Raw genomic sequence first — 222,494 nt, forward strand, 5'->3', positions numbered from 1 at the left:
GCCTGCGCGCGCTGGAGAAATACGCCGTGCGCGCCGGCGGCGGCGCCAACCACCGCTTCGGTCTCGACGACGCCGTGCTGGTGAAGGACAACCATGTGGCCATCGCCGGCTCGGTGGCCGAGGCGGTGCGGCGCGTGCGCGCCCGGGCCGGGCACATGGTGAAGATCGAGGTGGAGGTGGACACCCTCGCCCAGCTGGAGGAACTGCTCACGCTCGGCGCCGACGCCGTGCTGCTCGACAACATGACGCCGGAGACGCTCGCCGAAGCCGTGCGCATGGTGGGCGGGCGCATGCTCACCGAGGCCTCGGGGCGGGTGAACCGCGACACCGCCCCCGCCATCGCCGCCGCGGGCGTGGACCTCATCTCGGTGGGGTGGCTGACCCACAGCGCCCCCATCCTCGACATCGGCCTCGACTGGGCCGGGTGACGGCGGACTAGAGGCGTACGCCGCGCAGGCTCTGGGACGGCGCCGCGCCGAACGTGCGGCGGAAATCGTGGGTGAAGTGGGCCTGGTCGGCAAAGCCCGCCCCATGAGCGGCGGCTGTGAAGCTGCTGCCGGCGGCGATCTCGCTTATGGCGCGCCGCATCCGGCCCCACGCGCGGTAACGACGGAACGGCACGCCCACCTCGGCTGTGAAGAGGTGCTGCAGCCGCGAGGGGGACAGCCCGACCGTCCGGGCGAGCACGGCAAGCTCGGGCACGCCGTCCCCGTCATTCATCGCCGCCGCCACCCGCGCGATGCGCGGATCGAGCCCGACGCGCGCCCGGCGGCGGGAGACATCCACCACATCGCTCAGCGCCTCGCCCGCCCAGGTGGCGCTGTCCGGGGCCTCCCACATGTCGCGCAGCAGCGGCAGCACGCTGCCGCGTCCGAAGAGCGCGCCCTGCTCCTCCCGCGCATTGGCCACCAGAGGCGCAAGCGCATGGGCGCCGTCCACGCTCGGCTCGAGATAGAAGACGGCGATGGGCTCGCCGCCCACGTCCAGCTCATGCACCACGCCGGCCGGCACCAGAGCGGTGCGGCACGACTGCCAGCAGCCGCCCGCGATGCGCAGGCCGAACGGCCCGTAGAGCCCGGCGAGGAACACCGGCGCGCCATGCTGGTGCGGGGCATTGTAGGTGAGCGGACCGGCGAAGAAGGTGCGGCCCTCGTCCAGGAACCAGAGCGGCCCGAGGGCCTGCCCCGGCGCAGCACGTTCGTACAAGCGGGGCGGCACGGGCATGCCTAGGCTCCTCCGGTCGGTACTTCACCACACTGCGACGGGCCGCACAAACAGGCCCCGGAGCACGCCATGGCCCCGTCTCCGCCCGCCCGCGCCGGCGCGCCCAGCCGCCGCGCCCTTCTCGCCGCAGCCCTCGCCGCTCCGGCCCTGCTGCACCCGGGCCGGGCGCGCGCACTGGCGCCCCAGCGCGGCGCGCTCCCCGTCACGCCGTTCCGCTTCCGGCTGGGGGCGTTCGAGGTGACCACCCTGCTCGATGCCGCCGCCATGATCGACGGGCCGTGGCCCATCGTCGGCGAGGACCGGACCCCCGAGGAGGTGGCGGCGCTGATGCGCGCCAGCCTGTTGCCGGAAAAACGCTTCCGTCCGGGCTTCACCCCGACGCTCGTGAACACCGGACAGGAGCTTGTGCTGTTCGACGCCGGCAACGGCGCCGACGGCTTCATCCCCCGGCCCAACGGGGGATGGCTCGCCGCGCAGATCGCCGCCGCAGGCTATGCGCCGAGCCAGGTGGACGTGGTGGTGCTGTCCCACGCCCATGTGGACCACATCGGCGGGCTGGTGGAGGCGGGCCAGGAGGTGTTTCCCAACGCCCGCTACGTCATCGGCGCGGCGGAATATTCCTTCTGGGCCGCGCCGGACCGGCGCGCGGCAGCCCCCGACAGCCTGGAACGCGCCACCGCGCAGGTGTTCGCCCGCAACCTCGCCCCCTTCGCCGATCGCGTCACACAGGTCCGTCCCGGCGGGGAGATCGTGCCCGGCATCCACGCGGTGGCGGCCTTCGGGCACACGCCCGGCCATCTCGCCTTCCATGTGGAGAACGCCGGGAAGCGCCTGCTCGTCTGGGGCGATTGCGCCCACCATGAGGTGGCATCGCTGGCCCATCCCGAGTGGCACGCCTTGTTCGACATGGACAAGGCGCAGGGCGCCGCGACCCGCAAACGCATCTACGACATGGCCGCCACCGACCGCATCGCGGTGGTGGGCTATCACACGTCGTTCCCCTCGGTGGGTTATGTGGAGCGGCAGGGCGGCGCCTATCGCTGGCTGCCCCTCACCTACCAGATGGCGGAGTGAGGGCCGGATACGAAAACGGCCGGGCGAGGCCCGGCCGTCCTTGTTCAGAGAAGAAAGGCGCTCAGGCCTTCGGCCACTGGCGCACGTCGACGAAGCGGCCGGCGATGGCCGCCGCGGCCGCCATGGCGGGCGAGACGAGATGGGTGCGGCCCTTGAAGCCCTGGCGGCCCTCGAAATTGCGGTTCGAGGTGGAGGCGCAGCGCTCCTCGGGACCGAGGCGGTCGGCGTTCATGGCGAGGCACATGGAGCAGCCCGGCTCGCGCCATTCGAAGCCCGCCTCGATGAAGATCTTGTCGAGGCCCTCGGCCTCGGCCTGCGCCTTCACGAGGCCGGAGCCCGGCACGACCATGGCGGAGACGTTCGGGCTCACCTTGTGGCCGCGGGCGATGGCCGCCGCCTGCCGCAGGTCCTCGATGCGCCCGTTGGTGCAGGAGCCGATGAAGGCCCGGTCGATGGTGATGTCGGTGATCCTGGTGCCGGCGGAGAGGCCCATATAGCCCAGCGCCCGGATCTTGGCGGCGCGCTTGCCCTCGTCCTCGATGAGCGCGGGATCGGGCACGAGGCCTTCCACCGAGATCACGTCCTCGGGGCTGGTGCCCCAGGAGACGATGGGCGGCAGGTTCGCGCCGTCGATGTGGATCTCGGCGTCGAAATGCGCGCCCTCGTCGGAGCGCAGGGTCTGCCAGAAGCGCACCGCCGCGTCCCAGTCGGCGCCCGCGGGCGCCTTCGGCCGGCCCTTGAGATACTCGAACGCCTTCTCGTCGGGCGCCACCAGACCGGCGCGGGCACCGCCCTCGATGGACATGTTGCACACCGTCATCCGCCCTTCCATGGAGAGGGAGGTGATGGCATCGCCCGCGTATTCGATGACGTAGCCGGTGCCGCCCGCCGTGCCGATGGTGCCGATGATGGCGAGCACCACGTCCTTGGCGCCGACGCCTTCGGGCAGCGGCCCGGAGACGGTGACGCGCATGTTCTTCGCCTTCTTCTGGATCAGCGTCTGGGTGGCGAGCACGTGCTCCACCTCGGACGTGCCGATGCCGTGGGCGAGGGCGCCGAATGCGCCATGGGTGGAGGTGTGGCTGTCGCCGCAGACGATAGTGGTGCCGGGCAAGGTGAAGCCCTGCTCGGGGCCGACCACATGCACCACGCCCTGGCGCTGGTCGAAGCCGTCATAATATTCGACGCCGAACTCCCGGGTGTTCTCGGCCAGCGCGGCGATCTGGGCGACGCTCTCCGGGTCCGGGTTCGGCAGGGTGCGGTCGGTGGTGGGGACGTTGTGGTCCACCACGGCGAGGGTCTTCTGCGGCGCGCGCACCTTGCGGCCGGTCATGCGCAGGCCCTCGAAGGCCTGCGGGCTCGTCACCTCATGCACCAGATGGCGGTCGATGTAGAGCAGGCAGGTGCCGTCGTCCTGCCGGGAAACGACATGGTCGTCGAAGATCTTGTCGTACAGGGTCTTGGGGCCGTTCGCGGGTGCGTTCATGGTGTCCTGTCCTGAGGAGAGGCCGGCGCGCGTCAGGGCGGCCGGACGGGTCTCGAAATGGCTGCGGTCGGAGCGGGCTTCGGCGGAAGCGGGCGTCAGCCGCGAAGCTGGGCCGAGGCGGCGGTCGTGAAGCGACCGAAGAAGCGGCCGGGCAGGCGCACGTGGTCGGGCACCGCCGCGAACTCCATCGTGGTGCGCGCGAACGGCCCGGCGGCGCAAAAGGCCACCCGGCTCGGCATCAGGAACGGCACGCACGCGTAAGACATGGCGGGTTTTTAGCAGTTCCACGCTGCCGCGACAATCAGGCGCGCGAAGCTGTGAAAACGTTCGCATCCGGGCTTTCCCCTTGCCCTGGCGGCGCGGTCCGGCGAGGGAAACGCGGCCGGCGCACCGCCGGAGCGACGGCAGGGGGACGGCGTGCGCTTCATCGCGACTTTCGATGCGGCTTCCTTTCTCGACACGGTGGTGAGCCTTGCCGCCGCCTTCATCCTCGGCACGTTCATCGGCGCCGAGCGGCAGTATCGCCAGCGCACGGCGGGGCTGCGCACCAACGTGCTGGGGGCGGTGGGCGCCGCCGCCTTCGCCGACCTCGCCTCGCGCATCGGCGGCCCCACCGACGCCATGCGCGTGGTGGCCAACGTCATCACCGGCGTCGGCTTCCTCGGCGCCGGCGTCATCATGAAGGAAGGCCTCAACGTGCGCGGCCTCAACACGGCGGCGACCCTGTGGTGCTCCGCCGCCGTGGGCAGCTGCGCCGGAACCGACATGCTGGCCGAGGCGATGCTCATCACCTTCATCATCATCGCCGGCAACACGGTGCTGCGCCCGGTCGCCCGCGCCATCGACCGCCTGCCGCTGGACGAGCGCACCTCCGAAGTGAGCTACGAGGTGCGCCTGACCGTGGACACCCCCGCCCTGAGCGCCCTGCGCGACCGCCTCATCGAGGCGCTGGAGGAATCCCGCTATCCGGTGGGCGACGTGGAGGAGCAGCCCGGCCCGGACTATACGGCGGTGCTGGTGGCCAAGCTGGTGAGCACGGCGGTGGACCCCGCCGAGCTCGACGGCGTCGTCGAGCGGCTGGAGCAGCTCCCGGGCGTGCGCCACGCCACCTGGGAGAGCACCACCGAGGAATAGGCTCACACACCCGCAAGGTGGTGCAGCACGATGCCCGAGGTGGTGGCGACGTTGAGGCTGTCGAAGCCCGCCGCCATGGGGATGGCGACGGTGCGGACCTGCTCCATCAGCGCCGGCGGCAGGCCGGGCCCCTCGGTGCCGAACAGGGCGGCAACCCGCGGCGGCCGCACGAGGCGCGAAAGCGGCTCGCGGCCCGAGGGCGAGAGCGCCACGGCGGCGAAGCCATTGGCGGCGAGCAGCTCCAGCAGTTCCCCCGCATCGGCCACCCGGGCGAACGGCACCACGAGGCTCGCTCCCACGGACACGCGGATGGCCTTGCGGTAGAGCGGATCGCACGAGGCGCCGTCGAGGATCACCGCGTCGGCGCCGAAGGCCGCCGCGTTGCGGAAGATGCCGCCCATATTGTCGTGGTTGGTGAGGCCGAGGGCCGCCACCACCAGCGCCCGCGGGCCGAGCCCGGCGAGCAGGGCGGACGCCTCGGGCCGCGGCCGCGCCTCCCCCACCGCGAGGATGCCGCGGTGGATATGGAAGCCCACCACCTGATCCATCACCTCCTGCCCGGCGACGAGGACGGGAAGATCGTCCGGCAGGCGGGCGATCAGGTCGCCGAGCCGGGCCGCCTGCACCTGCGACAGCAGCACCGAGCGCAGGCGGTGCCCGCCGCGCGTCCCCAGCTGACCTGCGAGCAGGCGCAGCACCACCTCGCCCTCGGCCATGAACAGGCCGCGGCGGCCCACGAGGTCGCGCTCGCGCACGTCGCGATAATCGGACAGGCGCGGGTCGTCCGCCGCCTCGACGGCAAGGATCATGAAGGCCGGCGCTTGACCGGCACGGGGGCACAGGTGGAAGCGCGCAGCACCAGCTTCGGCGCCATCTCCACCCGCTCCACCGGCCGGCCGGGATCGGCGATGCGCTTCAGGGCGAGGCCGGCGGCGGCGCGGCCGTATTCGGGGATGAAGGTGTGCACCGTGGTGAGCGGCGGGTGCCAGACCTTCGCCTCCTCGATGTCGTCATAGCCGACGAGGGAGAAGTCGCGGCCGGCGGTGAGGCCGGCGGCCTGCAATTCCATGAGCGCGCCAAAGGCCGACAGATCGTTGAAGCACACGGCGGCGGTGGGCGGCTCGTCCAGCGCCAGAAGGCGCGCCATGGCCTTGCGGCCCTCGTCCCGCAAGCCCGGCCCTTCCATCACCAGCGCCGGGTCGAAGGCGATGCCGGCCGCGGCGAGGCCCGCCTTGTATCCGGCGAATCGCTTGCGGCCGGTGGAAATGGCGCCGTAGCCGCCGATCATGCCGATTCGGCGGTGACCAAGCTCCACCAGATGGGCGACGCCCAGAGCGACGCCGGCCACGTCATCCGAGCCGGCGAAATCGAAGCCCGAGCCCTCGATCTCCCGCGTCACCTGCACCACGGCGATGCCGGTGGAGGCGAGCGCTTTCAGGTCCTCCACCCGCGTGTGGGCGGCCGGCGACACGAGGAAGGCGTCGGGGCGATATTCGGCCAGGGTCCCGAGGGTGCGGGTCTGGCGTTCCACGTCCTCCTGGCTGACGCCGAGCAGCACCGTCTTGCCGGCATCTGAGAGGGCATCCTCCACCGCCGCGAGCAGCTCGGTGAAGGACGGGTTGACGATGTCGTGCAGGCCCAGCGCCACGATGTTGGTGCGTGCGGTGCGCAGCGCGGCGGCGCCGCGATTGGCCACGTAGCCGCGGGCCCGCGCCGCCTCCTGCACCTTCAGCCGCGTCGCCTCGGCGACCATGGGGCTGTCCCGCAGCGCGAGGGAGATGGTGGCGGTGGATAGCCCAAGTTCGCGGGCGAGGCCCTGGAGCGTCACCTTGCCAATGGGCGCACCGGCCTGAGCGGGAAGCGTCTCGTCCATGGGCCCTCCCTATAACCGGATCTGTCGCGTCTCGCGCCGTCCTTTAGGCCATGCTAAACGATTTAACGTCCACAGCAATGAAAACGGGGAGGAAGCGATGGGTGACGTGCGCGTGGGGTTCATCGGTGTCGGTCTCATGGGCCACGGCATGGCGAAGAACATTCTGGCCAAGGGATTCCCGCTTTCCGTCATGGGCCATCGCAACCGCGCGCCGGTCGAGGACCTGGTGGCGAAGGGCGCCCGCGAAGTGAAAAGCCCGGCCGAGATGGCGGCGGACTGCGACGTGATCGTCCTGTGCGTGACAGGCGCGCCGCAGGTGGAGGCGGTGCTGCGCGGCGAGAGCGGCATCCTCGCGACGGCCAAGGCCGGCCTTCACATCATCGACACCTCCACCTCCGAGCCGACGCTGACCATCGCCCTCGCCGCAGAGCTGGCCGGGCGCGGCATCGCCTTCTGCGACGCGCCGCTGGGCGGCACGCCGGTGCAGGCGGAGTCGGGCGCGCTGTCGGCCATGGTGGGCGCGGACGATGCCGCCTTCGCGGTGATCGAGCCGGTGATCGGCGCCTTCGCCAGCCGCATCGTGCGGGTGGGCGCGCCGGGCGCGGGCCACACCATGAAGCTGCTCAACAACTTCCTCTCGCTCGGCTACGCCGCCATCTATTCGGAGGCGCTGGCCATCGGCGCCAAGGTGGGGGTGACGGCGCAGGTGTTCGATTCGGTCATCCGCGGCGGGCGCATGGACTGCGGCTTCTACCAGACCTTCATGGGCTATGCCCTGGACGGCGACGTGAACGCCCACCGCTTCACCATCGCCAACGCCCACAAGGACATGCGCTACGTCACCAACCTCGCCACCAACACCGGCGCGGCGGCCTTCCTCAGCGCCACGGTGAAGAACCTCTACGCCACCGCCGAGGGGCTGGGCAGCGGCTCCAAGAACGTGCCGCAGATCGCCGACGTGGTGGCGCAGATGAACGGCGTGCCCACGGTGGAGGAGCGGAAAAAGGCGGCGGAATAGCCCGGCGCCCGAAGGCCGGGAGTGGCGGGCCTTTCCCGCTTCGGCTAGCGTGCGCCGGGCCCGTTTCCGGGCTGTCCCTGGGGGGAAATGATGATTTGTGCCACCAGCATCCGGGCCGTTCGGCCGGCCCGGCGGATGCCCTATGGTCTTGCCACCGCGCTCGTGCTCGGGGCCGGCCTGCTTTTCGCCGGCGCCGCTCCGGGGTGGAGCGCGCCGGCCTTCGATCCGCCCACGGCGGTGAAGGAGCTGCCGCCGAAGTCCGACGCCGAGCCGGACGAGGTGCGCTGCACCAGCTTCGGCGACCTCACCGTTCGCGAGCTGCTGGACGGCCCGACCTCGAAGCCGCCGCAGATCCTGCCCGCCGGCGCCGCCTGCACCACGGCTGCCGTGCCCGGCGCCATCCCGGTCGCGCTGGACAACATGTTCTTCGAGGGCCGCAAGGGGCCCTTCCTGTTCTTCGGCGCCATGGACGCCCAGGGCGCCGCCGACTTCGTCGTCATCAACGCCAAGACCGGCGCGGCCGTGTTCAAGGATGCGGTCTACGGCGACGGCGCGGCCCGCAAGGTGATGCTGGAGAACGGCGCGCTGAAGCTGTCCTACCTGCGCGGCGTCAACGCCCCCTGCTCCCTCTTCCAGAGCGCGGCGCGCTGCTGGGCGAGCCTCGTCATGAACGAGCAGGTGCCGAAGGACATGGCCCAGCAGATCCCCGACGCCAAGATCTGCGCCGCCGCCTACAAGAAGACCAAAGCGCCCAAGGACAACCCCAGCATTCTCACCTATGCGAGCGAAGTTCTGGTTTCGCCCGACGGCACGCTGAAGGAACTCTCCCGCGGCAAGGTCGGCTGCGAAAGCATGCCGTGAGGCCGGGCTGAGGGGCCTTCGGCCCGCGACCCAAGACGGACATGCCCCGGCGCGGCGGGGACATGTCGGCCCTGTTGCAGATCAAGATTTGGTAAAGAACAGCTTTCCGGCTGTCTGTTTGAATTTTCTCTGCCGCAGATGAAGTAGACTTGTGCCGTCGCCGAACCCCTTCACCCGCCCTTAACCCCTCACCGCCATTCTGCAGCTCGTGCGTAAGCGTTGCGTAGGGTTGCGTCATGCGTAGTGTGGCCAAGGGGGCGGCCGGGCGGACGGTGCGCCGGTCGGGCGTTCGTCTCGAGTATCCCGATCCCGCCCCCTTGGCGGCCACCCGTAGTCCGGCGCCCCGCGCGCCGGATGCGGGGCCGGCATCGGAAGCGTTTCCCCTCAATCAGGTGTTGTGCGGCGATTCCATCCGCGCCATGGCCGGCCTTCCGGCCGGCAGCGTCGATCTCGTCTTCGCCGATCCGCCGTACAATCTCCAGCTCGGCGGCGAGCTGAAGCGGCCGGACGAAAGCCGCGTCGACGCGGTGGACGACGCCTGGGACCAGTTCGAGAGCTTCGCCGCCTATGATGCCTTCACCCGCGCCTGGCTGCTCGCCGCGCGGCGGGCGCTGAAGCCCGACGGCACGCTGTTCGTCATCGGCTCCTATCACAACATCTTCCGCGTCGGCGCGATGATGCAGGATCTCGGCTTCTGGATCCTCAACGACATCATCTGGCGCAAGGCGAACCCCATGCCCAACTTCCGGGGCCGGCGCTTCACCAATGCGCACGAGACCCTGATCTGGGCCGCCCGCAGCGCCGATGCCCGCTACACCTTCAATTATGAGGCGCTGAAGGCCGGCAACGACGACGTTCAGATGCGCTCGGACTGGCTGTTCCCCCTCTGCACCGGCCAGGAGCGGCTGAAGGACGCCGCCGGGCGCAAGCTGCACCCGACCCAGAAGCCCGAAGCGCTCATCGCCCGCATCCTCATGGCCGCCACCAAGCCCGGCGACGTGGTGCTCGACCCCTTCCTCGGCTCCGGCACCACCGGGGCGGTGGCGAAGCGCCTGCGCCGCGGCTTCATCGGCATCGAGCGGGAGGAGGCCTATGCCGCGGCCGCCCGCGCCCGCATCGACGCCATCGAGCCCTTGCCCGAGGCGGCGCTGGTCGCGCCGCCGAGCGCGCGGGAAGCACCGCGCGTCGCCTTCTCGGCGCTGGTGGAGCGCGGCTTCGTCAGCCCCGGCGCCGAGCTCACCGACGCCAAGGGCCGCTTCCGCGCCGTGGTCCGCGCCGACGGCACCATCGCTCTGTCGGACGGGCAGAATGTCGGCTCCATCCACCGCGTCGGCGCCAAGGCGCAGGGGGCGGAGGCCTGCAACGGCTGGACCTTCTGGCATGTGGAGGAGGAAGGCCGCCGCCATCCTATCGACATGCTGCGCGCCCGTCTGCGGGCGGAGATGGGCATCGCCGCCGAATAGCCTATGCGGCCCGCCCATGGGCCAGCACCTTGCGCATCACCGAAGGCAGGGCCTCGGCATCGAAGCCGCCGGGCTGCACCCAACGGTGGCCCTCCGGGGCGAGGGTGCCGGCCGGCACCTCCGCGCGCAGCACCCGCAGCGTCAGCGCGAAATGGGTGAAGACGTGCTCCACCGCTCCCGGCACAGCCCGCCAGCGCGCGGCGAGCGGGGCGTGCACATCCGGCGTCTCCGGCTCCGGGCCCCAGGGGGTCGAGGGCACCTCGGTCATCTTCGCCAGAAGCCCCTTGTCCGGCCGGGTGCGCAGCAGCACCGCTCCATCCGCCCGCACGGCGAGGAAGGCGACGCCGGCCCGCCGCGGCTTCTCCCCCTTCGGCGCCTTCACCGGAAAGCGCGCGGGATCGCCCGCCGCCCGCGCTGCGCAGGGCGCCATCCACGGGCAGAGCGAGCAGGCGGGGGATTTCGGCGTGCAGATGGTGGCGCCGAGGTCCATCATCGCCTGGGCGAAATCGCCGGGCCGCGCGGGCGGCGTCAGCGCCGCGGCGAGGGCCTTGATGCGGGGCTTGGCTGCCGGCAGCGGCGTCTCGACCCGATAGAGCCGCGCCACCACCCGCTCGATATTGCCGTCCACCGGGCTCGCCTTCAGGTCGAAGGCGATGGCGGCGATGGCCGCCGCGGTATAGGGGCCGATGCCGGGCAGATCGAGCAGCGCTGCCTCATCGGCGGGAAAGCGGCCGCCGTGGCGCTCCACCACCGCCTGGGCGCAGGCGTGCAGGTTGCGCGCCCGGGCATAATAGCCAAGCCCCGCCCACGCCGAGAGCACCTGTTCCAGCGGCGCGGCGGCGAGGTCCGCCACCGTCGGCCAGCGGGCGAGGAACTGGCCGAAATAGGGTCCCACCGCCTTCACCGTGGTCTGCTGGAGCATGATCTCCGAGAGGAAGACGTGGTAGGGATCGGCGCGGCGCCCGCCTTCCGCCCGCCACGGCAGGCGACGGCGGTGGCGGTCGTACCAGGCGAGGAGCGCCTCGGGCTCGGGCGAAACGGTGCCGGACGCAGCCGCCCTTGCGGCGGGACGCGCGGGGGAAGAGGATGTCATGCGGCCAAGGTGGCCGCGCCGGGGCGTCGCCACAAGGGCGGCGCGCCTCCCAATCGGTCGCATCTGTGAACAAGCCCGCCTCCCGACGCCGCAATGGCCCGCGTCCCGGTCCCCGCCCCCTTGCCGACTTCGTCGCGCCGGGCATCAGCGACCTGTGCGGCAAGGCCGGCTTCTCGGTGGTGGAGGTGGTGACCCATTGGGACGAGATCGTCGGGCCGGACCTCGCCCCGCGCTGCGTCCCGCTCAAGCTGCAATGGCCGAAGGAGGACGGCGCCGCCGCGACCCTCGTGGTGCGGGTGGAAGGCGCCTACGCCATCGAGCTGCAATACGCCGCCGCCGTTGTGGTGGAGCGCATCAACGCCTATTTCGGCTGGCGCTGCGTCGGGCGCATGGCCTTGAGGCAGGGGCCGGTGCCCCAGCGCCATGCGCCGCCGCCCCTGCCCCCCAAGCCGGATGGGGCCACCCTCGCCGCCGTGCGGCAGGAAATCGGCGCGTTCGAGGACGAGGCCCTCGCCGCCTCCCTCGCCCGCCTCGGTGCGCTGGTGCGCCGCGAGCGCGGCGGCTGACGCGAGCGCTCGCCGGCGAGGGGCGCCGCGCCGTCTTGACCGAGCTGTGATCGCGCGGGACTTTGCCGCCACATGGGCGACATGATAGAGCGCCATGGATTTTACCAAGGGGCGGCGGCGACAGGGGCGGCGCAAGATGAGGCGGCGCCTGCCGCTTCGGCCTCCGCGGTGCTGCAAGTTCAACGAATCCAGCGTTGCGATCGGCGCCCGGCCGGTCGGCCGGCGCCGGATCATCCGGAGATGTCCATGATTCTCGATCGCCGCCGTTTCCTGGTCGGAGCCGGCCTCGCCGCCCTCGCCGCCGGGCTCGGATTGCCCCTCTCGTTCGATCCGGCCGCGGCGCAGACGGTGGATCAGGCCAAGCTGATGGCGGCTGCGGCGAGCCCGCTTCCCGAGAAGGCGCTGGGCAGCGCCACGGCGCCGGTCACCGTGGTGGAATACGCCTCGATGACGTGCAGCCACTGCGCCGCCTTCCACACCACCACCTTCCCGGAATTGAAGAAGAAATACATCGACACCGGCAAGGTGCGCTTCATCTTCCGCGAATTCCCCTTCGAGCCGGTGGCGACCGCAGGCTTCATGCTGGCCCGCTGCATGCCGGAGGACAAATATTTCCCCATGGTGTCGACCCTGTTCGAGACCCAGAAGAGCTGGGCCTACAGCACCGACCCGGCCGCCGGCCTCCTCGCCGTCGCCAAGCAGGCCGGCATGAGCCAGGCCGATTTCGAAAAGTGCCTGACCGACCAGCAGCTCGGCGAGAAGGTGCAGGAGAGCGCCCTCTACGCCAACAAGGAGCTGGGCGTGAACGCAACCCCCACCTTCTTCATCAATGGCAAGAAGCTGTCGGGTGCCCTCGGCATGGCCGAGTGGGACAAGGAGCTCGGCCCGCTTCTCGCCGGCAAATGATCTGATCGCGCCGCACGGCGTCGCTTTGGGAAAGGCCGGCGCCCACAGCGCCGGCCTTTCGCGTTTCAGGCAGCCTTCAGCTTCTTCTCCACATAGCGGCTCTCCTGGGTGCGCCCGCCGTAGCCGTAGGCATCGGCCTTCACTTCGCGCACCAGGATGTAGCTCTCGGGATCGAGGTTCGGTAGCAGGCCGGCCATGGCGGCATAGACCGCATCGAGATAGGCGGCCTTTTCGTCCTTGGTGTTGGTGCCGTCCACCACCAGTATGTCGAGGAAGAAGGACGAGCGCTTCTTGGCCGACAGCGCCGGACCGCCGACGAACCAGTGCTCCGCCGGCACGAAGGAGACCGCCACCGCGGTGAGGGCTGGGTCCTTGCGCAAGATGCGGGCGGTGAGGGCGGACAGGGTGGCGGCGACCTCGGCGGCGAGCGCGTCGTCGGGCGGGCCGGACAATTTCACGTTCAGGATCGGCATGGCGATCTCCTCAAGGAGCGGAATGGGCGCAACCCTACGTGGTCCGATTGCATGAGAAAAATTGAATTCTAAAATTTCTCGGATTTGCTAATCTCATATGATGCTCCGTAATCTCGACCTCGATCTCATCCGCAGTTTCGCCGCCGTGGCCGACCTCGGCTCCATCTCCGCCGCGGCGCGCAAGGTGGGACGCAGCCAGTCGGCGGTCAGCCTGCAGATGGACCGGCTGGCCGAGGCCGTGGGCTTCGCCCTGCTGGAGCGGCGCGGCCGCAGCGTGTCGCCGACGCCGCGTGGCAGCACGTTCCTGGAGGATGCGCGCCGGCTCCTCGATCTCAACGACCGCATCCTCACCCAGCACGTCCACGGCGCCTTCGCCCAGCCGCTGCGGCTCGGCTTCCTGCAGGACGTGGGCGAGCAGGTGATGCAGCGCATCCTCTTCCGCCTGTCGGCGAGCTTTCCACAGGCCCCCATCACGGTGCGGGTCTGCGGCACCGTCACCATGCTGGACATGCTGCGGGCCGAGGAATTGGACCTCGCCGTGGGCTTTCGCAACGAATGCGATCTGCCGGCCACCTTGCTGCTGCGCGAGCCCATGGTGTGGATCGCCGCCCGCCATCTGCGGCTCGATCGGGAAGCCCCCGTGCCGCTGGTGATGTTCGAGCATCCGTGCGTGTGCCGCAGCGCCGCCATCGCCGCCTTGAATGCCGCCGGCCGGCCCTTCCGCATCGCCTTCACCAGCCCCAGCCTGCCCGGGCTCATGGCGGCGGTGGGCGCCGGCATCGGCGTCACGGTGCGCTCGCCGCGGGCGCTTCGGCCCGACCTCGCGGTGGTGGCCGACCTCGACCGGGCGGCGCTGCCCGACGTGGAATTCATGGTCTACGGCCGCCCCGGCGCCCGTCCGCCGGCCCTCCAGAAGGTGGAGGAGATCCTCCAGGAGGAATTGCGCCGGGAGCATCCGCTCTACGCCGTGGCCTAGTCCCCGGCGCGCCAAGCGCAGCTGCGCTTTACGGCTTCTGCGATTGCGCGGCTGATGGCGCCGCCGGTCACGCCGCCCCGCACGCTGGGTGGCAGCGACGGCATGGGGATCTTCTCTCGCATCGACGACATCGACTGGCGCCGGCCCCTCGGCGTTCGGTCGCGCCCGCCTGCCGCCGGCCCATGCCGCGCCGCACACTGACCAATCAGTTTAGTCTTGTCGCAAATTGGGAAAACGATGGTAAAGCCGCGCCTAGCTCAAGCGCTCAGCACTGTTGCGACTGGACTGTACAGCACTTCAGATTGCAGGACGGGGTGATGCTATGCTCCGGAACGTGATATTACATGTGTGTCGGAGCAATAAGCACAGGGAGGCAAGGTAAAATGACACAGTGCCCGCCCCTTCCCTTGACCACGATCCGCACGGTAGCCGAATGCAACTCGGCGCCCACCGCCTGCAGTTTCCGATTCCCGGACGTCGCGCCGGTCGGCGCGGTTCTGGCAGCCCGCGCGGTCTTGTCCGCCGATGTACGGTTCCACAGGCCCACGGGGCTCCCAGAATTTCTGCAGATGGCCAACGCGTAAAGTGCAGCAGAGGCGCGGCAAGAGGCGCCTCGCCGCTTCAGATCAGCCGGGGGAAACGCCATGCGGAAGGGATCTTTGCAGAAGGCCGCCGTCTTCGGGCTTGCCGCGCTCGGCGGGTTTTGCGGTGCCGCGCAGGGCGCGGAGAATGGTGTGGGCTTCTACATGCTCGGCGGCCGCGGCCCCATGGCCGGCTATGTGCCGCCGCCCGGCTTCTATTTGCAGAGCGACACCTTCTATTACAACGGCAGCCTTGGAGCGAGCAAAGAGCTGCCCTCGGGCGGGAATATCCTCGGCCAGGTGAGCGCCGACATCGTCGCGGAGCTTGTCACTGCCACCTGGGTCCTGCCCGAGCAGGTGCTCGGCGGAAGCCTCGCCGTCGGCCTGATCCTGCCCGTCGGCCAGCCGCAGGTGACCGCGGGCGTCCTCCTCAATCCCGCGGGCGTCGACCCCGTGGGCCGCCGGGTCAGCGACAGCGCCTTCATTATGGGCGATCCGGTGGCCTCCATGGCGCTCGGCTGGCACTCCGGCAACTGGCACTGGAACGTTGCGGCGCTGCTCAACATCCCCGTCGGCGATTATCGGGAGGGGGAGATCGCCAACCTCGCCTTCCACCGCCTGGCGACCGATCTTTCCACCGCCGTCACCTGGCTCGACCCGACCAGCGGCTGGGAGATTTCCGCCGCCGCGGGCATCACCTTCAACGGCACCAACGACGTCACCGAATACACGACGGGCACCGAATTCCATCTGGAGTGGGCGGTGACGAAATCCCTCACCAAGCAGTTCACGGTGGGGCTCGTCGGCTATTTCTACGACCAGATCACGGGCGACAGCGGCCCGGGGGCGCGGCTCGGCGCCTTCGAGGGGCGCGTGACCGCGCTCGGCGGCATGGTCGCGTACAATTTCGAGCTCGCGGGCACACCCATCTCCACCCGCGTGCGCGTCTATCGCGAGTTCGACGTGGTCAATCGCCTGGAGGGCGTGGCGGGCTTCGGCACGGTCGCCTTCCCCATCGCGCTGACCAAGTAAGCCACCGGCGGGGTGCCGGCCGGCGGCATGCCGGGCAAATCGGGAGCGATGCCATGGGGGCCCTCGACATCTTCGCCGTCATCGTCTTCGTCGTGGCCATCGCCTCGGTGGTGGCCGTCTTCGTCATCGCCGGCATGGCGCCGGGATATGTCGCGCGCCGGCGGGGCCATCCCTGGGCGCAGGCGGTCTCGGTGGCGGGATGGGTGACGCTCATCTTCGGCTTCGTCCTGTGGCCGGTCGCCTTCATCTGGGCCTATGTGGACGTGCCGGCGCGGCCGGCGAACAAGCAGGAGATCGCGAAATGATCGTCCTTCTGCTCAATGCCTATATCGCCGTCCTGGTGGCGCTGATCTGGCTGAAGATCATTCCGGGCAACCTGTTCTGGAAGCTCTCGCCGATTCTCTTCCTCATCCTTCTGCTGGTCGCCTTCTTCATCCCCATGGGCTGGGGCGCGCCGTCCGGCACCGTCGTCGCCGGCCGGCAGTCGGTGGCGATCGTGCCGAGCGTATCCGGCGAGGTGATCGACGTTCCGGCCGTGCCCAACACGCCGCTGAAGGCCGGCGACGTGCTCTTCCGCATCGACCCGGCCCCCTTTCAGGCCCAGCTGGACGCCCTCAACGCCCAGCTGAAGCTCGCCGAGCTGCGGCTCGGCCAGATGCAGGAGCTGGCGAGCAAGCAAGCCGCGCCCGAGTTCAACGTGGAGCAGCGCCAGAGCGAGGTGGACGCCCTGCGGGCGCAGGTGGACGGCGCGACGTGGAACCTGGACAAGACCACGGTCCGCGCGCCGGCCGACGGCTATGTCACCAACGTCGCCCTGCGCAAGGGCGCGCGCGTGTCGAACCTTGCGGTTGCGCCGGTGATGGCCTTCATCGACACGTCGGCCACCATCCTGCTGCTGGAGGTGCCGCAGATCTCCGCGCGCTACATCGCGCCCGGGCAGACGTGCGAGGTGACGTTCAAGTTCCTGCCGGGCGAGGTGTTCGACTGCAAGGTCGAGACCGTGCTGCAGGCGGTCGCCACCGGCCAGAACGCCCCGTCCGGCAGCGCCATCGGCCCCCTCGACACCACGACGCTGCCTTTCGTCGTGCGGGTCGCGCTGGCCGACCCCGCGCTGGCCGCGCGGCTGCCGGCGGGCAGCACCGGCGAGGCCGCCATCTACACCGAGCATGTGAAGGTCACCCACGTGATCCGCAAGGTGATGCTGCGCCAGAAGGCGCTGCTGAACTACGTGGTGCCGTTCTAGACGCCGCCGCCGCTCACGGGAGTTCGGGGACGATGACGCCGCCCTTGAAGCCCTGGAGCGTCCAGTCGTAGACCGCGCTCCCCGTGCGGATGGAGCCGAGGCGTGCCGACGCGAGATCGAGGATCTCGACGATCACCCATGTCCACATGAGGGTGAGGATGAGGACCAGCACGGGAAACGAGCGGTGCTTGAGGCCGAACTGGTAGCCGAGGCACCCCATGCTCAGCAGCGTCAGGCCCATGAGGAGCCAGAACAGCTGGGGCGGCAGGGTGATGTGATAGGCGAAGCGCTCCTTGGTGCCGGCGTCGAACGTGTCGTTCAGCGCCGTCATCAGCGCGCTGGTCACCGGATTGGGCTGCTCGCGCACGATGGCGGTGACATGCCCCCACATCTGCCCTTGCAGGACGCCCGAGCGCTGGTTGAGGGCGTCGATCAGCGTCTGGTCGCGGTCCGCCTTGACGAAATCGGCGCGCAGCTGGCCGTACTCGCCCAGCAGCTGCGCGATCGCCTCCCCGCGCGGCCCGCCCACGGCCTTGGCCCGCAGCCAGGCGGTGCCGATGGCGTTGGCCTCCTCCAGGCCGCCCTGCCGGTGCTCGGTGAAGCGGCTGTTGGCGAAGGACAGGGTCAGCGCCAGCACGAAGGCGAGCAGGCCGAGCATGCCGCCGACCACCACGCCGACCGCTTCCGGATTGGGCTGGCACGCCGCGTGGCGCGCGCCGATCCACAGGCCGATGCGGTGCGCCGCGAGCTGGGCAATGAACAGAAGAAAGCCGAATGCGGCCATGCTGAATTCGGCAATCGTCAGCGCCACGCCCATGGCCGTCCCCTCGAGCCGGATATCCGTGCGGCTTTGCAGGTAGCCCGCTTTCTGCCGTGGCGCCAGTCCTTCGCCGGCGCAGCTCACGTCGACCGGCGGACGCCGGCGCGATCCAGGGTTTTTACTGTATCACGGTAGGTTATTTTGCAGTGCCGCACGATCTTCTGCGTTGACGTGAAGTCGAGTCCGGTCGAACGTCTGCGGCAGGATCACAGGAGACGAGTGAGCCATGACGCTTCTCGCGCGCGCCGCCCTCTGCGCGGCACTGCTCATGTCCTGGAGCGGGGCAGCCTTGGCGCAGGCGCTGCCGTCGTGGAACGACGGCCCCGCCAAGACCGCCATCGAGACCTTCGTGAAGAAGGTGAGCGATCCCGCAAGCCCGGATTTCGTCCGCCCGGAAGAGCGCATCGCCGTCTTCGACAATGACGGCACCCTCTGGGTCGAGCAGCCCATGTACACCCAGCTCGCCTTCGCCTTGGAGCGGGTGAAGGCGCTGGCGCCGCAGCACCCGGAATGGCGGCAGAATCCGGTGCTGAAGGCGGCCATCGACGGCGACATGAAGACCCTCGCCGCCGCCGGGGAAAAGGGCATCATCGAGCTGGTGATGGTCACCCACGCGGGCTCGACGCCGGCGGACTTCCACAAGATCGTCGCCAGCTGGCTCGACGAGGCCCGGCACCCGCGCTTCAAGCGGAAATACACCGAGCTCGTCTACCAGCCCATGCTGGAGCTGCTCGCCTATCTGCGCGACAACGGCTTTACGACCTACATCGTCTCCGGCGGCGGCATCGAGTTCATGCGCCCCTGGGCGGACAAGGTCTACGGCGTGCCGCCGGCCCAGGTGGTGGGCTCGAGCATCAAGACCAGGTTCGACATGGTCGACGGCAAGCCCACGCTTGTGCGCGAGCCCTCGATGAACTTCATCGACGACGGCCCGGGCAAGCCCGTGGGCATCAACCAGCACATCGGCCAGCGCCCCATCGCCGCCTTCGGCAATTCGGACGGCGACCTGCAGATGCTGCAATGGACCACCGCCGGCGAGGGACCGCGCTTCGGCCTGATCGTTCACCACACCGATGCGGAGCGCGAATACGCCTACGACCGCCAGTCCTCCGTCGGCCGCCTCGACAAGGCGCTCGATCTGGCGGCCGGCCAAGGATGGACGGTGGTCGACATGAAGAAGGACTGGAAGACCATCTTCGCGCCGGCAAAGTAGGCCGCAGGGCGCCGCACCCTGCCGCCTCCGCTTCCAGCGCGCGGGAGCGTGGGGCTCGCGACGAACCCCACGTAGCATTTCAAAGGTAGGCCGCATGTCGTTCCGCGGGGTGTTTGGGGCCTGCTCGTCAGCGCTCGCGGCCGGCATCCTTGCCGCCGCGGTCATCGCCCTGGCGAGCGGCCTCTCCGCCCAGCGCATGCCCACCGCGCTCGGTCCCGGCGGCATCGGTGCGCTGACCGAGGTGGCGCCCCAAGGCTTCGTCGGCTCCGCCGCCTGCGCCGACTGCCACGCGCAGGAGACGCGCGCCTGGCTGTCCTCCCAGCACGCCCACGCCATGGCCCGCGCCGAGCCGCAGACGGTGCTCGGCAATTTCGATGACGCGCGCGTCACCCACCAGGGCAGCGCGGCGCGCTTCTTCCGCGACGGTGCGCGATACATGGTGGAGATCGAGGGCGCGGACGGGAAAACGGCGGCGTTCGAGATCACCGACACCTTCGGCGTCCATCCGCTGCAGCAATATCTCGTGACCTTCCCGGACGGGCGCCGCCAGGCCCTGCCCTTCGCCTACGACACGCGACCGGCGGCGGAGGGCGGCCAGCGCTGGTTCCATCTCTATCCGGACCAGGCGATCGCGCCCTCGGACGTCCTGCATTGGACCGGGATGCAGCAGAACTGGAACTTCATGTGCGCGGAATGCCACTCGACGGCGCTGCGCAAGAATTACGATGCCGCCGCGAACCGCTTCGACACGCAGTTTTCCGAGATCAGCATCGGCTGCGAGGCCTGCCATGGCCCGGCCCGCGGCCATGTGGACTGGGCCGCCGGCAAGCGCGACGGGCAGACGCCGCACAAGGGCTTCGCCTCGGTCGCTGCCGTTCGCCCGGCGGCGGACTGGGCCATCGACCCGGCCACCGGCAGCCCGGCCCACGGCGTGGCGCGCCCGGCCGGGGACATGGTGGAGACCTGCGCCCGCTGCCATGCCCGCCGTGGCATCTTCTCCGAAGACTGGCGGCCCGGCGCGCCGCTGACGCAGACCCACCTGCCCACCTTCCTCTCCGCCGGCCTGTTCGAGGCCGACGGCACCATGCAGGACGAGGTCTTCAACGACCACTCCTTCAAGCAGAGCCTGATGTATGCCCGCGGCGTCACCTGCGGCGACTGCCACGAGCCCCATTCCGCCACGCTGCGCGCGCCCGGCAGCACGGTGTGCGCCCAATGCCATCTGCCGGAAAAATTCGCATCCGAGGCCCACACCGGCCATGCGCCGGGGCCGAAGGCGCCGGACTGCATCTCCTGCCATATGCCGGCGCGCACCTACATGGTGGTGGACAAGCGGCACGACCATTCCTTCCGCATCCCGCGGCCCGACCTCTCCGCCCGCCTCGGCACGCCGAATGCGTGCACAGACTGCCACGCCGACAAATCGGCGGGCTGGGCGGCGGAGGCCATTGCCCGCTGGCACGGCCCCGAGCGCAAGGGCTTCCAGACCTGGGCGCAGGCGTTCCACGAGGCGCGCCGGGGCGACCCCGCCGCCCGCGAGGGGCTGATCCGCCTCGCCACGACGGTGGAAACCCCGGCCATCGTCCGCGCCACGGCGGTGAACGAGCTGCGCGCCCTTCCCGCCATGGCGACGGAGGAGGCGGTGCAGAAGGCGCTGGCCGATCCCGATCCGCTGGTGCGCATCGCGGCGGTGCAGGCCATGGCCGGCCAGCCCCCCGACATGCGCTGGCGCCGCCTTTCGCCGCTCCTCGCCGATCCGGTGGCCGGGGTGCGCATCGAAGTGGCGAACCAGCTCGCCGACCAGGCCCTGGCCGGCCTCTCCGCCGCCGACCGCGACCTGCTCGCCGCCGGGTTCCGCGCCTATGAGGCGGCGCAGCGCCTCAATGCCGACCGGCCGGAGGGGCGCTCCAACCTGGGCGGCTTCCTGCTGCGGCGTGGGGATGTGGCGGGCGCCGAGGCCGAGTTCCGCGCCGGCTTGAAGCTCCAGCCGGACCTGCCGGCGCTGGCCGTCAACCTCGCCGATCTCTACCGCGTCACGGGGCGCGAACGCGAGGCGCAGGACGTTCTGGAACGCTCCATCAAGGCCAATCCCGGCGCGGCTGCCCCAAGGCACGCTCTCGCCCTCGGGCTCATCCGCCAGAAGCGCTATGCCGAGGCGCTGGACCAGCTGCGGCGGGCCTATGAGCTGGAGCCGCAAACGCCGCGTTATGCCTATGTCTACGCAGTGGCGCTCCAGTCCCTCGGTCGACCGAAGGAGGCCGCGACCGTGACCAGCGCGGCGCTGCGCCGCTCGCCCTACGATGCCGATCTCCTCATGCTCGCGCTCAACAGCGCGCTCGGCGCCGGCGACGTGGCCCGCGCCCGCGATGCCGCCGCCAAGCTCGCGCTGCTGCGGCCGGACGATGCCGAGATCGCGCGCCTCGCCGCGCGCCTGCGCTGAGCGGAAGGCCGGCGGGCGCCGTCAGGCCGAAGCGCGGCGGCGCACGATGACCGCTGCCGGGCCGCCACCGTCGGGGCCCTGATGCTCGGCCCCGCCGGACACGTAGATGTCCGTGCATCCCACCAGCCCCGCCAGCGCCCCGGCGACGAAGGCGCGGGCGTGGCGGGTGGAGGAGATGTCGCTGTCGTCCAGCATGGTGTGGCGGCGGCCGCGGATAAGGCCGCTGCGGCTCGCCTCGGCCTTGGCGAGCAGGGCCACGAGCCCCTCGCCTTGCCCGTCTGCGGGCCCCTCGCCGTCGCCCGCGGCAAGGGCGTCGGCGTCGAGCCCGGCGCGCAGGAGCGCGGCCCGCACCGGCGCCACGTCGATGGCGTCCCGCATGACGGCGTGTTCAATGGCGAGCGGGCCGGACCAGGCCTCGGCCATGCCCAGCACCACCACCTCGTGGCCCATCAGTTCGATGCCGCTGGAGCAGCTCGCCCGGCCGGACCACAAGGAGAGGTCGGCGCAGACGGCGGCGTCCGAGAGCTGCGCGCTGTCGATCTCGCCCAGCGCCACGGCGATGCCGAGCGCGCTCGCGCCGCGCGACAGGCCCATGGATTTCAGCGTGTCGGCGGTGGCGGTGTCGGCGCCCCGCGCCTTGGCCTCGGCGATGCGCGCGAGGGTCAGGAGCGGGCATTTCACCTGGACGAAATGCACGTCCTGCGGCCGCGTGATGGACGCCTGCGCCATGGCCGCGCGCACCGCCTGCGCCACCTGCTCTACCTGCCCGAGGCGGCCCAGCTGCTCGGCCGGCAGATCGGCCGTGTGGACGCGGCCGATGGCGAGCGCGGGGCCTGCGCCCTCCCCGGCCTCCATGCGCTCCAGCACCAGAAAGTGCGGGGACATGCCGCCCTCCGTGCCCCCCGACATGACGAGGCAGACCTCGGACGCCGCCGCTCCGATGTGCCGGCGCAGCATCAGCTCCAGCGACTTCGCCGCGAAGCCGCGGGAGAAGTCGTTGACGCAGCCGTTGCCCTCGGTCTTGCCGAACACGGCGAGGATGCCGCCCGGGTCGATGTGTCCGGCGGCGATGGCGGCCTCGATGCCGGACGTGTCATCCGGCGCGGCCGCGGCGATGCGGTGGACCCTGGCCACGGGCATGGAACGATCCTGAAACACGAGGGGGAAAGAGGCTCAGCCGAGGGCGATGTCGTCCTTGCGCTTCGCCCAGCCGATGGCGCGGCTCTCGATGAGCGAGAACATGGCGTAGAGCGACACGCCCATCACCGCGAGGATGAGCAGGCCGGCGAACACCAGCGGCACGTCGAAGGACGAGGAGGCGATCATCATCAGATTGCCGATGCCCCGGTTGGACGCCACCGTCTCGGCGATCACCACGCCGACGAAGGCGAGGGTGACGGACACTTTCAGCGAGGCGAAGAAGTAGGGCATGGTGCGCGGCAGGCCCACGTTCATCAGGATGTCGAGCTTGCTGGCGCGCCAGGCGCGCATCACGTCCTCCAGCTCCGGCTCGGTGGTGGCAAGGCCCGCCGCCACGTTCACCACGATGGGGAACATGCTCATGATCATGGCGGTGAGGATGGCCGGCACCGTGCCGGCGCCGAACCACAGCACGAAGATGGGCACCAGCGCCACCTTGGGGATGGACGAGAAGCCGATGAGCAGCGGATAGCCGGCGTCATAGGCCAGCCGCGAGGAGCCGATCAGCGCGCCGAGGAACGTCCCCGCCAGGATGCCGAGGCCGAAGCCCGCCAGCGTGGTGGAAAGGGTCTGCACCGCATGGGGCCAGATGGCGGGCGCATAGGTGATGAGGGCCGCGATGATCTGGGTCGGCCGCGGCAGCACGATCTCCTTCACGTGAAAGGCAAGGCACACCACCTCCCACACCACGAAGAAACCCACGATCACCGCCGTCGAAGCGAGGCGGCGGCGCGTCGCGAGGCTGAAGCGGGGGGCGCTCTCGATGTTGGCGTTCACGATGCCGCCTCCGCTGGTGCCAGCCGGACCGGCGTGGCGGTGCCCCGGTTCGAGACGATGAGCTCGCGCAGCCGCTGGGAGAGCGAGACGAAGGCCGGGGCATAGGTCATCTCGATGGTGCGCGGGCGGGGGAAGTCCACCGTGCAGTCCTCGATGATCTCACCGGGGCGCGCGCGCATGACGCAGACCCGGTTGGCGAGGTAGCCCGCCTCCTTGAGGTCGTGGGTGACGAGCAGCACGGTGGGCCGGCGCGTCAGCCACAGGTCCTGGAGGATCGCCCACAATTCCTCGCGGGTGAACTGGTCGAGCGCGCCGAAGGGCTCGTCGAGCATGAGCAGCTGGGGATCATGCACCAGCGCCCGGCACAGGGAGGCACGCTGGAGCATGCCGCCGGAGAGCTGCCAGGGAAAGCGCTCGGCGAAGCCCTTGAGCCCCACCTGCTCCAGCAGCGCATCGGCGCGGTCGCGGAACTCGGTCTTGCGCTTGGCCCGGTACTCGGCCCGGAAGGGCGGCACGATCTTCAGCGGCAGCATGACGTTGTCGCGGATGGTGAGCCAGGGCAGAAGGGTCGGGTTCTGGAACGCCATGCCCACCCGCACCGCCTCCGCGCCCACCTCACGGCCCGCCACGTAGACATAGCCGGTGGAGGCGCGGATCAGGCCGGTCACCAGCTTGAGGATGGTGGACTTGCCGCAGCCCGAGGGCCCGACCAGGGCGACGAAGTCGCCGGGCCCGACGCGCAGGGAGGTTTCCCCGAGCGCGTCGATCCGCGCTTCGCCGCGCCCGTAGCTCAGGGTGACGTTCTGGAGCTCGATGAAGCTCTCCGCGCGCGCGATCATGCCGCCGCCCCCGGGGCGACGACGGCGGTCGCGGCGGCGATGGTCTGGTCGGCGTGGCGCGGCGCCGCGGCGGGCATCTGCTGGAAGGTGTGCACCGGGCGCCCGTGGCCCTTGGTGTCGGCCTGCAGAGCCCTGTCCTTCACCACAAAGCGGCCGCGCACCATGGTGTGCACCGGCATCCCGGTCACGTCGCGCCCGTCCCAGGGGGAGACCTTGGAGCGCGACTTCAGGTCGGCGTCGCGGATCGTCCAGGTCCGGCCCATGTCCACGAAGGCGAGGTCGGCGTCGGCGCCGGGCTGGATGACGCCCTTGCGCGGGTAGAGGCCCCAGATCCTGGCCGGGTTCACCGCGCTCCAGCGCACGTAGTCGCTGAGGCTGTAGCGCCCCTTCGCCACCTCGGTGAGCATCAGCGGCATCTGGGTCTCGACGCCGGGGAAGCCGCAATCCACGCTCCAGATCTCGGCGCGGGTCTTCTCCTCCGGCGTGTGGGGGGCGTGGTCGGTGGCGATCATGTCGATGGTGCCGTCCGCCAGCGCGTCCCACAGGGGCTGCTGGTTCGCCGCCTCGCGCACCGGCGGGTTGACGCGGATGATGCCGCCCCAGCGGGCGTAGTCCTCGGCGCCCAGCATCAGATAGTGCGGGCAGGTCTCGCCGGTGATGTCCACGCCCCGCGCCTTGGCGTCGCGCAGCGGGCCGAGCTCGGCGGCGGAGGAGATGTGCAGCACGTGGATCCGCGCTCCGGTCCATTCCGCGAGGATGGCGGCGCGGGCCACCGCCTCCACGGCCACAACGGCGGGGCGGGAGGCGAGGTGGGCGAGGGCATCGGTGCGCCCCGCCTCCACCAGCTGCCGCTGCCGGCGCTCCATCACGGAATTGGTCTCGGCGTGGAGCGACACCCGCTTGCCGGTGGGCGCCACCACCTCGAAGGCCTCCAGCATGGCGCCGGTGGAGGGCGTCGGGATGCGGCCGAAGGTGTTGCCCATGTAGAGCTTGAAGCCGATGATTCCGGCCTCCACCAGCTCCGGCACCTTGTCGATGGTGTCCTCGCCGAGCACCGCATAGAGGCCGTAGTCCACATGCGCCTTGGACGCCGCGATGGCGTGCTTGGCGGTGAGGGCAGCGGCATCGGCCACGGTGGGGATGGTGTTGGGCATGTCGAACACGGTGGTCACCCCGCCGAAGGCCGCGGCGGCGGTGCCGCTCTCGAAATCCTCCTTGTGGGTGTAGCCGGGATCGCGGAAATGCACGTGCACGTCGATGGCGCCGGGCAGGATATGGAGGCCCGCGGCGTCGAAGGTCTCGCGCGCCGCCGGCATGGCCGCGGCGTCGCCCACCGCGAAGATCCGCCCGTCGCGGATGGCGATGGAGGCGGCAAACTGGGTCTCGCCGGTGACGATGATGCCGCCGTGGATGACGAGATCGGCAGGCAGGGTGTCGGGCGCGCGCTCGGTCATGGCATCACCTCACAGCATCGCCCAGCCGCCGTCCACCGGCAGGTCCACGCCGGTGAGCTGGCGCGAGACGTCGCTGGCAAGGAAGAGGCAGGCGTTGGCGACGTCCTCGTCGGTGGTCACGCGCCTCAGGGCATAGTCCGCGGCGTGGCGCTCCATGGCTTCCTCCAGCGTGATGTTGAGCTTCTTCGCCATGTCGGCGCAGACCTTGTCGCGGAAGCGCGGCCCGTCGACCATGCCGGGGGCGACGCAGTTCACGTTGATATTGTGCTGGCCCACCTCCAGCGCGAAGCTCTTGGTGATGCCGCGAAGGCCCCATTTGGAGGCCGAATAGGCCATGCGCCCGGCGCGCCCGCGCATGCCGAAGGTGCCGCCCACGTTCACGACCTTGCCGTAGCGCTGCGCCATCATCACCGGCAGGCACGCCTTCATGGTGTGGAAGCAGCCGTTCATGTTCAAGGTGACGATGTCGTCGAATTCCGCCGCCGTCGTCTCCACCCCGGTCTTGCCGATGGGGCCGGAGCCGCCGGCGATATTGACGAGGATGTCGATGGTGCCGAGCGCCGCCACCGCGCTGTCCGCCGCCTTCTGGCAGGCGTCCGCGTCGGTGAGGTCGCAGCCGATGACGATGAGATCCACCCCGCTCGCGCGCAGCTCGTCGGCCAGCGGCGCGATGGCGGCGGTGTCGCGGCCCACGAGGGCAAGACGGCAGCCCTCGGCGGCGAAGGCCCGCGTGACGGCGGCGCCCATGCCCTTGGCGGGGCCGGTGATGAAGGCGACCCGGTTCTTCAGGTTGAGGTCCATGGCGGATCCCGGTCCTTGTGTCTTGTTGGTGCTGTCTTGTTGGTGCTGTCGGGTCGGCCGGGGTCGCGCCCCGACCGCCCTCGCGGCATGCGACGCGATCAGAACAGCTTGGTGACGCGCTCTTCCAGCGGCGGCAGGAAGGCGGGCGTGAAGATCTGCTCCACCTTCGGCGTGGTGGGCAGCTTGTTGGCGTCCACCAGGATGTCGATGGCCTGCTTCATGCGCTCGGGGTCGATGGCACCGAGGCCGATCTTGGCGATCTCGGGATGGTTCATCTCGGCCCGCAGGGTCGCCTCCAGGCGCTCCAGCTCCACCTGCGGCTTGATGAGCAGTTCGCGCTTCTGCACCGCCGCGACGCCGGCCTTCGGGTCCTTCAGCATGTCCTTCAGGCCCTTGTTGATGGCCCGCACCAGCCCCGCCACCGCCTTGGGATTGTCCTTGGCGAGCTTGGCCGAGACGATGATGGCGTTGGAGTAGAGGTCCATGCCGTAGTCGCCGTAGTTGATGTAGCGGATCTTGTTGTCCTCCACACCAATGAGCCGCGCCGAGAAGCGGATGGTGTTGACGTAGCCGAACACGCCGTCCACCTGGCCCTGCATCAGCATCTGCTCGCGCAGGTTGGGCTGCATGTTGGTGATCTTGATGCCGGTGCAGTCGATCTTGGCGAGCTTGCAGAAGGCGGGAAACAGCTTCAGCGCGCCGTCGTTGGCGGCGCCACCCAGCGTCTTGCCCACCAGGTCCTGCGGGGTCTTGAGCGGGCTGTCGGCCTTGACCGCGACGGTGAAGGGCGGCTGGTTGAACATCACATAGACGCCGATGGGGGCGTCCTCCGGCTTCTTGGCCACCAGCTCGATGAGGGCGTTGATGTCGCCGAAGCCCGCGTCATAGGTGCCGTTGGCCACCAGCGGCACGGCGGCGCCGGAGCCGTTGCCCTGGTCGAGGGTCACGTCGAGGCCCTCGGCCTTGAAGTACCCGTTGTCCTCGGCAAGGAAGAACATGGCCTGGGGGCCCTGGTACTTCCAGTTGAGCACCATCTTGATCTTGGTCTGGGCCAGCGCCGGGGCGGTGGCGAGCGCGCCGAAGGCGAGGCCGGCGGCAAGGCCGGCCGCGGCGCGGCGGAGGCGAAGGGTCCAGCGGGTCATCTGAAAGGTTCCTTCTCTGTCAGGCCGGTTTCCGGTCTTTGAGTGCGGCGGCGAGGTCGGCGGTGGAGCAGGTGGCGCCATAAAGCAGGCGCACGAGATAGAGCACGCTTTCGCGCACATAGTCCGGCGAGGGAGTCGCGCAGGCGTCCTGCGCCAGCACCACGCCATAGCCGTGGAAGGTGGCGTCGCACAGGGTCGCGAAGACGCAGCGGTCGATGTTGATGCCGGCGAACAGCAGGGTGTCGATGCCCCGCCCGCGCAGGACGCTGTCCAGCTCATTGTCGAAGAAGCCGGAGAGCCGGTGCTTGTAGACGAGGAGGTCGCGGGGCTGGGCCGCAAGCTCGTCGACCACCTGCGAGCCCCATTCGCCTTCCACCACGATGCCGCCCCGCCCGGTGACGGAAGGATCGGCATAGACCGGGCGCGTGCCGCCGCAGGCCGCCTTCAGCAGAATGGGCTCCGGCAGCTCCGCCCGGTCGGCGCGCACGCCCCAGTTCACCCACACCACCGGAACGCCCGAGGCGCGCGCCGCCTCCGTCAGGGTGCGCACGGCGGGAATCACCGCCCGCAGGGGCCACGCGTCGACCCCCGCCTGAGGAAACCAGCCGTCGGGATGCAGGAAGTCGTTCTGCATGTCCACGACCACCAGGGCGGTCGCGGCGAGGTCGATCTCCACCGGCTGGGGCTCGGCCGCAACCTGCACAGGCCGGGGCGCCGGCCTTGCGCGGGCAAGGCGCAGCACGGCGCCTTCGGCGGCGAACGGCTTGGGAGAAGCATCGGGCATGAAGGCGCTCTCGGCGGGGCGGGGCATGGACGCATCGCGACCCGTTCGAGAGAGGAGGCTATGTCGGGCGAGTGAGAAGTTCTATTGCTGATTTTTGCGCAGATTGTAGCCGAAACGGCACCAAGAGGATCGCAGCCCATGCGCCATCTCCGCTTCCTTCGCTATCTCGACGAGGTGGCGCGCTGCCGATCCATCCGCGGCGCGGCGCAGCGGCTCAACGTGACGCCCTCCGCGCTGAACCGGCGCATCATGGACATCGAGGCGGAACTGGACGCCAAGCTGCTGGAGCGCCGGGCGCGCGGCGTGCAGCTCACGGCGGCGGGCGAGGTGTTCGTGCGCTACATCCGCGAGCAATTGTCCGATGCCGAGCGCATGCGCGAGCAGCTGGAGGACCTGAGGGGCCTCAAGCGCGGCACGGTGAAGATCGCCTGCAGCCAGGCGGTGGCGCACGATTTCCTGCCGCGCCAGATCGGCCTCTTCCGCGCCCGCTATCCGCTGGTGGGCTTCGAGGTGGCGGTGGCGGACCACGAGCGCGCGATCGCGCTCCTGGCGAGCTATGAGGTGGATCTGGTGCTGGTGTTCCGCGCGCCCTTCATCGGCCGGCTGCGCCCGCTGATGACCGTGCCGCAGCGCCTCGTCGCTCTGCTGCCGGCCGGCCATCCGCTGCTGGAGCGGCCCAAGCTGCGGCTGGCCGACTGCACCGGCTTCCCCCTCGCCCTGCCCGAGCGCACCACCGGCGGGCGCCAGATGATCGAGGAATTCATCGCCCGCTCGGGCCTGCGCCTGTCGGTGGCGGCGGAGAGCAATTCCTTCGAGCTGCTGCGCGGGCTGGTCGCCCAGTGCGGCATGATCTCCTTCCAGATCCAGATCGGCGCGCTGCCCCCGGCCATGCCCGCCGGCATCGTGGTGCGGGCCCTGGACGAGCGCGATCTCAATGCCGCCGACCTGGTGCTCGGCCAGCTGCGGGACCGCAACCTGCCGCTGGCCGGTGCGCAGTTCGCCGAGCATCTCGCCACCGGGCTGAAGACGCTCGGCGGCTGACCGGGCCGGACGAACCGGCCGGGCGGAGCGCTGCGCTCAGGCCTGCGTCAGATCGAGCGCGGCGAGATCCACCAGCAGCCCCGGCCCCGTGGGCTGCCATCCGAGCGCCTTTCGCGTCTCGTCGCTCGATGCCGGCGCGTCCGCCTTCATGAAGGACGCGAGCCAGCCGAACTGCGCGTCGGCCTCCGCCGGGGCGATGGAGGCGACCGGCAGCGCGAGGCGGCGGCCGACGGTCCCGACGATGTCGCGCAGGCTGACCCCCTCCTCGCCCACGGCGTGATAGATCGCGCCCGGCTTGGCCTTCTCGATGGCGAGGCGATAGAGCCGCGCCACGTCGCTCACGTGCCCCGCGGACCACACATTGGCACCCTCGCCCACGTAGGAGCAGACGCCCTTCTGGCGAAACAGCCCGATGGCGTAGCTCACGAGCCCTTGCCTCGCCGTGTCGTGGACCTGGGGCAGGCGCACCACCGAGACGTTGCCGCCGCGCGCGACGAGCGCTGCGGCCGCCTCGTCCGTCGCCGCGCGGGGATGGACGGCGGAGGGGAGCGGCGGGTCGCTCTCGCGGGCCGGCACGCCGGGCGCCGCGTGGGCGATCATGGCGCCCGTCGTCACGATCAGCGGTCGCCCCGTATCCGCGAGCGCTGCGCCGAGGGTGGCGATGATGCGCCGGTCGTCCTCGCAATTGGCGACGTAGCGCGAGAAGTCGTGGTTGAAGGCGAGGTGGATGACGCCGTCGCAGCGCGCCGCGCCATTGGCAAGACTCTCGGGCTCCTCCAGCGACCCGTGATGGACCTCGGCCCCCGCCGCCGCGATGGCCGCCGCCTTATCCGGCGACCGCGCCAGGCCGAGCACCTCATGGCCGGCCGCGACGAGTTCGCCCACCACGGCCGAGCCGATGAAACCGGTCGCGCCGGTTACAAACACACGCATGAGCACGTCTCCGCATTTCTCGCAGACAAGTCTCGGCGTCCGATCTATTCTGGTAAAGTAGTGATCTTATAGGGGTATAATAACAACCAGCATGAGCGACCACCCCCCCGACCCCCGCCCGCTCGGCGGCTTCCTCAAGGACCGGCGCGGAAGGCTCGACCCCGCCGCCTTCGGCTTTCCGCCAGGGCGCCGGCGCACGCCGGGCCTGCGCCGCGAGGAGGTGGCGCAGCGCGCCAACATCAGCGCCACCTGGTACACGTGGCTGGAGCAGGGTCGCGGCGGCGCGCCCTCCGCCGACGTGCTGGAGCGCATCGCCCGCGCCCTGATGCTGACGGAGGTGGAGCGGGAGCATCTGTTCCTGCTCGGCCTCGGCCGCGCTCCCGAGGCGCGCTACCGCAGGAGCGATGCGGTCACGCCCCGCCTCCAGCGGGTGCTAGACGCCCTCGACCCGAGCCCCGCCCTCATCCGCACCGCCACATGGGACGTCGTGGCCTGGAACCGGGCGGCGGCGGCGATGCTGACCGACTACGGCAAGCTTCCCCCCGACCGGCGCAACGTCCTGCGCTTCATCTTCCTCGACCCCCGCGTGCGCGCCGCCCAATCGGACTGGGAAGGCGTGGCGCGCTTCGTGGTCGGCGCGTTCCGCATCGACGCCGCGCGGGCCGGCGCGGCGGCGGAGGTCCAGCCCCTGGTGGAGGAGCTCTGCCGCCTCAGTCCCGAGTTCGCCGCCATGTGGCGCGACAACGAGGTCTACGGTCAGGGCGAGGTGGTGAAGCAGATCCGCCATCCCATCCTTGGGCCGGTGACGCTCGAGTATTCCGCCTTCGCCGTGGACGGTCGCCCCGACCTCAGCATGGTGGTCTACACGCCTCCCTTGCCGGAAGACGCCGAACGTATCCGGAAGCTGATCGAAAACCCAGGGTGAACCGGCGCGTATGAAGGTGTTCGTGCCGGGTGCCGGTGCCTCAGCTGCCGCCCCACACCTGGCGCATGTAGTCGGTGAAGATCGCCACCGCCGGCGCCCGCACCGGCGTCGCCCAGGCGGCACAGGTGACGAGCTTGTCGGCCACGTCATCAAGGTCGCGGATCACAATCCCGCGCCGCTGCACGTTTCTCACGCAGCTGGCATAGACTGAAACACCCGCACCCGCCGCCACCAGCCCGAAGATTCCCTCCGACGACGAGGCCTCCTGCACGATGCGCGGCGTGAACCCGGCCCGGTGGCACACGGCAAAAAACGCCGTGCGGAACGCCCCCCAATTGGTCCCCGAACCCAGCACAAACGGTTGATCCGCAAGGTCCGCCAGGCGCAGCGTCCGCACGTTGGAGAGCGGGTGGGTGACGGGGAGGAGGGCGACGTAGCGGTTGTCGTCGAACGTGTAGCTCGCCATCCCCTCCTCCTCGAAAGGGCCGATCATGAAGCCGATGTCGATGCGCTCCGCGAGCAGCGCCTCCTGCTGCTGGAGGGTGGGGGTGAACGACAGCTCCAGCCGGATCTCCGGCCGGTAGCGGCTGAAGGCGTTGAGAAATTCCGGGAGCCGGCCGTTGATGGCGAAGTCCATGTAGCCGATGCGCAGCACCCCCACCTCGCCGCCGGCGGTGCGCCGGGCCCTGGTGACGGCCCGCTCCAGCCGCTCCAGCGCGGCGCGGCTCTCGGCGAGGAACACCTTGCCGGCCTCGGTGAGCGCCACCGTGCGGGTGGTGCGCTGGAACAGCGGCACGCCGACATCCGCCTCCAGGTCGCGGATCAGGCGGCTCATGCCCGGCTGGGTCATGTGGGCGCGCTGGGCGGCCCGGCCGAAATGCAGCTCCTCGGCAAGGAGCACAAAGCAGCGGAGGTGGCGAAGGTCGAAGCGCATGGCTCAACTTATACCATAGAGGGCATCAATCAGCGCGAAATTAGAATTTCCCATCGTGCCGGCAATTGCCCAATCTTCTCCCTGCGAGCCCGGTGGCAACGGGCATAAAACCATCAGGGATCAAGGACATGGCGTTCGAGGAAGACCTCGATGCGGCGCTGACGCGCGCTTTCGAGCAGGCCACGCAGCTTTACCAGCGCAACGGCTTCCAGCGGCGGGTCGGCTTCGGCCGGCGGCCGGCGCTCATCAATGTGGACCTCGCCAATGCCTGGACGCGCCCGGGCAATCCCTTCACCTGCGAGAAGATCGACGAGCAGATCATCCCCGGCGTGCAGGCGCTGCTCGCCGCCTGCCGGCGCAACGGCCACCCCGTGGTCCATGTCACCACCTGCTACCAGGTGACGGACGAGACCAAGGCGGCCACCGACATGGGCCTGTGGCACCACAAGATTCCCATCGAGGTGGTGGACCAGTCAAAGCCCGAGCTGTGGGCCATCGACAGCCGCATCGAGCCGGTGGCGGGCGAGCAGGTGCTCATCAAGAAGCGGGCGTCGGCCTTCCACGGCACCTATCTCGCAGGCTTCCTGCGCGCCAACAACGTGGACACCATCCTCGTCACCGGCGTCACCGCCTCCGCCTGCGTGCGCACCACTTTGTGCGACGGCCTCGCCGAGGGCTTCCGCACCATCGCGGTGAAGGAGTGCATCGGCGACCGGGTGCCCGGCGCGGTGGCGTGGAACCTGTTCGACATCGACGCCAAGTTCGCCGACGTGGAGCCGCTGGAGCGCTGCATTGCCTATCTCGACGAGGTGGGCGGCAAGTCCAAGGCGGCGGCGTGAGGCCGGTACACTTCTGAAGACACCTGCCGGTGGCGCCTCCCGCGCCGCCGGTTTTACGCGTTCGACTTCAAATCATAATCCAGAGGCGGACATGACCAAGCTCATCGACCAGCTCACCGGCGCCCCCTCGCGCCGCGCCGTCCTCGCCGGCCTCGGCGCCGGCGCCGCGGTCCTCTCGCTGCCGGGTCTTGCCCGCGCGCAGGAAAAGACCCTCGTGGTCTCCAACTGGGGCGGCGACTGGAACGAGCGGACCATCAAGTTCGTGGAAGCCCCGCTCGTCGAGAGCAAGGGAATCAAGATCGTGCGCGACCTCGGCATGGAGCCGGAGCGCAAGGCCAAGCTCATCGCCGAGAAGCGGCTGCGGCGCGGCACCATCGACGTCATCCACATCAACGAAGGCGACAGCGTCGAGCTGAACGGCCAGGAGGTGATCGAGGACATCGACTTCTCCAAGGTGCCGAACTATGCGGACGTGGTGCCCGCGCTGAAGTCGAAGCCCTTCTTCGTGCCGTGGCTCTACAGCGGCGTGACAATCATCTACAACAAGGACAAGGTGCCGAACCCGCCCAAGTCCTACGCCGAGCTGTGGGACAAGAAGTGGGCCGGCAAGATCGGCCTTACCAACCAGCTCTATTTCAACTACATCATGATGGCCGGCCTGATTAAGGGCGGAAACGTCACCAATACCGAGGAGGGCAAGGCGCGCCTTATCGAGCTGAAGGAACTGACCCAGCCGCGCATCTATGCCGCCCACCAGCAGCTCGGCGCCGGCCTCGTCAATGGCGAGGTGGACATCGCGGTGAACTACAAGGCGCGCGGCCTGCAATGGGCCAATGACGGCGCCCCCCTCGCCATCGGCTACCCCTCCGAAGGCGCCATCGCGGTGATGTTTGGCGCGGCGTTGCCGAAGAAGGCGCCGAGCCCGGACCTCTCATACATCTATTTCAACGCCATGCTGGACCCCAAGGCCATGGCGGGCCTCGCCGGCGCCAGCTTCTATGCCCCGGCCAACGGCAAGGCGGAGCTTTCGCCCGAGCTCAAGGCCAAGGTAGACTTCACCGCCGCGGAGGCCGCCGCGCTGAAATTCCCCGATTACGCCCACGTGGCCAAGAACACGGCGGAATGGCTCGACTGGTGGAACAAGAACATCGCGCGCTGAGCGAGGATCCCGTGTCGAGCCCCGCCGGGTCGTCCACCGGCGCCGCTGCCCTTCCCCTTCCCGCGCCGGCCGCGCGGGAAGGCCGGCGCCTTTCCCCCACCTTCGGCCTTGCGGTGCCGGCGACGCTGTTCGTCGTCGTGGCGCTGATGGCGCCGCTTGCGCTGATGTTCCGCTATTCGCTGAACCGGTTCGTGCCGGGGCAGATGATGGTGGACGCGCTGACGCTGGAGAATTACGCCCGCTTCTTCGCCGACAGCTTCTACCAGGAGGTGCTGGGCACCACCTTGTGGATCTCGGCCCTCTCAACCGCCCTCTGCCTCCTCGCCGGCTTCCCCGTCGCCTATTTCCTCGCGCGGCAGGCGAGCGAGAAATGGAAGGGGCGGCTGCTGCTCCTCGTGGTGCTGCCGCTGCTCATGGGCAATGCAGTGCGCACCGCGGCCTGGATGGTCATCCTCGGTGACAAGGGCCTGTTCAATGCGGTGGTCGAGACCGTCGGCCTCTCTCCGGTGAAGCTCATGTACACCCCCACCGCCGTGGTCATCGGCCTCGTCTCGGTGCTGCTGCCCTTCATGATCGTGACGCTGCAGAGCGTCATCGAGGGCATCGACGCCAATCTTGAGGCCGCCGCCCAGTCGCTCGGCGCCTCCCATCTCACCGTGCTGTGGCGCGTGGTGCTGCCGCTGGCCCTGCCCGGCATCCTCGCCGGGACGATGCTGTGCTTCATCCTCTCCATGAACGCCTATGCGACGCCCGTGCTCATCGGCGGACCGACCTTCCACATGATGGCGCCCACCGTCTACCAGCAGGTGGCCAAGGCCATGAACTGGCCGTTCGGTGCGGCGCTCGCCTTCGTCCTCATGGCGGTGACGCTGGTGCTCACCACCACCGCCAACATCCTGGTGCAGCGCCGCTACCGGCGCTGGAGCGAGTGAGGCAGCCATGGAACCTCTCGCCATCAACCGCGTCTATGCCGCCATCAGCGCCATCGTGCTCGCCTTCGTGGTGCTGCCGCTGGGCGCGGTGGTCTGGGTGAGCTTCTTCGCCAACCGCATCCTGTCCTTCCCCGCCACCGGCTACACCTTCGACTGGTATGTCCGGGCCTGGCAGATGGACTCCTTCCGCAACGGCTTCGTCACCAGCGTCGAGACGGCGCTGATCGCGGTGGCCATCTCGCTGGCGCTGGGCGTGCCGGCGAGCCTCGCCCTGGTGCGCGGGCGCTTCCCCGGCCGCGACGCCATCCAGACCCTGCTGCTCTCGCCCATGGTAGTGCCGGGGATCGTCGGCGGCGCCGCGCTGTTCATGGCCTTCATCGAGCTGGAGGTGCTGCTGGACGTGGACATCTCCGGCACCCTGCCTGGCCTCCTCGTCGCCCACGGCCTCATCGCCCTGCCGTGGACGGTGCGCCTCGTCACCGCCTCGCTGGTGGGCATGAGCCCCGCCTATGAGGAGGCGGCGCAGTCGCTCGGGGCGGGACGGCTCACCACCTTCTTCCGGGTGACGCTGCCCATCATCAAGCCGGGCATCGTGGCGGCGGCGCTGTTCTCCTTCGTCATCTCCTTCATCGACCTGGAGAAGTCGATCTTCCTCGTGGGGCCGGGGCGGACCACGCTGCAGATCGCCCTCGTCTCCTATCTCGAATGGAACCTGGATTCGACGGTGGCGGCGGTGGCCACCGTGCAGATCCTCATCATCGGCGTGCTGCTGCTGGTCTCCGACCGCTACGCTCGCCTTTCGCGCGCTTTCTGAGGAGGGAGCCCATGTCGGATGTCGTCCTCCAGTCCATCGTCAAGCGCTACGACGGCGCGCTCGCCGTGGACCATGTGTCCCTCGCCATCAAGGAGGGAGAATTGGTGGCGCTGCTCGGCCCCTCCGGCTGCGGCAAGACCACGACGCTGCGCATGATCGGCGGGTTCATTCCGGTCACCGAGGGGCGCATCCTGGTGGGCGGGCGCGATCTCACCGGCCTGCCGCCCAACAAGCGCAACATGGGCTTCGGCTTCCAGAACTACGCGCTCTTCCCCCACATGAGCGTCGGCGAGAACGTCGCCTTCGGGCTCCAGATGCGCAAGCTGCCGAAGGCGGAGATCGCGCGGAAGGTGCAGATCGCCCTCGACCGGGTGAAGCTTGCCCACCTCGCCGACCGCCTGCCCAAGCAGCTCTCCGGCGGCCAGCAGCAGCGCGTCGCCCTGGCCCGCGCCCTGGTCATCGAGCCGGACGTGCTGCTGCTCGACGAGCCTTTGTCCAACCTGGACGCCCAGCTGCGCAACGAGATGAAGCTTGAGATCCGCGCCATCCAGCAGCAGCTGGGCATCACCACCGTCTTCGTCACCCACGACCAGGACGAGGCCCTCTCGGTGGCCGATCGCGTGGTGCTGATGCGCGCAGGGCGCATCGAGCAGCAGGGCGCGCCCGACGACCTCTTCGGCCGGCCGGCCTCGCGCTTCGCCGCGGAATTCATGGGCGTCACCAACCTGCTGCCCGGCGAGGTGTGCGGCGCCGGTCGCTTCCGCCTCGACGGCGGCGAGGAGGTGGCGGTGCCCATGGGCGCGGCCGGCAGCGACCTCTCGCTCGCCCTGCGGCCGGAGCGCGTGGCCCTCGGCGAGCCTGGCGAAGCCGGAGCCAACAGCCTGCCGGCCGTGGTGGAGTTCGTGACCTACCGCGGCCTCGTCATCGACTACCGGGTCCGGACCACGTCCGGCCTCACCCTCATCGCCCGGCGCCCCTCCCCTGCGTTGGGCGGACCTGCGCCGCTCGCCGCCGGCCAGCCGGTGCGTGCCTCCTGGCTGCCGGAGGCCGGCGTGCTGGTGCCGGCCTGATCCATCGCAAGAACACCTGATCGAGCAAGAACACCCCATCGAGGAAGACACCGTGTCCGACCTGCACGACAAGCTCATCGTCATCGACGGGCTCATCATTTCCGACTTCTCCCGGCCCGTGTTCGAGGACATGCGCAAGGGCGGCCTCACCGCCGCCAACTGCACCTGCTCGGTGTGGGAGAACTTCACCGAGACCATGCGCAACATCGCCAAATGGAAGAAGGACCTTGCGGCCAACGCGGACCTCATCTTCCAGGTCTACACGACGGCCGACATCCTCAAGGCGAAAGAGGAGGGCAAGACCGGCATCATCCTCGGCTGGCAGAACACCTCCGCCATCGAGGACCGCATCGAATATCTGGAGCTCTTCCACGAACTCGGCGTGCGCATCATCCAGATGACCTACAACACCCAGAACTGGGTGGGCTCCGGCTGCTACGAGAGCCGCGACAGCGGCCTCTCCGACTTCGGCCGCGACGTGGTGGCGGAGATGAACCGCCTCGGCATCCTGTGCGATCTCTCCCACGTGGGTCCGAAGACCTCGGAAGACGTGATCCTCGCTTCGAAGCAGCGCGTCGCCTATTCCCACTGCCTGCCGGCGGGGCTGAAGGCCCATCCGCGCAACAAGAGCGACGCGCAGCTGCGCTTCATCGCCGACAAGGGCGGCTTCATCGGCGTCACCATGTTCCCGCCCTTCCTGAAGAAGGGGCCGGAGGCGACCGTCGCCGACTATGTGGAGGCGATGGACTACGTGATCGACATCGCCGGCGAGGACGTGGTGGGTGTCGGCACGGACTTCACCCAGGGCTACGGCAAGCCCTTCTTCGACTGGATCACCCACGACAAGGGCTTCGGCCGCAAGCTCACCGACTTCGGCGCGGTCATCAATCCGGAAGGCTTCCGCGAGATCGGCGATTTCCCCAACCTCACGGCGGCCATGGAGAAACGCGGCTGGTCCTCTTCCCGCATCGAGAAGGTGATGGGGCAGAACTGGCTCCAGCTGCTCAAGGACGTCTGGGGCGCCTAAGCCCCTCCCCCATCGCGCGAGGTTCCCATGGCGAAGCCCGAGGTCGAGATCGACGTGGACGAGGCGACCGGCCGCTGGTTCGTGGACAAGATGCCCATGATCCTGGTGCCGCAGCACTTCTACAACAACAACCACTTCGCCATCGAGGCGGCGATGGGGGCCGAGGCGTTCGACGCCACCCTCGCCCCCGCCGGGCGGCTTTCCGCCTTCGTGTGGTGCGAGCGGCAGGCTGAGGTCTACGGCCTCACCGGCACGGACGTGTTCGCCCATTACATGAAGCGGCTCGGCCAGCGCGGCTGGGGGCGCTTCTCAATCCTTGCCATCGACCCGGCGGCGGGCACCGCCACCATCCGCCTCGATCATTCCTCCTTCGTCACCGAGGCGACGAAAGGCGCCGGACGCAGGCTCTGCTACATGTTCGCGCCCTGGCTCGCGGGAGCGCTGGAGTTCGTCTGCAAGCAGGCGGGCGCGCCGCGGCGGCTGGAAGCACGCGAGGTGCAATGCGCCGCCGAGGGGTTCGACCATTGCCTGTTCGAGGTGACGCAGGCGTGAGGCGTTAAATCGGCGGCAACCGCCGCCGGTCAGTGTGGGGGCACTCGCCGGAGCGCGCCATGTCCCCGTCCCTCGACCCCGTCCGCTACACCCTCGCAGCCGCGACCGCGGACGACCGGCCCGCCATGGGCCGCCTGTGGGTGGAGACCTGGGCGCGGACCATGCCGGACATCGACTTCGCCGAACGGCTGCCCTGGCTGGAAGGCCATCTCGACAGGCTTGCCGCCGACGGCGCCTTGATCCGCGTGGCCGCGGCGGAGGGTGGGCCGGTGGCGGGCTTCGTCGTCATCCATCCGGACACCGGTTACCTCGACCAGCTGGCGGTCGATCCGCGATTCTGGGGCAAGGGCACGGCCGAGGCGCTCATGGCCGAGGCCCGGCGCCTCTCGCCCCGCCTCGTCGCCCTGGATGTGAACCAGGACAATCCGCGGGCCGTGCGCTTCTACGAGAAGATGGGTCTCGCCATCGTGTCGGAGGGCCAAAATCCCATGTCCGGCCGCCGCACGTTCCGGATGGAATGGCGCGGGGCCAGCCTGCCCTGAGGCGAGGTGTTTCCGCGCGGCGGCCGTGCGCCATCCCGGCTCCGCGGCAGAAAAATCGCTCCTCTTACGCGACGTCATCGTCGGTCGCGCACGCCTATTACGGTTTGGCTTCAGTTCCCTGCACCCGTATGCGACGGTTGACAGTCTTGACCGAAGACTTAATGAGGTCGCTCCGTTTGGCTCATCTTGAGCGAGGTCCAGGCACCCGATGTCGGCCGACGTATCAGCAGCGCTCTCTCGCGCAGCCGAACTGCACAAGGCGGGGCAATTTCAGGATGCGCTCGCCATCTATCGCCAGCTCGCACGACTTCAGCCCGCTGCCTTCGGTATCCAGCGGCTGTTGATTCTTGAGCTGCTTCAAGTGGGCCGCGTCAAAGAGGCAACGGTTACGGCAAGGCGCCTGCGGGAAAGCCATCCGCGCCTGCCCCATTCCGCGATGCTGCTTGGCATGTGTCACCAGGCCATGGGCCACGCGCAGCAGGCGCTTGCCGCTTTCGAGAGCGCGCTAGCCCTCGACGGCACGCTGTTGGAGGCCCGATTCCTGGCCGGCAACGCGCTTTGCGCGCTCGGCCGCCATGCCGAGGGCGTCGCCGCCTACGACGCGGTCCTAGCTACCGACCCCCGCTCGGTCGAAGCGCTCGCCAACCGAGCCAACGCTTTGGCGCGCATGGGTAAACTAGAGCCATCCCTGCGCGACAGCGAGGCGCTCGTGGCGATGGAGCCCTGGCAGCCGATCCATTTGATCAACATGGCCGGCACGCTGCTCGAGCTCGGCCGACCGGAAGACGTGCTTGCCGTCACGCAAAAGGCCCTTGGCCTGTCACAGCGCCTGCCCGATGCCGAGTTCCTGCGCGCGCAGGCTCAGCTGGGCACTGGCGACTGGAAGGGCGCCCGCATCAGCCTGGAGCGGGCGGTAGCGCTCGCGCCCGAAAATGTCGTCTTTCTCGGCCGTTTGATTTCTGTGCTGCATCTCCTCGAGGACTTTCCCGCCGCGCGCGACGCATGCGAGCGCGCCCTGCGCATCGATCCGAAATCGGCCATGCTGCTGCAGCTGCGGGCGGAAATCCGGCGCGCGCTGGACGATGCCGCGGGGGCCATGAAGGACATTGACGCAGCCCTTGCCCTCAACCCGCGGCTTGCGGCCGCCCATGTCTCGCGGGCCCGCCTTCTCGCCGATCAGGGCCGCCGCGAAGAGGTGCGCCCTGCCCTCGACCGTGCCGTTAAGGCTGACCCGCACCAGCCCTACGCCTTGTACTCGCAGGCCGGAGACGATCTCGCCCGCGGTCATTGGGAGACGGGCTGGGCGCTCTACGAGCACCGCGAACGCATCCTGCCGCCGCCCTTCAAGCCCCTCCCCTTCACCCGGTGGGATGGGCATGAGGACCCATCCCTTCTGGTGGTACTGGGCGAACAGGGCATCGGCGACGACATTCTTTTCGCCCGCCTCGTGCCGCTGCTGGCAGACCGGGGCATGCGTGCGGTGCTGCTCACGCGCCCGGGGCTCGTGCCTTTGCTGCGCAGCCTGGACGAACGGGTGCCGGTCATCGGCGATCTGTCCGGCATCGATCTGGCGATGCCGGGGCTGCGGTGGGCGCCGCTCGGCAGCCTGCCCCATCTCGTCTGTGCCGATCCCGACCGGTGGCCCGCCGCTCCCTATCTTGCTCCGTTGCCCGAACGGATGGACCGCTGGCAGTCTTTACGGGATGACGGCGTCTTCACCATCGGCATCAACTGGCAGGGCAATCCCTCTCGCACTGTCGACGTGGGGCGCTCCGCGCCGCTGGCGCAGTTTGCGCCTCTGGCGGAGATCGAGGGCGTACGCCTCGTCAGCCTCCAGCATGGCGCCGGCATCGAGCAGCTGGAGGAGGTGCCGTTCGCGGACGCCATCGTGCGGCCGTCGCCTGATCGGGACGCGGACGGCATTTTCGTGGACACCCTCGCCCTGATGCACCAGCTGGACCTGGTGGTCACCACAGATACGGCGATCGCCAATCTCGCCGGCGCATCCGGCTGCCCCGCCTTCGTTGCCCTGAGAGCGGTGCCCGACTGGCGCTGGGGCTACACCGGAGAGCGCACCCCGTTCTTTCCGAGCCTTCGGCTCTTCCGGCAGAGACGAGCGGGAGACTGGTCGAGCGTGTTTCAGGAGATCGCCTCGGCCGCAAGAGAGCGTAAGGGCCTTCGCCAAGGGGGTGGTCATGGACTGGCACGGACAGACGCGTAAAGCGCTCGGATAGCCCCCGAAGTCGCGCTCGTTTTCTCATGCAGCTGGCGGTCTGTTCGTCAGCGCGGCCGGCGCTCCCCCACCCCGAAATCCTCCCCACTTCCCAGACACCAGCGCTGCCCCATCCTTCGTTTGAGGGACGCAGCTTCGTGCGGTGCGTGGTCTTCTGGCCTCCTCAAAACCTCGACACCGCGACGGTCGGACCGCACCCGAAGCCGTCGCCGGCGCGCGGCTCTTCACGCCTGCGCCGTTCCGGCTGGGAGAAAAGCTATGTCGATGCTGGGACAGGATGTCATCGACGTCGGTTCGAAACACCTCGGCGATAAATATGTCCTCGGAGCCAGGGTGCCACTGGACAACCCGACCTGGCGCGGGCCTTGGGACTGCGCCGAGTTCACGTCGTGGTGTGCCTATCAGTCCTATGGGCTGATCTTCGGCGCCGGCAAGGTGAGCAAGGTTTCGCAAGCAGACCCCTATTCCGGATACTGGTATTCCGAGGCGAAGCAGAAGGCCACCGTTATCTCCTGGAAGGATGCCCTTTCGATCCCGGGGGCGGTGCTGATCCGGGCGCCGGCCCAGGGGCCCATCGGCCATGTGGCGTTCGCCATCGGCGACGGTGAAAGCACGCTGGAGGCCCGCGGGGCCGCCTTTGGTGTCGGCATCTTCAAGAAGGCGGACACCCGGCCGTGGAGCATCGGCTGCCTCCTGCCCGGCGTCGAATACGGGAAGGTATCGGCGCGCCCGGCGAAGCCGACGCCGGCGCCATGGGCGGGAGGGCTGCTCTGGCTGCGCCGGCCGCCTTTCAAGGGCCCGGAGATCGTCGCGTTGCAGCGCGCCCTGGCGCGCCATCGCATCGACCCCGGACCGATCGACGGCGAATTCGGGCCGATGACCCACGCCGCCATCGTGACCTTCCAGGCTGCGAACGGGCTGGAAGTGGACGGTGTCGTGGGTCGGCAGACGCTGAATGCCCTCGGCCTTGACTATCCCATCGTGGCGACCGAGGACGATGTCCGCATCTATGCCGAGGCGCGCACGCCGAAAGGCCCCGCCAAGGTCGCGCTGCCGCCGCCCGTCGATTTCGACGGCATCGTGGGCATATCGCAGAGCGGCCGCACCTTCACCGCGAAGACCAAGGCAGGCGAGACCTTCATCGTGGGGTCCGTCACCTCCTACTCCGACGACATGCATCGCCTCGGACTGTTTCAGGGCACCATGGCGATCCGCGACAGCCTGAGGTTCGGAACCTACAAGGCGAGCGACTTCCCGGCGCTCGGGCCATGGGGCCATTTCATCGAGCCCACCCTCTGCGCGGAGGGAGGTGGCCGCTTCGCCACCCTGAACACCTACGACCGCGCCGCCTTCACCTTCGGCGCCCCGCAGCTCGCAGCGCATACGCCGGGCGAGAACTTTATCGAATACTTCCGCAAGCTCATCGAGCTGCCGGACGCGACGCAGCATTTTCCCGAGCTCAGCCTGCTCAAGAATGCCGCCGGCAAGAAGACCCTGCACCTCAAGAAGGGGTCCACGTTCGAGGATCTCGAGGAAGTGGTGCTGGTCACGCGCCCGAACGGGAAGAAGGAGAACCAGCTCGCGCGGCTCATGGCCTACCTCAACCCGTCCGCCACCAAGGTGGACGACCGCGAGCTCTCGGTGGCGGCCCGGCTGATGAACTGGCTGCGGCTGGATCCGAAGGCCAAGGAGCTGCAGATCGAGGTCTTCGTGAACCGCATGCAGGCCAAGCTGAAGACCGCGAAGACCAAGGTGAACGGCTTCGATGGCAAGGACTGGCGCACCGCGCTCTGGGTCATGGACATCCTCCACCAGGGTCGCGGCACCTATGCCGAAATGGCGCGCGCGATATCCTCGCCCAGCCCCGAGGCCAGCCTGAAGAAGATCGGATGGCCGACCTACAAGGAACGCATCGGCACGGTCGAGTCCGGTGTCCGCAAGCTCGCTACGAGCGGCGTCCTCGACGGCTTCAAGGTCTAGCCATGGATGGGGAATTGCCCACGGCTGGCATGATGGGCAGGAGCCGCCTGTTTCGCATCCTGTCTTGGGGCCTGCTTGGCCTTCTTCTCGCCCCTCCGCTCATCATCCTTCCGTTGCTTACAGGACGCGCGCTGGCGCAGGACGCCGGCGTCGGTCCCGCTGTGCTTGTGAGCGGGCTTGCCAACGAGCTGGTCGGCCTGTTCGTTGTCGCGACCATCCTGGAATCAGCGCTGGCTACGCTGTTCAACTGGCGGCTCTACCGCGAATTCTTCAACGGAAAAGCAGTGAAGACCATCATTATGGTGGCCTTCGGCTATGCGATCGTCACCTTGTTCAACTACGACGTCGTCTATCGCATCATCGCCTCTGCCGGCGGTGAGGGGAGCCAGGGGCCGCTCTCCCGCTTCCTCTCCGCCATGGTGCTCGCTGGCGGCAGCGCGGCAGTATACCAGCTCTTCAAGGCGCTGGGTCTGCGGCCGCCGGTTGAGCCGTCTGAGGCGCGGCCCCAGCCGCCTCAGGACAAGGCCTGGGTTTCGGTCCGCATCATCCGCAAAGCGGCGGTGGGCGATGTGTCCATCCACGTGGACACGGTGGCGGACCCCGCGGAAGAGCTGCGCGCGAAGCCGGCCATCGTCGGTGTCATCGGCGCCGGCAGCGCGATCGGCACCCGCCTCAAGGCCCTGTTCTTCGCCGACGTCACCCGCTTCCCGACCTATGGCGGGCATGCCGTAGAGGCGGGCGAGCAAGTCTACCGCATCGTCGCCCTCGGCCATCGCCGGAGCGACAACGCCGGCGATCCGCCCGTGCCCTTCTCGCGCGAAATCTATGCGGGCCGCTTCGCACGCCGCGCCATCGTGGATTTCGTGCAGAGCATCTGAGACGGAGTATTTTCCACGCGCGGTCGCGAACCGACCGCAGCGGCGGCACCGCGTCCGATCCACAGCAAGTTGATCGGGCGGCTTGGAAGCGACGGGCCAAGCATTTATACTAGATCAATTCGCTAAAGCTGGCGCAAAAACAGCGGGCGATGGGAGGTAACACAGAATGGCATCAAGGAGACGGTCAAGCTTCGCTTGATGGGTATCCATGCACCAAGCGCCTCCCGGCTCCGAATTTTCGACCGGCCCCATCGGCGCTCTTCTCCACCGTCGCCATTCCAGGGGAGATTCCGATGTCAACACGCGTTGTCGCTCTGGCCTTTGCAGCTACCCTGATTGCCGGCCCGGTGGCCGCCCAGGTGACGACCGATGCGGGAACCATCGATCCGGCCAAGGTCGAGCGCTTCTTCGCGCAGCCGGGGTATTCCCCGTATGCCGGGCGCAAGTTCCCCAGCCGCCCGCTGTGGGGCGAGCAGCACCTGCACACCTCCTGGTCGCCCGATTCGTTCGCCGGCGGCACGCGGGTCGGTCCTGCCGAGGCCCTGCGCTACGCCAAGGGTGAAGAGATCGTCTCCAACACCGGCCAGCCGGTGAAGCTCTCGCGGCCCTATGACTGGATGGTGGTGGCCGACCATTCCGATGCGCTTGGGGTGGTCGCCAATGTCTACGACGGCAACCCCGATCTTCTGACCGACCCCGTCCTCAAGAACTGGCACGACGGCATGAAGAAAGGCGGCGCTGCAGCGACCGCCGTGGTCATGCAAATGATCACCATGCAGGCCAATGGCACCCTGCCCAAGGCCATGACCGACAAGGAAACCCAGTTCGATATGTGGCGAAAGATGACGCAGATCGTCGAGGGCTACAACGATCCGGGGAACTTCTCGGCCATCATCGGCTACGAGTGGACCTCCAATTTCGGCGGCGGCAACAATCTCCATCGCAACGTCATCTACCGGGATGGAAAATCCCTCGCCGACCAGGTCCGCCCCCTCACCACCTTCGACACGGAGCTCCCGCGGGAGCTGTGGCAGTGGATGGCCAATTACGAGGACAAGACCGGGGGACGCGTGCTGGCGGTGCCGCACAACGGCAATCTCTCCAACGGCCTGATGTTTGCCACCGAGACGCCGGACGGCAAGCCGATCGACGCCGACTGGGCCCGCATGCGTGCCCGCTACGAGCCGCTGTACGAAGTGACGCAGAGCAAGGGCACCTCGGAGCAGCACCCGTCACTGGCGCCGACCGACGAGTTCGCCAATTTCGAGATCTGGGACAAGGGCAACCTCAATGTGGTGCCCAAGAAGCCCGGCATGATCCAGTACGAATATGCGCGCGAGGCGCTGAAACGGGGGCTGAAGGTGGAAGCCCAACTGGGCACGAACCCGTTCAAGTTCGGGCTGCTCGGCTCGACCGACGACCACACCGGCATCTCCTCGGCCGAAGAGAACAATTTCTTCGGCAAGTTCCCCTCGAGCGAGCCGGGGCCGGACCGCTCGACCGGCAACGCCTTCGACTTCGAAGGCCGCACGGTGAAGGACTGGCAGCTCGGCGCATCGGGCCTCACGGCGGTCTGGGCCACCGAGAACACCCGCGCGGCCATCTGGGACGCCATGAAGCGCAAGGAGGTGTACGGAACCACAGGGCCGCGCATCTTCGTGCGCTTCTTCGGCGGCTGGAATTTCATCCCAGAGGATGCGCTGGGGCGCAATCCCGGCACCGTCGGCTACGCCAAGGGCGTTCCCATGGGCGCTGATCTTCCCCCGGCATCCGACGGCGCCAAGGCGCCGAGCTTCCTCGTCGCCGCGTTGAAGGACCCCCTGTCAGGCAATCTCGACCGCATCCAGATCATCAAGGGCTGGCTGGACGCATCGGGCGCGACGCAGGAGAAGATCTACGACGTCGCCTGGTCCGGGGACCGCAAGCCGGACGCCCAGGGAAAGGTGCCGCTGGTGGGCAGCACGGTCGACGTGAAGAACGCGACCTGGACCAACACGATCGGCGCGCCCGAACTCATCACCATCTGGCGTGATCCGGACTTCGACCCCGCGCTCAAGGCGTTCTATTACGCGCGGGTCATCGAGATTCCGACGCCGCGCTGGACCGCCTACGATGCGGCCTATTTCAAGGAGGCCCGCTTTAGTCCGGACGTCACGATGACGGTGACGGAGCGCGCCTACTCCTCGCCGATCTGGTACGCGCCGGCAAAGTGAGCCCTCCGTGCGCCAGCACCGACCGCAACCGTCCGCCGCCCGCGTGGCGCGGCGGACTCGTCGGGGCGTGACGCATGCGCATCCGCACGATCCTGTCGTCGCCGCTGCTCCATTTTTTCGTGCTGGGCGGGCTCATCTTCGCGATCTACGCGATTATGAACCCGCGCGATGCGGACGGGCCCGACAGCGACACGCTCATCCTGTCGGAGACTGGCGCGAGGGGGCTGGTCGCGGACTTCACAGCGACTTGGAAACGGCCGCCGACGCCCGCCGAACTTGAGACCTTGATGCGCGACTGGGCGGTGGAAGAGGCTCTCGTGCGCGAGGCGCTGGTCCTGGGGCTCGACCGCGGCGATGCCATCGTGCGCAATCGGCTGCGGCAGAAGGCACTATTTCTGGCCGAGGCGCCGGCCGCGGCCATGACCCCCGACGATGCCACGCTTGAGGCGTTCTATCGGGAGAATGCCGCGCGCTTCGCGCGCCCGGGCATCCTGTCGTTCGAGCAGGTCCTGCTGCCGGACGAAGCGCCGCAAGGCGCCATCGAAGCCCTCCGCGCTCAACTGGAGAATGGCGCAGATCCCGCCGAGCTGGGACGGGCCACCCTGCTACCGTTCCGAACCGATCTCCTGCCCGAGCCGGCCGTGGAACGGCTCTTCGGCGGCGGCTTCGGCGCGGCCGTCGCAATGCTCCCGCCGGGACGCTGGAGTGGCCCGATCCAGAGCGGCTACGGCCGGCATCTGGTGCGCCTCGACGCCTCACGCGCGCCCGAACTGCCCGCGTTCGCCGCCATGCGGGACAAGGTGCTGACCGAGTGGCGCATCGAGCAGGCGCGTCAGTTGCGGGATGCCTATTCCAGGGCGCTCTTGGCGCGCTTCAGGACGACACTGCCCGCCACGCCGCAGGTGCTCGGTCCATGAGGATCGCCCGCCGGTTCGCCTTCCTCCTGCTATGCCTCGCGCTCTACCCGCCGGCCGCGCGGGGCCATGCGCTCGATCCGGGCTATCTGGAACTGAGCGCGCTGGGCCAGAATCGCTGGCGCATCATCTGGCGCGTTCCGGACGCCTCCGGCCGTCCCATGGCGATCGCCGCTCGGCTGCCCGACGGCTGCGCGGCCGAGGCGCCGTCGCCAGTCTTCGACGGCCGGGCCTGGATCACCGCCTTTGTCGCGGCCTGCGCCAATGGCCTGGCGGGCGGGACGATCCGGATCCAGGGGCTGGAGCACACCCGCACGGACACGCTGGTGCGCTACGAGCTCGCGCCGGGCCGGGCGCAGACGCATCGGCTCACCGCCTCGGATCCCGCCTTCACCATTCCCGTCGATCCGGGCCGCGGCGAAATTCTCGCGACCTATGTCGCGCTCGGCGTGTCGCACATCCTCGAAGGGGTGGACCACCTCCTGTTCGTGCTCGGACTTCTGCTGCTGATCCGCGAGCCGCGGCGTCTGCTGTGGGCGGTCACGGCGTTCACGCTCGCCCACAGCATCACACTGGCCGTTGCCGCGCTGGGCTGGGTCGATATCCCCTCGGCACCGGTGGAGGTGGTCATCGCCTTGTCCATCGTTTTCCTGGCCCATGAGTTGGCCAAGCCGCCCGAGCGCCGCGACCCGCTCTCCATGCGGTTTCCCGCGCTCCTCGCCTTCAGCTTCGGCCTGATCCACGGGCTCGGCTTCGCCGGAGCCCTGCGCGAGATCGGCCTGCCGCGCGGCGACATTCCTCTCGCGCTCTTCGCCTTCAATCTCGGCGTCGAGCTAGGACAACTCCTGTTCATTGCTGGCGTCTTCGCCCTCGTGATGGCCATAAGGCGATTGATCCCGCGCCTCGCGAGCCGCCAGGCGCCATTGACCCGGCTCGCGAGCTACGCCATCGGCAGCATCGCCGCATTCTGGGTGATCGAGCGGGTGAGCCAGTTCTAGGCCGAGGCCGCGCCTGTCGTCCCCGACACGTCCGCCGGGCGGGACCATGCCGATGCGTCGGCACCGTCCTCGCCCTGCGCCCCGATGCCGGGTCAGATCTGGAAGCCACCCGCAATGTCGATGACGCCGCCGGCAATGTAGCTGGCGTCCGGCCCCGCAAGGAAGCAAACGGTCGCCGCCACCTCCTGCAGGGTCGCGATGCGACGGATGGCGTGGATGTCCATGATCGCATCGGGCAGCTTGTCCGCCACCGCCGACGCCATGTCGGTGGGCATGATCCCCGGCTGCACCACCGAGACGGTGATGTTGCGCCCGCCGAGATCCCGCTGGACGCCCTTCGCATATCCGGCGATGGCGGCCTTGGTGCCGGCATAATCCGCCACGCCCGGGAACGGCACGCGGCTGCCGAGGCCGGAGCCGATGAAGATGATGCGGCCGCCATCCGTCAGCACCGGCGCGGCCGCGCGCGTGGTCGCCACCGTGCCCATGACGTTGATCTGCCACTGGCGATCGAGATTGACCGTGTCGAGCTCGGGATCGTCGACCGTCTTGCCTTGCACGGCGATCGCCGCGTTGTTGACCAGGATATCGAGCTTGCCGAAATGGGCGACCACCTTCTCGACCAGCGGCTTCGCCGCCGCCATGTCAGCCTGATCGCTCTGGATCGCGAGTGCCCGGACGCCTTTCGCCTTGAGTTTCTCGACCACGGCTTCGGCCTTCTCGGCCGACGCGACGTAGCTGATGGCCACATCCGCCCCGAGGTCGGCGAGGGCCTCTGCGGTGGCGGCCCCGAGCCCGCGCGAGCCGCCGGTGACGAGGGCGACCTTGCCCTTCAATACTGTCGACATTGGATCCCTTTCTGCGTGGCGCCGAACCGACGCCCGGACCCCGGCGTGCAGCAGCGCTATTGTCGTAACGATCGTTACGTAACGATTGGTATGAAATATGGACGCGGGCTGTCAACTGGTTTATTGATGGTCGTTATGAAACGGACTGAGCTGGCGTAATGGGGCGTCCGCGCGCATTCGACGTGGACGAGGCGCTCGACGCGGTGCTGTGCGTCTTCTGGCGCAAGGGCTACGAAGGCGCGTCCTATGCCGACCTGACCGAGGCGGCCGGCGTGGAGAGGCCGGCGCTCTATTCAGCCTTCGGCAACAAGGAAGCGCTCTTCCGCCGCGCCCTCGCCCGCTACTACGAGCGGTACCTCGACTTCATCCCGCAGGCCCTGCAGCTTGCGACCGCGCGAGAGGTTGCCGCGCATATCCTGCACGGCGCGGTGGACCTCAACACGCGCTATGCGGAGCATACGGGGTGCCTCGGCATCAACGGGGTCCTCGCCGGCACGGACGAGGCGGAACCCGTGCGGCAGGCCTTGATCGATGCCCGGTCGGCGGGCGAGGCGCAGCTTCGCGACCGACTCGAGCGCGCGAAGGCCGAGGGCGACCTTCCCGCGAGCGCCAGACCCGAAGTCCTTGCCGCATTCCTGATGACCGTGTCTCACGGCATAGCGGTGCAGGCCAAGGCCGGCTTCAGCCGGGAAAAACTGAGTGCCATCGCCGAACAGGCTCTCGCCACATGGCCCGTCGGCCAGGATCCGGCACGGTAGCGCCGAGGAACGCCGGCGCGCACCCAAGGAAACTTCGAGATCAACAGCCTAGAACGGCTGGCCGGCGGCGCGCATGACCTGCTCGGAATCGGTCAGCCAGACCTGGTCTAGCCCCTTGAGGACCTCGAGCACCCGCCGCATGGCCGCCGCGCCCGCCGGCGTGCCGATCACGAACGGGTGGAGGCCGATGGCGACGATGGTTGCCGGCCGGCCGGGATCGGCCTTGGCCTCGCGCGCCATCTCGCTCACATAGTCGATCCACAGCCGCTCGAGGTCGCTCGCCTCCTTGAAGCGCGACAGGTACTGGCCCATGTCGACGACGCTCGGCGGATAGGGGATCAGCACCAGCGGAGCCGGCTTGGTGTCGAGCCGCGAGAGCAGGTCCGAATCCATGCCGTCGAGGGTGTAGCGGATGCCCTCCGCCGCGGTCGCCGCGAAAGTCTGCGCGTCGGGATAGACGCTCGGGCTCGACCAGCCGACGCTGCGCACCCCTGTGGACGCCTCGATCATGTCGAGGGTCTTTCGGATATAGGCGCGCTGGGCGGCAGGCCCCTCCGCGAGGGGGAGCAGATCGGTGGAGTTGTTGAGCCCGTGGGCGATGATCGGCGCCTGCGGCACCAGCGCGCGCAGCGTCTTCCAGACCTGCGGCTGGGCGGTGGGGAACTGGGCGTTCAGCGCCAGGCTGAGCGGCACCCCCATCTCCTTGAACAGCGCTCCGGCGCGCGGCAGGCCAAACGCGATGGCGTACTGGCGGAAGCCCTCGTCCACGAGGTCCGGCTTGCGGGAGGTCATGTCGGGCCGGAAATTCGGTCCCTGGCCCTGTCCCCACACCTCCACATAGAGCACGAACACCACGGCGACCTTCCTGCCGCCCGGCCATGTCGCGACGGGGATGTCCTGACGCGGCAGGCCGGTGATCCAGTCGGTGCCCGACTGCGCGTGAGCCGGCGCGTGCGCGAGCACGGCGGCGAGCAGAAGAGCGATGGCGCGCAGGCGCATGGCTTCCCCCTCGGTGGCAGGGGGTCCGGGAGCCCGATGCCCCGGACCCTGACGGATCAGTGCAGGTCGTCGAGCGAGGCGGCGCCCGAGCCGCCGGAGATCAGGGCCGGCCACTGGTTGGAACCGAACGGCACCGCCGGCGGCAGGAACGCCGTCTGGCCCCGCGCCTTCATCTCCGAAACGATGGCCTTGCGGGCGTCGCCCCCCATGAGCTCGTAGTCCATCAGGCGGTCGTTGTTGAAGAACAGGCCGCCCACCGAGCGGTCGGAGATGATGCGCACCAGCGAGGTGAGCATGTCTTCCGGCGTGGTGGTGAAGGAGATGGTCTCGATCAGAAGCAGCCGGTCGTTGATCGCCTCGGGGCCGAAATACTGGGCGAGGACGCTGAACAGCACGTTATTCTGCCGCGCCACATAGATGGTGTTGCTGGCCGCGTAGACCTTGTCGAAGCTGCCGCCCAGCTCCTGCTTCCATCCGTCGAGCACGCCCATCCAGTGCTTCACCTGGGTCTGCGCCGCCCATGAGATGGCGTTGCGCAGCACCGGCCCCTGCGTCTTGGCGAAGCCCTGCACCGCATCGAGCGTGATGACGCCCTTGGCCAGGGTCGCCTCCATGAAGGCGATGTTGTTTTCCAGGATCGACCGCGAGTTGGCCCGCCACTCGTCCGGCATCTCGGCGACGCCGATGCCTTCCAGAGCGCTCTTCATCTCCGTCAGATAGGCGCGCATGGGCGCCATCCAGCTTTTGTCCTGCGCGTTGTCGATGAAGGGCAGCACCACCTCGGAGATCGCCATGGTGCTGTGGCCGAGCGACTTCATCACCTGGTAGACCTTCGGCACCGAAGGTGCCTCCAGCGGCGGCTTGCCGGGGCGGTAAAGGATCATGCGTCCGCCGGCCCCGGAGAACAACGCAAGGATCATCGGGTGCTGGTTCAGGATGTTGGCACGGAACAGCCGGCCGGCGTTCTCGTAGAGCGAGAACATGGTGGTGTTGAGCTGGAGCACGTTGCGGGTGGCGACCTCCTGCGCCGAGGGCGGCGGCAGCTGGCCGGAGATCGGCTTCAGATAGTCCGGCAGCTCGGCCGCCTTGGCCGGCGCCGCCACGGCGAGCGCGGCTGTCAAGGCTATTCCCATTGACGCTAATCTCATCGCTTCCTCCTCATCTCTATTCATTTCGGGCAGACGGCGCCGCTCTCCACCCATGCCCTGACCAGAGCCTTGGCCTCGGCCTGCGTTCCGGGGGCCGGCGTGCGGCCGCCGCCCGGCGCCCAGGCCCAGCCCACCAGCGTGTCGTCGCCGATATGCGCGATCAGGTCTTCGACGGAGCGCCCGCCATTGCGCGCGGGTTCCTTGATCTGGATGCAGATCTCGCGCGGGGTCTTGCCCTCCCACGCCATCTCGGCGGGCGCGAGCTGCCAGTGGGGATGACCGGGCATGCCGGCGGGATCGAAATTGGCCTCGCGGTGGCACATGGCGCAGCGCAGGCTCGTGAGGCCCTTGCCGTCGGGGCCGCGAAACACCGGCGGCTGGTGCGGCCGCGCAGCGTCGCCCTGGCGCGGGCGGTCGCCCGCCGGATGGCAGTTGGTGCAGCGCGGGCTCGTGAGCACCTTGCTCAGCTCGGCGAAATAGGCAGCGGACAGCTCCGCCGGATCGGCGATGGCGGAAAAGCTCGCCGGCGGGGCAAGGGGGGCCGCGGGCGGCGAGCCTTCGCCACGCGCCAGGGCCGCGGAAAGCAGGCCCACCGCAGCCGCCGCGAGGAGGGTGAAGAGCCGCCGGTGAGGGATCATGGCTGGGGTCCGCTCAAGTGAGGTAACGCTTGGGATCGGCCAGGATCACGTCGCGCACGGCCTCGTGGTACTTCACGTAGCCCGAGCATCGGCACAGATGGCCGTCCAGCGCTTCGGTGATGGTGCGTTCCACCTCGGCGCGCGCGATGGGTGCCTTCTCCAGGCGCTCCAGCAACACCTGACCCTCAGCGAGGAAGCCGGGCGTGCAGTAGCCGCACTGGAAGGCGAAATGGGTGATGAAGCTCGTCTGCAGCGGCGTCAAAACACCGTCGCGGGCGTGGCCCTCGATGGTGCGGATCTTCTTGCGGTCGAAATCGGCAGCGGCGACAACGCAGGTGGGCATGGTGGCGCTGGTGCCGTCGGCGGCGTCGACGATCACCGCGCAGCTCAGGCACTGGGCGGCGCCGCAGCCGAACTTGGTGCCGGTGAGACCGAGCACCTCACGCAAAAAGTCGTTCATGGAGAGGTCTTCGCGCACCTCGATCGGCCCGTGCGGACGGCCGTTGATGGTGAGTGAGATCGCGGGCACGGGGGGCTCCTTCACAAGGCGCGCCGGACATCGTCCGGCGTGACCGGCAGCGCGGAGAAGCGCCGGCCGGTGGCGTCGTGGATGGCGTTGAGGATCGCCGGCACCACGGGAATCATCACCACCTCGGCCATGCCCTTGGGCGGCTCATTGGGGGCGATGGGGGGAAGCACCTCGACCTCGAGCCCGTGGATCGGCAAATCGGAGGCACGCGCCACTACGTAGTCGCCGAGGTTCCAGCGCCCGTTGCCGGGGCCATCCTCGAACGGCGGCAGCTTCTCCAGCAGCGCGTAGCCGACGCCCATGGCGAAGCCGCCCTGCGCCTGGCCCACCACCACCTCGCGGGTCAGTGTCTGGCCGCATTCCAGCACGCTGTAGGCGCGCGCCACCCGCACCGCGCCGCTTGCCGTGTCGACGGCCACCTGCACCAGCGTGCCGCAGCTCGAGGTGAAGGACGTGCCGATGCGGTTGTAGCTCGCCGGCGGGAAGGCGACGAAGCCGCGGTCGAGCACCTTGAACGGCCCGGAGCCGCGGCGCACTGCCAGCGCGTCGATGTCAGCCGCCCAGTCGAGGCCGTCCAGCGGGAAGGCCGCCTGTGCCCATGCCCAGCGCGAGAAGGCGTGAGCCATGGCGCCGGTGAGCGCGCCCATGGCGTGGGCCTTGGCGGCCACGTCCTTCTGCGCCAGCGGCGGCAGGCCGGACAGGATGAGCATCCCGTCCTGCCAGTAGGCCTCCTCCCACAGGAAGCGGCGCGGATCCTTCTGCGCGATGCCCCACAGCGCCAGCGCCGCCGGCCACAGGCCGAAGCGCAGCACGACGCGCGCCGCCTGCGCCGCTGCCTGGGTGCCCACATGGGCCCCGATGGAGGCACTGGTGGCCGAGGAGATGGCCGGCACCCAGCGCGGGTTGCGGGCCGCCTTGTCCTGCGCCGCCTGGGTGATGGTGTAGGGATCGTCCGAGGTGACGAGGCCGAGCGCGCCGAAGGCGTCGATGCGGGCCACCGAAACCTCGTCGGCGACCCGGCCAAGATACTGCGCCACCCGGTTCGCAACCGAGGTGCCGATGCCATTGCCCATCTCCGTCGCGTCGCAACAGATGCGGATGCGCCCGTCCGGGTCCACCTCCACCCGCCCCAGCGAGCAGTCGGCGCCGGTGCCGTAGTCCTTGGTGGAGATGGCGAGGCCGGTGCCGATCCGGGTGCCGGCGGGCGCCGCTGCCTTGGCCGCGGCGCGCCCGCGCCACAGATCGTGGCGCTCCAGGCGGTCGAGGATCTCCGGCGTGCGGACCGACACCGTCCAGGGATTGCCGGTGAGCGAGCGGCCGCCGGCCTTGAGCAGGTTGGCCCGGCGCAGCGCCACCGGATCCATCCCTAGCGCTTCGGCCGCCTCGTCCATGAGCGTCTCCAGCGCCACCGAGGTCTGGAGCACGCCATAGCCGCGCATGGAGCCCGCAGTGACGCCGCGCGTGTGATGGGCGACCGTCGTCACGTCCACCTTGGGCACGTCGTAGCTGCCGATCGCTGAGGTGGCGGAGACCACCGCCACACTCGCCGAATAGTTTGCGAGCCCGCCGCCGTCGAGCACATGGTCGGCGGCGAAGGCGCGGATGCGGCCCGAGGCGCGGTCGAACGCCACCTGGGAGCGCATTTCGAAGGCGTGGCGCTTGATCCCGCCCTGGAACTGCTGGAAGCGGTCGTGCGCGAGGCGGATCGGCCGGCCCGGCAGGAACATGGCGGCGAGCGCCACATAGAGCGGAAACGGGGTGTGGTCGCGACCGCCGAAGCCGCCGCCCATATGGGCGAAATGGGTTTCGATGCGCTCCGGCTTGAACTCTGCCTTGGCCTTGCCCAGCAGATCGCCGAGCGCGTCCGCGGCCTCGAAGGGCGACTGCACCCCGAGGGCGAGCCGCAGCGCCCTGGCCTTGGGATCGTACCAGGCGAGGCCGCATTCGGGCTCGAGAAACATAGGGTCCACGGACTGTGTGCGGAAGGCGCGGTCGAGCACCACCATCGCGGGGTCCTTGGCGGCGATGAGGGCGCGGATCTCCTCGCCGTAGGTCGCGCCCTTCTTGTACTGGCCGCCCTCGGAGGCGGGCAGAGGCTTCCAGATCGGCCGCCCGCCGGCCGCGAAGAAGCCAGGGCTGATCCACCCCTCCATCAGCGGCGAGTAGGCGTCGGGTGCGCCCGGCTCGGCACCGGCGACGCGGGTGAACCGCAGCGCGGCATAATTGGGCTGCTCCACCGGTCCGGTCTGCGCGCCAAAGGTCAGCGGGCTCTTCTCGCGCAGGGTGATGCGCGCGCGGTCGTAGGCGTCGAAGCTGTCGAACAGCAGCAGCGCCACCGGCTGGCCGAGATAGACGGGCGTCGTGCCCAGCGGGCAGAGCAGATCACCGGCATAGAAGGGCGGCGCGCGCAGTCCGGCGCGTTCCAGGTCCTTCGCCGTCACCACCACGCTCGGCTTCGCGTCGGCGCCGAGTAGGCCGAGCTCCAGTCCCGTGAGCACGTGCGTGGCATCCGCGGCCCGCACCAGCAGCGCATGGGCCGTGGTCGCGGGCCAGCCCTCCATGTCGGCGGCACGGAAGTCGGAGGCGTAGAGCTTGGCGCCCGTCACCTTGGCCACGGCGTCGATGCGCCCGGCGCCGGCGCGACCGGCCGCAGCCCGCCCGGGCATCGTCTGCGTGGACTCGAATGTGGCCGCCTCAGCGAAAGGCAGACGCGCCACGCTCAGCACGATGCCGCCCGCGGCGGTCCATTTCAGCACGTCCCGTCGCGAGGGATGCATGTCGGCGTTGTCCCTTGGCGGGCCATCGTCTTCGGAAGGCGCCGCTATCGTTTTACGGTATCCTGATGATGCAGAACGCTGGATGATTCTTTATCGGCCGAACAATAAGACTATTGCACTTCGGTGTGCTGGAAAATTTTTCTGATACTGATACTTGACGAAAAATTCTGCCGGCCCCGATGGAAGGGAAAATGCCAAAAAGTTTTCTCTTCCGACGTCTACAATCACTGGCGGACCGACACCAATCAGTGACATTCGGGTAGCAGATGACGCGTATTTCTGGCTATTCCCTCATTTGAGGGATTGGATCTTGCTGCAGTGCGAGATGCGGCCGACCGCGCGCCGGAGCGCGCCTCGCCTTCAGGACTGCGTGGCGCGAGTCAGCTAGCGGTCGCCGCCGTCCCCCATCTGGAAGCGCCGCAGTAGTGTGGCATGGGACTTGACGCCGAAGTGCTTGTAGAGGGTCTTCTGGTACTGGGCGATGGTGTGCTCGGACAGCGCGAGGCTGGTCGCCATCTCCTTGCGTGTGCGCCCGTCCAGCAGCAGGTTCAGCACCAGCCGCAGGCGTGGCGAAAGGCGCGGCACCGAGGCGCCGCGGTCGGTCGGCCACCCCTGCTGGTGCAGCCACGGCAGTTCGCTGAGCAGGATGTGGGCGATCCGCGCCTCGCGCTCGGAAAAGGGCGGGGCGTTGCCGCTGCGGAAGATGGAGATGATGCTCACCGCGCGCTCGTCGATCGGGCGCAGCGAGAAGATGAACGGCCCGATGTCCGCATCGCAGAGATAGGCGTTCACGCCGGAGCCGACGAACGTCGTCTCGTCTACGATCTGCTGGCGCAGGCGCGTCACGTGGCCGGCCTTCTGGCGCATCTCGCCGAGCAGCTTCTCGGAGGTCCACGCCATGTCGGGGTGGCTGGCGGCGAGGAGCAGCTGGGCATAGCGCGCGTCGTCGAAGCCGCCGTGCGCGAAGCCGAGATAGACCGGCTGCGCGCCGGGCTCGGCGTAACAGCCGAGGCTCCAGGTCCAGGCGTCGGCGTCGACCAGCTTGCAGATACCCTCGACGAGCTGCCGCTTCACGCTGGAGAAGTCCTGGCGCGCGACGATCACGTCCCCGAGCAGCGCGACTATGTCGCGGACGTCCGCCTCGTCGAGCAGAGGTACGGCGTCGTCGGGCATCGCGCCGATGTCGCGGGTCATAAGGCAGCCGATCGAGACACATGCGGTGGGCCGCCGCCAGCGTGAGCCTGACCGCGGACCACCCATTGTGCTGCTGATCGGCCGCTTGGCAATCCGGGCCGACTTACCTCCGCCTTGCCCGCAGGACGAGCGCCCCGCTAGCTAGGCCTTCGCGCCGGCGGCGATCTCGAGTCGGCCGGCGGCCGGCACCACGGGCAGTTGCGGGGCCTCGTCGACCCGCAGGCTGAACAGGTCCGGCCGGGCATAGTGGCCGATCGGATCGAAGTCGAGCTTGGCGCCGAGGATGTGGTCGAGGTCGATCTCCGCAGTGAGGATGCCCTCTTCGTCCACCAGCGGCCCGGCCAGGATCTCGCCCAGCGGGCCGACGATCACCGAGCGGCCGTGCATCATCCACTCGTCGGGCGCCGCCTCGATGCGGCTCGCATAGTCCTCCGGGAAGTCTGAGCGGCGCATCACCTGGCAGGCGGCGACCACGAAGCAGCGGCCCTCCATCGCCACGTGGCGCATGGTGGGGATCCAGCTCTCACGGTCGTCGGCGGTGGGCGCGGCCCAGATCTGCACGCCCTTGGCGTAGTAGGCGGCCCGCATGAGGGGCATGTAGTGCTCCCAGCAGATCGCGCCGCCGAGCTTGCCGAGCGGCGTGTCGACCACGGTCAGGGTCGAGCCGTCGCCGAAGCCCCACACCAGCCGTTCCGCGCCCGTCGGCATCACCTTGCGGTGCTTGCCGAGCAGGACGCCGGGTCCGAAATACAGCGCCGTGCAGTAGAGCGTCCCGCCGTCACGCTCCATCACCCCCACCACCGCATGGATGTCGTGCTGGGCGCACGCTGCTGCGATCTGGTCGACCTCCGGGCCCGGCACGGCGATGGCGCCGCGCACGTAGCGGGCGAAGTCGGCCCGGCCCTCGGCGGTACGCCTGCCGACGCAGCAGCCGAAATCGAGCCCCTTGGGATAGCCGCCGATGAACGCCTCCGGGAACACGGCGAGCTTGGCGCCCGTCGCCGCTGCCTCGGCGATGAGCGAGACGGTGCGCGCGGTCGCGGCGGCGCCGTCGAAGGGAACCGTCGCGGCCTGCACTGCGGCGACCTTGATCTTGGACATCTGGCTCATTCCTCGTGATGCGTGTTGCCACCGTCCCGCCATTGGGGACGCTGGAGGTCGAACAGGTCGCGGGTGTGGGTGTAAGCGGAGGCGCCGTGCATGCGCCCGACGAGATCGAGGGCGGCGGGATCGACCCGTGGCCGCTCGGGGTCGCCGGAGAGGACCTGGGCCGCATAATGGGCGTGCAGCACCTCCCCCACCGCCAGGAGTTGGCCGGGGCCGGTCTCAAGCAGGTGCGCCAGACGGCATTCGAAGGCCACCGGGGAGGCGGCGATGCGCGGCGGGCGGACAGCAAGGCTCGGCACGGTCGCGAGCCCGACGAGCACGGTCTCGTCCACCTCCGGCGGCGCCTCGACGCACGTGGTGTTCATCGCCTCCACCAGCCCATGGGGAACGAGGTTGACCACAAACTCGCCGGTGGTGCGGATGTTGGCACCAGTGTCCTTCGGCTGCCCCGGCCGCGCCAGGATGCCGAGCGCCACCACCGGGCGGTCGGCGCCGAACATGTTGAAGAAGGAATAGGGCGCGGCGTTCACGATGCCCTCGGCGCTCACGCTCACCACCCAGGCGATGGGGCGCGGCATGATGGTGGACGCCATCAGCCGATAGCGCTCGTCGGCGGAGAGGCGCGCGAAGTCGAAATGGCGTGTCGCCGGCCCTGCGCCCTTATGGCCGTCGCCCGCCGGCCGACGCGGAGGGAAGGCCCGGTCCTCGGCGCGTCCCGCCGGCGGCAGCGTACCTGCCGAATGTGCCGTCTGGTCGGTCATCTCAATCCTGCTTCGCCCCGCGATGAAGGCGCGGGACGGCAAAGCCGGCGGCGCTCGGGCCCGTGTCGGGCGCGCCGCCGGCTGGATCAGGGAGGAAGGCGCACGCTCAGGCGCGCAGGATCTTCACGCTCTTGACGTCGAACCCGCCGGCCGCGATCTCCTTGTCGACCGCGCCGGCAATGGAGGTGTTGATGAACTTCGACACGTCCGGCAGGCGCGGCAGAAGCTTGGCGTCGACGCCCCACTTGCCGAGGGCCTCCATCTGCGCGATCTGCGCCGGGGAGAGCTCCACCTTGATGTCGGTGAAGACCTTCGCACTCCACGCCGGGTCGTAGCTGGATGCCTTCTGCAGCACCGGCTCCGGGATGTTCTTCGCCGGCTCGAGCGAGCGGAACCAGCCATTGACCATGTCATTGTTCTGGGCCGCGAAGAACAGCGCCTCGGCATTGGCCATGAGGAGGCGCTTCAGCACGTCGGGCTTCTGCTGGACGAAGCGGTTGTTCGCCGTGAGCACGATCACCGGGCTGAGATTCTGCGAGATCACCGTGGCATGGCCGGTGCTCTCGAAATAGCTGACGAACGGATCGTAGCTGAAGAAGGCGTCGATGCGCTGGGCGCCCACTGCGTCCGCGAGCTCCGCCGGACCGACGTTCACAAACGTCATGTCCTTGCCCGGCACGAGGCCGGCCTTGAGCACCGCATCCTGTGCATTCTGGAACGCGGTGATGCCGAACGTGCCGAACACCTGCTTGCCCTTGAGGTCCTCCATCTTGGTGATGCCGGACTTCTTGGTGGCGAGCACGGCGGAGCGGAAGCGCGCCTGCGAAGACACGGTCGTCACCGGCGCACCGATGGCCATGGTGGTCACGGCGGCGAAGTCCGAGAGCGTGCCAACGTCGCCTGCATTCGAGACGAGAGCCTCGGTGATAGCGGGCGAGGCGGCGAGCTGGATCATCTCCATCTTCAACCCGTTCCGGGCCGGGATGTCGGTGCGCATGAGCACATGTGCGATCTGGGCCGAGACGGTGGTCGTGTTGAACCAGCAGAACCGCACCACGTCGCCCTCCTGGGCGCGCAGGATCGACGGCGCCGCGAGCGGGAGCGAGGCGGCGAGGCCAGCGGCGAGCTGGCCGAAGCGACGGCGCGAGATTCCTGAGGTCACGATTATTCCCCTTTCTGCCATTCCGGCTTGAGTGTTTCCCACAGGTCGTTGACCGTGGAGACGAACCATGGATCGGACCGCATCTCGGCCGTGCGCGGGCGCGGCAGCGGCACGAGGACTTCCTCGCGCACCCGGCCCGGGCGCGGGCTCATCACCACCACGCGGTCGGCGAGGAACACCGCCTCGTCGATGCCGTGGGTCACGAAGATCACCGTCTTGCCGGCCTCCGAGGAGATGCGGGCGATCTCCTCCTGCAGCAGCACGCGGGTCTGGGCGTCGAGCGCACCGAACGGCTCGTCCATCAGCAGGATGTCGGGATCGGGGGCCAGGGCGCGGGCGATGGCGGCGCGCTGCTTCATGCCGCCCGACATCTCGTGCGGATACTTGTCCTCGAACCCGGAGAGGTGGACGGTGGCGATCAGCGCACGGGCGATCTCGGCGCGGTGCGCCTTGGGCATGCCCTTCGCCTTGAGCCCGAACTCGATGTTCTGCTGAACCGTCATCCAGCCGAACAGAGCGTAGTCCTGGAACACCACGGTGCGCGAGGGATCGGGCTTGGTGATGGGGCGACCGTCCTGAAGAATCTGCCCGCTGGTGGCGGACTGAAACCCGGCGACGATGCCAAGCAGCGTCGACTTCCCGCAGCCCGAGGGTCCGAGCAGCGAGATGAACTCGCCGCGGCGGATCTTCAGCGTCACGCCGTCCAGCGCCACGACGGCGGTGTCCGCGGCCTTGCCGCCATACACCTTGCCCACGTTGCGGATGTCGATCTGGATGTCGGCCGGCGCCGGGGCGAGGACTTCGCTGCGGGAGGCCGAGGTGGTGAGGACGGCGGTCGCGGCCATGGCTCTCTCCTCAATTGCGCTCGGAAGGGGCCCAGGCATTCACCCGCCGCTCGATCCGCTCCAGGATCGCCGACATGGCGAAGCCCACCAGGCCGATGGTGACCATGCCAGCCACCACGTTGTTGATCTGGAACAGCATGCGGGATTGCTGGATCAGATAGCCGAGGCCGGTCTGGGCGGCGATGAGCTCGGCGGTGACGACGCACATCCACCCCACCCCCAGCGCGATGCGCAGTCCCGGCAGGATGATCGGTAGCGAGGCCGGAATCAGCACGTCCCAAAACAGCTGCCAGGGCTTGGCGCCGAGGCAGAGCGCGGCGTTCATCTGGTTGCGGTCGAGGCCGCGCACTGCGGTGTAGGTGGCGACGAAGGCGGGGAACACGGCGCCGAGGAACACCAGGAAGTAGGAGGCCGCGTCGCCGAGGCCGAACCACAGGATGGTGATCGGGATCCAGGCCAGCGGCGGGATCGGGCGCAGCGCCTCCACCACCGGGCGCACGAAGTCGGACACGGTGCGCCACCAGCCGCAGACGAGGCCGAGCACCAGCCCGACGACGCAGGCGAACAGGAAGCCCACGGCGACGCGCTGGAGGCTGGCGGCGAGATGCACCCACAAGGAGCCGTCGATCGCCAGCTCCCACAGCGCCTGCGCCACCGCCACCGGCGAGGGCAGGAGAAAGCCATCGACGATGCCGAGGCCGGTCACCGCCTGCCAGACGGCGAAGAAGGCGGCAAGGCCGAGGCCTGCGCGCACCGAGCGGTCGGCCAGGACACGCGCCAGCGTCAGGCGCCACGCCGGCGCCTTGGCGGCGGAGCGGTGGTCGCCGCCTATGGCGGCCAGGGCGCCCGCATCGGCTTTCGCTTCCATCAGGACATCCTCCTTCGCGCTGGGTGCTGGGGGCTCGTTCATGCATCCGGGCATGTGGACAAACCTATTTATGTCGGACTTTTCCGTCAATTCGCTCCGGGCGGTACGATGGGGATAGATCAGGCATATTCGCTGATTTTCAGGGCCAAATTGCCGGCATTCCGCTTATTTTTTGTGCGTTGCACAACGGATTATATCGGCTAAATCCGACGATAGACCGCGCCGGCGAGTTCAGCCATGCTTCGCCCATCGGGGGATACCGCGTGACGACGGACATTGAAGAAAAGCTCGCCCGGATCGGCATCACCGGGACGCTCTACAAACTCTATCTGACGACGGTCAGCCTCGGCGGCGCCTCCGTCACGGAGGTGGCGGCCAAGGCGGGAATGGCGCGCACCACCGCACACGACGCGCTGGCCAAGCTGGAGGCGGAAGGGCTCATCCGCTTCGTCGACCACGGCAAAAGGCGGTTCGTTGTGGCCCAGGATCCCGGCGTGCTGCTGGAGCGCATCGAGGCGCGCCGGCAGATGCTGGAGGACGTGATGCCGGTGCTGCGCTCCATGTACCACCACGAGACCGGCAAGCCGAACGTGCGCTTCCATCCCGGCCCCGAGGGAATCCGCACCACCTTGTGGGACACGCTCTCCGGCGGCGACACGGTACTGCGCGCCACGCTCTCCATGAAGGAGTTGATGGCCGAGCCCGGGCTCGGAGAGATGGAGCGCTATCTGTCCGAGCGCGCGCGCCGGGGCATCTGGCTACGCGTGATCCGCTCGGCCGAGCGCGACATCGTGCCCATCTGGCCTTCCAGCCAGGAGCAGAAGCGCGAGCTGCGCTACGCGCCGAGCACGCACACCCTCGCCATGACGTGCTTCATCTACGGCAACAAGGTCGCCCTGATCTCCTCGGCGCGGGAGAGCTACGGCATGATCATCGACAGCGCCGAGTTCGCCGCCTTCCAGGCCTCCATGTTCGACGCCATGTGGAGCCTCAGCACGCCCACCGAGGCGCAGCCTTAGCGCTGAAGGCCGCGAAGGCGCGCTCGACGCATCGCCTGCTTGCCGCTGGCGTCGGTCCATTCCGGCGGCAGGCCGAACCGACCGCCGATGACTCCGGAAGGGCCCAGAAAGAGGCCCGGCCGGAGCCTGCCGAGCGCCGCTTCTGGGTCCGCGGGGAGGCGCGACCAGGTCGATGGAGGCGGCTTGGTCGGCCGACAGTCTGGCGCCAGTCAGGCGGTGGGCGACGACAGGGCCGGAGCCCCGCTCGCAACAAAGCGTTCCAGGAAGATGGCGGCGGGATCGGCCCCGTGGGCAGCAAGGAAGGTGCGGGCCGCGTCGGTCATGGGCGGCGGGCCGCACAGATAGATGTCTCTCCCCGGCACATCCTCGGGTGCCAGGAGGTCCGTGGCATATCCCGCCTGCCAGTCGCTGCCGGCCCCTCCGCGCGCAACCGCGACGCGGACGGCAAGGCCCGGCAGCCGTGTCGTGAGATCCGAAAGATCGTCAATGCAGAACAGGTCTTCGGGCGTGTTCACGCCGAAACACAGCGTCACGTCGCGCGGGGCGGGCGTGTTCGCCATCTGGCGCAGCATGGCCAGCATGGGGGCGAGGCCCGTGCCGCCCGCCACCATCAGCAGGGGGCGGGCGCCCTCGCGCAGGTAGAAAGTGCCGCGGGGTCCCTCGCACTCGATCTGGTCACCGGGGGCTGCGCGCTCCCGCAGATAGGTGGACATGGCACCATCGTCGAGCAGCCGGATCAGCAGTTCGAGGCTGCGTTCCGCCGAGGGCGGGTTGGCCATGGAATAGGAGCGGGTGACCCCTGCCCCCGGCACCTTCAGGTTGATGTACTGGCCGGACAGGAAGGCGAGCGGCTTGAGGCCGAGCGTCTGCCCCCGGAGGCGGACCACGCTGGCACCGAGGCGCTCCAGGGATTCGATGCGCAGGGAGAAGGGCTTCGCCGGCAGGAGGCGGGTGCGCTCATAGGGCATGCGGAGCGCCACATCCCCATCAGCAGCCGCGACGCAGGTCAACACCTCGCCGCTTTCCATTTCCTGCGTGGTGAGGGAGGTGGTGGCGAACTCGTCATATTCGACCGCGCCTTGGAGGATGGTGCATCGGCAGGTCTGGCAGTCACCGACCTCGCAATCGGAACTGAGCGCCAGACCGTTGCGACGCGCCGCCTGAAGGATCATCTCGCCGGGGCGGGCGTTGAACGCGGTTCGCTCGCCGTCCGCGAAGACGATGGTCACGTTGGGCATAGTTCGTCTCCTTCCGGCAGCCAGCCGGGCGCGCGGCTTGCCGCGCCCGGCCCCGTGGCCGAATGGGCCCTTCTGAACGGATGGGTTGGTGGCGGCGGGAAAGTCCGCCGCCGGTCACGGAACGAGGGCGAACTTCCCGTCCTTGACGGTGAGCATCACCACGCTGTCCGCCTTGGCGCCGAAATGATCGGCCGGGCCATAGGTATAGACCGCGGTGACGCCCACGTGATCCTTGAGGCCTTCGATGGCGGCGCGGATGGCGGCACGGTCGGTGGCGCCGGCTTTCTTCACCGCTTCCGCCAGCATCATCACGGCGTCGTAGGCGTTGCCGGCGAAGGTGGCCGGCGGCTTGCCGTACTTCGCCTCATAGTCCTTCACGAAGCTCTCGATCACAGGCCTTTGCGGGTCCCCCGCAGCCAGGGAGCCGGTGACATAGATCTTGGAGGACGGAATGAAGATGCCTTCGGCCGCGGTGCCGGCGAGGCGGAGGAAGTTGAAGTCATTCGCGGCGTGGGAGAGATAGAGCGGCAGATCGATGCCGAGCTGCCGGAAGTTCTTCACGGCGATGGCCTGGCCCGGACCCGTCGCCCATACCACCACCGCCTGGGCATCCGTGCCACGGACCTTGGTGAGCTGGGGCGTCATGTCCTGGTCGCCATTGCCGAAGGCCTGCTGGGACACGATGGTGATGCCGTAGCCGGCGGCGTTCTTCTCCATCTGCTCGCGGCCGCTGGTGCCGAAGGGGCTGTCCGCGTTCAGCACGGCGATCCGGCTGATGCCGCGCTTCTTCATGTCCTCCATCATCACGCTTTGCACGAGCACGTCGGTCAGCGGAGAGAGAAAGATCCATTTCTTTTCGTCCGCAGGCAGGACGATGTTGCGCGAGCCGCCGTTGGAGATCATGGGCATGGATGCCCGCTGGATGGTGTCGATGATGGCGAAGGACGAGCCGGAGTTCATGGGCCCGACGATCGCCGCGATGTCGCCTTGCCCGATGAGACGCTTCACGGCCGTTACGGCGCGGGTGTTGTCGCTCTCGGTGTTCACATTCACGAACTCGACGGGCTGGCCATTGATCCCGCCGCACTTGTTGATCTGCTCCACCGCGAGCATGGCACCCTCGAGCCCCGGCTGGCCGAGGGATGCGATGGAGCCGGACGTCTCCAGCAATCCGCCGATCTTGATGGGGTCGGCGGCGTGGGCGGTCGTGAGGCCAAGGGCGAGAAGCAGTGTGGCCAGGGAGGATCTCAGGGGCAGCATGGGAACACCTATGGTCGGGGCAGGTGGGGCAGGACGGTGACAGGTCAGGCGATGGCGCGGAGGGCCTCCGCGAAGAGGGCGGCGGGCGGGGTGTAGATGCCGCCGCCGATACGTCCCCGTCGCCCGCTGCGATCGAGGATGCCGAGGGCGATGCGGGGGGCGGTCGCTTTCGCCGCCAGGGCCGTGGTGGGAAGGCCCACCCGGGCCTGGCTGAGGGCGAAGGCGGGGTGTTCAAGGGGCAGGAGGTGCGCGCGCGGCACGCCGGTCGGCTCGCCCAGCATGGCGCCGAAGCCCAGCGCGTCCACGAGGGCGCTGTCACCGATGGCGCCGAGCCGGTCGTCGGGGGTCGCGCCATCGACCAGCGCCCCCTCCGGCGGGATGGCCGGCGCGGTGAACCAGCAGCCGGGCCTGCCTCCGAGCTGGATGCCCGCGTCCACGCCGTTGGCGCCCATGGCGGTGATGAGGCTGCTGCCGGGGATTTCAGCGGCGGATGCGATCAGCTTTGCCGCCGCCATCCAGAGGTTCAGGAAGAAGCCCGGCGCGCCGTCGAGGAAATGGCGCTCCGGCGTGTCGCTGCCGAGGCGTGGCGCGATGGCCTCGATGACACGCCGCGTGCCCTCCCCGGTGCGGCCGTGGCAGTCGTCACCCGCCAACAGTGCGGCATCGGCGATGGGGATGAGGGGGATGTCGCGGTCGACGATGATGGACAGGGTGGCCGCCAGATTGCCGTTGATCCACTTCAGGTGGGCGAGGATTTCCGGCCCGGCGAGGCCGAGCCGCTGGGCTTTCACCATCCCGCCGTTCATGGGCGCGAGGACGCGTCGGACCGGATTGGCAAGATCGACAACGACCTGCGCCGCCATGTTGGGAGAGAACACGGCGGCGAGGGGAACCATCGCGCCGTGATCCTGAGCCGGAGCCAGGCGGATGGTGCCGGAGAGGATCATCGCTTCCGCCTCGGCGGCGTCCTCGGCCCAATTCTCCAGCAGCGCGGCCATCACCGCGCTGTTCAGGATGGGACGGGCGATGCGCGCCAGGTCCACGGGCGGCCCGGCGTGAAGAATGGTGCGCTCGGGAAAAGCCATGGCATCGCGCGCCAGGACGACGCTGCGCCAGGCCGGCTCCACCGCGTGCATCAGGGCGAGCGCCTTGCGGTCGGCATCGGAGAGGATCAAGGGGGCAGAGATCTCGTCCAACCGGGCCTCCTCTAATCGCGATCATGCGCGGCTGGGTGCAGGCCGCCGCCTGATCGTTGCTCGTCCCGAGATAGGCCTCGGTAATCCGGGGATCCTTCAGCAGTTCGCGGCCCGTGCCGCTGGCGGCGACACGACCGTTGGCGAGCACCATGCCGCGGTCGGCAATGGCGAGCGCAGCGGCGATGTTCTGCTCCACCAGCAGGATGGTGAGGCCCTGCCGCTTCAGCCGGGCGACGGCGGCGAAGATCTCGTCGACCACCTGCGGGGCGAGGCCGAGGGAGGGTTCATCCAGCATCAGAAGGCGCGGCTCGCCCATGAGCGCGCGGCCGATGGCGAGCATCTGGCCCTGCCCTCCGGAGAGCGTGCCGGCGAGCTGCCGCCCCCGCTCCTTCAGCACCGGGAACAACTGGTAGACCATATCCAGGCGGGCCTCGAAAACCGCCCGCTCCTCGCGGCTCTGGTGGAGGAGGTGCGTGAAGCCGCGGGCCCGACGGCGGGCATAGCGGCCGGCTGCCAGGTTCTCGGCGACCGTGAGCGATCCGAACAGGGCGCGCCCTTCGGGTACGAGGCAGAGGCCGCGCGCGACGACGGCGTCCTCCGGGAGGCGCGCGATCTCTTCGCCCGCGAACGACATCTCGGTGGCGCGCGCGGGGACGACACGGGCCACGGCCTTGAGCAGGCTGCTCTTGCCCGCGCCGTTGGCACCGACAAGCGCCAAGACCTCGCCTTCGTCGATGTGGAGCGAGACGCCGTCCACCGCCGTCAGGCCGCCGTATGCAACGCGCAGATCCTTGACCGTCAGCAGCCGTGCCGCCTGCCTCGCCTCGGGGACCGATGCGAGGGCGGCAATGCCGGGCACGGCTTCCGGCTCGTCCGGCGCGCGACGGCCGAGATAGGCCTCGATCACCTGCGGATTGGCCCGCACAGCGTGGGGTGCCCCGTCGGCGATGAGATGTCCGCGGTCGAGCACCATGATCCGCTGGGCGATCCGGGTCACCAGGGGCATGTCATGCTCGACGAAAAGCACCGTGCGGCCTTCGCGCCACAGGGTCAGGATCACGTCCCCGAGGAAGGCCTTCTCGCTCTCGTTGAGGCCGGCGCCAGGCTCGTCCAGCACCAGCATGGACGCACCGGTCGCAAGCACCCTGGCGATGCTGAGGAGGCGCCGCTGGCCGGCGGTGAGAAGGCCCGCAGCGAGATCCGCCTTTTCCAGCAACCCGACCCGTTCAAGGTGGGCGTCGGCCTCGCTCCGGAGGCGCCGGGCGGACGGGAGGGCGTTGGCGCGGAAGCCGAGCCCTGCGACGACCCCGAGGCCCGATGCCGGCACCCCGCCGACCATGACATTCTCGCGCACCGTCAAGTGCTGGAACGGCTCCGCTGCCTGGAACGTGCGGGCGAGGCCCCGCCGCGTCACCTGATGCGGCTTGAGGCCGGCAAGCGGGCGGTCGCGGAAACTCACCGACCCCACGGTCGGCGGCACCTCGCCGGAGAGCACATTGAGGATGGTGGTCTTGCCCGCGCCATTCGGGCCGATGAGAGCCACAAGCTCACCCTCGGCAATGTCGAAGTTCACGTCCGAGAGGGCGGCAAACGTGCCGAAGGTGACGCTTGCATGGGCGACGGAGAGGATCGGCTGCGCGCTCATCGGGCCGCCACCTTTCGGAAGCGGCGCGCCTGCGCCACCACGGGCTCCGCGATGCCGGCAAGCAGGCCCCGCGGGAAGAAGATGACCGAAACCACCAGGAGCGTGCCGTATGCGATCACGTCGAAGGCGCCGAGCGGCTTCAGGGCCTCGCCCACTAGCGTGACGAAGGCGACGCCGAAGAGCACGCCCCAGATGTTGGCGAAGCCGCCGAGCGCCACCATGAGCAGGAGCCGCACGGAGAAGCCCACGTCGAACGGGCCGGGGCTGAGATAACCGACATAGTGGGCATAGAGCCCGCCGCCGATCGCGCACAGGAAGCCGCTCAGCATCATCACCTTGCGCTTGAGGGCAGGCACATCGTTGCCCAGCGAGCCGACCACCTTGTCGCCCTCGGCGATGGCCCGCATCACGAGGCCGGCGGGCGAGGAGATGAGGTTCTGGGCGAACAGAACCGCAAGGACCACGGCGCTCCACACCACCGGCAGAACCTGGGCATCGGTGATCAGGTCCTTGCCGAAGATCGACAGGGGCTCGATGCCCGACAGGCCGTTGGGGCCGCCCGTGAGGAAGTGCATCTCGACGAACCCGATCTGCACGATGATGCCGAAGGCCAGCGTCGCCATGGCGAGGTGGTGTCCCTTCAGACGGAAGACCAGCCAGCCGATGGCCCAGGCGACGCCCGCCACGAGCACCGACGTGACCAACACGCTCGCGATGGCGGGGAGGCCGACGGCCGCGCCGATCAGCGCGGAGCCATAGGCGCCGAGGCCGTAGAAAGCGGCGTGGCCGAGCGAGATCTGCCCGGTGAAGCCGGTGAGCAGCGTCAGCCCCAGCGCGGGGAGCGCCTGCAGGCCGATGACCACCGCGAGGCTGATCGCATAATCGTCGCCGGACAGCATCAAGGCCGCGAGCACGGCGATGAGCAGGGGGATGCGGACCATGTCAGCTCCTCACCTTTTCAAGGTCGCCGAACAGGCCACCGGGCCGGAACAGCAGGAACACGAGCAGCAGAACGAAGGCGATGGCGTTCTTGTAGCCGGAGCTCACATAGCCCGCCGCGAAGGCCTCCAGGATGCCGAGGAGAATGCCGCCCAGCGCGGCGCCGATGGGGCCGCCGAAGCCGCCGACGATGCAGGCCACAAAGCCCTTGATGCCGAGCTGGAGGCCGCTGTCGTACTGGGTCAGGGCGATGGGCGCGATAACGATGCCGGCGATGGCGCCGAGCGCGCCCGACATGATGAAGCTGATGAGGCTCATGGTCCCCACGCGGATGCCGACGAGGCCGGCTGCGAAGGGATTGATGGCGCAGGCCCGGAACATCTGGCCGAGGAAGGTCTTGCGGAACAGCAGCTCCAGCAGGACCATCGCGGCCATGGCGACGCCGATGACCCACAAGGCCTGGGGAGAGATGGTGGCGCCGCCGATGCGGATCGGCGCATCCCCGGAGAAGGCCGGCATGGGCTGGGCGTCCGTGCCCCAGATGAGCGCCGCCACGCCGTGGAGGATCACGCCGATGCCGATGGTGACGATGATGCCGCGCACCACATCGGAGCGGACGGGCCGGATGGCGGTGCGCTCGATCACCGCCGCCACGAGGCAGGTGACCACGACGGCGAGCCCGATCGCGATCGGCAGCGGTACGCCCACCCCAAGGAGGGCGATCGTGGACATGGCGCCCACCATCGCAAAATCCCCCTGGGCGAAGTTCACGATGCCCGTCACGTTGAAGATGCAGGTAAAGCCGACGCCGATGAGCCCGTAGATGCTACCGACGACGATGCCGCTCAGAAGAAACTGGAGCGCGTCCGTCATGGTCCGATCCTCCCGTGGAACGCCGGTCAGGCGCCCGTTCGCATCCAGGACTCGGAAAATGCCAGGAAGGCGGAGCTCTTGACGGTATCGGCGCAATTGCGGGTCACGACCTTGCCCTTGAGGGGCCGGCCATTGATCGTCACCGAAGCGTCGGGCGCGTCGAGGAACACGCTGTACATCTCGTGCTTCTTGGTGGGGCCCTTCTCAGGCGGCATGTCCACCGCATAGGGCGCGCCGAGGCCGTTCCAGGTGGCGGATACTTCCATGTCCGGCGACCGCACGATCTCGCGATAGGTGCTGCGGGTGTCGCCTTCGCGCCGAATGTCGGTGGCCGGCAGGTAGCTGATGGCGGAGATGCCGGGGGAGACGCGGAAGGCGGCGAACTTGGAGAAGAACTCCGCCACGAGGTAGCGGGCCAGCTCCTCGTTGTCGGAAATGCAGAAATTGGCGACCTCCGGCAGTCCCTTCGCCGTGTTGGGATCATCCAGCACGACGATGCCGCTGCCCATACCATACGGCGAATAGACGATGCGGAAGAAGCACATGAGGCCGGTCCATGGCCCGTCCTCCTGCTCCTTCAGATAGATTCCCGGATTCTCGCCGCTCCAGTCGACGGCGCCGGAGTGGATCGGGTGCTTGGTCACGGGGCAGATCCTTGTGCTGTGAGGCGTCGAAGCTGTGTCGCCTCGGCAATTGTGCTGCCGTGGGATCACGGGGAACGGCGGCCGGAGACGCCGCCCGGGGTGCGTTCACTCCGCCGCGCGGGGCAAAAGCGAACGCTGGTAGTCGAGGAGCTTGCGGCGCACGAGCTCCAGGCGGTCGTCCTCGGTATGGTGCTCGCCTTCGACGATGATCTCCGTGACCCGGCGACCCACCTCCTCCATGAGCTCAAGATCGTCCACGCCGTCTATGGTCGGGATGTCGAGAACCGTATCGTGGCAATAGGTCGGGATGAGGCCTCTCGAGCGGAGCGGCGAAGCGGCGCGTCGTTCTCCGGCTGCGAGGTCACGGATGTCGCGGCGCAGGAGCTTGCGGAGCATCACCACGCCCTTGTCGCAATAGGTGAGATGCTCCAGCGCGTGGATGGCGATGGGCCGCTGCGAGACGATGGCGTCATAGTCTCCCGGCAGACGCTGGCGCTCCTCGAAGGAGGCGCCTATCCCCTGGCCGTAGAAATCCACCTTCTCGACGCCGCATTCCTCTTCCTTGGCGAGGCCGCGCGGGTTCACCTCCGGGTGGAAATGGCGCCAGCCGATCACCTTGCAGGTGCGGTTGTCGATGGGCGTGGTCCAGCGTGTGATGCCCACGCGCCCGAACTGCTTCGCCTCCTGTCCGTCCTCCCAGATATGGCCGACCTGGGCGAGGTTCGGCATGAGAATGTCGTTGGAGCGTACCCACACCTTGTCTTTCCAGCGGCGGGTGGTGACGTAGATCATGCCCGTCGGCGTCTCCACGAAATCCATCACCGGAAGCTCGCCCCAGGTGTCGGAGAAATGGGAGAAGGTCACGCGCGTGTGCAGGAACACCGCGTGCGCCGGATCCATCACGTTTTCATGCACCTGCAGCCAGTTGCAGGGATACGTGACGCAGTAGGGCACGAGCTTGTCGCCCGGATGATCGAAGGAATCGTAGAGCGGAAATTCCGGCATCATCTCGATTGGGCCGAAGTATCCGAAGACGAGGCCCTTATACTCGCGCGCCGGGTAGGCCGCGTGATAGAGTCTTTCCTTCAGCGTGCTGCCGGGCGGGTCGCCAGGTGTCTCCAAAACCTTGCCGTCCATGCCGAACAGCCAACCGTGGTAGCAGCATCGCAGGCCGCACTCGGTGGGAAGGCCGAATTCCAGTGACGTTCCACGGTGGGGGCAATGGCGATCGAGGATGCCGTACTCGCCGGCGGTGTTGCGGAACACCACAAGGTCTTCGCCGAACATGCGGATGCCAAGCGGAACATCCTTGATCTCACCGGTCAGGGCCACCGGCTGCCAATAGCGCCGCAGCAACTCGCCCGCCGCCGATCCCTTCTCGACATGGGTGAGCTCGACATTCTCCTCCGGCGCCGGATCGTTCAGATAACCGGCGAAGGGCTTCGCAAGAAACTGCTTGTGTTGAGCCATGCACATGCTCTCCGAGGGGCGGCGGAGGGGGAGGTGCTTCTCTTCGCGGAAGCGGCTCCGCTTGTGATGTGATGAGCATTGCGCCGGTTCTTGAGGTTGGCAAATCGAATTAGTGCGATTACAAAGTCAATAAATCCGAACCAAGACGCCCCCAAGTTTTGGGCGTTGCGCGTGAGCTGTGAGCAAAAGCGGGAAGGATGGCGATCGATTTGGCAATGTGATCGCATTCGAGGCCGTATTTGCGCGGCTCTGATGGCTTTTTCACCACTGCGGAAGGGGCGCGGGTGAGGTGTTGGGCATCGCTTTCGCGCAGGGGACGCAGCATGAACATGCCTGAAGGCCAGGAGGCGTGGCAGGACGTTCCCAATATCAGCCTGCGCCAGCTCGCCTATTTCCTCACGGCCGCGAACCAGTTGAGCGTGCTCAGGGCGGCCGAGACGCTGAACGTCTCGCCCTCCTCCGTCTCCACCGCCATTTCCCAGATGGAGCGCATTCTCGGACTGAAGCTGTTCACGCGGCGCCATGCGCGCGGGATGCTTCTGACCCCTGCCGGCCGGGACCTGGCCGTCCATGCGCGCAGCATCCTGCTGCATGTGCGCGAGATCGAAACCATGGGGGAGCGCGGAGGCCCGCGCGCCGCCATCCGGCTGAGCATCGGCTGCCTGAACACCTTCGCGCCCTATCTCATTCCCAGGCTGATGCAGGAAGTGGAGAAGGAGCACCCCAAGATCCAGGCCAAATGGCATGAGGACAGCCACGATGGCCTGCTTGAAGGGCTGCACAGCGGCGCGCTCGATCTGGTCGTTCTGTATGATTACGATCTGCCCACGGCAGTACAAACGATTCCGTTGCGTACCATGCCAGTACAGCTGGTCGTGCCGGAGGGCCACGCGGTTCTTCAGCGGGACAGGTTGCGCCTGTCCAACGTGGCGAAGGAGCCGTTCATCCTCCTGGATCTTCCCAAGACCAGGGATTATTTCCTCTCGATCTTCGCCGCGGAGGGCATCGAGCCCCGCATCGCCTACCGGACGGGCTCGTTCGAGATGCTGCGCAGCATGGTGGCGAATGGCTTCGGCTATACGGTTCTGAATTTCTCGCCGCCGTATCTCGCCGCGGACCAGGGCCGCCTCGTTTCGAGGCCATTGGAAGGGCCTTTGCGCCCTCAGGAACTGGTGCTTGCACGCCTCTACAGGACCCGCCCGCCATCGCGCCTGGACCAGCTCGCCGAGACGGTGAGAGCCTGCGTCTCAAGGCTGAAGACATCCACCGGGGGATAGCTCGGGACTGATGCGCGCCAAGAGGAATCTGCCTGCACGCGCGGAATGCACTGGACCTCGCAGGACCGAGCGAGACATCACTGCATTCCACGGCCGCGACTCTACATCTGTTGCAGCCATTCAGTCCGAAGGCGTTGGCAGGCCAGTAGAGGGCAGCTTATCTGTCCCCTTTGCTGGGGACCACTCCCTAGGGTTTAGGATCGGCTGCCTGCTGCGCACGCTGAAAGCTTTCGATCACGGCAGCATAGTTCGGAGCGACAAGTCCATACAGCTGAGCCAGGCTGGCGGCCTCCGGTCGCGCCCAGGTTCTGTGGAGTTCCGACAGGAGGGCGTTGGTTGAGGTGGGCTTCACACCACCCTGAACGAAGCGGGCCAGGGAGGTGCGCGACGCCATTTCGCTGGGGTCGCCCGAGGCATCCACCACCGCATAGACCTCATATCCCGCGAGCTTCGCATCGAGCGCCGGGAACATCACGCAGACGCTGGTCCAGACGCCGGCCATGACGAGCGTCCTGCGGCCTGTAGCCTCGACCTGCCTGACGAAATCGTCGTTGTCCCAGGCGTTCACCTCCCCCTTGCGCGGAACGTAGACGGCATGGCAGGCCAATTGGTGAATCTCCGGCATCAGGGGCCCATTGGAACCGCCGGGCTCCGACGCGGTCGTGATCACCGGAATATCGAGAAGCGTGCAGAGCCTCGCGATCATCTCCACATTGCGCCGCAGGTCCGCGACGGGAATATCCTTCACCGTCTGGAACAGGCCGGACTGGTGATCGAGGAGAAGGACGAGCGTATCGGAAGGATCCATCAGCGCGGCACCCCCGCCGCTCGGCAGGACGCTGGTTTTCTTGGGCGATTCTGTCATTTCTGCCTCCGGGTTTGACGCGCCGATGCCCTTTGCCGTGATCGCCGCCCGACGGCGGCCGTGCGCGGGGGATCAGGACTGCAAGGCCCAGTCGGCCACCTGCCAGCGCATCTGGCCGCGGTCCAGGACGACGCGGCCGAGCCCGGGAAAGGGCATGTGGGTCGCGGCGATCAACGCGCCCTCGGAGGCTGCGAGGGGAAAGAAGCGATCCCGCATGGCCTGGGCCGCCGCGCGGTCCTGCTCGAATACGAAGCCCACGTCGGTTGCCTGCGGGTGCACCACGGGGAAGAGCATGTCGGACACCATGATGAGGCTCTGCCCGGCATCGGCGATCCGAACGCCGATATGGCCGGGGGTATGGCCGGTCAGGTCGATGATCGAAACCCCCGGCGCCACCTCGCGCTCGCCGTCGATCGCCTGGAGCCGGGGATAGAGCTTCACCACCTCGGACGCCATCCGGAAGCTGTTCTGAAGGTAGTCCGGCGCCCCGGCCCGCTTCGCCGGATCGGTCCAGTGCCTGATGTCCCGCCGGTCGATGTAGAGTTCGGCGTTGGGATAGTTGTTCTGTCCGCCGGCGACCAGCCCGCCCATGTGATCCTCATGCATGTGGGTCACGATGACGGCGTCGATCTGGTCGCGGCGGACGCCGGCGGCGGCGAGCGCCTGCGGCAGCGCGCCGGTCTGCCCGATGGAGCCGGCTGGGCCCGTGTCGAGCAGGATCCGCCGTGCGCCGTCCTCGATCAGATACTGGTTGAAGACGAAACGGACGCCGCTGGGCCGTGCGACGAACTGCGCCACGGCGGCCTGCTCGACCTGGGCTGCAGTGCGGCCGGGAAAGAAGGTGTAGGGCATGTCCGCATAGCCGTCCGTCAGCGCCGTTACGGTGAAGCGGCCGATCCTGATCTGCGCCAGCGGGGTCACACGGGCTGTGGCGGGAAGCGAGGCGGACGCGGGCGCCGGGGAAGGCGCTGATTCCGCAGTCGCCGCCACGCTGCGGACGGTGGCGAGGAGAGGGAGAGCGCCGCCCCCGAGAATGCTGAGGGGAAGGCCGAGCGAAAGGGCCCGACGAGACAGGTTGGTCATGGCAGCATCCGTTTGGTGATCGACGGCAGATGAGTTTTCTGGACTCCCCATCCGCTTCTGAATGACGGTAGGACAGGCGTAGCCAAATCAGTACCGGGCCGTTCCGGGAGCTATCCTCTCACGTTTCGGGAGATATGATGGACCGCTTCGATGCTATGACTGTGCTTCTGGCCGTCGTGGAGGCCGGAAGCCTTTCGGGCGGTGCCCGTCATCTGAGGGCGCCGCTGGCGACGATCAGCCGGAAGATTGCCGAGCTCGAACATCATCTGGGAAACCCGCTGTTCGTGCGCAGCCGTGGCGGCCTTCGGCTGACCGAATCCGGGCGCGCGTTCGTGTCGGCTTCCCGTCGCATCCTCGGCCAGGTGGAGGAGGCCGAGCGGGAAGCCGCCGGCGAATTCCGAACGCCGCGCGGCACGCTGCATGTCACCGCGCCCATCGCCTTCGGGGAGCGTCATCTCATGCCCGTCGCACTCGATTTCCTCGCCCAGTATCCCGACATCAGCCTGCGCCTCATGCTGGCCGACAGGCAGATCAGTCTGGTGGACGAGTACATCGACGTCGCGCTGCGCATCGGCCATCTGACGGACAGCACACTGATCGCCACCCGCGTCGGCACGGTGAGCCGCGTCATCTGCGCGAGCCCTGACTATCTTGCCGGACGCGGCGTACCACAGCGGCCGGAAGATCTCGCCACCCATGACGGGATCAGCTTTCAGGGCTTCGCCATGGCGCCCGAATGGCGCTACCGGCGTGACAGCGCCGCCTTCACCATCGAGCCGCGCCCGAAGTTGGCGGTGAACACGACGCAAGCCGCCATCCAGGCGGCGCTCGCCGGCCTAGGGATCATCCGTGTCCTGTCCTACCAAGTGGCGGACGAACTGCGGTCCGGCCTGCTGCAGGTCCTTCTGCCGGGCTTTGCGCCGGAGCCGCTGCCGGTGAGTCTCATCTATCCGCAGGCGGACCTAATGCCGCTGAAAGTTCGCAGCTTCCTCGACTGGACCGCCCCGCGCCTGCGCGCCCGCATGGCCCTGCTCGATGCGGCCGGCCCGTGAGGTGGCCTGGAAATCGGCGCCGCGGCTGGTCGCGATCCGCGTACCCGCGCCGCCCTGAGGCAAGTGATAAGCAGAGCTGAAAACCTCATAAGATCGAGTTGCTCAATATTTGATGTCGAAGGGCGATTTCTTTGATCTTGTCTGACTTTTTTATCCTATCTAATAGTTCATCACTAAATTGAGGACAGTAAAAATGCGATCGTTCCCCAAATTCAAAGTGGCCGCGATGCATGCGAGTCCCGTCTTCCTCAACACGCAAAAGACGGTCGAGAAGGCATGCGCCCTGATCGAGGAAGCGGCGAACAACGGCGCGAACATCGTCGTCTTTCCGGAGGCTTTCATTCCCTGCTTCCCGATTTGGCACTCGCTGCGGGCGCCGGGGCTGAATCACGATTATTTCCGGCGCCTCGCCGCAGCCGCGGTCCACGTTCCAGGTCCCGAAACCAAGCGGCTGGCGGAAGTCGCCAAGCGGCGCGACGTGATCGTCTCGATGGGCATCAACGAAGGCACGCCCGCCAGCGTCGGGTGTCTGTGGAACACCAACATCCTGATCGGGAATGACGGGCGCCTGCTCAACCATCACCGCAAGATCGTGCCCACCTATATGGAAAAGCTGACCTGGGCCAATGGCGACGGCGCGGGGCTGCGCGTCGTGGACAGCCCGCTCGGCCGCATCGGCGCCCTGATCTGCGCCGAGAACTGCAATCCCCTCGCCCGGCATGCGCTGATGGCGCAGGGCGAACAGCTTCACATCGCCACCTATCCGTCGAGCTGGCTGAACGGCGGCAACATGAGCCTCGCCGAAGGCGTGCGCATCCGCACCGAGGCCCACTGCACCGAGGCGAAGGTGTTCACGGTCGCTGCCTCCATGTTCCTCACGGAAACCGCGAAGGACATCATCTCGGAGGGCGACCGCGAGGTTCGCGGCCGGCTGGATGCGTCCGAGCGCAATCCGACGATGGTGATGGGGCCGAGCGGCGAACTGAAGGCTCCCGTCCTGCGCGATGAGGAGGGCATCCTCTATGCCGACATCGATATCGAGGACTGCATCATCCAGAAGCAGTTCCACGATCTCGCCGGCTACATGAACCGGTTCGACATCTTCAACCTCACCGTCAACCGGTCCACCAACGATCCGGTTACGTTCACGCCCATCCGTGGTCGGCGCGAATTTCTGGACATGGACCTTACCGAAGATGCCGTGCCGGCGTGGTCGCGCATGGCTCACGCCGCCGGCTGATGCCGGCGCATTCCCGGCCACCGTGTGAGATCGGCGCCCGCCAGCACAGGCGGCGGCGCAACCCCTAGAGGAAGCGATGCAGGCCGCCCTGTTGAAAGGCATCTTTGTCGGTGAGCCGGCTCCGCTCGGAGCGGGCGGCACCCCGAGCGCCTTCGTCAAGCGCCCTGTCGAAGGGGCGGTGGACGTCGGCGCGGGCGGGCTCGCCGGCGACCGGCAGGCCGATCTGCGCGTCCACGGCGGGCCGGACATGGCGGTCTACGCCTATCCGTTCGAGCATTACGACGAATGGATGTCCGAGTTTCCCGAGCATGCCGCCCTGTGGGGCATGGGAAGCCTGGGCGAGAACCTCTCCATGGAGGGGTGGGATGAAGCCGGGGTGTGCGTTGGCGACACCGTCCGGATCGGCGCGGTGCTGATGCAGGTCACGCGGCCGCGCAAGCCCTGCTTCAAGCTCGCTCTGCGCTTTGATGACCTGCGCCTGCCCCGGCGGCTGACGCAAACCGGGCGCTGCGGCTGGTATTTCCGCGTGCTGGAAGGCGGCCGCATCGCTTCCGGAGCATTGGCGGAACTGATTGAGCGGCCGAATCCGGCCTGGCCGATCCGGCGCCTCAACGACCTTTCGGCGAACCCGGGAGCGGACGCCGACGCGCTGGCGGAACTCGCGGAGGTGCCGGAGCTTGCGGAAAACTGGCGTGCGCAGGTGAACGCCGCCCTCTCAACGCTGCGGACCGGTGGCCGCAGCCGCGTGTTCCGCGACTTCCGCATCGCCGGGACACAGGATGAGAGCCGGTCCATCCGCTCGTTTCTGCTCGAGCCCGCAGACGGCGGCGGCCCTCCGCCTGTGCAGCCGGGCCAGCATATCGTCGTGCGTGGTGAAGGTTCGGAGCAATCCCGCGCATATTCGGTATCGGCGCTGCCGGTCGGGCACCTGCGCATCAGCGTGAAGCGGGAGCCGGGCGGCTTTTCCGAGTGGCTTCACCTGAACGCCAAGCAAGGCGATCGCCTGCGCGTACTCGGCCCGCGCGGAAGCTTCGTGTGGGCCGGAGACACCACCGCACCCCTCGTTCTCATCTCGGCCGGCGTCGGCATCACGCCGATGATGGCGATGCTGCAGGCGGCGGCGACCAACAACGGCTCGCGCTGCGTGCCCGAGAGCATCACCTTCATTCACGGCGCGCGCCGGTCGGCGGATCACGCCTTTGCAGACCAGACGCGGGAGATCGCCGGCCATCACCCCTCGGTCCGGCGCCATGTCCGGTTCAGTGCCCCGGGGAGCGAGGATGTCCTGGGGCGCACCCACGATAGCGTGGGCCGGATCGACGAGCCGCTGCTCGCGGATCTGCTGCGCGGACTGGTGAACGCCCGAATCTACATTTGCGGCCCCCCGTCCTTCATTCTGGACGTGACGCGCTGGGTCGGCGAGCTGGCGCTTCCCGGCGCCGAGATCTTCACGGAGACGTTCGGCGCGCCGCAGAGGGCACCGGGCGCCGACGCATCCCCCATGAAGCCCGAGCCGCCATCGGAAGCGCAGATCCATTTCGACGCAAGCGGCGGCTCTTCCGTCTGGCGCCCCGGGATGAGCCTGCTGGACGTTGCCGAAGCCGGCGGCGTGGCGATCGAGTCCGAGTGCCGCTCCGGAATCTGCGGCCGGTGCGCCACGCCCATCGTCTCGGGGCGGACCGGATATCAGCTCACGCCGTTCGCCGAGACTACGCCGGGCGAAGTGCTGCTGTGCTGCGCCTACCCCGTGGACTGCGACGTCCACATGGACCTCTGACGCAATCGAAATGAGCCGGGAGCGGCATGTCTCCCGCGCGGACTATGAGAGGATGACGGGATGACTGAGATGAACCGGCGCCTGTTCAGCGGAATGATGCTGGCGCTCATGACACCCGGCCTGGCACGGGCGCAGGATGCGGCGACCTTGCGGATCGCCCACGATACCCCGATCGCGTGGCTCCCCTTCTACGTGGCCTACGAGAAGAAGCTCTGGCAGGCGCGGGGCATCAATCCGGTCGTGGTGCCGTCGCCGCACGGCACAGCCACGCTGATCGCGGTGGGGGCTGGCGGCGCCGATTGCGGCGTCTCCACCGACCTGTCGATGGCCATCGGCGCATTCAACAAGAACCCGGCCAAGATCCTCGCCTCGTTCAACAGGGTCGAGAACATGGAGCTGGCGGCCGTGAAGGCCATCAAATCGCCTGGAGACATAAAGGGCAAGAAGATTGCCATCGTCCAAGCCAATCCGTCCCATTATTACTTTTCGCTGCTGCTGAAGAAGCATGGCCTCAAGCCTTCGGATCTCTCCATCGTTCGCCTCGGCCCGCCGGAAATGATCTCGGCGCTGAACGGTGGCGCGATCGACGGCTTCGTCTGGCAGGAGCCGTTCCTGACCCAGGCCGTCCGGCTTCCGGGCGAGCGCTTCCACCGCCTCGCCGAGCCGGGCCTCAACGCGATCCATGCATCGCTGATCGCCAACACCACGGCCATCGCCAAGCAACGCCCCGTCCTCGTCAACGCGCTGCGTGCGCTTGGCGAAGCGTGCGACTACATCAAGGCCAATCCGGCGGAGGCGATCAGCATCGGCGCCCGATATTCCCAGATGGATCCGCAGATCGCCGCCGACGCCATCACCCGCATGCAGATCGGCCTGACCAACGACGTCCCGACCATGAAGCGCCTCATGACGGAGGAGGCGAAATGGGCCATGGCCGAAGGCATCGTGCGTCCCGACGCGACGATGCCCGACTATGAGGACTATCTGGACGCCACCCTGCTGGCGGATGCGAGGGGCTCATGACCGCGCATCCACCGGTTCCGGTCCGAGCGGACGGCAGTGCCAGCTTCATCCAGATCGATTCCGTGTCGTTCTCCTTCGATCCCGCTCAGCTCGCGTTGCGCAGTGTCAAGTTGAGCATCCCGAAGGGGCAATTCGTCTGCCTGCTCGGGCCGAGCGGATGCGGAAAGACGACGCTTCTCAACCTGATCGCCGGCTTCCTGTCGCCGTCCGACGGATACATCTTCGTGAACGGACAGGTCATCGAAGGACCCGGGCCCGACCGGGGCATGGTGTTTCAAGACTATTCGCTGTTTCCCTGGCTCACCATCCAGGGAAACATCGAGTTCGGCCCATCGATCGCCGGGCTTCCCGCCAAGGAGCGGCGGGAACGCGCGGGCCACTATCTCGACATGGTCAATCTCGGCCATATCGCCGACCGCTACCCCAACGAGCTCTCGGGCGGCATGAAGCAGCGCGTCGCGATCGCCCGGGCGCTGGCCGCGGGTCCGAAGGTGCTGCTGATGGACGAGCCCTTCGCCGCCCTCGACGCCATGACGCGGAACCACCTGCAGGGCGAACTCATCCGCATTCACGAACTGGAGCAGCCGACCATCCTGTTCGTGACCCACAACATCGACGAAGCCATCAGGCTGGCCGACCGCGTGCTGGTCATGTCGCCCAATCCGGGGCGGGTCGTGCGCGACGTCCTGATCGATCTGGAGAAGCCGCGTGTCCGTACTTCCCTCGAATTCGCCCGCCTCTACGATGCTTTCGAGGCTGACATCGGCCATGCGGCCTCCTAAGAGCGATGTCAGGCCGGCAGGCGGGAGCGGGGCCGCCCGTCGCCTTGCCGTCAGCGCGCTGGGCATCTTCTCGTTTTTCCTCCTCTGGCATCTTGCGGCGGCAAGTGGCCTTGTCGACCGCATCATGCTGCCCTCCCCGCTCGAGGTGTTTCACTCCGCGGCCGCCATCTACGAGACGGGGGAACTGGCGCAGCACGTCCAGGCCAGCATCCTGAGGATGGCGCTCGGATACGCCGTGGGCTCGGCGCTCGGCATCGCGCTCGGAGTGGTCCTCGGCAGAATTGCCTTCATGGAGTGGTTCGTCGGCCCGGTTCTGCAGATGGCGCGGGCCATTCCGCCCCTCGCCCTTGTGCCCCTGATCATCTTCTGGTTCGGCATCAACGAGGGGGCAAAAGTATTCCTCATCGCCTGGGCCACGTTCTTCCCGGTGTGGATCAACACCCTGCTCGGCGTAAAAGGGGTGAACCCGCTGTTCATCCGCGCGGGACAGAGCCTTGGCGCCAAGCGGGGAACGCTGCTGCTTCGCGTCGTTATTCCCGCCGCCCTCGCGCCAATCTTCTCGGGCTTGCGGGTGGCATTGTCCATCTCCTTTACCGTCCTCGTCGCAGCCGAACTCGCCGGCGCCCTCGCGGGCCTTGGCTATTTCATCCAGAATTCGGCGCTGTCCTTCCGCGTGGACAACATTTTCGTTGGCATCGTGGTGCTTGCCATTCTCGGTTTCATAGCCGATACGCTCTTCATGGCGCTGCTGTACTGGCTGTTTCCGTGGTATCGCGCACAACAAAGCGGGAAATAGAGCAAGACCGGCAGGTCGCCTCAATTTCTCCGGTGGTGTTCGCGTCGAAATCCTGCAAGGATCTTGAACAGCTCGATAGGCGCCCGGAGAAGATATTGCAGATCAACCAATTTCGCTATTTGGTCGCCTTGGCCAAGGAGCGGCATTTCGGTCGCGCCGCTGCATCTCTCGGGATCAGCCAGTCAGCGCTGTCTCAGGCGCTCCGGCAGTTCGAACGGCACTTCGGGGTGCCGATCGTCCAGCGTCACCAGGGGGGATTCCAGGGCTTCACCCGGGAGGGCGAGGCCGTCCTCGCTCTGGCGCGCCAGTTCATCGCCGATCACGACCGGCTGCTGAACACCAACTGGGAAGATCCCGATGCGCACCTGACGGGCACGCTTCGCATTGCCCTTTCGCCGGTCGCGATGACGATCACGTCGCTGCTCACCGCGCCGTTTGCCGCGAAGCACCCCGGCGTCAAGCTTTCGGTCCTTTGCAAAACGATGCCGGAAATCGAACGGGGATTGAAGGAGTTCGAGTATGACATCGGAGTTACGTATCTGGACGGGCTGACGCTCGGCGGACTTCGGCCTTACACTTTGTATGAAGAAGCCTATTATTTGCTCGTTCCCAGAGACCACCCCCTGAGCGCACGAAAGTCGATCGACTGGAAGGAAGTCGGGATGCTGCCGTTGTGTCTGCTCAGCCCGCATTTGCACAACCGGATTATCATCGATCGCATCCTCGCGAGCGTCGGCATCGTGCCCCAGGCCGTCATTGAAACAAACTGCAGCCTCGGCCTGTTTGCGCATATGCGAACGGGAAACTGGCTGACCGTCGTGCCCCACTCATATTTCTATCTGCTGGGGGACTGGGTCTCCATTCGGTCCATTCCCATCGTAAATCCCTCGGAGACCGCCACGATCGGTCTCGTAATCCACGAACGCGAGCCCCTGATGCCGGCGGTGCGTGCTTTCGTAGAGATCGCCCAGCAGACGGGTGTCGGCAAGCAATTGGATCGGTATCGGGCCTAGCTCCGCGGCCTAGAAGCGGTAAGTCGCGCCGAGCACCGGCCCCTGCATGCGCACATCGTACAGGAAATTGCCGTTCTCATAATCGACGGAGAGCGCGCGGTAGCCGGCGCGCAAAGCGAGGTTCTCGCTCCACTGGTAGTTGACCGTGGCGATCGCCTGCCAGGTGAGCTTGGAGCCGACATCGAAGCCGCCGATATCGCCCACCACGGTCAGGCTCCACGGGCCGCCAAGCTGGGCAAGCACACGGCCCGCGATGACCGGATCGACCCAGCTTTCGGTCTGGCTGTATGCGAGGCCCGAGGGCAGCAGGCCGGGGTCGACGGTGAGCCTGGTGTTGAGGTGCCAGACGCGCAGTCCCGCGCCGGCATCGATGTCCAGCGCGTCCGATTCGTACAGCCTGTACAGCACGTCGCCTTGCAGCGTCAGGCTGCGCGACCGCACCTCGAAACCGGCGGCGCAGGGACCGGGCAGTGTTCCGGAGGGGGTCACCTGCGTGAACATCAGGTCCGCGAGGAAGCCCCAGCGCCCGACCCGCATCTCTCCCGCGCCCATCACCGCGCCATTGAGATCCTTCAGAACGTCTCCGAAGCTGAGATCGATCTCGGCGGGCGGCAGGGGCGGCAGGGTCGCGCTGGTGCCATGCAGCGCGCTGGCCCAGAGGTAGATCGTGGCGGAGAAGGTCGGCGCGTCGACATCCATCGCCGGCGGGGAAGATGCAAGATCGGCGGCGCGCGCCGGCGCGGCGCCGGAGAACGTCATCAGGGCGGCGGCACCGAGGAGGGCGGCTGCCGCGGAACGGCGGGCCGCCGACAAGCAAGCGCGCATCAATCGGTCTCCAGTCCCATCTCGTAAAGCGCCTCGCCGGGCTGCGCGAGCGGTGCGGAAAGCGCAGACTTCAGCGCCGCTCTGTAGAAGAGCGGCGGCGCCATGGTGCGGGCGAAATCCACCACGCGCTGCTGCAGCTGCGCCACCTTTTCGGGATGCGCGGCGGAGAGGTCCGTCTTCTCCGAGGGATCCTTGGCGAGGTCGAACAGCTCGACCTTCGGCGGCAGCGCGACGTGCCAGACCAGCTTGAAGTCGCCCTCGCGCACCGCGCCCTGGGTCGGATCGACGTTGTAGAGCACCTCGGCACGGCCGGGCTGGCCCGCCGCGAGCGCCGGCCAGACATCGCCGCCATCGAGCGATTTCGACTTGCCGAGATCGGCGCCGGCGAGCCTGGCGAGGGTCGGCAGCATGTCGACGACATGCATCACGCCCTCCGCCGTGCCTGGTGCGATCCGGCCCGGCCAGTTGGCGAGCGCGACGACGCGGGTGCCGCCCTCATAGACCGAGCCCTTGCCCTCGCGCAGCGGCGCGTTGCTCGGCGGCAGGTCGCCGGCCACGGCGCCCTCGCCGGCGAACATCTTGTTGCGGGTGCCGCCGTTGTCGCTGTGGAACACGATGAGCGTGTTCTCGCGAAGTCCCCGCGCGTCGAGCGCCGTCACCACCTTGCCGATCTGCTCGTCCATGGCGGTGATCATCGCCGCATAGGCGCGCCGTTCGGGATCGGCGATGCCCGCATACTGGTCGAGATAGCGCTGCGGCGCCTGATAGGGCGTGTGGGGGGCGGTGAAGGCGAGATAGAGGAAGAGGGGTGTCTTCGGGTCGTGGCCCGCGATCTGCCGCACCGCCTCGGCACCGAACAGTTCGGTGTCGTAGCCCTCTTCCTTCAGAAGCGTGTTGTCGCGGTACCAGTCGGTGACGCCGTGCGCCTCATGCTTGAAATGGTCGATCTCGCCGACCAGCGGGCCATAGAAATAGTCGAAGCCGCGCTGGCGCGGCCAGTACTTGCGGTCCGCATGGCCGAGATGCCATTTGCCGACAATCGCGGTGCGATAGCCGGCCGCCTTCAGCGCCTGCGGGAGCAGAAACTCGTCGGTGGCGAGGCCATAGCCGGCGCCCGACGGGATGGCGCCGACCTGCAGCCCGTAGCGCATCGGGTAGCGCCCGGTCAGCAGCGCCGCGCGCGTCGGCGTGCAGAACGGCTGGGTGTAGAAATGGCTGAGCTTGGCGCCGCCCGCCGCCAGCGCGTCGAGGTTCGGGGTACGGATGTCCGACCCCTGAAAGCCGACGTCGGCGAAGCCGAGGTCGTCCGCGACGATGTAGAGAATATGGGGGCGCGGCGCGTCCACCGCCCGCGCGCCTGGCGAAAGCAGCGACAGGCCGGCGATGGCGGCGAGAAATCCAGCGCCGCCGGCAAGAACATCGCGCCGGTTGGGCGCGGCCGGTGCGGAGGCAGGGGGCGTGTCTGTCATGATGACCTCGTCGGGAGCGCGACCCGCCGGACACAGCGGAAGCCGATGTGCCCCGAGGCGGTGTCCAGGGTCTGGCGGGCAAAGTCCCGGTTCGTGACGGGGGTGTGGTCGATGAAGAAGCCATCCGCCGCGACGGGATGGGCCGGGCGTTCCTCGGGATAATGGCGGTCGGAGCCCATGAGGAAACGGCCGCCGGCAATCCAGGTCATGCCGTCAACGGCATGGGCTTCAGGATCAGGCTGAAAAGCGTCCGCACCGTGCCCGCGCATCACTGCTTCATGTCCACGCCTGTCTAAGCGGCTTGATCGTCCGGACGGCGCTGGTCAGCGTCGATCAGGAAGCAGCCATAGCCAGAGTTCGCGTGGGTCCTCAATTGCCATTTCGCGCCAGAACGGCGCCGCGCCATCTGGCGGGCGATGCGCCCTCCCAGCGGCGAAAGGCGCGGATGAAATGGGCAGGGTCGCGATAGCCCAGCATCCGGCCAATCGACCCCACCGGCAGCATCGGGTCGACAAGGTAGCGCTGCGCCTGCGCCCGCCGCCACGCGTCCACCTGGGCCTCGAAGGATGTCCCGAGCCGCGCCAGTTGCCGCTGCAGGCTGCGCGGCGACAGGCCGAGGCTCCGCGCCGTGTCGACAAGCGACAGGCGTCCCGACATCGCGGCGGCAGCGATGATGAGTTCAAGCGTCTCCATGAGCACACGCTCGTCGCGCTGATCCCACGCATACGGCGGGGTTGCCCCAGGGTCGTTCGGCGGCGGCACGGCGCCGAACAGGGCGTTGGGCCGGTCGAGCCAGGCGGCGTCGAAGCTCACGGCGATCCCGACGCCGTTGCCGAAGGCGACGCCGGCGCCGAGCTTGTCCTCATAGTCGCGGGCCGGCATGCGTGCCCGATGCGGCAGCCGGACGTGAAGGTCGCAGCCAGCCTCTCCGGTCACCGCCCGCAGCGCGGCCAGCACGAAGGCGGCGACGCCTTCATTGAGCACCCCCGCATGGTCGGCATCGCTGTCCGCGAAGGAATGGCGCCAGCAGGCGCGGCCTTCGCTCTCGGTGATGGCGATACGGACGCCGCCCTGCAAGGACGGCATGTGGCGCATGTGCGCGTGGAGGCACTCGCGCAGCGTCCGCCCTCCGAGCAGGGCTTGCCCGCTGGGGCCGAGCCGCAGCGGATCCGCACCGGCCGCAAGGTCGAGCCCGATACCGGGTGCGCCTGTCTTGCGAGAGAACTCTTCCAGCAGGGTGGCGATCTGCGCCCGCGCCACGTGACGGCCCGGTTCCAGGTCCCCGCCGATGCCCGCCCGACCGAGCAACGGCGCCAGCGCGACGCCCCGACGATCGGCGACGTCCGGGAGCATGTGCACCAGCGAGAGATTGACGGGATGTCGGTCCCACATAGGCGATGACGTCCGGCCCCGCAAAAACAACAAGGGCGGCTTCTAGCGCCATACGGGCCATCAGACCACTGCACTGGACCTCAGCGGATCCAGCGAGACGCATGCGGCGCTGTAGGACTTTGATTTCGCATCTAGTTTCAGACGCTTCCAGACATTTCTGGATGCTGAAATGGTGCCCAGGAGAGGACTCGAACCTCCACGGCTTTCACCACTGGTACCTGAAACCAGCGCGTCTACCAATTCCGCCACCTGGGCTCCAGACGGCGCGGGGCCGTCAGGAGCGCGACACATAAGGGTCGGGTGGAGGGCTTGTCAACACGCGCGGCGGCTTCGCCCACGGAAAGATGGGGAGTTCCCAACGTGGCGCCGGTCGGCCGGCGCCGACCCAGCGCCCGGGACGGCGGAGTCTGGTCCCAGCCGACCCGCCAGCGCGGGGAACAGGGAGTTAGCAAGCGAGCGTGGGGACGAGGTCGGTCGGACCTCCGAAGGGCACCCTGCGAGGCTGGAGGATGCGAGGCCGGCCGCGCTCTCAACGGTGTTGCCGCCCGGTGGAGAAACAAGTGTCTCCACCCGCCCGGCCGGCGCAGCGTGATCGCGATGCGCTCAGACGAGAGAAGATTCGTCCTCGCCCGAAATGCCGCCCCCCGGTGGCCCGAGGCCGGCCGCCTCAGCCGGGTCGGGCGCCTGGGCCCGACCGGCGGCTGCCGGGGCGGGCGGGGCGTTTCCCCTGTCCGGAGCACGTCAGCGCTCGAACTTGGCGGGACGCTTTTCGACGAAGGCAGCCATGCCTTCCTTCTGGTCGGCCAGCGCGAACTGGGCCTGGAACACGCGGCGCTCGAAACGGATGCCCTCGGCAAGGGTCGTCTCGTAGGAGCGGTTCACCGATTCCTTGGTCTGCATCGCCACGGTCAGCGACATGCCGGCGATGGTCGCGGCCACCTTCAGTGCTTCCTCCACCAGCTCGGCTGCGGGCACCACGCGGGAGACGAGGCCGGCGCGCTCCGCCTCGGCCGCATCCATCATGCGGCCGGTGAGGCACATTTCCATGGCCTTGGACTTGCCGACGAAACGGGTGAGGCGCTGGGTGCCGCCCGAGCCGGGCATCACGCCGAGCTTGATCTCCGGCTGGCCGAACTTCGCCGTGTCGGCGGCGAGGATGAAGTCGCACATCATGGCGAGCTCGCAGCCGCCACCGAGGGCGAAGCCGGCCACCGCGGCGATCACCGGCTTGCGGGCGCGCGAGAGGCGCTCCCAAGAGGTGATGTAGTCGTCGAGATAGGTCCCCGGATAGGTGAAGTTCTGCATCTGCTTGATGTCGGCGCCAGCGGCGAAGGCCTTCTCGGATCCCGTCAGAACGATGGCGCCGATGCCGGGGTCGCGCTCGAAGCCGTCGAGGGCGGCGTTCAGCTCGTCGATGAGCTGGGCGTTGAGCGCATTCAGCGCCTGCGGCCGGTTCAGCCGGATGAGACCCACGCGGTCGTGCTGCTCCACCAGGATCGTCTCGTATGCCATCCTCAATTCCTCCCCGTTCCGGCGTGACGCCGGACGTTTTGCCGAACGCGCAGGCGCGCGAGAGAGTGCTCTAACCCGTTTCGGCGGGACAGGCGAAGAGGCAAGGCCGCACAGCCGCCGTGCGGGGCTGCCCTATCGCTGGCAGATGGCGCAGAAGAAGGTGGAGCGGCCGGACTGGACGATGCGCTGCACCACGCCCTTGCACCGCGGGTTCCAGCAGGGCTCGCCCTCGCGGTCGTAGACGCGGAAGGTGTGCTGGAAGTAGCCGAGGTCCCCGTTCACCTGCCGGTGGTCGCGCAGCGAGGAGCCGCCCGCCTGGATGGCCTCGCGCAACACGTCGCGGATGGCGGTGACGAGGCGTTCGGCGCGCTGGGTCGGGCCGCCCATGGCGTTGGCGAGGGTTTGAGCCATGCGGCGGGGGGAAAGGCCGGCGCGAAACAGCGCCTCGCAGACATAGATGTTGCCAAGTCCCGCCACCATCTTCTGGTCCAGCAGCGCCGCCTTCAGCGGGGTGTTGCGGCGGGCGCAGGCACGGGCGAGGTAGTCCGCATGGAAGGCGTTGCCGAGCGGCTCCGGCCCGAGGCTTGCCAGCAGCGGATGGGAATCCAGCCGGTCGTACGGCACGATCAGGATGGCGCCGAAGCGGCGCGGATCGTTGAAGGTCACGGTGGTGCCGCCGGCGAGATGCAGCACCACGTGATCGTGCAGCCCCGCCGCGCCCCGCGGATGGTGGAAGGCGCCGGGCCGGCCGGACTTCTCCCCCTCGATGCGGATCGAGCCGGACATGCCGAGGTGGAGGATCATCACCTCGCCGCCGTCGAGATCGGCGAGGAGATATTTGGCGCGCCGGCCCACCGCCTCGATGCGGCGGCCGGCGAGGCGTTCGGCGAAATTCTCCGGCAGCGGCCAGCGCAGGTCCGGACGGCGCGCCTCGGCGCTCTCGATCACGGCCCCCTGCAAGACAGGCATCAGACCGCGGCGGACGGTCTCCACCTCGGGCAATTCGGGCATTTTTTCCTTGGCGTCAGCGAGGCGCCGCAACCGGCGCGTGAATCGTCACAGGCCCTCAGCATCGGGCCTGCGCGGTCGCGACGCAAGAGACGGCACGGCGTACGGCACAGCTATTGCCCGCGGAGGAAGAAGGAGTGGAAAGAAGGAGCGGGAAGAAGGGGTCGGCAAAACGGACGCCTCGCAATCCTTCCCGTTTTGGAGTAGAAATCATATATCTACACGTGTTTTATGCGAAATAAGCCACCCCGCGCGGGATTCGCCGGCGGCGGGCGCACCCCTGAGGGCGCCGAAACAGGATTGAGGTTCGAAGACCCGATGAGCTTGACCCATCTGGAGCGCCTTGAGGCGGAGAGCATCCACATCATGCGCGAGGTCGTCGCCGAGGCCGAGCGCCCGGTGATGCTCTATTCGGTCGGCAAGGATTCGGCGGTGATGCTGCATCTCGCCAGAAAGGCCTTCTTCCCCGCCCCGCCGCCTTTCCCGCTGCTCCATGTGGACACCACCTGGAAGTTCCGCGCCATGTACGAGCTGCGCGATGAAGCCGCGCGCGACGCCGGCATGGAGCTGCTCGTCCACCACAATCCCGAGGCGCAGGAGAAGGGCATCAACCCGTTCGACCACGGCGCGCTTCATACTGACATGTGGAAGACGGAGGGGCTGAAGCAGGCGCTCGACAAATGGGGCTTCGACGCGGCCTTCGGCGGCGCCCGCCGCGACGAGGAGAAGAGCCGCGCCAAGGAGCGCATCTTCTCCTTCCGCTCGGCCAACCACCGCTGGGACCCCAAGAACCAGCGCCCCGAGCTCTGGCACCTCTACAATGCCCGCAAGAACAAGGGGGAGAGCATGCGCGTCTTCCCCATCTCCAACTGGACCGAGCTGGACATCTGGCAATACATCCATCTGGAGGGCATCCGCATCGTGCCGCTCTATTTCGCCGCCCCGCGCCCGACCGTGGAGCGCGACGGCCTCCTCCTGATGGTGGATGACGACCGCTTCCCGCTCCGCCCCGGCGAGACGCCGCAGATGCGCTCGGTGCGCTTCCGCACGCTCGGCTGCTATCCGCTGACCGGCGCGGTGGAGAGCACCGCCACCACCCTTCCGGAGGTGATCCAGGAAACCCTTCTCACCACCACCTCCGAGCGGCAGGGCCGCGCCATCGACAAGGATGCCGGCGGCGCCGGCATGGAGAAGAAGAAGCAGGAGGGGTACTTCTGATGTCGGAAGCGCTCGACACCGAAGCCGTCTACCGCACCGACGCCCTCATCGCCGAGGACATCGAGAAGTATCTCGACGTGCACCAGCACAAGACCATGCTGCGCTTCATCACCTGCGGCAGCGTGGACGACGGCAAATCCACCCTCATCGGGCGGCTGCTCTACGATTCCAAGATGATCTTCGAGGACCAGCTCGCCGCGCTGGAAGCGGATTCGAAGAAGGTCGGCACCCAGGGGCAGGAGATCGATTTCGCGCTGCTGGTGGACGGCCTCGCCGCCGAGCGCGAGCAAGGCATCACCATCGACGTCGCCTACCGCTTCTTCGCCACGGAGAAGCGCAAGTTCATCGTCGCCGACACCCCCGGCCATGAGCAGTACACCCGCAACATGGTGACGGGCGCCTCCACCGCCGACCTTGCGGTGATCCTGGTGGATGCGCGCAAGGGCGTGCTGACCCAGACCAAGCGCCACTCCTACCTCGCCCACCTCATCGGCATCCGCAACATCGTGCTGGCGGTGAACAAGATGGACCTCGTGGGCTACAGCCGCGAGGTGTTCGACAAGATCGTCGCCGACTATCGCGCCTTCGCCGCATCCATCGGCATCGCCGATTTCGTGGCCCTGCCCATCTCCGGCTTCAAGGGCGACAACATCACCTCGCTCTCGCCCAACACGCCGTGGCACGCCGGCCCGACGCTGATGGCGCATCTGGAAACGGTGGAGATCGAGGCGTCGGCGGATGCCGAGAAGCCGTTCCGCATGGCCGTGCAGTGGGTGAACCGGCCCAATCTCGATTTCCGCGGCTTCTCCGGCCTCATCTCCGCCGGCAAGGTGCGGCCCGGCGATGCCATCCGCGTGCTCCCCTCGGGCAAGACCAGCACCATCTCGCGCATCGTCACGCTGGACGGCGACCTGAAGGAAGCGGTGGCCGGCCAGTCCGTCACCCTGTGCCTCGCGGACGAGATCGACTGCTCCCGCGGCGACGTGATCGCGGCGGCGGACGCCCCGGTGCAGGCGGCGGACCAGTTCGAGGCGGTCATCGTGTGGATGGACGAGCAGCCCATGCTGCCCGGCCGGCCCTACTGGCTGAAGCTCGGCACCCAGACGGTGTCCGCCACCGTCACCGAGCCGAAGTACCAGGTGAACGTCAACAATATGGACCACCTGGCGGCGAAGACGCTGGAATTGAACGCCATCGGCGCCTGCAACATCGCCACCGACCGGCGCATCCCGTTCGAGCCCTATGCGGAGAACCGGGACCTCGGCGGCTTCATCCTCATCGACAAGATGACGAACGCCACCGTCGGCGCCGGCATGATCCATTTCGCCCTGCGCCGGGCGGACAATGTGCACTGGCAGTCCACCGACATCTCCCGCGAGCACCACGCGGCGATGAAGAACCAGAAGCCCGCCGTGGTCTGGCTCACCGGCCTGTCGGGCGCCGGCAAGTCCACCATCGCCAATCTGGTGGAGAAGAAACTGGCGCGGATGAACCGCCACACCTTCCTGCTGGACGGCGACAACGTGCGCCACGGCCTCAACAAGGACCTCGGCTTCACCGCCGCCGACCGGGTGGAGAACATCCGCCGCGTGGGCGAGGTGGCGAAATTGATGACCGATGCCGGCCTCATCGTCGTCACCGCCTTTATCAGCCCGTTCCGCGCCGAGCGCGACATGGTGCGCGGCATGATGCAGCCGGGCGAGTTCTTCGAGGTGTTCATCGATACGCCATTGGCCGAAGCCGAACGGCGCGACGTGAAGGGGCTCTACAAGAAGGCCCGCGCCGGCCAATTGAAGAACTTCACCGGCATCGACAGCCCCTACGAGGCGCCGGTCGCCCCGGAAATGCGCATCGACACCACGGCCATGACGCCCGAAGAGGCCGCCGACGCCATCATCCGCGCCCTCATTCCCTGAGCCCAGGATCCCGTCAGCCCTCCACCGCCGCGAGCGGCGGCAGGCGCTGGCGGCGATAGGCCGAGGGGGAGAGGCCGACCTTGCGCCGGAACAGCCGGCGGAAGCTCGCCGGCTCGGCATAGCCCACCTCGGCGGCGATCTCGTCGAGGGGCAGGTCGGTGGCCTCGATGAGATGCTTCGCCTCCTCGATGCGCAGCACCTGCACATATTCCATGGGCGACAGCCCGGTGGCCCGGCGGAAGCGCTTGAGGAAGGTCCGCTCGGTGAGGCCGCCCCGCGCCGCCATGGCGGCAACCGGGCTCGCGCCCTTGTAATGCTCGGCGATCCAGGCCTGGGCCTCGGCCACCATCTCGTCCTCGTGCGGCACGGCGGCAAGGCTCGCGAAGGGCAACTGGCCCTGGGGATGGGCATTGAGCAGGAACACCTTCGCGACCCGCCGCGCCTGCTCCTGACCGGCGAACCGCGCGACGAGATAGAGCAGCAGGTCGTCCCACGACGAGGCGGCGCCGCTGGTGACCAGCCTGTGGCCGATGCCGGCCGGCACCAGGACGCGCTCCTTGCGCACCCGCACATGGGGGTGGCGCCGCGCCATGACGGTGCAATAGCCCCAATGGGTGGCGGCGTCCTCGCCGTCGAGAAGGCCGGTGGCCGCCAGCAGGACCGTGCCCGAGCACACCGCGCACAGCAGAGCGCCCTGCGCATGGGCCGCCTTCAGCCAGTCGACGATGGGCGCGTAGGAGGGCGGCAGTTCGCCGGAGAGGCCAAGCTGGAGCTCGGGGATGATGACGATGTCCGGGGCCGGCTCGTCCGAAAGTGCGCCGTGGGGCGCCACCTCGATGCCGATGGGATTGACGTAGCGGGCGCCGTCGAACGACAGCAGGCGCGGTCGGAAGACCGGCGGCTTGATCTCCTCGCCGTGGAGCGCTTCCCATAGACGTCCCACCGAGGACAGAACGTCGATGATGATGAAGGTGCCGGACGCCCCCGCCTCCGGCGTCGCCAGCACGACGGTGGTGAGCGGGCCGCAGGCGCGCGGCGTCTCGGCGGGTTTCGGGCGGCGGGCGTCCATGCCTTGCGTTCCGATCAGAACCGGTTCGATCCGAAACGAGCCTACCTGAGAGTGCAGCGCCCGCGTAGTACCCCTGCCCCATGGGAAGCCGGCCGGCGATGCGCCTCGGCCGCTCAGGGAGAAGACCATGACCAGCACAGCCCGATCCATCCGCGAGGACGCGCCCCCTGCCCCGGCAACGGCGGCGCCCGCGTTCGACGCCGCCAAGGCGCAGGCATTCGCCGGCCGCATGCTCGGCGCCATCAACGATGCCGCCTTCGTCCTCATGACCTCGGTGGGCCACCGCACCGGCCTGTTCGCCGCCCTCGCAGGCATCTCGCCCTGCACGGCCGCCGCGCTCGCCGCGCACACCGGCCTTGCCGAGCGCTACGTGCGCGAATGGCTGGCGGTGATGGTCACGGCGAGGGCCGTGACCTATGCGCCGGACGATACCACCTATCATCTGCCAGCCGAGCATGCCGCCTTCCTGACGGCGGGCGGGCCCGTCAACATCGCCATCAGCACCCAGTTCCTCGGCGTCGTCGCCGGCGTGGAGGACGAGATCGTCGCGCGCTTCACGGACGGCAAGGGCACGCACTACCACCATTACGGTCGCTTCCACGCGGTCATGGCCGAGGTCAGCGACGAGGCGGTGGTGTCGAAGCTCGTCGACCACATCCTGCCTTTGGTGCCCGAGATGACCGGACGCCTCGAATCCGGCATCGACGTGATCGACGCCGGATGCGGCGCTGGCAAGGCGTTGCTGGAGCTCGCCCGACGCTTCCCGCGCAGCCGTTTCACCGGGTTCGACCTCTGCCCGGACGCCTTCGCCGGGACGCAGGACACCGCGCGGGCCGAGGGTATCACCAACCTCGCCTTCCGGGCGGCGGACCTTTCCGGCCTCGACCATTTCGGCGCCTGCGACCTCGCCTTCGCCTTCGATGCGGTCCACGACCAGCGCGATCCCGCCCGGATGCTGCGCGCCGTCCGCGCCTCGCTGCGCCCGGCCGGAGCATTTCTCATGGTGGATATCGGCGGATCGAGCCATCTCGAGCGCAATCTGGACCACCCGGTGGGATCGCACCTCTACATGATGTCCTGCATGCACTGCACGCCGGTCTCCCTCGGCCAGGGCGGGCCGGGCCTCGGCGCCATGTGGGGCGTGGAGCTGGCGGAGCGGATGCTGGGGGAGGCCGGCTTCGGCAAGGTGGCCATCAGCCGCCTGCCCCACGACATCGTCAACGCCTATTTCGTCGCCCGCCCGTGAGGCGGGATGGATCCGCTCTTTCGCAGCGCAGCAAGATGGCTTAAGTCGCCCGGCAGTTCCTTTCCACCGGGTGCCCCTGTCCCATGATCCGCCTCGACAACATCAGCAAGCAGAACGGCCGGCAGCTCGTCTTCATCGAGGCGTCCGCCGCGCTGCTGAAGGGGGAGAAGGTGGGCCTCGTCGGCCCCAACGGCGCCGGCAAGACCACCTTGTTCCGCACGATGACCGGGCAGGAGACGCCGGACGAGGGGCAGGTCTCGGCCGATCGCGGCATCACCATCGGCTATTTCAGCCAGGACGTGGGCGAGATGTCCGGCCGCTCCGCCCTCGCCGAGGTGATGGACGGCGCCGGCCCGGTCAGCGTCGTCGCCGCCGAGCTGAAGGAGATCGAGACGGCGCTGGGCGATCCCGACCGCATGGACGAGATGGAGCAGCTGGTCGAGCGCTACGGCGAGGTGCAGGCCCGCTTCGAGGAACTGGGCGGCTACGCGCTGGAGGGCCGCGCCGCGGAGGTGCTCGCCGGCCTCGGCTTCAGCCAAGAGATGATGGACGGGGACGTGGGCAAGCTCTCCGGCGGCTGGAAGATGCGGGTGGCCCTCGCCCGCATCCTGCTCATGCGCCCGGACGTGATGCTGCTCGACGAGCCCTCCAACCATCTCGACATCGAGAGCCTCATCTGGCTGGAAAGCTTCCTGAAAGGCTTCGACGGCGCGCTGATGATGACGTCGCACGACCGCGCCTTCATGAACCGCATCGTCAACAAGATCGTCGAGATCGACACCGGCAGCCTCAACTCCTATTCCGGCGATTACGAATTCTACGCCGGCCAGCGGGCGCTGAACGAGAAGCAGCAGCAGGCGCAATACGAGCGCCAGCAGGCCATGCTCGCCAAGGAGATCGCCTTCATCGAGCGCTTCAAGGCCCGAGCCTCCCATGCCGCGCAGGTGCAGAGCCGGGTGAAGAAGCTGGACAAGATCGACCGGGTGGAGCCGCCCCGCCGCCGCGAGGCGGTGGCCTTCGAATTCGCCCCCGCGCCCCGCTCCGGCGAGGACGTGGCGAGCCTCAAGGGCGTCCACAAAAGCTATGGCAGCAAGGTCATCTATGAGGGGCTGGACTTCCACATCCGCCGCCGCGAGCGCTGGTGCGTGATGGGCGTCAACGGCGCCGGAAAGTCCACCTTGCTCAAGCTCATCGCCGGTTCCACAGAGCCGGACGACGGTACGGTTAACGTCGGCGCCAGCGTGAAGATGGGCTATTTCGCCCAGCACGCCATGGATCTCCTGGAGGGCGAGCGCACCGTGTTCGAGACTTTGGAAGAGGCCTTCCCGCAGGCCGGACAGGGCGCCCTGCGCACGCTGGCTGGCTGCTTCGGCTTCTCCGGCGACGACGCGGAAAAGCGCTGCCGGGTGCTCTCCGGCGGCGAGAAGGCGCGGCTCGTGATGGCCAAGATGCTGTTCGACCCGCCCAATTTCCTGGTGCTGGACGAGCCCACCAACCATCTCGACATCACCACCAAGGAGATGCTGGTGGCGGCGCTGGCCGATTACGAGGGGACCATGCTCTTCGTCTCCCACGACCGGCATTTTCTGGCCGCCCTCTCCAACCGCGTGCTGGAGCTGACGCAGGACGGCATCCACCAGTATCAGGGCGGCTACAGCGAATATGTCGCCCGCACCGGGCAGGAAGCGCCCGGACTTCGGAACTAGGGGCTGCCGGGAGCAAGACGCCTTCGGGGTGTGGCGCGTCTCACCCTCGCCGCGCGCCGACGAGGTGGGCGAGGCTGGACCCCGCGGCATAGGCGGCGGCGCGCGCGGCGCGCCAGCGCGGGCGAACCACCGGCACCGGGGGGAGCGGCACGTCCTGCTCGCCAATGCGGCCGAGGACGAGATCCGCCAGGAGGCCGCCGAAGACCGTTCCCGGCCCGATGCCCCGACCGTTGTAGCCGCTGACGGCTATGACGTTGCGTCCGATGCGATGGAAACGCGGCAGCGCGTCGGATGTCATTCCGATGGTGCCGTACCAGCCGGCGACGAAGGGCCCCGGCTCCAGCCCGGGATAGATCCGCTTCAACGCCCTGCGGGCATAGGCGGCATGGATGGCGCCGCTCGCCGGCGTCAGCGCGCCGATGCTGCCGAACACCAGCCGGCCCGCCCGGTCGAGCCGGAAGGACGACAGCACCTGCCGCGTATCCCACGCCCCCTGCCGCCCTGGCAGGATGCCGCGCAGGACCGATTCCGGCAGCGGCGCGGTTGCGAAGTTGAAATACGGCAGCGGCACCTGCTCGCGGCGCAGCTCCGCCCAGGGGCCGCTGCTGTAGGCATCGCTCGCCACCACGATCCAGTCGGCATCGAGCGCACCGGTGTCGGTGCGCACCATCCAGCGGGCGCCGGCCTGCTCCACCGCCCGCGCCGGGCTCTCGGTGAAGATCTCCGCCCCCGTCGCGAGGGCCGCCGACGCGAGGCCGCGCGCATAGGCCAGCGGCTGAAGGGTGCCGGCCCGCAGGTCCAGGAGCGCGCCGCTATAGGAGCCGCCGCCCACCGCCGCGCCGGTCGCGGCGGCATCGAGCAGGCGCACCGGGGCGCCGCGCTTCTGCCATTGGGCGGCGCGCTCTTCGATCTCCGCCCGCCCGGACGCGCCGACCGCGCAGTGCAGCGTGCCGGCGCGCACCGCCTCGCAGGGAATGTCGTGGCGGGCGATGAGATCGAACACCTGCTGGGGCGCGTCGGCGAGCAAAGCGAGCAATCGCTCGCCGCGCTCGGTACCGAGGGTGGCGACGAGGGCATCGGGCATCACCCAGAGGCCGGCATTCACGAGGCCGACGTTGCGGCCCGCGCCGCCGAAGCCGACGCCCTGCGCCTCCACCACGGCGACGCGGGCGCCCGCGCCGGACAGCCTGAGCGCCGCGGCAAGACCGGCATAGCCCGCGCCGATCACCGCCACATCGACCCTTACCTCCGCCCGGAGCGGGGAAGTCTCGGGCGCGGGCGGCGCTGTCATCTCCCAAAGCCCGTGAGTTTTCGGGTTGTCCCGCATCGCTCCCCCTCTGGCAAAGCGCCGCCGTCGGCAACGATGAAAGCGCGGGGTGCCTGTGGAAGTCACGAAGATTTAAGCCTCTGCGGCGCACGCTCGGAGCGCGATTTTGTGTTTCGATGCCTCTTTTGGTATGAGGGGCGCCCAATTGTTGTCATTCGGAGCTGCGTGATGGCCAATCCGCGCGTCTATGTTTACCAGTTTGCCACCGGAGCCCAGTGGGCGGCGGGGGACAGCGTGGAGGCGTATCTGCGCCGGCTCCTCGAGGTGGACTTCATCCAGTCGCTCCGCGCCGACCGCCTCGCGGCCGTCGCGGCCTTCCTCGACGAGGCCTTCCAGCTCGCCCACACCATCGGCTGGTCGGGCAGCGCCCGCGAGATGCCGCAGATGTTCTCCCTGCCCGGCATGCCGGCGGACGAGGCCGTCCACATGGTCGCCTGGGAGCAGGAAGACGGCGTCGCCTACATCGCCTCGCCCTACCCGCTGCCGTGGCTGGACGCAAAGGCCACCCGCACCACGGATTCCGACCAGGCCGTGCCGGTGGAGCATGTGGCCCCCCCGCGCCCGGTGCAGCAGCCGCTGGAGGTGGTCTCCGCCCGCGCCGAGGAAGCCGTGGAGGAAGCCCTGGACCCCTTCTCGGAATACGTGCGCCGCGAAGAGGCTGCACGTCTTGCGCGTGAGCCCGCTCCGCTGGCGGGCGACGACCGCGACGCGGCCCGCCGCTTCTTCTGACCCTTCGGCCCCTTGCGGGGTATCCGACCTGATGCGCGCCCGTTCGGGCGCGCATTCGTTTTCGGCTCCATCGCCCCGAGGCCGCAGCGTCAACGCGCGGCGGCGGACTTTGGAAACGCCCTATTGCGCAAGCGGCGCCTTGCTCCGGCCGCACGGCTTGGCTAGATGAATCAGGGCGTGGATCGTTTGCGTACCCATGGACGCGCGGTGGTCGGGCCCGCCCCCGTGAAGTGCCCCATGGGGAGGGCAAGGTCCGTTGCCGCCATGGCGCATCGGGCGCCGGGCTTTCCCAAGGATTATCGGTCCGGCAGGGTGCCGGATGCGGAGACCAGGATTTGCGGTCGTTCCTCGCTGGCGTGCTCGCGCTGCCTGTCGCGCTTCTTCTCATGCTCTCGACGCTCACCGGCAGCGCGCAGGGCATGGAGGCGATCGCTTTGCGCCTCGACGCCAAGGTGGTGGACCTTCTGCCCGCCGTTCAGCGGGAGGCTACCGACGACGGCCGCTTCCAGATATCCACCGCTCCGGATGCCGAAGGCGTCGTGCGCCGCATCGAGGTGCCCACCTCCGACGGGCGCAACCGGGCGGACTGGATCGCTTTCGCCCTTACCAACAACACCGACGAGCAGGTGGACCGCCTCATCGTCGCGCCGCACTACCGCATGTCGGGCTCCGGCCTGTTCTGGCCGGATCTGGGCAACCGTCGCATCATCTCCCTGACGCCGAGCCAGGGCTTCAAGCCCGAGCGGCAGACGGCGCCCGACGCCGACGTGTTCCTCATCACCCTCGACCCCGGCTCCACCGTCACCTTCGTCGCGGAGCTCGGCTCGCCCACCCTGCCCCAGCTCTATCTGTGGGAACCGGACGCCTATAAAGACCGGGTCAACGCCTTCACCCTGTACCACGGCATCGTCATCGGCATCGCCGGCCTGCTCGCCTTGTTCCTCACCATCCTGTTCGTGGTGAAGGGCTCGGTGATGTTCCCGGCGGCGGCGGCCCTGGCCTGGGCGGTGCTCGGCTATATCGGCCTCGACTTCGCCTTCTGGTCGAAGGTGTTCGGCCTTTCTCCCATCGCCGAGCAATTCTGGCGGGCGGCGGGCGAGGCCATCCTCACCGCGACACTGCTCGTCTTCCTGTTCGCCTATCTCAACCTCAACCGCTGGCACGTGCGCTATGTCCACGTGGCCGCCGGCTGGCTGGCCTTCCTGGCCGCCCTGGTGGTGGTGGCGCTGCTGGATGCGCCGGTGGCGGCCGGCATCGCCCGCCTCTCGCTCCTCGCCGTCGCCGTCGCCGGCTTCGGCGTGGTGATCTGGCTGTCGCAGCACGGCTACGACCGCGCCGTGCTCATCATCCCCACCTGGTCGCTGCTGGTGGTGTGGGTGCTGATGGCCGGCCTCACCGTCGCCGGCCTTGTCACCAACGACCTTGCCGCCCCGGCGCTGTCGGGGGGGCTGGTGCTCATCGTCATGCTCATCGGCTTCACGGTGATGCAGCACGCCTTCGCCGGCATCGGCGGCATCCAGGGCTCCACCTCCGAGCTGGAGCGCCGGGCGCTGGCGCTCGCCGGCTCCGGCCTCATCGTGTGGGACTGGGATGTGGACACCGACCGCATCTATACCTCCCCCGAGGCCGAGGAGGCCCTCGGCCTCAAGCGCCACTCGCTGGAGACCGAGGCCGCCGGCTGGCTGGAGGTGCTCCACCCCGCCGACCGCGACCGCTTCCGCGCGACGCTGGACGGCATCATCGACCAGCGCCGCGGCCGCATCGACCAGGACTTCCGGCTGCGCGCCATCGACGGCCACTACCTCACCTTCAACCTCAAGGCCCGGCCCGTGGTGGGCGCCGATGGCGAGGTGGTGCGCTGCATCGGCACCCTCACCGACGTGACCGGCGAGCGCATCGCCGCCGAGCGCCTGCTGCACGACGCGGTGCGCGACAACCTCACCGGCCTGCCCAACCGCGAGCTCTTCCTCGACCGCCTGCACCAGGCCCTCGTCCTCGCCCGCCTCGACGAGAAGGTGAAGCCGACGGTCATGGTGATCGACCTCGACCGCTTCAAGCAGCTCAACGTGCAGGTGGGCATGGCGGTGGCCGATTCCATCCTGCTCACCGTGGCCCGCCGCATGATGCGGCTGCTGAAGCCGCAGGACACGCTGGCCCGCGTCTCGGGCGACCAGTTCGGCATGATCCTCATGTCCGAGCGCGATCCCGAGCGCATCACCACCTTCGCCGACACCCTGCGCCGTTCGCTGCGCGCGCCCATCGCCTTCGCCGACCGGGAGGTGTTCGTCACCGCCTCCATCGGCCTCGTGCTGTCCGGCCCGGACCAGACCAAGCGCGACGAGGTGCTGAAAGACGCCGAGCTCGCCATGTATTACGCCAAGCGCATCGGCGGCGACCGCATCGAGGTGTTCCGCCCCGCCATGCGCCAGCAGAAGATCGACCGGGTGGTGCTGGAGCAGGAGTTGCGCGAGGCCCTCGACAAGGACCAGATCACGGTGCGCTACCAGCCCATCGTGCGCCTCGGCGACCGCGCCATCGGCGGCTTCGAGGCCTATATGCGCTGGAACCACCCGCGCCTCGGCGAACTCGCCGCGTCCGAGTTCCTGCTGCTTGCCGAGGAAACCGGCCTCATCCTCGACCTCGGCCTGTTCGTGCTTGATCGCGCCGCCCGCCAGCTCGGCCAGTGGCAGCGCCTGCTGCGGGTGGACCCGCCGCTGTTCATGCACGTCAACGTGTCGTCGCGGCAGCTCCTGCGCCACGACCTGATCCAGGACCTGAAATCGGTGCTCGCCCGCAACACGGTGGCGCCGGGCTCGCTGAAGCTCGAAGTCACCGAGAGCCTGGTCATGGAGAACCCCGAATATGCCGCCGTGGTGCTCGGCCGCATGCGCGAACTGGGCGCGGGCCTGTGCCTCGACGATTTCGGCACCGGCTATTCCTCCCTCGCCTATCTCCAGCGCTTCCCCTTCGACTGCGTGAAGATCGACCCCCGTTTCGTGCGTTCCACCGCCAAGGGCCCGGCCCGCGCGGCGCGGCCGGTGATCGTCGGCGCCATGATCGACCTTGCCCACGATCTCGGCATGGACGTCATGGCCGAGGGACTGGAGAAGGAAGTGGAAGCCTCCGAGATGACGCGTTTCGGCTGCGAATACGGCCAGGGCGTCGTCTTCGGCGAGCCGCTGACCGCCGAGGAATGCCGCGCCCTCATCGAGCCGGCGCCGGCGGACGCGCGCAAGAAGCGATCCAGCACCGCGGCCGAATAGCCGCTCACGCGTCTTCGGGCTCTTCCCCGACAGACCCGCGGGCGGCGGCTCTGCGTCCCGCTGCGACGGACCTGCCTGATGCCGGGAGCCGCGCCCCCTTGGCGCCGCGCGGCCAGCGCACCGGCCAGGCGACGATATGGTCCACCAGCTCGAACAGGCCAAACTGGGTCTCGAGCCCTCCGACCTTGCCATGGACCGACACCCCCGCCGCCGCGACGCTGTGCGGATCGCCCGACACCAGGGGATGCCAGAATGGCAGGTCCTTGCCGTCGGCCACCAGCCGGTAGGCGCAGGTGGGCGGCAGCCAGGAGAGGCTGGTCACGCTCTCCGGCGTGAGGCGCACGCAATCCGCGACCTGTTCGGAGCGCCGGGCATAGTCGGCGCAGCGGCACGAGGCGGTGTCGAACAGGCGGCAGGCGACGTCCGTATAGGCGACTGCGCCGGAATCCTCGTCCTCGAGCTTCACCAGGCAGCAGCGGCCGCAGCCGTCGCACAGGCTCTCCCACTCCTCGGCGGTCATGGCGGCGAGCGGCTTCGCCCGCCAGAACGGCCCCCCGTCGGGTGCCGGCCGGTCCGGCGCGGGCGACGCCTCGGATCGGGCGGATCGGGGCTTGATGGGGGGCGGCATGGCCCCCTGTAGCATAGGACGCCCGGCGCGTCGCTCACGGGTAGGCGATGAGCATCTGGTACACGACCGGCTTCACCGCACGCATGTTTGCGTTGTCGGAGCGGAATTCGCGGTCGCCGTCCACATCCACCGCATCGGCAAGGGCGGTGGGCTCGAACCGCAGCTGGAAACGGCAGCCGGGCCGGGCGAGCCGCCCGCCGTCCCAGTCGAGGACGCTTCCGCCATAATCCCAGCCGAAGCCTGACAGGGTGAAGGGCTTGCCGTTCGCGGCCTCCACCTCGGCGAGGGTTGCGCCGATCATGATGCCCTCCGGCGCCCGCCAGGGGCCGGGATTGTAGATGAGCACCTCGGCGGGGCGCCGGCGCCGGCGCTCGTCCAGCCAGGTGATCTCGACGCGGCGCGCCCTGTCATTGGGGAAGAGGACGGTGGCTTTCACCATCTCGCCCTCTGGCGCCGGCACGGTGCGGAACACCACATGCTTGCGGCCGAAGCGGCGGATGAGCGCGGCCTCGCTGCTGTCCGCGCCGAACGGGCCGGCACAATCGAAGGCGGGCAGGGCCTTCTGCTTCGGGGAGGCCTCTGCGACGGCACCGAGGAGGACCGCCGCCGTCGTCAGTCCCGCAGCGATCAGCCGGCGGAGCACGTCGCCCGCCCCTTGAAGCTGAGGGTGCGGGACTTGCCGTCGGAGCCGGGCGCCGAGACGGTGAGGACGTAGCGGCCGGCATAGCCGTCCTCCTCCCCGCCGGTCGCCCGCGCCTGGAGCACCAGTTCCACCTCCCCGTCGGGTCCACCGGACGGGGCGTGGAACAGATGCAGCCGCACGTCCTTGCCGTGGAACCAGTGATGGACCAGTGCCTCGGCGTTCAGCTCCAGCGGGGCGAAGCCGGCGGGCGCGTCCTTGCCCTTCAGCTCAAGCCGGGCCTGAAAGCCGTTGAAGCCTGCGCCGAAGCCGTGGGAGAAAGCGGTCTGCGCCTCGAAGGCGACGCGCTTGTCGTCGATGCTGCAGGTGAGCGTCCCGGTCGCCGCCGCCGGGCTTGCCGCCAGAAGCAGCGCAAGGCCCAGCCCGCAGGCCCCCGGGCCGTGCCGACCCCCGATCCGCGCCATGACCCGCGCCATGATCCGCCCCTCCCCTCACGGCATGCGCCGCGTCCGCACTCTATTGCGGCGGCCGAGCGCCGCAAGGGTTGGCGGATGGGGAAGGATCAGGCCGGCAGCCGGACGATCTCAGATCCGGGGAATCTCAAGGCCGGGGGCCGGCCTTGGAATGATGGTCCGCCCAGGCGAGGGCGAGGGCGAAGCCACCGAAGGCGACGAGGACGGCGGTGAGCCAGATGGCGGTCTGCGCGGGCATGTTTCCCCCAAATCTCAATTTTGGGGAAAGCTAGGCGTTGGCTTGGGTGGCAGCGTTGATCGAGATCAAGCGGACGCGCGGCAAGGCGGCGCGATCGCCCGGAGTGGCTAGCGCCGGTAGGCCCACAGCCGCAGCTCGCGCTTGAGCCGGCGAAAATCGTAGAAGGTGAAGGCGAGCAGGGCCGCGGCGAGCACCCCCAGCACCAGGGAGACGGTGTCGGGCCATCCCAATGCCGACGCCGAAAAATCGTAGACGAGGTAGCCGATCAGCACCGTGACGGCCAGGGCGACCGCGTAATAGATGCGGCTGTCGAGCCGCGCGATCAGCATGCCGGCCGCCACCCAGATGATCACGGCGAGGAGGAGCGCCCAGCCGATGCCGAGGCCGAACTGGCGGGCGACGAAATTCCCCCCCACGCCGCACAGGATAATAGACGCGACCAGCACCAGGAGGCCGGCCCGCAGGCGCACGATGGACGATGACTTGGCTCCGGTGGACGGGTTGGCCATGATGCTGAACCTCGGATATCTGCCCCGGCCTCTCTTGCGACGCGACGCGCGCTCCCCGATGACTGGAACCGCACGACCGCGCAAACGCTTGTGCCGGTCTGGAGGATGCCACGATGCGGCGAATGCGGGTTGTACTCAATGCCAAAGCGGGCACCGTCCACGACATGGGACCGGACAAGGTCCGCGACATCGTCGATGAGGCGCTCACCCGGAACGATCTGGACGTGGACGTGGTGGTGGCGGAAGGCAGAGCCATGGTCGCCTCCATCTCCTCCGCCCAGAATGACGGTTACGACACCGTGGTGGTGGGCGCGGGCGACGGCACCGTCTCCTATGCGGCCTCGGTGTTCGCCAACACCGACGTGACCCTCGGAGTCCTGCCGCTCGGCACCATGAACCTGCTCGCCTACGACATCGGGCTGCCGCGCGACCTCGCCGGCGCGCTCACCGCGCTGCACGATGCAAAGCCCATGAAGGTCGACCTCGGCATGGTCAACGGCCGACCGTTCCACGGTGTCTCCGGCGTCGGCTTCTTCAGCCAGATGGCGCTGGCCCGCGAACAGCTCAGGGAAGAGCGGGGCCGCGCGCTCGGCTGGTTCATCGCGCTCGGGCGGGCCGTGTTCCGCTCCGGCCGGGTCTCCCTCGAGGTGGAGGTGGCCGGCGCCCGCGAGCGCATCGACGCTTACGCCGCCCTCGTCACCGTCAACGCCTTCGACGCACCGGGCTGGCACCGCTCGCGGCTGGACGGCGGGCAGCTGGAGGTGCTGGTCGCCGAGGACCGGGGCACCCTCGCCCGGATCAAGACCGGAGCCGAAGTGCTGGTGGATGCCTGGCGCGGCAAGCCTGGGATCCACGCCTTCACCGCCCGGCGGGTGACGATCCACGCCCGGCGCCACCGCACATGGGTTGCCACCGACGGCGAGATCGCCCGCGAAAGCCTGCCCCTGCGCTACGCCATCGCGCCGCGCGCCCTCAACCTCCTGGTGCCCCCCGATGCACTGCAATGGCAGGCGAAGGAGGGCGAGGACGTCACCTGATGGGTCAGGCGACCACGTCCTCCACCGGCCGGCCGCGATAGCGAATCAGCAGCGGCACGGTCAGGGTCATGGGGTGGGAGATGCCGTGCTCCCACAGCCCATCTTCGCCCCAGCAGTCGCCATGGTCGCCGCAGAGCACGATGGTGGCGCCGGCGAAACGCTCCAGCAAAGGCGCGAGCTTGCGGTCCACGAACTCGCAGCACTGGCGCTGGCGCTCCCGGCAGTCCTCGGAGCGGTCCACCTTCTGGAACGGCAGGCAGGGATTGTCCGCCCGGTCCCAGGGTGCGCCCTCGAAATGGTAGGGCACGTGGGTCTCGCCCACGTTGAGGAAGACGAACAGATCGCGCCGCGTCTCGCGCGCCGCCGCCTTCTCGATGAAGGCCAGCTGGGCGGCGATGCCCTTGTCGCCGGTGAACAGGAACTGCTCGAAGCTGCCGGTGAGCTTCTTGGATACCGGCGTCTTGGGATCGAACCAGCCCATGGCGGCCGCGCCGATGGTGGCGTAGCGGGCATTGCGGAAGCCCGAGACGATATCGTCCCCGCTCACCGAGAAGCCCGGCCGGGCATGGCCGGGCGCGCCGGCCCGATCGAGCCGGAACAGGCGGGCGAACTTGGGATTGAGGAAAGGCTTCTCCAGCTCGGCCACGCCGGGGGTGAAGCCCGCGAACATGGCGGCGTGGGACGCGAAGGTGAAATGGGCCGGCGCCTGCGCCTTGTAGAGTGCCGAGACCGCCTTCATGGCCGGTGCGTTGGCCGAGACGAAGGTGTCATAGCGGCACGAATCGATGGTGACGAACAGCACGCTGTCGGGCGTCACGCGCATGGGCGCCCCTCCGGACGCGCACCGTGAGCCGCCGCGCGCGCCTCAGTTGCCGCCGTCATTGTCGGCCTCGTCGCAGGTATAGCCCACGAAGCAGCGCGGGTTGTCGGAGGTGGGTAGCCACGCGGGCGTGGTGGTCTGGTCGTCCTGGCAATAGCGCTGGTCGCGGACGTAGCGCTGCGCATTGCCCCCGCCGGTGGGAATGAGGATGAAGCCCTGGCTGCGCACCACCGCCGCTATGCCGCCGCAGGTCGAGGGCGGAACGGGAATGGCCATGTAGCCAGCCGGCGGCGGATTGTTCTGGCCATAGATGGCGGTGCCGTCGGGCGGCACCGGCACGCCCGAGGCGCCGAGATCGGGCGGCGGGATCAGCGGATCTCCCGACTGGGCAAAACCGGCCGCAGGCACGCCGAGCGCCAGCCCCGCCAGCGCGACAGCGCGGACCCATCCCTGAAACGCGCGCATCCTTGATCCCCTTGTCCTGCCGCCGGGGCAAGGCATTACCCCAGCTTCCTGCCTGCGCAAAGCGGCAAGGTCGAGCAGGGTTACCAGCGGTGTGGCGGCACGACGGGGCGTGGCCTCGCCACGGCGTCCCCGCAATCCCCAGTTTCCGTCCACAGGGGAAACTTTCCTCTGGCCGCCCCGCAAGGGCCAACACTGCCCTCTGGTGTCGGGGGGTGCCGGCTTGCTACACCACCCCTCCACTCAGCGGATGCCGGCGCCATGCTCGACCTTTCGGAAAAGGGCGATCTCGACCCCACCTATCGCCAGGCGCCGCACAATGTGGAGGCCGAGCAGGCGCTGCTGGGCGCCATCCTGGTCAACAACGAGGCCTTCTATCGCGTCTCCGACTTCCTGGAGCCGCGCCATTTCTATGAGCCGATCCACGCCCGCGTCTTCGAGCTCTCGTCCGCGCTGATTCGGGCCGGCAAGGTCGCGACCCCTGTCACGCTCAAGACCTTCCTGCCCGCCGACCTCGACGTGGCCGGACTGACCGGACCACAATACCTTGCCCGCCTCGCGGCGGAAGCCACGACCATCATCAATTCCGAGGACTACGGCCGCACCATCTACGACCTCTCGGTGCGGCGCGATCTGATCCGCATCGGCGAGGAGATCGTCAACGAGGCCTATGACGCCCCGGTGGACGCGACGCCCCAGGACCAGATCGAGCAGGCGGAGAAGCGGCTTTACGAGATCGCCGAGACCGGCCGCTACGACGGCGGCTTCATGCGCTTCGGGGAGGCGCTGCGCGCCTCGGTGGACATGGCGTCCAAGGCGTTCCAGCGCGACGGCCACCTCTCGGGCATCGCCACGGCGTTGGACGACCTCGACCACCAGATGGGCGGCCTCCAGCCCTCCGATCTCATCATCCTCGCCGGCCGTCCCGGCATGGGCAAGACCGCCCTCGCCACCAACATCGCCTTCAACATCGCCGCCGCCTATCGCGGCGAGCAGCGGCCGGACGGCCAGTTGGAGACGCTCTCCGGCGGCATCGTCGGCTTCTTCTCGCTGGAAATGTCCGCCGAGCAGCTGGCCACCCGTATTCTCGCCGAGCAGGCGGAGATCGCCTCCTACAAGATCCGCCGCGGCGACATTTCCGAGAGCGAGTTCTCCAAGCTCGCCGCCGCCGCCCAGACCATGCAGACGATTCCGCTCTATATCGACGACACGGGCGGCATCTCCATCGCCCAGCTGGTGGCGCGCGCCCGGCGGCTGAAGCGCCAGCGCGGGCTCGACTTCATGGTGGTGGACTATCTCCAGCTGCTCTCCGGCTCCTCCAAGAAGGCCTCCGAGGGTCGCGTGCAGGAGGTGACGGAGATCACGACCGGTCTGAAGGCCTTGGCTAAAGAGCTGCAAGTGCCCATCATGGCCCTGTCGCAGCTTTCGCGTCAGGTGGAATCGCGCGACGACAAGCGGCCGCAACTGTCGGATCTGCGCGAATCAGGCTCCATCGAGCAGGACGCCGACGTGGTCATGTTCGTGTTTCGGGAGGAATATTACCTTAAGAACAAGGAGCCGAAGCCCGGCACAGAGGAGTGGTTCAAGTGGGAGATCGAGATGAAGGCGGCCGAGAACACGGCCGAGGTCATCATCGGAAAGCAGCGCCACGGCCCCACGGGGACGGTGAAGGTGCATTTCGAACCCCAGTTCACCCGCTTCTCCAACCTGGCGCGGGAGGACCACCTGCCGGATCGCCGCTGACCGCGGAGCCCACGGCGGAGGAGGCGGCCGCCTCGGCCGCGGCAGACGAGGCCGCCGCCCGCGATGCGCGCGACGCCGGTGCCGTCCTCACCATCGACCTTGGCGCCATCGCCGACAATTGGCGCACCCTCGCCGCCCTCTCCGCCCCCGCGGAATGCGCGGCGGTGGTGAAGGCCAACGCCTATGGCCTCGGCGTTGATCGCGTCGCCCCCGCTTTGTGGCGGGCCGGCGCGCGCACCTTCTTCGTCGCCCATTTCAAGGAGGCGCTGGCGCTACGCGCCCTGCTGCCCGACGCCGTGATCTACGTGCTCAACGGCCTCCTGCCGGACACGGCCGACGACCATGCCGCAGCGGGCCTGCGCCCGGTGCTCGGCTCGGTCGCCGAGATCACCGAATGGAGCGACTACTGCCGCGACAACGGCACCGATCTGCCCGCGGCGATCCACGTGGACACCGGCATGCACCGGCTCGGCCTCTCCCTGGAGGAGGCGGTGCAGCTGGCCGGCACCTATCGCATGCTCGGCTTCACCCCGAGCCTCATCATGAGCCACCTCGCCTGCGCCGACACCCCCGGGCACGTGCTCACCGCGCGCCAGCGCATGGTGTTCGCCGACGTGGCGCGGCGGTTTCCCAACGTGCCGGGCTCCCTCGCCAATTCGGCCGGAACCCTGCTCGGGCGCGACTTCCGCTTCGAGCTGGTGCGGCCGGGCATCTTCCTCTACGGCGGCGTCGCCATCACCGGCGTGCCGCCGCTCAGGCCCGTGGCGCGGCTGGAAGTGAAGGTCATTCAGGTCGCCACCGCCCCCGCCGGCGAGACCGTGGGCTACGGCGCCGCCCAGCGCCTGAAGCGGGCGAGCCGGCTTGCCACCGTTTCCATCGGCTATGCCGACGGCCTGTTCCGCGCCGCCGGCTCCTCCGACCTCGCCAAGGGCGTCGAGGCCATCCTCGCCGGCCGCCGCTGCCATCTGGTGGGGCGCGTCTCCATGGACCTCGCCACCCTCGACATCACCGACCTGCCGGAAGGCGCGGTGGAGCGCGGCGACACGGCGGTCTTCCTGGGCGACGGCATCTCGGTGGACGATCTCGCCGCGCGCTCCGGCACCATCGGCTACGAGGTGCTGACCTCGCTCGGTGCGCGCTACGCCCGGCGCTACGTGGGCGGCTGATCCGCGACCGGGCGATCCGCGAGCGCGGTTTCGGCGGCAAGCGGCTCGGCAGCACGCGTTTCGGCGGCACGCGTTTCGGCGGCGTACACCTCCTCGAACCAGCCGATCCGCCCCTCGAAGGCGGGGCTGATGCGCTGCTGCCCGTCGATCTGCTTCGCCACGGTCTGCTGGGCAGCGCAGACCGCCTGGTCCTCCGCCGCCACCTGGCGCGCGTAATAGGGCACCACCCGGTAGACCACGGCCTCGGCCACCCGGTCCACCACGCCCCAGAAGCCGGTCCGGCGCGGCGCCATGGGGGCGGGCGCGAGCCAGGCGTCGAGCCGCGCGCGGTCGTGGGCGAGGGGCACGTAGCGGAATATCTGAATTCCGAAGTAGGTCCGGCCGAACAGGCGTACGGCATAGAATTGCGACACGCCGAGGCTCGGGAACAGGTTCACGATCAGATAGTCGCCCGCCGTGTAGGTGCCCGCCCGGCAGGCCGCGAGGATGCGCGCGGCGGGGTCGTCGCCCTTCTCGGTGGTGTAGAGGCTGTGCCGCCCCATGCGCGCGTAGGTCACGTCCGCCTTCTTCAGGTAGCCGAAGCGGCCGAAGCTGGACGGGTGGACGGCCACGAGATGGTAGTCGTCCAGGCTGACGTGGGTGAGGAACTTCCAATTGGCGGCGATCTCGCCGCCGATGCGCCGGCCGGTGACGCCCGGCGGGCAGAGGGCGGCGAGGATCGGCCCGGCGTCGCCGAGAAACTCGGCAAGGCTCTCCCCCGCCGCGCGGCCCGGCAGGCGACCGAACACCAGGCCGCCGCAGGTGTCCACCTCCACCGGCCGAAGCCGGGCGTCGAGCGCCTTGGGGGAACAGCCATAGGCCTCGTCGCAGACCGGCACGCCCAGCGCCAGCCCGTCCTTGTTGTAACGCCAGTGATGGAAGGCGCACACGATGGGTCCCTTGCCCCGCGCCTGCTGCCGCAACGGATGGAAGCGGTGGGCGCAGATATTCTCGAAGCCGCGCAGCACGTCGCCGAAGCGCTGAACGAACACCGAACGCCCGCCGAGCTCGGTGCGGAACCATGCGCCGTCCTCGGCGACCTCCGAGGCGAGACCAAGAAAGGTCCAGAGCTGCCCGTGGGCCGCCTGCTCCCGCGCGAAGGCGTCGGGATCGCACGCCGCTTTCGCCCAGTCCGCGGCGCCGGGGGAAACGGTTCGGAGGGGGCTGAGGTTGGTCATCGCGGCTCCGTACGCAAAATGGAGGTATCCTTTTAATAGCGAGGTGGACGAGGCGCCGCCATCTGAAGCTGCCTCGCCGTGCCATCGCAACCTTTGCCACCGGCGGCTGATGGGCCCGTGCACCGCTTCGGCTAATATGGTGGCGGCCACGGAATGTCCGAATCGGCCGCAGCTCTTGCCGGTCCGGCCCCCTGCCGCGCCAGGAATGTCCCCATGGCCCGCCGCGATGCCTCCTTCGTCTGCCAGTCCTGCGGCGCCGTTTACATGCGCTGGCAGGGCAAGTGCGACGCGTGCGGCGGCTGGAACACCATTTCCGAGGAGGTAGCGGTGGCGGCGAGCGTGCCCGCGGCCCAGCGCTCGGGCCGCAAGGGTCGACCCGTCGCCCTCGAAACGCTGCAGGGCACCGCCAAGCCGGCGCCGCGCCTCGTCTCCAGCATCGGCGAGCTGGACCGCGTGGCGGGTGGGGGCTTCGTGCCCGGCTCGGTTCTGCTGATCGGCGGGGATCCCGGTATCGGCAAGTCGACGCTTTTGGTCCAAGCCTCGGCAGCTCTGGCCGCGCGGGGGCTGAAGGTGGTCTATGTCTCCGGCGAGGAGGCGGTGGACCAGGTGCGCCTGCGCGCCCAGCGGCTGGGGCTGGAGCAGGCGCCCGTTGGCCTCGCCGCCGAGACCAATGCCGAGAACATCATCGCCACCTTGTCGGGCGGGCCTCCCGTTCACATGGTCGTGATCGATTCCATCCAGACCATGTGGTCGGACAGCGTGGAGAGCGCCCCCGGCACGGTGACGCAAGTGCGCACCTCGGCCCAGCTTCTGGTGCGCTACGCCAAGCAGACGGGCGCCTGCGTCATCCTCGTCGGCCATGTGACCAAGGATGGGCAGATCGCCGGCCCCCGGGTGGTGGAGCACATGGTGGACGCGGTGTTCTCCTTCGAGGGCGACGGCGGCCACCAGTTCCGCATCCTGCGCGCCCAGAAGAACCGCTTCGGCCCCACCGACGAGATCGGCGTGTTCGAGATGACCGGGCGGGGCCTCTCCGAGGTGGCCAATCCCTCCGAGCTGTTCCTCTCCAACCGCGATGCCGGGGCGCCGGGCACCGCCGTGTTCGCCGGCATGGAGGGCACGCGTCCCGTGCTGGTGGAGATCCAGGCGCTGGTCGCCCCCTCCTCCCTCGGCACGCCGCGCCGGGCGGTGGTGGGCTGGGACCCCAACCGCCTCTCCATGGTGCTGGCGGTGCTCGACGCCCGCTGCGGCGTGCGCCTCGGCGGCCACGACGTTTATCTCAACGTGGCCGGCGGGCTGAAGATCGGCGAGCCGGCGGCGGACCTCGCGGTCGCCGCCGCTTTGGTCTCCTCTTTGACCGGCGCGCCCTTGCCGGCCGACGCAGTCTATTTCGGAGAGGCGAGCCTCACCGGCGCGGTGCGGCAGGTGGCGCAGGCGCAGGCGCGCCTCAAGGAGGCGGCGAAGCTCGGCTTTGCCCGCGCCGTCATCCCCGCCGGCGGGCTGGACGGCCTCGATCCGCCGGTAGCCGTCCAGCCTGTCACCTCCCTCGCTGAATTGGTGGCGGCCATTGCGGCCCGCGCGCCCCGCCGGCCTGCCATGCGCGAATCGCAGACCGCCAGCGGCCGCGAGGCCGCGCGGCGTCAGGTAGAGCACGCCCACTGGGCGGACGACGAGGAAGGGTGACGCGGGCGGACGCGCAAGCTATATCAGCCGCGCGGCTGGGTCTCCGGGGGAGGGGCATGCCGCGCGCATGCGCGCTTGACGGTGCGCCTCATCACGGATCAAGCGCCGATGCCTGTGACCTTGCTCGACATTATCGTTCTGTCGGTGATGCTGATTTCCGGCCTGTTGGCCATGGTCCGCGGCTTCCTGCGGGAAATCTTCTCCATCCTGTCATGGGTCGTGGCGGCGGGAGTGACCCTGTATTTCCATAAGCAGGCGCTGCCTTTTGTGAAGCAATACATCTCGCAGGACACCGCGGCACTTGCGACGACCATCGCAATCCTGTTCCTCGGCACTTTGCTCATTACGTCCATCATCACGGCGCGCATCTCCGATCTGGTTCTCGACAGCCGAATCGGTGCGCTCGACCGCACGCTGGGCTTCGCCTTCGGCCTCGCCCGCGGCCTGCTGCTCATGGTAATCGCGCTGTTGTTCTTCAACTGGCTGGTGCCGCCCGAGAAGCAGCCCCCGTGGGTTGCCAACGCCAAATCGCTACCCGCCCTCACGAATGCGGGGGAGTGGCTGAAGGCGCAGTTGCCGGACGACCCTGAAAACACCATCTTGAACAAGTTGAAGAAGCCGCCCGCCGGTGAGGAGGGCGATACGCCCGCCGCCCCGGCCGCCCCGACCGGGGGGACGCGGTAGTTTTTTGGGGCAGCAACAGACCAGCCGGGCCGGCTGAGGCATCCGAGCGGGGCATCTTCCCGTATTCGGATGTCGGGACGCCGACCTGCTCGTCGCCAGCACGCGCGGCGCCTGACCGGGCCGAGCGGAGGTGCATGATGGACTGCGAACGTGACGGCCTGATCTCAGCGGGCGATCGGGGCGGACAACCCCAGCCGGACGGCCCTCATCCGCACGAGCAACGCTCCGCCGCGGATCTCGATCTCAACGGCGACCGCCTGCGCGAAGAGTGCGGGGTCTTCGGCATCTACAGCCATCCCGAGGCCGCGGCCATCACCGCCATTGGCCTCCACGCCCTCCAGCATCGCGGGCAGGAGGCCGCCGGCATCGTCTCCTACGACGGACGCCGCTTCCATTCCGAGCGCCGCCTTGGCCTCGTCGGCGACGCCTTCTCCGACGCCAACGTCATTGCCCGCCTGCCCGGCGACGCCGCGGTGGGCCATGTTCGCTACTCCACCACCGGCGAGACCCTGCTGCGCAACGTGCAGCCCTTGTTCGCCGAGCTCGACGCCGGCGGCTTCGCCGTGGGCCACAACGGCAACCTCACCAACGGCCTCACCCTGCGCCGCCAATTGGTGCGCGAAGGCGCCATCACCCAGTCCACCACCGATACCGAGGTGATCCTTCATCTCGTGGCGCGCTCGCGCAAGCCGCGCTTCGTGGACCGCTTCATCGACGCCATCCGCACGCTGGAAGGCGCCTATTCTCTGGTGGCGCTCACCAACAAGAAGCTCATCGGCGCCCGCGACCCCCTCGGCATCCGCCCGCTGGTGCTCGGTTCGCTGGACGGCTCTCCCATCCTTGCCTCCGAGACGTGCGCCCTCGACATCATCGGCGCGCGCTACGTGCGCGACATCGAGAACGGCGAGGTCATCGTCATCGACGAGGAGGGCGTGCAGTCCTTCAAGCCGTTCCCCGAGATGGCGCCGCGGCCCTGCATCTTCGAGTACATCTATTTCGCCCGGCCGGATTCGGTGGTGGGCGGGCGCTCGGTCTACCAGGTGCGCAAGAACATGGGCCGCGTGCTGGCCACGGAAAGCCCGGCCAATGCGGACGTGATCGTCCCGGTGCCGGATTCCGGCGTGCCGGCGGCCATCGGCTTCTCCCAGACCTCGGGCATCCCCTACGAGCTGGGCATCATCCGCAACCATTATGTGGGGCGCACCTTCATCCAGCCCACCCAGTCCATCCGCGACCAGGGCGTGCGCATGAAGCATTCCGCCAACCGCTCGGTGGTGGAGGGCAAGAGCATCGTCCTCGTTGACGACAGCCTCGTGCGCGGCACCACCTCGGTGAAGATCGTGCAGATGATGCGCGATGCCGGCGCCAAGGAGGTGCATTTCCGCATCGCCTCCCCGCCCATCACCCATCCCGACTATTACGGCATCGACACGCCGGACCGGGACAAGCTGCTCGCCGCCACCCATGACCTGGAAGGCATGCGCCGCTACATCGGCGCCGATTCGCTGGCCTTCCTGTCGGTGGACGGCGTCTACCGCGCCATGGGCTATGAGGGCCGCGACCCGGTGAAGCCGCAGTTCACCGACCACTGCTTCACCGGCGACTATCCCACCCCCCTCACCGACCGGGCCGGCGCCGTGGGCCAGCAGCAGCTCTCGCTGCTCGCCGAAGCAAGCTAGCGCACGCGCCGCCTGGCCTGCATCGCAGGCTGGGCGGCTGGCGCCGTCTTTCATCTCGCGCTACAGGCAAGCTCGCCCTCCCGACCCGGGAGGGTGGCTCTTTCTCCATGGGACCGCGCATGACCGACCGGCCGCTTGCCGACAAGATCGCCCTCGTCACCGGCGCCACCCGCGGCATCGGCGCGGCGACGGCCGTCGTCCTCGCCCAGGCCGGCGCCCATGTGGTGTGCGTCGGGCGCTCCGAAGGCGGGCTGCAGGACGTGGACGACTCCATCCGCGCGGTGGGCGGAAGCGCCACGCTGGTGCCGCTGGACCTCAAGGATTCCGAAGGCATCGACCGGCTCGGTGGCGCCCTCTACCAGCGCTACGGTCGCCTCGACGTCTATGTGGCCAATGCCGGCACGCTCGGCCCGTTGTCGCCCCTCGGCCACGTCTTTCCCAAGGACTGGGACGAGGTCGTCGCGCTGAACCTCACGGCCAACTGGCGCTGCGTGCGCTCCTTCGACCCGCTGCTGAAGCTGTCGCCGGCGGGGCGGGCGGTCGTGGTCTCGTCGGGCGCGGCGCACAAGGCGCGGGCCTATTGGGGGCCTTACGCCCTCACCAAGGCGGCGCTGGAGGTGATGGCCCGCACCTGGGCGGCGGAGAGCGTGACCGGAAATCTGAAGGTCAATCTCTTCAATCCCGGCCCCATCCGCACCCTGATGCGCGCCAAGGCCTTCCCGGGCGAGGATCCCATGAGCCTGCCCCCGCCCGAGGCGGCGGCCGAGGCCATCCTGCCCCTGTGCCTGCCCGCCTTCATGGAGACGGGCAAGCTCTACGATTTCCCGCAGAAGAAGCTGCTGGACTTCCAGATGCCGGCGTAGGGGGGCTTAGAGGGGGTGGCTTTCGTCGTCCCCCAACTGCCGTCGTGCTCCGGCTTGACCGGAGCACCCATCCCGCCGAAAGCGCAGGCGGTCGAGTGGCTTGACCGGCATTCCCGGCAATGCCCCCGGACCGGCCGTGGGCCCTCCGGTCAAGCCGGAGGGCGACGGTGGTGCGAACAACCGGTGCCGCCCCCTCACGCCGCCGCCAGCTCTCCCGCCAGCGCCTTGCGGATCAGCTCGCGCGTTTCGGCGACGCCGTAGATGGCGACGAAGGAACCGAAGCGCGGGCCGCGCTCCAGGCCCAGAAGCACCTGATAGAGCGTGTTGAACCATTCCACGGACACGCCCGGCCGCTCGGGCGTCGCGCCCTTGGCCTTGAGGTCCTGATAGCGCGGAATCGGGCGCGCCACGTCATAGAGCGCGTCCTGGATGTTCTCGGCGGTCGCATCGGCCGGCATGGCGGCGAGCGCCGCATCGAGCTTCTCCAGCGCCTCGCGCTCGACCGCATCGGGGACGCGGAACACCTTGTTGGGCTTCACGAAGTCATGGAAGTAGCGCACCGCATAGCCCACCAGCTCGTGGAGCTTCGGATGCGTCTGGTCCGACACGCCGGGCACGTGGCGCTTGAGGAAGCCCCACAGCACGCTCTCGTCCTCCGTGTTGGAGGCGGAGGCGAGGTTGAGCAGCATGGTGAAGCTCACCGGCATGTCCACATCCGGCGGGTGGCCGGCGTGGATGTGATAGACCGGGTTGCCGAAGCGCAGCTTCAGATCCTGCTGCGGATAGCGGGCGAGGAAGTTGAAATACTCATCCACCGCCTTCGGGATCACGTCGAAGTGCAGCTTTTTGGCCGAGCGCGGCGACTGGAACATGTAGAGCGCGAGGCTCTCCGGGCTCGCATAGGTCAGCCACTCGTCGATGGTGAGACCGTTGCCCTTGGACTTGGAGATCTTCTGGCCCTTCTCGTCCAGGAACAGCTCGTAGACGAAATGCTCCGGCGCGGTGCCGCCGAGGATCTGGCAGATGCGATCATAGATGGGCGCGTTGGTCTGGTGGTCCTTGCCGAACATCTCGAAATCGACGTCGAGGGCCGCCCAGCGGGCGCCGAAGTCCGGCTTCCACTGCAGCTTCACCCTGCCGCCGGTGACGGGGAGCGTCGTTTCCGTGCCGTCCTCGTCGTCGAAGGTGATGGTGCCGGCCTTGGCATCCACATTCTTCAGCGGCACGTAGAGCACGCGCCCCGAGGTGGGCGAGATGGGCAGGAAGGGCGAATAGGTGGCCTGGCGCTCCTCGCCGAGGGTGGGGAGCATGACGGCCATGATCTCGTCGTACTTCTCCGCCGCCTTCAGCAGCACGGTGTCGAGCTTGCCGGAGCAGTAATAGTCAGTGGCGCTGGCGAACTCGTAGTCGAAGCCGAAGGTGTCGAGGAAGCGGCGGAGCATGGCGTTGTTGTGCGCGCCGAAGCTCGGATAGTCGCCGCCGAACGGGTTCGGCACGCGGGTCAGCGGCATCTGGAGATAGGGCACCAGCGCCGCCATGTCCGGCACGTTCTCCGGGATCTTGCGCATCCCGTCCATGTCGTCGGAGAAGCACAAAAGGCGGGTCTTCACCTTGTCTTGCGTGAGGATGCGGAAGGCGTGCCGCACCATGGTGGTGCGCGCCACCTCGCCGAAGGTGCCGATGTGCGGCAGGCCCGAGGGGCCGTAGCCGGTCTCGAACAGCACCTCATCCTTGGGGCGGCGCTTGAGCCGCTCCACCAGCTTGCGCGCTTCCTCGAAGGGCCAGGCGGTGGCCGTCTCCGCGACGCGCTTCAGCTCGCCGGCGAGATCGGCCGGATCGGCGGGGGCGGGCGGGACTTCGGACGGCGACATGGCAGGCTCCAAAAAAGGAGCGCGAACTTAGGAATGTCCGGCAGAGGCGTCAACGCGCCCGCTCAATAGAAGCCGATGGGAAACCAGCGCAGATAGAGATCGGTGAACACGCCCTTCTCCCAGATGCGCTGGAGGGCGAAGTCCATGGCGTGGCGCAACGTGTCGTTGCCGTCCTTCACCGCGACGGAAAAGCCGTCTCCGAAGAAGCGGCTCTCGGTGAAGGGGCCGCCGATGAAGCGGCAGCAATTGGCGCTGTCGGTGCCGTTGAGCCAGAGCGACAGGGTGATGCCGTCACCGAACAGCAGATCCGCCTGCCCGCTCTTCACCGCCTCCTGCGCGGCGCGCAGGTCCGGGTAGGGTCGGATGGCCGCCTCGTTGAAGAAGGAGCGCAGATAGGCCTCATGCGCCGTGCGGCTAACCACCGCCACCTTCTTGGCGGCCACTGCCTCCGGCGTCGCCGCCTCCATGGTCTCCTGCAGCCGGCCGACGAAGCGGGCGGGCGTGCCGAGGTAGCGCTCGGAAAAATCGAGGGTGGTGCGGGCGGCTGGCGTCGCCACCAGCCCCGCCAGCGCGGCGTCGGCGCGGCCCTGGTCGACGAGGTCGGCCACCTGGTCGAAGGCGGCGGTCTGGAAGGCGCACGTCACCGCCAGCTCGGCGCAGATGGCGCGGGCAAGATCCACGTTGAAGCCCGAGAGCACGCCGTCGGAATTGAGGAAGTTGAAGGGCGGATAGTCGTCGGTGGTGACGAAGCGCAATTCCTTGGGCAGGCGCGCCGCGTCGGGCCGCTCCAGCCGGCGCTCCACGTTCCAGAAATTGGGCACGACGACGCTCGGCCCCTGCCCTGCCATGGTGCCTGCCATGGGCGGCGGTGCCGTGCGCGGCTGGGCCGAAGCGCCGCCCGCGACCAGCACGAACAGCGCCGCGACCGCCGCCAGCGGGCGGCCGGCGCCGGTCAGGCTGCGACAAAGTGCAACCAGAGGACGCACCCCGGCGAAAAGGACTGGTGGACACATGGTGAGGGGTCTAGCTTCAGGTTGCACGTGAGGGCGGGGCATGTTGGGGGATGCTGGGCTCGCCGGCAAGGGGCGGAGCCGTGCGCCGGATTTGGCCGTGGGGGAGGCCTTTCCCGAGGTCGACGCGCCCTCCGCTGGCGCGCCGCTGGTGCCCGCCGACAGCATCGCACACCGACCTTTCTCCCGGCCCTTCCGTCGGCTGCCGCCCGAGCTCCTGCCTTTTGTGGGCCATCTCGAGGCCGCGGATCTCGAGGCCGCAGCGGCCCGCGCCGCGCGCATCGGCGTCGGGGCCGACGAGGTGCTGGTGGCAGGCGGCCAGATCGCGGATGAGGAGGCGACGCGTCTCCTCGCCGCCCATCTCGGCCTGCCAGTCGCCGCCCTCCCCGCCGAAGATCTGCCCCACGACGCCGCCCTGGCGGAAGCCGTGCTGCGCACCGGCGTGCTGATGGCGCCCAGCACTGGTGCGCCGCCCGGCTTCACCATGGCCGCCCGCGGGCGGACCGTGCGGCGGCTGCGGCGCGCCTTGTCCCGCGACGCTGGATTGCGGGGCCGCGTGCGGCTGGTCGCGCCCGCCACGCTGCGGCGGCGGATGGCGCAGGCCTGCCGGGCGCGCCTCGCGGCGGCGGCGGCGGCTCGCCTCGTGGCAACCGCGCCCCTGAAATCGGCCGCGACGCTGCGTCCCGGCCGGCTCCTGGCCATGGGGGCCGCGGCCGCCGGTGTGCCGCTTCTCGGCGTGATCGCGCTGGCGCCGGAAATGGGCCTGCTGCTGGTGCAGGCGGTGTTGTCCCTCGTGTTCCTCGCCTGGATCGCGATCCGCCTCGCCGGCTGCCTCTACAGGCCGCCCCACGAGCCGTCCCCCACCTTGGGCGAGCGCGAATTGCCGCTCTATTCCCTCCTGGTGCCGCTCTATCGCGAGGCGGCCAGCGTGCCGGGGCTTGTGGAGGCCCTCGCCGCGCTGGACTACCCGCCGGAGAAGCTGGACATCAAGCTGGTGGTGGAGGAGGACGACCGCGACACCCGCGCCGCTCTGGCCGCCCGCGCCCTCCCGCCGCACATGGAGGAGGTGGCAGTGGCCCCCGTCGGCCCGCGCACCAAGCCCAAGGCGCTCGATGCCGCGCTGCCCTTCGCCCGCGGCGCCTTCGTCGCCATCTATGACGCCGAGGACCTGCCCGAGCCGGACCAGCTGCGGCGCGCCGTGGACGCCTTCCGGCGGGGCGGGCCGCAGGTCGGCTGCGTGCAGGCGCGGCTCTGCATCGACAACGGCGCCGACAGCTGGATCGCCGATCAGTTCGCCGCCGAATATGCTGGCCAGTTCGACGTGCTGCTGCCGGTGCTTTCCGCCCTCGGCCTGCCCATCCCGCTCGGCGGCACGTCCAACCATTTCCGCCGCCGCGTGCTCGACGAGGTGGGCGCGTGGGATCCGTACAACGTCACCGAGGACGCCGACCTCGGCATCCGTCTCGCCCGCGCCGGCTGGCAGACGCGGGTCATCGCCTCCACCACCTTCGAGGAGGCCCCCGTCACCCGCCGCGCGTGGCTCGGCCAGCGCACGCGCTGGCTAAAAGGCTGGGCGCAGACGCTGCTCGTCCACGGCCGGCGTCCGCGCACGCTGGTGCGCGACCTCGGCCTGGCGGGGACGCTGGCGCTGCTGCTCCTCACCGCCGGACCGTTCGTCGCGGCGCTGGTCCACCCCTTGTGCCTCGCCTTGTTCGCGGCGGACATCTGGCGCGGCGTCGCCGGCCTGCCCTGCACCTCGATGGTGGAGGTGATCACCTGCGCGCTGACCTACACGACGCTGGCCGCCGGCTATGCCGGCACCGCCGCGACCCTCACTGTGGGGCTGGCGCGGCGGGGTCTCAGGCCCGGCTGGCGTACCATCGCGCTCACGCCGGTCTATTGGCTGCTGCTGTCCCTCGCGGCGTGGCGCGCGATCATCGAGCTGATCCGCCGGCCGCACTTCTGGCAGAAGACCGAGCACGGCCTCACCCGGCGCCGGAGCCCAGCCGGCGGCACCCTCAGAAGTAGCGCTTCAGCTCCGCCGCCGCCTCGGCCGGCGGCCGCTTGGAATTGAACGGCGCGACGAAGGTGCCGGACTTGTCCATGAGATAGACCACGGCGGTGTGGTCCATGGTGTAGTCGCCATCCTGCAAGGGCACCTTGCGCGAATAGACGCGATATTCCTTCTTCATCCGGTCCACCTGCTCCGGCGTGCCGGTGAGGCCGAAGATGCGGGGCGAGAAGCTCGACACGTAGGATTTCAGCGTCTCCGGCGTGTCCCGCTCGGGATCGACGGTGACGAAAAAGGCCTGCGCCTTCTCGGCGTCCGGCCCCAAGGCGGAGAAGATCTCAGACATCTCGAACAGCGCCGTCGGGCACACGTCCGGGCAGTGGGTGAAACCGAAGAAGACGAGGCTCGGCTTGCCCTTCAGCGCCGCCTCGGTGACCGTGCGGCCGTCCTGGTCCACCAGGCTGAACGGCCCACCCACCGCGGCGGTGCCCGTCACCCGCGGCGCGGGCGCCGGCATCAGCACCGTCACGGCGGTGACGAGAATGAGGGCGCCCGCGGCAAAGGCCGAGAACAGCGCAATGATCTTCGCACGTGACGACATTCGTTTCCCGTGGCCGGTGCGGCCGATCTGGCGGAGGGTCAGAGGCAGGCGGCGATGCCGGCGCTCATGAGGTCGAAGAAGACGGTGGCGCCATGGCGCGCCCACAGCAGCCCGCCGCCGGCGAGCAATGCCGTCCCCACCACCACGGCGCCCGCGACGGCGAGCCGCCCCCGCCGCGATGCGGCCGGGCGCTGCTGGACCTCGCTGGCGCGGGGAAGGGTGAGGGACATGGGTCTGCGGTCCGCCGTGGCTATTCCTGGACGGCCAAGGATAGCGCGGCGCGGCCTTCGAATCCAACCGGCGCGTGTCAAGGCTGCGTGACGGGCGGCGTGACAGTCGGACGCGCCCATGGGCAAGCCGCCGCACGAACAGCCCGGCACCGCGCCGCGCCACACTTGTCCCTCGCCGCCCCCTCGGGCATCGTGCGCGCCATCGTCGAGCCCATCGCGCGGACGTTTTCCAAGGACCCCAAGGACGCCCATGTCCCCTGCCCCCCGCCCTCTTCAGCCCGGCGACCACGTCTTCCTGGTGGATGGCTCCTCTTTCGTGTTCCGCGCCTATTTCCAGTCCATCAACCAGGACCGGAAGTACAATTTCCGCTCCGACCGGCTCCCCACCGGCGCGGTGCGGCTGTTCTGCACCAAGCTGTTCCAGTTCGTGCGCGACGGGGCCGTGGGCATCAAGCCGACCCACCTCGCCATCATCTTCGACAAGTCCGAGGACAGCTTCCGCAAGGAGCTCTACCCCGACTACAAGGCCAACCGCTCCGACCCGCCGGAGGAGCTGATCCCGCAGTTCCCGCTCATGCGCGAGGCGGTGCGCGCCTTCGGCCTCATCCCGGTGGAGCAGGCGCGCTACGAGGCCGACGACCTCATCGCCACCTACGCCGACGAGGCGGTGAAGGCGGGTGCCGACGTGCTCATCGTCTCCGCCGACAAGGACCTGATGCAGCTCATCGGCCCGAAGGTCGCCATGTACGACCCGGCGTCCGGCGAGAGCGGCGGGCGCGGCGCGCGGCCCGAGCGGCGCATCGGCTTCGGCGAGGTGGTGGAATATTTCGGCGTGCCGCCGGACAAGGTCGTCGACGTCCAGGCCCTCGCCGGCGATTCCACCGACAACGTCCCCGGCGTGCCGGGCATCGGCATCAAGACCGCAGCGCAGCTGATATCCGAATACGGCGACCTGGAGACGCTGCTCGCCCGTGCCGGCGAGATCAAGCAGCCGAAGCGCCGGGAATCGCTCCTCGGCAACCAGGAGAAGGCGCGCATCTCCAAGCAGCTGGTGACGCTGGTGCGCGACGTGCCCCTGGAGGTGAAGCTGGAGGATCTGGTGCTGGAGGCGCCTGACGCGCAGCGCCTGATCTCCTTCCTCAAGGCCATGGAATTCACCACCATCACCCGCCGCGTGGCCGAGGCCTATGGCGTCGAGGCGGCCGAGGTGGATGCCGATCCTTTGCTCGCCCCCAAGGGCGACCTCTTCGCCCCCGGAGCCGGCGCGCCCGAGGCCGCCGACGGCGAGACGGCGGCCCCCGCCACCGCCCCCGCGGAGGCCACCGCACCGCCGGCCGGCACGCCCACGCCCTCGGACCTTGCCCATCAGCGCGCCCGCGCCGCCCGGGCGATCCCGGTGGACCGCAGCGCCTATCGCACCATCCTCGACCTCGCCGAGCTGAAGGCGTGGTGCGCCAAGGCGCAGGACCAGGGCCTCGTCGCCTTCGACACCGAGACCACATCCCTCGATCCCATGCAGGCCGACCTCGTGGGCGTGTCGCTCGCCCTTTCCCCCAACGAGGCCTGTTACATCCCGCTCGCCCACCGGGGCGCCGGGGACGGGCTGTTCAGCGAGGGCGAGTTGCCGGGCCAGATCCCCATGCGCGATGCCATCGCCGCGCTCAAGGGCGTGCTGGAGGACAGGGGCACCCTCAAGGTCGGGCACAATGTGAAGTACGACCAGCTGATCCTGGCGCGCTACGGCATCGCGGTGGCGCCCATCGACTGCACCATGTGCATGTCCTACGCCCTCGACGCCGGGCGCAACGGCCACGGCCTGGACGAGCTCTCCGTCCTGCACCTCGGCCACCAGCCCATCACCTTCTCGGAGGTGACGGGCAAGGGCAAGGCGCACGTCACCTTCGACAGGGTGGCGCTGGAGCCCGCCACAGCCTATGCGGCCGAGGATGCGGACGTGGCGATCCGCCTGTGGCACGTGCTGAAGCCTCGCCTCGCCTCCGAGGGCAAGACCACCGTCTATGAGACGCTGGAGCGCCCGCTCATCGGCGTGCTGGCGCGCATGGAAACGCGCGGCATCTCCATCGACAAGGCCATGCTGGCGCGCCTCTCCTCCGAGTTCGCCCAGGGCGCGGCGCGGGTGGAGGACGAGATCGCGGAGCTCGCCGGCGAACGGCTGAACGTGGGCTCGCCAAAGCAGATGGGCGACATCCTTTTCGGCCGCATGGGCCTGCCCGGCGGCACCAAGACCGCCACCGGCATGTGGTCCACCAAGGCCACCGCGCTGGAGGAGCTGGCCGAGGCCGGCCACAAGCTGCCGCAGAAGATCCTCGAGTGGCGCCAACTCTCCAAGCTGCGCTCCACCTATACCGACGCCCTGCCGAACTACCTGAACCCGCAGACGAAGCGCGTCCACACCTCCTATGCGCTGGCTGCCACCACCACGGGCCGCCTCTCCTCCTCCGAGCCCAACCTGCAGAACATCCCGATCCGCACCGAGGAGGGCCGGCGCATCCGCCGGGCGTTCGTGGCGGAAGAGGGCAACCTTCTGGTCTCCGCCGACTATTCGCAGATCGAGCTGCGCCTCCTCGCCGAGATCGCCGAGATCCCGGCGCTGCGCACGGCCTTCACCGACGGGCTCGACATCCACGCCATGACCGCCTCGGAGATGTTCGGCGTCCCGGTGAAGGACATGCCGGGGGAGATCCGGCGGCGGGCCAAGGCGATCAATTTCGGCATCATCTACGGCATCTCCGCTTTCGGCCTTGCCAACCAGCTCTCCATCCCGCGGGAGGAGGCGGGGCAGTACATCAAGCGTTATTTCGAGCGCTTCCCCGGCATCCGGGACTATATGGAGGAGACGAAGAGCTTCTGCCGCGAGCACGGCTATGTGGAGACGCTGTTCGGCCGGCGCTGCCACTATCCCGACATCGCGGCGAAGAACCCCTCCATCCGCGCCTTCAACGAACGCGCCGCCATCAACGCCCGCCTCCAGGGCACAGCCGCCGACATCATCCGCCGCGCCATGGTGCGCATGGAGCCGGCGCTGTCCGACGCACGGCTGTCCGCCCGGATGCTGCTGCAGGTGCATGACGAACTGGTGTTCGAGGTGCCGGAAGGCGAGGCGGCGGCCACCATCCCCGTCGTCCAGCACGCCATGGAGACGGCCGCCGCCCCCGCCGTCCAGCTCGCCGTGCCGCTGAAGGTGGACGCGCGGGCGGCCAAGAATTGGGAAGAGGCACATTGAGCTTCGCTCGCGCCCCGGCCATGCCCGTAATTCTCCGTCGTCCTCCGGCTTGACCGGAGGACCCATCCCGCCGTTAGCACAAGCGGAGACATGGGCCCTCCGGTCAAGCCGGAGGGCGACGGCGAGGGGCGCCAGAAGCGGAGAGAGGAGCGCTAAAGCCCCCCTCTCGCGTCCCGGCCGACTGCAACGCAGCGGAGCGCAGTGGAAGGAGAGCCGGGACCCAGCGCAAGGGCCCCGCGCAGCGGGCAATTCATGGAACGCTCGATCAGGAAGCGCCTTCGGCGGTCTCTTGCGCTGGGCCCCGGCTCGCATTGCGCTGGCGCTCCATGCGTCCGGGGCGCGAGGGCGGGCTGCTGAAGAGGGAACCGGCAAGAGACGCGCTGAGCGCCGCCCACACCCCGGCATCCCCCCTCCGCGAACCTCCGTCGTCCTCCGGCTTGACCGGAGGACCCATCCCACCGTTTGCACAAGCGGACACATGGGCCCTCCGGTCAAGCCGGAGGGCGACGGTGCGCGGATGGCGGCGGTGACGTTGCGGGGATGGCGACGGTGACGTTGCGGGGATGGCGACGGTGACGGCGATGGCGGCTGGCGCTCCATGCGTCCGGGGCGCGAGGCCGGCCTGCTGTCCGGCGGCTTCGCCATTGACGCCTGTGCCCCCGAAGCTGCTAAACACCCGCCATCCCAAAACAGAGGACACATCATGAGCATCGAAAGGCTCGACAAGGGCGCCCGCATGAGCGAGGCCGTCATCCACGGCAACACCGTCTATCTCGCCGGGCAGGTGGCGGAAGGCCCCGACGTGGAGAGCCAGACCAAGGCGGTGCTCGCTTCCATCGACAGCCTTCTCGCCCGCGCCGGCACCGACAAGTCGCGCATCCTCACCGCCACCATCTGGCTGTCGGACATCGCCAATTTCGCCGGCATGAACAGCGTGTGGGATGCCTGGGTGGACAAGGACAACCCACCCGCCCGCGCCACCAGCGAGGGCAAGCTCGCGGCGCCGAAATTCCTCGTCGAGATCATCGTCGTCGCCGCGCGCGGCTGAGGACGCGCGTGAGCGCCCTCCCCCGCGCGGGGGAGGGCGACGCCACGGCGACCGTTGATCGCGCTGGCCCCCGCGCCTACCTTTGAGGGGCAACGGGTTTTCAGGAGCACCTTCCCATGGCCGCCGCCGGCGCAGACACCAACGGCCCCCGCGCCCCGCGCCAGACCGGCCACGCCCGCATGGAGCCGCTCGCCCGCCTGCCCGTCTTCTTCGGGCTCGAAGGCCGGCGCGTGCTGGTGGCGGGCGGCGGCGAGCCGGCGGCGTGGAAGGCGGAACTGCTCTCCGCCGCGGGCGCGCGGGTGGAGGTGATCGCCGCCCATGTCTGCGAAGACCTCTGGCGCCTCGCCGGCGCGGCGTCCCATGGCCCGGTGTCCATCCATGTGCGCGACTGGCACGCCGACGACCTTCCCGGCGCGGCCATCGCCATCGGCGATTTCGAGGACGAGGCATCGGCCGCGCGCTTTGCCGCCGCCGCCCGCGCCGCCGGCGTGCCGGTCAACGTCATCGACCGGCCGGCCGTCTCCGACTTCACCTTCGGCGCCATCGTCAACCGTTCGCCTCTGGTGGTGGGCATCTCCACCGACGGCGCTGCCCCCGTTTTCGGACAGGCGGTGCGCGCCAAGATCGAGGCGCTGCTCCCCTCCGGTTTCCGCGCCTGGGCGCAGGCGGCGAAGACCTGGCGGCAGGCGGTGACCGAGCGCGGGCTGGCCCACCATGCGCGGCGCGCCTTCTGGGAGCGCTTCGCCGCCAAGGCCCTGACCGAGCCGAACCGGCCACCGGACGAGAACGACCGCGCGGCCCTGTTCGCCGCGCTGGAGACCGAGGGCGGCGCACCCCACGGCGGATCGGTGGTGCTGGTGGGCGCCGGCCCGGGCGATCCCGAGCTTCTCACGCTGAAGGCGGTGCGCGCGCTGCAATCCGCCGACGTGGTGCTCTATGACGACCTCGTCTCAGGCGCCATTCTCGACTTCGCCCGCCGCGAGGCGAAGAAGATGCTGGTGGGCAAGACCGGCTACGGGCCCTCCTGCAAGCAGGACGATATCAACGCGCTGATGGTGGAGCTGGCCCGCGAGGGCCGCCGGGTGGTGCGCCTGAAGGGCGGCGAACCCATGATCTTCGGCCGGGCGGGCGAGGAGATCGCCCACTGCCGGGCGGCGGGCGTGCCGGTGGAGGTGGTGCCGGGTATTTCTTCGCCGCAGGGCGCCGCGAGCCGGCTTGTCACCTCCCTCACCCACCGCGACCATGCGCGGCGGCTGCAATTCGTCACCGCCCATGCGCGCGACGGCAAGCTGCCCAAGGACCTCGACTACAACGCGCTGTCGGACAAGGCCGCGACCACCGTGGTCTACATGCCGCGCCGGACCCTGCCCGATCTGGTGCGCAACCTGCTCGCCGCGGGCATGGAGCCGACGACACCCGCCGTCGCCATCTTCTCGGTCACGCGCCCGGAGGAGAAGGTGATCATCGCCACCGTCGCGACCCTCGCCGAGGCGGTGACGCGCGCCGTGGACGCCGGGGCGGACGGCCCGTGTCTCGTGCTCTATGGGCACGCCTTGTCGGAAGTGGCGGTGGAGGACCTGCCAGCCCCGGCCGAGGCCGCCCGGGGCTGATCCAGGCGACGCCACTGCGGTCGAGACGCGCGACGGGAGCCCGTTGCTTTATTTCATGGGCTCCCGGCGGTGCAGCGCCCATCGCCATCCAGGACCTACTTCGACAGCTCCAGCTCGATCGCCGACAGGAGTCTGGGGTCCTCGGCGGTCACGCTCGGCGCGAACCGCGCAACGACGTCGCCACCGCGACCGACCAGGAACTTCTCGAAGTTCCACAGCACGTCAGGTGGCGGATTGGGTGTCATGCCGAAGCTCTTGAGGCGGTCGCGCATGGCGTCATCGCCGGTCGCAGCGGGCTGCGCCGCCGTCAGGGCCGCATAGAGCGGATGCTGGTCCTTTCCGACGGCCGAGATTTTCGAGAACATGGGGAACTGCACATTGAACTTCAGAGAGCAGAAGGAGGCGATCTCCGCCTCGCTTCCGGGCTCCTGGCCGGCGAAATCATTCGCCGGGAAGCCGAGCACTTCCAGTCCCAGCGGCTGATTGGCCTCGTAGAGCTTTTCGAGCCCCTCATATTGCGGGGTCAGGCCGCACTTGGACGCGACATTGACCACCAGGAGGACCTTGCCGCGATAATCGGCGAGCGTGCCTTCCGTGCCATCAATGTGTTTGACCTCGATGTCGTAGATGGAAGCCACTTCTCGACCCTCCCTGGCTCAGCTCGCGCGTCCATACCGCGCCACCGAGCGTCGCAATACTCACATGTTCGGATAGTTCGGCCCGCCGCCGCCCTCGGGCGCCGTCCAGGTGATGTTCTGGTTGGGATCCTTGATGTCGCACGTCTTGCAGTGGACGCAGTTCTGCGCGTTGATCTGAAAGCGTGGCGCGTCCGCTCCCTCCTCGATCCACTCATAGACGCCGGCAGGGCAGTAGCGGTTGGACGGGCCGGCGAAGACATCGTGTTCGGACCGCTTCTGCAGGTCCATGTCCTTCACCACGAGATGGACCTGCTGGTCTTCCTCGTGATTGGTGTTGGAGATGAACACCGACGACAATTTGTCGAAGGTCAGCACGCCGTCGGGCCTGGGATACTGGATCTTCTTGCACTCCGCCGCCGGCTTGAGCGACGCCGCGTCGCTCTTGCCGTGCTTGAGCGTGCCGAACAGCGAGAAGCCGAGGGTGTTGGTCCACATGTCCAGCGCGCCCAGCGGAATGCCGATGAAGGTGCCGAACCGCGACCACAGGGGCTTCACGTTGCGCACCTTCTTCAGGTCCGCACCAATGGCGGACGAGCGCCAGGACGCCTCGTAGCTGGAAAGCTCGTCGTGGCTGCGCTCGGCGGTGAGGGCGTCGAGGAGGTGATCGGCCGCCAGCATGCCGGAGAGCACCGCATTGTGGCTGCCCTTGATGCGCGGCACGTTCACCAGGCCGGCGCCGCAGCCCACCAGAACGCCGCCGGGGAAGGCGAGCTTGGGGACGCTCTGGTAGCCGCCCTCGGTGATGGCCCGCGCGCCATAGGCGATGCGCTTGCCGCCCTCGAAGGTATCCTTGAAGAAGGGATGGGTCTTGAAGCGCTGGAACTCGTCGAAGGGCGAGAGCCACGGGTTCTGGTAGTTGAGGTGGACCACGAAGCCCACCACCACCTGCTCGTCCTCGATGTGATAGAGGAAGGCGCCACCGCCGGTCTTGGAATCCAGCGGCCAGCCGAAGGCATGCTGTACCAGGCCCGGCCGGTGCTTGTCCTTCTTCACCTTCCACAATTCCTTCAGGCCGATGCCGAATTTCGGCACGTCGCTGCCGGCGTCGAGGCCATAGCGGGCGATGAGCTGCTTGGTGAGATGGCCGCGCGCGCCCTCGGCGAAGACGGTGTAGCGCCCGCGCAATTCCATGCCGCGGGTGAACTCGCCCTTGGGCGTGCCGTGCTTGTCCACGCCCATGTCGCCGGTGGCGATGCCGATCACCGCGCCCTTCTCGTCATAGAGGATCTCGTCGGCGGCGAAGCCGGGATAGATCTCGACGCCCAGCGCCTCGGCCTTCTGCGCCAGATAGCGGCACACGTTGCCCAGCGAGCCGACGAAATTGCCGTGATTGTTCATCAGCGGCGGCATGGCGAAATTAGGCAGGCGGAAGCCGCCGGCGGGACCCAGCAGATAGAAGGCGTCGTCGTTCACCTGGACGGACAGGGGCGCGTCGGGCTCCTCGCGCCAGCCGGGAATGAGGGCGTCGAGGCCGATGGGGTCGATGACCGCGCCGGAGAGGATGTGGGCGCCGACTTCGGACCCCTTCTCCACCACCACGACGGAAACCTCGGCGCCGCGCTCGGCTGCCTGCTGCTTCAGGCGGATGGCCGCGGCGAGGCCCGCCGGCCCACCACCCACAACCACCACGTCGTAATCCATGCCCTCGCGCTCAGGCAGCTCCGCCGCGCTCATTCCCCGTGCTCCCATGTGGCGTCCCTGTTGATTGGACTATTTCCACGGCTGGGCCGCAAAGACAACCGCCTGCTCCCGCTTAGGGTAACATCTTTCCCTATAGTGCCGAACGATCGGGTTATACCCGCGACCCGGACCGTGCCGGCGACGCGGGGCCGGCCGGAAGGCGCGATCCGGGGGCCGCCGCCCCCCTTACCGGCGCGGCGGGTTGCGCCTAACCTTCCCCGTCATCGACGGAGGTCGCGCGTGAGCCCAGAGGATGTCCGCAGCTTTGCCGTCCGACTCATGGATGAGGTCTGGCGGCCCTTCGACCACACCGCGCTGGCGCGCTTCTACCATCCCGACGTGGTGGGACACCACCGCGCGCAGACCCTGGCGCTGGAGGACATCGCCAACCGGCTGCAATGGGACGTTCAGAACTTCGGCGATCCCGTCTACGATATCCAGGACATCGTGGCCGATGAGGACAAGTTCGCCATCCGCTTTCTGTATTCCTGCACACTGCTCGCCACGGCCGAGTCCTTCCACGTGGAGGTGATCTATTTCTATCATCTCAGGGACGGGCTCATCAGCGCGTTCTGGCTGCTGTCGTCCACCGATTTTGACTACAAGCAGCATCCCGCATAGCCGCCCATGGCGCTCCCTCTCTTGGTGGGTGCGTACGGGTGCCGCCCGGGGCCCTTCCGCTCTAGAATGCCGGCATGACCGACCTTACCGCCGATGATCTCGCCGACATTCTCGCCTTCCATTGGGAGGCCGGGGTGGATGTGGCCATCGGCGAGACGGCGGTGGACCGCTTCGCGGAGAGCGCCGCGGAGCCCGCGCGCGCCCGCGCCACCACGGCCCTGAGCACGCCCGCTTCCGCCGCGCTCGCCCCGCCGGCCGAGGCCCCGCTGTCCCGATCGGGACCGGGCCCGGCGCCGCGGGGGGCCGCCCCCCCTGCCCGTTCCGCGCCGCCGGCTGCGGCGGGCGGCCCGGCGGTGCTCGTCACCCAGCCGCCCGATGCGGCGGTGATGGCGGCGCGCGAGGCGGCGCGGGGGGCCGCCAGCCTCGAAGCGCTGCGCGCCATCCTCGATGGTTTCGACGGCTGCGCCCTCAAGCGCACGGCGAGCCGCCTCGTCTTCGCCGACGGCAATCCGCAGGCCCGCGTCATGTTCGTAGGTGAGGCACCGGGGCGGGACGAGGACCAGCAGGGCCTGCCCTTCGTGGGACGCTCGGGCAAGCTCCTCGACCTGATGCTCGGTGCCATCGGGCTCGATCGCACCAGCGCCTATATCGCCAATGTCATTCCCTGGCGGCCGCCGGGCAACCGCACCCCGACGCCGCAGGAGACGGCGATCTGCCTGCCCTTCATCGCGCGCCAGATCGAGCTGGCGAACCCGGACATCCTGGTCTGCCTCGGCGGCCCGTCGGCCCAGGCGCTGCTGGCCACCACCGAGGGAATCACCAAGCTGCGCGGCCGGTTCATGAACTACGACACCGGGACGCGCACCATCCGCGCCATCGCCACCTTCCATCCGGCCTATCTGTTGCGCACGCCCCTCGGCAAGCGGTTCGCCTGGCGCGACATGCTGGCGGTTGAGGCCGCGCTGAAGGCGGAATGAGGCGCGTCAGTCGCCGCCGAGCGGCGCGTGCACGAGGGCGGAGTTGCGGTAGCGCGGATCGTCGGTGACCTCCTCGCCCGCCCATTCGGGCAGTTCGATCACCTCATCGGCGCCGCTCAATTCCACTTCGGCCACCACCAGCCCGTCGTTCTCGCCCTCGAAGACATCGACGGTCCACAGCCGTCCCCGATGCTCCACGGCATAGCGGGTCTTCTCGATGAGCGGCCGGGCGCAGAGGGTGTCGAGCATGGCCTCGGCGTCGGAGAGGGGAATGGCGTATTCGAATTCCGCGCGGGCGATGCCCTCGGTTCGGCCCTTGACCGTGATGAAGGCGTCGCCCTGGGCCACGCGGATGCGCACGGTCGCGCCGCTCCCGTTGGACAGATATCCCTGCCGGATCGAGGTCGCGCGGGCACCCGAGCGCCATCCGTCAGAGGTCACGAGAAACTTTCGCTCAATCTCAACTGGCATCACCTGGCCGGCTTGCTGTGTAGTACCTCCAGCTTATTCCGGCCAATGCAGACCACGTCCACCCCGCTGCAGCGCACCAATGCCTTATTTTCGTGGGGAAAACGATTTCATCGTCCCCATGCGGCAAGAGGCTGCATGGGGAAGGCAGCCCCCGCCGGCAGCGTCAGCGCGTCATGCGTGCACCTTGGCCTTCGGCATCTTTGCCGCGTGGGTGTCCACATCGTCCCGGGACGGCGGGTTGGTGGCCCCGATGGTGGTGATGCGCATGATGTTGGTGGTGCCGGGCTTGGCGAAGGGCACGCCGGCCGTGATGGCGAGGCGATCCCCCGGCTTGCCGAGGTCGTGCTCCACCGCCGTGCGCACCGCCGTGTCCACCATGTCGCCGAAGGAGTGGATGTCCTCCTTCATGTGGACGGCATGGACACCGTAGGAGAGCGCGAGGCGGCGCGCGGTCTCCATCTTCGGGGTGAGGCCGAGGATCGGGATGGCGGGGCGCTCGCGCGCGGCGCGCAGGCCCGTGGTGCCCGACAGGGTGAAGGCGACGAGGGCGGAGGCGTCCACCGCGATGGCGGCCTGATAGGTCGCCTTGGTGACGGCGTCGCCGATGGTCTTGCCCCATTGGGCCTGGGTCGCATCCAGCACCTGCCGGTAGCCGGGATCGCGCTCCACATGGCGGATGATGTCGTCCATGAAGGTCACCGCCTCCACCGGGAACTGGCCGGCGGCGGTCTCGGCGGAGAGCATCACGCAGTCGGCGCCCTCATAGACCGCGGTGGCCACGTCCGACACCTCGGCGCGGGTGGGCACCGGGGCGGTGATCATCGATTCGAGCATCTGCGTCGCCACGATCACCGGGCGGCCGTACTTGCGCGATTCGGCGATCATCCGCTTCTGCAGCGCCGGCACCTCGGCCAGCGAGATCTCCACGCCGAGGTCGCCGCGCGCCACCATGATGGCGTCGGAGAGCTCCACCAGCTCGGTGAGGTGCTCCACCGCCGCCGGCTTCTCCATCTTCAGCATGATCGCGGCACGATCCTTCACGAGGCCGCGCGCCTCATGGATGTCCTCCGGCCGCTGCACGAAGGACAGGGCGATCCATTCGACGCCGGCCTCGCAGGCGAATTCCAGGTCGAGGCGGTCCTTGGCGGTGAGGGGTGACAGCGGCAGCACCACGTCGGGGATGTTGAAGCCCTTGTTGTTGGAGAGCTTGGTGCCCGCCACCACCTGGGCCTCCAGGAAGCCCTTGCCCTTCTTGACGACCTTGAGGCGCACCTTGCCGTCGTCGCAGAGCACGGTGGACCCGACGGTCAGTGCCTCGAGGATGTCGGGATGGGGGATGGGAACGCGGGTCTCGTCGCCAAGACGCTCCACGTCGGCATCGAAATGCAGCACGTCGCCGGCCTTGAGGGCGATGGAGCCATCCTTGAAGCGGCCGATGCGCAGCTTGGGGCCCTGCATGTCGGCGATGACGCCGATGGGGCGGTTCATCTCCTTCTCCAGCCGGCGAATGCGGGCGAGCACCTCGCCGTGGTCGGCCTGGGTGCCGTGGCTGAAGTTGAGGCGGAACACGTCGACGCCGGCGAGGAACAGCGCCTTCAGCTTCTCCTCGCTGTTGGAGGCTGGCCCGACGGTGGCGACAATCTTGGTCAGGCGCTCGCGCTTGAGCGTGTGGTGGTGCTTGCTGGGCATGGGTCGTCCTCCGGCTCGGCGCGTTCGCGCTCGGTTCAGCACCTTCTAGGCGGCATCATGCGCGCCTTTGATGTACGCATAAAGTCGCATAAACGACAGCTAGGCTGACGTTGCAGGGACACCATGGCGGCCTTTGGCGCCGGTGCGCGGGGCGGCGCAAGCGCCTTCAAAACCCCGGTCAAGCCTCTCTTGCGAAAGGGTCCGCGGGCCCGTTCAGCTTTGGCGGCGGTGCAAGTCAGCTCCGTGCACCGCGCCCCTTTTGCGCTGCCGTAACCGTCCGCCTCGTGCGGGCGAATTGACCCATCCGCGCATGGCGACGGACCTGCCATACCGAGCGCCGGATGGGCGCCGGAATAATCCCCCGGTCAAGCCGGGGGATGATTGATCGCTATCCCCGCATGACGCGGCGATGCCCCGAGAAACGCGGGCACCCGCACCTCACGCGTCGGGCGCCACCGTGTGGTTGGCCATCAGCTCCAGGGCCTTGACCATGCCGGAATGGTCCCACTTGGACCCGCCATGGGCGGCGCAGGCGTTGAACAGCTCCTGGGTGGTGGCGGTGTTGGGCAGGCTGACGCCGAGGGCCTTGGCGCTCTGCAGCGCGAGGTTCAGGTCCTTCTGGTGCAGCTCGATGCGGAAGCCCGGATCGAAGGTGCGCTTGATCATCCGCTCGCCGTGCACTTCGAGGATGCGCGAGGTGGCAAGGCCGCCCATGAGCGCCTGGCGGACCTTGGCCGGGTCGGCGCCCGCCTTCGAGGCGAACAGAAGGCCTTCGGCCACCGCCTCGATGGTGAGGGCGACGATGATCTGGTTCGCGACCTTCGCCGTCTGGCCGGCACCGACGCCGCCCACCAGCGTGATGTTCTTGCCCATCTTCTCGAACAGGGGCCGGACCTTCTCGAACGTGGCCTCGTCCCCGCCCACCATGATGGTCAGAGAGGCGGCCTTGGCGCCCACCTCTCCGCCGGAGACGGGGGCATCGAGATAGGCCGCGCCGGTGGCGGCGATGCGTTCGGCGAAGTCCTTGGTCGCGACGGGGGAGATGGAGCTCATGTCCACCACCACCTTGCCGGCGGTGAGGCCTTCCGCGACGCCGCCCGCGCCGAACAGCACCTTCTCGACGTCCGGGGTGTCGGGCACCATGGTTATGATGACGTCGGCGGCCCGCGCCACCTCGGCCGGCCCCGCGCAGGCGATCGCTCCCGCATCCGTCAGCGCCTGCGGCACGCCGCTGCGCGAGAAGGCGTGAAGCGAGTGGCCGGCCGCAAGGAGGTGGCCGGCCATGGGGTTGCCCATGATCCCGAGGCCGATGAATCCCACGTTCATGTGCGTTTCTCCTGAAGAGTGCTTGTTGTCCGGAAGAAGGGGGCGGGGCTCAGCCCTTGTAGGGGGCGAACCAGCCGATGCCTTCGTCGGTGGTGGTCTTCGGCTTGTATTCGCAGCCGATCCAGCCGTCGTAGCCGGTGTCGTCTATGGCCTTGAACAGGAAGGGATAGTTGATCTCGCCCGTGCCCGGCTCGCCGCGGCCGGGATTGTCCGCCAGCTGGATGTGCTTGATGCGGGCGATGTTGGCTCGGATGGTCGGGGTCAGGTCCCCTTCCATGATCTGCATGTGGTAGATGTCGTACTGGAAGAAGATGTCGTCCGCGCCGACTTCATCCATCACCTTCAGCGTCTGCTTGGTGTTGGTGAGGTGGAAGCCGGGGATATCGCGGGTGTTGATGGCCTCGACGACAAACGGAATACCCGCCTTCTTCAGCTCCGCCGCGGCGAACTTCAGATTGGCGATGAGGGTCTCGTGCACCTTCTCGGCCGGCACGTCCTTCGGGGTCAGGCCGGCGAGGCAGTTGATGGCCTTGGTGTTCAGGGCCTTCGCATACTCGATGCCCTTGCCCACGCTGTCCTGGAATTCGCCCTCGCGCCCGGGGATGCAGGCGATGCCGCGCTCGCCCGCCGCCCAGTCGCCGGCCGGCAGGTTGTGCAGCGCTTGGGTGAGGCCGTGCTTCGCCAGCCTGTCGGCGAGCGCGTCCTTCTCATAGGCGTAGGGAAACAGATATTCGACGCCCTTGAAGCCGGCATTGGCGGCCTTCTCGAAGCGGTCGAGGAAATCAATCTCGTTCCACAGCATGGTGAGATTGGCGGCAAACTTGGGCATGCGTCTCTCCGCGGGCTGAGCCGTTGTGGGCGCACTGTCATGCCCCGGCCGGGCCGGGGCATCCAGGCTTTTTTAAATCGATATGAAGGATCGGCGCCGGAGCCGATTACTCGGCCGGCTCCAGCGCCCGCGCCTCGCCGAGGGGGACGTCGAGGACTTCCTCGAACTCGTTGATGGCGTTGATCTCCATCCCCATGGCGATGTTGGTGACGCGCTCCAGGATGAACTCCAGCACCACCGGCACCTGATGCTCCTCCATGAGCTTCTGGGCGTTGGCGAAAGCTTCCTTGAACTCGTTGGGCGTGCGCACGCGGATGGCCTTGCAGCCGAGGCCCTCGGCCACCGCCACATGGTCCACGCCATAGGCGCCGATCTCTTCCGAATTGATGTTGTCGAAGGAGAGGCTGACCTCGAAGTCCATGTTGAAGCCGCGCTGCGCCTGGCGGATCAGACCGAGGTAGGAGTTGTTCACCACCACGTGCAGGTAGGGCAGCTTGTGCTGGGCGCCCACCGCCAGCTCCTCGATGAGGAACTGGAAGTCGTAGTCGCCCGAGAGCGCGACGATCTTCGCGTCGGGCCGCGCGGCGCGCACGCCGAGGGCCGCCGGCAGGGTCCAGCCCAGCGGGCCGGCCTGGCCGCAATTGATCCAGTGGCGGGGATTGTAGACGTGCAGGAACTGCGCGCCGGCGATCTGCGACAGGCCAATGGTGGAGACGTAGGTGACGTCGCGGCCCAGCGCCTCGTTCATCTCCTCATAGACCCGCTGCGGCTTCAGCGGCACCACGTCGAAATGCGACTTGCGCAGCATGGTCTGCTTGCGGGAGAGGCATTCGTCGGCCCAGGCCGACCAGTCGGGCAGCTTGCCGGCCGCCTTCAGCTCGCGGGCAGCCACGACGAACAGTTCGAGCGCCGCCTTGGCGTCGGAGACGATGCCGAAATCGGGCCCGAACACGCGGCCGATCTGGGTGGGCTCGATGTCCACATGGATGAACTTGCGGCCCTGGGTATAGACCTCCACCGAGCCGGTGTGGCGGTTGGCCCAGCGGTTGCCGATGCCGACCACGAAGTCGGAGGCCAGCATGTTGGCATTGCCGTAGCGGTGCGACGTCTGCAGGCCGCACATGCCGGCCATCAGCGGATGGTCGTCGGGGATGGTGCCCCAGCCCATGAGGGTGGGAATGACCGGGATGCCGGTGAGCTCGGCGAACTCCACCAGCAGGTCCGAGGCATCGGCATTGATGATGCCGCCGCCGGCGACGATCAGCGGCCGATCGGCGCCGAGGATCATCCCCATGGCCTTGTCGATCTGCGCCCGGGTCGCCGCCGGCTTGTAGACCGGCAGCGGCGCGTAGGTGTCCTCGTCGAACTCGATCTCGGCGAGCTGCACATCCAGCGGCAGGTCGATGAGCACGGGGCCGGGACGGCCCGAGCGCATGACGTGGAACGCCTGCTGGAACACCATGGGCACCAGCGCCGGCTCGCGCACGGTCACCGCCCACTTGGTGACGGGCTTGGCGATGGATTCGATGTCCACCGCCTGGAAGTCTTCCTTGTAGAGGCGGGCGCGGGGCGCCTGGCCGGTGATGCACAGGATCGGGATGGAATCCGCCGAGGCCGAATAAAGGCCGGTGATCATGTCCGTCCCCGCGGGGCCGGAGGTGCCGATGCACACGCCGATGTTGCCGGCCACCGCGCGGGTGTAGCCCTCGGCCATGTGGGAGGCGCCCTCCACGTGGCGCGCCAGCACGTGGCGGATGGAGCCCTGCGCCTTCATGGCCGAATAGAGCGGGTTGATGGCCGCTCCCGGCACGCCGAAGGCGCAGCTGATGCCTTCCTTCTCGAGAACACGGACGGCGGCGTCGACGGCGCGCATGCGGGCCATGGCATCTCTCCCTTTGGGCTTTGTTGCCTGGGTCCTATTGGACTTTCGTCTGGGATACGCCTTCGCCGTCTGCGCAGCTATGGGAAGAAACGGCATGACATTGCTGCCCTCCGGGAAATAATCGCTCGCAGGCCTGAATTCATCCCCAGCGCGCGCGAGGCGCGATATTGCACCTGCGAGGCGCCCTGTGCGCCGCAAAAGCCGGCTCCAGAGCCCGATTTCGGCTCATGCGGGTAAATCTCGCGAATGACGAAATATTCTAGCTTTCGGCAACAATTGCGGGGCGGGGCGCGCGGTCTCCCGCGCGCGCGTTCCCGCCGCGGGATGTCATCCGGGCAAGGTTGCGCCCCGGCGCAGCCATGCGGTGCTGAGCCCGACATGCGACCCGGCGCAAGTTCCTCGCCCGCCCTGTGATCTCTGCCTTCTGAGAGGCCGTTCAGCGTCCCTGTGCCGGCCTGCCGAGCCGCAGGGCCGCATGCCTCGCATTCCCCATCGACGATGCTATAGGTGCTTAACTGCCCCCGGGGTCGCCAATGACCGACATCGCCACGCGCGTCTATAACCACACCTGGAAGATCGACCCCATCGTGCGGTCCGTGCTGGATACGGACTTCTACAAGTTGCTGATGGGCCAGACGATCTTCAATCGGCACCGGGCGACGCGCGTCACGTTCGGCATTCATAACCGCACCACGTCCGTGCGGCTCGCCGACATCATCGACATCGGCGCCCTGCGCGAGCAGCTGGACCATGTGCGCTCCCTCACGCTGACCCGGGGCGAGAGCACCTGGCTGCGCGGCAACATGTTCTACGGCAAGCGGCAGATGTTCTCGCCGGACTATGTGGCCTGGCTCGAGGGCTTCCGCTTCCCCGCCTATCACCTCGAGAAGTGGGACGGGCAATACGAGCTGACGTTCGAGGGGCCGTGGGTGGAAACCACCATGTGGGAGATCCCCGCCCTCGCCATCATCAACGAACTGCGCTCGCGCGCCGTGCTGAAGGACATGGGCAAGTTCGAGCTGCAGATCCTCTATGCAAGGGCCATGGCGCGGGTGTGGGAGAAGGTCGAGTTCCTCAAGACTCTCGCTCCCATCAACATCGCCGATTTCGGCACCCGCCGCCGCCACGGCTACCTGTGGCAGGACTGGTGCGTGCAGGCGCTGATGGAGGGTCTGGGCGAGGGTTTCCTCGGCACCTCCAACTGCCTCATCGCGCTCCGCCGCGAGGTGGAGGCCACCGGCACCAATGCCCACGAACTTCCCATGGTCTATGCCGCCCTCGCCCGCAACGAGGACGAATTGCGCTGGGCGCCCTACCAGGTGCTGGCCGACTGGCAGGACGACTATGACGGCAATCTGCGGGTGATCCTGCCCGACACCTACGGCACGACGGGCTTCCTGGAGCGCGCCCCGGACTGGGTCACCCACTGGACCGGCATCCGCATCGACAGCAAGGACCCCATGGAGGGCGGCGAGGAAGCCATCGCCTGGTGGCGCAGCCGCGGCCAGGACCCGAAGGACAAGCTCGCCATCTTCTCGGATGGGCTGGACGTGGACGAGGTGGCGCGCATCCACGACGCCTTCAAGGGTCGCATCCGCCTCGGCTTCGGCTGGGGCACGCTGCTCACCAACGACTTCCGCGGCCTCGCGCCCAATGGCGCGCTCGATCCCATCTCCATCGTCTGCAAGGTGATCTCGGCCAACGGCCGCCCGGCAGTGAAGCTCTCCGATAACCCCACCAAGGCCATGGGCTCGGCAGCGGAGCTGGAGCGCTACAAGCGGGTGTTCGAGGTGGGCACGCAGGTCGCGCGCCGCGCCGTGGTCTGAGGGACGCTCCGGGCCGGCTTCGACCGAGGCCCGGAGGGCTGGGACGGGCGTGATTCGGCTTTAAGCCCACGGACGATGTGTTATAATGCCAGTATAAACGCTTTTATTATGTGAATTTGGAGACGATCATGGCGACGCTGCGACTGGGCGATGTGGTGCCGGATTTCGAGGCCGTGACCACCGAAGGCCCGATCAAGTTCCACGAATGGCTCGGCGACAGCTGGGGCATCCTGTTCTCCCACCCGAAGAACTTCACCCCGGTCTGCACCACCGAGCTCGGCCAGGCGTCCCATCTGAAGGGTGAGTTCGACAAGCGCGGCGTGAAGCTGCTCGGCCTCTCGGTGGACGCCATCGACAATCATCCGGCCTGGGTCGGCGACATCAAGGACGCCACCGGCGCCACCCTGAACTTCCCGCTGATCGCCGATTCCGACCGCAAGGTCTCGGACCTCTACGACCTCATCCATCCCAACGCCAACGACACCCTCACCGTGCGCTCGGTGTTCATCATCGGCCCGGACAAGAAGCTGAAGCTGTCGCTGACCTACCCGGCCTCAACGGGCCGCAACTTCGCGGAGATCCTGCGGGTGGTGGACAGCCTCCAGCTCACCGCCAAGCACTCCGTGGCGACCCCGGTGGACTGGAAGAACGGCGAGGACGTCATCATCGTCCCCTCGCTCTCCGACGACGCCGCCAAGGAGAAGTTCCCGGACGGGTGGACCACCGTGAAGCCCTATCTGCGCGTGGTTCGCCAGCCTGGCGCGTGACGCTCAGGTCGGGTTCCCCGTCGTCGTCCTCTTCCCCGTCGCCCTCCGGCTTGACCGGAGGGCCCATGCCGCCACCGGTCACCGGCTCCCGGCGGAACCATGGATGCTGCGGTTAGGCCGGAGCATGACGGTGGTGTGGGGTGTGGGGTGGCGGCTTGGGTGTTGGCTGGGGAGGTGCAATTTCCCCGTCGTCGTCCTCTTCCCCCGTCGCCCTCCGGCTTGACCGGAGGGCCCATGCCACCACCGGTCACCCCCTCCCGGCGGAACCATGGATGCTCCGGTCAAGCCGGAGCATGACGGTGGCGTGGGGTCTGTAGGGTGGCGGCTTGGGTGTTGGCTGCGGAGGTGCAATTTCCCCGTCGTCGTCCTCTTCCCCCGTCGCCCTCCGGCTTGACCGGAGGGCCCATGCCACCACCGGTCACCGGCTCCCGGCGGAACCATGGATGCTCCGGTCAAGCCGGAGCATGACGGTGGTGTGGGGTGTCGGGTGGCGGCTTGGGTGTTGGCTGGGGAGGTGCAATTTCCCCGTCGTCGTCCTCTTCCCCGTCGCCCTCCGGCTTGACCGGAGGGCCCATGCCGCCACCAGGCGCCGGCTCCCGGCGGGACCATGGATGCTCCGGTCAAGCCGAAGCATGACGGTGGTGTGGGGTGTGGGTGTGGGATGCGCTCGCCGCCGGCTCTTCCGTCGCCGCTCCCCGGACAAGCGACGGCGCATGCCGGAGCGCTGATCCGGGGCCCAGCGCAAAAGTCCCGCGCGGCGGTCAAAAGCCGAGGGCGGCAGGATCAACATCCGCCTTGGCCGGTCCCGCGCGCTGACCCCGCGCACGCGTCACGCGTCGGGGAACGGACGCGGAGAGGCCTCCGCGCCAAGATCTGCGTTCTGCCGCGCCCTCACGCCGACATGATGTAGTCGCGCAGCTGGGCGCTCTCGCGCTCCATCTCCTCGACCCGGAACTTCACCACGTCACCGATGGAGATGATGGCCACCAGCTTGTCGCCGGAGACCACCGGCACATGGCGGAAGCGGCCGCGCGTCATGCGCTCCATGATGACCGGCACGGTCTCGTCCGGCGTGCAGGTGACGACGGCGCGTGTCATCAGGCCCGCCAGCGGCTCGGAGAGCACCTCGACGCCCCGCTCGCCGATGAGCCGGACCACGTCGCGCTCGGAGATGATGCCTTCCACCGCCATGGCCGCGTCGACGATCACGATGGCGCCGATGCGGTTGCGCGCGAGGCTCGCGACGGCATCGGCCAGGGTGGCGTCTGGCGACAGGGTGATGATGTCGTTGCTCTTACGGCTCAGGATGACGCTCACGGTCATGGATGCTGGCTCCCTGATCTCAGCACGAGGGGCCGGCTCCGCCGAAGGCCGGCTTCTCTGGCATGGTTCTGGACTGGGATGATCCCTCGCATCGCGGTGCGGCGCAAGAGCGCAGGACCTTAGGAAAGGCTCAGGCTCACGCCACCCGGCGGCGCGGCACCGGATCGAACAGCGCGAACAGCAGCAGCCCGGCGAGGAAGCCACCCACATGGGCCTGCCAGGCGATGGACGCATCCTCGACGCCGGGCATGGACATGCCGAAGGCGAAGAGCAGGTTGAGGGCGAACCAGGCGCCCACGAACACCAGCACCCGCCCGTCGCGAAAATTCTCGATGAGGGAGCCGGCCGGCTGGTGATCGGCGAACAGGCTGCGCCGCGACGACAGGGCGCCGCCGGGCGCAAAGGCGAAGCGCACCGCCGCCGCCATCGTTCCGGACACCGCCGCCGAGGCCCCGATCAGCGGCGCAAGCGCGTCGGGATAGGCGAGATAGTGCGCCCCGGCCCCCGCCGCCGCCGTGACGGCGCAGAACAGGGCGAAGCGCAAGCTGCCGAAGCGGCGCGCCACCGGCGTGCCGAAGGCCAGCAGCCAGACGAGATTGACGATGAGATGCATCCAGTTGGCGTGGAGCAGCGCATAGCTCACCACGGTCCACAGCTTCGGTCCGAGCCCGCCCGGCAGATAGAACATGCTGTCGGGCAAAGTGTAGCGGGCGGGGATGAAGGCGAAATAGGTGAGGACCTCGATGTCCCCGTCCTCGGACAGCAGCAGCACGCGCGCGGCGTGGATCATGACCAGCCCGAGCGCGATGACCGCGACGGCGCCGGGCACGTTGAAGACAGGCTGCCGGTGCGGCACGCCGGGAAAGGCAGGGCGGTCGGACACGTCCTGCACATAGGTGGCGCGCTGCGCCCCGGCAAGGGAAAAGCGCGGCGCGCCCTATTGGAGGGCGACGCGCACGCCGAAGCGCAGCTGATGGGCGGCAAGGCCGTCCGCCGAGAGCCCGCCGGCATGGGCGGGGCTGCCGAGATCCAGATAGCGGTAGCCAAGATCGAGGCTCAGGCTGGAGCTGAAGGCGAAGGACACGCCCGCCCCGGCTGACCAGGCGAACCGCCAGTCATTGCCGGCCGGCTGGAGCGCCGCAGGCGCATGCAGGGCGTCGATGGCAAAGCCCGCGCCGACGCTGAGATACGGGGTGAAGCCGGCCAGGGTCACCACATCCCAATAGAGGCTCGCCAGCGCCACCGTGGCATCGGCTCCGAACCGGGCGGGTCCGACACTCGCGCTGCCGAGGTCGAGATAGTCGAGCCCCACCTCGCCGCGCAGGAAGGATGTGAAGCGATAGCCGAGCCCGCCGCCGAGCGACCAGCCCGAGCCGGAGAGGTCGAGGCCGGTGGGCAGTCCGGCATAGGAGAGGGCGGATCCGGCGCCGGCCACATAGCCGGCATCAAGGCGCGCGTACCAGCCGGAGGCGGCCTCATCGGACACTTCGGGCGGCGAGAGGGAAAAGTCGCCCGGCCGGCCGAGCTTCGCCATCATGGCGTCCACCTCGGGATCGGCGGCGCGCGCCGGCCCGTTCACGGCCCCGAAGATCAGCATGGCTGCCGCCAGACACGCGGCGCGGGCACCCGCCTTGCGCACGCGCGGCGCGGCTGCGCCGCCGTCCGGGCGCACCCGCCCCGCTCCGTCAAACCCGACCATTCGTCACGTCCTGTCCAGGGAAACCACCCGTGGAGGGGACCGTGGCACGGCAAGATTTAAGGCCGGATTAACCCTGACGAACCCTTAACCCCGCGGCCGCCGCACCCGGCAGCGGCCGCGGAAAGGCTCAGGCTGCGGCGCGCTCGAGCGCGTCGATCACCCCGTCCACCACGGTCTCGACGAGCTCGCGGTCGTCGCCCTCGCCCATGACGCGGATGACCGGCTCGGTGCCGGAGGGGCGGATGAGCAGGCGGCCGTGGTTGGAGAGGCGGCGCTCGGCATCGGCGATGGCGAGCTTCACCTTCTCGTTCTCGAGCGGCATCCCGTCGCGATAGCGCACGTTCTTGAGGATCTGCGGCAACGGATCGAAGCGGTGGCACACCTCCGACACCGGCTTGCCCTGCCGCGCCACCACCGCCAGCACCTGGAGCGCCGCGACGAGGCCGTCGCCGGTGGTGGAATAATCCGACAGGATGATGTGGCCGGACTGCTCCCCGCCCACGTTGTAGCCGTCGGCCCGCATGCGCTCCAGCACGTAGCGGTCACCCACCCCGGTGCGCGCCAGCGTGATGCCCTCGCCGGCCAGGTGCCGCTCCAGCCCGAGGTTGGACATGACGGTCGCCACCACGCCGTCGCGGGCGAGGCGGCCGTCCTCCTTGAAGCTCTCGGCGATCACCGCCATGAGCTGGTCGCCGTCCACCGTGTGGCCCTTCTCGTCGACGATCATCACCCGGTCGGCGTCGCCATCCAGCGCGATGCCGATGTCGGCCCGCACTTCGCGCACCTTGGCGGACAACGCCGCCGGCGAGGTGGATCCCACGTCGCGGTTGATGTTCATGCCGTCCGGCTCGACGCCGATGGCGATCACCTCGGCACCCAGCTCCCACAGGGCCTCCGGCGCGACGCGATAGGCGGCGCCGTGGGCGCAGTCGACCACCACCCGCAGGCCCTCGAACGACTGGTTCCGCGGCAGGGTGCGCTTGGCATATTCGATGTAGCGGGCGTGCACGCCCTCCAGCCGCCGGGCGCGGCCGATCTCGGCGGGCTTGGCGAGCTGGCGGGCGAGGTCCTCGTCGATGAGTTCCTCGATCTCGCGCTCCACCTCGTCGGAGAGCTTGAAGCCGTCCGGGCCGAACAGCTTGATGCCATTGTCATCGAAGGGATTGTGCGAGGCCGAGATCATCACCCCGAGGTCGGCGCGCATGGAGCGCGTCAGCATGCCCACCGCCGGCGTCGGCATCGGGCCGAGCAGCAGCACGTCCATGCCCACCGAGGTGAAGCCCGCCACCAGCGCGTTCTCGATCATGTAGCCGGACAGGCGCGTGTCCTTGCCGATGACCACCCGGTGGCGATAATCGCCGCGGCGGAAGACGAGGCCGGCCGCCATTCCGACCCGCAGCGCCAGATCGGCCGTGAGCGTAGCATTGGCGCGACCGCGCACCCCGTCCGTTCCAAAATACCTGCGCGACATGTGCCCTCTTCCGTGAGAAGCGGAATCCCGGACCGCCCCGATTCTGCGGCTGGCTTAACATCAACTGGCCGCTCAGGTCATCACGTCTCGTGAGCGGCCAGCCGGGGCGGCCGCGCGCCGGCGGCCGTTGCCATCATTCGCCGATCAAGACCGTGGCCGGCTTGGCGACGAGCGGATAGATGCGCGGCTCCTTGCCGTCCAGCTTCACCTTCGCCATGTCGATCGCCTGGAGGTCGGGATTGTCATAGGTGGTGAAGGTGTAACGCAGGTTCTTCAGGTCGGCGTAGACCGTCCATTCGGTGGTCTCGTTGCCGGACACGCCGCCGCCGGCGGCGGAGTCGGCCTTCGTGACCACCGAGCCCGGCGCGATGTCGAACGAGCTCATCAGGTGGTGCAGGGTGGTGAGCCCCGCCTCCGGGGTGGCCGGCTGCGGCGCGTTGCGCGAGAAGAAGAACGCCCGCAGGAAGCGCGAGGGGGAGAGCATGTCGCCCGGCAGGCCGTGCAGGCCCGCGCCGGTGGACGGCGCGGCGATGGTAAGCGGGCCGACCTTCATGGCCGGCGGCTCCAGCGCCGAAAGGCTCACATACTGGCCGAGGTTGGCGATGTGCCAGTCGAAGGTCGGGGCATTGGTGAGCACGCCGGTGGGGTTGTCGTGCATCTGCAGTTCGCCGCCCACATATTCCACCACCAGGCTGGCGCCGGTGGCGTCATGCAGCGTCATGTGCACCGGCACCGGGCCCTTGAAGTCGGTCTGGGGCGCGCGGCTCACCTTGATCTTGGGCAGCCCCTCCTTCGCCTCGCCCACGGTGGCGAACGAGGTGAGCACGTAGGTCAAAAGCTCGAACGAGGCGATGGAGTTCTTGGCCTCCGCCGGACCGACCTCCTGGAACTGCGCGACATTGGGCAGATAGAGCAGGCCGCCGACGAGGCCCTTCTCGTTCATGCCGTCCACGAAGATCTTGAGGCCGAGGGCGTTCAGGCCGACGGCGGCATACTTGCCGGTCCAGCTCAGCCCCTTGCCCGCCTCGCCCGAGGGGCCGGTACCGGCCAAAACGACGCCGCGCGGCATCACCATGCCCTGCGAGCGCATGGGCAGGCTGAATTCCATGGTGCGGCCGTAGACGACGCCGCCGTCGGCGCTCTTCAGGATCAGCGAGGTGCAGGCGGAAGCAGCAAGGCTCTGGGTGAGAAGGGCCGCCCCTGCGACCAGGGCCGTGGCCGTGCGTGTCAGGTTCCGCATGCGCATGTCCTCCCATCTGCTCCCCAATCCGGGAGTTCGTCTCTTCCGCCCTCCTTTCACGTATAGACCCCGCGCTTGGATGTCGCACCTTTCCGTCTCCCCGCGGCAGGCGGGAATGAAGGAAAGGTTAATGGCGCGCGTTGCGTCGGACCCGACGGCGATGGTAACCGCTGGGCAACGCCATTCTTGCAGCGAGCGCCCCCGTGACCGCCACCCCTCTCGACGTCCTCGCCATCGGCAACGCCATCGTCGATGTCCTCTCCCGGGCCGAGGAGGATTTCCTCGGCGCGCACGGCATGGCCAAGGGCGGCATGGCGCTCATCGACGAGCCGCGGGCCGAAGAGGTCTATGCCGCCATGGGCCCGGGCACCGAGGCCTCGGGCGGCTCGGCCGCCAACACCGCGGCGGGCATCGCCTCGCTGGGTGGCAAGGCCGGCTTCATCGGCAAGGTGAAGGGGGACGTCCTCGGCACGGTGTTCGGCCACGACATCCGCGCCGCCGGCGTCGCCTATGCCACCCCCGCCGCCGATGACGGCCCGGCCACCGCCCGCTGCCTCATCTTGGTGACGCCCGACGGCGAGCGCACCATGAACACCTTCCTCGGCGCGGCGCAGAACCTCACCGCCGGCGACATCGACGCCGCCATGGTGGAGAGCGCGGCCGTGACCTATCTGGAAGGCTATCTGTGGGATCCGCCGCAGGCCAAGGCGGCCTTCCTCGCGGCGGCGAAGATCGCCCACGGCGCCGGGCGCAAGGTGGCGCTCTCCCTCTCGGATACCTTCTGCGTCGATCGCTATCGCGCCGAGTTCCTCGACCTCATCCGCACCGGCACCGTGGACCTCGTGTTCTGCAACGAGGGCGAGCTGAAGGCGCTCTACGAGACCGCCGATTTCGACGCCGCCCTCGTCGCCCTGCGCAAGGATGCCAAGGAGGCGGTGGTCACCCGCTCGGAGAAGGGCGCCTCCTTCGTCACCGCCGGGGCGGTGGTGAGCGTGCCGGCCGCGCCGGTGGAGCCGGTGGTGGACACCACCGGGGCGGGCGACCTCTTCGCCGCCGGCTTCCTCACCGGCTACACGCGCGGCCTCGACCCGGCCACCAGCCTGCGCCTCGGTGCGTTGGCGGCGGGCGAGATCATCGGCCAGATGGGCGCCCGGCCCCAGCGCCCGCTGATCGACCTCGCGCGCGAGGCCGGCCTCATTTCGTGAGCGACGCCGGCCTGCCCGACGACCTGCCCACCGACCTGCCCGACGACGCGGGCGCGCGGGCGCTCGCCGCCATCGACGCGCGGGCCCCGCTGCTGATGGTGCTGGGCGGGGCAGGCACCGGCAAGACCACCTTCCTGCACGAATTGCGCAAGACGCCGCGGGGGCGGCAGGTGTTCCTCGCCCCCACCGGCGTCGCGGCGCTGCAGGTGGGCGGGCAGACCATCCATTCCTTCTTCGGCATCCCGCCGCGGCTGCTGAACCCCGACGAGGTGAAGCCGCGGGTGCAGGTGCGGCGGCTGCTGAAGAAGCTCGACCGGGTGGTGATCGACGAGATCTCCATGGTGCGCGCCGACCTGCTGGACGCCATCGACATCTCGCTGCGCATCGCCCGCGACAATTCCGAGCCGTTCGGCGGGGTGCAGATGGTGCTGGTGGGCGATTTCCTCCAGCTGCCCCCGGTGGTGCCCTATGCCGAGCAGGAGATGCTCGGCCGCATGGGCTATCAGGGGCCATTCGCCTTCCACGCCAAGGCGCTGGACGGGCGGGAGGTGACCGCGGTGCCCTTCACCCACGTCCACCGCCAGACCGACCGCGCCTTCATCGCCATGCTCGACGCCTTGCGCCGGGGCCGCGGCGCGCGGGAGGCGGCGGAGGCGCTCAACGCCGCCTGCGTGCGCCCCCACCGGGCCGGCGCGCAGCCGGTGCTCCTCACCCCCACCAACGCCCGCGCCGACGCCTACAACGCCCGCGGCCTCGCCGCGCTGCCGGACGAGGGGCGCGAGTTCGGCGGGCTGCTGAAGGGCGAGTTCGGGCTCGAGGGCGACCGCCTGCCGGTGGCCGAAAAGCTGGTGCTGAAGCGCGGCGCCCGCGTGATGGCCCTGCGCAACGATCCGGCGCGGCGCTGGGTCAACGGCTCGGTGGGGACGGTGAAGGACCTCGGCGCCCATTCCGCCGTGGTGAAGCTCGACGCCGGCCCCACGGTGGAGATCGACGCCTTCACCTGGGAGCGCATCCGCTACGGCTGGGACGAGCCGGGCGGGCGCATCGACACGCAGGTGGTGGGCACCTACACCCAGCTCCCCCTCGCGCCCGCCTGGGCCCTGACCATGCACAAGGCCCAGGGCCTGACCCTCGACGACGTCCGCATCGACTTCGCCGACGGCGCCTTCGCGCCGGGCCAGGCCTATGTGGCCTTGTCCCGGGCCCGGACGCTGGAGGGGCTTTCGCTGGTGCGCGCGATCACCGGGCGGGATGTGCGGGTGGATCGACGGGTGGCGGAGTTTGTGGAGCGGTTTGAGGGGTGAGGGGCGCGACTTGTTGGGAACGTAAAATGCCGCAAAGACGGTTAATCTCGACCGATGTGATTATCGAAAGAATCAAGAAGGCCAGCGGGAAAATCCGACCAAAATCGATAGATAATTATAGAATAATAAAATAAAAGCAGCGACGGCGCCTGTCAAAGCTACGAAAACGGCACCCATCCATACAGGAATAAACGCCGGATCTGGCTTGACTTCTCGCTTATATAACGCCAAGGTTCGTTTCAAGAAATCTTCTGGCGGCAAATCTGAATTGACTAATTTTCTCATTCTAATAAATCTAAAAGACGTTACTATCATTTTATAAACTTCAAAAAATATATACGTAGAAATGGAAATGCCCAGAGATAAACCTACTGCAATATTAGCTCTTTCAGAAAGATTGTTCGCCGTATTAGACCAAATAGTAAACGCTCCAGCATAACCGCCGAGCAGCATAAGATTCATATACGCCGCTGCACGTTCATATAACTTTCCCTGAATCTCAACTATTGCTTCAATCGCCTCTCTTTTCCTCTCTTTTGCTCGACGCTCTGCCTCTTCTTTTTTAAGGCGTCGGGCGTCCTCAGCTGCTTTGTTTAGAAAATTGTTCATAACAGCAAGCTCTTGGCAGACTTGAGAGACGGCGTGCGAATAGCGCTGGTAGCTATAGAGCTTCGTGCGTTAAGTGCATTATTGTTGATTACAGTCCTACATTCAACCCCGACTGGGTCCGATCAACCCTAGACTGGGGAAATAAGTCTCGTACCGGGCTACATCCCGCGTCATCAAATCATAACCCGCCACAGCCGCATGCGCGCCAATGAAAAAGTCCGGAAGTGGGGAGGTGCGGGCGCCGCCGCGCCGGCGATAGGTCTGGAAGCATTTCCCGGCGAGGAATGCGGCCTCGAAGGGGATTGCCTCGCGCTCGATCAGTTGCGCGGGCAAGGCGGCTTCCAGATCCTCGATGCGTGAAAACCGCACCGAGACTTCTGCGTAGACTATTGCATTGATGACGAGGCGGTTCCGGTCCGCAGCCTCGGCGAGGGCGGCGCTGGACCAAGCGAACCATTTGTGGTCTTCGGTCAATACATCCAAAAGGATGTTACTGTCGATAAAGACCGTGCCCATCACCCTTTCCGCGTCAGCGCCATGATGGCATCGGTGGAAAGAGCAACGTCGCCGCGACCGCGCATCTGGCGCACGAGGCGCGCCCCGCGGCTTTCCTTCCTTGCCCGTGTGGGTCGCAGGGTGACGACCTGTCCGTCGAAGCTGAATTCAACCTCGGTGTCGGGTAACAGGCCGGCTTTGGTCCGGATGTCAGCTGGAATAGTGACCTGCCCCTTGGATGTGATGCGCACGACGGCCTCCGCAATTTCTTACGTTGGATTGTAAGAACGAGACTGGCCTTCCGCAACTGCCGCCTTCCCCCTCACCCCACCCCTCCTCCATCAGAAAATCCACAGCGTCCGCACCTTGGCGGGCAGGTGGGTGCGGTTGGGGTAGATGGCGTCGAGGGCGTAGAGGGGGCGGAGGGGGTGAGGGGATGGGCAGGAGGTGCTCCAGCGTGCCGGCGCCGAGGTCGTCCGGCTGCGCGTAGCACGAGGCCGCGCGCCGCTCCAGCACCCCTGCCATCAGGCTCCCGGGCCAATATTTATGCAGGTTTCATTATACCACTTAGAGCCAGGCGGCAACCTGCCCGACTGACTGTCAGCCGCATCGCTCCCGAACGTCGCCGATACCCGCGCCGAACACCCGGTGAAACACCCCCGGCACTGGCCGCTCAAGCAGGTCCGGAGGCGCCCCTTCGGCCGGCGTCCCTCACTCCCAGATCTGGAACATGTTGTCCCCTTCGTCCTTCGACCGCGGATTGCCGAACATCACGCCGCCGTGGCAATTGCCGCGGGCGTCGACGGCGATCCAGGGATGGCTGCCGAAGGTCTTTTGGATCTTGTGCGAGTTGGGCGCCAGCGTGTGGTATTTCTTCCACTCGCCGCTGTAGTCAATCCACATGATGTTCAGCGGGATCTTCATGAGATTCACGAAGTTCACCTGCACCGGCGCATTGCTGTTCTGCGAACGGATGCTGCCGATGGCCGGGCAGTTCTTGCCCGTGGCGGCATTTTGCTGGGGCGGGGGCGGCGAAGGCTTCTGGCCACGGTTGCGGGCGCACTGGAGCGCCTTGTCCATCGCCGCTGCCGCGCCGTTCAGCTTGAAGGTCTGCTCCCCGCGGTCGAGGTTGATGGAGAATTCCGGCAACGATCTGAAGGCGTTGACCTGGTCGCCGTTGATCTTCATGGAGGCCCAGCCGTCGCCCTCCGCCCGAAGGTTCCCCACCTCGCTGGCGCCGCCGAAACCATAATACGCTTCGACCATCCCGGTCTTGCCGTAGAATGGCACGCCCACCTGCCACGAGCGCCCGTCGGTGGCGACGCGCAGCTGCACCTTGCCGTTGTCCACATCCGCCGCGCAATAGCCGAACTGGTTGCCGCCGAAGACCGCCGTGATGGACCAGCGGCCGGACCGGTCATAGGCCGTTTCCTGCGCCACGGCGGGGCGGAGCACGCCCATCGCCGCCAAAGCCACACAGCCGGCAAAAATTGTCGTCTTCCAAGTCACTTGAACGCCCCCCACCTCCCGATTGCGCAAGTAAAAGTCGATATTTTCGCATTTTGCAATAGCCAAGCCATCGCTTGATCAGAACTGGCCCAGCGGGGCTCGCCCGGGGGTGGGCCGCCGGCCTATAAGCACGCAGTTGCAGCGGCAGGACCGGAGCATGTCGGACGAGAACGCCCCCACCATCACCTTCGATGATTTCCTGAAGGTCGACATCCGCGTCGGCACCATCGTCGCCGCCGAGCCGTTCCCGCAGGCGCGCAAGCCCGCCTTCAAGCTCACCATCGATTTCGGAGCGGAGATCGGCCTCAAGCGCTCCTCGGCGCAGATCACGGTGCATTATACGCCGGAGGAGCTTGTGGGCCGGCAGGTGGCTGCGGTGGTGAATTTTCCGCCCCGGCAGATCGGGCCGTTCATGTCCCAGGTGCTCACGCTGGGCTTCCCGGACGCCGACGGCGCGGTCGTGCTGATCTCGCCCAGCGTGAAGGTGCCGGACGGCGGACGCCTGTTCTGATCCTCAGGCCTCGGCCCAGCGCTCCGACTTGAAGGCCGCGGCAATGGCGCGGGCGCGTGCTTCCGCGGCCTCGTCGGCGTCGAGTCCCGCATCGAGGCCGGCGCAGGCGGCTCGGGCCGCGGTGAGGAGATCCACCTTGGGGTGGCTCTCGCCCGTCTTGTCGCCATAGGCGAAGTAGTCGCAGGTCGCCACCAGCATCAGCTTCTCGAACAGCTCGGGATCGCGGAACGCCCCGGTGCGGTCGAGCATGGCGGCAAGCGGCCCGGCGCGTACCGGCGAGGCGCGCTGCACCCGCTCGCATTCGTGGAGCGCCAATAGCGCCAGGTCATGGCATACGCCCGGCACAGCGAAGCGCTCGCAGATGACATCGATGCGCGGCGCCGCCCGCTCGATATGGCGATAATGCACCGGCAGGTGCTCGCGCGGGGAATCCGACTTGCCGGCGTGCATCACCAGCAAGGCGAAGCGCACCTCCAGCGGGGCGGCGCGGCGGGCCGCTTCCTCCAGCGCCGCGACGATGAGTACGCCGAGGTCGATTTCGTCCGCCGTGTCGGTGATCTGCGGCACGCCGAAGACCGCGGATATCTCGGGCAGGATGATCTCCAGCACACCGCATTCGCGCAGGGCCTTCACCATCGCCCCCGGCCGTGCGCCCATCAGCCCGCGCGCCAGCTCAGCCCAGATCTCGGCACCGTCGAGACCGTCCAGCGCGCCCACTTCCATCTGCTCGAACATCAGATCGAGCGTGTCCTCGTCCGCCCCGCTGCCCTCGGCCACGAGGGAGGCGAGCCGCAGCAAGGCGAGCCCCGGATGGGTCTGCACCAGATCGGCTGGAAGGAAGGGCGTCTTGTCCATGCCGGCATTGCATCATCAGCCGGCGAAAGGGGGAAGCCCAAGCTCTAGGCATGCCCAAACTATGAGCTAAACCGGAATGCGCACCGTCGCGCGCAGTCCGCCCATGGGACTGTCGGAAAGCATCACCTCCCCGCCATGGGCGCGCGCGATGTCGCGGGCGATGGAAAGGCCGAGGCCGGAGCCTCCCGCATCCTGGTTGCGCGCGTCGTCGAGGCGCAGGAAGGGCCGGAACACCTCCTCGCGCTGCGCCTCGGGAATGCCGGGGCCGTCGTCGTCCACGGTCACGATCAGCCACCGGGCGTCGCGCGTGCCGGTGATGGCGACGGTGCCGGCGTGGCGCACGGCATTGTTCACGAGATTGCCGATGCAGCGCTTGAGCTGATCGGCCTTCACCTCCACCAGAGGCGGCCCCATGAAGCTCGCAGAGGCGGCGGCGCCATCACGCTCCGCATTGAGGCGCAGATCCTCGATCAGTTCGCTCATGTCAGTGAGCGCGGCCTGCTCGCCGGGGTCGCCGCGGGCGAAGGCGAGATAGGCCTCCAGCATGCCCTGCAACTCGTCCACGTCCTTCTTCAGGGCCTCGCTCTCGCCCTCGGGCAAAAAGGCCAGCTCCAGCTTGAAGCGGGTGAGGATGGTGCGCATGTCGTGAGAGACGCCGGCGAGCATGGTGGTGCGCTGCTCGATCTGCCGCTCGATGCGCCGCTTCATTTCCAGAAAGGCGATGGCCGCCCGCCGCACCTCGCGGGCGCCGCGGGGGCGGAAATTCTCCACGTCGCGGCCCTTGCCGAAGGCCTCGGCCGCGTCGGCGAGGTTCTCGATGGGGCGGATCTGGTTGCGCAGGAACAGGATGGCGACGGTGAGCAGCACCAGCGATGTGCCCACCATCCACAGCAGGAAGATGTGCGAGTTGGAGGCGTAGGCCGCATTGCGCGGGGCGAGGATGAGAAGGGTCGCATCCTCCATGCGGATGCGCACGTCGATGAGGTTGGAGCGGCCCACCGTGTCGATCCACACCGGCTCCTTCACCCGAAGGCCGATTTCGCGGGACAGCGCGCGGTCGATCACCGAGAAGAAGGGCGTGGGCCCGGCGGGCGGCAGCGGCGCGGGGGGCAGCACCTCCACCCGCAGGTTCAGGTTGCGCCGGGCGATGGTGCGCAGGGCGGTGAAGTCCTTGTCCCGCGGCAGCACGCCGTAGAGCGCCACCACAGCGGAGATGTCCTGCGCAACCGCGGCCGAGAGGTGGCTCGTGACCTTGTTGTAGTGGCGCTCCATGAAGACGAAGGCCACCACGGACTGCAGGATCACCATGGGGGTGACGATGATGAGCAACGAGCGCGGATAGAGCCCCTTCGGCGTCACCCGGTTGAACCAGGCGGCGAAGCGGGCGTTGGCGTCGCGCAGCCAGTCGGCAAGGGTCCGCGCCCAGTGGCGCAGGCCGGACGGCCCGCTCTCGATCACGCTCAAGGCGTCACCACCAGCCGATAGCCGATGCCCCGGACCGTCTGAAGATAGGTGGGGTTGGCGGGATCGCGCTCCAGCTTGCGCCTCAGGCGGTTCACCTGCACGTCCACGGCCCGTTCGCTGGCCGCCCCGCCGCCGGCGAGGGCGAGGCGCGGCACCGTATCGCCGGGCGCCTCGGCGAGGGCCCGCAGCATGTCGCGTTCGCGCTCGGTGATGCGCACGATCTCGCCGTTGCGGGTGAGCTCGCCGCGTTCCAGATGAAAGGCGAACTCGCCGAAGCGCACGCTTTCGATGGCCTTCTGCGGCGGCGGCAGGGCGCGCTTCAGGATGGAGCCGATGCGCAGCAGCAGCTCGCGCGGCTCGAAGGGCTTGGCGAGATAGTCGTCCACGCCAGCCTCGAGGCCGGTGATGCGGTCCGCCGTCTCGGACCGGGCGGTGAGCATGAGGATCGGCACGGCGGAGCCGCGCCTCAGGTCGCGGGCGAGGTCAAGCCCGCTCTCGCCGGGCATCATCACGTCGAGCACGAGGAGGTCGAACGTGAGGCCCTCCAGACGAGCCCGCGCCTCGGCGGCGGAGGCGGCCGTGGTGACGCGATAGCCGTTGTCGGCCAGGAAGCGCGACAGAAGGGTGCGGATGCGGCTGTCGTCATCGACGACGAGGAGGTGGGGCGCATCGTCGGCGAGGACGAGCGGCGCCGCGGCGGCATCAGCCATGGCGGACGGCCCCCGGCGCGCTCGGATCACTGTTCAGCTTCTGCATGCCTCGCCTTCGCCAGATCCAGCCAATGTCGCTCGGTTGGGCCGCTTGCGCGCCGTCGGCCCGTCTTCGCATGCTGCGGCCGCCGTGTCAGCGGCCGCGCTCAGGCCGGACGGGAACGGGCCGCGCGGTCGGCGCGCTGGATCAGCCGCTCTACCGCAGCGCGATCCTCCGGGTCGATCATGGCAAGAAGAAAGCGGCGCACCGCCTCGCGGTCCTGCGGCTCGCCCGCCTCGAAGGCGGCAGCGATGCGCCGGCTCTGCAGCGTCATGAACTGGCGGGCCAGCCCCTCTCCCTTGAGGGTCGGAAACAGCAGCCGCTGGCGGCGGTCGGAGGCGCCGGCCCGGCTCTCCACGAAGCCCTCGTCCACCAGCTCCCGCAGCACCCGACCGAGGCTCTGCTTGGTGATGCGCAGGATATCGAGCAGGTCGGTGACGCGCATGCCGGGGTGGCGGTTGACGAAATGCACGACCCGGTGGTGCGCCCGGCCGAAGCCGATGGGCGCCAGGATCTCGTCGGGATCGCCGACGAAATCGCGGTAGGCGAAGAACAGAAGCTCGATGAAATCCACCAGCGGCACCTGCTCGGTCGCCTCCGGCGAAACCGCAGATTCCTGGGCGCGGACAACGGTGAGCGCGGAATTTATGTCAGTCATGTTGACTTTTTTCGTTTTGATCGTTACCCAAAGAGCCCGTTCGGCGAAATGATCGGTCGTGCCCATTCCCAGCCCGGTTCGATCATTTCGCGACTTTGCCGGCTTGGTAAGCGGGCGTAAAGATATTCCCATGCGAGACCGCTGGAAAGACGCGGTTGCAGCCTGGGGGGAAGCCGCGCGCACGACGCGGTCCGAAAAGGAGTGATGAGAAATGAGCGCTCAGGGTGTCCCCTTCGATCAGCGTGACGGTTGGATCTGGTACGACGGCGTGTTCGTGCCGTGGGCCGACGCCAAGCTGCACGTTCTCTCCCACGGCCTGCACTATGGGAGCACGGTGTTCGAGGGCGAGCGCGCCTACGGCGGCGAGATCTTCAAGAGCGCCGAGCATTCCGAGCGCCTGCGCCTGTCCGCCGAGATGCTGGACTTCACCATCCCCTACACGATCGGCGAAATCGACGCGGCCAAGAAGGCCACGCTCGACAAGAACGGCCTCATCGACGCCTACGTCCGCCCGGTCGCGTGGCGGGGCAGCGAGATGATGGGCGTCGCCGCCCAGAAGAACACCATCCACCTCGCCATCGGCGTGTGGGAATGGCCGAGCTATTTCGATCCCGAGCAGCGCCTCAAGGGCCTGCGGCTCGATCTGTCCGAGTGGCGCCGCCCCGATCCCGCGACGATCCCCTGCCGGGCCAAGGCCGCCGGCCTTTATATGATCTGCACCATCTCCAAGCACCGGGCCGAGCGCCGTGGCTTCGCCGACGCGCTCATGCTGGACTATCGCGGCTATGTGGCCGAATGCACCGGCGCGAACGTCTTCTTCATCAAGGACGGGGTGATCCACACGCCGACGCCGGACTGCTTCCTCGATGGCATCACCCGTCGCACGGTGATCGACATCGCCCGCCGCCACGGCATCGAGGTGGTGGAGCGCCACATCAAGCCCGAGGAGCTCGCCGGCTTCAGCGAGTGCTTCATCACCGGCACCGCGGCCGAGGTGACCCCGGTCGGCGCCATCGCGGATTGGACCTTCGCGCCGTCGGGCATCACGCACCAGTTGATGGATTCCTATTCGGCCGAAGTGCGCCCCAAGCAGCAGGCGGCCTGAGCGAACGCCCGGGCCACGAGCCTGGCCTTGAGCCTGACCTTGAGCGCGCCGCCCCTTACCGGGCGGCGTGTTCGTTTTTCCAAGATGGTGACAGGCGCAGGCCGGGGGTGTTGACGCTGAGGGCGACGCACGCCAAACCTTGGCGGGTGAGCGACATTCCCCAGCCTTCCCTTCTCCAGCGCGGCCTGCGCCGTCTCGAAGCCCTCCCCGTCGTCGGCCCGTTGCTCGCCTCGGTGAGCAGCATGGAGCGGGCGACGCTGGCCGTGGTGGGCTTCATCGCCCTCGCCTTCTATTTTTTCATTGCCGTGGCCGACGAGGTGCTGGAGGGCGAGACAGGACGGCTCGACCGCGACATTCTCCTTTCGCTGCGCAACCCGGCCGATGCCTCAGATCCGCTGGGGCCGCCATGGCTGGAAGAGACCATGCGCGACTTCACAGCGCTGGGCGGCACCGGAGTTCTGACGCTTCTCACCTTGCTGGTGCTGGCCTTCCTGACCATGACGCGCAAGCGTCACGCGGCCCTGCTCGTGGCTTTCTCCGTGGCCGGCGGAACACTGCTGTCGCAGATCCTGAAGTGGGGCTTCGACCGTCCCCGCCCTGACCTCGTGCCCCACGGCATGTCGGTCTACAGCCAGAGCTTTCCCTCCGGCCACGCCATGCTCTCCGCCGTGGTGTATCTGACGCTCGGGGCGCTGCTGGCGCGCACCCAGGCCCGTACCGGGGTGAAGGTCTTCCTTTTGGCCTCGGCGGCGATCCTGACCGTGATCGTGGGCATCAGCCGCATCTATCTCGGCGTCCATTGGCCCACCGACGTGCTGGGTGGCTGGGCGCTCGGGGCCGCCTGGGCCTGCTCGTGCTGGCTGCTGATGCTCTGGCTTCAGCGCAAGGGCGAGGTGGAAGGCGAGAGCAACGGAAGCGCACCCCGGGCCCCGCCCAAATGAGGACGCACCTCGGCGCTCAGGCGCGAAAGTAGAGGCTGTGGTCCCACGCGTTCAGGATGTGCGCCGTGGGCATGATCTCGATGGACCGGTAGAACTCGGCGAGCCCGTCCATGGAATTGGGCAGGGCGGCGTACTGGTCGACGATGGCGCAATAGTCGCGCTCCAGCGTGTCGTTCGACGGATCAAGATTGGACACGAAGACAAGGCCCGTCGGCGGCGCGTCCACGCAGATGACCCGCAGGTCCGGCCGCAGGGCGCGCAGGATCACCACGACCTTCCATACGTCGCCTGTCCACCAGCCTTCGTGCGCGGAGCCCTGGCCCAGCTGGATCGCCTCCTCCGCCGAGCGCTGGATCATCGCCTCCGACAGCGGCAGGCAATCGTGGATGGCGATCAGCGCCTTGGGGCTTGAGATCCGCTCGGTATTGTAGAAATCCCGCAGCAGATACTCGAACTGGTGCATGCCATCGAGGAAGGCGAAATCCACCGGTCCGCCCAGCGCCGCCGCCGCGTCGATCTCGGCGAAGAACAGGTCGCTCGGCATCTGGAACAGCCGCACATCCCTCTTGCCGGCGGCCACGTTGTGGCTGAGGCGAAAGTCCGGGTCGACACCCAGCGCTCGGTCGCAACTGATTTGCGCCAGGCTATCCCCGGTGCAGACGCCGATCTCCAGGTAGCGCCGCACGGCCCGCGTGCTCGCAAGCCGGCTGAGGACGGAGGTGTAGGTCTCGCCGGAATGGACGCGGGGGATAGCGGACGCGCCAAGGGACAGATCGGCTGAAACCGGCTGGAGTTTGGCTTGATCCGACACGATGGCGCGCTCCCTGAACGGCGCGGCCGGGAGACGCCCCACGGGGTCATCGCAACCTGCGGCTTTGAGCATACCCTGCCGCAACAAAACACCGCAAGTTGCGGCGTACCACTCAGTCGAACAGGCTGGAGACCGATTCCTCGTGCGCCGTGCGCGCGATAGCCTCGCCGATCAGGGTGCCGATGGACAGGACGCGGATGTTGCGCGCGACCCGCACCGCCTCGGTGGGCTGGATGGAATCGGTGATCACCAGTTCCTTGAGCTTGGAGGCGGTGATGCGCGCGACGGCCCCGCCCGAGAGTACGCCATGGGTGATGTAGGCGGTGACTTCCTTGGCGCCGCGGGCGAGCAGGGCCTCGGCGGCGTTCACCAGCGTGCCGCCCGAATCGACGATGTCGTCGACGAGGATGCACGAGCGGCCTTCCACGTTGCCGATCACGTTCATCACCTCGCTCTCGCCGGGGCGCTCGCGGCGCTTGTCGACGATGGCGAGCTGGGCGTCGATGCGCTTGGCGAGCGCGCGGGCACGCACCACGCCGCCCACGTCGGGCGAGACGACCATCAGGTTGCCGATGTCGAACCGCTCCTTGATGTCCCGCACCATCACCGGGGCCGAATAAAGGTTGTCGGTGGGGATGTCGAAGAAGCCCTGGATCTGGCCGGCGTGCAGATCGAGGGTCATCACCCGGTCGGCGCCGGCGTGGGTGATGAGGTTGGCCACGAGCTTGGCCGAGATGGGCGTGCGGGGACCGGGTTTACGGTCCTGGCGGGCGTAGCCGAAATAGGGCAGCACCGCCGTGATGCGCTTGGCCGACGCGCGGCGCAGCGCGTCGATGATGATGAGCAGCTCCATCAGGTGGTCGTTGGTGGGGAACGAGGTGGACTGCACCACGAACACATCCTGCCCGCGCACGTTCTCCTGGATCTCGACGAAGATCTCCATGTCCGCGAAGCGCCGCACCACCGCCTTGGTCAGCGGGGTTGCGAGATAAGCGGCGATGGCTTCAGCGAGCGCGCGGTTGGAATTGCCCGCGACGAGCTTCATGGGACCGTTCTCCGCTGACATGTGATGCTCCGCCCGGGCGCCGGGCCTGATCTAAGGGCCTGATCGAAACGTCGTCGGTCTCGACTTGCTCGGGTTCTGATAGGCGGGCCGTCACAATGTTGTAAAGGGCCAGCGCCAGCGCCGCGCGAGGGTGCCAGAACGATCGTTGCCGGACGGTATCCGCGTCGCCGCCCGCTCAATTGGCGGCATAGCCCAGCGCCATCTGCGGCGCGTCGAGGGCCGCCACCGGCACAGCAGTGGGATCGGGGCGCGTCTGAGGCTCGGTCGAAGCCGGGGCAGCCGCCGGCGTTGCGGCAACGGCCGATGGCGCGGTGGCGGCGGGGGCCGGCGCGGTGCCGCCGACGCCCAGCGTCTCGGCAAGGCTCGCCATGGACTTGTCGGCGATGCGCGCCAGCACCTTGTCGTCGCAGGCGGACCAGCCGTCCGCCACGGAGCCCTTCACGGACCCGGCCGGCTCCTCGCCGGCGACGCGGGCGACGCGGGTCTGGTTGCGGTCGTACACGTCCCAGGCATAGGCCACCGTCGCCTTGCCGCGCTGGACGTGCATGGCAAGGTAGCCCTTCACCCGGTAAGACGCGCCGCCGGCGCGCGAGACCACGGCGACGCGGCGCGTCTCCGCCTCGGAGTTGAGCTGGCCGACGAGCTTGTCGAAGGTGGACTGGGGCGGGCCGTCGATGGTGTCGAAGGCGAGGGTCTGGCCGCCCGCCCCCGCCATGCCCGAGCCATCGGTTTGGCAGGCGCCGAGGGCGAGGCACACGGCAAGGCCCGCGAGGCGTAGCGGCGTGCGGATGGCGCAAAAGACCGGAGCGCGGCGCATCGGCGCCTCCGGCATCTCTCCTGCCCCATATCCCCGCATGATGGCTCCCGGCGTTGAGTGTGTCGCCGAAGGCGTAGCGGGAAACGGCCGGCTGGTCCAGAAAAACGGTTAAGACGCGGTTAACGCGGATGTGAAATGCCGTTGGGAAAGGCCCGGCCGGCCTTCAGGGTGAAGGAGGCGTAAAGGCGTCACTTCAGCGATTGCAGGAGACCGAGCAGCCGCATGGACCCTTCCGGCCACGGGCCGAAGCCGGCGTCCGCATTGATGTGGCCCGCATCCCCTGCGTCGACGATGGCGGCGCCCCAGTCGAGGGCGAATCCCTCCGCCCGGTCGTAGGCGCAATAGGGATCGGTGCGGCTCGCCACCAGCACCGAGGGAAACGGCAGCGGATGAGTCGGCACTGGCGCGAACGCAGCGAGACGGGGGTCGAGGCCCGGGCGGTCGAGGTCCGGCGGCGCCACAAGGAACGCGCCGCGGACCTTGCCCTCCGGCAGCAGCGGCACGGCATGGAGGAGGGTCGGCACGCCCAGCGAATGGGCCACGACGACCACCGGCTTCTCCGCCGATTGCACCGCCGCCGCCAGGCGGCGGGGCCAATCCTCGGGATCGGGCGCGTCCCAATCGGCCTGCATCACCCGGCGGGCGGAGGAGAGGCTTCGCTCCCAACGGCTCTGCCAGTGGTCGAACCCGGAACCCTGCCAGCCGGGAACCATGAGAAGGACGGCGTCGGTGGATTTCATGCGTCTTCGTCCCGACTCAGGCCAGCGCGATGGCGGCCATCAGCCGCCCGTAGTCGGGCTCCTTGCGGTGGGTGGCGCGGCGATAGGAGAAGAAACGGGCCGCGTCGGGATAGGTGTCCAGGCCGAGGTCCTCCACCTGCCCCACCCCCGCCTGCTCCAGCCGCAGGCGGATGAAGCCCGGCAGGTCGAACAGGGCATGGTGCGGCCGGTCGGCGGGCGCGAAGAAGCGGGCGAAGCTCTTGTCCTCGGCCAGGAAGCGGGCGACGAACTCCTCCCCCACCTCATAGCTCGCCTGCCGGATCAGCGGCCCGATGACGGCACGGATGTCGGCGCGGTGGGCGCCCTGCTCCTCCATGCGCGCGACGGTGGCGGCGACGATGCCACCCACCGCGCCCTTCCAGCCGGAGTGGGCGGCGGCGACCACCCCCGCCTCGGGATCGGCGAACAGGATCGGCCCGCAATCGGCGATGGAGACGGCGGCGCCGATGCCCGGCGTGCGGGTGACCACCGCATCGGCCTTGGGGGCGTCGTCCCGCGTCCACGGCGCGGTCGCCACCACCGCATCGGCCGAATGCACCTGCCAGCAGGCCACGAGAGCGCCGGGCTCGACGCCGATCTCCCGCGCCATGCGGGCGCGGTTCTCGGTGACGGCGGCGGGATCGTCATTGGACCCCATGCCGCCGTTGAGGCTCGCATAGATCCCCTGCGAAACGCCGCCTTGCCGGGTGAAGAAGGCATGGCGGATGCCGGGCAATGCGGCGAGCAGGGGCGCCTCGATCTTCATCGGCTGAACTCCTCGGACAGGTCGAACGCGGGCGGCGCGCCGGCATCAGGATGGGCGAGCCCGAGCACCTTGAACAGCCGCCCCATCTCCCCCTCCCCGGTCCCGGCGAGGCGGCGGGCGGCGGCGGCGACCTTGGCGGCGGCCTCGGGCGGAGCATGGCGCATCAGCCGCCCCGCGCGCTCGGCAAGGCCCAGCCGCGCGAGGAAATCCCCCTGCTCCACCGGCCCGAAGGCCCGCAGGCCCGCGGCCCGGCCAAGCCGGGCGAGCCGGGCGAAATCCACATGGGCGGTCAGGTCCGCCTGCCCCGGCGCTGCGAGCGGATCGGCGAAGGCGTGGGCGGCGAGCGCCTGGAAGGTGTCGCCATAGCCGCCGGCATGGCCGTAGTCGATGGCGAGCGCCATGCCGCCCTGCGCCTTGAGACGGCCGGCGAGGGCGCGCGCGGGTCCGCCTTCCATCACCTCCAGCACCGCGCCGGGCCGCGGAGGGGGCAGGTCCGCGGCGAAGGTGGCGGCGATGCGCGACGGCGCGGCATCGAGCCCGAAGGAAAGCCGGCCGCCGTCCCCGAGCCCGATCCGGCGCTCATGCCATCCGTCGCCAGTCCAGACATATTGATCCACCGGCAGCGCATCGAAGAATTCGTTGGCCAGCACGATCGCCGGCCCTTCGGGCACGTCCTCGACGCGGTCGTGCCACTGAGCGCCATGATCCGCGAGCGCTCGCGCCTGAGCAGCCCGCAGCACCGGGCTGGTGTCGACCAGATCGATGCGGGCGGCGGCGCCGAAGGCCGGCAGCACGCGGGCGGCCCGCAAGGCGTCGGCCATGAGCGTGCCGCGGCCGGGGCCCAGCTCCACCAGACGAAAAGGGTCGGGCGCGCCCATCTGCTGCCAGGCGGCCACCGCCCACAGGCCGAGCAGCTCGCCGAACATCTGGGTGATCTCGGGCGCGGTGGTGAAGTCGCCGCGGGCGCCCAGCGGATCGCGGGTGATGTAATAGCCGTGGCGGGGATGGCCGAGGCAGAGGGCCATGTAGCGGCTCACCGGCATCGGCCCCTCGGCGGCGATCAGAAGGGCGATCTCCTCTCCGAGCGGCGTGGTCACGGCGCCGGCGTGCGCTTCAGCGCATAGAGGAGAAGACCGAGGCCGGCGAGCACGAGCGGCACCGACAGCCACATCCCCATGGTGGTGCCGAAGGCGAGATAGCCGAGCTGCGCGTCTGGCTCGCGGAAGAACTCGCCGATGATGCGGCCGATGCCGTAGCCCATGCCGAAGATGCCGGCCGCGACGCCCGGCCGCTTCAATCCGCCCCCGCGCACCACCATGAGCATGACCAGGAACAGGACGATGCCTTCCAGCCCCGCCTCGTAGAGCTGGCTCGGATGGCGCGGCAGCGGCCCGCCGTGGGGGAAAACGATGGCCCACGGCACGTCGGCCGGACGGCCCCACAGTTCGCCGTTGATGAAATTGGCGAGGCGCCCGAAGAACAGGCCGAGAGGCGCCACCACGCCGGAGACGTCCAGCAACGACAGGACGGAGATGGCGCGGGAGCGGGCGAAGAGCACCAGCGCCACGAGGGTGCCGGCGAGGCCGCCGTGGAACGACATGCCGCCCTTCCACACCGCGACGATGTCGGCCGGATTCTGGGCAAAATAGGCCGGGTTGTAGAACAGCACATAGCCGAGGCGGCCGCCGAGGATGACGCCCAGCGTCGCCCAGAACAGCGCGTCGTCGAGGTCCTGCGGCTTCATGGGCGAGACGCCGCCCCAGAGCGCCGGGCGCGCCACCAGCCAGCGGGCCAGCAGCCAGCCGAGCACGAGGCCGGCGATATAGGCCAGCGCGTACCAGCGAATCGCCAGCGGCCCCACCTGGACCAGGATCGGATCAATGGCGGGAAAGGGCAGGGCGAGGGTCGGCATCGGCTCCCCGAAGATGGCGCCGCCGCGCGGCGGCGCCCATGTGCCGTGCCGGGGCGGGGCCCGTCAAGCCGACGGCGCCCCTGTCATCCTGCGTGCGCCATGCCATGATGCCGGCCAACCTGGCGAGGGAGGACGCGATGCAGGCTGAACCCACCGACGCGCACATGTGGCTGAAGCGCCTCGTCGGCGAATGGAGCGTGGAAGCCCCATCGTATGACGGCGAAGGCACGGTGAAGGGCACTGAAACCGTCCGCACCCTTGGCGACCTCTGGGTGATCTGCGAAGCCCACATGGAGATGCCAGACGGCAGCGCGGGCAAGACCGTGATGACCCTCGGCTACGACCCGCAGAAGGGCAAGATCGTCGGCAGCTGGGTCGGCTCCATGATGACCTATCTCTGGGTCTATGAGGGGAGCATCGACGCGGCCGGCGCCTGCCTCACCCTCGATGCCCGCGGACCGACCTTCGACGAGACGGGGGCGTTCACCGACTATCAGGACATCATCACCTTCGAGGGCGACGACGCCCGCGTCCTGCGTTCGCGCCAGCGGCTGCCCGACGGTGCTTGGCAGGATCTGTTTTCCGCACGCTACAGCCGCAGCGGCTGAGGCGGCCACCCTTGCGCCGGGGGGCGTCTGTCGCCATGTTCGCCGGACGGCGCGAACCTGCCGTCAGGAGGCTTCCATGACCCAGACCACCGGTCGCCTATTCGACGAGATGGCGCGTCTCGTGAACGATGCCGCTGGCGTGGCCCAGGGGGTGCGGCGCGAGGCCGAGACCGTGATGCGCGCCCAGATGGAGCGCTTCCTGCGCGACATGGATCTGGTGAAGCGCGAGGAATTCGACGCGGTCAAGGACATGGCCGCTGCTGCGCGGGCCGAGAACGAGCGCCTCGCCGACCGCCTCGCGGCCCTTGAGGCCCGGCTGGACGGCCATCCGGCTCCGCCCCCCTCCGACCCGGTCTGAGCTGCCGCCTCTGGATTTTCGACCCGGCGCCAGATCGGATGGATTTTTCTCAGGGGAAATGTGCCATTCCGTAGCGGCACCGCGCCCCTGCGACAATTAGGCCGCATGGGGCGGGGGCAGACACAATCTGTCGTAGCAGGATAATCTTTACCCGCGATATACTGATTTTCGTGGCGATTCGGAGCCGGTTCGTCGTATCGGGCAGGAGTACGACGGGGCGCAGCTTCGCCAGGATGCCCTCTTGCAGGACGCGCTCTTTCCGGGCACGTCCCGATGGCGGGCTTTCCACCGGCACGCCACGTCGTTTGTGCCACGTTTTGGCCTGATCAGCGGGCGATGCCGCGTTCGACCCTCTCCGCGTTCCTCAAACCGCGAGGTCGAGGCCATGTCTCTCATCGACATCGAAGCCGATGCGCCGGCGAACCCCGTTGATCTCGTGGAGCAGCTCGCTGCGCTGCGCGATTGGTCGTTCGAGCGCTCCGCCGAGGACGAGATCACCCTTTCACTCTCCAGCCGCTGGACGGACTGCCACGTCTCCTTCCAGTGGATGGACGAACTGGAATCGCTGCATCTCGCCTGCGCCTTCGACTTCAAGGTGCCGGAAGGGCGTCGGGCGGAGGTGCTGAAGCTCCTCGCCCTCATCAACGAGCAGATGTGGCTCGGCCATTTCGACATGTGGTCCCAGGAAGGGGTCATCATGTTCCGCTACGCTCTGGTTCTGGCCGGCGGTGCCACCGCCTCGGACCGCCAGTGCGAGGCGATCCTCGACGCCGCACTCGATGCGGTGGAGCGGTATTATCCGGCCTTTCAGTTCGTCGTCTGGGCGGGCAAGACCTCCCGCGAGGCCATGGACACCGCGCTGTTCGACACTGTTGGCGAGGCCTGAGCCGAACGGTCCCGGAAGGGGGAACGACGCCCCTCCCCGTGCGGGAGGGCTCGGCGCCCGTCCCGTTCGCATCGCGACAAGCCATTGTCATTCCCCTGCGCCGCTTCGCCCTGCCGGTGGCGCCGCCTCGCCTCCTCCGTTATGTGAAAGCCACTGACACGGCGCGGCACCGCCTGGCGATGCTGCTTGCGAGGCGGCGATGAGCGAGAGCGTTCTGAATATTCTGACCGGTCCGGTGGTGCTGCTCGGCTGCGGCAAGATGGGCTCCGCCATGCTGGAGGGATGGCTCGCCCTCGGCCTGCCCGCTGACCAGGCCGTGGTGCTCGATCCCAACCTCCCGCCCGAAACCGCCGCCGCCTTGGCTGACCGTGGTGTCTCGGTCAATCCCGCGCTCGAGGCCATCGCCCCGCCCTCCGTCCTGCTCTTGGCGGTGAAGCCCCAGGTCGCGCCCGACGCGCTGCCGAAGGTGGCGGGGCTGGTGAAGCCCGGCACGCTGGTGGTTTCGGTGATGGCGGGTCGTACCCTCTCCTTCATGGCCAACGCTTTCGGCGCCGACGCGGCGCTGGTGCGCTCCATTCCCAACACGCCCGCCGCCATCGGCCGCGGCGTGAGCGTGGCGGTGGCCGCCCCCACCGTCACGGCACGCCAGCGCGAGCTCGCCGCCGCCTTGCTCGGTGCCATCGGCATCGTCGAGTGGGTCGACGATGAGGGCCTGATGGATGCCGCCACGGCGGTCTCAGGCTCCGGTCCGGCCTATGCCTTTCTCCTTGCCGAGGTGATGGCCAAGGCGGGAGCCGCCGCCGGCCTGCCGCCGGACCTCTCGGCCCGCATCGCCCGGGCGACCGTGGCCGGGGCCGGGGCGCTCATGGACCAGTCCGATCTCGAAGCGGCCACCCTGCGCCAGAACGTCACCTCTCCGGGCGGCACCACCGCGGCGGCCCTTGCGGTTCTGATGGACGAGAGCCGCGGCTTTCCTCCGCTGATGGTCGAGGCGGTTGCCGCCGCGACGAAACGGGGCAAAGAATTGGCTGGCTGAGAGGCCGTCGCGGGACTACCAGCCCGCGACGTGAGCAGAAGCGGGAGAGAGCCATGTCCTCCGAGACCACGCGCGACGCCTGCCTGCGCAGCTTCCTCGCCCTGCTGGCGCAAAAGCCGCTCCAGGGCATCGCTCTCGGCGACGTGGCCGCCCATTGCGGCGTCTCCCTGTCGGAGATGCGCGCCTCCTACACCTCCATCGACGATCTGGTGGCCGCCTTCTTCCGCGCCACCGACCGTCAGGTCCTCGCCGGAAGCGGGGCGGACGACGAGGATCTCGCCGGCGAGGGGCCGAAGGAGCGCCTGTTCGAGGTGCTCATGCGCCGCCTCGACTCCCTCGAGCCGCACCGCGACGCCGTGCGCTCACTCCAGCGCTCGGCCCGCCGGGATCCCGCCCTTGCGCTGCGGCTGCTGCGGCTGTCGGAAGCCTCCGAGCGCTGGATGCTGGCCGCCGCCGGCATCGACTGCACCGGCCTTTCGGGCAGCGTGCGGGCCAAGGGGCTGGCGCTGCTGTTCGCCCGCCTCGTGGACGTGTGGCTGGAGGACGACGACCCCGGCCTCGCCCGCACCATGGCCACCCTGGACCGCGAGCTGGAGCAGGGCGGAAAGCTGCTCGGCATGCTGGACGACCTCGCCTTTATTGCCATGCCGTGGCGCAAGCGGCGCGCCTCGGCGCGGACGGACGACACCGGCGCACCGGCTAAGGAGCCGGTTTCGACCTGATCCGGCCTTGCCCCCGCTCCGGCCGGGTGCCATTCAGCGCCATGACATCGCCGATCCCCACCGCCCCGCGTGAGGCGCCCATCGCGCTCTATATCGACGCCGATGCCTGCCCGGTGAAGGAGGAGGCCTACAAGGTGGCCTTCCGCCACCACATCCGCGTCCATGTGGTGGCCAACATGCCCATCCAGGTGCCGCGCCATCCGCTGATCGAACGCGTCACCGTTCCGGCGGGGCCGGACGCGGCGGACGACTTCATCGCCGAGCGGGCCGTGCGCGGCGATGTTGTGGTCACGGCCGACGTGCCCCTGGCCGCCCGCTGCGTCGCCGCCGGGGCCGACGTGATCGCGCCGACGGGCAAGCCCTTCACTCGCGATTCCATCGGCCTGCAGCTCGCCACCCGCAATCTGATGGACGATCTGCGCTCCGCCGGAGCGGTGACGGGTGGCCCCAAGCCCTTCTCGCCGCGTGCCCGGTCCGATTTCCTCTCGGCCCTGGACCTCGCCATCGTTCGGCTCAAGCGGGCCGGCTTCGTCGCCGCGCCGCCGCTCGACGACTAGGCGCTCAGAAGCACTCCTCCTCCAGTGTCTTGAGGTCGGCGAGGGCCGCCGCGTCGTCGTGCTCCTCGAACAGGTCGACCATGTAATAGACGTGGGAATGCAGCAGCAGCAGCTTGTCGCACATAGCCGCCTTCCCCGCCTCTGCGGTGGCGAGGCGCGCCTTGAAGCGGTCCCAGAAGGCGTTGCCGCAGGCCGGATCGTCGATGTAGCGGGAGAGGTGCGCCAGGACCCGGCGCATGTTGCCGTCGAAGTCGATGCCCTGGAAGGTGAGGTAGCGGTCTGGCCGGTCGAGCGCGAAATGCAGCTGCTGGGAGCCGGCGGCAGGCATGGTCATGGCGAAGTCCCCGTGCGTGAGAGACGCCGCTGCGGCGTCGGCGGGACCATGGGGCTCTCCAGTTGGCGCCCTCAATCGCGGCGGCACGAGGCCCCCTGCCCTGCATGAACGGCATCGTGGCTGCACGAATGGCGGCCGGCCTCAGACCGCCAGCAGCCGGCGCACCTGCTCCACCCGCGAGCGGCTCACCGGCACCCGCGTTGCCGCGGCGTCGGCCATCACCAGATGCCAGCCGCCGTCCTCGCGGGCGGCGGCGCGCACGTGGCGGATGTTGACCAGGAAGCGCCGGTGCACCCGCACGAACTGCGCCGGATCCAGCCGACGCTCCAGATCCGCCAGCGCACGAGGACAGAAAGCGGAGAATGTGCGGGTATGCGCCTCGGCATAATGGCCCTGGGCCATCAACAGCACGACCTCGGCGACGTCGATGAGGCTGATGACGTCGCCCCGGCCCTTGACCAGGGGCAGCTTCATGAGCGGACACAGGGCCGCCATGGCCGACTCGCCCGCCACGGCGAGGCCCTCGACCCGCAGATCCCCCTCCGGCCTGCCCGCCCGGCCCATCACCGGAGCCTCGGCCAGGGCATGGATCATCATGCAGAAGCCTCCCGCCGGCCCGCCGAACTCGGCCTCCAGCCGCGTCACCTTGGCAATCAGGCTGCCCATGGCGGTGGTGATGACGAGGGTGGAGGTGCCGTCCTCCGCCGCGCGCGCCCGCTCGATGAGGAAGGCCACCTTCTGCCGCGCCTCCGGCGGATGGAGCGCGAGGATGTCGAGGCCGGTGAGGTGGGTGCCGGGCGGCGCCAGCAGCCGCATGGCCACCGGATTGACCGCCCGAATGGCGAGGTCCGCATCCAGCAGCACCACCCCGACAGGCGTTCGCTGAAGACGGTATTCGAACGAGAGGGGCGCCGATGCCCCGCTGGTTTCCCCCATGGCTCCGCTGCTGCCCTCTCGCCCTCCCCCAAGCGGGGGCCCGGGCATACTAGGCGGCCGACGCGTGCTGCCAATTCGGGGGTGTTCCGCACCTCTCGGCAACCTGCGCCTTCGCCGCGCAATCGCCGTGTTTGCCACGAAGAGGCCGCATGGATACTTTACGCGCCCGTTTGCCGGCACGCCGGCCGATGCCGATCGCCGACCCCATCCTATCGCGGACCCCATGACCGACATTTTTCACGAGATCGAGGAAGACCTCCGCCGCGACCGCCTGCGCAAGGTCTGGGACCGGTTCGGCGCCCTCATCATTGCCGCCTGCGTGCTGGTGGTCGTCGCCGCGGCGGGCTGGAGCGCCTACAAATACTGGCGCCACCAGCAGGCCGTGAGCGCCAGCGCCGCCTACGAAAGCGCCGTCTCCCTCGCCGAGGCCGGCAAGCTGCCCGAGGCGGAGGCCGCGTTCATCGAGATCGCGAAGACCGGTCCGGCCGGCTACCGCACGCTCGCCCTGTTCCGGGCGGCCGGTGTCGCCGCCGCCCGCGACAAGGTCGCCGGCATCGCCGCCTTCGACGCCATTGCCGCCGACACCCGCTTGCCCGCCCTCGCACGGGATCTCGCTTTGGTTCGGGGCGCCCTGCTGCTGGTCGACACCGCCGGCCTGCCGGAGGTGAAGCAGCGCGTGGGCGCCATCGCCACGGGCACCGGCCCGCTACGCCATTCCGCCCGCGAGGCGCTGGCCCTCGCGGAACTCAAGGCCGGCGACCTCTCCGCCGCCAACAAGACAGCCACAAGCATCACCTCCGATGGCGAGACGCCCCCCGGCGTGCGCTCGCGGGCGGAGCTGGTGCGCCGCCTGACCGCCGCGGCGGCCCCGGCGCCCGAGGCCGCGCCCGGCAGCGCCCCGACCCAATGAGGAAGAGCCGATGAAGAGGACGACCCGCATGTTCAGCACCGTTCGCCTCGCGCTCGCGTTCGGCCTCGCGCTGACCGCTGCGGGCTGCGAGACGCTGGACAAGCTGAACCCCTTCGACCAGCCGAAGAAGCCGCTCGCCGGCAACCGACAGCCGGTGTTCCCTACCGGAGTACCGGGCGTGGACTATTCGACCCCCCTCTCCCAGCCCTCCAACGCCAATGCGCCTGTCGACCAGCTGCCGCCCCCGCCGCAAAGCGGTCAGCAGCGCTGACATCCTCCTGACGGCCGGACGGCCACGAGCCCAATCATGACCTTCTCCCTGGCCATCGTCGGGCGCCCCAATGTCGGCAAGTCCACCCTGTTCAACCGGCTGGTGGGCAAGAAGCTCGCGCTGGTGGACGACCGTCCCGGCGTGACCCGCGACCGCCGCGAGGGCGAGGCAAGGCTCGGCGACCTGTCCTTCCGCATCGTCGACACTGCCGGTCTGGAAGAGGCCGACGCCGCCAGCCTCGAGGGCCGCATGCGCGCCCAGACCGAGGCGGCCATCGGCCATGCCGACGCCATCCTGTTCATGATCGACGCCCGCATCGGCCTTACCCCCACCGACCGCGCCTTCGCCGACCTGGTGCGCAAGTGCGGCAAGCCGGTGATTCTCGTCGCCAACAAGAGCGAGGGCCGCGGCGGCGAGGCGGGGGCCCTGGAGGCCTTCGGCCTTGGCCTCGGCGATCCGGTGCCCCTCTCCGCCGAGCATGGCGAGGGCCTGTCCGACCTCTATGACGCCATCTGCGACGCGCTGCCCGAGCAGACCCGGCCGCCGGAGGACGAAGAGGAGGCGGACGACGACGCGCAGGCGGGCGATGCGGATGCGGCGGACGACAAGCCGAAGCGCCCCATCAAGGTGGCGGTGCTGGGCCGACCCAATGCCGGCAAGTCCACCCTCATCAACCGCCTGCTGGGCGAGGACCGCCTGCTCACCGGCCCCGAGGCCGGCATCACCCGCGATTCCATCTCGGTGGAAGTCACCTATGCCGGGGTGAAGCTCGAGGTGTTCGACACCGCCGGCCTCAGGAAGCGCGCGCGCATCGAGGACAAGCTGGAGAAGCTCTCAGCCGCTGATGCCCTGCGCGCCATGAAGTTCGCCGAGGTGGTGGTGCTGCTGGTGGACGCCACCCACCCCTTCGAGGAACAGGATCTCAGGATCGCCGATCTGGTCGCGCGGGAGGGCCGCGCCATCGTCATCGGCTACAACAAGGCGGACCTTGTCCCTCGCGGCGGCCTCGCGGCCCGCCTGCGGGAGGAGGCCGACCATCTGCTGCCGCAGGTGAAGGGCATGCCCATCGTGCCGGTGTCCGGCCTCATGGGCCACGGGCTCGACAAGCTGGTGGCCGCCATCGCCGCCACCCACAAGGTGTGGAACAAGCGTATCGCCACCAACCCCCTCAACCGCTTCCTCCAGCAGGTGACGGACAGCCATCCCCCGCCGGCGGTGTCGGGACGCCGGGTGAAGCTGCGCTACATCACCCAGCCCAAGGCGCGTCCGCCCTCCTTCGTGCTGTTCTGCTCGCGCGCGGACGCGGTGCCGGAAAGCTACATCCGCTATCTGACCAACGGCCTGCGCGAGAGCTTCGACCTGCCCGGCGTGCCGATCCGCCTGACCCTGCGCGAGAAGGACAACCCCTACGCCGACTGAGCGCGAGGACGTCCCGGGGCGTCCGGAAACGCGCGGCACGAGCCGCACCCGCCTCGCCCTTATCCCGCCAGCGCGGCCATCACCGCATTGAGCACCGGGAAGCCGGCCTCGGTCACCCGCAGACGGTTCCCTTCGCGGGCGACCAGCCCTTCCGCCTGAAGCGCCGCGATGACCGACTCGTCCACCGCCCCGCCGAGGCGGGCATGGCGGACGAGGTCGATGCCCTCCTTGAGCCGCAAGCCCATCAGCAGCATCTCGTCGGCCTGCTCGGCCTGGGAGAGTGGCTCATCGCCGACGATGCCGTGGCCGTGCGCCTCCACCCGCGCCAGCCAGTCCTCGGGGCCGCGCTCGGTGACCAAAGCGCGGCGCATGCCGTCCACGCTGAGGCGGCCATGGGCGCCGGCGCCGATACCGGCATAGGTGCCGTAGCGCCAATAGACCAGATTGTGCCGCGCTTCAGCGCCCGGCCGGGCGTGGTTGGAGACCTCGTAGGCGGGCAACCCGGCGGCGGCCGTCACCTCCTGCGTCACGTCCCACAAGGCGCGCGACACCTCGTCGTCGGGCAGTTGGAGCTTGCCCGCGCCGTACAGCCGCTCGAAGGGCGTGCCGGGCTCGATGGTGAGCTGATAGAGAGAGAGGTGTTCGCAGCCCTCCGCCAACGCGCGCTGGAGCTCCGCCGCCCAGCCGTCCGGGGTCTGGCGCGGGCGGGCATAGATGAGGTCGAACGACACCCGCTCGAATGCCCGCCGGGCGATGGCCACGGCAGCCAGGGCCTCCGCCACCGAGTGCATGCGGCCGAGGCCCTGAAGGTCCGCATCGTCGAGGGCCTGCACGCCCAGCGACACGCGGTTGACCCCGGCCGCGCGATAACCTTGGAAGCGCTCGGCCTCTACCGAGGTGGGATTGGCCTCCAGCGTGACCTCGGCATCGGCGTCCAGCGGCCAGGCCGCGTGGACGGCGTCCAGGATGGCCCCCACCGTCGCCGGTGCCATGAGGGAGGGCGTTCCGCCGCCGAAGAAGACGCTGCGCGCCCTTCGCGGACCGGAGAGGTCGCGCATGTGGGCGATCTCCCGCCGGAAGGCGGCGACGAACCGTGCCTCGTCGGGCGGGGCGAAGCGGACGTGGCTGTTAAAGTCGCAATAAGGGCACTTGGCCTTGCAGAACGGCCAATGGACATAGACGCCGAAGCCGCCATCCTGGTCCGCCGCCGCCTCTGCCGCGAGCGAAACCTCGCGCTCCCGTCGCCCTCCGGCTTGACCAGAGGGCCCCTCGTCGCGGCCGCGTCCATCACTTACGGCCTGCAGAGGTGCTTTGGTCGAGCCGGAGCATGACAGCACAGGCGGATTGGCGTGAAGCCGGGATGAATTTTCCGCGTCCAAGATCCCGCTCACCCCTTCAGGCAGGCCTGCGACAACTTCAGGAAGGCGCGGGCGCGGTGGGAGAGGCCGAAGCCCTTGGGCGGCATGCCATGCTTCTCGTCCGCCGTCATCTCGGCGAAGGTCTTCTCGTACGCCTCGGGCCGGAACATGGGATCGTAGCCGAAGCCCTTCGCCCCACGTGGCGGCCACACCAAGGTGCCGTCCACCGTGCCCTCGAACTCCTCCAGATGCCCATCAGGCCAGGCGATGCAGAGCGCCGACACGAAGCGGGCGCGTCGCTGCTCCGGCGCGGTGGCGCCGACCTTCTTGAGCTCCGCCTCCACCTTCTCCATGGCCATGTCGAAATCGCGCTCCGGTCCGGCCCAGCGCGCCGTGTGGATGCCGGGCGCGCCTCCGAGGGCGTCGATGACGAGTCCGCTGTCGTCGGCGAAGGCCGGAAGCTGCGCGGCACTGGCCGCCGCCACCGCCTTGAGCCGCGCGTTGCCCGCGAAGGTGGTCTCGGTCTCTTCCGGCTCGGGCAGGCCGAGGTCGCCGGCCGAGACCGCCTCCACCCCGTGGGGCTCCAGCAGCATCTTCATCTCGATGAGCTTGCCAGGGTTATGAGTCGCCACCACGAGGCGTCCAGTCAATTGCCGCGCCATCACCCCACCGCCAGCTTCTGCAGACTCACAAGCTGATCGATCCCCGAACGCGCGAGGGCGAGGAGCGACAGAAGCTCGTCCTGGGTGAAGGGCGTCTTCTCCGCCGTGCCCTGGATCTCCACGATGCCGCCGGTACCGGTCATGACGAAATTGGCGTCAGTCTCGGCCACGGAGTCCTCGGCATAGTCGAGGTCGAGCACCGCCGTGCCCTCATAGATGCCGCAGGAGACCGCCGCCACGTGCTGCTTCAGCGGCATCTCGCGGACCATGGAGCGCGACTTCATCCACGTGAGGCAGTCATAGAGCGCGATCCAGGCGCCGGTGATGGAGGCGGTGCGGGTGCCCCCGTCGGCCTGGAGCACGTCGCAGTCGAGGGTGATCTGCTTCTCGCCCAGCGCCACGAGGTCGGTGACCGAGCGCAGCGAGCGGCCGATGAGGCGTTGGATCTCCTGGGTGCGGCCGGACTGCTTGCCGGTGGTGGATTCGCGCCGGGTGCGGTCGTGGGTGGCGCGGGGCAGCATGGCGTATTCCGCCGTCACCCATCCCCGGCCCTGGCCCTTGAGCCACGGCGGCAGGCGCTCCTCGAGGGTCGCCGAGACGAGGACATGGGTCTCGCCGAACTTCACGAGGCAGGAGCCTTCGGCGTGGCGCATCACCCCCCGCTCGAAGGAAACCGCGCGCATCTCGTCGGGGGCGCGCTTGCTGGGACGCATGGTGGAAACCTCTTTCACATCGTCGTTCGGCCCCCTTTTAGAGGGTTTTACGCCGAAAGGGACAGGCTCGCCGCGAGAAACCGCGGGGCCGCGCCCCGCCCGGCTGCACCGCGGCGCTTGTATCGGGCGGCGGGGATGGACACATAATGAGGCGGGGCGATGGCCCCCGCCTCGCAGGCATCACCGAAAGGCGAACGATAAGGCGAACCGCAGTGGCGCTCGACCCGTTCCTGACCCTCACCACCGGCGGTCTCGCCCAGATCGACCAGCGCGCGCGGGAGATCTTCCGCCAGATCGTCGAAAGCTACCTCGCCACCGGCGAGCCGGTGGGCTCGCGCAATCTCTCGCGCCTCATCCCCATGACGCTGTCGCCCGCCTCGGTGCGCAACGTGATGGCCGATCTTGAGGCCGCGGGCCTTATCTACGCGCCCCACACAAGCGCCGGACGCCTGCCCACCGAGCGCGGGCTGCGCTTTTTCGTCGATGCCTTGCTGGAAATCGGCGACGTCAGCGAGCGCGACCGCGCCAATATCGAGACCCAGCTCATGGCCGCCGCCCGCTCCACCACGGTGGAAGGGGTGCTGCAGGAGGCTTCGGCCCTGCTCTCGGGCCTGGCCCGGGGGGCGGGCGTCGTGACCGCCACCAAGACCGATCCGCGCCTCAAGCATGTGGAATTCGTCCCGCTGGAGCCGGGCCGGGCGCTGGTCATCCTCGTTTCGGAGGACGGTCAGGTTGAAAACCGTGCCCTCTCCCTGCCGCCGGGCCTGCCGATCTCGGCCCTCACCGAGGCCACCAACTTCCTCAACGCCCGCATCCGCGGCCGCACCCTCGCCGAGGCGCGGTCGGAGATGGAGAACCTCCTCGCCGAACTCAACCGCGACCTGGACGATCTGACTGCGCGGGTGGTGGAGGCGGGCCTTGCCTCCTGGTCCGGAGACGATCCCGGGGCGCGCACGCTGATTGTACGCGGGCAGGCCAAGCTGCTGGAGGACCTGCGCGCTCTGGAGGACCTGGAGCGCATCCGCCTTCTGTTCGACGATCTGGAGACCAAGCGGGAGGTGGTGGACCTGCTCGGCCGCGCCGAGGAGGCGCAGGCCCTGCGCATCTTCATCGGCTCGGAGAACCGGCTGTTCTCCCTCTCGGGCTCGTCCACCATCGTCGCCCCCTACCGCGACGGGCAGGGCCGAGTGGTGGGTGTGCTCGGCGTCATCGGCCCGACCCGGCTCAATTACGGCCGTATCGTCCCCATGGTGGACTTCACCGCCCGCCTGGTGAGCCGCGTCCTCGGGGCGCCGGGGGCGGATGCGGCGTGAGCTTGATTTTTCCCGCCATCGCCCCGATATGCGCGGGGACGAATTGGAATGGCCCGCAGGTCGCTGACCACGGGCCCAAATCGAGGCAGGGGAAGACCGGATGAGCGAGCAGAAGCGCGCGCCCGAGACCGGCGGCGACGCAAGCGAAAACGGTGGATTGGCGCCGAACGAGGCCACCGCCGAGGCTGAAGCCCTCGCTGCCGCCGACGCCGAGATCGGCGCCGATGGCGAGAAGCAGCGGCTGGAGGCCGAGGTCGCGAGCCTGAAGGACAAGTTCCTGCGCGCCTTCGCCGAGGCGGAGAACGTGCGCCGCCGCGCCGACAAGGAAATCCAGGACGCCCGGACCTACGGCATCGCCTCCTTCGCCCGCGACGTGCTGAATGTCGCCGACGACCTCGCCCGCGCGCTGGGCTCGGTGGATGAAGCGGCCAAGGCCTCGGCCGAAGGCGGCTTCAAGGCGCTGCTCGACGGGCTGGAGCTGACCGAGCGCGGCCTCGTCAAGGCGCTCGAAAAGCACGGCATTCGCAAGATCGAGCCGAAGGGGGAGAAGTTCGACCCCAATCTGCATCAGGCCATGTTCGAGGTCCCCGACCCGAGCGTGCCCAGCGGTACCGTGGTGCAGGTTGCCCAGGCGGGCTATGTGATTGGCGAGCGCGTGCTGCGCCCCGCTATGGTCGGCGTCGCCCGCGGCGGCCCCAAGGCCGAAGCACCGGGTAAGACCGCCGGCGCTGCCTGACGGCAGGCCTCAGCGCGGGACGAGGCGGCGGTTGATCGGGCGGATGGTGGCGCATGCCGGCGTCCCGTCCTTCGCCGTGCCGAGAACGGTCGTCTCAATGATGCGGCCCGTCATGGCGCCGTCCAATAGGTCCGGCCCAAGGTCGTGGATGTCGATCTTCATCCTGCGCGACCAGGGAGAGGCCGGATCCCCGGCCAACTGGCCGATGCGGATATAGACGAAGCGCCGCTCGGGACCTTCTCGCCGTACCTGATCGCCGAAGAACTTCGGTCCCGGCGCGACCCGGATCGCGAAATCGAACGCCAAAGCTTCGCCAGCGCTCGATTGTTTGGGATCGAGGGGCGCCTCGTCCTTGCCCTGAAGGCTATGGAGCACGCCCGGCACAGGCTGCTCGATGAGGATGCGCAGGCGGATTTCGGTCTCGTTGGTGCGGGCCATCGCCGCATGGTGGACGCTCTAAGCTGGAGCGTCCATACCCAGACACCTGAAATCTCGCCGTCCCGATCCTTTGCGGCCGGCCCCTCAGGCGTCGCTGGGCGCCGACAAGGAGCGCTCGCCCCCATTGGTGGCGCTGCCCATGGGGATGCCGAGGAGATCGGCCAGGGCCTCCGCGATCACGCGGCTGGTATAGGGCTTGGCGACCCGCGGTGCGTCCGCGAACTCGGACGGCATGCGCACGCTGCCGGTATAGCCGGAGCAGAAGATGAAGGGCACGCCCCGCTCGGCAAGGATGCTGGCGGCAGGGTAGACCGGCTCGCCCGCAAGATTCACGTCCAGGATGGCGGCATCGACCTTCTCGGTCGCGGCCGCCGCCATGGCTGCCGAAAGGCTGGCAATGGGGCCCACGACCGTGCAACCCAGGGACCTGAGGTTATCGTCGAGCCCGAGCGCAACAAGATACTCATCCTCGACGACGAGCACCCGCCTTCCTGTAAAGATCATTCTGCAACGCCTTGACTGAACAACGCCTTCCCGCGTCAACAAGCCGGCTGCACAAAAGTTCCGCTACGGCCGAAGCCGCGACGGAAACAGCCAAGGCTCAGTCCTTGGCGCGCTCCACATACGACCCGTCGGCGGTCATCACCACGACGCGGGTGCCGGAAGCGATGTGCGGCGGAACCATGGTTCGCACGCCGTTGGAGAGCATCGCGGGCTTATAGGACGAGGAGGCGGTCTGCCCCTTCACGGTGGGCTCGGTGTCGACGATCTCGAGCACCACGCGGGCCGGCAGCTCGATGGCGATGGGCGTGCCGTTATGGGTGGAGAGCATGCATTCCATGCCTTCCTGCAGATAGACCGAGAGGTCGCCCATCACGTCCTTGGGCACGGTGACCTGATCGAAGCTCTCGGGATTCATGAAGGTATAGCCGTCGGAATCCTCGTAGAGGAAGGTGTGGGGACGGTCCTCCACGAAAGCGCGCTCCACCTGCTCGGTGGTGCGATAGCGCTCGGAGATCTTCACGCCGTCCGAAATGCGGCGCATGTCGAGCTGGGTGACCGGCGTGCCCTTGCCGGGATGGATGTTCTCGGCGGTGAGCACCACGTAGAGCTTGTCGTCGATGTCGACCACATTGCCCTTGCGCAGCGAGCTGGCGATAACCTTGACCACGTTGTGTCTTCCTTGAACTGAATGCGGCGCGCCGCCGCCCGTGAGCTTCGGCCCGCAACATAGCGATCTTGGCGCGCAACGCCAGTCTCGCTCCCGCCTTTCTGCCGCCGGGCCGCGCCCAGACTGTCCCGCGGCGCGCCATCTCCAGGAGCCTTGCTGCTATGGCGGTATCATCTTCATCCCCGCCAAGCCCCGCCGAGAGCCCCTGGTGGAGCCCGGGCGTCTACGCCGACCGACGGCCCTTCCTGCTCGCGCGCGGCCGGATCGCCGCGACGCTGCGCGCCGCATTCGCCGCCGAAGACTTCGTAGAAGTGGAGACCCCCGCCCTCCAGGTCTCGCCCGGCAACGAGACCCATCTGCACGCTTTCGGCACCGACCTCCTCGCCGCCGACGGCACGGCGCGCCGGCTCTATCTGCGCACTTCGCCGGAATTTGCGGCCAAGAAGCTGCTGGCGGCGGGCGAGCCACGCATCTTCGAGTTCGCCCGCGTGTTCCGCAATCGCGAGCGTGGGCCAACGCACCACCCCGAGTTCACCATGCTGGAATGGTACCGTGCGGGCGCGCCTTACACGGCCATGATGGAGGACTGCGCCCGCCTGCTGGTGCTCGCCGCCGAGGCGGGCGGCACGCGGATCTTCCACTGGCGGGGGCGGGACTGCGACCCCTTCGCTGCGCCCGAGCGCCTCACCCTCGTCGAGGCCTTCGCCCGCCATGCGCGAATGGACCTTGAGGCGTTGCTGCCTCCGCCGGGACAAGCTCCGGCCTCCGCCCCCTTCGTGGCGGCGGCGCAGGAGCGCGGCATCCGCACCGCGCCGGACGACAGCTGGGCGGACGTGTTCTCACGGGTGCTGGTGGAAAAGATCGAGCCGAACCTTGGCTCCGGCCGACCGACCATACTCACCGATTATCCGGTGAGCGAGGCCGCCCTCGCCCGTCCCAAGCCCGCGGATCCGCGCTTCGCCGAGCGGTTCGAGCTCTACGCCTGCGGCCTGGAGCTCGCCAACGCCTTCGGCGAGCTCACCGACGCCGCCGAGCAGCACAGGCGGTTCGCCTGCGACATGGACGAGAAGGAGCGGCTCTATGGCGAGCGTTATCCCATCGACACGGACTTCCTCGACGCCCTGAAGCTGATGCCCCCCGCCAGCGGGTGCGCGCTGGGGTTCGATCGCCTCGCCATGCTGGCGAGCGGGGCGCGTCGGATCGAGGACGTGCTATGGGCGCCGGTGGCCGCGCCGTCCTGAGAGGTCTAGGCGAAGTCTGGCGCTCAGCTTTTCGAATAGGTCAGCCAGATCACCAGCACGAAGACGGCGAATATGCCGATCCCGAGAAGCGCGGTGCCGATGAGCGCGCCGGCGCTGGCATCTTCGACCCCGGCGAGATCCGTCAGGAAGCGCAGGAACCCCAACAGCCCCTGCGCTCCGGAAGCGCTGATCATGACCGCGGTTCAGTTGATCTCGAACAGGGTTGAGAAGCCCGAGATGTCGAACACCTCGCGGATCTGCGGCTGGAGCGACGACAAGGTCAGCTTGCGCTTGGCGCCCCGCATGGCCTTGCCCGCCACCAGCAAGGCGCGCAGCCCGGAGGAGGAAACGTAGTCCACCCCCGCCAGATTGACGACGATGCCGCCGTCGGTCATCGATACCACTTCCATGAGGCTTGCCTCGAACGGCTTGGCATTGGGCGTGTCGAGACGCCCCGCCACCTTCAGCAGCACGTCGGCCCCAACCTGTTCACGCTCGATGTGCATCGGCCTCTACTCGCTCGCTGTCCGCATGCGCGGGGGCTTCCGGATTAGCCTCATTCCGGGGTGCGCGCAACGCCACCGCGCTGCGTCGCACCAGCCAGACGGCCCGCTCGAACAGGCTGGTGGCCAGCAGGAGCTGCCGCGTATCGCTGCCGCCATCCAGCGCCGAGGCGGCAAGCTGGCGACGGATGCGGTTGAGCATTTCCGAGCGGTCGCCGGCGATGGCAATGATGTCGTCGAGGTCCTCCGCCGCCCCGTCGGTAGCGTCCGCCAGCGACAAGGTGATGGCGCGCAACGATTCGGAGAGCGCGAACCCCAGCGGCGGCACGTCCTCGAAGCCTTCCACCACCTCGGTGAAATCGTGCAGCGTGTCCTGGAGGGTGCGCACCGTCTCCAGCAGCGATTGCTGGTGGAGCGCGATCTCCAGATTGTCGCGCGCCACGCCCCGGGCGATCAGGTCGGAGAGGAAATTGTCGATGGCGAGCGCCACGGCGGCGGCGCCACGCCACAACGCCAGCCGCTCTGCAGCGTCGCCCCCGTCGGTCTGGTCAAGATCGGGCAGCAGCGTGGGCAAGAGCTTGATGAGCCGGGTCGTCTCACTGATGGTGAGATCGAGTGCGGTAGCCGCGTCGCCGAGGGCCTGATCATGAATAAAGCGCGGCCGTGACGCGCTGTCCTCGACCGTCGGCGGGCTCAGGGCGACGGCGATCCGCTCGGACAGGCCGCGGGCGAACGACACCGGGATGGCGCCGGCCAGCTGGAGCGCCAGGAACAGGCTGGAGAGCGAGACGGACGCCTGGTGACCGCTGAACTCATCCAGCAGGGCAAAGGGATCCAGACCGAAGAGCGCCACCGCCGGAAAGGCGGCGCCGATGATGAGGCATCCCACCGCCTTCACCAGCACGTGCACGTAACACAATTGCCGGCCCGTGCCCTGGAGGCCCCCGGCCGAGAATACGGCAGCGATGCCCGAACCCAGATTGGCGCCGAGCACGATGGACACTGCATCGTCGAGACCCAGCAGGCCGGCCTGCATCAGCGCCAGAACCAGTATGGCGGGGGTGGAGGACGACTGGCTGACCGAGGACGCGACGAGACCGATCAGAAATCCGGTCAGTGGCGTGAGGCTGCTGTCCAGTACGCCGGAGAAGGCGGCCACATCGAGCATGCGCGGCGCTTGCTTGATGAAGTCGAGGCCGAGGAGGACCAGCGCGAGGCCGAGGGCGACGCCCATCCATTCCTTGAGGTGGGTGCGGCGGTCGAGCTTGAAATGGAAGGCGAAGCCGACGACGCCCACGAGGTAGAGCACCAGAAGGCGGAAATCGATGGCCGCCACGAACACGAGGGCGGCCGTGCCGACGTTGCCCCCCGCGACGATAGGGATGGCATCCCGCGTCGAGAACACGCCCCCTCGCACCAAATTACCGCTGATGACGGCGACCGCGTTCGAGGATTGGGTTGCCGCGCCAGCCAGCGCGCCGCAGACCAGGCCGACCACCGGCGAGCGCGTCGCCGACCGCAGCAGCAGGCGAACCCGCCGGCCGGTCGCCTGCTGGAGATGGGTCGCCATGGCCTTCAGCCCGATAAAGAGCAGGCCGAGGCCGGCCACCAGTTCCGCGAGTACAAGCATCCGGCTGGGCGTCCTCTTCCGCCGCGGAGCCCCCGGAACGGATTGCGCAAGCCCTCAAGGGATTTCGGCCCTGCGCACACGCAGAATGGCAGGCGGGGCGTCAGGGCTCGGCCCGGGGACCGGCACTATGATACACCGCAGATGCGACATTCAGATGAGCGTGAGCGGAGCCGTTGTCAGCTGGGGGGACGGGTCACCAGCGTGAGGTGGTTCTCCTCCCCTTCGCGGGCATAGGCGAGGGATTCGAGGAAGTGGCGCATGAGTTGCACGCCGTGGCCGCCGATCTTGGCCTCTTCGAGGCTGTCGGGCACCTCGGGCTCGGCGATGGTGGTGGGATCGAACGGAACGCCGTTGTCGATCAGCCGCACCATCGGGCGTCCATCCGGCAGCCGGTAGCACTCGATGCGGATGCGGGGGGCGGTGTCGACACCCGCGAAGCCGTACGAGACCACGTTGGTCAGCGCCTCCTCGAGGCTGAGCTCCAGGGCGAAGCGGGTTTCGTCCGGCCAGCCCTCGCGCTCCGCCAGCTCACCGAGCCAGCCGGTCGCGTCGGTGATGTCGTCGATGCGCGCGCCGACATCGATGGTTGAAACGAGAGTGCCCGCCGCCGGAAGGGTCATGGTTGCCGCCATCACGTGGACGGGGTGACGCCCGCCGCCGCGAGCGCCTCGTCCCGCGTGGCGTGGATGCTGATGAGCTGGTCGACGCCGGTGGAGCGGAGCACCTTCTCCACCTGCGGATCGCAGGCGAACAGCGCCATGGTCCCGCCCTTGCGGTGCAGGCCTTTGGCCCCGGCCAGCAGCAGGCGGATGCCGATGGAGGCCATGAACGGGGTGCGGGAGAGGTCCACCAGCAGCACCCGCGCCGCCTCGCAGGCCGCCTTGAACTCCGGTTCCACCGCCGCCGCCCCAGCAATGTCGAGCCGCCCCTCGAGGCAGACGAGGACGATGTCAGGGCCGAGCGGGGTCCTCTCGATCTTCATTGCGCCCGAGATCTTCATTGCGCTCTGGTCTCTCAGGATCTGGCCGGCCGCACCGCGCGGGCTCCAGCGTGGCTAAACCATACGACAATTTCGTGAAGCCGATGAGACCCCTATGCGGGATGCGGGGGGGCATAGAGGATGCCCGCCGCGCCGCATTCCATCCGGCCGCGGGCGTAGCCGTGCCAGCCGGCCGCGAACATCTCCTTCTGTCGCGCGGTATCGAGCGGATCCACCAGGACGGCCTCGTCCGGGTCGAAGCCGGTGCCGTCGCGCACCATGACGTAGCGGGCGTAGCCGCCGAAGAACAGCTGGATGTCGTGGATCGGGAAGCCCTCGGCCAGCAGGCTCGACCAGCTGGGCGTGTTCACCGGCGCCGCGGTGGAGAACAGCACCATGTCCTGCGGCGCCCAGTCCACCCGCGCGGCGATCAGCACCCGCTGGAGGCCCCGCCCGCGATAGGCGGGATGGACCGACGCGCCGGCAAGGCGGCCCACCCGCCGCGTCGGATCAAGCCCCAGCATGATGTGAGGGCCGTCCTTGGGCGAATGGTCGTGCTGGAGGATGCCGTAGGCAACGAACAGCGGGCCGTCGTAGAGGCCGACGACCCAGCCGCGGCCGCCGAGTATGCCCTCGAAATAGGAGCGGCTCTCCGGCTTGACCACCTCGGGCCGCACGAGGGGGCCGATGGCCAGACGATGGAGCGCCTCTATGGCGTCGATATCCTCCGGGCCAAGTGCACGCGACGCGAGCGACGTGGCGGGCGCAGCCTGCCGCAGGGCATTCATTACGTGATCACTTCCGCATAATTCAGCATGGCGATGGGCGGATAGACGCCCAGCTGCTTGGCGACGTTCATGTTGATGATGAGCGCAAAGCGCTTGAGCGTCTCGATAGGAATGTTCCGCGGTGGCACGCGCTGCACCAGGATCTCGGCCGCCTTTGAGGCGGCGAGCTGGCCCACCGAATAATAGCGGCTGACCAGTCCCACAAGCCCGACGCCCTCGCGCAGGAAGAATTCCGTCGCGCCGAAGGTCGGCAGCCCGGCGGCGAGGGCGGCGGGACCCACGCGGTCGAAGATGCTGGCGAGGAAGGTGTCGGCCGGCAGGTACAGCCAGTCGACGCCCTGGCTCTTGAGCTTGCGCACGAAATCCTCGGCGCCGTCGCCCGTGGGCCGGTTGCCCACCATGGTCAGGGGCTGGGCGATGACCTCGGCGCCGATGCCGGCGCAGAACGCCTTCATCTCTTCGATGATGGCGATGGAATTGTTCTCGTTCGGCGAATAGATCACCCCGACCTTGCGGAACGCCTTGTAGCTCTGCATGGCGCGCATCTGCACGTCGGTGGGCACCACGTGCACCGCTCCGGTCACATTGCGGCCGGAGGATGTGAGCGAGGGCGCGATCTTCACCTGCACCGGCGCGGCCACCAAAGCGAACACGACGGGGATGTCGCGCACGAAGGGTGCGTCCGGTGGCGCGTCGTAGGGACCGGCGACCCCCAGGGTGAGAGGCGTGCCGTAGGTATAGATGAGGTTCGGCCGGAAGCTGGGCAGCACCTCGGCGAGGATGGACTTCACCTTGCTCGCGTCGCGCTCCACGTCGCGGGTCACGAACTCGACCTTGATGTCGTTGGTGGCGAAATAGTCGCGGAAGCCCCGCTCCACGTCGGTGTCGCCGCGGAACGTCAGCATCAGGATTCGGAAGGGCTGTGTGGACGGACCGGGCGCCGCGCCGTTGGCGGGCTGGCCGCCGGTGCCCTGGGCCGCCGCCGGCACAACGCCCGCGAGCGGTCCCCCGACCAGAGAAGCTGCACCGGCACCGAGGCCCAGTGCGAGGAGGGAACGGCGATCCATCAGGCGGAACTCCCTTCCGAAGCTGCCGCCGACGCGTGACGGCGGGATTGATCAGCGAAGACCTTTCGCCCGGAGAGGGCAAATAGCACAGCTCCCGCCACTGCCACAGCACCGAGAAGGCCGGTCGCCGATGCAAATCCGATGGACGAGAGAAGAACGCCCGCGCTGGCGGGGCCGGCAGCGTTGCCGGAGCGCTCAACAAGCCGGAACAGGCCGAGGGCTCCGGCCGCCCGGCCGCCGCCGAGGGCGGCCGCAGTGTCCGCCACCAGCGCCGACTGGGAGGCGATCGACATGGCCTGCCCCCAGCCGAGCGCCACCAGCGCTACAACGATGAGCGCCACCGGCGGCCCGAACGGCACCGCCATGGCGCCGAGGCCGGCCACCACGCCGCCTGTCACCACGAAGGCGGAGCGGGCGTCGAAGCGGTCGGCCAAGGCGGCGAAGAACGGCACCCCGAGCACCATGATGACCGGATAGATCATCTGGAAGCGGCCGATGGCGGCAGAGGAATAGCCCTCGCGCTGCAATTCCAGCGGCACCAGCAGGAAACACAGGGCAGCGAACAGGAATTTTGCAGGGAAGGCGCAGCCGAAGAGGAGCGACATCAGCCCCGGCGCGCCGGCGGCCGCCTTCAGGTTGGAAAGCACCGCGCCGTCGCTGCCAGGGCGGTGAGCGGCGGCGGCCGGCAGGGTGAGCCGGGCGACCAGCAGGGCGAGGAGTGCCAGCCCGCCGGACACACCGAAGGCTACGGAGGCCCCGAGGCGGTCGGCGATGACGCCGCCGATGGGCGGGCCGCACAGGCTCGCCACCATGATGGCGCGCACGAACACAGCGAGGGCGGCACTGCGCGCCGCACCGGAGGAGAGGTCCACCACGTGTCCCTGGGCCGAGACGAAGACCAGCGCATAGCCCACCGCGGTGGCGATGCGTGCGCCGACGAAGACGCCGTAATGCGTGCTCACCGCGGACAGGGCATAGCCCGCCGCCGCCAGAAGCGCGCCACCGATGAAGCCGGGTCGGCGCCCGAGGCGCTCGGACAAGCCGGCGAAGGGCACCTGGCACAGGGCCACCACGGCCATGAAGGCGACGATGGGCAGGCTCGCGGCGAGATCGGGGCTCATGCCGCCGAACCCGCCCAGAGATTGCGCGAAGCGCGGCAGGAACGGGCGGGTCAGCTCCTCGGCGAGCATGAACAGGAACAGCGCCGGGCGCACCGCCATCGCGGCCTCGCTGCCAGCGGACTGGGCCTGTCCAAGGCCGGTTCGCGCCGCGATCTCTCTCAGGCGCTCAAGCGTGGCGTCGTCGCCGCGCGCCTCTGCCTCGGCACGCAGGCGGTCGTGGCGCGAGGCCAGGACCTGCATGTGCCGATCGATGGGCGAGACGAGATTTTCCGCCGCGCCAAGCCCCCCGTCCTGGCGGGCGAGGGTGCCACGCTTGAGCGCCCTGAGCCGTCGCTCCACCGCTACCAGCGATTCCAGGCCGCGGGCACCCACCACCAGCGCGACCAGTTCCAGCGCGACCAGCAAGGCGACCACGCCGATGAAGGCCACGTCGACCAGCACCGCACCCACCTGCGCCGAGACCACCGAGGGATCGACGACGATCACCACTTCGCCGAGGCGGCGCCCGCCCGCATCGTTGATCGGCACCCGGGCCACCGGTGGGTCGCGCGCCTTGTCCGCGTTGCCGGAGCGGGCAAGCTCGGCGCCACCGGCGGAGACGAGGCTGATCTCGGCGAATTCCGTGTTGGCGGCGCGCAGATCGTCGAAATAGCCCTGCACGCCCACCAGACGGTCGAAAGGTACGCCGATGCTCGAGGCGCGCAGCACGAGGTCGGCAGCGGCGCGGCCCACGGTGTTCGCCTTGGCGAGGATCTCCGGCGCGATGGTGCGCTGCGCAGCGCGCTCCGCCCCCCACCCGATCACGGCGAGGGCGGAACACAAAATGAGGACGATGGCGATGGAAATGCCGCCGCGCAGTCCGATCATGGCTCGCCCCCCGGGCGGCGGACACCCGCTGCGGCCCCCACCGGGCCAGCCCGCTCGGACAGGGCGCGGTGGGCCGCCTCAACCGAAGCGAGCGCCGCACGCGCCGCCGGCGGCCAGAGCCGCGGCTCCGCCGCACGGCGCACCGCGCGCCGCAAAGCGGCTGCCAGGAGCAACCCGATCACCAGCGTCGCCGCGCCCGCCCACAGAAGGGTTGGCAGCGCGATGCGCTCCAGGTCGTCGCCGAGCGCCGCCGCCCCGTTTGCCAGAACCTTGGGATCGTAGCGCAGCACGACGCGGCCGATGGGCTCCCCGATGTCATTGCGCACCGGACGGGCAAGGTCGCGACCGTCATCGTGGGCCGTGTCGCGACCGATGCGGGCGGGGTCGCTGGAGAACAGCACGATGCCGTGCTCGTCGGTGAGATCCAGGGAACGAATCGCCTGTTCGATGCGCGCCTCGCGCTCCAGCATGCCGGTCAGGGCCTGCTGCGCCGGCAAGGCGATGCCGAGGGAGGCGGCCTGTTCTGCAACATCCACCACGCGCTGGGCCGCGATGCCGAATCGCGCCTCGACGACGCTGCGGTGCGCATTGAGCAGAGTGACGTAAGAAAAGTACGCGCCGAACGCGACGCAGGCGGCCGCGATCAACGCGAACACAGCGATCAGCCCGAGTGTCGTCCGCCTCATGACCCCTGCGCCTGGATGACGGGTGGTCGACCCCCGTCCGCAAGTCCTTCATGCCACGAAAAGGAAGCTGAGAATGAAGGTTTTTTTGGTCGCAGGGGAGTTTTTTGTCTGGTTTGGCCGCGGGCACGCGGTTAACGTCCCGCCGGTCATTCCAGCGAAGTTCCCCGCATGACTTTCGTAAGCCGGCTGATCCTGGTTTCTGTGGTGTCCGTGACCGCTGCGGTGGTCGCGGTCGCGATCATCGCCTTTTCGGCGAGTGACCGGGTTGGCGAGGAAATCGAGCGGGCCCGCGTCGCCAATCTTCTCGGCACGCTTCGCGCCTCCACCGAGGCTAATCTTTCCATCGGCCTGCTGCTCGACCAGATCTCGCTGCTCCAGCCGCGCATCGAGCGGGAGAAGGCGAGTGATCCCTCGATCCTCGCCATCGATGTCTTCAACCCGGCCGGCCGCGCCATCTATTCCACCGACCGTAGCGTCATCGGCGAGGAAGTGGCGCAGGACTGGGTCCGCCGCCTCGGCGCGGAGGGCGTGTGGACCGCGGCGGAACGTAGCGACACGGTGTTCGGCACGAGGTTCGAGAACGATCTTGGCGTCGCCGGCGGCATATCGGTCACGGTCTCGGACGAGGCCCGCAGCGCCCGCGCCGACCGGCTGGGCCTCGACCTGCTGGCACGCGCCGCCATGCTGTGCCTCGCCGCCTCCATCGCCGCGACGCTGGCCGCGGTGGTGTTCGCTCATATGATCACTCGGCCGTTCGACCGCGTGGCCCGCATCCTGCGCGGCGAGGGCACGCCGGCCGGCGACGACGGCGGGCTGACGCCGCTGGCCGAGGCGACGGTCAAAAGCTGGCACAACGCGGAAGCGCGCATCGATCGTGGGCTCGGCCACCTGGGAGCGCTCGACGATGCGGCATGAGCTTGCCGAAAGTGGCCGGGCGCGCATCTTCGCGGGCCTGTTCGCCTTGCTCGTCACCCTGGTCTTCGGCGGCATCGCCGCGACGCTGCTGGTCAACGGCTATCGCGCACGGGTCGAGGAGAGTGCGCGGCGCGATGCCCTCGTGATCGGAACCTCTGTCGCGCGGACCCTCGCCCAGCAGTTCGAGAAGGCGGCCCGCTTCGGCATCCCGCTCAAGCTGCTGCCGGGGGTGGAGCAGCACCTGTCGGAGACTCTCACCCGAACCCCTGGCCTCACCCAGATCGTGCTGCGCGGCGCGGACGGGCGGGAAATCCGCAGCGCCATCGGCGAGCGGGCCGGCACCGATTCGGTCAACGCGCCGGTGATCGTGGACGGCAACACCGTGGCATCGGTCGAGGTGACCACCAACCCCTCGGCCCTCGCCACCTCTTTCGCCGACATCGGACTCAAGGCGGCGGTGGTGGTCACGGTCTGCGCCGCCCTTGCGGCACTGGCGGCCGGCCTTCTCGTGGGCGGCGCGCTGGAGCGCAGCCGCGCCCGCCTTGGCGACAGCCTGATCCAGGCGGTGAACGGCCATTACGGCAACCGCGACACCCACTTTTACACCGGCCGGCGGCACGGCCCCGGAGGCGCGGTGGGCCGCGCTTTCCGCGAGCTGGACCACGGCAACCGCCGGGTGGCCGAACGGCGCGCCGTTTTCGAAGCCTATGCCGACGAGCTTCTGGCGGTGGATTTCGACGGCGGGCTTCGGGCCGACGTGGAGCGGGTCCGCCGCGAGGTGCTCGCACCACCCGGCCCGGCCGATAAGGCTCGGGGGCTCTGATGCTGCTTCGGACCCGTATCACCCTGATCGTCGCCCTCGGTTTCGCCGTGCTGATGCTCGGGACCTGGGGCGCGACCCTGCTGCGCGACCGCGTCGCCGAAGCCCGCGAGGGCGAGCTCGCCATCGAGGGGCAGACCGTGCTCTGGCGCGAGATCGTCGCCTTCCAGACCGCCAACCTCGCCCGCATCCTCGAGCGCGTCGACGGTTCGGCCCCGTTCCGCATTGCTCTGTCCTTCTCCGACCGGCCGGGCGTCGCCGCGGCGCTGCAGGAGGTGGGCATCAACATCAACGACCCCTCCACCTATTTCGAGGTGGTGACGGCGGACCGCGAGGTGGTGTTCAGCGACGGCACCAACAGCAACCGCTACATCCTCGACGCCGGCAGCCTCGACCGGGCGCTGAAGGGCGAGGTTCTGTCGGGCCTGCGGCAGGTGAGCGCCTCGCAGGTGATCGTGCTCACCACCCGCACCGTCGAGCTGCCCGGCCAGGGCCAGGCCGTGCTGGTGCTCGGACGCGACGCGGGCCTCGGCATGGAGCGCTTCGCGCGGGGCATCAGCGCCGCCACCACCCTCATCACCCTGCGCGGGCGGGTGGTGGCCAGCACCGACTTCCGCCTGTGGGAGAGGGCCAAGCTCGCCATCACGCCACGCCGCCCCACCGCCGAGAGCCTCGTGCTCGACGGCCGCAGCTACAACGTCACCTCGATCCCCATCGGAGACGTCGGCGGCAGCACCGTGGGCGCTCTCGTCAGCCTCGAGGACACCACCGAGACGGTGCAGGCCACCGCCATCATCCGCCAGTCCGCCGCCGCTGCCGCCATCGTGCTGGTGCTGATCGGCGTGGTCGGCCTCAACGTATTCCTCTGGTACAGCTTCCGCCCCCTGGAGTCCGCTATCGACGTGCTCCAGGCACTGTCTCGTGGCGACACCTCGGTGACGGTGGGGCATTCCGGCAATGACGAGATCGGCCGCATCGCCTCAGCGGTTGTGGCGCTGCGCGGCAACGTGCAGGCGCTGGCCGAGAGCCGGCGCCAGCGCGAGCGCGTCCGGCGCCGCCAGGAGGCGGTCATCTCGGCCGAGCTTCAGGCCCTCGCCGACGCTATCGACCCCACCGACCGCGAAGAGGTGCTGGCCCTGCTCGCCAAGGGCGAGGAGAGCGAGCAGGACGACGAACTTAAGCGCGTCGCCCGGGTGCTGCACGATCTCTCGCGCCGCATCGTCGAGCAGCACACCCGCCTCTCCTCCATGGTGGTGGAACTGCGTGAGGCCCTCATCACCAAGACCAAGCTCGCCGGCCTCCAGCAGGAGCTGGAGATCGCCCGCCAGGTGCAGCTTGCCATCCTGCCGAAGGAGTTCCCGCCGGACGCCCGCGTCGCGGTCCACGGGCAGATGACGCCGGCGCGCGAAGTGGGCGGCGACTTCTACGATTACTTCATGGTCGACGACACCACCCTGGGCTTCGTGGTGGCGGACGTCTCCGGCAAGGGGGTTCCCGCGGCGCTGTTCATGGCCATCTCGCGCACGCTGCTGCGCTCCACCGCCCTGTTCGAGCGCTCGCCCGCCGGCTGCATTCGCCGCCTTAACGACCTGCTCGCGGTGGAGAACGAGCAGATGCTTTTCGTCACCGTGCTCTATGGCGTGATCGACCTGTCGTCCGGGCGCGTGACCTATGTGAACGCCGGCCACAATCTGCCCTATCGCATCGCCCGCTCGGGGGAGGTGACCACCGTTCCCTCCACCGGCGGCATGGCGGTGGCGGTCCTCGAAGGCTTCGTCTATCAGGAGCACGAGCTCCACCTGGCGCCTGGCGACTCCCTCTTCCTCTATACGGACGGTGTCACCGAGGCGTTCGACATTGACGAGCAGCCCTACGGCGAAGAGCGCGTCGAGGAGCTCCTGCGCGGCGGTGCGGCCGATTGGTCCGTCGCCGAGCTGAACGAACGGGTGCTCGCCGCCGTTCATGTGTTCGAGCGCGGCGCGCCGCAGGCCGATGACATCACCTGCCTGACGCTGCGGTACTTCGGCGGCCACGGCCCGCGCCGCACGCGCTGACCCGGCCTCAGCCGCCTTCGCTTCTGAGCGAGGCGGTCGAAGAGCAGACGGTAACGTTGTTTGCAGACCCGGAGCAGGGCCCGCCAAGAGCGCCCGCCCCGGCCGACCAGAGGGGGAAGCAGGGAGCCGGGCGGCCCGCGCCGCGCCGGCCTGGATCCGGCGTCGCCGGAGATGGGAAGACGCGTCATGTCCACCACCGCCCGCACCGCCGGCTGGCCCGCGGCCGAAGTCTCCACCATCGGCGCCGTCGGCGTCGCGCATTTCTGCAGCCACCTCCTTCAGCTCGCCCTGGCCCCCCTCTTCATCATGATGCGGGCGGACCTCTCGGTGTCCTTCTTCGAGCTCGGACTGCTGCTGTCGGCCTTCTATTTTTTCTCCGGCGCCGGACAGGTGGCGGCCGGGGTGATGGTGGACCGCTTCGGCGCCCATCGCCTGCTGCTGGGCGGGTTGCTGCTCCAGGGCGCCGCCACCGCGGCCATGGGGCTCGCGCCGCATTATCTGGTGCTGCTGCCGCTGGCCGCCCTCGCCGGGCTGGGCAACAGCGTCTATCACCCCGCCGACCTCTCCATCCTCAGCCACAAGGTTGCCCCGCCCCGCCTGGGCCGAGCCTTCGCCGCCCATGTGATCGCCGGCAGCATCGGCTTCGCCCTGTCGCCCCTCGTCTCCGGCGCCCTCGGCACGGCCTACGGCTGGCGGGCGTCGATCACCGCCCTGGGCCTCACGGTGGTGATCCTCGGCCTGCTGCTCGCGCTGTTTCGCAACACGCTGAAGACCGCGCCGACACACACGGCCCATGCGGCGGCGACCACCGTCAAGCTCGGCTTCCTCGACGTGCTGGCCATGCCTGTGGTTCTCATGGGTTTCCTCTATTTCGTGCTCACCGCCATTTCGCTGTCCGGCGTGCAGGGCTTCGCCATCGTCGCGCTGCAGGAGGGCTATGGCGCATCGGTGGCGCTGGCGACGCTGGCGATCGCGCTGTTCCAGGTGGGCAACACCGCGGGCGTCGCCATCGGCGGCCATGTGGCCGACCGCGCCACCCACCACCACCGCATCGCCATGGTTGGGCTGGCGGCGGGGGCGATCATCGCGCTCGCCGCCGCGCTGATTCCGGCCCGGCCTGAGGTGACGGTGGGGCTGGTGGCGCTCATAGGCCTCGCCATGGGCCTCACCACCCCGTCACGGGACGTGTTGGTGAGAAGCGCGGCGCCTGCCGGGGCGACGGGCAAGGTGTTCGGCATCGTCTATTCGGGCTACGACATCGGCTCGCTGTTGGGCCCGGTGCTGTTCGGCCTGCTGCTCGACCATCACCTGCCGCAGCTGGTCTTCGTCGGCGCCGCGGTGCCGCTCGCCGTCGCCGTCGGCACCGCCTTCGCGGTGCGCCGCCGCCCGGCCTGAGGGCTTCAGCCGGGCAGGACCTTGCCCGGATTGGCGAGGCCCCGCGGGTCCACGGCCGCCTTGATGGCGGCCATCAGCGCCAGCGCCACTGGGTCCTTGTAGAGCGCCAGTTCCTCGCGCTTCAGCAGGCCGATGCCGTGCTCCGCGGAGATGGAGCCGCCGAGCGAAACGACGAGATCGTGGACGATGCGATTGAAGCCTTCCCAGCCGGCGAGATAGGCCGCCTTGTCCATGCCCACGGGCTGGCTGAGGTTGAAGTGGATGTTGCCGTCGCCCATGTGGCCGAAGGCGCAGACGCGAACGCCGGGCAGGTGAGCCTCGCAGCGACGCGCGGCTTCCGCGATGAAATCCGGCACCCGGGAGACCGGCACCGAGACGTCGTGCTTGATGGAGCCGCCCTCGAACTTCTGCGCATCCGACAGGCTCTCGCGCAGACGCCACATGGCGTCGCACTGGGCCTCGGATGCCGCAAGCACCGCATCCTCCACCTCACCCGCCTCGAAGGCGGCGGCGAGGGCGGCGAGCGCCAGCTCGGACAAATCATCGTCAGGACGGGTGGATGTCAGCTCGGCGAGGACGTACCATGCATGGTCGCCCGCGAGCGGGCGCACGGTGCCCTGCATGTGCTTCAGCACCGTCTCCATGCCGAAGCGCGGCATGATCTCGAAGCCGGTGAGACAATCGCCGGCCGCCGCGCGCAGCCGCCGGAACAGGGCGAGCGCCGCCGCCGGGTCCGGAACGCCAAGCATGGCGGTGACCCGCTCAGTCGGCGCCGGATAGAGCCGCAGCACCGCCGCCGTGATGATGCCGAGGGTGCCCTCGGCGCCGATGAACAGGTCCTTGAGGGCGTAGCCGGTATTGTCCTTGCGCAAGCGGCTCAAGCCGTTCCACACCCGCCCGTCGGGCAAAACCACCTCAAGGCCGAAGGTCAGCTCGCGCATGTTGCCGTAGCGCAGCACGGCGGTGCCGCCGGCATTGGTCGAGAGGTTGCCGCCGATCTGGCAGGAGCCTTCCGAGCCGATGGACAGGGGAAACAGGCAGCCGGCATCCGCCGCCGCCTGCTGCACCTGCTGCAGGGTGCAGCCGGCCTCGGCGACCATGGTGAGGTCCACCGGGTCGATATCGCGGATGCGGTTGAGCCGCCGCAGCGAGATGAGCAGCGCGCCGAACGGCACCTGGCCGCCCACCAGGCCGGTATTGCCGCCCTGCGGGACCACCGGCACCCCGGCATCGGCGCAGGCGGAAACGATGAAGGCCACGTCCTGCTGGGTCGCCGGCAGGACGAGCGCCGGCGTCGTGCCGCGATAGAGCCCGCGCCCTTCCACCAGATGGGGCGCGAGGTCGGCGCCGTCGGTAACCACATGCGCCGGCCCGATGCGCTCCGCGATCCGGGCGAGAAGCGCGGACAGGACCTCGGCATCAATCTGGATCGGCTCGGGTGCGGCGCTCGGCATGCCGCGCAAGGTGCCGCAGCCCCGGGCCCGCCGCAAGCGCGCCGGCGTCGCGCCGAAGCGCGCCGCCGGCGGGGATACCGCCCGCGGCGGCCCAAGCGGTTTGACTCAGGCGCTTGGGCTCAGGCCGCCGCCTTCAACCCCACGTCGGGCAGCTCGGGCCGATGGGCCATGGCGTCGGCCATCAGGCGCTCGATCTCGGCGCGCTCGGCGTCGAGCAGGGCGAGGCGCGGCGGGCGGGTCAGGGCGGAGCCGCGTCCCATGATCTCCTCGCACAGCTTGATGCACTGGACGAGGTCCGGCCGGGCATCGAGATGGAGCAGCGGCATGAACCATTCGTAGAGCTTCATCGCCTCGGCATAGCGCCCGGCGCGGGCGAGGCGGAACAGGGTCTCGCCCTCGCGCGGGAAGGCATTGGACATGCCGGAGACCCAGCCCTGGGCGCCCACAGCGATGCTTTCCACCACTACGTCGTCGAGGCCGGCGAACATGATGAAGCGGTCGCCCACCTTGTTGCGCAGGTCGATGAAGCGCCGCGTATCGCCCGAGCTTTCCTTGAAGCAGACGATGGTCTCGCAGTCGACGAGGGTCGAGACCACGTCGGGCGTCACGTCATTCTTGTAGATGGGCGGGTTGTTGTAGATCATCACCGGCAGGTCGGTGGCCTTGGATACGGTGCGGAAATGCTGCGCCGTCTCGTGCGGCTTGGACGAATAGACCAGCGCCGGCATCAGCATGATGCCATCCACGCCGACCTTCGCCGCCTCCTTGGCCGTCGCGATGGCGAATTGGCTGGTGAATTCCGCCACACCGCAGATCACCGGAACCTGGCCGGCTGCGACCGACTTCGCCGCCTCCATCACCTGGATCTTCTCAGGCGTGGACAGCGAGCAATTCTCGCCCACAGTGCCGCAGACGATGAGGCCGGACACGCCGTCGCGGATCAGCCCTTCCATCACCCGGGCGGTGGCATCCACATCCAGGGAAAAGTCGTCCCGGAACTGGGTGGTCACGGCCGGGAAGACGCCTTCCCAGCTGATTGCCGGCTTCATGTCTCGTTTCCTCTCAAATGGCGCGGACGGGGACCTGCCCCGTCCGCGATCGGGGTTTCAGGTCAGAGGGTCGCGCCCACCTTGCGCAGGTCGGCGAGGATCGGGGCCTTGGGCAGCCAGATCTTGTCGTATTCGGCGATGATCTTCTCGCGGTCCGAGACCTCCGCGACCTTCACCGGGATCGCCGCCTTGAACTTCTCCAGCAGCACCGGCTCGTTGGTGACGGTCTCGTCCACTTGGGCGTCCAGCGCCGTCTTGGTGAGCTTGGTGATGAGCGCCTTGTCAGCCGGCGAGAGCGTCTGCCACACCCGGCCGGAAACGAGGGCGATCACCGGCATGAAGATGGCGTCCATCTTCAGCATGGTCTTCGAGACCTTGTCGAAGCGCTGGTTCCAGGAGAAGTCGAGGTCGGCCTCCAGCCCGTCCACCTGCCCGTTGGACATGGCGTCGAACACCTGAGGGGTGGGAATGGGGGTCGGGGCGGCGCCGAGCAGCTGGTAGAAGTCGCGGTAGGCCGGCGTGGTGTTGATGCGCAGCTTCATGCCGTTCAGATCCTTGATGCCCGAGATGGGCTTCGCGGAAAACACGACGCGCATGGTGGTGATGCCCCAGGCGAGGCCGACCGTGCCGGTCTCCTTCGGAAGCACGTCGAACAGGCTCATGGCGGCGGGGGTGCGCACCAGCTTGCCGGCCTTGGCGGTGGAATCGACGATCCACGGCGCGTTGATGGCGGCGATGGCCGGTACGCGCGAGCCGAGCTCGGCGGTCATGATCCAGCCCATGTCGAGGGCGCCGGTCTGCATCTGCTGCAGCATGGCCGCCTCGTTGCCGAGCTGGCCGGACGGGAAGACCGAGAGGGACAGGCGGCCCTTGGTCTCCTCCTTCAGCATGGCGCCGACCTTCTCGGCCGCGACGTTCCAGGGATGACCCACGGGGGTGATGATGCCGAGGCGGAACTCCTTCGCCTCCTGCGCCCGCACGATGCTCGGAGCGGCGAGGGGAAGGGCGGCACCGGCGGCGGCGGACAGGAGGAAGCGGCGGCGGTCGAGGATCATGGGAAGGCTCCGGGAAGGTTTGTTATTTGACGAGGATCGTGGAAAGGCTCGGCACCAGGGACAGCAGCACCAGGAGCGCGCAGGCGGCGAAGAAGAACGGCAGGGTGACGACGAACATCCGCCCCACCTTCGCCCCGGTGACCGCCGAGGCGACGAAGAAGCACAGGCCCACAGGCGGGGAGAGGAAGCCGAGCACGAGGTTGATGACCACCACCACGCCGAAATGGACGGGGTCGATGTGGTAGACCAGGGTCGCCACCGGCAGCAGGATCGGCACCGTCATGATGAGGCCCGGCGCGCCGTCGATGACCGTGCCGATGACCAGCAGGATCACGTTCACCAGCAGCATGAAGCTCACCGGATCGGTGGCGACGCTTTGCACCCAGGCGGCCACCGCCTGCGGCACCTTTCCGTAGACCAGCACCCAGGAAAAAACTGCCGCCACGGCCACCAGGAACAGGATGACGGAGGAATAGAGCCCGGCCTTCAGCAGCATCTGCGGCAGGTCGGAGAACTTGAGCTCCCGCGTCCAGAACCGGCCGACGAGCAGCGCGGCGAGGGCGCCCACGGCGGCGGATTCCGTGGCGTTGGCGAGGCCGGTCAGGATGGAGCCGACGATGACAACGGGAATGAGCAGCGTCGGAATGGCGTTCAGCACCACGTCCACCCGCCGGCGCCAGCTCATGGCCTCGCCCCGCGGGTAGTCGTAGAAGAAACCCATGACGTAGATGCAGACGCAGAACAGGCCGGTGAGCAGCACGCCGGGGATGATGCCGGCAATCAGCATGTCGCTCACCGAGACCTGCGCCAGCACCGAATAGACCACGAACATGATGGACGGCGGGATGATGGGACCCAGCATGCCCGCATAGGCCGTGAGGCCGGCGGCGAAGGTCTTGTCGTAACCCTTCTTCTCCATTTCCGGCACGAGGATCTGCGCCATGATGGCGACCTGCGCCGTGGCCGAGCCGAGGATGGACGACACCAGCATGTTGGCCAGCAGGTTCACATACGCGAGGCCGCCCTTCAGCCGCCCCACCACGGCCATGGCCATGTCGATGAGCCGCCGGGTGATGCCGCCGCCGTTCATGATCTCGCCGATGAGCACGAACAGCGGGATGGCGATGAGGCCGTAGCTGTCCACGCCGCCGAAGAGCTGGGTCGGAAAGGTCTGCAGCAGCAGCGGATTGCCGGTGGAGAGGATGTAGGCGACGCTGGCGAGGGCGATGCAGATGCTGATGGGCACGCCCACCAGCATGGTCACCAGGAAGGCGGCGGTGGTGATCATCAGCTCGCCGCCTCGGCATGGGCCATGGGGAAGCCGCGATGCAGGCGCCGCGGCACCAGCTCCAGATCCTCCACCAGGTTGGCGAGGCCGTGCAGCGTGAGCGACACCGCGAACAACGGCATGACGAGATTGACCACCCAGGTCGGCCAATTCAGCGTCTGGGTGCGCTCGGTGTAGAGGAAGTTGAAGGTCTGGCCGGCAAATTCCTTGGCGTCGAAGCCGGCAGCGGCGATGCCCACCGGGTCCATCCAGATCCAGCACATATAGGCGAGGCACAGGCCGAACAGCACGGTGGCGACCGTCGCGAGGGCCCGCGCCACCTTCACGCCGGTCGGCGGCAGGCGCTCGGTCAGGATGCCGACGGAAAAGTCGAGCCGCAGCCGCGTCATGGCCGAGGCGCCGATGAAGGCGAGCCACACGACGGCGAAGATGGCGGATTCGTCGATCCAGTAGATGGGCACGCCGGTATAGCGCGTGACCACGTTCAAGAGGATGAGGCCGGTCAGCAAAGTCATGAGCCCCACCACAGCCACCCGCTCCACTGCGAGCAGGCCCGAGGAAAGGGCGAGCAGAAGTCCGGGAAGCCCCCCGGGGCGCACGGCTGCGGGTTGGTCGTCCATCATGGTGATGCCCTGGAAGGCGGACCCCTTGGGGGCCTCGATTTGGTGCTTTCGTTCCAATCGTAGATTTTATACATTCTACGGGTCAATACCCCGCCGGCAATTTTTCCTGTAGCCGTCTCTCCAACCCTTGGGTGCAAAGCGCAGCGTCCTCATGAAACCCGGCATCCAGAAATCAGGCCTCAAGCACCGCACCCTGTCGGCGGCGATCCTCGACCAGCTGCGGCAGGCAATTCTCGAAGGCACCCACCCGGCCGGGACCCAACTGCGGCAGGACGCCCTCGCAGACGCCTATGGCGTGAGCCGCATTCCGGTGCGGGAGGCGCTGTTCCAGCTCGAGGCCGAGGGGCTGGTGCGCATCGTGCCCCAGAAGGGCGCCATCGTGTCCGACCTCTCCATCGAGGAGATCGACGACGTCTTCGAGCTGCGGCGCATCATGGAGCCGCGCCTGCTGGCGCGCGCCGCGCCGGCCTTCGCGGCGGAGGATTTCGCGCGGCTGGACGCCATCCACGCCCGGTTCACCGAGGCCGCCCGCGTCCACGACGTGAGCCAGTGGGGCATCCTCAACGCGGATTTCCACATGGCGCTCTACGAGAAGGCCACCTTGCCGCGGACCCGCCAGATCGTCGCCAGCCTGCTACAGACCTCGGACCGGTACACGCGGCTGCAACTCTCCTCAGCCGAGGCCATGGCCCGCGCCCAGAGAGAGCATGCCGAGCTGATCGCCCTTTGCCGGGCAGGCGCGGTGGAGGAGGCCTGTCGTTTCCTCGACCGGCACATCGCCACCGTTCACGCCGACCTCCTGCGGGTGATCGAGCCCCGCGCCGGCCGCGCCGGCGGCGTCGCGGCGTCCCCCCGCTTGGCAAAGGGCGATGTCCTGGGCTAGAGCCGGAGCGTCCCGACCGGAGACCCCATGGCCGACCGCGTTCTCGTCGCCCGCATCGGCGCCCCCCACGGGGTGAAGGGGGAGGTGCGCCTCTTCGTCTTCACGGAGGATCCTGGCGCCATCCAGGATTATGACCCGCTCACCGACGCGAGCGGACGGCGGCGCTTCCGCATCACCCATCTGCGCCCCGCCAAGGACCATTTCGTCGCCCGGCTCGACGGCATAGGAGACCGGACCGCGGCCGAAGCGCTGACCAATGTGGACCTGTTCGTCTCGCGCGATGCCTTGCCCGCGCCGGAGGACGAGGAGACCTTCTACCACGCCGACCTCATCGGCCTCGCGGTCGAGGACGAGGCGGGCGGGCGCATCGGCACGGTGACGGCGCTGCACGATTTCGGGGCGGGCGACATCCTGGAATATGCCCCCACCCTGCCGGGGGTGAAGACCAAGACCCTCATGGTGCCCTTCACCCGCGATGCCGTGCCCGTGGTGGAGGTGGCCGCCGGGCGCGTGGTCATCGCCGAGGCCTTTGTGGAGCGTCGCGACGCCGCGCCCGAGGCCGGCGAGGACACGGGGAGCTGAGGCCGGCGTCGCCGGGCTGGTGACTTCTCGCAGGGAAGGACGGCGGGCGGTCCGCAGGGGGCGCAGAAGGAGCCCCCGATTGACTTGACCCCCGCCCCTCCCCCATCACCCTGCCATGACGTTCCGCGCCACCATCCTCACCCTGTACCCGGAGATGTTTCCGGGCCCCCTGGGCCACGCGCTGGCCGGGCGGGCTCTTGCGGGCGGGCTGTGGGAACTGGAGGCGGTGCAGATCCGCGACCATGCCCTCGACCGCCATCGCTCGGTGGACGACACTCCGGCGGGCGGCGGCCCGGGCATGGTGATGCGCGCCGACGTCCTCGCACGCGCCATCGACGCCGCATCCCCGCCGGAAGATGCCCGTCCCCGCCTGCTGATGACGCCGCGTGGGCGCCCGCTGACCCAGGCCCGCGTGCGTGCGCTGGCCGCAGGGCCGGGCGCGGTGATCCTGTGCGGCCGGTTCGAGGGGGTGGACGAGCGCATCGTCGCCGCCCGCGGGCTGGAGGAGGTTTGTGTCGGCGACGTGGTGCTCTCCGGTGGGGAAGCCGCGGCGCTGCTGCTGCTCGATGCCTGCGTCCGGCTCATTCCCGGCGTCATGGGCAAGGCGGAGAGCGGCACCGACGAGAGCTTCTCCCACGGGCTGCTCGAATATCCGCAATACACGCGGCCCCAGCTGTTCGAGGGACAGCCCATTCCCGAGGTTCTGGCGTCCGGCGATCACGCGCGCATCGCCCGCTGGCGGCAGGCGGAAGCAGAAGCCGCCACGCGCGCGCGTCGCCCGGACCTCCTGGGGCGTCCGCCCGCGCATGACGGAACCATGAAGGAAAGGGAATGACACGGCCCCATTTCTCGGCTATGGAGCCGCGTCCCTTAACTTAAAACGACACGATGTGGCGCCGGGGCGTTGAGCCGGCGGCGACCGCTAAAGGTTGGCGACAATGAACATCATCCAGACGCTCGAAGCCGAGCAGGCGGCGAAGCTCGCCGAAAAGCGTGCCATCCCGGACTTCCAGCCCGGCGATACCGTTATCGTGAACGTGAAGGTGGTCGAAGGCGACCGCACCCGCGTCCAAGCCTATGAGGGCGTGGTCATCGCCCGGTCCGGCGGCGGCCTCAACGAGAGCTTCACGGTCCGCAAGATTTCCTATGGCGAGGGCGTGGAGCGCGTGTTCCCGGTCTATTCGCCGCTGATCGATTCCATCAAGGTGGTCCGCCGCGGCAAGGTGCGCCGCGCCAAGCTCTATTACCTGCGCGACCGTCGCGGCAAGTCGGCCCGCATCGCCGAGCGCCAGGATCGCGGCGCGGACGGCAAGACCAAGAAGGTCAAGGGCCCGGCCAAGACCGCCGCGGCGCCCGCCGCCGAGTGAGGCGACGCAGCTTCGCCGGACGAAGCTCGACAAGACAATCCGCGCCGTCGGCCCTGCCGGCGGCGCTTTTTTATGTCCCCACTCCGCCCGTTTCGCCGCGCAACCGGACGATCAGGCCTTCCGGATCGGCGTCATAGGCCCGGCGTACCCGCCCGAGCGCGCCCGGTCCGCCGCCGCGATGCCCGGCGCCGCCCACGTGCAGCCAGCCATCGGTCAGCAGGAACGGCTCCGCCTCCCCGGTCTCCGGGTCCTGAAGATGCACCCGGCGGCGCGACGCCAGCGAAAGGCGCGCCGCATCGAGGTGACGGTACAGCACGCTCCAGTTCTGCCCGCCGGTGTCGAGGCCGAGCGGCGTGTCGGTGCCGAAATCCAGCGGCAGGTCCTTCACCGCCGCGAAGTCGAAGGCGCAGTAGCCCGGCCACAGATACCAGGCCGCATTGTCGTCGGCGTGCCGCGCCATCCCATAGCAGGGCTGGCCTGTGAGCTTCGCCGCAAGGTCGCTTGGCTCCAGCGGGATCAAATCGTGGTCGAGCAAGGCAAACGCCAGCGGCGCCGCCGGGCGGATGACATTGGCCCAGATCCAATTCAGCGCCACCCCGTGGGAGCGGGAGCCGTTGCGCCCGCCGCGATAGGGGGTGGGCGGCAGCGCGCAATAGGCGAGCCCGCGCTCGGCGCACAGCGCGGCGATGGCCGCGCGCGCAGCCGCGTCGGTGGAATTGTCGCACACCACCAATGGCGTGCCCGGGACGAAGCGCGCCATGGCGTCGGCAAGAAAGGAAATGGCCTCAGGGAGATTGAAGGCGACGGTGAAGGCCACAAACGGGGCCTGCTGCGCCTTAAGCCGCGCCACCAGTGCCGCCTGCCCCTCCGCCGTGCGGCCGCGGTAGATGCGATCCACCATCACGTTGCGCGCCCGGCGCAGGCGATGGACCAGGGGCGTGGCGGTGAGCCACTCGGCGAGGCGGTAGGCGGCCAGATCGCGCATGGCCTTCAGGACCCCGGTGTTGCGAGGCGGCGCAGGATGATGCGCGGATCGGGGGGCGCCTCGGCGGCCGGGGCAAATGCCACCGCGAACAGTTCCACCGCTCCACCGCCATCGGCGCGAGGAAAGCGGCCGATCCGGCCCAATCCACCGGCGGCAGCGCGCGCCGTGCCGGCCTCGCCGGGGGCCAGGACCAAAGCGGAGGCGCCGATCTCCTGAAGGCGCTTCAGGAAGCCGTCGGGGGCCTCGGTGGGCAGGCGAGCTGCGTCCACCACGAAGATGCGGCCCACAGGGTCGCGCTGGGCCACGGCTGCCGCGAAGGCGCCGACCCCGCCGGCATCGGCCGCAACCACGATCACCGCCGGCCCGGACCCGGCGGTGGACGGCAGCGCGAGAAAGGCCTCGGCAGCCGCGTCCATGCCGATGGCGCCCTTGTGGATCGGTTCGAGCAATGCCGGCATGGCGCTCGCCAGAAGGAGCAGGGCCACGGCAAGACCGGACACGATGGTCCAGCCCGAGAGGAGCAGCCCGATCACCCGCATGGCGCCGAACGCCGCCAGCATCGCCACCGGCGCGGCGAGCAGCAGGACACCCGTGCCGGCCGGAAGGCCCAAGGCCACGGCAAGCCCCAGCGCTGCGGCGAGGGCGGCGACGGGAACCATGGCGGAGGAATCCACCTCCTCCTCTTCACCCTCGGCCTGCTGCCGGCCGGCGCCGAGGGTGAAGAGAAAACCCGCACCTGCGAGGCCAACCGGGAGCAGCCCGAAGGCATCGCGCAGGCCGGCAAAGGTCGCGACCAGCGCGGCAGAGGCGAATGGCTCCGGCCGCGCGCCCGACACGGACGCCATGACGATGGCCAACCCCACCCAGAGGATGAGAGGGCCCCAGAAACCAGCCCGACGCATCACCCCCAGGCGGCCGGACAGCAGCGCCGCCAGGGGCGGCACTGCGATCACCAGCGCCCCCGCCGGTGCCAACAGGACGGCGAGCGATCCCGCCGCCGCCAGCAAGGCGGCGTCCCTGACACGGCCGGTGCGGCCGAGGCCCGACAGGGCCAGCGCGGTCAAGAGCAAGGCAAGGGCGAGCGGCAGGTCCGGACCGACTGAAAGGCTCGCCTCACGCACAGGATGGACTGCGCTCAGCATGAAGCCCGCCGCCACCCCCGGCAGGGGCCCGGTCGCGCGGGCGGCGGCCCAGCCGGCGGCCACGAGCAGGAGGGCCGTGGACAGCGCCGGCAGCAGGAGGGCAGCGGCCGTTGTGGGCGGCAGCACGCCGAGCCACGCCGCTTCGATTCCATGAAACAGGGTGACCTGCGACAGGGGCAGCGCAACGGGCAGACGCAGAGCATAATCAGATGCGAAGGCGGCCGGTGCCGACAGGCCGGAGGCCACGAGGTCCGCCACCATCAGACCGGTGACGAAATGGCGCGCCTCCCCGGCATCGGTGGCCGAAAGGTCGGCCACATAGGCGCCGGCGCCGCGCTGCTGGGCCACCGTCACCGTCATCGCCAGCATGACGAGGATGAGGAAGGCGAGCATGCGCAACGCGATTGTGCTCAAGCGCCTGTGGCCGTCCTGCCCGGTCACGTCACCCTCCGCCCGGCGCCCTGCGCCGGGTCTGAACTTCGTCGCGAGCCTTCTAGAAGGAGATTGCGGGAAGGTCCATGCGGGCCGCGGAAATGCCCCGCGCGGAGGCCCGGGCGGCAAGCGGGACGCCGCGCGAGGCTTGACCGCAGCGCGCGCCGCAGGTGAGGTGGGCGCAGGACGCCCTTCTCGCGGCCCATCGCACGGAGACCCATGGCGAACGACCTCACACTCAGGATCGTGATCGTCGACGAGAGCGACGTGCGCGCCGCCATCCTGGAGGAGGGGCTGAAGGATGCCGGCTTCGAGAAGGTGCTGCGCATCACCGGACGCCATAACCTGCTGGAGCGCATCTACGCCATCGACCCGGACGTGATTCTGATCGACCTCGAGGACCCGTCCCGTGATACCATCGAGCAGATGTTCCAGGTAAGTCGCGAGGTCAAGCGGCCCGTGGCGATGTTCGTGGACCAGACCGATTCGAAGACCATCGAGGACGCCATCGACGCCGGCGTCGCCTCCTATGTGGTGGATGGGCTCAGAAAGGACCGGGTCAAGCCGATCCTCGAAACCACCATCTCGCGCTTCCGCGCCTTCGCCCGGCTGAAGACCGAGCTGGAGGAGGCGAAGACCCAGCTTGAGGAGCGCAAGACGGTGGACCGCGCCAAGATGCTGCTGATGAAGATGAAGGGCATCGACGAGGAGGCGGCCTATCACCTCCTGCGCCGTACCGCCATGAATGAGAAGAAGCGCATCGTGGACATCGCCCAGTCCATCATCACCGCCGCGGAGCTCCTGCGATGAGACGCCTCGCCATCGGCTTCATCCCGCTGACCGACGCGGCGGTGCTGATCGCCGCCGCGGAGCGTGGCTTCGCCATGGCCGAAGGCATCGAGATCGACCTGCACAAGGAAGTGTCCTGGGCCAACATCCGCGACAAGGTGAATGTGGGCGTACTCGACGGCGCGCACATGCTGGGACCGCTCGCCATCGCCTCCTCGCTCGGCCTCGGTCACGTGCGGGTGCCGCTGGTGGTGCCGTTCGCGCTCAATCTCAATGGCAGCGCCATCACCATCGACAAGCACGTCTACGCCGCCATGGGCGAGGTGGGCGAGGATCTGTCCACCGCCCTGGGCGCGGCCAAGGCGCTGGGCAAGGTGGTGCGGCAGCGCAAGGCCGAGGGCCGCGACCCGCTCACTTTCGCGGCGGTCTATACATTTTCGACCCACACCTACCTGCTGCGGCACTTCCTTGAGGGCGGCGGCGTGGATCCGGACAAGGACGTGCGGCTTGTGGTCGTCCCGCCGCCCTTCATGGCGGAAAGCCTGCGCGGCGGGCTTATCCACGGCTTCAGCGTCGGCTCGCCCTGGAATTCGGTGGCGGTGGATGCGGACGTGGGCCGCATAGCCGTGCTGGGGGCGGAGGTCTTCGGCTGGGTGCCGGAGAAGGTGCTCGGCGTCCACGCCCGTTTCGCCAATGCCGAGCCGGAGCTCCTGCACCGCCTGGTCCGCGCCCTCCATGCCGCGGCGCGCTGGTGCGAGGACGAGAGCAACCACGAGGACCTCGCCCGGCTCCTGGGCGAGCCGCGGCACCTCAACCTGCCCGCCGACGTTCTGCGGCGGACGTTGGACGGCCGCCTGCTCACGGCGCCGGGGGGCCGGCCGCGGTCGCATCCCGACTATCTCGTCCTCTACCGCGATGGCGCCAACCGCCCGGAGCGCGATCACGCACTTTGGATGTACGCCCAGATCGTCGCTGCCCGGCAGGGTGAGTATGCCGCCGACGCGGCTCGCGAGGCCATGGCGGTCTACCGGCCGGACATCTTCGATGCCGCCGTGGGCCCTGTGCCGATGAAGCGACCCGAGCCCGACTGCGTCGCGACGCAGTTCGGTGCGGTGTTCGACGCGCAGGCTTTCCTGAAGAGCTGAATCTGGGTTCGGTCGCTCGTCGGAGAGGCCCGCGCGATCACCCTCGATGATGCGTTGCGCGGCGCCCGGCGGGCTCGCACCGACAATGCTTGCCACGCATCCGCGACGTCGCCGCGCCGCACAATTTCGATGCAACTGCACCAGAGGAATGCGCAACCACACAGCACGACCTGCCCCCGCCGATAATTTCGGCAATCCTGATATCTAAGTATTTCAATGGCTTGAGCGCACCCGCCAAATTGGCCCATCGCTTGCATTAGAGCAATTCAAGCGCGGTCAACGCCGATCGCGCCTCCCAACAATTCGTCCCAAAGACGGGACCCGCAGCAAAGCCGCTGACACCGATGGCCTCAAGCCGTCGCGATGTCCTGCGGCTTTTTTTGTTTCGGGTCCCCTCTCAGCCGTTCGCCGATCCAGAGGGAATGAGAATGAGCGACGTTTCGACGACCAAGACCGGCTCTACCGCCGCCACTTCTTCCGCCGACCTGTCTTCCGGCCTCTCGCGCCGCTCGCTGCTCAAGGGAACCGCGGCGACCCTCGGCACCGCCGCGCTGTTCGATGCGATCCGCATGGCCTTCCCCGGCGGCGTGCCGTCGGCCTACGCCGCGGCGCCGGAGACCACCAAGGCGACCCTCGGCTACATCGCGCTGATGGATGCCTCGCCCCTCGTGATCGCCAAGGAGAAGGGCCTGTTCGCCAAGCACGGCGTGCCCGACGTGGAAGTGGTGAAGCAGGCGTCCTGGGGCGCCACTCGCGACAACCTCGTACTCGGCGGCGAGAAGAACGGCATCGACGGGGCGCACATCCTCACGCCGATGCCCTACCTGATCTCGGCCGGCAAGGTGACGCAGAACAACGTGCCGACGCCCATGGTCATCCTCGCGCGCCTCAATCTCGACGCGCAGGCGATCTCCGTCTCCAACGAATACAAGGACCTCAAGGTCACCGCCGATGCCAAGGCGCTCAAGGAGGCGTTCGCCAAGAAGAAGGCCGACGGCAAGGAAGTAAAGATCGCCATGACCTTTCCCGGCGGCACCCACGATCTGTGGATCCGCTACTGGCTGGCCGCGGCCGGCATCGACCCGGACAAGGACGTGTCCACCATCGTGGTGCCGCCGCCCCAGATGGTCGCCAACATGAAGGTCGGCAACATGGACGCCTTCTGCGTCGGCGAGCCCTGGAACGAGCAGCTGGTGAACCAGGGCATCGGCTTCACCGCATGCACAACCGGTGAGATCTGGAAAAACCACCCCGAGAAGGCGCTCGGCATGCGCGCCGACTACGTGGAGAAGAACCCCAACGCCACCAGGGCCATCCTCAAGGCGGTGATGGAAGCCCAGCAGTGGTGCGACAAGATGGAAAACAAGAAGGAGATGTCCGAGATCGTCGGCAAGCGGCAGTGGTTCAACGTGCCCGTCGCCGACATCTACGGCCGCGCCATCGGCGACATCAACTACGGCAACGGCCGCGTGGTGAAGGGCTCCGACCAGTACATGAAATTCTGGAAGGACCATGCCTCCTATCCCTTCAAGAGCCACGACACCTGGTTCGTCACCGAGGACATCCGCTGGGGCAAGTTCGAGCCCTCGACGGACATCAAGGCCCTCGTGGACAAGGTGAACCGCGAGGACATCTGGCGCGAGGCCGCCAAGGAGCTCGGCGTCGCTGCCTCCGACATCCCGGCATCGACCTCCCGCGGCAAGGAAACCTTCTTCGACGGCAAGGTCTTCGATCCCGCCGATCCGCAGGCATACCTCAAGAGCCTCGGCATCAAGCGCGTCGATGCCTGATCCGAGCTCCCCTGCGCCCTCTCCCCATGGGGAGAGGGCTTCCGCCGACACCCGCAACCGGAGCGACAGCCCGATGACCGTCACCGCCCTGAAAGATCCGCCCCGCGGGGCCCGGCGCTCCGCCAGCGCCGAAGTGGTCAAGCTCAAATCCGTAGCCCCGCGTCCCTCGCGCTGGCCGGCCTATGCCAGGTCCTTCGCCGTCACCGTCATCCCCCCGCTGGTGATGGTGCTGCTGCTCGGCCTGATGTGGGAAATCCTGTGCTCCGGTCCCGGCGCCACCCTGCCGCCGCCAAGCCGCATCTGGACGGATTCCCGCGACCTCATCATCGACCCCTTCTTCGTCGCCGGCCCGCAGGATATCGGCCTCGGCCTGCGCGTCCTCGTTTCGCTGCAGCGCGTGGCGGTGGGCTTCGGCCTTGCCGCGGTGGTGGGCATCATCCTCGGCGCGGTGGTCGGCCAGTCGGTCTGGGCCATGCGCGGCCTTGACCCCATCTTCCAGATCCTGCGGACCGTGCCGCCGCTGGCGTGGCTGCCCCTCGCCCTCGCGGCCTTCCGCGACAGCAACCCCTCGGCCATCTTCGTGATCTTCATCACGGCCATCTGGCCGATCATCATCAACACCGCCGTCGGCATCCGCAACATCCCGCAGGATTACCGCAACGTCGCCCAGGTGCTGCGGCTCAATCCGCTCGAATTCTTCTGGAAGATCATGCTGCCGTCGGCGGCGCCCTACATCTTCACCGGCCTGCGCATCGGCATCGGCCTCTCCTGGCTCGCCATCGTGGCGGCGGAGATGCTCACCGGCGGCGTCGGCATCGGCTTCTTCATCTGGGATGCGTGGAACTCCTCGCGCCTGCCCGACATCATCGTGGCCCTCGCATACATCGGCGTGGTCGGCTTCGTGCTCGACCGCCTCGTGGCCGGCGTCGGCTCCTTCGTCACCCGCGGCACCCAGGCGTCCTGATCCGCCTGTCCCCCATCCTCAGGAGCCCCGTCATGCCCGCCTATCTCGAGCTCAGCCAGGTCGGAAAGACATTCACCCGCGGCGCCGCCACCACCGAGGTGCTGCGCGAGGTCTCCCTCGACATCGCCAAGGGCGAATACATCTCCATCATCGGCCATTCCGGCTGCGGCAAGTCCACCTTGCTCAACATCGTGGCCGGTCTCACCACCGCCAGCTCCGGCGGCGTGATCCTTGACGGCAAGGAGGTGAACTCTCCCGGCCCCGACCGCGCCGTCGTGTTCCAGAACCATTCCCTGCTGCCGTGGCTCACCGTCTACGACAACGTGCGCCTCGCGGTGGACAAGGTGTTCTCCGGCACCCGCTCCCGCGAGGAACGGCACGCGTGGACGCTGCACAATCTCGACCTGGTCCAGATGGGCCACGCCAAGGACAAGCGCCCCTCGGAGATCTCCGGCGGCATGAAGCAGCGCGTCGGCATCGCCCGGGCGCTGGCCATGGAGCCGAAGGTGCTGCTGCTGGACGAGCCGTTCGGCGCGCTGGACGCCCTCACCCGCGCCCACCTGCAGGACAGCGTGATGCAGATCCACGCCACCCTCGGCAACACCATCCTCATGATCACCCACGACGTGGACGAGGCGGTGCTGCTCTCCGATCGCATCGTGATGATGACTAACGGCCCCTCGGCCCGCATCGGCGAGGTGCTGGACGTCAACCTGCCGCGCCCGCGCAAGCGGCTCGAGCTGGTCACCAACGCCACCTACCTCAAGGCCCGCGAAGCGGTGCTCAAGTTCCTCCACGAGCGCCACCGCTTCGTCGAAGCGGCCTGACACTCGGGGAGCGGGACCCCCCGCACCCGCTCCCCCTCTTTTCATTGATAGCCAAGGAGATTCCTATGACTCCAAGCCAGATTGACCTGATCCAGGATTCGTTCGCCAAGGTGGTTCCCATCGCCGACACCGCCGCCGCCCTGTTCTACGGCCGCCTGTTCGAGATCGCCCCCGAGGTGAAGCCGCTGTTCAAGTCCGACATGACCACTCAGGGCCAGAAGCTGATGGGGACGCTGGGCGTCGTCGTCGCCGGCCTGAGGGATCTGCCCTCCATCGTCCCGGCCGCCGAGAACCTCGCCCGCAGGCACGTTGCCTATGGCGTGCAGGAGGCCCATTACGCGCCGGTGGGCGCCGCGCTGCTGTGGACGCTGGAGCAGGGCCTGGGCGAGGCTTTCACCCCCGACGTGAAAGCCGCCTGGGCCGAGGCCTATGGCGTCCTCTCCTCGGTGATGATCGAAGCCGCCGCCAAGGCGCCGGCGCCGGTCGCGTGAGGAGGATGCGGTGAGCGAACCTCTTCTCGTCATCGGCAACGGCATGGCAGCGGCGAAGCTCTGCGAGGAGCTGTCGGCGCGCGCCCTCGGCCGCCATGCGGTGGCGGTGATCGGCGCGGAACCGCATCTCGCCTACAATCGCGTGCTGCTCTCTGAGGTGCTCGCCGGCCACATGAGTGCCGCCGAGGCGGAGATGAAGCCGGCCAGTTGGTGGCGCGACCGCGGCGTCACTCTGCAGTATGGCACGCCCGTCGCCGCCATCGACCGAGAGCAGCGCGTCGCGGTCCTCGCCGACGGGCGCCGCCTCCCCTACGCCAAGCTGGTGCTCGCCACCGGCTCGCATCCCATCCGCCTGCCGCTCCCCGGCATGGAGCTTCCCGGCGTGCACACCTTCCGCGACCTGAAGGACGTGCGCGCCCTGCTCGACGCCGCGGCGGTGAAGGGCACGCGCGCCGTGGTCATCGGCGGCGGCCTCCTGGGACTGGAGGCCGCCGTGGGCCTTGCAGGCGCGGGCGTGGAGACCCGCCTCGTGCATCTCATGGACCGTCTCATGGAGCGCCAGCTCGATGTCGCCGCCGCCGGCTTCCTCAAGCGCGCTGTGGAGGCCAAGGGTGTCGAGGTGCTGCTGGAAGCGGCGAGCGCGGCTATCGTCGGCGACAGCCGCGTCACGGGCCTTGCCTTGAAGGACGGCCGCACCCTGCCGGCCGACCTCGTGGTGGTGGCGTGCGGCGTCATCCCCAATGCCGACCTCGCCCGCGCGGCGGGGCTGGAGGTGAAGCGCGGGGCGGTGGTGGACGACACCCTCGCCACGTCCGACCCGGACATCTTCGCCATCGGCGAATGCGCCGAGCACCGCGGCCTCGCCTACGGCCTCGTGGCGCCGGCCTACGAGCAGGCGCGGGTTCTCGCGCGCCGCCTCGCCGGAGAGGATGCGCGCTACGAGGGCTCAGTGGTCGCCACCAATCTCAAGGTGTCCGGCGTTCCCGTCTTCTCCGCCGGCGACGTGACCGGTGGGCCGGGTACGGAAGACATCGTGCTGACCGACCGCCGCCTCGGCCTCTACCGCCGGCTCATCGTGAAGGACGGCCTGCTCGCCGGCGCCGTGCTGTTCGGCGACACCGCGGACGGCCTGTTCTACCTCGACCTCATCACCCAACGCACCCCCATCGCCGCCATGCGCGCGGAGCTCGCCTTCGGGCGGGACGCCGTGGCCGCCGCGGCCTGAGCCAGAGATCAAGGAGAGCCAGATGGGTGGAGATTTCACCATCGACCAGAAGCGCTATCTGGAGGGCTTCGTCTCCGGCGCCAAGGCGGTCCAGATCACCCGCGGCGGCGCCCAGCCTGCGGCGCCCGCCGTCGCCGCCGAGCCGACCGGACCTGATGCGGCGAGCCTCAAGGCCATGGCGCGCTTCGAGGCGGAGGGCAAGAAGCTCTCGCCCGAGGAGAAGGGCAAGCGCGAGGAACTCGGCCTCGACAGCTACGACCGCATGCGGTCGGCTGCCCACGAGGGCGCTTTTCCCAAGGGCCCGGACGTGTTCCGCTGGAAATTCCACGGCCTCTTCTACGTAGCGCCGGCCCAGGACGCCTTCATGTGCCGGCTGCGGATTCCCAACGGTATCCTCACCCACTGGCAGTTCCGCGGCGTCGCCGACATCGCCCGCGACCACGGCGGCGGCTATTCGGACGTGACCACCCGCGCCAACCTCCAGATCCGCGAGATCCCCTCCACCGACGGCATCGCCGTGCTGGAAAAGCTGGTGGCCCTCGGCCTCACCGCCAAGGGCTCGGGGGCGGACAACATCCGCAACGTGACCGGCACCCCCACCGCGGGCATCGACCCACAGGAGATCCTCGACACCCGCCCCCTGGCGCGCGAATGGCACCACTACATCCTCAATTCCCGCGACATGTACGGCCTGCCGCGCAAGTTCAACGTGGCCTTCGATGGGGCCGGGATGATCGGCGCGCTGGAGGACACCAACGACATCGGCTTCCAGGCGATCGTCGTGCGCGAGGGCTTTGGCGTGGAGGCCGGCGTGTGGCTGCGCCTCGCGCTGGGCGGCATAACCGGCCATAAGGACTTCGCCCGTGATACCGGCGTGGTGGTGCGCCCTTCGGAGGCGACCGAGGTCGCGGCCGCCATCGTGCGCGTGTTCATCGACACCGGCGACCGCACCGACCGCAAGAAGGCGCGCCTCAAATACGTGCTCGACGCCATGGGCTTCGACGGCTTCCTCGCCCTGGTGGAAGCGAAGCTCGGCCGCGCGCTCCAGCGCCTGCCGGCGGAGGCCGCCGAGCCCCGCGCCGAGGCCGACCGCCTCGCCCATCTCGGTGTCCATGCCCAGAAGCAGGCGGGGCTCAACTATGTCGGCGTCGGCCTGCCGGTGGGGCGCCTCTCGGTGGCGCAGATGCACGGCCTCGCCGACATCGCCGCCCGCTTCGGCGACGGCGACATCCGCCTCACCGTCTGGCAGAATCTCCTCATCTCCGGCATCGCCGATGCCGATGTGGCAGCGGTCACCGGCGCCATCGACGCCCTCGGGCTCTCCACCCGCGCGACGCCTCTGCAGGCCGGCATCGTCGCCTGCACCGGCTCCAAGGGCTGCCGCTTCGCCGCGGCCGACACCAAGGGCACGGCCCGCGCCATTCTGGCCCACTGCGAGGAGCGCCTCGCGATCGATGCGCCGGTGAACGTTCACGTGACCGGGTGCCACAATTCCTGCGCCCAGCACTACATCGGCGACATCGGCCTCATCGGCGCGCGCGTGCCGGTGAATGACGACGGCGACACGGTGGACGGCTATCACCTCCTCGTCGGCGGGGGCTTCGGTACCGCCGCCGCCATCGCCCGCGAGCTCTACCAGTATGTGAAGGCGGAGGACGCCCCCCACCTGGTGGAGCGCCTCCTGAAGAGCTGGCTTGCCCACCGCCAGCCCGACGAGCCCTTCGCCGACTTCACCCGCCGCCTCGATGCCGAAGCGCTGAAGGCGCTGGCCGAGGCGGCCTGAGGGCACACCCTTCGCGCACCCGCTGCACTCCTGTTCCGAGAGCCCGAGCCATGAGCCTCCAGAGCCGCCCGCCCATCATCCCCGTCCTGCCCGACAGCGCTCCCTTCACCGGGGAACAGCGGGCGTGGCTGAACGGCTTCTTCGCCGCCATCCTCTCCTCCGACCCGCTGGCGGCGCCTACCGCGCTCTCGGCCGGCGATGCGGCGGCGCTGATGACGGAGCTGCCCGCCGCCGCGGCCGAGGAAGACGACGGTGCGCCGTGGCACGATCCGGCCATGCCGCTTGTAGAGCGCATGAAGCTCGCCGAGGGCAAGCCCCTGCCCCGCCGGATGATGGCGGCCATGGCGCAGCAGAATTGCGGGCAGTGCGGCTATGTGTGCGAGACCTACGCCAAGGCCGTGGCGACCGGCACCGAAACCAAGCTCAATCTCTGCGCCCCCGGCGGCAAGGAGACGCTGCGCATGCTGAAGCAGCTCGCCGAAGAAGCCTCCGAGGCCCCTTCGGCCGCTGCTGCACCGGCTGCCGCGGCCCCCGCCGAAACCGCTGCCCCGGCTGCTGCGCCGCTGGGAACCCGCGACAATCCCGGCGAAGTGACCTTCCTCGGCCGCACCCGGCTCAACAAGGACGGCTCCGAGAAAGAGACGTGGCACGTGGAGTTCGATCTTGCCGGCTCCGGCATCGACTATGCTGCCGGCGACAGCTTCGGCGTGTTCCCGCTCAACGATCCCGGCCTCGTCGCCGCGGTGCTCGACGCCCTGCATGCGCCGCCCGATTTTCCCATCGCCGAGACCACGCTCGGCGAAGTGCTCTCCCGCGAGGTCTGCCTGCGCTCGGCGCCCGATGCTCTCTTCACGCTGATCTCCTATCTCGTCGGCGGGGAGCGCAAGGCCAAGGCCCGCGCCCTCGCCAACGGCGAGGATCCAGACGGCGATGCGGCCACACTCGACGTGCTGGCGGCGCTGGAGAAGTTTCCCGGCATCCGGCCCGACCCGGAAGCCTTCGTCGAATGCCTGGAGCCCCTCCAGCCGCGGCTCTATTCCATCTCGTCGAGTCCCGCTGCGACGCCGGGCAAGCTGACCCTGACCGTCGACGCGGTGCGCTACGAGGTCTCCGGCCGCGGCCGGCTGGGCGTCGCCTCCACCTTCCTCGGCGGGCGCATCGCGCCGGGCACGCGGATGAAGGCCTATATCCAGAAGGCCCACGGCTTCGCCTTGCCGCAGGACCTTGCGAAGGACGTCATCATGGTGGGGCCGGGCACCGGCATCGCGCCGTTCCGCTCCTTCCTCCACGAGCGGCTGGCCACCAAGGCGGGCGGCCGCAACTGGCTGTTCTTCGGTCATCAGCGCCGCGACACGGACTTTTTCTACGAGGACGAGCTGATGGGCCTTCAGGCCGCCGGCTGCCTCACCCGGCTCGACACTGCCTGGTCGCGCGACGGCGCGGGCAAGGTCTATGTGCAGGACCGCATCCGCGAGGCGGGCGCCGAATTGTGGGCATGGCTTCAGGCCGGCGCGCACTTCTACGTCTGCGGCGATGCCAAGCGCATGGCCAAGGACGTGGAAGCGGCGGTGGCGGCCGTGGCCGCGACCCACGGCGGGCTCTCCGGCGAGGCGGCCGCCAAATTCGTCGCCGATCTGAAAACCGCCGGCCGCTACCAGGCCGACGTGTATTGATCGAAGCGCAACACGGCCACGCCTCAGGCAGACAGGGATTGTGATGAACGCCCCGCTCGTCCCGGCCCCCGCGGTGAAGACCACGTGCCCCTATTGCGGCGTCGGCTGCGGCGTGAAGGCGACGCCCGACGGCCTCGGCGGTGCGGGCGTGGAAGGCGATGGCGAGCATCCGGCCAATCTCGGCCGCCTCTGCTCCAAGGGCGCGGCGCTGGGCGAAACCCTCGCTCTCGACACGCGCCTGCTCCATCCCATGGTGCGGGGCGCCGACGGCGCCCTCGCCCGCGCCACTTGGGATGTCGCACTCGACCGGGTGGCCGGCGGAATCCGGCAGGTGATCGACCGGTACGGTCCGGGCGCCGTCGCCTTCTATCTCTCCGGCCAGCTCCTGACCGAGGATTATTACGCCGCCAACAAGCTGGCCAAGGGCTTCCTCGGCACCGCCAACGTGGATACCAACTCGCGCCTGTGCATGTCCTCCTCGGTGGCGGGTCACAAGCGCGGCTTCGGCTCGGACACGGTGCCCGGCGCCTATGAGGATCTGGAGGAAGCCGACCTCATCGTCCTCGTCGGCTCCAACACCGCCTGGTGCCATCCGGTGCTGTTCCGCCGCATGGAGCAGGCACGCAAGGCGCGGGGCACCCGGTTCGTCGTCATCGACCCGCGGCGCACCGAGACGGGGGCGGAGGCCGACCTCTTCCTGCCGCTCGCCCACGGCACCGACGCCATCCTGTTCAGCGGGCTCCTCGTCCATCTCGCGCAAGGCCCGGCGTTCGACCGCGCCTATGTTGAAGCCCACACGACCGGCTTTGACGACGCCCTCGCCGCCGCCCGCGCGGTGGCGCCCGACGCCGCCGCCACCGCGCGGGCGTGCGGCCTCGCCCTGGCGGATGTGGAACGCTTCTTTGCTCTGTTCACTGACACGGCCCGCACCGTCACCTGCTATTCGCAGGGGGTGAACCAGTCGGTGGCCGGCACCGACAAGGTGAACGCCATCCTCAACTGCCATTTCGCCACCGGCCGCATCGGGCGCGTCGGCATGGGGCCCTTCTCTCTCACCGGGCAGCCCAACGCCATGGGCGGGCGCGAGGTGGGCGGGCTCGCCAACCAGCTCGCCGCGCATATGGGATTTTCGCCCGAGGAGGTGGACCGCGTCCGCCGCTTCTGGGATGCGCCCAACCCCGCGACGCAGGAGGGTCTGAAGGCGGTGGACATGTTCGCCGCCATCGGCCGGGGCGAAATCAAGGCCCTGTGGGTGATGGGCACCAACCCCGCCGTGAGCCTGCCCGAGGCCGATGCCGTCCGCGCGGCCCTCGCGAAGCTCGACCTTTTCGTTCTCTCAGAGAACGTCGCCGTCAACGACACCGCCGGGTGCCGCCCGCACGTGATGCTGCCCGCCGCCGCCTGGGGCGAGAAGGACGGCACCGTCACCAATTCCGAGCGCCGCATCTCGCGCCAGCGCCCGTTCCTGCCGCGTCCGGCGGAGGTGAAGCCGGACTGGTGGGCCCTTGCCGGCGTCGCGGCGCGTCTCGGCTTTGCCGACGCGTTCGGCTGGCGCGGCCCGGCCGACATCTTCCGCGAGCACGCGGCGCTCTCCGGCTTCGAGAACGACGGCCGCCGCGATTTCGACATCTCCGCCTTCGCCGGCATGAGCGACGCCGATTACGAGGACCTCGCTCCCGTGCAATGGCCGGTTCCGCGCAGCCAGCCCAGGGGTACGACGCGCCTGTTCGCGGACGGCGGCTTCTTCACCCCCGATCGCCGGGCCCGCTTCGTGACGCCGGCGCCGCTGGCGGCTCCGGCGGGCGCTGCGGCCCTGCCTTTCCTGCTCAACACCGGCCGCATCCGCGACCAGTGGCACACCATGACACGCACCGGCCTCTCGCCCCGCCTCGGGGCGCATATCCCGGCGCCGTTCGTCGCCGTTCATCCTTCCGATGCCGCTCCTCTCGGCCTGAAGAACGGCGCGCTGGCCGAGGTGTCGAGCGCCCACGGCAAGGCCGTTCTCGAGGTTCTGGTGGACGAGGGACAGAGACCCGGCACCCTGTTCGCACCCATCCACTGGAGCCACGCCACGTCCTCCCACGGCCGCGTGGGCGCCTTGGTCCATCCGGTCACCGACCCCTGGTCCGGCCAGCCCGATTCCAAGGCGACGCCGGCGACGCTCAAGTCCTTCGCGGCGCCGTTCGAGGGCTTCGTGCTCGCCCGCCGCCGCATTGCCTTGCCCGAGGGCCTGTGGTGGGCGCGCGTGGAGATGGAAGGGGGTCACGGCTGGCGCATCGCCGGCGCGCTGGCGCCGGATGATTTCGCCTGCTGGGTGGCGGCGCAGGGCGACGCGGACTTGGCGGAGTTCGTGGATGCGCCCGGCGGCCGCTATCGCGCCGCCGCCTTCGATGCCGCCGGCCGGCTCGATTTCGCGGTGTTCATCGGCCCCGCCGGGCAACGGGTGGCGTGGGATGCCCTGAAGGGTCTCCTTGCCGCCGGGCCAGTCTCGGACGCCGATCGCCGGCTTCTTTTGTCGGGGCGGCTGGCGGGCGCCGCGGCGGCCTGCGGCCCGCTGGTCTGCGCCTGCTTCGGCGTGCCGCGGGACACCATTGCCGCCGCCATCCGCGACGGTGCACACGACACGGCTGCCGTGGGCGAACGGCTCAAGGCCGGCACCAATTGCGGCTCCTGCCTGCCCGAGATCCGCCGGCTCCTCACGGACATTCTGGCGCCCGCGTAAGACGCCGGATCACCGGCGCCTTCAAGCTTCGCCCGGGAGCATTACTGCCGTCCGGGCGAGCGGGAGGCTCAGCCCTCCTTGCCCTCGGCCTTGGCGCGCTCGATGCCCTCAAGAATGAGCTTCTGCGCCTCGGCGGCATCGCGCCAGCCGACGATCTTCACCCACTTGTTGGGCTCGAGATCCTTGTAGTGTTCGAAGAAGTGCTCGATCTGCTTGAGCGTGATTTCCGGCAGATCGTTGTAGTTCTGCACCTTGTCATAGCGCTTGGTGAGCTTGGAGGACGGCACCGCGACGATCTTCTCGTCCATTCCGGCCTCGTCCTCCATCAGCAGCACGCCCACGGGGCGCACCGAGATGACGGCGCCGGGGACGATGGCACGCGTGTTGGCCACCAGCACGTCGCAGGGATCGCCGTCACCCGAGAGGGTGTGGGGAATGAAGCCGTAGTTTCCGGGATACCGCATGGCGGTATAAAGGAAGCGGTCGACGAACAGGGTGCCCGAAGCTTTGTCGAGCTCGTACTTGATGGGCTCGCCGCCGATCGGGACCTCGATCACCACGTTGACGTCGTGGGGCGGGTTCTTGCCGATCTCGATCGCATCAATGCGCATGGGACACTCGCTGAAAAGACACAGGTCCCCGCGGGCGTGACACCCGCGACGCGCCGGGCAGGCGAGGCGCTAAAGACCAAGCGGGCGGGGGCCCGCTCGGGCGCTACCGCTGCCAAGCGAAGGCGGTCTTGTCCAGCGTTTTCGTGCCGAACTGCTCGGTCGAGGATGCGACCGGTTGCCCCCCTAAGGCCCGGTAGAAGCCCACGGCATTCTCGTTTTCCGCGAGCGCCCACACCACCAGACCGTCGAGCCGGGCCAACGTCAGATCGCGCCGCGCCGCCGCGAACAGCCGCTGGCCGAAGCCGAGGCCCTGATACAACGGATGGAGGTATATTTCGTAGATCTCACCGCCATAGGGCAGGCTCTTGGCGCGGTTGCCACCATAGTTCACGTAGCCCGCGACATCCTCGCCCACCAGCAGCACCGAGAGGCGGCTGCCCCTGCGGATGGCAGCATCCCACCAGCGCGGCCCGCGCCGCTCGACCATGCGCTCCAGCTCGATGCCGGGGATGAGGCCGCGATAGGACGCGCGCCAGGCCGCGTCATGGACCGCCGCGATCGCCGCGGCGTCGGCGGGCTTGGCCCTGCGGATCTCGATGAGGCCGGTCGTCATCCCGTGATGGAAGCAAACCCTGCGCCTCCCTTCAAGCCCCCACCCCTGAGCGGGTCCGCACGGGGTCGATACGACGGCGTGCAATTCCCGCCGTTCCTGCCTAAATGGGGCAGCGTTCCCGTCTTTTCACACCGCAAGGAGCCGCGCGCCGCCCATGATCCGCTTCCTGCTCCGCTTCACCGGATTCTGGCTGCTGGCCGGGGGGTTCGTCGCGCTGATCGTCGACGGCACGCGGTCCATCGCCGCCTCGGCGCTCGCCTTCACTTCGGCCGGCGATGCGTGGTTCGCGCTGTCCCCGGGCAGCCTGGAACGGGCCGAGGCTTCCGCCCGCTCCGGCATGCCCACCCTGTGGAATTCGGTGCTCCTGCCGGCGCTGTCGCTGCCCGCCTTCGCGCTGCTGCTTCTGCTGGGGCTGATCTTCATGGGGATCGGCCGGGTGCGGGAGCGTTCGCGCTTCGAGATCAGCTGAGGCGCGGCCCCCCTCGCAGAAATCCCGGTCGCTCCCCATATTGGGGCTACGGCGCGGGCTAACACCCCGCGCCTCCCCAAAATCCGCGCTGCGCCCGGCGGGTTCGACGCCCCCGCGCAGCCCTCTGCGAGGAGCCCGCCATGTTCTGGCTGAAGAAGTCCCTCGATCTGCCCACCGCTGCCGAGGCCCTGCCCGGCCGCGCGACGCCCATCCCCACCGCCGCCGTGCATTTCGTGAACGGCCATGCCTTGAAGGGCCCCTACCCTGCCGGTTTCGAGACCGCGGTATTTGCCCTGGGCTGCTTCTGGGGCGCGGAGCGCAAGTTCTGGCAGCAGGAGGGTGTGTGGGCCACCGCGGTCGGCTATGTCGCTGGCCACACGCCCAATCCCACCTATGAGGAGGTCTGCTCGGGCCGCACCGGCCATACCGAGGCGGTGCTCGTGGTCTACGACCCGAAGGTGGTGTCCTTCGAAATGCTGCTGAAGGTGTTCTTCGAGGCCCACGATCCCACCCAGGGGATGCGGCAGGGCAACGATGTGGGCACGCAGTATCGCTCCGGCATCTATGCGACGGGTGCCGCGCAGCTCGCGCAGGCCGCGGCAGCAAACGCGGCCTATGGCGCGGAGCTGAAGGCGCGCGGCTTCCCCGCCATCACCACCGAGGTCCTGGAGCTCGGGCCGTTCTATTTTGCCGAGGACTATCACCAGCAGTACCTGGCGAAGAACCCTAACGGCTACTGCGGCCTCGGCGGCACGGGCGTGTCCTGCCCAATCGGGACGGGCGTTGCCGCCCAATAGCCGCGAGGCGGGCCTTACAGGACGGAAAACGGGGTGGCATCGCCCACCCCGTATTGCCATTCCCCACCCACCGGGTTTGAGTGGCGCCCCCTTCAACCGGCCGCACCCATGCCCCCAGCCCCGACCCGCCCCCTGATCGCCCGCGGACACACGCTCCAGTTCGGGCCCCGCACCCTCATCATGGGCATCCTCAACGTCACGCCGGATTCATTTTCCGACGGCGGGCTCAGCGCTGCGCCGCAGGATGCGCTCGGCAATGCACGGCGGCTGGTGAGCGAGGGCGCGGATATTCTGGACGTGGGCGGCGAATCGACGCGTCCCGGCCACACACCCGTGTCGGCGGAGGACGAGTGGGCCCGCATCGCCCCGGTGATCGGGCCGCTCGCCAGGGATGCCGGCGTCCCTGTGTCTGTGGATACCTGGAAGGCTGAGGTCGCCCGGCGCGCGCTCGATGACGGTGCCGCGATCGTGAACGACGTCTGGGGCTTCGCGCGTGACCCGGACATGGCGCGGGTTGTCGCGGATTACGACGCGGCAGCAATCGTGATGCACAACCGCGCCGAGGTGGACGGCAGCCTCGACATCGTCGCCGACATGCTGGCCTTCTTCGAGCGGGCGCTGGAGACGGCGGAGCGCGCCGGCGTGAAGCGTGATCGTATCGTGCTTGATCCCGGCATCGGCTTCGGCAAGACCTTCCCGCAGAATCTCTCGGCGGTGCGGCGCCTCGACGAGTTGCGCGTGCTCGGCCTTCCTCTGCTGCTCGGGACCTCGCGCAAATCGCTCATCGGCAAGGTGATCGAGACAACGCCACCGGAGCGCGTGCCAGGGACCATTGCCTCCAACGTCATCGGCATTCTTGCCGGGGTGGAGATCATCCGCGTCCACGACGTGGCAGCCCACGTGCAGGCCGCGCGCGTCACCGAGGCCATTCGGGACGCCTCATGACCATCGCCTATCTCTGCCTCGGCTCAAACGTCGGGAACCGGGCCGCCACCATGGCAGAGGCGCTGACGCGGCTGGCCGAGGCGGGCGTGGCCGTCGGCGCCCGCTCCTCGCTCTATGAGACGCCACCTTGGGGTCCAATCCCGCAGGGGCCGTATCTCAATCAGGTTGTGCAAGTCGACAGCCCGCTCGCCCCGCACGCCCTGCTGGAGTTGGCGCTGTCCGTCGAGCGGACGCTCGGGCGCGATCGTGCGCGCGAGGTGCGGTTCGGTCCGCGGCCCATCGACATCGACATTCTGCTTTTCGGGACCGAAAAGGTGGATCTGCCTGATCTGGAGATTCCGCATCCGCGGCTGATGGAGCGTGCCTTCGCGCTGGTGCCGCTCACGGAAATCGCACCGGATATCACCGTCTCAGGCGTGCGCGCGGCGGAAGCTCTCGCCGGGCTTGACCGCAGCGGCATCAAGAAAGTTGCGCCCGCCTCGTAATTCCTGACCTTCAAACGCAAAAATGCCCCGTGCCGCGCGGGCACGGGGCCGTCCTTGCAGGGGCTTCGTCACATGGTCCGGATGTTGGTGGACCAGGTATCGACCTGGCGCTTCACCTCGTCCTTGGCATAGCCGTAGCGTTCCTGCAGCTTCCCTTCGAGAACTTCGCGGTTCCCGTTGATTTCGGTGAGGTCGTCGTCGGTGAGCTTACCCCACTGGGCCTTGAGATTGCCCGTGAACTGCTTCCAATTGCCTTCGATGCGATCCCAGTTCATCGGCTCGTCCTCCGTGTGAGTGGAATGATGCGACAAGAACGTTCACCCTGGAGCCGGGGTTCCGCTAAAACGACGGCCGGAACGAGGGGACGGGCATGAGCGGCGCACGGCAGGACGACGAGCACCTCGCGGCGGGGGTCGCAAGAGGCGAGCGGGCAGCGCTGGCGCGGGCGATCACCCTCGTCGAGTCGCGGCGCGCCGATCACCGTCGTCGGGCCCAGGCGCTGCTCCAATCCCTGCTGCCGCGCACGGGCAATGCCTTCCGCGTTGGCATCACGGGGGTGCCGGGGGTGGGCAAGTCCACCACCATCGACGCCCTGGGCACCTATCTGACCGGACAGGGCCACAGGGTGGCGGTGCTGGCGGTGGACCCCTCCTCCACCCGCACCGGCGGATCCATCCTCGGTGACAAGACCCGCATGGCCCGCCTGTCGGTGGACCGCAACGCCTTCATCCGCCCGTCGCCCTCCGGCGGGACCCTCGGTGGCATCGCGGCCAAGACGCGCGAGACGATGCTTTTGTGCGAGGCCGCCGGCTTCGACGTGGTGCTGGTGGAGACGGTGGGCGTGGGGCAGTCGGAGACGGCCGTGGCCGACCTCACCGACACCTTCCTCGTCCTCATGCTGCCCGGGGCCGGGGATGAATTGCAGGGCATCAAGAAGGGCGTGCTGGAGCTCGCCGACATCGTCGCCGTCAACAAGGCGGACGGCGACAACATTACCCGCGCCCGCGCCGCGGCAGGGGAATATCGGGCAGCGCTGCACCTTCTGGGCGCCCGCGACGCCCATTGGTCGCCTCCGGTTCTGACCTATTCCGCGATGACGGGAGACGGCATTCCCGACGTGTGGGAACAGGTGCGGCTGCACCGGCAGAAATGCGAGGCTGCCGGCACCTTCGCGGCGACCCGGCAGGCCCAGCAGGTGCGCTGGATGTGGACGCTCCTCAACGAGCGCCTAGCCGAGAAGGTTGCCCACGATCCCGGCGTCAAGGCGCGCCTGCCGGAGCTGGAGAAGGAGGTCGCCGCCGGCACCCTCGCCCCGGCTCTGGCGGCGGCCGAGATCGCCGGCCTGATCGGGCTTTAGCGTGGCCGCGGCACATATCGATCAGGCCCCCGTCCGCAGGCCCCTGCGCATCCTGGTCTGCGCCTTCGGGCCTTTTCCGGGCGTGCCGGTGAACCCCTCCCAGCTGGCCGCAGCCGACCTGCTGCGGCTGCGGCGCCCGACCTTGGCCGGCATCGCGCTTCATTTCGAGGCCCTTCCCACCCGCTGGGATGCCCTCGCGCGGCTCGACACCCGCCTTGCCGAGCTTGCGCCGGACGCAGTCCTGCTCCTGGGCGTCGCCGCCCGTCGGCGGCGCATCTCCATCGAGCAGGTGGCGGAGAACGCCGCCCGTGCGGCCCCCGACGTCGCACGGCGGCACCCTGCAGCGCGCCGTCTCTCTGCGACCGCGCCCGGCCGTCTGGTTTCCGCCGTCGCGGGATCACCGCTTGCCGTCGCGCTCCGCAAGGCCGGCATCGCCGCGGCAAACTCCCAGGATGCCGGACGCTATCTGTGCAACGCCAGTTATTTCCATGCCCTCGACTGGGCGAGGCAACGGCCCGCCGCGCCGCCCGTGCTGTTCGTCCACCTGCCACGGCGCAACGGACGCCCCGCTGGAGTCTCCCGCGCGCTTCTGGCACGGGGGCTCTCCGCCGTGCTCATCGTCGTCGCGGCCGACGCACGGCGCGCGAACGACCACCGGAGAAAGAATCAGGCGCCGTCCACCTCGATCCGGTTGCGCCCCTGATTCTTGGCCCGATAGAGCGCGGCATCTGCCCGGCCCATGGCGTCTTGAATGCTCACGGCCGTGGTGTCGCGCACGGCGCAGATTCCCATGCTGACGGTGAGCGCGTGCAACTCGGGGTGGACCTCGGTCCACGCCTCCATGCGCACGATCTGCGCAATCTCCTCAGCGACGGCGAGGGATTCCGCGTTGCCGGCGTCGGGCAGCAGGATGGCGAATTCCTCGCCCCCGGTCCGTGCAGCGAGACCGGCCGACCGCTTGACAGCCTGGGTTGTCGCGGCGGCCAGGC

The 222,494-nt window shown here is 68.7% G+C and carries 214 protein-coding genes, 1 tRNA gene and 3 pseudogenes (2 of these 218 only partly in view); 102 read left to right on the plus strand and 116 right to left on the minus strand.

The genetic code is table 11. The features are described from left to right. Positions 1-428 carry the 3' portion of a carboxylating nicotinate-nucleotide diphosphorylase gene (nadC, locus tag ABLE93_RS04180; RefSeq protein ID WP_348838104.1) on the plus strand. Its footprint begins 427 nt before the window's first position, so the window shows 428 of its 855 coding nt (coding positions 428-855); its start codon lies off the left edge, out of view; the stop codon is at positions 426-428. A 7-nt stretch (positions 429-435) separates the two neighbouring features. Here the strand turns inward: nadC and ABLE93_RS04185 are convergent, their stop codons facing one another. Then, positions 436-1,224, minus strand: coding sequence for a helix-turn-helix domain-containing protein (locus tag ABLE93_RS04185; RefSeq protein ID WP_348838106.1), 789 nt, complete (start codon positions 1,222-1,224; stop codon positions 436-438). 69 nt (positions 1,225-1,293) lie between these two features. Between ABLE93_RS04185 and ABLE93_RS04190 the strand changes: the two genes are divergently transcribed. Then, positions 1,294-2,298, plus strand: a complete 1,005-nt coding sequence (locus ABLE93_RS04190; protein WP_348838107.1) for an MBL fold metallo-hydrolase — start codon at positions 1,294-1,296, stop codon at positions 2,296-2,298. A gap of 61 nt (positions 2,299-2,359) precedes the next feature. Here ABLE93_RS04190 and leuC read toward each other — a convergent pair whose 3' ends face one another. Both leuC and ABLE93_RS04200 read right to left on the minus strand, forming a co-directional pair. Next, entirely contained in the window at positions 2,360-3,784 is a 1,425-nt protein-coding gene (leuC, locus tag ABLE93_RS04195; protein WP_348838109.1) for a 3-isopropylmalate dehydratase large subunit, read from the minus strand. Between the two features lie 95 nt (positions 3,785-3,879). After that, positions 3,880-4,050, minus strand: coding sequence for a hypothetical protein (locus ABLE93_RS04200; protein ID WP_348838110.1), 171 nt, complete (start codon positions 4,048-4,050; stop codon positions 3,880-3,882). A gap of 151 nt (positions 4,051-4,201) precedes the next feature. Here ABLE93_RS04200 and ABLE93_RS04205 point away from each other — a divergent pair, with 151 nt between their 5' ends. Continuing rightward, positions 4,202-4,918, plus strand: coding sequence for an MgtC/SapB family protein (locus ABLE93_RS04205; RefSeq protein ID WP_348838111.1), 717 nt, complete (start codon positions 4,202-4,204; stop codon positions 4,916-4,918). A 2-nt stretch (positions 4,919-4,920) separates the two neighbouring features. Here the strand turns inward: ABLE93_RS04205 and ABLE93_RS04210 are convergent, their stop codons facing one another. Further along, on the minus strand, positions 4,921-5,727 hold the full coding sequence (locus ABLE93_RS04210) for a TrmH family RNA methyltransferase (protein WP_348838112.1): 807 nt from the start codon (positions 5,725-5,727) through the stop codon (positions 4,921-4,923). Continuing rightward, positions 5,724-6,791 carry a LacI family DNA-binding transcriptional regulator gene (locus tag ABLE93_RS04215; protein WP_348838114.1) on the minus strand — a complete coding sequence of 356 codons (1,068 nt, stop codon included), beginning with the start codon at positions 6,789-6,791 and terminating at the stop codon, positions 5,724-5,726. The genes ABLE93_RS04210 and ABLE93_RS04215 overlap by 4 nt, the downstream gene beginning before the upstream one ends. A 97-nt stretch (positions 6,792-6,888) precedes the next feature. On the opposite strand from ABLE93_RS04215, the gene ABLE93_RS04220 reads away from it, so the two are divergent. From ABLE93_RS04220 to ABLE93_RS04230, 3 genes are all read left to right on the plus strand, one after another. Continuing rightward, positions 6,889-7,809 carry an NAD(P)-dependent oxidoreductase gene (locus ABLE93_RS04220; protein ID WP_348838115.1) on the plus strand — a complete coding sequence of 307 codons (921 nt, stop codon included), beginning with the start codon at positions 6,889-6,891 and terminating at the stop codon, positions 7,807-7,809. A gap of 135 nt (positions 7,810-7,944) precedes the next feature. After that, positions 7,945-8,670: a hypothetical protein gene (locus tag ABLE93_RS04225; protein ID WP_348838116.1), complete on the plus strand. Its 726-nt coding sequence runs from the start codon at positions 7,945-7,947 to the stop codon at positions 8,668-8,670. A 236-nt stretch (positions 8,671-8,906) separates the two neighbouring features. Beyond that, positions 8,907-10,133: a site-specific DNA-methyltransferase gene (locus tag ABLE93_RS04230; protein ID WP_510182963.1), complete on the plus strand. Its 1,227-nt coding sequence runs from the start codon at positions 8,907-8,909 to the stop codon at positions 10,131-10,133. A gap of 1 nt (position 10,134) precedes the next feature. Here the strand turns inward: ABLE93_RS04230 and mutY are convergent, their stop codons facing one another. After that, positions 10,135-11,226, minus strand: coding sequence for an A/G-specific adenine glycosylase (mutY, locus tag ABLE93_RS04235; protein WP_348838117.1), 1,092 nt, complete (start codon positions 11,224-11,226; stop codon positions 10,135-10,137). Between the two features lie 65 nt (positions 11,227-11,291). Here mutY and ABLE93_RS04240 point away from each other — a divergent pair, with 65 nt between their 5' ends. After that, complete coding sequence (locus ABLE93_RS04240; RefSeq protein WP_348838118.1) at positions 11,292-11,792, plus strand: DUF721 domain-containing protein; 501 nt, start codon at positions 11,292-11,294, stop codon at positions 11,790-11,792. A 246-nt stretch (positions 11,793-12,038) separates the two neighbouring features. Continuing rightward, positions 12,039-12,698: a DsbA family protein gene (locus tag ABLE93_RS04245; RefSeq protein WP_348838119.1), complete on the plus strand. Its 660-nt coding sequence runs from the start codon at positions 12,039-12,041 to the stop codon at positions 12,696-12,698. Between the two features lie 65 nt (positions 12,699-12,763). Here ABLE93_RS04245 and ABLE93_RS04250 read toward each other — a convergent pair whose 3' ends face one another. Continuing rightward, positions 12,764-13,171, minus strand: a complete 408-nt coding sequence (locus ABLE93_RS04250) for a tautomerase family protein (protein ID WP_348838120.1) — start codon at positions 13,169-13,171, stop codon at positions 12,764-12,766. A 97-nt stretch (positions 13,172-13,268) separates the two neighbouring features. Between ABLE93_RS04250 and ABLE93_RS04255 the strand changes: the two genes are divergently transcribed. The 4 genes from ABLE93_RS04255 (at position 13,269) to ABLE93_RS04270 (ending at position 17,003) form a co-directional block, all read left to right on the plus strand. Then, on the plus strand, positions 13,269-14,147 hold the full coding sequence (locus ABLE93_RS04255; protein WP_348838121.1) for a LysR substrate-binding domain-containing protein: 879 nt from the start codon (positions 13,269-13,271) through the stop codon (positions 14,145-14,147). Positions 14,148-14,791: 644 nt separating this feature from the next. After that, positions 14,792-15,760, plus strand: a complete 969-nt coding sequence (locus tag ABLE93_RS04260; RefSeq protein ID WP_348838122.1) for a SphA family protein — start codon at positions 14,792-14,794, stop codon at positions 15,758-15,760. A 53-nt stretch (positions 15,761-15,813) separates the two neighbouring features. After that, entirely contained in the window at positions 15,814-16,065 is a 252-nt protein-coding gene (locus ABLE93_RS04265; protein ID WP_348838124.1) for a DUF3302 domain-containing protein, read from the plus strand. Continuing rightward, positions 16,062-17,003, plus strand: a complete 942-nt coding sequence (locus ABLE93_RS04270) for an HlyD family secretion protein (RefSeq protein WP_348838125.1) — start codon at positions 16,062-16,064, stop codon at positions 17,001-17,003. Before ABLE93_RS04265 ends, ABLE93_RS04270 begins: the two co-directional genes overlap by 4 nt. Before the next feature lie 13 nt (positions 17,004-17,016). Here the strand turns inward: ABLE93_RS04270 and ABLE93_RS04275 are convergent, their stop codons facing one another. Continuing rightward, positions 17,017-17,820 (minus strand): hypothetical protein, encoded by an 804-nt coding sequence (locus tag ABLE93_RS04275; RefSeq protein WP_348838127.1) that lies wholly within the window; start codon positions 17,818-17,820, stop codon positions 17,017-17,019. Positions 17,821-18,049: 229 nt separating this feature from the next. Here ABLE93_RS04275 and ABLE93_RS04280 point away from each other — a divergent pair, with 229 nt between their 5' ends. Together ABLE93_RS04280 and ABLE93_RS04285 are read left to right on the plus strand one after the other, a co-directional pair. Then, positions 18,050-19,036 carry an HAD family hydrolase gene (locus tag ABLE93_RS04280; RefSeq protein ID WP_348838128.1) on the plus strand — a complete coding sequence of 329 codons (987 nt, stop codon included), beginning with the start codon at positions 18,050-18,052 and terminating at the stop codon, positions 19,034-19,036. A 94-nt stretch (positions 19,037-19,130) separates the two neighbouring features. Further along, positions 19,131-21,476 (plus strand): CDC27 family protein, encoded by a 2,346-nt coding sequence (locus ABLE93_RS04285; RefSeq protein WP_348838129.1) that lies wholly within the window; start codon positions 19,131-19,133, stop codon positions 21,474-21,476. Positions 21,477-21,497: 21 nt separating this feature from the next. Here ABLE93_RS04285 and atzD read toward each other — a convergent pair whose 3' ends face one another. The 7 genes from atzD to ABLE93_RS04320 all read right to left on the minus strand — a co-directional run bounded on the left by atzD (position 21,498) and on the right by ABLE93_RS04320 (position 28,500). Beyond that, complete coding sequence (atzD, locus tag ABLE93_RS04290) at positions 21,498-22,616, minus strand: cyanuric acid amidohydrolase (protein ID WP_348838130.1); 1,119 nt, start codon at positions 22,614-22,616, stop codon at positions 21,498-21,500. A gap of 33 nt (positions 22,617-22,649) precedes the next feature. Next, positions 22,650-23,453 (minus strand): ABC transporter permease, encoded by an 804-nt coding sequence (locus ABLE93_RS04295; RefSeq protein ID WP_348838131.1) that lies wholly within the window; start codon positions 23,451-23,453, stop codon positions 22,650-22,652. Further along, positions 23,450-24,292, minus strand: a complete 843-nt coding sequence (locus ABLE93_RS04300) for an ABC transporter ATP-binding protein (protein ID WP_348838132.1) — start codon at positions 24,290-24,292, stop codon at positions 23,450-23,452. Before ABLE93_RS04300 ends, ABLE93_RS04295 begins: the two co-directional genes overlap by 4 nt. Continuing rightward, positions 24,289-25,746: an allantoinase AllB gene (allB, locus tag ABLE93_RS04305; protein WP_348838133.1), complete on the minus strand. Its 1,458-nt coding sequence runs from the start codon at positions 25,744-25,746 to the stop codon at positions 24,289-24,291. The genes ABLE93_RS04300 and allB overlap by 4 nt, the downstream gene beginning before the upstream one ends. 9 nt (positions 25,747-25,755) lie before the next feature. Then, the gene (locus tag ABLE93_RS04310) at positions 25,756-26,547 is read right to left on the minus strand and encodes an SDR family NAD(P)-dependent oxidoreductase (RefSeq protein WP_348838135.1); all 792 of its coding nucleotides are present in this window, start codon (positions 26,545-26,547) and stop codon (positions 25,756-25,758) included. A 98-nt stretch (positions 26,548-26,645) separates the two neighbouring features. Then, complete coding sequence (locus tag ABLE93_RS04315; protein ID WP_348838137.1) at positions 26,646-27,689, minus strand: ABC transporter substrate-binding protein; 1,044 nt, start codon at positions 27,687-27,689, stop codon at positions 26,646-26,648. Between the two features lie 19 nt (positions 27,690-27,708). Then, the gene (locus ABLE93_RS04320) at positions 27,709-28,500 is read right to left on the minus strand and encodes a cysteine hydrolase family protein (protein WP_348838139.1); all 792 of its coding nucleotides are present in this window, start codon (positions 28,498-28,500) and stop codon (positions 27,709-27,711) included. 111 nt (positions 28,501-28,611) lie between these two features. On the opposite strand from ABLE93_RS04320, the gene ABLE93_RS04325 reads away from it, so the two are divergent. Further along, complete coding sequence (locus ABLE93_RS04325; protein WP_348838140.1) at positions 28,612-29,514, plus strand: LysR family transcriptional regulator; 903 nt, start codon at positions 28,612-28,614, stop codon at positions 29,512-29,514. 36 nt (positions 29,515-29,550) lie between these two features. Here the strand turns inward: ABLE93_RS04325 and ABLE93_RS04330 are convergent, their stop codons facing one another. Beyond that, the gene (locus ABLE93_RS04330; protein WP_348838141.1) at positions 29,551-30,447 is read right to left on the minus strand and encodes an SDR family oxidoreductase; all 897 of its coding nucleotides are present in this window, start codon (positions 30,445-30,447) and stop codon (positions 29,551-29,553) included. A 91-nt stretch (positions 30,448-30,538) separates the two neighbouring features. On the opposite strand from ABLE93_RS04330, the gene ABLE93_RS04335 reads away from it, so the two are divergent. Continuing rightward, entirely contained in the window at positions 30,539-31,372 is an 834-nt protein-coding gene (locus ABLE93_RS04335; RefSeq protein ID WP_348838142.1) for a helix-turn-helix transcriptional regulator, read from the plus strand. A 40-nt stretch (positions 31,373-31,412) separates the two neighbouring features. On the opposite strand, the gene ABLE93_RS04340 is transcribed toward ABLE93_RS04335, so the two are convergent. Then, positions 31,413-32,306: a LysR substrate-binding domain-containing protein gene (locus tag ABLE93_RS04340; protein ID WP_348838144.1), complete on the minus strand. Its 894-nt coding sequence runs from the start codon at positions 32,304-32,306 to the stop codon at positions 31,413-31,415. Positions 32,307-32,434: 128 nt separating this feature from the next. On the opposite strand from ABLE93_RS04340, the gene ABLE93_RS04345 reads away from it, so the two are divergent. The 14 genes from ABLE93_RS04345 to ABLE93_RS04410 all read left to right on the plus strand — a co-directional run bounded on the left by ABLE93_RS04345 (position 32,435) and on the right by ABLE93_RS04410 (position 48,457). Further along, the gene (locus ABLE93_RS04345; RefSeq protein ID WP_348838145.1) at positions 32,435-33,145 is read left to right on the plus strand and encodes an isochorismatase family protein; all 711 of its coding nucleotides are present in this window, start codon (positions 32,435-32,437) and stop codon (positions 33,143-33,145) included. 91 nt (positions 33,146-33,236) lie between these two features. Then, on the plus strand, positions 33,237-34,304 hold the full coding sequence (locus tag ABLE93_RS04350) for an ABC transporter substrate-binding protein (protein ID WP_348838147.1): 1,068 nt from the start codon (positions 33,237-33,239) through the stop codon (positions 34,302-34,304). Positions 34,305-34,315: 11 nt separating this feature from the next. Next, complete coding sequence (locus tag ABLE93_RS04355) at positions 34,316-35,236, plus strand: ABC transporter permease (RefSeq protein ID WP_348838148.1); 921 nt, start codon at positions 34,316-34,318, stop codon at positions 35,234-35,236. Positions 35,237-35,243: 7 nt separating this feature from the next. Further along, positions 35,244-36,050 carry an ABC transporter permease gene (locus ABLE93_RS04360; RefSeq protein ID WP_348838149.1) on the plus strand — a complete coding sequence of 269 codons (807 nt, stop codon included), beginning with the start codon at positions 35,244-35,246 and terminating at the stop codon, positions 36,048-36,050. Between the two features lie 11 nt (positions 36,051-36,061). Beyond that, positions 36,062-37,120 (plus strand): ABC transporter ATP-binding protein, encoded by a 1,059-nt coding sequence (locus ABLE93_RS04365; RefSeq protein ID WP_348838150.1) that lies wholly within the window; start codon positions 36,062-36,064, stop codon positions 37,118-37,120. Positions 37,121-37,172: 52 nt separating this feature from the next. Further along, on the plus strand, positions 37,173-38,147 hold the full coding sequence (locus ABLE93_RS04370) for a dipeptidase (RefSeq protein ID WP_510182964.1): 975 nt from the start codon (positions 37,173-37,175) through the stop codon (positions 38,145-38,147). 27 nt (positions 38,148-38,174) lie between these two features. Continuing rightward, a complete protein-coding gene (locus ABLE93_RS04375) occupies positions 38,175-38,699 on the plus strand; it encodes a DUF5943 domain-containing protein (protein ID WP_348838152.1) in 525 nt (174 codons plus the stop codon). A 59-nt stretch (positions 38,700-38,758) separates the two neighbouring features. Continuing rightward, positions 38,759-39,241 (plus strand): GNAT family N-acetyltransferase, encoded by a 483-nt coding sequence (locus ABLE93_RS04380; RefSeq protein WP_348838153.1) that lies wholly within the window; start codon positions 38,759-38,761, stop codon positions 39,239-39,241. A gap of 208 nt (positions 39,242-39,449) precedes the next feature. Next, entirely contained in the window at positions 39,450-41,462 is a 2,013-nt protein-coding gene (locus ABLE93_RS04385; protein WP_348838154.1) for a tetratricopeptide repeat protein, read from the plus strand. A 270-nt stretch (positions 41,463-41,732) separates the two neighbouring features. Continuing rightward, positions 41,733-43,454 (plus strand): C40 family peptidase, encoded by a 1,722-nt coding sequence (locus ABLE93_RS04390; protein ID WP_348838155.1) that lies wholly within the window; start codon positions 41,733-41,735, stop codon positions 43,452-43,454. Between the two features lie 32 nt (positions 43,455-43,486). Further along, positions 43,487-44,332, plus strand: a complete 846-nt coding sequence (locus tag ABLE93_RS04395; protein WP_348838157.1) for a hypothetical protein — start codon at positions 43,487-43,489, stop codon at positions 44,330-44,332. A 293-nt stretch (positions 44,333-44,625) separates the two neighbouring features. After that, entirely contained in the window at positions 44,626-46,545 is a 1,920-nt protein-coding gene (locus tag ABLE93_RS04400) for a DUF3604 domain-containing protein (protein WP_348838158.1), read from the plus strand. A gap of 74 nt (positions 46,546-46,619) precedes the next feature. Continuing rightward, on the plus strand, positions 46,620-47,462 hold the full coding sequence (locus tag ABLE93_RS04405; RefSeq protein WP_348838159.1) for a peptidylprolyl isomerase: 843 nt from the start codon (positions 46,620-46,622) through the stop codon (positions 47,460-47,462). Beyond that, a complete protein-coding gene (locus ABLE93_RS04410; protein ID WP_348838160.1) occupies positions 47,459-48,457 on the plus strand; it encodes a HupE/UreJ family protein in 999 nt (332 codons plus the stop codon). The genes ABLE93_RS04405 and ABLE93_RS04410 overlap by 4 nt, the downstream gene beginning before the upstream one ends. Positions 48,458-48,549: 92 nt before the next feature. Here ABLE93_RS04410 and ABLE93_RS04415 read toward each other — a convergent pair whose 3' ends face one another. Then, the gene (locus ABLE93_RS04415) at positions 48,550-49,305 is read right to left on the minus strand and encodes an SDR family NAD(P)-dependent oxidoreductase (RefSeq protein WP_348838161.1); all 756 of its coding nucleotides are present in this window, start codon (positions 49,303-49,305) and stop codon (positions 48,550-48,552) included. Between the two features lie 158 nt (positions 49,306-49,463). Between ABLE93_RS04415 and ABLE93_RS04420 the strand changes: the two genes are divergently transcribed. Next, positions 49,464-50,063: a TetR/AcrR family transcriptional regulator gene (locus ABLE93_RS04420; protein WP_348838162.1), complete on the plus strand. Its 600-nt coding sequence runs from the start codon at positions 49,464-49,466 to the stop codon at positions 50,061-50,063. 48 nt (positions 50,064-50,111) lie between these two features. Here the strand turns inward: ABLE93_RS04420 and ABLE93_RS04425 are convergent, their stop codons facing one another. The 11 genes from ABLE93_RS04425 to ABLE93_RS04475 all read right to left on the minus strand — a co-directional run bounded on the left by ABLE93_RS04425 (position 50,112) and on the right by ABLE93_RS04475 (position 62,091). Beyond that, the gene (locus ABLE93_RS04425) at positions 50,112-51,062 is read right to left on the minus strand and encodes a polysaccharide deacetylase family protein (protein ID WP_348838163.1); all 951 of its coding nucleotides are present in this window, start codon (positions 51,060-51,062) and stop codon (positions 50,112-50,114) included. Between the two features lie 56 nt (positions 51,063-51,118). Then, complete coding sequence (locus ABLE93_RS04430) at positions 51,119-52,183, minus strand: hypothetical protein (protein WP_348838164.1); 1,065 nt, start codon at positions 52,181-52,183, stop codon at positions 51,119-51,121. 47 nt (positions 52,184-52,230) lie between these two features. Beyond that, positions 52,231-52,848, minus strand: a complete 618-nt coding sequence (locus ABLE93_RS04435; protein WP_348838166.1) for an Isoquinoline 1-oxidoreductase subunit — start codon at positions 52,846-52,848, stop codon at positions 52,231-52,233. Positions 52,849-52,861: 13 nt separating this feature from the next. Further along, positions 52,862-53,377: a (2Fe-2S)-binding protein gene (locus ABLE93_RS04440; RefSeq protein WP_348838167.1), complete on the minus strand. Its 516-nt coding sequence runs from the start codon at positions 53,375-53,377 to the stop codon at positions 52,862-52,864. 11 nt (positions 53,378-53,388) lie between these two features. Then, a complete protein-coding gene (locus ABLE93_RS04445) occupies positions 53,389-56,154 on the minus strand; it encodes a xanthine dehydrogenase family protein molybdopterin-binding subunit (protein ID WP_348838168.1) in 2,766 nt (921 codons plus the stop codon). Positions 56,155-56,538: 384 nt separating this feature from the next. After that, entirely contained in the window at positions 56,539-57,348 is an 810-nt protein-coding gene (locus tag ABLE93_RS04450; RefSeq protein WP_348838169.1) for a helix-turn-helix transcriptional regulator, read from the minus strand. Between the two features lie 141 nt (positions 57,349-57,489). Beyond that, positions 57,490-58,449: a carbon-nitrogen hydrolase family protein gene (locus ABLE93_RS04455; RefSeq protein ID WP_348838170.1), complete on the minus strand. Its 960-nt coding sequence runs from the start codon at positions 58,447-58,449 to the stop codon at positions 57,490-57,492. Positions 58,450-58,454: 5 nt separating this feature from the next. Further along, on the minus strand, positions 58,455-59,048 hold the full coding sequence (locus ABLE93_RS04460; protein WP_348838483.1) for a flavin reductase family protein: 594 nt from the start codon (positions 59,046-59,048) through the stop codon (positions 58,455-58,457). A 274-nt stretch (positions 59,049-59,322) separates the two neighbouring features. Beyond that, positions 59,323-60,378: an ABC transporter substrate-binding protein gene (locus ABLE93_RS04465; RefSeq protein WP_348838171.1), complete on the minus strand. Its 1,056-nt coding sequence runs from the start codon at positions 60,376-60,378 to the stop codon at positions 59,323-59,325. Positions 60,379-60,380: 2 nt separating this feature from the next. Beyond that, positions 60,381-61,223: an ABC transporter ATP-binding protein gene (locus ABLE93_RS04470; protein ID WP_348838174.1), complete on the minus strand. Its 843-nt coding sequence runs from the start codon at positions 61,221-61,223 to the stop codon at positions 60,381-60,383. A gap of 10 nt (positions 61,224-61,233) precedes the next feature. Continuing rightward, on the minus strand, positions 61,234-62,091 hold the full coding sequence (locus ABLE93_RS04475) for an ABC transporter permease (protein ID WP_348838175.1): 858 nt from the start codon (positions 62,089-62,091) through the stop codon (positions 61,234-61,236). A 263-nt stretch (positions 62,092-62,354) separates the two neighbouring features. Between ABLE93_RS04475 and ABLE93_RS04480 the strand changes: the two genes are divergently transcribed. Next, positions 62,355-63,110 carry a TrmB family transcriptional regulator gene (locus tag ABLE93_RS04480; protein WP_348838176.1) on the plus strand — a complete coding sequence of 252 codons (756 nt, stop codon included), beginning with the start codon at positions 62,355-62,357 and terminating at the stop codon, positions 63,108-63,110. Positions 63,111-63,319: 209 nt separating this feature from the next. On the opposite strand, the gene ABLE93_RS04485 is transcribed toward ABLE93_RS04480, so the two are convergent. The 10 genes and pseudogenes from ABLE93_RS04485 to ABLE93_RS04525 all read right to left on the minus strand — a co-directional run bounded on the left by ABLE93_RS04485 (position 63,320) and on the right by ABLE93_RS04525 (position 72,700). Beyond that, positions 63,320-64,348, minus strand: coding sequence for an FAD-binding oxidoreductase (locus ABLE93_RS04485; RefSeq protein WP_348838177.1), 1,029 nt, complete (start codon positions 64,346-64,348; stop codon positions 63,320-63,322). Between the two features lie 114 nt (positions 64,349-64,462). After that, positions 64,463-65,608 carry an ABC transporter substrate-binding protein gene (locus ABLE93_RS04490; RefSeq protein ID WP_348838178.1) on the minus strand — a complete coding sequence of 382 codons (1,146 nt, stop codon included), beginning with the start codon at positions 65,606-65,608 and terminating at the stop codon, positions 64,463-64,465. Positions 65,609-65,652: 44 nt separating this feature from the next. After that, positions 65,653-66,744 carry a YlbE family protein gene (locus tag ABLE93_RS04495; RefSeq protein ID WP_348838180.1) on the minus strand — a complete coding sequence of 364 codons (1,092 nt, stop codon included), beginning with the start codon at positions 66,742-66,744 and terminating at the stop codon, positions 65,653-65,655. A 349-nt stretch (positions 66,745-67,093) separates the two neighbouring features. Next, positions 67,094-67,927 (minus strand): annotated as a pseudogene (locus tag ABLE93_RS26950) (ABC transporter ATP-binding protein); the annotation flags it as partial. Further along, a pseudogene (locus tag ABLE93_RS26955) lies at positions 67,919-68,449 on the minus strand (ABC transporter ATP-binding protein); the annotation flags it as partial. The pseudogenes ABLE93_RS26950 and ABLE93_RS26955, both read right to left, overlap by 9 nt. Further along, the gene (locus tag ABLE93_RS04505; RefSeq protein WP_348838181.1) at positions 68,446-69,390 is read right to left on the minus strand and encodes a branched-chain amino acid ABC transporter permease; all 945 of its coding nucleotides are present in this window, start codon (positions 69,388-69,390) and stop codon (positions 68,446-68,448) included. The gene ABLE93_RS04505 and the pseudogene ABLE93_RS26955, both read right to left, overlap by 4 nt. A 1-nt stretch (position 69,391) precedes the next feature. After that, positions 69,392-70,261 (minus strand): branched-chain amino acid ABC transporter permease, encoded by an 870-nt coding sequence (locus tag ABLE93_RS04510; RefSeq protein WP_348838182.1) that lies wholly within the window; start codon positions 70,259-70,261, stop codon positions 69,392-69,394. A gap of 26 nt (positions 70,262-70,287) precedes the next feature. After that, the gene (locus ABLE93_RS04515; RefSeq protein ID WP_348838183.1) at positions 70,288-70,905 is read right to left on the minus strand and encodes a hypothetical protein; all 618 of its coding nucleotides are present in this window, start codon (positions 70,903-70,905) and stop codon (positions 70,288-70,290) included. Between the two features lie 105 nt (positions 70,906-71,010). Continuing rightward, a complete protein-coding gene (locus ABLE93_RS04520) occupies positions 71,011-72,375 on the minus strand; it encodes a Rieske 2Fe-2S domain-containing protein (RefSeq protein WP_348838185.1) in 1,365 nt (454 codons plus the stop codon). Positions 72,376-72,493: 118 nt separating this feature from the next. Continuing rightward, entirely contained in the window at positions 72,494-72,700 is a 207-nt protein-coding gene (locus ABLE93_RS04525) for a hypothetical protein (protein WP_348838186.1), read from the minus strand. On the opposite strand from ABLE93_RS04525, the gene ABLE93_RS04530 reads away from it, so the two are divergent. Further along, complete coding sequence (locus ABLE93_RS04530) at positions 72,699-73,652, plus strand: LysR family transcriptional regulator (protein WP_348838188.1); 954 nt, start codon at positions 72,699-72,701, stop codon at positions 73,650-73,652. The two genes, ABLE93_RS04525 and ABLE93_RS04530, sit on opposite strands and share 2 nt — an antisense overlap. A gap of 187 nt (positions 73,653-73,839) precedes the next feature. On the opposite strand, the gene ABLE93_RS04535 is transcribed toward ABLE93_RS04530, so the two are convergent. Together ABLE93_RS04535 and ABLE93_RS04540 are read right to left on the minus strand one after the other, a co-directional pair. Continuing rightward, the gene (locus ABLE93_RS04535; protein WP_348838190.1) at positions 73,840-74,517 is read right to left on the minus strand and encodes an isochorismatase family protein; all 678 of its coding nucleotides are present in this window, start codon (positions 74,515-74,517) and stop codon (positions 73,840-73,842) included. A 72-nt stretch (positions 74,518-74,589) separates the two neighbouring features. Next, positions 74,590-75,600, minus strand: a complete 1,011-nt coding sequence (locus tag ABLE93_RS04540) for an MBL fold metallo-hydrolase (RefSeq protein ID WP_348838192.1) — start codon at positions 75,598-75,600, stop codon at positions 74,590-74,592. Between the two features lie 137 nt (positions 75,601-75,737). Here ABLE93_RS04540 and ABLE93_RS04545 point away from each other — a divergent pair, with 137 nt between their 5' ends. The 7 genes from ABLE93_RS04545 (at position 75,738) to ABLE93_RS04575 (ending at position 83,283) form a co-directional block, all read left to right on the plus strand. Continuing rightward, a complete protein-coding gene (locus ABLE93_RS04545; RefSeq protein ID WP_348838194.1) occupies positions 75,738-76,652 on the plus strand; it encodes a LysR family transcriptional regulator in 915 nt (304 codons plus the stop codon). A gap of 226 nt (positions 76,653-76,878) precedes the next feature. Further along, positions 76,879-77,892: a carbon-nitrogen hydrolase family protein gene (locus ABLE93_RS04550; protein ID WP_348838196.1), complete on the plus strand. Its 1,014-nt coding sequence runs from the start codon at positions 76,879-76,881 to the stop codon at positions 77,890-77,892. A 76-nt stretch (positions 77,893-77,968) separates the two neighbouring features. Next, the gene (locus tag ABLE93_RS04555) at positions 77,969-79,669 is read left to right on the plus strand and encodes an MOSC domain-containing protein (protein WP_348838198.1); all 1,701 of its coding nucleotides are present in this window, start codon (positions 77,969-77,971) and stop codon (positions 79,667-79,669) included. 60 nt (positions 79,670-79,729) lie between these two features. Next, positions 79,730-80,692 (plus strand): ABC transporter substrate-binding protein, encoded by a 963-nt coding sequence (locus ABLE93_RS04560; RefSeq protein ID WP_348838199.1) that lies wholly within the window; start codon positions 79,730-79,732, stop codon positions 80,690-80,692. Then, positions 80,689-81,474 (plus strand): ABC transporter ATP-binding protein, encoded by a 786-nt coding sequence (locus ABLE93_RS04565; RefSeq protein WP_348838201.1) that lies wholly within the window; start codon positions 80,689-80,691, stop codon positions 81,472-81,474. The genes ABLE93_RS04560 and ABLE93_RS04565 overlap by 4 nt, the downstream gene beginning before the upstream one ends. Further along, the gene (locus ABLE93_RS04570) at positions 81,401-82,270 is read left to right on the plus strand and encodes an ABC transporter permease (protein WP_348838204.1); all 870 of its coding nucleotides are present in this window, start codon (positions 81,401-81,403) and stop codon (positions 82,268-82,270) included. The genes ABLE93_RS04565 and ABLE93_RS04570 overlap by 74 nt, the downstream gene beginning before the upstream one ends. Continuing rightward, the gene (locus ABLE93_RS04575; protein ID WP_348838205.1) at positions 82,240-83,283 is read left to right on the plus strand and encodes a LysR family transcriptional regulator; all 1,044 of its coding nucleotides are present in this window, start codon (positions 82,240-82,242) and stop codon (positions 83,281-83,283) included. Before ABLE93_RS04570 ends, ABLE93_RS04575 begins: the two co-directional genes overlap by 31 nt. Positions 83,284-83,292: 9 nt before the next feature. On the opposite strand, the gene ABLE93_RS04580 is transcribed toward ABLE93_RS04575, so the two are convergent. The 7 genes from ABLE93_RS04580 to mutM all read right to left on the minus strand — a co-directional run bounded on the left by ABLE93_RS04580 (position 83,293) and on the right by mutM (position 89,492). Continuing rightward, positions 83,293-84,042 (minus strand): porin family protein, encoded by a 750-nt coding sequence (locus tag ABLE93_RS04580; RefSeq protein ID WP_348838207.1) that lies wholly within the window; start codon positions 84,040-84,042, stop codon positions 83,293-83,295. 65 nt (positions 84,043-84,107) lie between these two features. Beyond that, positions 84,108-85,577: an arylsulfatase gene (locus ABLE93_RS04585; RefSeq protein ID WP_348838208.1), complete on the minus strand. Its 1,470-nt coding sequence runs from the start codon at positions 85,575-85,577 to the stop codon at positions 84,108-84,110. Continuing rightward, positions 85,574-85,846, minus strand: coding sequence for an SUMF1/EgtB/PvdO family nonheme iron enzyme (locus ABLE93_RS26960; protein WP_510182976.1), 273 nt, complete (start codon positions 85,844-85,846; stop codon positions 85,574-85,576). Before ABLE93_RS26960 ends, ABLE93_RS04585 begins: the two co-directional genes overlap by 4 nt. Positions 85,847-85,946: 100 nt before the next feature. Further along, on the minus strand, positions 85,947-86,969 hold the full coding sequence (locus tag ABLE93_RS04595; RefSeq protein WP_348838209.1) for a helix-turn-helix transcriptional regulator: 1,023 nt from the start codon (positions 86,967-86,969) through the stop codon (positions 85,947-85,949). A gap of 170 nt (positions 86,970-87,139) precedes the next feature. Next, positions 87,140-87,224: transfer RNA gene (locus ABLE93_RS04600), tRNA-Leu, on the minus strand. Positions 87,225-87,710: 486 nt separating this feature from the next. Beyond that, positions 87,711-88,481 carry an enoyl-CoA hydratase gene (locus tag ABLE93_RS04605; RefSeq protein WP_348838210.1) on the minus strand — a complete coding sequence of 257 codons (771 nt, stop codon included), beginning with the start codon at positions 88,479-88,481 and terminating at the stop codon, positions 87,711-87,713. 132 nt (positions 88,482-88,613) lie between these two features. After that, a complete protein-coding gene (mutM, locus tag ABLE93_RS04610; RefSeq protein WP_348838212.1) occupies positions 88,614-89,492 on the minus strand; it encodes a bifunctional DNA-formamidopyrimidine glycosylase/DNA-(apurinic or apyrimidinic site) lyase in 879 nt (292 codons plus the stop codon). A 315-nt stretch (positions 89,493-89,807) separates the two neighbouring features. On the opposite strand from mutM, the gene cysD reads away from it, so the two are divergent. Both cysD and cysN read left to right on the plus strand, forming a co-directional pair. Beyond that, entirely contained in the window at positions 89,808-90,707 is a 900-nt protein-coding gene (gene cysD, locus ABLE93_RS04615) for a sulfate adenylyltransferase subunit CysD (protein ID WP_348838214.1), read from the plus strand. Beyond that, on the plus strand, positions 90,707-92,623 hold the full coding sequence (cysN, locus tag ABLE93_RS04620) for a sulfate adenylyltransferase subunit CysN (RefSeq protein WP_348838215.1): 1,917 nt from the start codon (positions 90,707-90,709) through the stop codon (positions 92,621-92,623). Before cysD ends, cysN begins: the two co-directional genes overlap by 1 nt. Positions 92,624-92,636: 13 nt before the next feature. Here the strand turns inward: cysN and ABLE93_RS04625 are convergent, their stop codons facing one another. After that, positions 92,637-93,692, minus strand: coding sequence for a GlxA family transcriptional regulator (locus tag ABLE93_RS04625; protein ID WP_348838217.1), 1,056 nt, complete (start codon positions 93,690-93,692; stop codon positions 92,637-92,639). Between the two features lie 127 nt (positions 93,693-93,819). On the opposite strand from ABLE93_RS04625, the gene ABLE93_RS04630 reads away from it, so the two are divergent. Together ABLE93_RS04630 and ABLE93_RS04635 are read left to right on the plus strand one after the other, a co-directional pair. After that, the gene (locus tag ABLE93_RS04630; protein ID WP_348838219.1) at positions 93,820-94,938 is read left to right on the plus strand and encodes a class I SAM-dependent methyltransferase; all 1,119 of its coding nucleotides are present in this window, start codon (positions 93,820-93,822) and stop codon (positions 94,936-94,938) included. Between the two features lie 83 nt (positions 94,939-95,021). Beyond that, on the plus strand, positions 95,022-96,644 hold the full coding sequence (locus ABLE93_RS04635; protein ID WP_348838220.1) for an ABC-F family ATP-binding cassette domain-containing protein: 1,623 nt from the start codon (positions 95,022-95,024) through the stop codon (positions 96,642-96,644). Between the two features lie 40 nt (positions 96,645-96,684). Here ABLE93_RS04635 and ABLE93_RS04640 read toward each other — a convergent pair whose 3' ends face one another. Next, entirely contained in the window at positions 96,685-97,971 is a 1,287-nt protein-coding gene (locus tag ABLE93_RS04640; protein WP_348838222.1) for an NAD(P)/FAD-dependent oxidoreductase, read from the minus strand. A 168-nt stretch (positions 97,972-98,139) separates the two neighbouring features. Between ABLE93_RS04640 and ABLE93_RS04645 the strand changes: the two genes are divergently transcribed. Both ABLE93_RS04645 and ABLE93_RS04650 read left to right on the plus strand, forming a co-directional pair. Then, positions 98,140-98,700: a hypothetical protein gene (locus tag ABLE93_RS04645; protein ID WP_348838224.1), complete on the plus strand. Its 561-nt coding sequence runs from the start codon at positions 98,140-98,142 to the stop codon at positions 98,698-98,700. 386 nt (positions 98,701-99,086) lie between these two features. Next, positions 99,087-101,963, plus strand: coding sequence for an EAL domain-containing protein (locus ABLE93_RS04650; RefSeq protein ID WP_348838484.1), 2,877 nt, complete (start codon positions 99,087-99,089; stop codon positions 101,961-101,963). Positions 101,964-101,967: 4 nt separating this feature from the next. On the opposite strand, the gene ABLE93_RS04655 is transcribed toward ABLE93_RS04650, so the two are convergent. The 4 genes from ABLE93_RS04655 to ABLE93_RS04670 form a co-directional block, all read right to left on the minus strand. Beyond that, complete coding sequence (locus ABLE93_RS04655; protein ID WP_348838225.1) at positions 101,968-102,591, minus strand: YcgN family cysteine cluster protein; 624 nt, start codon at positions 102,589-102,591, stop codon at positions 101,968-101,970. A gap of 34 nt (positions 102,592-102,625) precedes the next feature. Then, positions 102,626-103,234 (minus strand): hypothetical protein, encoded by a 609-nt coding sequence (locus ABLE93_RS04660; RefSeq protein ID WP_348838226.1) that lies wholly within the window; start codon positions 103,232-103,234, stop codon positions 102,626-102,628. Beyond that, positions 103,219-103,707 carry a hypothetical protein gene (locus tag ABLE93_RS04665; RefSeq protein WP_348838227.1) on the minus strand — a complete coding sequence of 163 codons (489 nt, stop codon included), beginning with the start codon at positions 103,705-103,707 and terminating at the stop codon, positions 103,219-103,221. Before ABLE93_RS04665 ends, ABLE93_RS04660 begins: the two co-directional genes overlap by 16 nt. Positions 103,708-104,049: 342 nt before the next feature. Further along, positions 104,050-104,451: a hypothetical protein gene (locus tag ABLE93_RS04670; RefSeq protein WP_348838229.1), complete on the minus strand. Its 402-nt coding sequence runs from the start codon at positions 104,449-104,451 to the stop codon at positions 104,050-104,052. A gap of 122 nt (positions 104,452-104,573) precedes the next feature. On the opposite strand from ABLE93_RS04670, the gene ABLE93_RS04675 reads away from it, so the two are divergent. Further along, on the plus strand, positions 104,574-105,488 hold the full coding sequence (locus ABLE93_RS04675) for a diacylglycerol/lipid kinase family protein (RefSeq protein WP_348838230.1): 915 nt from the start codon (positions 104,574-104,576) through the stop codon (positions 105,486-105,488). 4 nt (positions 105,489-105,492) lie between these two features. On the opposite strand, the gene ABLE93_RS04680 is transcribed toward ABLE93_RS04675, so the two are convergent. Next, positions 105,493-106,311 (minus strand): alkaline phosphatase family protein, encoded by an 819-nt coding sequence (locus ABLE93_RS04680; protein WP_348838231.1) that lies wholly within the window; start codon positions 106,309-106,311, stop codon positions 105,493-105,495. 42 nt (positions 106,312-106,353) lie between these two features. Continuing rightward, positions 106,354-106,773 (minus strand): hypothetical protein, encoded by a 420-nt coding sequence (locus tag ABLE93_RS04685; protein ID WP_348838232.1) that lies wholly within the window; start codon positions 106,771-106,773, stop codon positions 106,354-106,356. Between the two features lie 258 nt (positions 106,774-107,031). Here ABLE93_RS04685 and ABLE93_RS04690 point away from each other — a divergent pair, with 258 nt between their 5' ends. Further along, entirely contained in the window at positions 107,032-108,513 is a 1,482-nt protein-coding gene (locus ABLE93_RS04690) for a replicative DNA helicase (protein ID WP_348838233.1), read from the plus strand. Positions 108,514-108,605: 92 nt separating this feature from the next. Next, positions 108,606-109,679 carry an alanine racemase gene (alr, locus tag ABLE93_RS04695; RefSeq protein WP_348838486.1) on the plus strand — a complete coding sequence of 358 codons (1,074 nt, stop codon included), beginning with the start codon at positions 108,606-108,608 and terminating at the stop codon, positions 109,677-109,679. Here alr and ABLE93_RS04700 read toward each other — a convergent pair. Next, entirely contained in the window at positions 109,664-110,896 is a 1,233-nt protein-coding gene (locus ABLE93_RS04700; protein WP_348838235.1) for an aromatic ring-hydroxylating oxygenase subunit alpha, read from the minus strand. The two genes, alr and ABLE93_RS04700, sit on opposite strands and share 16 nt — an antisense overlap. Before the next feature lie 213 nt (positions 110,897-111,109). On the opposite strand from ABLE93_RS04700, the gene radA reads away from it, so the two are divergent. The 4 genes from radA to ABLE93_RS04720 all read left to right on the plus strand — a co-directional run bounded on the left by radA (position 111,110) and on the right by ABLE93_RS04720 (position 115,805). After that, a complete protein-coding gene (radA, locus tag ABLE93_RS04705; RefSeq protein ID WP_348838237.1) occupies positions 111,110-112,579 on the plus strand; it encodes a DNA repair protein RadA in 1,470 nt (489 codons plus the stop codon). A gap of 81 nt (positions 112,580-112,660) precedes the next feature. Beyond that, on the plus strand, positions 112,661-113,263 hold the full coding sequence (locus ABLE93_RS04710) for a CvpA family protein (protein WP_510182977.1): 603 nt from the start codon (positions 112,661-112,663) through the stop codon (positions 113,261-113,263). Between the two features lie 137 nt (positions 113,264-113,400). Beyond that, positions 113,401-114,942: an amidophosphoribosyltransferase gene (purF, locus tag ABLE93_RS04715; RefSeq protein ID WP_348838239.1), complete on the plus strand. Its 1,542-nt coding sequence runs from the start codon at positions 113,401-113,403 to the stop codon at positions 114,940-114,942. A 119-nt stretch (positions 114,943-115,061) separates the two neighbouring features. After that, entirely contained in the window at positions 115,062-115,805 is a 744-nt protein-coding gene (locus ABLE93_RS04720) for an SDR family NAD(P)-dependent oxidoreductase (protein ID WP_348838241.1), read from the plus strand. A 194-nt stretch (positions 115,806-115,999) separates the two neighbouring features. On the opposite strand, the gene ABLE93_RS04725 is transcribed toward ABLE93_RS04720, so the two are convergent. Beyond that, complete coding sequence (locus tag ABLE93_RS04725) at positions 116,000-117,676, minus strand: lysine--tRNA ligase (RefSeq protein ID WP_348838242.1); 1,677 nt, start codon at positions 117,674-117,676, stop codon at positions 116,000-116,002. A 62-nt stretch (positions 117,677-117,738) separates the two neighbouring features. Then, positions 117,739-118,689: a transporter substrate-binding domain-containing protein gene (locus tag ABLE93_RS04730; protein WP_348838244.1), complete on the minus strand. Its 951-nt coding sequence runs from the start codon at positions 118,687-118,689 to the stop codon at positions 117,739-117,741. 40 nt (positions 118,690-118,729) lie between these two features. Between ABLE93_RS04730 and ABLE93_RS04735 the strand changes: the two genes are divergently transcribed. After that, positions 118,730-120,760: a glycosyltransferase gene (locus ABLE93_RS04735; protein WP_348838245.1), complete on the plus strand. Its 2,031-nt coding sequence runs from the start codon at positions 118,730-118,732 to the stop codon at positions 120,758-120,760. Here ABLE93_RS04735 and ABLE93_RS04740 read toward each other — a convergent pair. Together ABLE93_RS04740 and ABLE93_RS04745 are read right to left on the minus strand one after the other, a co-directional pair. Further along, positions 120,705-121,298 (minus strand): SCO family protein, encoded by a 594-nt coding sequence (locus tag ABLE93_RS04740; protein ID WP_348838247.1) that lies wholly within the window; start codon positions 121,296-121,298, stop codon positions 120,705-120,707. The genes ABLE93_RS04735 and ABLE93_RS04740 overlap by 56 nt on opposite strands. Positions 121,299-121,336: 38 nt before the next feature. Then, positions 121,337-121,528 carry a hypothetical protein gene (locus ABLE93_RS04745; protein WP_348838248.1) on the minus strand — a complete coding sequence of 64 codons (192 nt, stop codon included), beginning with the start codon at positions 121,526-121,528 and terminating at the stop codon, positions 121,337-121,339. 250 nt (positions 121,529-121,778) lie between these two features. Between ABLE93_RS04745 and polA the strand changes: the two genes are divergently transcribed. From polA to cysG, 3 genes are all read left to right on the plus strand, one after another. Continuing rightward, on the plus strand, positions 121,779-124,772 hold the full coding sequence (gene polA, locus ABLE93_RS04750; protein ID WP_348838250.1) for a DNA polymerase I: 2,994 nt from the start codon (positions 121,779-121,781) through the stop codon (positions 124,770-124,772). Positions 124,773-125,475: 703 nt separating this feature from the next. Then, complete coding sequence (locus ABLE93_RS04755; RefSeq protein WP_348838251.1) at positions 125,476-125,820, plus strand: RidA family protein; 345 nt, start codon at positions 125,476-125,478, stop codon at positions 125,818-125,820. 116 nt (positions 125,821-125,936) lie between these two features. Further along, entirely contained in the window at positions 125,937-127,430 is a 1,494-nt protein-coding gene (gene cysG / locus ABLE93_RS04760) for a siroheme synthase CysG (protein WP_348838253.1), read from the plus strand. 95 nt (positions 127,431-127,525) lie between these two features. On the opposite strand, the gene ABLE93_RS04765 is transcribed toward cysG, so the two are convergent. Continuing rightward, positions 127,526-128,068 carry a glutathione peroxidase gene (locus tag ABLE93_RS04765; protein WP_348838254.1) on the minus strand — a complete coding sequence of 181 codons (543 nt, stop codon included), beginning with the start codon at positions 128,066-128,068 and terminating at the stop codon, positions 127,526-127,528. Between the two features lie 60 nt (positions 128,069-128,128). Next, positions 128,129-129,802 carry an electron transfer flavoprotein-ubiquinone oxidoreductase gene (locus tag ABLE93_RS04770; RefSeq protein ID WP_348838256.1) on the minus strand — a complete coding sequence of 558 codons (1,674 nt, stop codon included), beginning with the start codon at positions 129,800-129,802 and terminating at the stop codon, positions 128,129-128,131. A gap of 246 nt (positions 129,803-130,048) precedes the next feature. On the opposite strand from ABLE93_RS04770, the gene ABLE93_RS04775 reads away from it, so the two are divergent. Both ABLE93_RS04775 and ABLE93_RS04780 read left to right on the plus strand, forming a co-directional pair. Then, entirely contained in the window at positions 130,049-130,429 is a 381-nt protein-coding gene (locus ABLE93_RS04775; protein ID WP_348838258.1) for a nuclear transport factor 2 family protein, read from the plus strand. 74 nt (positions 130,430-130,503) lie between these two features. Beyond that, positions 130,504-131,406, plus strand: a complete 903-nt coding sequence (locus ABLE93_RS04780; protein ID WP_348838260.1) for a uracil-DNA glycosylase — start codon at positions 130,504-130,506, stop codon at positions 131,404-131,406. Between the two features lie 6 nt (positions 131,407-131,412). Here the strand turns inward: ABLE93_RS04780 and ABLE93_RS04785 are convergent, their stop codons facing one another. From ABLE93_RS04785 to gcl, 5 genes are all read right to left on the minus strand, one after another. Next, on the minus strand, positions 131,413-131,877 hold the full coding sequence (locus ABLE93_RS04785; RefSeq protein ID WP_348838262.1) for a CYTH domain-containing protein: 465 nt from the start codon (positions 131,875-131,877) through the stop codon (positions 131,413-131,415). 171 nt (positions 131,878-132,048) lie between these two features. Next, the gene (gene pyk / locus ABLE93_RS04790) at positions 132,049-133,566 is read right to left on the minus strand and encodes a pyruvate kinase (protein ID WP_348838263.1); all 1,518 of its coding nucleotides are present in this window, start codon (positions 133,564-133,566) and stop codon (positions 132,049-132,051) included. 438 nt (positions 133,567-134,004) lie between these two features. Beyond that, positions 134,005-134,892 (minus strand): 2-hydroxy-3-oxopropionate reductase, encoded by an 888-nt coding sequence (locus ABLE93_RS04795; RefSeq protein WP_348838265.1) that lies wholly within the window; start codon positions 134,890-134,892, stop codon positions 134,005-134,007. 49 nt (positions 134,893-134,941) lie between these two features. After that, complete coding sequence (hyi, locus tag ABLE93_RS04800; RefSeq protein ID WP_348838266.1) at positions 134,942-135,721, minus strand: hydroxypyruvate isomerase; 780 nt, start codon at positions 135,719-135,721, stop codon at positions 134,942-134,944. Between the two features lie 106 nt (positions 135,722-135,827). Further along, positions 135,828-137,603, minus strand: coding sequence for a glyoxylate carboligase (gcl, locus tag ABLE93_RS04805; RefSeq protein ID WP_348838269.1), 1,776 nt, complete (start codon positions 137,601-137,603; stop codon positions 135,828-135,830). A 533-nt stretch (positions 137,604-138,136) separates the two neighbouring features. On the opposite strand from gcl, the gene pncB reads away from it, so the two are divergent. Then, positions 138,137-139,429: a nicotinate phosphoribosyltransferase gene (gene pncB / locus ABLE93_RS04810; RefSeq protein WP_348838270.1), complete on the plus strand. Its 1,293-nt coding sequence runs from the start codon at positions 138,137-138,139 to the stop codon at positions 139,427-139,429. Positions 139,430-139,557: 128 nt separating this feature from the next. After that, complete coding sequence (locus ABLE93_RS04815; RefSeq protein ID WP_348838271.1) at positions 139,558-140,196, plus strand: peroxiredoxin; 639 nt, start codon at positions 139,558-139,560, stop codon at positions 140,194-140,196. A gap of 891 nt (positions 140,197-141,087) precedes the next feature. On the opposite strand, the gene ABLE93_RS04820 is transcribed toward ABLE93_RS04815, so the two are convergent. From ABLE93_RS04820 to ABLE93_RS04840, 5 genes are all read right to left on the minus strand, one after another. Continuing rightward, on the minus strand, positions 141,088-141,519 hold the full coding sequence (locus tag ABLE93_RS04820) for a CBS domain-containing protein (protein ID WP_348838273.1): 432 nt from the start codon (positions 141,517-141,519) through the stop codon (positions 141,088-141,090). A 136-nt stretch (positions 141,520-141,655) separates the two neighbouring features. Further along, positions 141,656-142,411, minus strand: coding sequence for a rhomboid family intramembrane serine protease (locus ABLE93_RS04825; protein WP_510182965.1), 756 nt, complete (start codon positions 142,409-142,411; stop codon positions 141,656-141,658). A gap of 45 nt (positions 142,412-142,456) precedes the next feature. Next, the gene (locus tag ABLE93_RS04830) at positions 142,457-143,218 is read right to left on the minus strand and encodes an outer membrane protein (RefSeq protein ID WP_348838277.1); all 762 of its coding nucleotides are present in this window, start codon (positions 143,216-143,218) and stop codon (positions 142,457-142,459) included. 127 nt (positions 143,219-143,345) lie between these two features. After that, entirely contained in the window at positions 143,346-144,689 is a 1,344-nt protein-coding gene (gene glmM / locus ABLE93_RS04835) for a phosphoglucosamine mutase (protein WP_348838278.1), read from the minus strand. Positions 144,690-144,822: 133 nt separating this feature from the next. Beyond that, a complete protein-coding gene (locus ABLE93_RS04840; protein ID WP_348838280.1) occupies positions 144,823-145,929 on the minus strand; it encodes a linear amide C-N hydrolase in 1,107 nt (368 codons plus the stop codon). 203 nt (positions 145,930-146,132) lie between these two features. Between ABLE93_RS04840 and ABLE93_RS04845 the strand changes: the two genes are divergently transcribed. Beyond that, a complete protein-coding gene (locus ABLE93_RS04845) occupies positions 146,133-147,134 on the plus strand; it encodes an adenosine kinase (RefSeq protein ID WP_348838282.1) in 1,002 nt (333 codons plus the stop codon). Further along, on the plus strand, positions 147,131-148,438 hold the full coding sequence (locus ABLE93_RS04850) for an ATP-dependent DNA helicase (RefSeq protein ID WP_348838283.1): 1,308 nt from the start codon (positions 147,131-147,133) through the stop codon (positions 148,436-148,438). Before ABLE93_RS04845 ends, ABLE93_RS04850 begins: the two co-directional genes overlap by 4 nt. Positions 148,439-148,510: 72 nt before the next feature. Here the strand turns inward: ABLE93_RS04850 and ABLE93_RS04855 are convergent, their stop codons facing one another. The 4 genes from ABLE93_RS04855 to ABLE93_RS04870 all read right to left on the minus strand — a co-directional run bounded on the left by ABLE93_RS04855 (position 148,511) and on the right by ABLE93_RS04870 (position 150,997). Then, positions 148,511-149,047, minus strand: coding sequence for a hypothetical protein (locus tag ABLE93_RS04855; RefSeq protein ID WP_348838284.1), 537 nt, complete (start codon positions 149,045-149,047; stop codon positions 148,511-148,513). Between the two features lie 102 nt (positions 149,048-149,149). Beyond that, on the minus strand, positions 149,150-149,563 hold the full coding sequence (locus ABLE93_RS04860) for a type II toxin-antitoxin system VapC family toxin (protein ID WP_348838285.1): 414 nt from the start codon (positions 149,561-149,563) through the stop codon (positions 149,150-149,152). Continuing rightward, a complete protein-coding gene (locus ABLE93_RS04865; protein WP_169121843.1) occupies positions 149,563-149,793 on the minus strand; it encodes an AbrB/MazE/SpoVT family DNA-binding domain-containing protein in 231 nt (76 codons plus the stop codon). The genes ABLE93_RS04860 and ABLE93_RS04865 overlap by 1 nt, the downstream gene beginning before the upstream one ends. A 460-nt stretch (positions 149,794-150,253) precedes the next feature. Beyond that, the gene (locus ABLE93_RS04870; protein ID WP_348838286.1) at positions 150,254-150,997 is read right to left on the minus strand and encodes a VHL beta domain-containing protein; all 744 of its coding nucleotides are present in this window, start codon (positions 150,995-150,997) and stop codon (positions 150,254-150,256) included. Positions 150,998-151,208: 211 nt separating this feature from the next. Between ABLE93_RS04870 and ABLE93_RS04875 the strand changes: the two genes are divergently transcribed. Continuing rightward, complete coding sequence (locus ABLE93_RS04875; RefSeq protein WP_348838287.1) at positions 151,209-151,562, plus strand: tRNA-binding protein; 354 nt, start codon at positions 151,209-151,211, stop codon at positions 151,560-151,562. A 3-nt stretch (positions 151,563-151,565) separates the two neighbouring features. Here ABLE93_RS04875 and ABLE93_RS04880 read toward each other — a convergent pair whose 3' ends face one another. The 4 genes from ABLE93_RS04880 to ABLE93_RS04895 form a co-directional block, all read right to left on the minus strand. Further along, entirely contained in the window at positions 151,566-152,417 is an 852-nt protein-coding gene (locus ABLE93_RS04880; protein WP_348838288.1) for a tRNA nucleotidyltransferase, read from the minus strand. A 66-nt stretch (positions 152,418-152,483) separates the two neighbouring features. Further along, a complete protein-coding gene (locus tag ABLE93_RS04885) occupies positions 152,484-153,881 on the minus strand; it encodes an ATP-binding protein (RefSeq protein WP_510182966.1) in 1,398 nt (465 codons plus the stop codon). Beyond that, a complete protein-coding gene (locus ABLE93_RS04890) occupies positions 153,878-154,591 on the minus strand; it encodes a response regulator (protein ID WP_348838289.1) in 714 nt (237 codons plus the stop codon). The genes ABLE93_RS04885 and ABLE93_RS04890 overlap by 4 nt, the downstream gene beginning before the upstream one ends. 146 nt (positions 154,592-154,737) lie before the next feature. Then, positions 154,738-155,289, minus strand: coding sequence for a MarR family winged helix-turn-helix transcriptional regulator (locus ABLE93_RS04895; protein WP_348838290.1), 552 nt, complete (start codon positions 155,287-155,289; stop codon positions 154,738-154,740). 211 nt (positions 155,290-155,500) lie between these two features. Here ABLE93_RS04895 and ABLE93_RS04900 point away from each other — a divergent pair, with 211 nt between their 5' ends. Both ABLE93_RS04900 and ABLE93_RS04905 read left to right on the plus strand, forming a co-directional pair. Beyond that, complete coding sequence (locus ABLE93_RS04900) at positions 155,501-156,394, plus strand: branched-chain amino acid aminotransferase (RefSeq protein ID WP_348838291.1); 894 nt, start codon at positions 155,501-155,503, stop codon at positions 156,392-156,394. A 146-nt stretch (positions 156,395-156,540) separates the two neighbouring features. Next, positions 156,541-157,335: a phosphatase PAP2 family protein gene (locus ABLE93_RS04905; RefSeq protein WP_348838292.1), complete on the plus strand. Its 795-nt coding sequence runs from the start codon at positions 156,541-156,543 to the stop codon at positions 157,333-157,335. A gap of 16 nt (positions 157,336-157,351) precedes the next feature. Here the strand turns inward: ABLE93_RS04905 and ABLE93_RS04910 are convergent, their stop codons facing one another. The 7 genes from ABLE93_RS04910 to lgt form a co-directional block, all read right to left on the minus strand. Beyond that, complete coding sequence (locus ABLE93_RS04910) at positions 157,352-158,146, minus strand: class I SAM-dependent methyltransferase (protein WP_348838293.1); 795 nt, start codon at positions 158,144-158,146, stop codon at positions 157,352-157,354. Between the two features lie 112 nt (positions 158,147-158,258). Then, positions 158,259-159,212: a ribose-phosphate pyrophosphokinase gene (locus ABLE93_RS04915; RefSeq protein WP_348838294.1), complete on the minus strand. Its 954-nt coding sequence runs from the start codon at positions 159,210-159,212 to the stop codon at positions 158,259-158,261. Positions 159,213-159,387: 175 nt separating this feature from the next. Beyond that, positions 159,388-160,029, minus strand: coding sequence for a hypothetical protein (locus ABLE93_RS04920; protein WP_348838295.1), 642 nt, complete (start codon positions 160,027-160,029; stop codon positions 159,388-159,390). 188 nt (positions 160,030-160,217) lie between these two features. Next, the gene (locus ABLE93_RS04925) at positions 160,218-160,769 is read right to left on the minus strand and encodes an RBBP9/YdeN family alpha/beta hydrolase (RefSeq protein ID WP_348838296.1); all 552 of its coding nucleotides are present in this window, start codon (positions 160,767-160,769) and stop codon (positions 160,218-160,220) included. A 16-nt stretch (positions 160,770-160,785) separates the two neighbouring features. Then, positions 160,786-161,553, minus strand: a complete 768-nt coding sequence (gene pgeF / locus ABLE93_RS04930; RefSeq protein WP_348838298.1) for a peptidoglycan editing factor PgeF — start codon at positions 161,551-161,553, stop codon at positions 160,786-160,788. Next, a complete protein-coding gene (locus tag ABLE93_RS04935; RefSeq protein WP_348838299.1) occupies positions 161,550-162,650 on the minus strand; it encodes a class I SAM-dependent methyltransferase in 1,101 nt (366 codons plus the stop codon). Before ABLE93_RS04935 ends, pgeF begins: the two co-directional genes overlap by 4 nt. Further along, complete coding sequence (gene lgt / locus ABLE93_RS04940; RefSeq protein ID WP_348838300.1) at positions 162,647-163,465, minus strand: prolipoprotein diacylglyceryl transferase; 819 nt, start codon at positions 163,463-163,465, stop codon at positions 162,647-162,649. The genes ABLE93_RS04935 and lgt overlap by 4 nt, the downstream gene beginning before the upstream one ends. 137 nt (positions 163,466-163,602) lie before the next feature. On the opposite strand from lgt, the gene ABLE93_RS04945 reads away from it, so the two are divergent. From ABLE93_RS04945 to ABLE93_RS04970, 6 genes are all read left to right on the plus strand, one after another. Further along, positions 163,603-164,073, plus strand: coding sequence for a DUF1579 domain-containing protein (locus tag ABLE93_RS04945; protein WP_348838301.1), 471 nt, complete (start codon positions 163,603-163,605; stop codon positions 164,071-164,073). Positions 164,074-164,149: 76 nt separating this feature from the next. Continuing rightward, positions 164,150-164,431, plus strand: coding sequence for an accessory factor UbiK family protein (locus ABLE93_RS04950; protein ID WP_348838303.1), 282 nt, complete (start codon positions 164,150-164,152; stop codon positions 164,429-164,431). Positions 164,432-164,816: 385 nt separating this feature from the next. Then, on the plus strand, positions 164,817-165,317 hold the full coding sequence (locus tag ABLE93_RS04955; protein ID WP_348838305.1) for a type III secretion system chaperone family protein: 501 nt from the start codon (positions 164,817-164,819) through the stop codon (positions 165,315-165,317). Positions 165,318-165,516: 199 nt separating this feature from the next. Further along, entirely contained in the window at positions 165,517-166,353 is an 837-nt protein-coding gene (gene proC / locus ABLE93_RS04960; protein ID WP_348838307.1) for a pyrroline-5-carboxylate reductase, read from the plus strand. Between the two features lie 53 nt (positions 166,354-166,406). Beyond that, entirely contained in the window at positions 166,407-167,075 is a 669-nt protein-coding gene (locus tag ABLE93_RS04965; protein WP_348838308.1) for a TetR/AcrR family transcriptional regulator, read from the plus strand. Positions 167,076-167,116: 41 nt separating this feature from the next. Beyond that, entirely contained in the window at positions 167,117-167,632 is a 516-nt protein-coding gene (locus tag ABLE93_RS04970) for a YaiI/YqxD family protein (RefSeq protein WP_348838310.1), read from the plus strand. A 4-nt stretch (positions 167,633-167,636) separates the two neighbouring features. On the opposite strand, the gene cowN is transcribed toward ABLE93_RS04970, so the two are convergent. Together cowN and ABLE93_RS04980 are read right to left on the minus strand one after the other, a co-directional pair. Further along, positions 167,637-167,966: a N(2)-fixation sustaining protein CowN gene (gene cowN, locus ABLE93_RS04975; RefSeq protein ID WP_348838312.1), complete on the minus strand. Its 330-nt coding sequence runs from the start codon at positions 167,964-167,966 to the stop codon at positions 167,637-167,639. A gap of 141 nt (positions 167,967-168,107) precedes the next feature. Beyond that, positions 168,108-168,902, minus strand: coding sequence for a PAS domain-containing transcriptional regulator (locus ABLE93_RS04980; RefSeq protein ID WP_348838314.1), 795 nt, complete (start codon positions 168,900-168,902; stop codon positions 168,108-168,110). Positions 168,903-169,125: 223 nt separating this feature from the next. Between ABLE93_RS04980 and ABLE93_RS04985 the strand changes: the two genes are divergently transcribed. The 3 genes from ABLE93_RS04985 to der are packed head-to-tail and all read left to right on the plus strand — an operon-like array spanning position 169,126 to position 171,502. Continuing rightward, entirely contained in the window at positions 169,126-169,812 is a 687-nt protein-coding gene (locus tag ABLE93_RS04985) for a tetratricopeptide repeat protein (RefSeq protein WP_348838315.1), read from the plus strand. A 10-nt stretch (positions 169,813-169,822) separates the two neighbouring features. Next, a complete protein-coding gene (locus ABLE93_RS04990; RefSeq protein ID WP_348838316.1) occupies positions 169,823-170,083 on the plus strand; it encodes a hypothetical protein in 261 nt (86 codons plus the stop codon). A 36-nt stretch (positions 170,084-170,119) separates the two neighbouring features. Beyond that, the gene (der, locus tag ABLE93_RS04995) at positions 170,120-171,502 is read left to right on the plus strand and encodes a ribosome biogenesis GTPase Der (protein WP_348838318.1); all 1,383 of its coding nucleotides are present in this window, start codon (positions 170,120-170,122) and stop codon (positions 171,500-171,502) included. Between the two features lie 59 nt (positions 171,503-171,561). On the opposite strand, the pseudogene hemW reads toward der, so the two are convergent. The 3 genes and pseudogenes from hemW to rph all read right to left on the minus strand — a co-directional run. Further along, positions 171,562-172,701: pseudogene (hemW, locus tag ABLE93_RS05000) on the minus strand (radical SAM family heme chaperone HemW); the annotation flags it as partial. 188 nt (positions 172,702-172,889) lie between these two features. Next, positions 172,890-173,522: an RdgB/HAM1 family non-canonical purine NTP pyrophosphatase gene (rdgB, locus tag ABLE93_RS05005; protein WP_348838320.1), complete on the minus strand. Its 633-nt coding sequence runs from the start codon at positions 173,520-173,522 to the stop codon at positions 172,890-172,892. After that, on the minus strand, positions 173,522-174,235 hold the full coding sequence (rph, locus tag ABLE93_RS05010) for a ribonuclease PH (RefSeq protein ID WP_348838321.1): 714 nt from the start codon (positions 174,233-174,235) through the stop codon (positions 173,522-173,524). The genes rdgB and rph overlap by 1 nt, the downstream gene beginning before the upstream one ends. A 212-nt stretch (positions 174,236-174,447) precedes the next feature. Between rph and hrcA the strand changes: the two genes are divergently transcribed. Together hrcA and grpE are read left to right on the plus strand one after the other, a co-directional pair. Continuing rightward, a complete protein-coding gene (gene hrcA / locus ABLE93_RS05015) occupies positions 174,448-175,548 on the plus strand; it encodes a heat-inducible transcriptional repressor HrcA (protein WP_348838322.1) in 1,101 nt (366 codons plus the stop codon). Positions 175,549-175,648: 100 nt separating this feature from the next. After that, entirely contained in the window at positions 175,649-176,284 is a 636-nt protein-coding gene (gene grpE, locus ABLE93_RS05020) for a nucleotide exchange factor GrpE (RefSeq protein WP_348838323.1), read from the plus strand. A 9-nt stretch (positions 176,285-176,293) separates the two neighbouring features. On the opposite strand, the gene ABLE93_RS05025 is transcribed toward grpE, so the two are convergent. From ABLE93_RS05025 to efp, 3 genes are all read right to left on the minus strand, one after another. Continuing rightward, the gene (locus ABLE93_RS05025; RefSeq protein WP_348838324.1) at positions 176,294-176,722 is read right to left on the minus strand and encodes a DUF5990 family protein; all 429 of its coding nucleotides are present in this window, start codon (positions 176,720-176,722) and stop codon (positions 176,294-176,296) included. 84 nt (positions 176,723-176,806) lie between these two features. Further along, positions 176,807-177,226 carry a response regulator gene (locus ABLE93_RS05030; protein ID WP_348838325.1) on the minus strand — a complete coding sequence of 140 codons (420 nt, stop codon included), beginning with the start codon at positions 177,224-177,226 and terminating at the stop codon, positions 176,807-176,809. Between the two features lie 97 nt (positions 177,227-177,323). Beyond that, on the minus strand, positions 177,324-177,893 hold the full coding sequence (efp, locus tag ABLE93_RS05035) for an elongation factor P (RefSeq protein ID WP_348838327.1): 570 nt from the start codon (positions 177,891-177,893) through the stop codon (positions 177,324-177,326). A 161-nt stretch (positions 177,894-178,054) separates the two neighbouring features. On the opposite strand from efp, the gene epmA reads away from it, so the two are divergent. Beyond that, the gene (epmA, locus tag ABLE93_RS05040; RefSeq protein WP_348838328.1) at positions 178,055-179,134 is read left to right on the plus strand and encodes an EF-P lysine aminoacylase EpmA; all 1,080 of its coding nucleotides are present in this window, start codon (positions 178,055-178,057) and stop codon (positions 179,132-179,134) included. Positions 179,135-179,157: 23 nt separating this feature from the next. Here the strand turns inward: epmA and ABLE93_RS05045 are convergent, their stop codons facing one another. The 9 genes from ABLE93_RS05045 to ABLE93_RS05085 all read right to left on the minus strand — a co-directional run bounded on the left by ABLE93_RS05045 (position 179,158) and on the right by ABLE93_RS05085 (position 186,775). Next, positions 179,158-179,328: a hypothetical protein gene (locus tag ABLE93_RS05045; RefSeq protein ID WP_348838329.1), complete on the minus strand. Its 171-nt coding sequence runs from the start codon at positions 179,326-179,328 to the stop codon at positions 179,158-179,160. A 9-nt stretch (positions 179,329-179,337) separates the two neighbouring features. Further along, a complete protein-coding gene (locus tag ABLE93_RS05050) occupies positions 179,338-179,640 on the minus strand; it encodes an STAS domain-containing protein (protein ID WP_348838330.1) in 303 nt (100 codons plus the stop codon). After that, the gene (locus ABLE93_RS05055; RefSeq protein ID WP_348838331.1) at positions 179,624-181,267 is read right to left on the minus strand and encodes a Na/Pi symporter; all 1,644 of its coding nucleotides are present in this window, start codon (positions 181,265-181,267) and stop codon (positions 179,624-179,626) included. The genes ABLE93_RS05050 and ABLE93_RS05055 overlap by 17 nt, the downstream gene beginning before the upstream one ends. Before the next feature lie 176 nt (positions 181,268-181,443). Next, positions 181,444-181,887 carry an ATP-binding protein gene (locus ABLE93_RS05060; protein ID WP_348838333.1) on the minus strand — a complete coding sequence of 148 codons (444 nt, stop codon included), beginning with the start codon at positions 181,885-181,887 and terminating at the stop codon, positions 181,444-181,446. An 11-nt stretch (positions 181,888-181,898) separates the two neighbouring features. Further along, positions 181,899-182,249 carry an STAS domain-containing protein gene (locus tag ABLE93_RS05065; RefSeq protein WP_348838334.1) on the minus strand — a complete coding sequence of 117 codons (351 nt, stop codon included), beginning with the start codon at positions 182,247-182,249 and terminating at the stop codon, positions 181,899-181,901. 110 nt (positions 182,250-182,359) lie between these two features. Next, positions 182,360-183,034 carry a GNAT family N-acetyltransferase gene (locus ABLE93_RS05070; RefSeq protein ID WP_348838335.1) on the minus strand — a complete coding sequence of 225 codons (675 nt, stop codon included), beginning with the start codon at positions 183,032-183,034 and terminating at the stop codon, positions 182,360-182,362. Then, positions 183,034-184,101, minus strand: a complete 1,068-nt coding sequence (locus ABLE93_RS05075) for an ABC transporter substrate-binding protein (protein ID WP_348838338.1) — start codon at positions 184,099-184,101, stop codon at positions 183,034-183,036. The genes ABLE93_RS05070 and ABLE93_RS05075 overlap by 1 nt, the downstream gene beginning before the upstream one ends. Continuing rightward, the gene (locus ABLE93_RS05080) at positions 184,101-186,089 is read right to left on the minus strand and encodes an MFS transporter (protein WP_348838339.1); all 1,989 of its coding nucleotides are present in this window, start codon (positions 186,087-186,089) and stop codon (positions 184,101-184,103) included. The genes ABLE93_RS05075 and ABLE93_RS05080 overlap by 1 nt, the downstream gene beginning before the upstream one ends. Further along, positions 186,086-186,775: a hypothetical protein gene (locus tag ABLE93_RS05085; RefSeq protein WP_348838340.1), complete on the minus strand. Its 690-nt coding sequence runs from the start codon at positions 186,773-186,775 to the stop codon at positions 186,086-186,088. Before ABLE93_RS05085 ends, ABLE93_RS05080 begins: the two co-directional genes overlap by 4 nt. 168 nt (positions 186,776-186,943) lie before the next feature. Between ABLE93_RS05085 and ABLE93_RS05090 the strand changes: the two genes are divergently transcribed. The 4 genes from ABLE93_RS05090 (at position 186,944) to ABLE93_RS05105 (ending at position 191,959) form a co-directional block, all read left to right on the plus strand. After that, entirely contained in the window at positions 186,944-187,690 is a 747-nt protein-coding gene (locus ABLE93_RS05090) for a hypothetical protein (protein ID WP_348838341.1), read from the plus strand. Then, complete coding sequence (locus ABLE93_RS05095; RefSeq protein ID WP_348838342.1) at positions 187,680-188,513, plus strand: hypothetical protein; 834 nt, start codon at positions 187,680-187,682, stop codon at positions 188,511-188,513. The genes ABLE93_RS05090 and ABLE93_RS05095 overlap by 11 nt, the downstream gene beginning before the upstream one ends. Further along, a complete protein-coding gene (locus ABLE93_RS05100) occupies positions 188,513-190,564 on the plus strand; it encodes a PP2C family protein-serine/threonine phosphatase (RefSeq protein ID WP_348838344.1) in 2,052 nt (683 codons plus the stop codon). The genes ABLE93_RS05095 and ABLE93_RS05100 overlap by 1 nt, the downstream gene beginning before the upstream one ends. A gap of 186 nt (positions 190,565-190,750) precedes the next feature. Further along, positions 190,751-191,959 (plus strand): MFS transporter, encoded by a 1,209-nt coding sequence (locus ABLE93_RS05105; RefSeq protein ID WP_348838345.1) that lies wholly within the window; start codon positions 190,751-190,753, stop codon positions 191,957-191,959. Between the two features lie 5 nt (positions 191,960-191,964). On the opposite strand, the gene ABLE93_RS05110 is transcribed toward ABLE93_RS05105, so the two are convergent. From ABLE93_RS05110 to ABLE93_RS05130, 5 genes are all read right to left on the minus strand, one after another. Continuing rightward, positions 191,965-193,413 (minus strand): FAD-binding oxidoreductase, encoded by a 1,449-nt coding sequence (locus ABLE93_RS05110; protein WP_348838347.1) that lies wholly within the window; start codon positions 193,411-193,413, stop codon positions 191,965-191,967. Positions 193,414-193,532: 119 nt separating this feature from the next. Then, positions 193,533-194,462, minus strand: coding sequence for a dihydrodipicolinate synthase family protein (locus ABLE93_RS05115; protein ID WP_348838348.1), 930 nt, complete (start codon positions 194,460-194,462; stop codon positions 193,533-193,535). 62 nt (positions 194,463-194,524) lie between these two features. After that, a complete protein-coding gene (locus tag ABLE93_RS05120) occupies positions 194,525-195,517 on the minus strand; it encodes a TRAP transporter substrate-binding protein (RefSeq protein WP_348838349.1) in 993 nt (330 codons plus the stop codon). 22 nt (positions 195,518-195,539) lie between these two features. Further along, a complete protein-coding gene (locus ABLE93_RS05125; protein WP_348838350.1) occupies positions 195,540-196,805 on the minus strand; it encodes a TRAP transporter large permease in 1,266 nt (421 codons plus the stop codon). Next, the gene (locus tag ABLE93_RS05130; RefSeq protein WP_348838351.1) at positions 196,805-197,428 is read right to left on the minus strand and encodes a TRAP transporter small permease; all 624 of its coding nucleotides are present in this window, start codon (positions 197,426-197,428) and stop codon (positions 196,805-196,807) included. Before ABLE93_RS05130 ends, ABLE93_RS05125 begins: the two co-directional genes overlap by 1 nt. A gap of 151 nt (positions 197,429-197,579) precedes the next feature. On the opposite strand from ABLE93_RS05130, the gene ABLE93_RS05135 reads away from it, so the two are divergent. The 4 genes from ABLE93_RS05135 (at position 197,580) to rplS (ending at position 200,260) form a co-directional block, all read left to right on the plus strand. Next, positions 197,580-198,311, plus strand: a complete 732-nt coding sequence (locus ABLE93_RS05135) for a GntR family transcriptional regulator (RefSeq protein WP_348838352.1) — start codon at positions 197,580-197,582, stop codon at positions 198,309-198,311. A 27-nt stretch (positions 198,312-198,338) separates the two neighbouring features. Next, positions 198,339-198,893 carry a ribosome maturation factor RimM gene (gene rimM / locus ABLE93_RS05140; RefSeq protein ID WP_348838353.1) on the plus strand — a complete coding sequence of 185 codons (555 nt, stop codon included), beginning with the start codon at positions 198,339-198,341 and terminating at the stop codon, positions 198,891-198,893. A gap of 115 nt (positions 198,894-199,008) precedes the next feature. Further along, positions 199,009-199,728, plus strand: a complete 720-nt coding sequence (gene trmD / locus ABLE93_RS05145) for a tRNA (guanosine(37)-N1)-methyltransferase TrmD (protein ID WP_348838354.1) — start codon at positions 199,009-199,011, stop codon at positions 199,726-199,728. Between the two features lie 103 nt (positions 199,729-199,831). Next, complete coding sequence (gene rplS, locus ABLE93_RS05150; protein ID WP_348838355.1) at positions 199,832-200,260, plus strand: 50S ribosomal protein L19; 429 nt, start codon at positions 199,832-199,834, stop codon at positions 200,258-200,260. Positions 200,261-200,330: 70 nt separating this feature from the next. Here the strand turns inward: rplS and ABLE93_RS05155 are convergent, their stop codons facing one another. Continuing rightward, positions 200,331-201,245 (minus strand): hypothetical protein, encoded by a 915-nt coding sequence (locus ABLE93_RS05155; RefSeq protein WP_348838356.1) that lies wholly within the window; start codon positions 201,243-201,245, stop codon positions 200,331-200,333. Between the two features lie 5 nt (positions 201,246-201,250). Beyond that, entirely contained in the window at positions 201,251-202,801 is a 1,551-nt protein-coding gene (locus ABLE93_RS05160; protein ID WP_348838358.1) for a hypothetical protein, read from the minus strand. 237 nt (positions 202,802-203,038) lie between these two features. Here ABLE93_RS05160 and ABLE93_RS05165 point away from each other — a divergent pair, with 237 nt between their 5' ends. The 10 genes from ABLE93_RS05165 (at position 203,039) to ABLE93_RS05210 (ending at position 216,228) form a co-directional block, all read left to right on the plus strand. After that, positions 203,039-203,629, plus strand: a complete 591-nt coding sequence (locus tag ABLE93_RS05165) for an ANTAR domain-containing response regulator (RefSeq protein WP_348838359.1) — start codon at positions 203,039-203,041, stop codon at positions 203,627-203,629. Continuing rightward, complete coding sequence (locus ABLE93_RS05170) at positions 203,626-204,753, plus strand: CmpA/NrtA family ABC transporter substrate-binding protein (protein WP_348838360.1); 1,128 nt, start codon at positions 203,626-203,628, stop codon at positions 204,751-204,753. Before ABLE93_RS05165 ends, ABLE93_RS05170 begins: the two co-directional genes overlap by 4 nt. 428 nt (positions 204,754-205,181) lie before the next feature. Continuing rightward, on the plus strand, positions 205,182-206,543 hold the full coding sequence (locus ABLE93_RS05175) for a CmpA/NrtA family ABC transporter substrate-binding protein (protein ID WP_348838362.1): 1,362 nt from the start codon (positions 205,182-205,184) through the stop codon (positions 206,541-206,543). A 73-nt stretch (positions 206,544-206,616) separates the two neighbouring features. Beyond that, positions 206,617-207,507, plus strand: a complete 891-nt coding sequence (gene ntrB / locus ABLE93_RS05180; RefSeq protein WP_348838363.1) for a nitrate ABC transporter permease — start codon at positions 206,617-206,619, stop codon at positions 207,505-207,507. Positions 207,508-207,539: 32 nt separating this feature from the next. Then, the gene (locus ABLE93_RS05185; protein WP_348838365.1) at positions 207,540-208,334 is read left to right on the plus strand and encodes an ABC transporter ATP-binding protein; all 795 of its coding nucleotides are present in this window, start codon (positions 207,540-207,542) and stop codon (positions 208,332-208,334) included. A 65-nt stretch (positions 208,335-208,399) separates the two neighbouring features. Continuing rightward, positions 208,400-208,825, plus strand: a complete 426-nt coding sequence (locus ABLE93_RS05190; RefSeq protein WP_348838366.1) for a globin family protein — start codon at positions 208,400-208,402, stop codon at positions 208,823-208,825. A gap of 10 nt (positions 208,826-208,835) precedes the next feature. Next, a complete protein-coding gene (locus ABLE93_RS05195; protein WP_348838367.1) occupies positions 208,836-210,050 on the plus strand; it encodes an NAD(P)/FAD-dependent oxidoreductase in 1,215 nt (404 codons plus the stop codon). Between the two features lie 22 nt (positions 210,051-210,072). Then, on the plus strand, positions 210,073-211,833 hold the full coding sequence (locus tag ABLE93_RS05200; RefSeq protein ID WP_348838368.1) for a NirA family protein: 1,761 nt from the start codon (positions 210,073-210,075) through the stop codon (positions 211,831-211,833). Between the two features lie 50 nt (positions 211,834-211,883). Next, positions 211,884-213,506, plus strand: coding sequence for a sulfite reductase subunit alpha (locus ABLE93_RS05205; protein ID WP_348838370.1), 1,623 nt, complete (start codon positions 211,884-211,886; stop codon positions 213,504-213,506). Positions 213,507-213,549: 43 nt separating this feature from the next. Beyond that, complete coding sequence (locus ABLE93_RS05210; RefSeq protein WP_348838371.1) at positions 213,550-216,228, plus strand: nitrate reductase; 2,679 nt, start codon at positions 213,550-213,552, stop codon at positions 216,226-216,228. 68 nt (positions 216,229-216,296) lie between these two features. On the opposite strand, the gene ppa is transcribed toward ABLE93_RS05210, so the two are convergent. Together ppa and ABLE93_RS05220 are read right to left on the minus strand one after the other, a co-directional pair. Beyond that, positions 216,297-216,839 carry an inorganic diphosphatase gene (gene ppa / locus ABLE93_RS05215; RefSeq protein WP_348838372.1) on the minus strand — a complete coding sequence of 181 codons (543 nt, stop codon included), beginning with the start codon at positions 216,837-216,839 and terminating at the stop codon, positions 216,297-216,299. A 103-nt stretch (positions 216,840-216,942) separates the two neighbouring features. Beyond that, complete coding sequence (locus ABLE93_RS05220; protein WP_348838374.1) at positions 216,943-217,452, minus strand: GNAT family N-acetyltransferase; 510 nt, start codon at positions 217,450-217,452, stop codon at positions 216,943-216,945. A 154-nt stretch (positions 217,453-217,606) separates the two neighbouring features. Here ABLE93_RS05220 and ABLE93_RS05225 point away from each other — a divergent pair, with 154 nt between their 5' ends. From ABLE93_RS05225 to folK, 4 genes are all read left to right on the plus strand, one after another. Beyond that, positions 217,607-217,921 (plus strand): hypothetical protein, encoded by a 315-nt coding sequence (locus ABLE93_RS05225; RefSeq protein WP_348838376.1) that lies wholly within the window; start codon positions 217,607-217,609, stop codon positions 217,919-217,921. 140 nt (positions 217,922-218,061) lie between these two features. Further along, on the plus strand, positions 218,062-218,718 hold the full coding sequence (gene msrA, locus ABLE93_RS05230; protein ID WP_348838377.1) for a peptide-methionine (S)-S-oxide reductase MsrA: 657 nt from the start codon (positions 218,062-218,064) through the stop codon (positions 218,716-218,718). A 108-nt stretch (positions 218,719-218,826) separates the two neighbouring features. Beyond that, positions 218,827-219,663 carry a dihydropteroate synthase gene (folP, locus tag ABLE93_RS05235; protein ID WP_348838379.1) on the plus strand — a complete coding sequence of 279 codons (837 nt, stop codon included), beginning with the start codon at positions 218,827-218,829 and terminating at the stop codon, positions 219,661-219,663. Beyond that, positions 219,660-220,148, plus strand: coding sequence for a 2-amino-4-hydroxy-6-hydroxymethyldihydropteridine diphosphokinase (folK, locus tag ABLE93_RS05240; RefSeq protein WP_348838381.1), 489 nt, complete (start codon positions 219,660-219,662; stop codon positions 220,146-220,148). Before folP ends, folK begins: the two co-directional genes overlap by 4 nt. 68 nt (positions 220,149-220,216) lie before the next feature. Here the strand turns inward: folK and ABLE93_RS05245 are convergent, their stop codons facing one another. Next, on the minus strand, positions 220,217-220,423 hold the full coding sequence (locus tag ABLE93_RS05245) for a CsbD family protein (protein ID WP_168457651.1): 207 nt from the start codon (positions 220,421-220,423) through the stop codon (positions 220,217-220,219). 95 nt (positions 220,424-220,518) lie between these two features. Between ABLE93_RS05245 and meaB the strand changes: the two genes are divergently transcribed. Beyond that, positions 220,519-221,505 (plus strand): methylmalonyl Co-A mutase-associated GTPase MeaB, encoded by a 987-nt coding sequence (meaB, locus tag ABLE93_RS05250; protein ID WP_348838384.1) that lies wholly within the window; start codon positions 220,519-220,521, stop codon positions 221,503-221,505. 1 nt (position 221,506) lies between these two features. Further along, positions 221,507-222,208, plus strand: a complete 702-nt coding sequence (locus ABLE93_RS05255) for a pyroglutamyl-peptidase I (RefSeq protein ID WP_348838387.1) — start codon at positions 221,507-221,509, stop codon at positions 222,206-222,208. On the opposite strand, the gene ABLE93_RS05260 is transcribed toward ABLE93_RS05255, so the two are convergent. Continuing rightward, positions 222,172-222,494 carry the end of a GGDEF domain-containing protein gene (locus ABLE93_RS05260; RefSeq protein ID WP_348838389.1) on the minus strand. The gene runs 967 nt beyond the window's last position, so the window shows 323 of its 1,290 coding nt (coding positions 968-1,290); its start codon lies beyond the right edge, outside the window — the gene reads right to left on this strand; the stop codon is at positions 222,172-222,174. The two genes, ABLE93_RS05255 and ABLE93_RS05260, sit on opposite strands and share 37 nt — an antisense overlap.

It is taken from the genome of Xanthobacter pollutisoli, assembly GCF_040044995.1.
In the GTDB taxonomy this organism is placed as follows: domain Bacteria; phylum Pseudomonadota; class Alphaproteobacteria; order Rhizobiales; family Xanthobacteraceae; genus Xanthobacter.

Coding starts and splice junctions, on each gene's coding strand:
- ABLE93_RS04270 (WP_348838125.1), top strand. CDS start 16,062: ATGATCGTCCTTCTGCTCAATGCCTATATCGCCGTCCTGGTGGCGCTG.
- ABLE93_RS04560 (WP_348838199.1), top strand. CDS start 79,730: ATGACTGAGATGAACCGGCGCCTGTTCAGCGGAATGATGCTGGCGCTC.
- ABLE93_RS05085 (WP_348838340.1), bottom strand. CDS start 186,775: ATGAGGCGGACGACACTCGGGCTGATCGCTGTGTTCGCGTTGATCGCG.
- ABLE93_RS04450 (WP_348838169.1), bottom strand. CDS start 57,348: ATGACCCGCGACATCGGCGCGATGCCCGACGACGCCGTACCTCTGCTC.
- ABLE93_RS04435 (WP_348838166.1), bottom strand. CDS start 52,848: ATGATCCCTCACCGGCGGCTCTTCACCCTCCTCGCGGCGGCTGCGGTG.
- ABLE93_RS04730 (WP_348838244.1), bottom strand. CDS start 118,689: ATGTGTCCACCAGTCCTTTTCGCCGGGGTGCGTCCTCTGGTTGCACTT.
- ABLE93_RS04990 (WP_348838316.1), top strand. CDS start 169,823: ATGAAGAGGACGACCCGCATGTTCAGCACCGTTCGCCTCGCGCTCGCG.
- ABLE93_RS04815 (WP_348838271.1), top strand. CDS start 139,558: ATGGCGACGCTGCGACTGGGCGATGTGGTGCCGGATTTCGAGGCCGTG.
- ABLE93_RS04230 (WP_510182963.1), top strand. CDS start 8,907: ATGCGTAGTGTGGCCAAGGGGGCGGCCGGGCGGACGGTGCGCCGGTCG.
- ABLE93_RS04415 (WP_348838161.1), bottom strand. CDS start 49,305: ATGTCGACAGTATTGAAGGGCAAGGTCGCCCTCGTCACCGGCGGCTCG.
- ABLE93_RS05095 (WP_348838342.1), top strand. CDS start 187,680: ATGCGGCATGAGCTTGCCGAAAGTGGCCGGGCGCGCATCTTCGCGGGC.
- ABLE93_RS04310 (WP_348838135.1), bottom strand. CDS start 26,547: ATGGACCTCAACCTGAAGAACCGGGTCGCCTTCATCACCGGCCCCGCC.
- ABLE93_RS05030 (WP_348838325.1), bottom strand. CDS start 177,226: ATGATCTTTACAGGAAGGCGGGTGCTCGTCGTCGAGGATGAGTATCTT.
- ABLE93_RS04875 (WP_348838287.1), top strand. CDS start 151,209: ATGTCGGACGAGAACGCCCCCACCATCACCTTCGATGATTTCCTGAAG.
- cysG (WP_348838253.1), top strand. CDS start 125,937: ATGGCCGCCGCCGGCGCAGACACCAACGGCCCCCGCGCCCCGCGCCAG.
- ABLE93_RS04630 (WP_348838219.1), top strand. CDS start 93,820: ATGACCAGCACAGCCCGATCCATCCGCGAGGACGCGCCCCCTGCCCCG.
- ABLE93_RS04200 (WP_348838110.1), bottom strand. CDS start 4,050: ATGTCTTACGCGTGCGTGCCGTTCCTGATGCCGAGCCGGGTGGCCTTT.
- ABLE93_RS05055 (WP_348838331.1), bottom strand. CDS start 181,267: ATGCTTGTACTCGCGGAACTGGTGGCCGGCCTCGGCCTGCTCTTTATC.
- ABLE93_RS05120 (WP_348838349.1), bottom strand. CDS start 195,517: ATGATCCTCGACCGCCGCCGCTTCCTCCTGTCCGCCGCCGCCGGTGCC.
- ABLE93_RS04325 (WP_348838140.1), top strand. CDS start 28,612: ATGCGCCATCTCCGCTTCCTTCGCTATCTCGACGAGGTGGCGCGCTGC.
- hyi (WP_348838266.1), bottom strand. CDS start 135,721: ATGCCCAAGTTTGCCGCCAATCTCACCATGCTGTGGAACGAGATTGAT.
- cowN (WP_348838312.1), bottom strand. CDS start 167,966: ATGACCATGCCTGCCGCCGGCTCCCAGCAGCTGCATTTCGCGCTCGAC.
- ABLE93_RS04740 (WP_348838247.1), bottom strand. CDS start 121,298: ATGTCGTCACGTGCGAAGATCATTGCGCTGTTCTCGGCCTTTGCCGCG.
- ABLE93_RS04320 (WP_348838139.1), bottom strand. CDS start 28,500: ATGCCCCGCCCCGCCGAGAGCGCCTTCATGCCCGATGCTTCTCCCAAG.
- ABLE93_RS04255 (WP_348838121.1), top strand. CDS start 13,269: ATGATGCTCCGTAATCTCGACCTCGATCTCATCCGCAGTTTCGCCGCC.
- ABLE93_RS05125 (WP_348838350.1), bottom strand. CDS start 196,805: ATGATCACCACCGCCGCCTTCCTGGTGACCATGCTGGTGGGCGTGCCC.
- ABLE93_RS04220 (WP_348838115.1), top strand. CDS start 6,889: ATGGGTGACGTGCGCGTGGGGTTCATCGGTGTCGGTCTCATGGGCCAC.
- ABLE93_RS04900 (WP_348838291.1), top strand. CDS start 155,501: ATGAGCGCTCAGGGTGTCCCCTTCGATCAGCGTGACGGTTGGATCTGG.
- ABLE93_RS04720 (WP_348838241.1), top strand. CDS start 115,062: ATGACCGACCGGCCGCTTGCCGACAAGATCGCCCTCGTCACCGGCGCC.
- ABLE93_RS04445 (WP_348838168.1), bottom strand. CDS start 56,154: ATGCATCCCTCGCGACGGGACGTGCTGAAATGGACCGCCGCGGGCGGC.
- ABLE93_RS04855 (WP_348838284.1), bottom strand. CDS start 149,047: ATGAACAATTTTCTAAACAAAGCAGCTGAGGACGCCCGACGCCTTAAA.
- ABLE93_RS05110 (WP_348838347.1), bottom strand. CDS start 193,413: ATGCCGAGCGCCGCACCCGAGCCGATCCAGATTGATGCCGAGGTCCTG.
- ABLE93_RS04485 (WP_348838177.1), bottom strand. CDS start 64,348: ATGCCCAACGTGACCATCGTCTTCGCGGACGGCGAGCGAACCGCGTTC.
- mutY (WP_348838117.1), bottom strand. CDS start 11,226: ATGACATCCTCTTCCCCCGCGCGTCCCGCCGCAAGGGCGGCTGCGTCC.
- pgeF (WP_348838298.1), bottom strand. CDS start 161,553: ATGAAGATCGAGGCGCCCCTGCTCGCCGCATTGCCCGGCATCCGCCAT.
- ABLE93_RS05130 (WP_348838351.1), bottom strand. CDS start 197,428: ATGATGGACGACCAACCCGCAGCCGTGCGCCCCGGGGGGCTTCCCGGA.
- grpE (WP_348838323.1), top strand. CDS start 175,649: ATGAGCGAGCAGAAGCGCGCGCCCGAGACCGGCGGCGACGCAAGCGAA.
- ABLE93_RS04565 (WP_348838201.1), top strand. CDS start 80,689: ATGACCGCGCATCCACCGGTTCCGGTCCGAGCGGACGGCAGTGCCAGC.
- rplS (WP_348838355.1), top strand. CDS start 199,832: ATGAACATCATCCAGACGCTCGAAGCCGAGCAGGCGGCGAAGCTCGCC.
- ABLE93_RS05175 (WP_348838362.1), top strand. CDS start 205,182: ATGAGCGACGTTTCGACGACCAAGACCGGCTCTACCGCCGCCACTTCT.
- ABLE93_RS05210 (WP_348838371.1), top strand. CDS start 213,550: ATGAACGCCCCGCTCGTCCCGGCCCCCGCGGTGAAGACCACGTGCCCC.
- ABLE93_RS04540 (WP_348838192.1), bottom strand. CDS start 75,600: ATGACCAACCTGTCTCGTCGGGCCCTTTCGCTCGGCCTTCCCCTCAGC.
- ABLE93_RS05205 (WP_348838370.1), top strand. CDS start 211,884: ATGAGCCTCCAGAGCCGCCCGCCCATCATCCCCGTCCTGCCCGACAGC.
- ABLE93_RS04250 (WP_348838120.1), bottom strand. CDS start 13,171: ATGCCGATCCTGAACGTGAAATTGTCCGGCCCGCCCGACGACGCGCTC.
- ABLE93_RS04190 (WP_348838107.1), top strand. CDS start 1,294: ATGGCCCCGTCTCCGCCCGCCCGCGCCGGCGCGCCCAGCCGCCGCGCC.
- ABLE93_RS04375 (WP_348838152.1), top strand. CDS start 38,175: ATGGCGAAGCCCGAGGTCGAGATCGACGTGGACGAGGCGACCGGCCGC.
- ABLE93_RS04260 (WP_348838122.1), top strand. CDS start 14,792: ATGCGGAAGGGATCTTTGCAGAAGGCCGCCGTCTTCGGGCTTGCCGCG.
- ABLE93_RS05075 (WP_348838338.1), bottom strand. CDS start 184,101: ATGGATCGCCGTTCCCTCCTCGCACTGGGCCTCGGTGCCGGTGCAGCT.
- leuC (WP_348838109.1), bottom strand. CDS start 3,784: ATGAACGCACCCGCGAACGGCCCCAAGACCCTGTACGACAAGATCTTC.
- rdgB (WP_348838320.1), bottom strand. CDS start 173,522: ATGGCGCGGCAATTGACTGGACGCCTCGTGGTGGCGACTCATAACCCT.
- ABLE93_RS04280 (WP_348838128.1), top strand. CDS start 18,050: ATGACGCTTCTCGCGCGCGCCGCCCTCTGCGCGGCACTGCTCATGTCC.
- ABLE93_RS04780 (WP_348838260.1), top strand. CDS start 130,504: ATGACCGACCTTACCGCCGATGATCTCGCCGACATTCTCGCCTTCCAT.
- ABLE93_RS04655 (WP_348838225.1), bottom strand. CDS start 102,591: ATGCCGCCCCCCATCAAGCCCCGATCCGCCCGATCCGAGGCGTCGCCC.
- ABLE93_RS04640 (WP_348838222.1), bottom strand. CDS start 97,971: ATGCGGGACAACCCGAAAACTCACGGGCTTTGGGAGATGACAGCGCCG.
- ABLE93_RS04520 (WP_348838185.1), bottom strand. CDS start 72,375: ATGGCTCAACACAAGCAGTTTCTTGCGAAGCCCTTCGCCGGTTATCTG.
- ABLE93_RS05115 (WP_348838348.1), bottom strand. CDS start 194,462: ATGAAGCCGGCAATCAGCTGGGAAGGCGTCTTCCCGGCCGTGACCACC.
- ABLE93_RS04685 (WP_348838232.1), bottom strand. CDS start 106,773: ATGCGCGCGTTTCAGGGATGGGTCCGCGCTGTCGCGCTGGCGGGGCTG.
- ABLE93_RS04525 (WP_348838186.1), bottom strand. CDS start 72,700: ATGCTGCGTCCCCTGCGCGAAAGCGATGCCCAACACCTCACCCGCGCC.
- ABLE93_RS04925 (WP_348838296.1), bottom strand. CDS start 160,769: ATGAAATCCACCGACGCCGTCCTTCTCATGGTTCCCGGCTGGCAGGGT.
- ABLE93_RS04390 (WP_348838155.1), top strand. CDS start 41,733: ATGTCGATGCTGGGACAGGATGTCATCGACGTCGGTTCGAAACACCTC.
- ABLE93_RS05190 (WP_348838366.1), top strand. CDS start 208,400: ATGACTCCAAGCCAGATTGACCTGATCCAGGATTCGTTCGCCAAGGTG.
- ABLE93_RS05100 (WP_348838344.1), top strand. CDS start 188,513: ATGCTGCTTCGGACCCGTATCACCCTGATCGTCGCCCTCGGTTTCGCC.
- lgt (WP_348838300.1), bottom strand. CDS start 163,465: ATGCCGACCCTCGCCCTGCCCTTTCCCGCCATTGATCCGATCCTGGTC.
- ABLE93_RS04360 (WP_348838149.1), top strand. CDS start 35,244: ATGGAACCTCTCGCCATCAACCGCGTCTATGCCGCCATCAGCGCCATC.
- ABLE93_RS05105 (WP_348838345.1), top strand. CDS start 190,751: ATGTCCACCACCGCCCGCACCGCCGGCTGGCCCGCGGCCGAAGTCTCC.
- ABLE93_RS05090 (WP_348838341.1), top strand. CDS start 186,944: ATGACTTTCGTAAGCCGGCTGATCCTGGTTTCTGTGGTGTCCGTGACC.
- ABLE93_RS04495 (WP_348838180.1), bottom strand. CDS start 66,744: ATGCACGCGGTGGAGCCGGCCTGGCGCAGCGTCGTCCTGGCGCGCGAT.
- ABLE93_RS04880 (WP_348838288.1), bottom strand. CDS start 152,417: ATGGACAAGACGCCCTTCCTTCCAGCCGATCTGGTGCAGACCCATCCG.
- ABLE93_RS05200 (WP_348838368.1), top strand. CDS start 210,073: ATGGGTGGAGATTTCACCATCGACCAGAAGCGCTATCTGGAGGGCTTC.
- ppa (WP_348838372.1), bottom strand. CDS start 216,839: ATGCGCATTGATGCGATCGAGATCGGCAAGAACCCGCCCCACGACGTC.
- ABLE93_RS04550 (WP_348838196.1), top strand. CDS start 76,879: ATGCATGCGAGTCCCGTCTTCCTCAACACGCAAAAGACGGTCGAGAAG.
- ABLE93_RS05165 (WP_348838359.1), top strand. CDS start 203,039: ATGGCGAACGACCTCACACTCAGGATCGTGATCGTCGACGAGAGCGAC.
- ABLE93_RS04820 (WP_348838273.1), bottom strand. CDS start 141,519: ATGACCGTGAGCGTCATCCTGAGCCGTAAGAGCAACGACATCATCACC.
- pncB (WP_348838270.1), top strand. CDS start 138,137: ATGACCGACATCGCCACGCGCGTCTATAACCACACCTGGAAGATCGAC.
- ABLE93_RS04635 (WP_348838220.1), top strand. CDS start 95,022: ATGATCCGCCTCGACAACATCAGCAAGCAGAACGGCCGGCAGCTCGTC.
- ABLE93_RS26960 (WP_510182976.1), bottom strand. CDS start 85,846: ATGCGCGGGCACGGTGCGGACGCTTTTCAGCCTGATCCTGAAGCCCAT.
- ABLE93_RS04275 (WP_348838127.1), bottom strand. CDS start 17,820: ATGGGCGTGGCGCTGACGATTGCCGAATTCAGCATGGCCGCATTCGGC.
- ABLE93_RS04785 (WP_348838262.1), bottom strand. CDS start 131,877: ATGCCAGTTGAGATTGAGCGAAAGTTTCTCGTGACCTCTGACGGATGG.
- ABLE93_RS05155 (WP_348838356.1), bottom strand. CDS start 201,245: ATGCGCGATCTGGCCGCCTACCGCCTCGCCGAGTGGCTCACCGCCACG.
- ABLE93_RS05220 (WP_348838374.1), bottom strand. CDS start 217,452: ATGACGACCGGCCTCATCGAGATCCGCAGGGCCAAGCCCGCCGACGCC.
- ABLE93_RS04915 (WP_348838294.1), bottom strand. CDS start 159,212: ATGTCAGCGGAGAACGGTCCCATGAAGCTCGTCGCGGGCAATTCCAAC.
- ABLE93_RS04830 (WP_348838277.1), bottom strand. CDS start 143,218: ATGGTCGGGTTTGACGGAGCGGGGCGGGTGCGCCCGGACGGCGGCGCA.
- ABLE93_RS05060 (WP_348838333.1), bottom strand. CDS start 181,887: ATGACCCTTCCGGCGGCGGGCACTCTCGTTTCAACCATCGATGTCGGC.
- ABLE93_RS04970 (WP_348838310.1), top strand. CDS start 167,117: ATGACATCGCCGATCCCCACCGCCCCGCGTGAGGCGCCCATCGCGCTC.
- ABLE93_RS05070 (WP_348838335.1), bottom strand. CDS start 183,034: ATGAATGCCCTGCGGCAGGCTGCGCCCGCCACGTCGCTCGCGTCGCGT.
- ABLE93_RS04400 (WP_348838158.1), top strand. CDS start 44,626: ATGTCAACACGCGTTGTCGCTCTGGCCTTTGCAGCTACCCTGATTGCC.
- ABLE93_RS04945 (WP_348838301.1), top strand. CDS start 163,603: ATGCAGGCTGAACCCACCGACGCGCACATGTGGCTGAAGCGCCTCGTC.
- ABLE93_RS05045 (WP_348838329.1), bottom strand. CDS start 179,328: ATGATCAGCGCTTCCGGAGCGCAGGGGCTGTTGGGGTTCCTGCGCTTC.
- ABLE93_RS04340 (WP_348838144.1), bottom strand. CDS start 32,306: ATGCGCTTCGACCTTCGCCACCTCCGCTGCTTTGTGCTCCTTGCCGAG.
- ABLE93_RS04580 (WP_348838207.1), bottom strand. CDS start 84,042: ATGACGTTCTCCGGCGCCGCGCCGGCGCGCGCCGCCGATCTTGCATCT.
- ABLE93_RS04840 (WP_348838280.1), bottom strand. CDS start 145,929: ATGCGGAACCTGACACGCACGGCCACGGCCCTGGTCGCAGGGGCGGCC.
- ABLE93_RS04380 (WP_348838153.1), top strand. CDS start 38,759: ATGTCCCCGTCCCTCGACCCCGTCCGCTACACCCTCGCAGCCGCGACC.
- cysD (WP_348838214.1), top strand. CDS start 89,808: ATGAGCTTGACCCATCTGGAGCGCCTTGAGGCGGAGAGCATCCACATC.
- ABLE93_RS04745 (WP_348838248.1), bottom strand. CDS start 121,528: ATGTCCCTCACCCTTCCCCGCGCCAGCGAGGTCCAGCAGCGCCCGGCC.
- ABLE93_RS04210 (WP_348838112.1), bottom strand. CDS start 5,727: ATGATCCTTGCCGTCGAGGCGGCGGACGACCCGCGCCTGTCCGATTAT.
- ABLE93_RS04985 (WP_348838315.1), top strand. CDS start 169,126: ATGACCGACATTTTTCACGAGATCGAGGAAGACCTCCGCCGCGACCGC.
- ABLE93_RS04965 (WP_348838308.1), top strand. CDS start 166,407: ATGTCCTCCGAGACCACGCGCGACGCCTGCCTGCGCAGCTTCCTCGCC.
- ABLE93_RS04955 (WP_348838305.1), top strand. CDS start 164,817: ATGTCTCTCATCGACATCGAAGCCGATGCGCCGGCGAACCCCGTTGAT.
- ABLE93_RS05185 (WP_348838365.1), top strand. CDS start 207,540: ATGCCCGCCTATCTCGAGCTCAGCCAGGTCGGAAAGACATTCACCCGC.
- ABLE93_RS04795 (WP_348838265.1), bottom strand. CDS start 134,892: ATGAACGTGGGATTCATCGGCCTCGGGATCATGGGCAACCCCATGGCC.
- ABLE93_RS04330 (WP_348838141.1), bottom strand. CDS start 30,447: ATGCGTGTGTTTGTAACCGGCGCGACCGGTTTCATCGGCTCGGCCGTG.
- ABLE93_RS04650 (WP_348838484.1), top strand. CDS start 99,087: ATGCTCTCGACGCTCACCGGCAGCGCGCAGGGCATGGAGGCGATCGCT.
- ABLE93_RS04755 (WP_348838251.1), top strand. CDS start 125,476: ATGAGCATCGAAAGGCTCGACAAGGGCGCCCGCATGAGCGAGGCCGTC.
- ABLE93_RS04680 (WP_348838231.1), bottom strand. CDS start 106,311: ATGCGCGTGACGCCCGACAGCGTGCTGTTCGTCACCATCGATTCGTGC.
- ABLE93_RS04950 (WP_348838303.1), top strand. CDS start 164,150: ATGACCCAGACCACCGGTCGCCTATTCGACGAGATGGCGCGTCTCGTG.
- msrA (WP_348838377.1), top strand. CDS start 218,062: ATGTTCTGGCTGAAGAAGTCCCTCGATCTGCCCACCGCTGCCGAGGCC.
- ABLE93_RS05245 (WP_168457651.1), bottom strand. CDS start 220,423: ATGAACTGGGATCGCATCGAAGGCAATTGGAAGCAGTTCACGGGCAAT.
- ABLE93_RS04335 (WP_348838142.1), top strand. CDS start 30,539: ATGAGCGACCACCCCCCCGACCCCCGCCCGCTCGGCGGCTTCCTCAAG.
- radA (WP_348838237.1), top strand. CDS start 111,110: ATGGCCCGCCGCGATGCCTCCTTCGTCTGCCAGTCCTGCGGCGCCGTT.
- ABLE93_RS04225 (WP_348838116.1), top strand. CDS start 7,945: ATGCCCTATGGTCTTGCCACCGCGCTCGTGCTCGGGGCCGGCCTGCTT.
- ABLE93_RS04510 (WP_348838182.1), bottom strand. CDS start 70,261: ATGACGGACGCGCTCCAGTTTCTTCTGAGCGGCATCGTCGTCGGTAGC.
- pyk (WP_348838263.1), bottom strand. CDS start 133,566: ATGCCCAGCAAGCACCACCACACGCTCAAGCGCGAGCGCCTGACCAAG.
- ABLE93_RS04860 (WP_348838285.1), bottom strand. CDS start 149,563: ATGGGCACGGTCTTTATCGACAGTAACATCCTTTTGGATGTATTGACC.
- ABLE93_RS04980 (WP_348838314.1), bottom strand. CDS start 168,902: ATGGGGGAAACCAGCGGGGCATCGGCGCCCCTCTCGTTCGAATACCGT.
- ABLE93_RS04470 (WP_348838174.1), bottom strand. CDS start 61,223: ATGGCCGCGACCGCCGTCCTCACCACCTCGGCCTCCCGCAGCGAAGTC.
- ABLE93_RS04735 (WP_348838245.1), top strand. CDS start 118,730: ATGTTGGGGGATGCTGGGCTCGCCGGCAAGGGGCGGAGCCGTGCGCCG.
- ABLE93_RS04530 (WP_348838188.1), top strand. CDS start 72,699: ATGAACATGCCTGAAGGCCAGGAGGCGTGGCAGGACGTTCCCAATATC.
- ABLE93_RS04690 (WP_348838233.1), top strand. CDS start 107,032: ATGCTCGACCTTTCGGAAAAGGGCGATCTCGACCCCACCTATCGCCAG.
- cysN (WP_348838215.1), top strand. CDS start 90,707: ATGTCGGAAGCGCTCGACACCGAAGCCGTCTACCGCACCGACGCCCTC.
- ABLE93_RS04315 (WP_348838137.1), bottom strand. CDS start 27,689: ATGACCCGCTGGACCCTTCGCCTCCGCCGCGCCGCGGCCGGCCTTGCC.
- ABLE93_RS04895 (WP_348838290.1), bottom strand. CDS start 155,289: ATGACTGACATAAATTCCGCGCTCACCGTTGTCCGCGCCCAGGAATCT.
- allB (WP_348838133.1), bottom strand. CDS start 25,746: ATGACCGAGCGCGCGCCCGACACCCTGCCTGCCGATCTCGTCATCCAC.
- ABLE93_RS04725 (WP_348838242.1), bottom strand. CDS start 117,676: ATGTCGCCGTCCGAAGTCCCGCCCGCCCCCGCCGATCCGGCCGATCTC.
- ABLE93_RS04365 (WP_348838150.1), top strand. CDS start 36,062: ATGTCGGATGTCGTCCTCCAGTCCATCGTCAAGCGCTACGACGGCGCG.
- ABLE93_RS04345 (WP_348838145.1), top strand. CDS start 32,435: ATGGCGTTCGAGGAAGACCTCGATGCGGCGCTGACGCGCGCTTTCGAG.
- ABLE93_RS04605 (WP_348838210.1), bottom strand. CDS start 88,481: ATGGCATACGAGACGATCCTGGTGGAGCAGCACGACCGCGTGGGTCTC.
- ABLE93_RS04595 (WP_348838209.1), bottom strand. CDS start 86,969: ATGTGGGACCGACATCCCGTCAATCTCTCGCTGGTGCACATGCTCCCG.
- ABLE93_RS04285 (WP_348838129.1), top strand. CDS start 19,131: ATGTCGTTCCGCGGGGTGTTTGGGGCCTGCTCGTCAGCGCTCGCGGCC.
- ABLE93_RS04265 (WP_348838124.1), top strand. CDS start 15,814: ATGGGGGCCCTCGACATCTTCGCCGTCATCGTCTTCGTCGTGGCCATC.
- ABLE93_RS04420 (WP_348838162.1), top strand. CDS start 49,464: ATGGGGCGTCCGCGCGCATTCGACGTGGACGAGGCGCTCGACGCGGTG.
- purF (WP_348838239.1), top strand. CDS start 113,401: ATGGACTGCGAACGTGACGGCCTGATCTCAGCGGGCGATCGGGGCGGA.
- ABLE93_RS04475 (WP_348838175.1), bottom strand. CDS start 62,091: ATGGAAGCGAAAGCCGATGCGGGCGCCCTGGCCGCCATAGGCGGCGAC.
- ABLE93_RS04460 (WP_348838483.1), bottom strand. CDS start 59,048: ATGGCGTCCACCATCATGCCGCGCCCCATCGCCTGGGTGGTGAGCGTG.
- glmM (WP_348838278.1), bottom strand. CDS start 144,689: ATGTCGCGCAGGTATTTTGGAACGGACGGGGTGCGCGGTCGCGCCAAT.
- polA (WP_348838250.1), top strand. CDS start 121,779: ATGTCCCCTGCCCCCCGCCCTCTTCAGCCCGGCGACCACGTCTTCCTG.
- ABLE93_RS04425 (WP_348838163.1), bottom strand. CDS start 51,062: ATGCGCCTGCGCGCCATCGCTCTTCTGCTCGCCGCCGTGCTCGCGCAC.
- mutM (WP_348838212.1), bottom strand. CDS start 89,492: ATGCCCGAATTGCCCGAGGTGGAGACCGTCCGCCGCGGTCTGATGCCT.
- ABLE93_RS04405 (WP_348838159.1), top strand. CDS start 46,620: ATGCGCATCCGCACGATCCTGTCGTCGCCGCTGCTCCATTTTTTCGTG.
- ABLE93_RS04395 (WP_348838157.1), top strand. CDS start 43,487: ATGGGCAGGAGCCGCCTGTTTCGCATCCTGTCTTGGGGCCTGCTTGGC.
- ABLE93_RS04890 (WP_348838289.1), bottom strand. CDS start 154,591: ATGGCTGATGCCGCCGCGGCGCCGCTCGTCCTCGCCGACGATGCGCCC.
- atzD (WP_348838130.1), bottom strand. CDS start 22,616: ATGCCCGTGGCCAGGGTCCACCGCATCGCCGCGGCCGCGCCGGATGAC.
- ABLE93_RS04410 (WP_348838160.1), top strand. CDS start 47,459: ATGAGGATCGCCCGCCGGTTCGCCTTCCTCCTGCTATGCCTCGCGCTC.
- ABLE93_RS04920 (WP_348838295.1), bottom strand. CDS start 160,029: ATGCGCCGCGCTCCGGTCTTTTGCGCCATCCGCACGCCGCTACGCCTC.
- ABLE93_RS04535 (WP_348838190.1), bottom strand. CDS start 74,517: ATGACAGAATCGCCCAAGAAAACCAGCGTCCTGCCGAGCGGCGGGGGT.
- gcl (WP_348838269.1), bottom strand. CDS start 137,603: ATGGCCCGCATGCGCGCCGTCGACGCCGCCGTCCGTGTTCTCGAGAAG.
- ABLE93_RS04555 (WP_348838198.1), top strand. CDS start 77,969: ATGCAGGCCGCCCTGTTGAAAGGCATCTTTGTCGGTGAGCCGGCTCCG.
- ABLE93_RS04585 (WP_348838208.1), bottom strand. CDS start 85,577: ATGACAGACACGCCCCCTGCCTCCGCACCGGCCGCGCCCAACCGGCGC.
- ABLE93_RS04215 (WP_348838114.1), bottom strand. CDS start 6,791: ATGGACGAGACGCTTCCCGCTCAGGCCGGTGCGCCCATTGGCAAGGTG.
- der (WP_348838318.1), top strand. CDS start 170,120: ATGACCTTCTCCCTGGCCATCGTCGGGCGCCCCAATGTCGGCAAGTCC.
- ABLE93_RS04505 (WP_348838181.1), bottom strand. CDS start 69,390: ATGGTCCGCATCCCCCTGCTCATCGCCGTGCTCGCGGCCTTGATGCTG.
- ABLE93_RS04665 (WP_348838227.1), bottom strand. CDS start 103,707: ATGGCGCGGGTCATGGCGCGGATCGGGGGTCGGCACGGCCCGGGGGCC.
- ABLE93_RS04455 (WP_348838170.1), bottom strand. CDS start 58,449: ATGTCCAAGATCAAGGTCGCCGCAGTGCAGGCCGCGACGGTTCCCTTC.
- ntrB (WP_348838363.1), top strand. CDS start 206,617: ATGACCGTCACCGCCCTGAAAGATCCGCCCCGCGGGGCCCGGCGCTCC.
- ABLE93_RS04645 (WP_348838224.1), top strand. CDS start 98,140: ATGGCCAATCCGCGCGTCTATGTTTACCAGTTTGCCACCGGAGCCCAG.
- epmA (WP_348838328.1), top strand. CDS start 178,055: ATGGCGGTATCATCTTCATCCCCGCCAAGCCCCGCCGAGAGCCCCTGG.
- ABLE93_RS04185 (WP_348838106.1), bottom strand. CDS start 1,224: ATGCCCGTGCCGCCCCGCTTGTACGAACGTGCTGCGCCGGGGCAGGCC.
- ABLE93_RS05065 (WP_348838334.1), bottom strand. CDS start 182,249: ATGAAGATCGAGAGGACCCCGCTCGGCCCTGACATCGTCCTCGTCTGC.
- trmD (WP_348838354.1), top strand. CDS start 199,009: ATGACGTTCCGCGCCACCATCCTCACCCTGTACCCGGAGATGTTTCCG.
- ABLE93_RS05025 (WP_348838324.1), bottom strand. CDS start 176,722: ATGGCCCGCACCAACGAGACCGAAATCCGCCTGCGCATCCTCATCGAG.
- ABLE93_RS05170 (WP_348838360.1), top strand. CDS start 203,626: ATGAGACGCCTCGCCATCGGCTTCATCCCGCTGACCGACGCGGCGGTG.
- ABLE93_RS04675 (WP_348838230.1), top strand. CDS start 104,574: ATGCGGGTTGTACTCAATGCCAAAGCGGGCACCGTCCACGACATGGGA.
- proC (WP_348838307.1), top strand. CDS start 165,517: ATGAGCGAGAGCGTTCTGAATATTCTGACCGGTCCGGTGGTGCTGCTC.
- ABLE93_RS04670 (WP_348838229.1), bottom strand. CDS start 104,451: ATGGCCAACCCGTCCACCGGAGCCAAGTCATCGTCCATCGTGCGCCTG.
- ABLE93_RS04245 (WP_348838119.1), top strand. CDS start 12,039: ATGATTCTCGATCGCCGCCGTTTCCTGGTCGGAGCCGGCCTCGCCGCC.
- ABLE93_RS05225 (WP_348838376.1), top strand. CDS start 217,607: ATGATCCGCTTCCTGCTCCGCTTCACCGGATTCTGGCTGCTGGCCGGG.
- folP (WP_348838379.1), top strand. CDS start 218,827: ATGCCCCCAGCCCCGACCCGCCCCCTGATCGCCCGCGGACACACGCTC.
- ABLE93_RS04700 (WP_348838235.1), bottom strand. CDS start 110,896: ATGACCAACCTCAGCCCCCTCCGAACCGTTTCCCCCGGCGCCGCGGAC.
- ABLE93_RS05080 (WP_348838339.1), bottom strand. CDS start 186,089: ATGATCGGACTGCGCGGCGGCATTTCCATCGCCATCGTCCTCATTTTG.
- ABLE93_RS05135 (WP_348838352.1), top strand. CDS start 197,580: ATGAAACCCGGCATCCAGAAATCAGGCCTCAAGCACCGCACCCTGTCG.
- ABLE93_RS04350 (WP_348838147.1), top strand. CDS start 33,237: ATGACCAAGCTCATCGACCAGCTCACCGGCGCCCCCTCGCGCCGCGCC.
- rph (WP_348838321.1), bottom strand. CDS start 174,235: ATGCGTCCCAGCAAGCGCGCCCCCGACGAGATGCGCGCGGTTTCCTTC.
- meaB (WP_348838384.1), top strand. CDS start 220,519: ATGAGCGGCGCACGGCAGGACGACGAGCACCTCGCGGCGGGGGTCGCA.
- ABLE93_RS04625 (WP_348838217.1), bottom strand. CDS start 93,692: ATGGACGCCCGCCGCCCGAAACCCGCCGAGACGCCGCGCGCCTGCGGC.
- folK (WP_348838381.1), top strand. CDS start 219,660: ATGACCATCGCCTATCTCTGCCTCGGCTCAAACGTCGGGAACCGGGCC.
- ABLE93_RS04300 (WP_348838132.1), bottom strand. CDS start 24,292: ATGATCGCGCGCGCGGAGAGCTTCATCGAGCTCCAGAACGTCACCCTG.
- ABLE93_RS04490 (WP_348838178.1), bottom strand. CDS start 65,608: ATGCTGCCCCTGAGATCCTCCCTGGCCACACTGCTTCTCGCCCTTGGC.
- rimM (WP_348838353.1), top strand. CDS start 198,339: ATGGCCGACCGCGTTCTCGTCGCCCGCATCGGCGCCCCCCACGGGGTG.
- ABLE93_RS04545 (WP_348838194.1), top strand. CDS start 75,738: ATGGACCGCTTCGATGCTATGACTGTGCTTCTGGCCGTCGTGGAGGCC.
- ABLE93_RS05050 (WP_348838330.1), bottom strand. CDS start 179,640: ATGCACATCGAGCGTGAACAGGTTGGGGCCGACGTGCTGCTGAAGGTG.
- ABLE93_RS04770 (WP_348838256.1), bottom strand. CDS start 129,802: ATGAGCGCGGCGGAGCTGCCTGAGCGCGAGGGCATGGATTACGACGTG.
- ABLE93_RS04385 (WP_348838154.1), top strand. CDS start 39,450: ATGTCGGCCGACGTATCAGCAGCGCTCTCTCGCGCAGCCGAACTGCAC.